This window comes from Streptomyces endocoffeicus (genome assembly GCF_016741935.1).
GTDB lineage: Bacteria > Actinomycetota > Actinomycetes > Streptomycetales > Streptomycetaceae > Streptomyces > Streptomyces endocoffeicus.
Genome location: NZ_JAERRG010000011.1, coordinates 57,513 through 284,703 on the forward strand (window position 1 = coordinate 57,513; position 227,191 = coordinate 284,703).

Annotated in this window: 201 protein-coding genes, 1 tRNA gene and 5 pseudogenes (1 of these 207 running past the window's edge); 117 read left to right on the forward strand and 90 right to left on the reverse strand. The window is 71.4% G+C overall.

The annotated features are described in order from the left end of the window. Positions 1-101 precede the first annotated feature (101 nt). From JK364_RS26180 to JK364_RS26220, 9 genes are all read left to right on the forward strand, one after another. The gene (locus tag JK364_RS26180; RefSeq protein ID WP_201853739.1) at positions 102-2,048 is read left to right on the forward strand and encodes an FAD/NAD(P)-binding protein; all 1,947 of its coding nucleotides are present in this window, start codon (positions 102-104) and stop codon (positions 2,046-2,048) included. Positions 2,049-2,246: 198 nt separating this feature from the next. Then, the gene (locus tag JK364_RS26185) at positions 2,247-3,137 is read left to right on the forward strand and encodes an amino acid ABC transporter permease (protein WP_201853740.1); all 891 of its coding nucleotides are present in this window, start codon (positions 2,247-2,249) and stop codon (positions 3,135-3,137) included. Positions 3,138-3,142: 5 nt separating this feature from the next. Continuing rightward, a complete protein-coding gene (locus tag JK364_RS26190; protein ID WP_167525827.1) occupies positions 3,143-3,895 on the forward strand; it encodes an amino acid ABC transporter ATP-binding protein in 753 nt (250 codons plus the stop codon). A 161-nt stretch (positions 3,896-4,056) separates the two neighbouring features. Next, positions 4,057-5,019, forward strand: a complete 963-nt coding sequence (locus JK364_RS26195; RefSeq protein WP_201853741.1) for an ABC transporter substrate-binding protein — start codon at positions 4,057-4,059, stop codon at positions 5,017-5,019. A gap of 78 nt (positions 5,020-5,097) precedes the next feature. Further along, positions 5,098-6,213 carry an LLM class flavin-dependent oxidoreductase gene (locus JK364_RS26200; protein WP_201853742.1) on the forward strand — a complete coding sequence of 372 codons (1,116 nt, stop codon included), beginning with the start codon at positions 5,098-5,100 and terminating at the stop codon, positions 6,211-6,213. After that, positions 6,210-7,511 carry an NtaA/DmoA family FMN-dependent monooxygenase gene (locus JK364_RS26205; RefSeq protein ID WP_201853743.1) on the forward strand — a complete coding sequence of 434 codons (1,302 nt, stop codon included), beginning with the start codon at positions 6,210-6,212 and terminating at the stop codon, positions 7,509-7,511. The genes JK364_RS26200 and JK364_RS26205 overlap by 4 nt, the downstream gene beginning before the upstream one ends. 315 nt (positions 7,512-7,826) lie before the next feature. Further along, positions 7,827-8,732, forward strand: a complete 906-nt coding sequence (locus JK364_RS26210; RefSeq protein WP_020872412.1) for a S1 family peptidase — start codon at positions 7,827-7,829, stop codon at positions 8,730-8,732. A gap of 243 nt (positions 8,733-8,975) precedes the next feature. Further along, positions 8,976-9,905, forward strand: coding sequence for a slipin family protein (locus tag JK364_RS26215; RefSeq protein WP_201853744.1), 930 nt, complete (start codon positions 8,976-8,978; stop codon positions 9,903-9,905). A gap of 331 nt (positions 9,906-10,236) precedes the next feature. Next, positions 10,237-11,313, forward strand: a complete 1,077-nt coding sequence (locus tag JK364_RS26220; protein ID WP_201853745.1) for a S1 family peptidase — start codon at positions 10,237-10,239, stop codon at positions 11,311-11,313. A gap of 84 nt (positions 11,314-11,397) precedes the next feature. On the opposite strand, the gene JK364_RS26225 is transcribed toward JK364_RS26220, so the two are convergent. Continuing rightward, positions 11,398-11,841, reverse strand: a complete 444-nt coding sequence (locus JK364_RS26225; RefSeq protein WP_201853746.1) for a subtilase-type protease inhibitor — start codon at positions 11,839-11,841, stop codon at positions 11,398-11,400. Positions 11,842-12,260: 419 nt separating this feature from the next. Then, positions 12,261-12,722: a PPOX class F420-dependent oxidoreductase gene (locus tag JK364_RS26230; RefSeq protein ID WP_230992528.1), complete on the reverse strand. Its 462-nt coding sequence runs from the start codon at positions 12,720-12,722 to the stop codon at positions 12,261-12,263. 227 nt (positions 12,723-12,949) lie between these two features. On the opposite strand from JK364_RS26230, the gene JK364_RS26235 reads away from it, so the two are divergent. From JK364_RS26235 to JK364_RS26245, 3 genes are all read left to right on the forward strand, one after another. Beyond that, positions 12,950-16,525, forward strand: coding sequence for a DNA polymerase III subunit alpha (locus JK364_RS26235; RefSeq protein WP_201853747.1), 3,576 nt, complete (start codon positions 12,950-12,952; stop codon positions 16,523-16,525). Further along, complete coding sequence (locus tag JK364_RS26240; protein ID WP_372461991.1) at positions 16,522-17,715, forward strand: DNA polymerase Y family protein; 1,194 nt, start codon at positions 16,522-16,524, stop codon at positions 17,713-17,715. Before JK364_RS26235 ends, JK364_RS26240 begins: the two co-directional genes overlap by 4 nt. A 285-nt stretch (positions 17,716-18,000) precedes the next feature. Then, positions 18,001-18,894 carry an esterase/lipase family protein gene (locus JK364_RS26245; RefSeq protein WP_201853748.1) on the forward strand — a complete coding sequence of 298 codons (894 nt, stop codon included), beginning with the start codon at positions 18,001-18,003 and terminating at the stop codon, positions 18,892-18,894. A 106-nt stretch (positions 18,895-19,000) separates the two neighbouring features. Here JK364_RS26245 and JK364_RS26250 read toward each other — a convergent pair whose 3' ends face one another. Then, on the reverse strand, positions 19,001-19,417 hold the full coding sequence (locus JK364_RS26250; protein ID WP_078559105.1) for an organic hydroperoxide resistance protein: 417 nt from the start codon (positions 19,415-19,417) through the stop codon (positions 19,001-19,003). 120 nt (positions 19,418-19,537) lie between these two features. On the opposite strand from JK364_RS26250, the gene JK364_RS26255 reads away from it, so the two are divergent. Then, positions 19,538-20,089, forward strand: coding sequence for a MarR family winged helix-turn-helix transcriptional regulator (locus JK364_RS26255; RefSeq protein WP_230992529.1), 552 nt, complete (start codon positions 19,538-19,540; stop codon positions 20,087-20,089). Positions 20,090-20,121: 32 nt separating this feature from the next. Here the strand turns inward: JK364_RS26255 and JK364_RS26260 are convergent, their stop codons facing one another. Next, on the reverse strand, positions 20,122-21,021 hold the full coding sequence (locus tag JK364_RS26260) for a LysR family transcriptional regulator (RefSeq protein ID WP_201853749.1): 900 nt from the start codon (positions 21,019-21,021) through the stop codon (positions 20,122-20,124). Between the two features lie 147 nt (positions 21,022-21,168). Between JK364_RS26260 and JK364_RS26265 the strand changes: the two genes are divergently transcribed. The 4 genes from JK364_RS26265 (at position 21,169) to JK364_RS26280 (ending at position 25,301) form a co-directional block, all read left to right on the forward strand. Continuing rightward, entirely contained in the window at positions 21,169-22,005 is an 837-nt protein-coding gene (locus JK364_RS26265) for an SDR family oxidoreductase (RefSeq protein ID WP_201853750.1), read from the forward strand. Between the two features lie 91 nt (positions 22,006-22,096). Continuing rightward, complete coding sequence (locus JK364_RS26270; protein ID WP_201853751.1) at positions 22,097-23,575, forward strand: MFS transporter; 1,479 nt, start codon at positions 22,097-22,099, stop codon at positions 23,573-23,575. Positions 23,576-23,636: 61 nt separating this feature from the next. Further along, entirely contained in the window at positions 23,637-24,626 is a 990-nt protein-coding gene (locus JK364_RS26275) for an MBL fold metallo-hydrolase (RefSeq protein WP_201853752.1), read from the forward strand. 51 nt (positions 24,627-24,677) lie between these two features. Continuing rightward, a complete protein-coding gene (locus JK364_RS26280) occupies positions 24,678-25,301 on the forward strand; it encodes a TetR/AcrR family transcriptional regulator (protein WP_201853753.1) in 624 nt (207 codons plus the stop codon). Positions 25,302-25,692: 391 nt separating this feature from the next. Here the strand turns inward: JK364_RS26280 and JK364_RS26285 are convergent, their stop codons facing one another. Continuing rightward, positions 25,693-26,763, reverse strand: coding sequence for a lytic polysaccharide monooxygenase (locus JK364_RS26285; RefSeq protein ID WP_201853754.1), 1,071 nt, complete (start codon positions 26,761-26,763; stop codon positions 25,693-25,695). 240 nt (positions 26,764-27,003) lie between these two features. Between JK364_RS26285 and JK364_RS26290 the strand changes: the two genes are divergently transcribed. The 5 genes from JK364_RS26290 (at position 27,004) to JK364_RS26310 (ending at position 35,197) form a co-directional block, all read left to right on the forward strand. Next, on the forward strand, positions 27,004-28,773 hold the full coding sequence (locus JK364_RS26290) for a carboxyl transferase domain-containing protein (protein ID WP_201853755.1): 1,770 nt from the start codon (positions 27,004-27,006) through the stop codon (positions 28,771-28,773). Between the two features lie 116 nt (positions 28,774-28,889). Then, complete coding sequence (locus JK364_RS26295; protein WP_201853756.1) at positions 28,890-30,227, forward strand: ATP-grasp domain-containing protein; 1,338 nt, start codon at positions 28,890-28,892, stop codon at positions 30,225-30,227. Beyond that, entirely contained in the window at positions 30,212-32,026 is a 1,815-nt protein-coding gene (locus JK364_RS26300) for an IucA/IucC family protein (protein ID WP_201853757.1), read from the forward strand. The genes JK364_RS26295 and JK364_RS26300 overlap by 16 nt, the downstream gene beginning before the upstream one ends. Before the next feature lie 100 nt (positions 32,027-32,126). Then, positions 32,127-33,890 (forward strand): IucA/IucC family protein, encoded by a 1,764-nt coding sequence (locus tag JK364_RS26305; protein ID WP_201853758.1) that lies wholly within the window; start codon positions 32,127-32,129, stop codon positions 33,888-33,890. Beyond that, positions 33,887-35,197 (forward strand): type III PLP-dependent enzyme domain-containing protein, encoded by a 1,311-nt coding sequence (locus JK364_RS26310; RefSeq protein ID WP_201853759.1) that lies wholly within the window; start codon positions 33,887-33,889, stop codon positions 35,195-35,197. The genes JK364_RS26305 and JK364_RS26310 overlap by 4 nt, the downstream gene beginning before the upstream one ends. Positions 35,198-35,210: 13 nt before the next feature. Here the strand turns inward: JK364_RS26310 and JK364_RS26315 are convergent, their stop codons facing one another. Genes JK364_RS26315 through JK364_RS26325 form a run of 3 tightly spaced genes read right to left on the reverse strand, consistent with a single transcriptional unit; the run spans position 35,211 to position 36,725 of the window. Next, complete coding sequence (locus tag JK364_RS26315; RefSeq protein ID WP_201853760.1) at positions 35,211-35,678, reverse strand: VOC family protein; 468 nt, start codon at positions 35,676-35,678, stop codon at positions 35,211-35,213. Positions 35,679-35,683: 5 nt separating this feature from the next. Further along, a complete protein-coding gene (locus tag JK364_RS26320; RefSeq protein ID WP_201853761.1) occupies positions 35,684-36,556 on the reverse strand; it encodes a helix-turn-helix transcriptional regulator in 873 nt (290 codons plus the stop codon). Positions 36,557-36,566: 10 nt separating this feature from the next. Beyond that, on the reverse strand, positions 36,567-36,725 hold the full coding sequence (locus JK364_RS26325) for a hypothetical protein (RefSeq protein WP_201853762.1): 159 nt from the start codon (positions 36,723-36,725) through the stop codon (positions 36,567-36,569). Between the two features lie 82 nt (positions 36,726-36,807). Between JK364_RS26325 and JK364_RS26330 the strand changes: the two genes are divergently transcribed. Together JK364_RS26330 and JK364_RS26335 are read left to right on the forward strand one after the other, a co-directional pair. Further along, positions 36,808-37,389 carry a Uma2 family endonuclease gene (locus JK364_RS26330; RefSeq protein ID WP_201853763.1) on the forward strand — a complete coding sequence of 194 codons (582 nt, stop codon included), beginning with the start codon at positions 36,808-36,810 and terminating at the stop codon, positions 37,387-37,389. Positions 37,390-37,436: 47 nt separating this feature from the next. Continuing rightward, positions 37,437-38,219: a sulfite exporter TauE/SafE family protein gene (locus JK364_RS26335; protein ID WP_201853764.1), complete on the forward strand. Its 783-nt coding sequence runs from the start codon at positions 37,437-37,439 to the stop codon at positions 38,217-38,219. Here JK364_RS26335 and JK364_RS26340 read toward each other — a convergent pair. Genes JK364_RS26340 through JK364_RS26350 form a run of 3 tightly spaced genes read right to left on the reverse strand, consistent with a single transcriptional unit; the run spans position 38,173 to position 39,940 of the window. Beyond that, a complete protein-coding gene (locus JK364_RS26340; protein WP_307841386.1) occupies positions 38,173-38,904 on the reverse strand; it encodes a type 1 glutamine amidotransferase in 732 nt (243 codons plus the stop codon). The genes JK364_RS26335 and JK364_RS26340 overlap by 47 nt on opposite strands. Next, positions 38,901-39,110: a DUF397 domain-containing protein gene (locus JK364_RS26345; protein ID WP_201853766.1), complete on the reverse strand. Its 210-nt coding sequence runs from the start codon at positions 39,108-39,110 to the stop codon at positions 38,901-38,903. Before JK364_RS26345 ends, JK364_RS26340 begins: the two co-directional genes overlap by 4 nt. After that, positions 39,089-39,940, reverse strand: a complete 852-nt coding sequence (locus JK364_RS26350; RefSeq protein ID WP_201853767.1) for a helix-turn-helix domain-containing protein — start codon at positions 39,938-39,940, stop codon at positions 39,089-39,091. The genes JK364_RS26345 and JK364_RS26350 overlap by 22 nt, the downstream gene beginning before the upstream one ends. Positions 39,941-40,093: 153 nt before the next feature. On the opposite strand from JK364_RS26350, the gene JK364_RS26355 reads away from it, so the two are divergent. The 3 genes from JK364_RS26355 to JK364_RS26365 are packed head-to-tail and all read left to right on the forward strand — an operon-like array spanning position 40,094 to position 40,940. Next, positions 40,094-40,297 carry a hypothetical protein gene (locus tag JK364_RS26355; RefSeq protein WP_201853768.1) on the forward strand — a complete coding sequence of 68 codons (204 nt, stop codon included), beginning with the start codon at positions 40,094-40,096 and terminating at the stop codon, positions 40,295-40,297. After that, positions 40,294-40,524 (forward strand): FitA-like ribbon-helix-helix domain-containing protein, encoded by a 231-nt coding sequence (locus tag JK364_RS26360; protein WP_201853769.1) that lies wholly within the window; start codon positions 40,294-40,296, stop codon positions 40,522-40,524. The genes JK364_RS26355 and JK364_RS26360 overlap by 4 nt, the downstream gene beginning before the upstream one ends. After that, positions 40,521-40,940 (forward strand): type II toxin-antitoxin system VapC family toxin, encoded by a 420-nt coding sequence (locus JK364_RS26365; protein WP_201853770.1) that lies wholly within the window; start codon positions 40,521-40,523, stop codon positions 40,938-40,940. The genes JK364_RS26360 and JK364_RS26365 overlap by 4 nt, the downstream gene beginning before the upstream one ends. Positions 40,941-40,948: 8 nt before the next feature. On the opposite strand, the gene JK364_RS26370 is transcribed toward JK364_RS26365, so the two are convergent. Continuing rightward, entirely contained in the window at positions 40,949-45,160 is a 4,212-nt protein-coding gene (locus JK364_RS26370; protein ID WP_201853771.1) for a wHTH domain-containing protein, read from the reverse strand. A 371-nt stretch (positions 45,161-45,531) separates the two neighbouring features. On the opposite strand from JK364_RS26370, the gene JK364_RS26375 reads away from it, so the two are divergent. After that, complete coding sequence (locus JK364_RS26375) at positions 45,532-45,798, forward strand: hypothetical protein (RefSeq protein ID WP_201853772.1); 267 nt, start codon at positions 45,532-45,534, stop codon at positions 45,796-45,798. 21 nt (positions 45,799-45,819) lie between these two features. Here the strand turns inward: JK364_RS26375 and JK364_RS26380 are convergent, their stop codons facing one another. The 4 genes from JK364_RS26380 to JK364_RS26395 all read right to left on the reverse strand — a co-directional run bounded on the left by JK364_RS26380 (position 45,820) and on the right by JK364_RS26395 (position 51,635). Further along, positions 45,820-46,884 (reverse strand): LacI family DNA-binding transcriptional regulator, encoded by a 1,065-nt coding sequence (locus JK364_RS26380; RefSeq protein ID WP_201853773.1) that lies wholly within the window; start codon positions 46,882-46,884, stop codon positions 45,820-45,822. A gap of 90 nt (positions 46,885-46,974) precedes the next feature. After that, positions 46,975-48,747 carry a glycoside hydrolase family 35 protein gene (locus JK364_RS26385; RefSeq protein ID WP_201853774.1) on the reverse strand — a complete coding sequence of 591 codons (1,773 nt, stop codon included), beginning with the start codon at positions 48,745-48,747 and terminating at the stop codon, positions 46,975-46,977. Positions 48,748-48,752: 5 nt separating this feature from the next. Continuing rightward, on the reverse strand, positions 48,753-50,165 hold the full coding sequence (locus tag JK364_RS26390; RefSeq protein ID WP_201853775.1) for an MFS transporter: 1,413 nt from the start codon (positions 50,163-50,165) through the stop codon (positions 48,753-48,755). Positions 50,166-50,447: 282 nt separating this feature from the next. Beyond that, the gene (locus JK364_RS26395) at positions 50,448-51,635 is read right to left on the reverse strand and encodes a cytochrome P450 family protein (RefSeq protein WP_201853776.1); all 1,188 of its coding nucleotides are present in this window, start codon (positions 51,633-51,635) and stop codon (positions 50,448-50,450) included. Positions 51,636-51,962: 327 nt separating this feature from the next. Between JK364_RS26395 and JK364_RS26400 the strand changes: the two genes are divergently transcribed. From JK364_RS26400 to JK364_RS26410, 3 genes are read left to right on the forward strand one after another with little or no spacing between them, the layout of a single operon-like run. Next, positions 51,963-52,706: an ATP-binding cassette domain-containing protein gene (locus JK364_RS26400; protein ID WP_201853777.1), complete on the forward strand. Its 744-nt coding sequence runs from the start codon at positions 51,963-51,965 to the stop codon at positions 52,704-52,706. A 3-nt stretch (positions 52,707-52,709) separates the two neighbouring features. Beyond that, the gene (locus JK364_RS26405; protein WP_201853778.1) at positions 52,710-53,978 is read left to right on the forward strand and encodes a DUF7224 domain-containing protein; all 1,269 of its coding nucleotides are present in this window, start codon (positions 52,710-52,712) and stop codon (positions 53,976-53,978) included. Continuing rightward, a complete protein-coding gene (locus tag JK364_RS26410; protein WP_201853779.1) occupies positions 53,975-54,568 on the forward strand; it encodes a hypothetical protein in 594 nt (197 codons plus the stop codon). Before JK364_RS26405 ends, JK364_RS26410 begins: the two co-directional genes overlap by 4 nt. A gap of 59 nt (positions 54,569-54,627) precedes the next feature. Here JK364_RS26410 and JK364_RS26415 read toward each other — a convergent pair whose 3' ends face one another. Continuing rightward, on the reverse strand, positions 54,628-55,206 hold the full coding sequence (locus JK364_RS26415; RefSeq protein ID WP_201853780.1) for a TetR/AcrR family transcriptional regulator: 579 nt from the start codon (positions 55,204-55,206) through the stop codon (positions 54,628-54,630). A 90-nt stretch (positions 55,207-55,296) separates the two neighbouring features. On the opposite strand from JK364_RS26415, the gene JK364_RS26420 reads away from it, so the two are divergent. Then, complete coding sequence (locus tag JK364_RS26420) at positions 55,297-55,743, forward strand: anthrone oxygenase family protein (RefSeq protein ID WP_201853781.1); 447 nt, start codon at positions 55,297-55,299, stop codon at positions 55,741-55,743. Between the two features lie 278 nt (positions 55,744-56,021). Continuing rightward, positions 56,022-56,768 (forward strand): SAM-dependent methyltransferase, encoded by a 747-nt coding sequence (locus tag JK364_RS26425; protein ID WP_201853782.1) that lies wholly within the window; start codon positions 56,022-56,024, stop codon positions 56,766-56,768. A gap of 21 nt (positions 56,769-56,789) precedes the next feature. Here the strand turns inward: JK364_RS26425 and JK364_RS26430 are convergent, their stop codons facing one another. Beyond that, positions 56,790-57,134: a helix-turn-helix domain-containing protein gene (locus JK364_RS26430; protein WP_201853783.1), complete on the reverse strand. Its 345-nt coding sequence runs from the start codon at positions 57,132-57,134 to the stop codon at positions 56,790-56,792. An 86-nt stretch (positions 57,135-57,220) separates the two neighbouring features. On the opposite strand from JK364_RS26430, the gene JK364_RS26435 reads away from it, so the two are divergent. Both JK364_RS26435 and JK364_RS26440 read left to right on the forward strand, forming a co-directional pair. Further along, entirely contained in the window at positions 57,221-58,333 is a 1,113-nt protein-coding gene (locus JK364_RS26435) for a methyltransferase domain-containing protein (RefSeq protein WP_201853784.1), read from the forward strand. Positions 58,334-58,394: 61 nt separating this feature from the next. Further along, positions 58,395-58,985 carry a TetR/AcrR family transcriptional regulator gene (locus JK364_RS26440; RefSeq protein ID WP_201853785.1) on the forward strand — a complete coding sequence of 197 codons (591 nt, stop codon included), beginning with the start codon at positions 58,395-58,397 and terminating at the stop codon, positions 58,983-58,985. 210 nt (positions 58,986-59,195) lie between these two features. On the opposite strand, the gene JK364_RS26445 is transcribed toward JK364_RS26440, so the two are convergent. After that, positions 59,196-60,149: a GNAT family N-acetyltransferase gene (locus tag JK364_RS26445; protein WP_201853786.1), complete on the reverse strand. Its 954-nt coding sequence runs from the start codon at positions 60,147-60,149 to the stop codon at positions 59,196-59,198. A gap of 194 nt (positions 60,150-60,343) precedes the next feature. Between JK364_RS26445 and JK364_RS26450 the strand changes: the two genes are divergently transcribed. Beyond that, the gene (locus tag JK364_RS26450) at positions 60,344-60,724 is read left to right on the forward strand and encodes a GntR family transcriptional regulator (RefSeq protein WP_201853787.1); all 381 of its coding nucleotides are present in this window, start codon (positions 60,344-60,346) and stop codon (positions 60,722-60,724) included. Between the two features lie 73 nt (positions 60,725-60,797). Beyond that, positions 60,798-61,586 (forward strand): dimethylargininase, encoded by a 789-nt coding sequence (ddaH, locus tag JK364_RS26455; protein ID WP_201853975.1) that lies wholly within the window; start codon positions 60,798-60,800, stop codon positions 61,584-61,586. A gap of 156 nt (positions 61,587-61,742) precedes the next feature. On the opposite strand, the gene JK364_RS26460 is transcribed toward ddaH, so the two are convergent. The 3 genes and pseudogenes from JK364_RS26460 to JK364_RS26470 form a co-directional block, all read right to left on the reverse strand. Further along, positions 61,743-62,855, reverse strand: a complete 1,113-nt coding sequence (locus tag JK364_RS26460) for a DUF5925 domain-containing protein (RefSeq protein WP_201853976.1) — start codon at positions 62,853-62,855, stop codon at positions 61,743-61,745. Between the two features lie 325 nt (positions 62,856-63,180). Then, a pseudogene (locus JK364_RS26465) lies at positions 63,181-63,563 on the reverse strand (GNAT family N-acetyltransferase); the annotation flags it as partial. A 19-nt stretch (positions 63,564-63,582) separates the two neighbouring features. Continuing rightward, a complete protein-coding gene (locus JK364_RS26470) occupies positions 63,583-63,924 on the reverse strand; it encodes a hypothetical protein (RefSeq protein WP_230992530.1) in 342 nt (113 codons plus the stop codon). A gap of 160 nt (positions 63,925-64,084) precedes the next feature. Here JK364_RS26470 and JK364_RS26475 point away from each other — a divergent pair, with 160 nt between their 5' ends. Next, a complete protein-coding gene (locus tag JK364_RS26475; protein WP_201853788.1) occupies positions 64,085-64,891 on the forward strand; it encodes an SGNH/GDSL hydrolase family protein in 807 nt (268 codons plus the stop codon). Between the two features lie 533 nt (positions 64,892-65,424). On the opposite strand, the pseudogene JK364_RS26480 reads toward JK364_RS26475, so the two are convergent. From JK364_RS26480 to JK364_RS26495, 4 genes and pseudogenes are all read right to left on the reverse strand, one after another. Continuing rightward, a pseudogene (locus JK364_RS26480) lies at positions 65,425-66,516 on the reverse strand (serine/threonine-protein kinase); the annotation flags it as partial. A 46-nt stretch (positions 66,517-66,562) separates the two neighbouring features. Further along, on the reverse strand, positions 66,563-68,128 hold the full coding sequence (locus tag JK364_RS26485; RefSeq protein ID WP_201853790.1) for a HoxN/HupN/NixA family nickel/cobalt transporter: 1,566 nt from the start codon (positions 68,126-68,128) through the stop codon (positions 66,563-66,565). Positions 68,129-68,346: 218 nt separating this feature from the next. Continuing rightward, positions 68,347-69,705 (reverse strand): tetratricopeptide repeat protein, encoded by a 1,359-nt coding sequence (locus tag JK364_RS26490; RefSeq protein ID WP_201853791.1) that lies wholly within the window; start codon positions 69,703-69,705, stop codon positions 68,347-68,349. A gap of 219 nt (positions 69,706-69,924) precedes the next feature. After that, entirely contained in the window at positions 69,925-71,439 is a 1,515-nt protein-coding gene (locus tag JK364_RS26495; protein ID WP_201853792.1) for a DUF4331 domain-containing protein, read from the reverse strand. Between the two features lie 222 nt (positions 71,440-71,661). Between JK364_RS26495 and JK364_RS26500 the strand changes: the two genes are divergently transcribed. Continuing rightward, a complete protein-coding gene (locus JK364_RS26500; protein ID WP_201853793.1) occupies positions 71,662-71,925 on the forward strand; it encodes a hypothetical protein in 264 nt (87 codons plus the stop codon). A 197-nt stretch (positions 71,926-72,122) separates the two neighbouring features. On the opposite strand, the gene JK364_RS26505 is transcribed toward JK364_RS26500, so the two are convergent. From JK364_RS26505 to hmgA, 3 genes are all read right to left on the reverse strand, one after another. After that, positions 72,123-73,331, reverse strand: coding sequence for a type ISP restriction/modification enzyme (locus JK364_RS26505; RefSeq protein ID WP_201853794.1), 1,209 nt, complete (start codon positions 73,329-73,331; stop codon positions 72,123-72,125). Between the two features lie 671 nt (positions 73,332-74,002). Further along, on the reverse strand, positions 74,003-74,752 hold the full coding sequence (locus JK364_RS26510) for a GntR family transcriptional regulator (RefSeq protein WP_201853795.1): 750 nt from the start codon (positions 74,750-74,752) through the stop codon (positions 74,003-74,005). A 33-nt stretch (positions 74,753-74,785) separates the two neighbouring features. Further along, positions 74,786-76,183, reverse strand: a complete 1,398-nt coding sequence (hmgA, locus tag JK364_RS26515; protein ID WP_230992531.1) for a homogentisate 1,2-dioxygenase — start codon at positions 76,181-76,183, stop codon at positions 74,786-74,788. Positions 76,184-76,269: 86 nt separating this feature from the next. On the opposite strand from hmgA, the gene JK364_RS26520 reads away from it, so the two are divergent. The 4 genes from JK364_RS26520 to JK364_RS26535 all read left to right on the forward strand — a co-directional run bounded on the left by JK364_RS26520 (position 76,270) and on the right by JK364_RS26535 (position 82,476). Then, positions 76,270-76,959, forward strand: a complete 690-nt coding sequence (locus JK364_RS26520) for a TetR/AcrR family transcriptional regulator (protein ID WP_201853796.1) — start codon at positions 76,270-76,272, stop codon at positions 76,957-76,959. Positions 76,960-77,330: 371 nt separating this feature from the next. Further along, positions 77,331-79,559: a molybdopterin oxidoreductase family protein gene (locus JK364_RS26525; RefSeq protein ID WP_201853802.1), complete on the forward strand. Its 2,229-nt coding sequence runs from the start codon at positions 77,331-77,333 to the stop codon at positions 79,557-79,559. Between the two features lie 121 nt (positions 79,560-79,680). Continuing rightward, entirely contained in the window at positions 79,681-81,162 is a 1,482-nt protein-coding gene (locus tag JK364_RS26530; RefSeq protein ID WP_201853803.1) for a CitMHS family transporter, read from the forward strand. Positions 81,163-81,165: 3 nt separating this feature from the next. Further along, complete coding sequence (locus JK364_RS26535; RefSeq protein WP_201853805.1) at positions 81,166-82,476, forward strand: MFS transporter; 1,311 nt, start codon at positions 81,166-81,168, stop codon at positions 82,474-82,476. A 24-nt stretch (positions 82,477-82,500) separates the two neighbouring features. Here JK364_RS26535 and JK364_RS26540 read toward each other — a convergent pair whose 3' ends face one another. After that, complete coding sequence (locus JK364_RS26540; RefSeq protein WP_201853807.1) at positions 82,501-83,019, reverse strand: ribonuclease FAU-1 family protein; 519 nt, start codon at positions 83,017-83,019, stop codon at positions 82,501-82,503. Between JK364_RS26540 and JK364_RS26545 the strand changes: the two genes are divergently transcribed. Both JK364_RS26545 and JK364_RS26550 read left to right on the forward strand, forming a co-directional pair. Next, a complete protein-coding gene (locus JK364_RS26545; protein ID WP_201853808.1) occupies positions 83,018-83,617 on the forward strand; it encodes a sigma factor-like helix-turn-helix DNA-binding protein in 600 nt (199 codons plus the stop codon). The genes JK364_RS26540 and JK364_RS26545 overlap by 2 nt on opposite strands. Next, positions 83,614-84,396, forward strand: coding sequence for an aminotransferase class IV family protein (locus JK364_RS26550; RefSeq protein ID WP_201853814.1), 783 nt, complete (start codon positions 83,614-83,616; stop codon positions 84,394-84,396). The genes JK364_RS26545 and JK364_RS26550 overlap by 4 nt, the downstream gene beginning before the upstream one ends. Before the next feature lie 246 nt (positions 84,397-84,642). Here JK364_RS26550 and JK364_RS26555 read toward each other — a convergent pair whose 3' ends face one another. After that, entirely contained in the window at positions 84,643-85,038 is a 396-nt protein-coding gene (locus JK364_RS26555) for a hypothetical protein (RefSeq protein WP_201853816.1), read from the reverse strand. Between the two features lie 65 nt (positions 85,039-85,103). Between JK364_RS26555 and JK364_RS26560 the strand changes: the two genes are divergently transcribed. Then, positions 85,104-85,739 carry a TetR/AcrR family transcriptional regulator gene (locus JK364_RS26560; RefSeq protein ID WP_201853818.1) on the forward strand — a complete coding sequence of 212 codons (636 nt, stop codon included), beginning with the start codon at positions 85,104-85,106 and terminating at the stop codon, positions 85,737-85,739. Here the strand turns inward: JK364_RS26560 and JK364_RS26565 are convergent. Next, positions 85,730-86,191, reverse strand: a complete 462-nt coding sequence (locus tag JK364_RS26565; RefSeq protein ID WP_201853825.1) for a MaoC family dehydratase — start codon at positions 86,189-86,191, stop codon at positions 85,730-85,732. The two genes, JK364_RS26560 and JK364_RS26565, sit on opposite strands and share 10 nt — an antisense overlap. Before the next feature lie 219 nt (positions 86,192-86,410). Beyond that, positions 86,411-87,022: a hypothetical protein gene (locus JK364_RS26570; protein WP_201853827.1), complete on the reverse strand. Its 612-nt coding sequence runs from the start codon at positions 87,020-87,022 to the stop codon at positions 86,411-86,413. A gap of 200 nt (positions 87,023-87,222) precedes the next feature. Between JK364_RS26570 and JK364_RS26575 the strand changes: the two genes are divergently transcribed. Further along, positions 87,223-90,057 (forward strand): penicillin acylase family protein, encoded by a 2,835-nt coding sequence (locus JK364_RS26575; RefSeq protein WP_201853828.1) that lies wholly within the window; start codon positions 87,223-87,225, stop codon positions 90,055-90,057. An 80-nt stretch (positions 90,058-90,137) separates the two neighbouring features. Here JK364_RS26575 and JK364_RS26580 read toward each other — a convergent pair whose 3' ends face one another. Then, the gene (locus tag JK364_RS26580; protein WP_201853830.1) at positions 90,138-91,451 is read right to left on the reverse strand and encodes a serine-threonine protein kinase; all 1,314 of its coding nucleotides are present in this window, start codon (positions 91,449-91,451) and stop codon (positions 90,138-90,140) included. Between the two features lie 299 nt (positions 91,452-91,750). On the opposite strand from JK364_RS26580, the gene JK364_RS26585 reads away from it, so the two are divergent. From JK364_RS26585 to JK364_RS26600, 4 genes are all read left to right on the forward strand, one after another. Beyond that, positions 91,751-92,791 (forward strand): LysR family transcriptional regulator, encoded by a 1,041-nt coding sequence (locus JK364_RS26585; protein WP_201853832.1) that lies wholly within the window; start codon positions 91,751-91,753, stop codon positions 92,789-92,791. 175 nt (positions 92,792-92,966) lie between these two features. Beyond that, positions 92,967-93,758 (forward strand): SDR family oxidoreductase, encoded by a 792-nt coding sequence (locus tag JK364_RS26590; RefSeq protein WP_201853833.1) that lies wholly within the window; start codon positions 92,967-92,969, stop codon positions 93,756-93,758. A gap of 78 nt (positions 93,759-93,836) precedes the next feature. Next, complete coding sequence (locus tag JK364_RS26595) at positions 93,837-95,480, forward strand: class I adenylate-forming enzyme family protein (protein WP_201853841.1); 1,644 nt, start codon at positions 93,837-93,839, stop codon at positions 95,478-95,480. A gap of 30 nt (positions 95,481-95,510) precedes the next feature. After that, entirely contained in the window at positions 95,511-96,104 is a 594-nt protein-coding gene (locus JK364_RS26600) for a TetR/AcrR family transcriptional regulator (RefSeq protein WP_121825018.1), read from the forward strand. Positions 96,105-96,204: 100 nt separating this feature from the next. Here JK364_RS26600 and JK364_RS26605 read toward each other — a convergent pair whose 3' ends face one another. After that, the gene (locus JK364_RS26605) at positions 96,205-97,419 is read right to left on the reverse strand and encodes an acyl-CoA dehydrogenase family protein (RefSeq protein ID WP_201853845.1); all 1,215 of its coding nucleotides are present in this window, start codon (positions 97,417-97,419) and stop codon (positions 96,205-96,207) included. 7 nt (positions 97,420-97,426) lie between these two features. Then, positions 97,427-98,449: a phosphotransferase family protein gene (locus JK364_RS26610; RefSeq protein WP_201853846.1), complete on the reverse strand. Its 1,023-nt coding sequence runs from the start codon at positions 98,447-98,449 to the stop codon at positions 97,427-97,429. Between the two features lie 331 nt (positions 98,450-98,780). Between JK364_RS26610 and JK364_RS26615 the strand changes: the two genes are divergently transcribed. Then, positions 98,781-99,707 (forward strand): NADP-dependent oxidoreductase, encoded by a 927-nt coding sequence (locus JK364_RS26615; RefSeq protein WP_201853847.1) that lies wholly within the window; start codon positions 98,781-98,783, stop codon positions 99,705-99,707. A 17-nt stretch (positions 99,708-99,724) separates the two neighbouring features. Here JK364_RS26615 and JK364_RS26620 read toward each other — a convergent pair whose 3' ends face one another. Continuing rightward, positions 99,725-100,621 carry a LysR family transcriptional regulator gene (locus JK364_RS26620; RefSeq protein WP_201853848.1) on the reverse strand — a complete coding sequence of 299 codons (897 nt, stop codon included), beginning with the start codon at positions 100,619-100,621 and terminating at the stop codon, positions 99,725-99,727. A gap of 69 nt (positions 100,622-100,690) precedes the next feature. On the opposite strand from JK364_RS26620, the gene JK364_RS26625 reads away from it, so the two are divergent. After that, a complete protein-coding gene (locus JK364_RS26625) occupies positions 100,691-101,287 on the forward strand; it encodes a short chain dehydrogenase (protein WP_201853849.1) in 597 nt (198 codons plus the stop codon). Positions 101,288-101,355: 68 nt separating this feature from the next. On the opposite strand, the gene JK364_RS26630 is transcribed toward JK364_RS26625, so the two are convergent. The 5 genes from JK364_RS26630 to JK364_RS26650 form a co-directional block, all read right to left on the reverse strand. Further along, complete coding sequence (locus tag JK364_RS26630) at positions 101,356-101,694, reverse strand: DUF202 domain-containing protein (RefSeq protein WP_201853850.1); 339 nt, start codon at positions 101,692-101,694, stop codon at positions 101,356-101,358. Between the two features lie 18 nt (positions 101,695-101,712). Further along, positions 101,713-102,084 carry a YidH family protein gene (locus JK364_RS26635; RefSeq protein WP_307841392.1) on the reverse strand — a complete coding sequence of 124 codons (372 nt, stop codon included), beginning with the start codon at positions 102,082-102,084 and terminating at the stop codon, positions 101,713-101,715. A gap of 77 nt (positions 102,085-102,161) precedes the next feature. Beyond that, positions 102,162-102,698 (reverse strand): NUDIX domain-containing protein, encoded by a 537-nt coding sequence (locus JK364_RS26640; protein WP_201853852.1) that lies wholly within the window; start codon positions 102,696-102,698, stop codon positions 102,162-102,164. Positions 102,699-102,727: 29 nt separating this feature from the next. Further along, positions 102,728-103,465: a hypothetical protein gene (locus JK364_RS26645; protein WP_201853853.1), complete on the reverse strand. Its 738-nt coding sequence runs from the start codon at positions 103,463-103,465 to the stop codon at positions 102,728-102,730. 49 nt (positions 103,466-103,514) lie between these two features. Continuing rightward, positions 103,515-103,706: a hypothetical protein gene (locus tag JK364_RS26650; protein WP_201853854.1), complete on the reverse strand. Its 192-nt coding sequence runs from the start codon at positions 103,704-103,706 to the stop codon at positions 103,515-103,517. Positions 103,707-103,777: 71 nt separating this feature from the next. Here JK364_RS26650 and JK364_RS26655 point away from each other — a divergent pair, with 71 nt between their 5' ends. The 4 genes from JK364_RS26655 to JK364_RS26670 all read left to right on the forward strand — a co-directional run bounded on the left by JK364_RS26655 (position 103,778) and on the right by JK364_RS26670 (position 108,052). Then, on the forward strand, positions 103,778-105,433 hold the full coding sequence (locus tag JK364_RS26655; RefSeq protein ID WP_201853978.1) for an FAD-binding dehydrogenase: 1,656 nt from the start codon (positions 103,778-103,780) through the stop codon (positions 105,431-105,433). A 164-nt stretch (positions 105,434-105,597) separates the two neighbouring features. Beyond that, positions 105,598-106,332, forward strand: a complete 735-nt coding sequence (locus JK364_RS26660; protein WP_201853855.1) for a molybdopterin-dependent oxidoreductase — start codon at positions 105,598-105,600, stop codon at positions 106,330-106,332. After that, entirely contained in the window at positions 106,316-106,999 is a 684-nt protein-coding gene (locus JK364_RS26665) for a cytochrome b/b6 domain-containing protein (protein WP_372461992.1), read from the forward strand. Before JK364_RS26660 ends, JK364_RS26665 begins: the two co-directional genes overlap by 17 nt. Before the next feature lie 123 nt (positions 107,000-107,122). Continuing rightward, positions 107,123-108,052: a glycoside hydrolase family 6 protein gene (locus tag JK364_RS26670; RefSeq protein WP_230992532.1), complete on the forward strand. Its 930-nt coding sequence runs from the start codon at positions 107,123-107,125 to the stop codon at positions 108,050-108,052. On the opposite strand, the gene JK364_RS26675 is transcribed toward JK364_RS26670, so the two are convergent. Next, a complete protein-coding gene (locus tag JK364_RS26675; protein ID WP_201853858.1) occupies positions 108,049-109,926 on the reverse strand; it encodes a glycosyltransferase family 2 protein in 1,878 nt (625 codons plus the stop codon). The two genes, JK364_RS26670 and JK364_RS26675, sit on opposite strands and share 4 nt — an antisense overlap. Positions 109,927-110,203: 277 nt before the next feature. Between JK364_RS26675 and JK364_RS26680 the strand changes: the two genes are divergently transcribed. Next, a complete protein-coding gene (locus JK364_RS26680) occupies positions 110,204-111,391 on the forward strand; it encodes a glycosyltransferase (RefSeq protein WP_201853859.1) in 1,188 nt (395 codons plus the stop codon). A gap of 21 nt (positions 111,392-111,412) precedes the next feature. Here JK364_RS26680 and JK364_RS26685 read toward each other — a convergent pair whose 3' ends face one another. Continuing rightward, on the reverse strand, positions 111,413-111,628 hold the full coding sequence (locus JK364_RS26685) for a hypothetical protein (RefSeq protein ID WP_201853860.1): 216 nt from the start codon (positions 111,626-111,628) through the stop codon (positions 111,413-111,415). Between the two features lie 118 nt (positions 111,629-111,746). Beyond that, the gene (locus tag JK364_RS26690) at positions 111,747-112,679 is read right to left on the reverse strand and encodes an AraC family transcriptional regulator (protein ID WP_201853861.1); all 933 of its coding nucleotides are present in this window, start codon (positions 112,677-112,679) and stop codon (positions 111,747-111,749) included. A gap of 81 nt (positions 112,680-112,760) precedes the next feature. Here JK364_RS26690 and JK364_RS26695 point away from each other — a divergent pair, with 81 nt between their 5' ends. Further along, a complete protein-coding gene (locus JK364_RS26695; protein ID WP_201853862.1) occupies positions 112,761-113,618 on the forward strand; it encodes a Rossmann-fold NAD(P)-binding domain-containing protein in 858 nt (285 codons plus the stop codon). 78 nt (positions 113,619-113,696) lie between these two features. Here the strand turns inward: JK364_RS26695 and JK364_RS26700 are convergent, their stop codons facing one another. The 7 genes from JK364_RS26700 to ribA all read right to left on the reverse strand — a co-directional run bounded on the left by JK364_RS26700 (position 113,697) and on the right by ribA (position 122,831). Continuing rightward, the gene (locus tag JK364_RS26700; protein WP_201853863.1) at positions 113,697-116,312 is read right to left on the reverse strand and encodes a SpoIIE family protein phosphatase; all 2,616 of its coding nucleotides are present in this window, start codon (positions 116,310-116,312) and stop codon (positions 113,697-113,699) included. 36 nt (positions 116,313-116,348) lie between these two features. Then, positions 116,349-117,434, reverse strand: coding sequence for a hypothetical protein (locus tag JK364_RS26705; RefSeq protein ID WP_201853864.1), 1,086 nt, complete (start codon positions 117,432-117,434; stop codon positions 116,349-116,351). Between the two features lie 21 nt (positions 117,435-117,455). After that, entirely contained in the window at positions 117,456-118,370 is a 915-nt protein-coding gene (locus tag JK364_RS26710; protein ID WP_201853865.1) for an NAD(P)H-binding protein, read from the reverse strand. A 2-nt stretch (positions 118,371-118,372) separates the two neighbouring features. Continuing rightward, positions 118,373-120,505 carry a xanthine dehydrogenase family protein molybdopterin-binding subunit gene (locus JK364_RS26715; protein WP_201853866.1) on the reverse strand — a complete coding sequence of 711 codons (2,133 nt, stop codon included), beginning with the start codon at positions 120,503-120,505 and terminating at the stop codon, positions 118,373-118,375. Further along, complete coding sequence (locus tag JK364_RS26720) at positions 120,502-121,491, reverse strand: FAD binding domain-containing protein (protein ID WP_201853867.1); 990 nt, start codon at positions 121,489-121,491, stop codon at positions 120,502-120,504. Before JK364_RS26720 ends, JK364_RS26715 begins: the two co-directional genes overlap by 4 nt. Continuing rightward, positions 121,488-121,994, reverse strand: coding sequence for a (2Fe-2S)-binding protein (locus tag JK364_RS26725; protein WP_201853868.1), 507 nt, complete (start codon positions 121,992-121,994; stop codon positions 121,488-121,490). Before JK364_RS26725 ends, JK364_RS26720 begins: the two co-directional genes overlap by 4 nt. Before the next feature lie 180 nt (positions 121,995-122,174). Then, complete coding sequence (gene ribA / locus JK364_RS26730) at positions 122,175-122,831, reverse strand: GTP cyclohydrolase II (RefSeq protein ID WP_037950114.1); 657 nt, start codon at positions 122,829-122,831, stop codon at positions 122,175-122,177. A 97-nt stretch (positions 122,832-122,928) separates the two neighbouring features. Here ribA and JK364_RS26735 point away from each other — a divergent pair, with 97 nt between their 5' ends. Beyond that, a complete protein-coding gene (locus JK364_RS26735) occupies positions 122,929-123,678 on the forward strand; it encodes a creatininase family protein (RefSeq protein WP_201853869.1) in 750 nt (249 codons plus the stop codon). After that, a pseudogene (locus tag JK364_RS55540) lies at positions 123,678-124,313 on the forward strand (RibD family protein); the annotation flags it as partial. The gene JK364_RS26735 and the pseudogene JK364_RS55540, both read left to right, overlap by 1 nt. Before the next feature lie 195 nt (positions 124,314-124,508). Here the strand turns inward: JK364_RS55540 and JK364_RS55545 are convergent. The 5 genes and pseudogenes from JK364_RS55545 to JK364_RS26760 form a co-directional block, all read right to left on the reverse strand. Further along, positions 124,509-125,453 (reverse strand): annotated as a pseudogene (locus JK364_RS55545) (lysylphosphatidylglycerol synthase transmembrane domain-containing protein); the annotation flags it as partial. Next, entirely contained in the window at positions 125,450-126,286 is an 837-nt protein-coding gene (locus JK364_RS26745; protein WP_201853871.1) for a class I SAM-dependent methyltransferase, read from the reverse strand. The gene JK364_RS26745 and the pseudogene JK364_RS55545, both read right to left, overlap by 4 nt. Further along, positions 126,283-127,389: a glycosyltransferase family 4 protein gene (locus tag JK364_RS26750; protein WP_201853872.1), complete on the reverse strand. Its 1,107-nt coding sequence runs from the start codon at positions 127,387-127,389 to the stop codon at positions 126,283-126,285. The genes JK364_RS26745 and JK364_RS26750 overlap by 4 nt, the downstream gene beginning before the upstream one ends. After that, positions 127,386-127,784 (reverse strand): 6-pyruvoyl trahydropterin synthase family protein, encoded by a 399-nt coding sequence (locus JK364_RS26755; protein WP_201853873.1) that lies wholly within the window; start codon positions 127,782-127,784, stop codon positions 127,386-127,388. The genes JK364_RS26750 and JK364_RS26755 overlap by 4 nt, the downstream gene beginning before the upstream one ends. 78 nt (positions 127,785-127,862) lie before the next feature. Further along, a complete protein-coding gene (locus JK364_RS26760) occupies positions 127,863-128,861 on the reverse strand; it encodes a zinc-dependent alcohol dehydrogenase (RefSeq protein WP_201853874.1) in 999 nt (332 codons plus the stop codon). A 118-nt stretch (positions 128,862-128,979) separates the two neighbouring features. On the opposite strand from JK364_RS26760, the gene JK364_RS26765 reads away from it, so the two are divergent. Beyond that, positions 128,980-129,738 carry a CDP-alcohol phosphatidyltransferase family protein gene (locus tag JK364_RS26765; protein WP_372461993.1) on the forward strand — a complete coding sequence of 253 codons (759 nt, stop codon included), beginning with the start codon at positions 128,980-128,982 and terminating at the stop codon, positions 129,736-129,738. A 102-nt stretch (positions 129,739-129,840) separates the two neighbouring features. Here JK364_RS26765 and JK364_RS26770 read toward each other — a convergent pair whose 3' ends face one another. Beyond that, positions 129,841-130,554 (reverse strand): SDR family oxidoreductase, encoded by a 714-nt coding sequence (locus JK364_RS26770; protein ID WP_201853875.1) that lies wholly within the window; start codon positions 130,552-130,554, stop codon positions 129,841-129,843. Between the two features lie 103 nt (positions 130,555-130,657). On the opposite strand from JK364_RS26770, the gene JK364_RS26775 reads away from it, so the two are divergent. Further along, positions 130,658-131,497: a helix-turn-helix transcriptional regulator gene (locus JK364_RS26775; RefSeq protein WP_201853876.1), complete on the forward strand. Its 840-nt coding sequence runs from the start codon at positions 130,658-130,660 to the stop codon at positions 131,495-131,497. A 73-nt stretch (positions 131,498-131,570) separates the two neighbouring features. On the opposite strand, the pseudogene JK364_RS58495 reads toward JK364_RS26775, so the two are convergent. Further along, positions 131,571-131,675: pseudogene (locus JK364_RS58495) on the reverse strand (rod shape-determining protein); the annotation flags it as partial. A 521-nt stretch (positions 131,676-132,196) separates the two neighbouring features. On the opposite strand from JK364_RS58495, the gene JK364_RS26780 reads away from it, so the two are divergent. Genes JK364_RS26780 through JK364_RS26790 form a run of 3 tightly spaced genes read left to right on the forward strand, consistent with a single transcriptional unit; the run spans position 132,197 to position 133,703 of the window. Further along, positions 132,197-132,355: a hypothetical protein gene (locus JK364_RS26780; RefSeq protein ID WP_167396636.1), complete on the forward strand. Its 159-nt coding sequence runs from the start codon at positions 132,197-132,199 to the stop codon at positions 132,353-132,355. Next, positions 132,352-132,900: a sigma-70 family RNA polymerase sigma factor gene (locus JK364_RS26785; RefSeq protein ID WP_307841388.1), complete on the forward strand. Its 549-nt coding sequence runs from the start codon at positions 132,352-132,354 to the stop codon at positions 132,898-132,900. Before JK364_RS26780 ends, JK364_RS26785 begins: the two co-directional genes overlap by 4 nt. Next, on the forward strand, positions 132,897-133,703 hold the full coding sequence (locus JK364_RS26790; RefSeq protein ID WP_201853877.1) for a hypothetical protein: 807 nt from the start codon (positions 132,897-132,899) through the stop codon (positions 133,701-133,703). The genes JK364_RS26785 and JK364_RS26790 overlap by 4 nt, the downstream gene beginning before the upstream one ends. A gap of 308 nt (positions 133,704-134,011) precedes the next feature. On the opposite strand, the gene JK364_RS26795 is transcribed toward JK364_RS26790, so the two are convergent. Genes JK364_RS26795 through JK364_RS26815 form a run of 5 tightly spaced genes read right to left on the reverse strand, consistent with a single transcriptional unit; the run spans position 134,012 to position 138,786 of the window. Beyond that, positions 134,012-134,680: a potassium-transporting ATPase subunit C gene (locus JK364_RS26795; protein ID WP_201853878.1), complete on the reverse strand. Its 669-nt coding sequence runs from the start codon at positions 134,678-134,680 to the stop codon at positions 134,012-134,014. 5 nt (positions 134,681-134,685) lie between these two features. Then, positions 134,686-136,788 carry a potassium-transporting ATPase subunit KdpB gene (gene kdpB / locus JK364_RS26800; protein WP_201853879.1) on the reverse strand — a complete coding sequence of 701 codons (2,103 nt, stop codon included), beginning with the start codon at positions 136,786-136,788 and terminating at the stop codon, positions 134,686-134,688. 32 nt (positions 136,789-136,820) lie between these two features. After that, a complete protein-coding gene (kdpA, locus tag JK364_RS26805) occupies positions 136,821-138,482 on the reverse strand; it encodes a potassium-transporting ATPase subunit KdpA (protein WP_201853880.1) in 1,662 nt (553 codons plus the stop codon). Between the two features lie 8 nt (positions 138,483-138,490). After that, positions 138,491-138,580 carry a K(+)-transporting ATPase subunit F gene (kdpF, locus tag JK364_RS26810; protein WP_010351568.1) on the reverse strand — a complete coding sequence of 30 codons (90 nt, stop codon included), beginning with the start codon at positions 138,578-138,580 and terminating at the stop codon, positions 138,491-138,493. Next, the gene (locus tag JK364_RS26815; protein ID WP_201853995.1) at positions 138,577-138,786 is read right to left on the reverse strand and encodes a hypothetical protein; all 210 of its coding nucleotides are present in this window, start codon (positions 138,784-138,786) and stop codon (positions 138,577-138,579) included. The genes kdpF and JK364_RS26815 overlap by 4 nt, the downstream gene beginning before the upstream one ends. Before the next feature lie 412 nt (positions 138,787-139,198). Here JK364_RS26815 and JK364_RS26825 point away from each other — a divergent pair, with 412 nt between their 5' ends. From JK364_RS26825 to JK364_RS26850, 6 genes are all read left to right on the forward strand, one after another. Continuing rightward, entirely contained in the window at positions 139,199-139,570 is a 372-nt protein-coding gene (locus tag JK364_RS26825; RefSeq protein ID WP_201853982.1) for a BlaI/MecI/CopY family transcriptional regulator, read from the forward strand. Beyond that, positions 139,567-140,445 (forward strand): M56 family metallopeptidase, encoded by an 879-nt coding sequence (locus JK364_RS26830; RefSeq protein ID WP_201853881.1) that lies wholly within the window; start codon positions 139,567-139,569, stop codon positions 140,443-140,445. The genes JK364_RS26825 and JK364_RS26830 overlap by 4 nt, the downstream gene beginning before the upstream one ends. A gap of 84 nt (positions 140,446-140,529) precedes the next feature. Continuing rightward, a complete protein-coding gene (locus JK364_RS26835) occupies positions 140,530-141,183 on the forward strand; it encodes a class I SAM-dependent methyltransferase (RefSeq protein ID WP_201853882.1) in 654 nt (217 codons plus the stop codon). A gap of 508 nt (positions 141,184-141,691) precedes the next feature. Then, the gene (locus JK364_RS55555) at positions 141,692-141,877 is read left to right on the forward strand and encodes a hypothetical protein (protein WP_230992533.1); all 186 of its coding nucleotides are present in this window, start codon (positions 141,692-141,694) and stop codon (positions 141,875-141,877) included. A gap of 299 nt (positions 141,878-142,176) precedes the next feature. After that, complete coding sequence (locus tag JK364_RS26845) at positions 142,177-142,473, forward strand: heavy-metal-associated domain-containing protein (RefSeq protein WP_201853883.1); 297 nt, start codon at positions 142,177-142,179, stop codon at positions 142,471-142,473. Between the two features lie 105 nt (positions 142,474-142,578). Further along, positions 142,579-144,843 carry a heavy metal translocating P-type ATPase gene (locus tag JK364_RS26850; protein ID WP_201853884.1) on the forward strand — a complete coding sequence of 755 codons (2,265 nt, stop codon included), beginning with the start codon at positions 142,579-142,581 and terminating at the stop codon, positions 144,841-144,843. Between the two features lie 143 nt (positions 144,844-144,986). Here JK364_RS26850 and JK364_RS26855 read toward each other — a convergent pair whose 3' ends face one another. The 5 genes from JK364_RS26855 to JK364_RS26875 form a co-directional block, all read right to left on the reverse strand. Further along, a complete protein-coding gene (locus tag JK364_RS26855; protein WP_201853885.1) occupies positions 144,987-145,226 on the reverse strand; it encodes a hypothetical protein in 240 nt (79 codons plus the stop codon). Then, the gene (gene lgt, locus JK364_RS26860) at positions 145,223-146,086 is read right to left on the reverse strand and encodes a prolipoprotein diacylglyceryl transferase (RefSeq protein ID WP_201853886.1); all 864 of its coding nucleotides are present in this window, start codon (positions 146,084-146,086) and stop codon (positions 145,223-145,225) included. The genes JK364_RS26855 and lgt overlap by 4 nt, the downstream gene beginning before the upstream one ends. A 341-nt stretch (positions 146,087-146,427) precedes the next feature. Next, positions 146,428-147,336 (reverse strand): M56 family metallopeptidase, encoded by a 909-nt coding sequence (locus JK364_RS26865; RefSeq protein ID WP_201853887.1) that lies wholly within the window; start codon positions 147,334-147,336, stop codon positions 146,428-146,430. Further along, complete coding sequence (locus JK364_RS26870) at positions 147,333-147,701, reverse strand: BlaI/MecI/CopY family transcriptional regulator (RefSeq protein ID WP_201853888.1); 369 nt, start codon at positions 147,699-147,701, stop codon at positions 147,333-147,335. Before JK364_RS26870 ends, JK364_RS26865 begins: the two co-directional genes overlap by 4 nt. Next, positions 147,685-148,242, reverse strand: coding sequence for a hypothetical protein (locus JK364_RS26875; RefSeq protein WP_201853889.1), 558 nt, complete (start codon positions 148,240-148,242; stop codon positions 147,685-147,687). Before JK364_RS26875 ends, JK364_RS26870 begins: the two co-directional genes overlap by 17 nt. A gap of 132 nt (positions 148,243-148,374) precedes the next feature. On the opposite strand from JK364_RS26875, the gene JK364_RS26880 reads away from it, so the two are divergent. The 6 genes from JK364_RS26880 to JK364_RS26905 all read left to right on the forward strand — a co-directional run bounded on the left by JK364_RS26880 (position 148,375) and on the right by JK364_RS26905 (position 154,829). After that, positions 148,375-148,827, forward strand: coding sequence for a DUF6153 family protein (locus JK364_RS26880; RefSeq protein ID WP_201853890.1), 453 nt, complete (start codon positions 148,375-148,377; stop codon positions 148,825-148,827). Between the two features lie 86 nt (positions 148,828-148,913). After that, a complete protein-coding gene (locus tag JK364_RS26885; protein ID WP_201853891.1) occupies positions 148,914-149,624 on the forward strand; it encodes a DUF305 domain-containing protein in 711 nt (236 codons plus the stop codon). Between the two features lie 137 nt (positions 149,625-149,761). After that, positions 149,762-150,622 carry a F510_1955 family glycosylhydrolase gene (locus JK364_RS26890; protein ID WP_201853983.1) on the forward strand — a complete coding sequence of 287 codons (861 nt, stop codon included), beginning with the start codon at positions 149,762-149,764 and terminating at the stop codon, positions 150,620-150,622. Positions 150,623-150,849: 227 nt separating this feature from the next. Further along, the gene (locus tag JK364_RS26895) at positions 150,850-152,133 is read left to right on the forward strand and encodes a M23 family metallopeptidase (protein ID WP_201853984.1); all 1,284 of its coding nucleotides are present in this window, start codon (positions 150,850-150,852) and stop codon (positions 152,131-152,133) included. A 142-nt stretch (positions 152,134-152,275) separates the two neighbouring features. Next, the gene (locus tag JK364_RS26900) at positions 152,276-153,103 is read left to right on the forward strand and encodes a sulfurtransferase (RefSeq protein WP_201853892.1); all 828 of its coding nucleotides are present in this window, start codon (positions 152,276-152,278) and stop codon (positions 153,101-153,103) included. A gap of 28 nt (positions 153,104-153,131) precedes the next feature. Then, positions 153,132-154,829, forward strand: a complete 1,698-nt coding sequence (locus JK364_RS26905; protein ID WP_201853893.1) for a DUF1416 domain-containing protein — start codon at positions 153,132-153,134, stop codon at positions 154,827-154,829. 677 nt (positions 154,830-155,506) lie between these two features. On the opposite strand, the gene serA is transcribed toward JK364_RS26905, so the two are convergent. From serA to JK364_RS26925, 4 genes are all read right to left on the reverse strand, one after another. Beyond that, positions 155,507-157,096, reverse strand: a complete 1,590-nt coding sequence (gene serA, locus JK364_RS26910; RefSeq protein ID WP_201853894.1) for a phosphoglycerate dehydrogenase — start codon at positions 157,094-157,096, stop codon at positions 155,507-155,509. A gap of 129 nt (positions 157,097-157,225) precedes the next feature. After that, complete coding sequence (locus tag JK364_RS26915; RefSeq protein WP_201853895.1) at positions 157,226-158,551, reverse strand: MFS transporter; 1,326 nt, start codon at positions 158,549-158,551, stop codon at positions 157,226-157,228. Beyond that, the gene (locus JK364_RS26920; protein ID WP_201853896.1) at positions 158,551-159,696 is read right to left on the reverse strand and encodes a PLP-dependent cysteine synthase family protein; all 1,146 of its coding nucleotides are present in this window, start codon (positions 159,694-159,696) and stop codon (positions 158,551-158,553) included. The genes JK364_RS26915 and JK364_RS26920 overlap by 1 nt, the downstream gene beginning before the upstream one ends. A gap of 1,627 nt (positions 159,697-161,323) precedes the next feature. Continuing rightward, positions 161,324-161,408, reverse strand: a tRNA-Leu gene (locus tag JK364_RS26925). Positions 161,409-161,651: 243 nt separating this feature from the next. Here JK364_RS26925 and JK364_RS26930 point away from each other — a divergent pair. Together JK364_RS26930 and JK364_RS26935 are read left to right on the forward strand one after the other, a co-directional pair. Next, positions 161,652-162,989, forward strand: coding sequence for a M20/M25/M40 family metallo-hydrolase (locus JK364_RS26930; RefSeq protein ID WP_201853897.1), 1,338 nt, complete (start codon positions 161,652-161,654; stop codon positions 162,987-162,989). A 397-nt stretch (positions 162,990-163,386) separates the two neighbouring features. After that, on the forward strand, positions 163,387-164,274 hold the full coding sequence (locus tag JK364_RS26935; protein WP_201853898.1) for a chaplin: 888 nt from the start codon (positions 163,387-163,389) through the stop codon (positions 164,272-164,274). 180 nt (positions 164,275-164,454) lie between these two features. Here JK364_RS26935 and JK364_RS26940 read toward each other — a convergent pair whose 3' ends face one another. Beyond that, positions 164,455-164,643: a DUF5703 family protein gene (locus JK364_RS26940; protein WP_014059547.1), complete on the reverse strand. Its 189-nt coding sequence runs from the start codon at positions 164,641-164,643 to the stop codon at positions 164,455-164,457. Between the two features lie 47 nt (positions 164,644-164,690). On the opposite strand from JK364_RS26940, the gene JK364_RS26945 reads away from it, so the two are divergent. Continuing rightward, positions 164,691-165,383: a hypothetical protein gene (locus JK364_RS26945; protein ID WP_201853899.1), complete on the forward strand. Its 693-nt coding sequence runs from the start codon at positions 164,691-164,693 to the stop codon at positions 165,381-165,383. A gap of 241 nt (positions 165,384-165,624) precedes the next feature. Here the strand turns inward: JK364_RS26945 and JK364_RS26950 are convergent, their stop codons facing one another. Both JK364_RS26950 and JK364_RS26955 read right to left on the reverse strand, forming a co-directional pair. Then, positions 165,625-168,051, reverse strand: coding sequence for a helix-hairpin-helix domain-containing protein (locus JK364_RS26950; protein ID WP_201853985.1), 2,427 nt, complete (start codon positions 168,049-168,051; stop codon positions 165,625-165,627). 218 nt (positions 168,052-168,269) lie between these two features. Further along, positions 168,270-169,250 (reverse strand): aldo/keto reductase, encoded by a 981-nt coding sequence (locus JK364_RS26955; RefSeq protein WP_201853900.1) that lies wholly within the window; start codon positions 169,248-169,250, stop codon positions 168,270-168,272. Positions 169,251-169,377: 127 nt separating this feature from the next. Between JK364_RS26955 and JK364_RS26960 the strand changes: the two genes are divergently transcribed. Continuing rightward, positions 169,378-170,427 carry an LLM class F420-dependent oxidoreductase gene (locus JK364_RS26960; RefSeq protein WP_201853901.1) on the forward strand — a complete coding sequence of 350 codons (1,050 nt, stop codon included), beginning with the start codon at positions 169,378-169,380 and terminating at the stop codon, positions 170,425-170,427. Positions 170,428-170,691: 264 nt separating this feature from the next. Further along, positions 170,692-171,522 carry a ferritin-like domain-containing protein gene (locus tag JK364_RS26965; RefSeq protein WP_201853902.1) on the forward strand — a complete coding sequence of 277 codons (831 nt, stop codon included), beginning with the start codon at positions 170,692-170,694 and terminating at the stop codon, positions 171,520-171,522. A gap of 75 nt (positions 171,523-171,597) precedes the next feature. Here the strand turns inward: JK364_RS26965 and corA are convergent, their stop codons facing one another. Beyond that, entirely contained in the window at positions 171,598-172,590 is a 993-nt protein-coding gene (corA, locus tag JK364_RS26970; RefSeq protein ID WP_201853903.1) for a magnesium/cobalt transporter CorA, read from the reverse strand. Positions 172,591-172,689: 99 nt separating this feature from the next. Between corA and JK364_RS26975 the strand changes: the two genes are divergently transcribed. The 4 genes from JK364_RS26975 to mshC all read left to right on the forward strand — a co-directional run bounded on the left by JK364_RS26975 (position 172,690) and on the right by mshC (position 176,513). Beyond that, entirely contained in the window at positions 172,690-173,385 is a 696-nt protein-coding gene (locus JK364_RS26975; protein WP_201853904.1) for a histidine phosphatase family protein, read from the forward strand. 123 nt (positions 173,386-173,508) lie between these two features. After that, a complete protein-coding gene (locus JK364_RS26980) occupies positions 173,509-174,099 on the forward strand; it encodes a DUF3090 domain-containing protein (RefSeq protein ID WP_201853905.1) in 591 nt (196 codons plus the stop codon). Then, positions 174,063-174,971, forward strand: a complete 909-nt coding sequence (locus JK364_RS26985) for an SCO1664 family protein (RefSeq protein ID WP_201853906.1) — start codon at positions 174,063-174,065, stop codon at positions 174,969-174,971. The genes JK364_RS26980 and JK364_RS26985 overlap by 37 nt, the downstream gene beginning before the upstream one ends. Positions 174,972-175,283: 312 nt before the next feature. Next, on the forward strand, positions 175,284-176,513 hold the full coding sequence (gene mshC, locus JK364_RS26990; RefSeq protein WP_201853907.1) for a cysteine--1-D-myo-inosityl 2-amino-2-deoxy-alpha-D-glucopyranoside ligase: 1,230 nt from the start codon (positions 175,284-175,286) through the stop codon (positions 176,511-176,513). Between the two features lie 191 nt (positions 176,514-176,704). Here the strand turns inward: mshC and JK364_RS26995 are convergent, their stop codons facing one another. Continuing rightward, positions 176,705-177,922 carry a PAC2 family protein gene (locus JK364_RS26995; RefSeq protein ID WP_201853908.1) on the reverse strand — a complete coding sequence of 406 codons (1,218 nt, stop codon included), beginning with the start codon at positions 177,920-177,922 and terminating at the stop codon, positions 176,705-176,707. Between the two features lie 218 nt (positions 177,923-178,140). On the opposite strand from JK364_RS26995, the gene JK364_RS27000 reads away from it, so the two are divergent. The 7 genes from JK364_RS27000 to JK364_RS27030 all read left to right on the forward strand — a co-directional run bounded on the left by JK364_RS27000 (position 178,141) and on the right by JK364_RS27030 (position 186,011). After that, on the forward strand, positions 178,141-179,565 hold the full coding sequence (locus JK364_RS27000) for an enolase C-terminal domain-like protein (RefSeq protein ID WP_372461995.1): 1,425 nt from the start codon (positions 178,141-178,143) through the stop codon (positions 179,563-179,565). Continuing rightward, a complete protein-coding gene (locus JK364_RS27005; protein WP_201853910.1) occupies positions 179,562-180,338 on the forward strand; it encodes an SDR family NAD(P)-dependent oxidoreductase in 777 nt (258 codons plus the stop codon). Before JK364_RS27000 ends, JK364_RS27005 begins: the two co-directional genes overlap by 4 nt. Before the next feature lie 116 nt (positions 180,339-180,454). Then, positions 180,455-181,489, forward strand: coding sequence for a sugar ABC transporter substrate-binding protein (locus JK364_RS27010; protein ID WP_201853911.1), 1,035 nt, complete (start codon positions 180,455-180,457; stop codon positions 181,487-181,489). Positions 181,490-181,491: 2 nt separating this feature from the next. Continuing rightward, a complete protein-coding gene (locus JK364_RS27015) occupies positions 181,492-183,078 on the forward strand; it encodes a sugar ABC transporter ATP-binding protein (RefSeq protein WP_201853912.1) in 1,587 nt (528 codons plus the stop codon). Next, positions 183,075-184,109, forward strand: a complete 1,035-nt coding sequence (locus JK364_RS27020) for an ABC transporter permease (protein ID WP_037956487.1) — start codon at positions 183,075-183,077, stop codon at positions 184,107-184,109. The genes JK364_RS27015 and JK364_RS27020 overlap by 4 nt, the downstream gene beginning before the upstream one ends. 16 nt (positions 184,110-184,125) lie before the next feature. Continuing rightward, positions 184,126-185,133, forward strand: a complete 1,008-nt coding sequence (locus JK364_RS27025) for an aldo/keto reductase (protein WP_230992536.1) — start codon at positions 184,126-184,128, stop codon at positions 185,131-185,133. A gap of 26 nt (positions 185,134-185,159) precedes the next feature. Beyond that, entirely contained in the window at positions 185,160-186,011 is an 852-nt protein-coding gene (locus JK364_RS27030; RefSeq protein ID WP_201853987.1) for an amidohydrolase family protein, read from the forward strand. Between the two features lie 367 nt (positions 186,012-186,378). On the opposite strand, the gene JK364_RS27035 is transcribed toward JK364_RS27030, so the two are convergent. The 6 genes from JK364_RS27035 to JK364_RS27060 all read right to left on the reverse strand — a co-directional run bounded on the left by JK364_RS27035 (position 186,379) and on the right by JK364_RS27060 (position 193,023). After that, positions 186,379-187,050 carry a FadR/GntR family transcriptional regulator gene (locus JK364_RS27035; protein ID WP_044577825.1) on the reverse strand — a complete coding sequence of 224 codons (672 nt, stop codon included), beginning with the start codon at positions 187,048-187,050 and terminating at the stop codon, positions 186,379-186,381. A 147-nt stretch (positions 187,051-187,197) separates the two neighbouring features. Then, positions 187,198-187,668 carry a hypothetical protein gene (locus JK364_RS27040; RefSeq protein ID WP_201853913.1) on the reverse strand — a complete coding sequence of 157 codons (471 nt, stop codon included), beginning with the start codon at positions 187,666-187,668 and terminating at the stop codon, positions 187,198-187,200. Between the two features lie 322 nt (positions 187,669-187,990). Next, complete coding sequence (locus JK364_RS27045; protein ID WP_201853914.1) at positions 187,991-189,604, reverse strand: glycerol-3-phosphate dehydrogenase/oxidase; 1,614 nt, start codon at positions 189,602-189,604, stop codon at positions 187,991-187,993. Between the two features lie 3 nt (positions 189,605-189,607). Beyond that, positions 189,608-191,155 (reverse strand): glycerol kinase GlpK, encoded by a 1,548-nt coding sequence (glpK, locus tag JK364_RS27050; RefSeq protein WP_201853915.1) that lies wholly within the window; start codon positions 191,153-191,155, stop codon positions 189,608-189,610. 33 nt (positions 191,156-191,188) lie between these two features. Then, a complete protein-coding gene (locus tag JK364_RS27055) occupies positions 191,189-191,983 on the reverse strand; it encodes an MIP/aquaporin family protein (protein WP_201853916.1) in 795 nt (264 codons plus the stop codon). A 275-nt stretch (positions 191,984-192,258) separates the two neighbouring features. Next, positions 192,259-193,023 (reverse strand): IclR family transcriptional regulator, encoded by a 765-nt coding sequence (locus JK364_RS27060; RefSeq protein ID WP_201853917.1) that lies wholly within the window; start codon positions 193,021-193,023, stop codon positions 192,259-192,261. A gap of 237 nt (positions 193,024-193,260) precedes the next feature. Here JK364_RS27060 and metH point away from each other — a divergent pair, with 237 nt between their 5' ends. From metH to JK364_RS27080, 4 genes are all read left to right on the forward strand, one after another. Next, positions 193,261-196,764, forward strand: coding sequence for a methionine synthase (gene metH, locus JK364_RS27065; protein WP_201853918.1), 3,504 nt, complete (start codon positions 193,261-193,263; stop codon positions 196,762-196,764). A 159-nt stretch (positions 196,765-196,923) separates the two neighbouring features. Continuing rightward, entirely contained in the window at positions 196,924-197,625 is a 702-nt protein-coding gene (locus JK364_RS27070) for an HAD family hydrolase (protein WP_201853919.1), read from the forward strand. Positions 197,626-197,963: 338 nt separating this feature from the next. Beyond that, positions 197,964-199,562 (forward strand): ABC transporter substrate-binding protein, encoded by a 1,599-nt coding sequence (locus JK364_RS27075; protein WP_201853920.1) that lies wholly within the window; start codon positions 197,964-197,966, stop codon positions 199,560-199,562. Positions 199,563-199,614: 52 nt separating this feature from the next. Further along, positions 199,615-201,210 (forward strand): ABC transporter substrate-binding protein, encoded by a 1,596-nt coding sequence (locus JK364_RS27080; RefSeq protein ID WP_201853921.1) that lies wholly within the window; start codon positions 199,615-199,617, stop codon positions 201,208-201,210. Positions 201,211-201,303: 93 nt separating this feature from the next. Here JK364_RS27080 and JK364_RS27085 read toward each other — a convergent pair whose 3' ends face one another. Together JK364_RS27085 and JK364_RS27090 are read right to left on the reverse strand one after the other, a co-directional pair. After that, positions 201,304-201,975 (reverse strand): response regulator, encoded by a 672-nt coding sequence (locus JK364_RS27085; RefSeq protein ID WP_009719179.1) that lies wholly within the window; start codon positions 201,973-201,975, stop codon positions 201,304-201,306. A gap of 14 nt (positions 201,976-201,989) precedes the next feature. Further along, positions 201,990-202,895 carry a RecB family exonuclease gene (locus JK364_RS27090; protein WP_230992537.1) on the reverse strand — a complete coding sequence of 302 codons (906 nt, stop codon included), beginning with the start codon at positions 202,893-202,895 and terminating at the stop codon, positions 201,990-201,992. A gap of 129 nt (positions 202,896-203,024) precedes the next feature. Here JK364_RS27090 and JK364_RS27095 point away from each other — a divergent pair, with 129 nt between their 5' ends. The 3 genes from JK364_RS27095 to JK364_RS27105 all read left to right on the forward strand — a co-directional run bounded on the left by JK364_RS27095 (position 203,025) and on the right by JK364_RS27105 (position 206,129). Then, positions 203,025-204,275 (forward strand): site-2 protease family protein, encoded by a 1,251-nt coding sequence (locus tag JK364_RS27095; protein ID WP_201853989.1) that lies wholly within the window; start codon positions 203,025-203,027, stop codon positions 204,273-204,275. Between the two features lie 50 nt (positions 204,276-204,325). After that, entirely contained in the window at positions 204,326-205,366 is a 1,041-nt protein-coding gene (locus JK364_RS27100; protein ID WP_230992538.1) for a tRNA (adenine-N1)-methyltransferase, read from the forward strand. Positions 205,367-205,541: 175 nt separating this feature from the next. Then, positions 205,542-206,129 (forward strand): hypothetical protein, encoded by a 588-nt coding sequence (locus JK364_RS27105; RefSeq protein WP_307841389.1) that lies wholly within the window; start codon positions 205,542-205,544, stop codon positions 206,127-206,129. A gap of 18 nt (positions 206,130-206,147) precedes the next feature. Here JK364_RS27105 and JK364_RS27110 read toward each other — a convergent pair whose 3' ends face one another. Then, positions 206,148-206,471, reverse strand: a complete 324-nt coding sequence (locus JK364_RS27110; RefSeq protein ID WP_201853923.1) for a ferredoxin — start codon at positions 206,469-206,471, stop codon at positions 206,148-206,150. Between the two features lie 224 nt (positions 206,472-206,695). Between JK364_RS27110 and arc the strand changes: the two genes are divergently transcribed. The 5 genes from arc (at position 206,696) to prcA (ending at position 212,364) form a co-directional block, all read left to right on the forward strand. Beyond that, positions 206,696-208,462 (forward strand): proteasome ATPase, encoded by a 1,767-nt coding sequence (gene arc, locus JK364_RS27115; RefSeq protein ID WP_201853924.1) that lies wholly within the window; start codon positions 206,696-206,698, stop codon positions 208,460-208,462. Positions 208,463-208,721: 259 nt separating this feature from the next. After that, complete coding sequence (gene dop / locus JK364_RS27120; RefSeq protein WP_201853925.1) at positions 208,722-210,233, forward strand: depupylase/deamidase Dop; 1,512 nt, start codon at positions 208,722-208,724, stop codon at positions 210,231-210,233. 135 nt (positions 210,234-210,368) lie between these two features. Then, positions 210,369-210,587, forward strand: a complete 219-nt coding sequence (locus JK364_RS27125) for a ubiquitin-like protein Pup (protein ID WP_020872584.1) — start codon at positions 210,369-210,371, stop codon at positions 210,585-210,587. 109 nt (positions 210,588-210,696) lie between these two features. Continuing rightward, entirely contained in the window at positions 210,697-211,542 is an 846-nt protein-coding gene (gene prcB / locus JK364_RS27130) for a proteasome subunit beta (protein ID WP_044577867.1), read from the forward strand. A 54-nt stretch (positions 211,543-211,596) separates the two neighbouring features. Further along, positions 211,597-212,364: a proteasome subunit alpha gene (prcA, locus tag JK364_RS27135; protein ID WP_201853926.1), complete on the forward strand. Its 768-nt coding sequence runs from the start codon at positions 211,597-211,599 to the stop codon at positions 212,362-212,364. An 82-nt stretch (positions 212,365-212,446) separates the two neighbouring features. On the opposite strand, the gene JK364_RS27140 is transcribed toward prcA, so the two are convergent. Further along, a complete protein-coding gene (locus JK364_RS27140; RefSeq protein WP_201853990.1) occupies positions 212,447-213,427 on the reverse strand; it encodes a LacI family DNA-binding transcriptional regulator in 981 nt (326 codons plus the stop codon). A gap of 517 nt (positions 213,428-213,944) precedes the next feature. Here JK364_RS27140 and JK364_RS27145 point away from each other — a divergent pair. The 11 genes from JK364_RS27145 to JK364_RS27195 all read left to right on the forward strand — a co-directional run bounded on the left by JK364_RS27145 (position 213,945) and on the right by JK364_RS27195 (position 225,328). Further along, the gene (locus JK364_RS27145) at positions 213,945-215,228 is read left to right on the forward strand and encodes an MFS transporter (protein WP_201853927.1); all 1,284 of its coding nucleotides are present in this window, start codon (positions 213,945-213,947) and stop codon (positions 215,226-215,228) included. Between the two features lie 9 nt (positions 215,229-215,237). Beyond that, a complete protein-coding gene (gene pafA, locus JK364_RS27150; protein ID WP_121823997.1) occupies positions 215,238-216,599 on the forward strand; it encodes a Pup--protein ligase in 1,362 nt (453 codons plus the stop codon). Between the two features lie 112 nt (positions 216,600-216,711). Further along, positions 216,712-217,707: an FKBP-type peptidyl-prolyl cis-trans isomerase gene (locus tag JK364_RS27155; protein ID WP_201853928.1), complete on the forward strand. Its 996-nt coding sequence runs from the start codon at positions 216,712-216,714 to the stop codon at positions 217,705-217,707. A gap of 39 nt (positions 217,708-217,746) precedes the next feature. After that, positions 217,747-218,121, forward strand: a complete 375-nt coding sequence (locus tag JK364_RS27160) for an FKBP-type peptidyl-prolyl cis-trans isomerase (RefSeq protein WP_201853929.1) — start codon at positions 217,747-217,749, stop codon at positions 218,119-218,121. 114 nt (positions 218,122-218,235) lie between these two features. Further along, on the forward strand, positions 218,236-219,201 hold the full coding sequence (locus tag JK364_RS27165) for a helix-turn-helix transcriptional regulator (protein WP_201853930.1): 966 nt from the start codon (positions 218,236-218,238) through the stop codon (positions 219,199-219,201). A gap of 20 nt (positions 219,202-219,221) precedes the next feature. Beyond that, a complete protein-coding gene (locus JK364_RS27170) occupies positions 219,222-220,181 on the forward strand; it encodes a helix-turn-helix transcriptional regulator (protein ID WP_201853931.1) in 960 nt (319 codons plus the stop codon). Beyond that, on the forward strand, positions 220,174-220,437 hold the full coding sequence (locus JK364_RS27175; RefSeq protein ID WP_044577890.1) for a hypothetical protein: 264 nt from the start codon (positions 220,174-220,176) through the stop codon (positions 220,435-220,437). The genes JK364_RS27170 and JK364_RS27175 overlap by 8 nt, the downstream gene beginning before the upstream one ends. Before the next feature lie 10 nt (positions 220,438-220,447). Continuing rightward, positions 220,448-220,651, forward strand: coding sequence for a hypothetical protein (locus tag JK364_RS27180; protein WP_201853932.1), 204 nt, complete (start codon positions 220,448-220,450; stop codon positions 220,649-220,651). Positions 220,652-220,991: 340 nt separating this feature from the next. Further along, complete coding sequence (gene tatA / locus JK364_RS27185; protein ID WP_201853991.1) at positions 220,992-221,282, forward strand: Sec-independent protein translocase subunit TatA; 291 nt, start codon at positions 220,992-220,994, stop codon at positions 221,280-221,282. Positions 221,283-221,344: 62 nt separating this feature from the next. Further along, on the forward strand, positions 221,345-222,316 hold the full coding sequence (tatC, locus tag JK364_RS27190; protein ID WP_201853933.1) for a twin-arginine translocase subunit TatC: 972 nt from the start codon (positions 221,345-221,347) through the stop codon (positions 222,314-222,316). A gap of 189 nt (positions 222,317-222,505) precedes the next feature. Next, the gene (locus tag JK364_RS27195) at positions 222,506-225,328 is read left to right on the forward strand and encodes a DEAD/DEAH box helicase (protein WP_201853934.1); all 2,823 of its coding nucleotides are present in this window, start codon (positions 222,506-222,508) and stop codon (positions 225,326-225,328) included. A gap of 23 nt (positions 225,329-225,351) precedes the next feature. Here the strand turns inward: JK364_RS27195 and JK364_RS27200 are convergent, their stop codons facing one another. Both JK364_RS27200 and JK364_RS27205 read right to left on the reverse strand, forming a co-directional pair. After that, entirely contained in the window at positions 225,352-226,614 is a 1,263-nt protein-coding gene (locus JK364_RS27200) for an IPT/TIG domain-containing protein (protein ID WP_201853935.1), read from the reverse strand. A 152-nt stretch (positions 226,615-226,766) separates the two neighbouring features. Then, positions 226,767-227,191 carry the 3' portion of an IPT/TIG domain-containing protein gene (locus tag JK364_RS27205; protein ID WP_201853936.1) on the reverse strand. Its footprint extends 358 nt past the window's final position, so only the last 425 of its 783 coding nucleotides appear in the window; its start codon lies off the right edge, out of view; the stop codon is at positions 226,767-226,769.

A 227,191-nucleotide genomic window follows, 5' to 3' on the forward strand; every position in this document is an offset into this window, starting at 1 on the left:
CTGGCCCATGTCGAGCTGAGGGGCTCGCCTGCCGAGCTGAGGGGCTCGGCCGTGTGTGAAGGCCATGCGTGTGTTCACTTCAGAACTCACGGAGCCTCCGCATGTCCGCGAACCCGGACCAGCCTCCCCGATCACCCGCCACGGTCGTCTCACCCGCCACAATCGTCATCGTCGGCGCGGGCCCGCGTGCCACCGGTCTGATCGAGCGCATCGCCGCCAACGCCCCCGAGCTGTACGGCGACGGCGTCCCGCTCGAGCTGCACCTGATAGATCCGCATCCGCCCGGCGGCGGCCGCATCTGGCGCCCCGACCAGTCCCCGCTGCTGTGGATGAACTCCATGGCCGAGGACGTCACCATGTTCACCGACGAGTCGGTGGAGCGCGAGGGCCCGATACGCCCCGGCCCCTCCCTCGCCGAATGGGCCCGCGAGGGCAGTGAGGTCCGCGGGGGCCGTGGGGGCCGCGAGGTCCGCGGGGGCCGCGGAGGGGAGCCGCCGTACGCCCTGCCGCCCGAACTCGCCGCCGAGGCCGCCGCCCTGACCGGGCAGAGCTTCGCCACCAGACGGCTTCAGAGCGCCTATCTGCGCTGGGTGTACGAGCGCTCGGTGGCCGATCTGCCGCCCGGCACCACCGTCCATGAGCACCGGGACCGGGCCGTGCGCGTCACCGGGCCGCGCGACGGACGGCAGCAGGTGTGGCTGGAGGGGCGGACCGCGCCGCTCACCGCCGACGCCGTGGTCCTCGCCCTCGGCCACCTCGACGCCGAACCCGACGCCGAGCAGCGAGCGCTCACCGCCTTCGCCGCCGAGCACCAACTGGTCCACCTCCCCCCGGAGTTCACCGCCGACAGCGATGTGAGCGCGCTGCGCCCCGGCGAGCCGGTGATCGTGCGCGGGCTCGGCCTCGCCTTCGTCGATCTGATGGTGCTGCTCACCGAGGGACGCGGCGGACGCTATGAGCGCGGCCCGGACGGCGAGTTGGGCTACCGGCCCTCCGGCCGCGAGCCCGTGCTGTACGCCGGTTCGCGGCGCGGTGTGCCGTACCACGCCAAGATCGGCTACTCGCTGAGCGGTGAGCGGCCCCCGGTGCCGCGCTTCTTCGGCCCCGCCGAGGTCGATGCGTTGCTCTCCCGCCCCGGGCGGCCGGACTTCCGGCGCGACGTCTGGCCGCTGATCGCCAAGGAGCTGGGGTTCGCCCACTACCACCGGCTGTTCACCGCCCATCCGGAGCGCGTGGCCGGGGAGTGGTCCGCGTTTCAGGAGAAGTACGCCGCCTGCCCGCCCGGCGGCCCCGACCTGGACGTCCTGGTCGCCGCGGCCGTCCCCGACCCGGCCGACCGGCTCGACCTGGACGCCCTCGACCACCCCCTGGCCGGGCTGCGGTTCGGCGACCACGAGGCCCTGCAGCACGCGCTGCGCGGCCATGTCGAGGCCGACCTCGCCCGCCGCCACGACCCCGTGCACAGCCCCGACCTGGCCGTCTTCCTCGCCCTGCTCTCCGTCTACGGCCAGCTGATCCGGCTCGGCGACATCGGCGGCTGGTGGCACGGCTTCTTCAGCTTCCTTGCCTCCGGCCCGCCGGGGCCACGGCTGGAGCAGCTGCTCGCGCTCTCCCGCGCCGGAGTGGTCCGCTTCCTCGGCGCCGAGACGACCGTGACCGCCGATCCGGTGCGCGGGGTGTTCCGGGCGAGCTCCGCCAGCGTGCCCGGCCATGCCGTCGAGGCCCGTGCGCTGGTCGAGGCCCGGCTGCCGGAGCCGACCGTGGACCGCTCCCGCGACACCCTGCTGCGCTCCCTGCACCGCGACGGCGCCGCCGCCACCCCGGCCGGACTGCTCGCTGTCAGCCCCGCCGACGCCCGGATCCTGGACCGGGCCGGCCGTCCGCATCCGCGCCGCTTCGCGCTCGGCCCGCACACCGACGCCCGCGCCTCGGGCGCCTTCGCCCGGCCCCGCACCAACGCGCCCGCGTTCCGGCAGAACGACGCCACCGCGCGCGCCCTGCTGCGCTGTCTGCGCGAGCTGTCCTGTCCGGCCACGGCCACCGCCTGAGCCTCACGGCTTGAGCCTTACTGCCCGAGCCTCACCGCCTGAGGTTCGCCGCCCGAGCCTCACCGCCTGAGCCTCACCGCCTGAGCCTCACCGCCTGAGCCTCACCGCTTGAGCTTCACCGCCTGGGGTCCGGCCGACTGAGTGCCCCCGGAAACCGTCCCCCGCACAACCCCCAGCTCTCCCTCCGAAGGACCCTCCATGTCCCTGACCTCCGATCCACCCGTCGGCAAGGCCGCCGCAAGCGGCGCCGAACGCGAGGACTACTCCGCCCTCAAGGTCATCCCGGTACGCCACCCCTGGCGCTGGGCCGCCGTCGTCGTCACCGCCGTCCTGGTGGCCCAGTTCGCCCACGGCCTGATCACCAACCCCGGCTGGGAGTGGGACGTCTTCGCCGACTTCTTCACCACCCGGACCATCCTCAAGGCGGTCTGGATCACCATCCAGCTCACCTTCTACGGCACCGCGCTCGGCTTCGCCCTCGGCATCGTCCTCGCCTTCATGCGGCTGTCCCACAGCCCCTTCCTGAAGTCGGTCGCCTTCACCTACATCTGGGCGTTCCGCTCCATCCCGCTCATCGTCCAGCTGCTGTTCTGGTTCAACCTCACCTATCTCTACAAGCGGCTGGACTTCGGCATCCCCTTCGGCCCCGGCTTCTTCTCCTTCGACACCGCGGGTCTGGTCGGGGCGATGAGCGCGGCGGTGCTCGGACTCGCCCTCCACCAGGCGGCCTACGCGGCGGAGATCGTGCGCGGCGGCGTCCTCGCCGTGGACGGCGGACAGCTGGAGGCGGCGGCCGCGCTCGGCATCCCCCGGCTGCGGCAGCTGCGCCGGATCGTGCTCCCGCAGGCGATGCGGTCGATCCTGCCGAACGCCGCCAACGAGGTCATCTCGCTCTTCAAGGGCACCTCGATCGTCTCCGTCATGGCGATCGGCGAGCTCTTCTACCAGGTGCAGGTCATCTACGGACGCAACGGCCGGGTCGTGCCGCTGCTGATGGTCGCGACCGTCTGGTACATCATCCTGACCACCGTGCTCTCGGTCGCGCAGTACTACGTCGAGCGCCACTTCTCGCGGGGAGCCACCCGATGACCGCCATGGTGGACATCCGCTCCGTCCACAAGAGTTTCGGGTCGCTCCAGGTGCTGCGTGGCATCGACCTGGAGGTGCGCTCCGGGGAAGTGGCCGTCGTCCTCGGCCCCTCCGGCTCCGGCAAGTCCACCCTGCTGCGCGCCATCAACCACCTGGAGAAGGTGGACAGCGGCTGGATCAGCGTCGGCGGCTCGCTGGTCGGCTACCGCCGTCAGGGCGACCGCCTCTACGAGCTGCGCGAACGAGAGATCCTCAGACAGCGCACCCGGATCGGCTTCGTCTTCCAGAACTTCAACCTCTTCCCGCATCTGACGGTGCTGGAGAACATCGTCGAGGCGCCGATATCGGCGTTGCGCCGCCCCAGGAAGGAGGCGGTGCGCGCCGCCGAGGCGCTGCTCGACCGGGTCGGTCTGGCCGACAAGGCGGCCGCGTACCCCCGGCAGCTCTCCGGCGGACAGCAGCAGCGGGTGGCGATCGCCCGCGCCCTCGCCCTGGAGCCAGAACTGCTGCTCTTCGACGAGCCGACCTCCGCCCTGGACCCCGAACTGGTCGGCGAGGTCCTCGACGTCATCAAGGACCTGGCCCACCAGGGCACCACGATGATCGTCGTCACCCATGAGATCGGCTTCGCGCGGGAGGTCGCCGACACCGTCGTCTTCATGGACGGCGGCCGGATCGTCGAGCGGGGCACGCCCGCCGAGGTGCTCGACGCCCCGCGCCACGAGCGCACCAAGGCGTTCCTCTCCAAGGTCCTCTGAGGCCACCGATGTTCACGAGTCCGCCGATGTCCACGAGATCACCGATGTCCACCCGATCACCGGTCTACGCCAGACCACCGATGTCCACCAGACCACCGATGTCCACCAGACCACCGATGTCCACCAGACCACCGATGTTCACCTACGCAAGGAGCACCCCCGTGAAGACCCGCCGCACCCTCGTCGCCGCCGTCGCCGCGCTCACCGCTTCCGCCCTGCTCGGCGGCTGCGGCGACGGCGATGCCCAGGAGACGGTGGGCTCCAAGGGCTCGAAGAACGCCATCAACATCAGCCCGGACCAGCACCGTGTCAGAGGGAAGAAGGTCGACTCGATCGCGGCGAAGGTCCCGGCCGCGATCCGGGAGCGCGGCACCCTGCGCATCGGCGGCAGCGCCGACGCCTCCGCCCCGCTCGGCTTCTACGCGACCGACGACAAGACCCGGATCGGCTCCGAGCTCGACATCGCCACGCTGGTGGCCGACACCCTCGGGCTCAAGGTCGACTTCCAGCCGGTCTCCTGGGAGAACCTCTTCGTCGGCCTGGACAGCTCCAAGTTCGACGGCGTGTTCTCCAATGTGACGGTCACCGAGGAGCGCAAGGAGAAGTACGACTTCGCCACCTACCGGCTGGACGACCTCGCCTTCGAGGCCAAGAAGGGCACCTCCTGGCGGGTCAAGGGGCCGAAGGACGTGGCGGGCAAGACCATCTCGGTCGCCTCCGGCACCAACCAGGAGAAGATCCTGGTCGACTGGAGCAAGCAGAACGAGAAGGCGGGCCGCAAGCCCGTGGACATCAAGTACTTCCAGAAGGACACCGACTACTACCTCGCCCTCCAGTCCGGCCGTATCGACGCCTACTTCGGCCCGAACCCCACCTCCGCCTACCACGTCGCCTCGGCCGGCCAGACCCAGATCATCGGCCGGTTCTCGGGCGGTGGCGACCAGGTGCAGGGCAAGATCGCGGCCACCACCAAGAAGGGCAGCGGGCTGGTCGGCGCCTATGCCGCGGCCCTGGACCACGTGATCCAGGACGGTTCGTACGCCAAGGTCCTGAAGCGGTGGGGGCTCTCCAGCGAGGCGGTGAAGAAGTCCGAGATCAACCCGCCGGGTCTGCCCAAGCCGTGACCCGCTGACCCCTCGAAGCACGAGGACCGAAGCACGAGGACCGAAGCACAGGACCGAAGCACGAGGAAGGCCCCGACCATGGCCGTACCGACCGGCACCCTGCATCTGGCCGCCGCCATCGACGCCATCGACGGCGACGGGCAGTACCAGGCGCCGTACTACGTGGAGCTCGCCCGACTCGCCGAGGACGGCGCGCTCGACTTCATCACCCTGGACGACAGCCTCGGCCCTCCGGGGCCGGGTCGGGGCAGGCTCGACGCGCTCGCCGTCCTCGCGCGTGTCGCGCCCGCCACCGGGCGGATCGGCCTGGTGCCCACGGTCACCACCACCCACACCGAGCCGTTCCATGTCTCCTCGTCCGTGGCCACCTTGGACTGGGTGAGCCGCGGCCGGGCGGGCTGGCGGGTCGAGGTGTCGACGACGGAGGCGGAGGCGCGGCTGGTGGGCCGCCGCCCCGCCGCCCCCGCCGGGGAGCTGTGGGCCGAGGCGGGGGAGGTGGCCGATGTGGTGGCCCGGCTGTGGGACAGCTGGGAGGACGACGCCGAGATCCGCGACACCGCCACCGGCCGCTTCGTCGACCGCGACAAGCTGCACTACGTGGACTTCGAGGGCGCCCACTTCACGGTGCGCGGCCCGGCCATCGTGCCCCGGCCCCCGCAGGGCCACCCGGTGCTGGCCGTCGCCGCCACCGATCCGGTGACCTGGCAGACCGCGGCCCGACACGCCGATGTGGTGTACATCCGCGCCACCTCACCGGAGGAGGCGGGCCGTGTCCGCGACGAGCTGCGGCGGCGTGCGGTGGCGCACGGCCGGGAGCCCGGCGCGCTCACGGTGCTCGCCGCCGTCGCCGTGGACCTGGCCGACGGGGAGGGCGCGCCCGGGAGCTCCCCGGCCATGGGCGACGCACCGGTCCCGCTGACCGACACGCCCGGCGGACCGCCGCTGTACCACGGGGGACCGGTGGAACTCGCCGAGCTGATCACCGGCTGGCACACCGCGGACGCCGTGGACGGCTTCCACATCACCCCCGTCGACCCACGTCATGACCTGGAACGTTTCGTCAACGGCAGCGTGGCGCTGCTTCAGCACCGGGGGCTGTTCCGCACCTTCTACCCCGGTGCGACACTCCGCGACCACCTGGGGCTCTCCCGCCCGGCCAACCGCTACGCCCCGGAGCGGGAGGCCGCCCGATGACCTCGCGGCCCAAGCAGATCCATCTCGCGGCCCACTTCCCCGGCGTCAACAACACCACCGTGTGGATGGATCCCCGTTCCGGGAGCCAGATTGACTTCTCCTCCTTCGAACACCTCGCGCGCACCGCCGAGCGCGGGCTGTTCGACTTCTTCTTCCTCGCCGAGGGGCTGCGGCTGCGCGAGCACAACGGCCGGATCCACGACCTCGACGTGGTCGGCAGGCCCGAGTCGATCACCGTGCTCAACGCGCTGGCCGCCGTCACCGAACGGCTGGGGCTGGCCGCCACCGTCAACGCCACGTTCAACGAACCGTACGAACTGGCCCGCCGGTTCGCCTCCCTGGACCATCTCAGCGGGGGCCGCGCCGCCTGGAACGTGGTGACCTCCTCCGACGCCTTCACCGGCGAGAACTTCCGGCGCGGCGGATTCCTGGACCGGGCCGACCGCTACACCCGGGCCGCCGAGTTCGTCGCCGCCGCCCGTGAGCTGTGGGACTCCTGGACGCCGGACGGCACACCGCGCCCGTTCGCCCACACCGGCCGGCACTTCACCATCGACGGCGAGTTCGGCGTGCCACGCTCGCCGCAGGGCCATCCGGTGGTGATCCAGGCCGGGGACTCCGACGAGGGCCGGGAGTTCGCCGCCTCCACCGCCGACATCATCTTCACCCGGCACGGCTCACTGGAGGCCGGGCGCGCCTTCTACGCCGACGTCAAGCGGCGGCTCGCACGGTACGGACGCGCCCCCGAGGAATTGAAGATCATGCCCGGGGTGACCCTGGTGCTCGGCGACACCCCGGCCGACGCCCGGGAGAAGGCCGCCGAGATCCGGCGGCAGCAGGTCTCGCCGCAGACCGCGATCCTCACCCTGGAGCAGATCTGGGGTGTGGACCTGTCCGGCCACGACCCGGACGGACCACTTCCGGACATCGACCCCGACCCCGAATCCCAACTGGCCCAGGGCCGGGTGCGGCACGGCGATCCGCTGGCCGTCGCCGCCAAGTGGCGGGCGCTGTCGGAGGAGAAAGGGCTGTCCATCCGGCAGACCGTCATCGAGGCGACCGGGCGTCAGTCGTTCATCGGCACCCCGGAGGCGGTCGCGGCGGAGTTGGCGGAATTCGTGGCCGCCGACGCCGCCGACGGCTTCATCCTGGTACCCCATCTGACCCCCGGCGGGCTCGATGACTTCGTGGACCGGGTGGTGCCGCTGCTCCAGGAGCGCGGGGTGTTCCGCACCGCGTACACCGGTCCGACACTCCGGGACCACCTGGGACTTACCGATCCGGGGGAGCGGGGCTGAGCGGCCGCGCGGCGGCCCGGGCGCCGGGACGCGAGACGTCCGCGTCATGACGGAACCCGATCGCCCGCGCGTCCGTCTCACCGGATACCCAAGGGGATGGGAGCACAAGCCCCGGCGGCCTGAACCCGCCGGGGCTATGTGGCGTGTGCCCGACGGCTGTTCCGAATTGTCCTCTTGCGCGCTGCGCCCGGAGCCACGAATACTTCCGGAAGCGCTTGTCAGGGGCACGCCGAATCGGTCATATCGGCGTGCTCGTTGACTGCGCCTCACGGGCCTGCCCACCCAAGCGGACCCCCGATTCCCACGGAGGAAGAGTTGAGGATCAAGCGCAACGCCCCCCACAGTAAGCAGGCGAGACGTATAGCCCTGGTCGCTGCGACCTCCGCCCTGGTGGCCGGAACGGCGCTCGCCGCCCCCGCCGCCTACGCCGGCAGCGACGGCGCCCGCACCTTCAGCGCGGCCGAGGCCAAGTCGGCGAGCGGCGCCGTCCTCGAGGCCGATGTCGCGGGCACCGCCTGGTATGTCGAGAAGGGGACCAACAAGCTCGTGGTCACCGCCGACAGTACGGTGTCCCAGAGCGAGATAGCCAAGATCAAGAACACCGCGGGCTCGAACGCCGACGCGATCGAGGTCAAGCGGACCTCCGGCAAGATTCAGAAGCTGATCTCGGGCGGCGACGCGATCTACGCGAGTAGCTGGCGCTGCTCCCTCGGCTTCAACGTGCGCAACAGCAGTGGGGCGAACTACTTCGTCACCGCCGGTCACTGCACCGACGGCGCCGGCACCTGGTGGTCGAACTCCGGCCACACCACCACCATCGGCCCGACGTCCGGCTCCAGCTTCCCGACCAACGACTACGGTCTGGTCCGGTACAGCGGCTCGGTCACCCCCCAGGGCACCGTCGGCAGCCAGGACATCACCTCGGCCGCCAACCCGACCGTGGGCCAGACGGTCACCCGGCGCGGCTCCACCACCGGCATCCACAGCGGCCGGGTCACCGCGCTGAACGCCACGGTCAACTACGGCAACGGCGACATCGTCTACGGCATGATCCAGACCACGGTCTGCGCCGAGCCCGGCGACAGCGGCGGCCCGCTCTACGCCGGCTCCACCGCCCTCGGCCTCACCTCCGGCGGCAGCGGCAACTGCACCTCCGGTGGCACCACGTTCTTCCAGCCGGTCGTCGAGGCGCTGAACGCGTACGGCGTGAGCGTCTACTGATCGACGCCGTTCCGGAAGCTGATCAGCTCCGCACCAGGCTGAGGGAGAGCCCCCGTCCGTACTGCCGGACGGGGGCTCTCCGCATCGGTGGGAAAATCGGTGGGAAAATCGGTGGGAAACGCCTCTCCGGGCGGCCCGGCGGGGGTTTTCCACAGCCCTCCCCACTGTTCGGCGGGCGGACTATCGTGGACATCAGTACCCCACGAGGGGCATTGTTCGCGATACGGACGGCAGGTGGCCGTGATGGTCGATGCGCTCGTGACACTGATAGTGGTACTGGCTTGCCTCGGAGCCCTGGGCATGCTGGCCGCGGCCCGGGTGGTCAAGCAGTACGAGCGGGGGGTGGTCTTCCGGCTCGGGAGGCTCCGCTCGGATATCCGGGGGCCGGGGTTCACCATGATCGCTCCGTTCGTCGACCGGCTCCAGAAGGTCAATATGCAGATCGTGACGATGCCCGTCCCCGCCCAGGAGGGCATCACCCGGGACAATGTGACCGTGCGGGTCGACGCCGTCGTCTACTTCAAGGTCGTGGACGCGGCCGAGGCGCTGGTCGCGGTGGAGGACTACCGCTTCGCCGTCTCCCAGATGGCCCAGACCTCGCTGCGGTCGATCATCGGCAAGAGCGATCTGGACGATCTGCTCTCCAACCGGGAGAAGCTCAACCAGGGCCTGGAGCTCATGATCGACAGCCCGGCCATCGGATGGGGCGTCCATATCGACCGGGTGGAGATCAAGGACGTGTCGCTGCCGGAGACCATGAAGCGGTCGATGGCCCGCCAGGCGGAGGCCGACCGGGAGCGCCGCGCCCGGGTGATCAACGCGGACGCGGAGCTGCAGGCGTCGAAGAAGCTGGCCGAGGCCGCCGCCCAGATGGCCGACACCCCCTCGGCGCTCCAGCTGCGGCTGCTGCAGACGGTGATGGCGGTCGCCGCCGAGAAGAACTCCACGCTGGTGCTGCCCATCCCGGTCGAGCTGCTGCGCTTCCTGGAGAAGGGCCAGCAGGAGATCCCGGCGGCGGCCCGGACGGAGGGCGGCGCTCCGGCCGCCGCTCCGGCCGCCGCGCCGGAGCGGGAGGCCGCGCCCGCGCAGCCGACGCAGCCGGCCCAGCCCGCTCGGCAGGCGATGCCGACGCTCACCGAGCGCGAGCCGGAGCCGCATTCGGTCGAGCGATGAGCCGTGGGAGGTGACGTCCGGCGGGGAATCCCGCGAGGGGTTTCCCTGAGGTGATCCGCCCGGTTTGACGGCTCGTCCGGAGGCCTGATCCGGTGCCCGTACACCTCGAAGGTGTGCGGGCACCGCCATGTCCGGACATGAGTCCGCAGTGTAAATTTCACACCCATGACGTGAACGCGCCCTTGTGCGTGCCCGGTGGTGATGGGAATACTCGGCGGCGCAAATTGGCATGGACGCGCCCCCGGGTGGGGAGAAGCGCTATGCCGTTACGCCCTCCGGGCCCTGGCACCCCACTGCCGATGGGCCCAACCCCCCACTGGAAGGCAGAGAGTTGAAGCACCGCCGCATACCCAAGCGTCGTGTCGTCATCGCCGGAGCCGGCATAGCGGCCCTGGTCGCCACGGGCATCACCCTGCAGAGCGCCAACGCCGCCCCCGGTGAGCCCCAGCCCGACACCCTCTCGGTCGGCGCCGCCGGAAAGCTCGCCAGCACGCTCACCTCCTCGCTCAAGAGCGACACAGCGGGTTCGTACTACGACGCCAAGGCCAAGAAGCTCGTCGTCAACGTGGTCAACAAGGGCGTCGTGGACAAGGTCCGGGAGGCCGGGGCCGAGGCCAAGGTGGTCACGAACACCCTGGCCGAGCTGAGCAGCGCGCGTCAGACGCTGAAGCAGAAGGCCACCATCCCCGGCACCTCGTGGTCGGTGGACCCCAGAAGCAACAAGGTCGTCGTCACCGCGGACAGCTCCGTCAAGGGCACCCGGATGACCACCCTCAACAAGGTCGCCGACACGCTCGGCGACAAGGTCGAGGTGAAGCGCTCGACCGCGAAGTTCTCCACCTTCATCGCCGGTGGCGACGCCATCTGGGGCGACGGTGGGCGCTGCTCGCTCGGGTTCAACGTCGTCAAGGGCGGCCAGCCGTACTTCCTGACCGCCGGTCACTGCACCGAGGCCATCAGCAGCTGGTCGGACTCGCAGGGCGGCGAGGAGATCGGGACCAACGAGGGCAGCGAGTTCCCGGGCAACGACTACGGCCTGGTCAAGTACACCAAGGACACCGACCACCCGAGCGCGGTCGACCTCTACAACGGCAGCACCCAGGCGATCGCCAAGGCCGGTGACGCCACCGTCGGCCAGAAGGTGACCCGCAGCGGCTCCACCACCCAGGTGCACGACGGCGAGGTCACCGGCCTCAACGCGACCGTCAACTACCAGGAAGGGACGGTCGAAGGGCTGATCCAGACCAACGTCTGCGCCGAGCCCGGCGACAGCGGCGGCGCGCTCTTCGCGGGCGACACGGCGCTGGGTCTGACCTCCGGTGGCAGCGGTGACTGCTCCTCGGGCGGCGAGACCTTCTTCCAGCCGGTGCCGGAGGCGCTGCAGGCGTTCGGCGCCGAGATCGGCTGACCTGCCTGACCTGCCTGAACGAAAGCAGGCCCCCGGACACCCGTGGACGGTGTCCGGGGGCCTTCCCCTTTTCCGGTCAGTTCATCAGAACTCGAAGACCAGCGTCGGGGCCGCGCTCTTGAAGCAGTTGTTCGCGAAGGTGTGCTCGTACGACACCCGGCGGCCGTCCCAGATCCCCTCGGCGGTGACGGTGATGGGGTGCCATTCCTTCGTGCACACCCGGCCGGACTCCGCCCCGGTCCGCAGCTGACCGAACATGCCGCCCACGGAGCGGAGTTCGGCGCATGCCTTGGCGGGCGCCGGGTGGGTACCGGTGGGGGTGGGGCGACAGCTCAGAGTCACCGCCCGCTGGACCTCGGTCGTGGCCGCGTCGGCTCCCCAGCCGACGGTCAGGACCAGCGCGGACGGCGGATACAGGCTCTGCGGCTTGGCGGGCGCGGCGTGTGCCGCGCCGCTCGTGCCGATCCCCAGCACGGCGCTCACGGCCAGTGCGGCTCCCAGCCCGATCGCCCCAGTAGTCTTCCGCATTTCGAACACTCCCTTGCTCGTCGTTGCAGATACCGGACGGAGTTCTACGCGGTGCGCGCCAGGAACGCACGTCGATCGAGCACTTCCGGTCGCTACAAGTAGTCGTTCGGTGGCTTATTGTCGCGTGCGATGGATGTCCGGGCGCGGAACGCCGCGTGGCGACCGGGTGCGCGGTGCCGCGCGCATTGCGCCCCTCGAGGGACCCCGTCCGCCGTCCCGCGCTCCTGCGGATGGCGTGCTCAGCGAGGTGCCGAGGTGCTCAAATCGATTCAAGAGCGCTCAGGTGAGCGAGATCGAATGATGTCCGTGATGCCTCTGGGGTGAGGGCTGTCGCGTGCCGCGCCAGGGCGAGAACCTGCCAGGACAAGCCGACCGGCGGAGTGGGGTCGGACCCCGGAATCCGTGGCTCCCCCGGGGCCCTAGCCGTCCTGGCGCAGCTCTCCGCTCAGGGGTCCGGTCCGGCTCCCCCAGCCGTAGCCGCGCTCCGCGCGCAACCGCACCACCAGTCGCCGCTCGGTCACCATCGCCGCGCGGAACTCCTCCCAGTCCGGATGCTCGCCCTGGATCGCGCGGTAGACCTCCACCAGCTCATCGGCGGTGGCGTCATGGGGATCGGTGGCGACCGGCGTCAGCTCGGCATCGCCCTCGGCCACCAGATAGGAGTAGTGGTCCCCGCTGGTGACGTAGAAGCTCGCGCGCGGATCGCGGCGCAGATTGCGGGTCTTGGCGCGGTCGTCGGTGACGGAGATCCGGATGAGGCGCGTCGCGGGGTCATAGGTGAAGGCGACATTGGACAGCTGCGGCCGTCCGTCCCGCTTGAGGGTGACGAGCGCGCCGGTGCGCTGCTCCCGTAGCAGATCGAGCAGGGATCCCTCCGTCATGGTGATCAGCATACGCACGGGCCGGTGGCCCGCCTACTGATTCGACCCACCGGCTTCCGCGTGCCGCGTTCACAAGGCGACACGCGGAATTAAGGGGCGTTTTAGGTGCTTATGGTGGAGAGGGAAGTGCCATCGAAACCGACTCGCACGCGTGTTCGAGAATGGGGTTATGGTGGGGCGTGGGACATGCGGGGTCGGTCAGGGGGTGTGAGCAGCGGGAGGTGTGGATGCCAGGCTTCACGCATCTGCACACCGCGTCCGGGTTCTCCATGCGGTACGGGGCCGCGCACCCGGAGCGGCTGGCGCGGCGTGCCGCCGAGCGCGGCATGGACGCGATCGCGCTGACCGACCGCGACAGCCTCGCCGGAGCGGTGCGGTTCGCCCGGGCGTGTGAGCGCGCGGGGGTGCGGCCGCTGTTCGGGGTGGACCTCGCCGTACGGATGGAGGCCCCGGAGCCGGGGCGCACCGCCCGGCGCCGTACGCCGGTGCGCGGCGGGGCGTTCATCGACGAGTCCACGCCCCGGGCGGTCTTCCTCGCCCGGGACGGCGCGCCCGGCTGGGCCGCGCTCTGCGGGCTGGTCTCCGCCGCCCACGCGGGCCTCGCCCACCCCGGAACCGCCCGGACGAACGGCGCCGGCCCGCCCCTGCTGCACTGGCGCGATCTGGTGAGCGACCCCGGCGCGCTCGCCCCGCTGACCGTGCTGCTCGGCCCGGACTCCGACGTCGGCCGGGCCCTGGCCGCCGGGCGCCCCGACCGGGCCGCCCGGCTGATCGCCCCCTGGCGCGAACTCTTCGGCGACGCGCTGCGGCTGGAGACCGTATGGCACGGCCGCACCGGCACCGGACCGGGCTCGCTGCGGCTCGCCGCCCGTACCGTCGGCTTCGCCGCCGAGCAGGGCGTCCCGGCCGTGCTGAGCAACGCCGTCCGCTACGCCGATCCGGGGGAGGGGCCGGTCGCCGACGTCCTGGACTCGGCCCGCCGACTCGTCCCCATCGACCCGCGCGACCCCGGGGCGCTCGACAGCGGCGAGCGCTGGCTCAAGGGCCCCCGGGACATGGCGAAGGCGGCCGAGCGGATCGTGGAGGCGGCGGGGCTGCGGCGGGACGCCGCGCACCGGCTGCTGGAGGAGACCCGGCGCACCGCCGCCGGGTGTCTGGTCGACCCCGAGGACCACATCGGCCTGGGCAGCGTCCACTTCCCCGAGCCCCGGCTGGTCGGGGCCGGACGGCGGAGCGCCGAGCGGGTGCTGCGGTCGCGCTGCGCCGCCGCGATGGTGCTGCGGGGGTACGACCGCGACCGGGCGCGCTGGGAGCGGCTGGAGGACGAGCTGCGCACCATCGAACGGCTCGGCTTCGCCTCGTACTTCCTCACCGTCGCGCAGGTCGTCGACGACACCCGGGAGCTGGGCATCCGGGTGGCCGCCCGGGGCTCCGGCGCCGGATCGTTCGTCAACCATCTGCTGGGCATCGCCCATGCCGACCCCGTGGCCAACGGCCTGCTGATGGAGCGCTTCCTGTCGGTGCGGCGGGCGGCGCTGCCCGATATCGACATCGATGTGGAGTCGGCGCGCCGGCTCGACGTCTATCGCGCGATCTTCGAGCGGTTCGGGGCGGAGCGGGTCGCGACCGTCTCGATGCCCGAGACCTACCGGGTGCGCCACGCCGTACGGGACGTGGGCGCGGCGCTCGGCATGGACCCGGCCGAGGTGGACCGGCTCGCCAAGTCCTTCCCGCATATCCGCGCCCGCGATGCCCGCGCGGCGCTCGCGGAACTGCCCGAGCTGCGGGAGCTACGGGAGGCGACCGTCGAGCAGGAACGTTTCGGCAGGTTCTGGGAGCTGGTCGAGGCGCTCGACGGACTGCCCCGTGGCATCGCCATGCACCCCTGCGGAGTGCTGCTCTCGGACGCCGGGCTGCTGGCCCGTACGCCCATCGTGCCGACCAGCGGCGAGGGCTTCCCCATGTCGCAGTTCGACAAGGACGACGTGGAGGAGCTCGGACTGCTCAAGCTGGATGTCCTCGGGGTGCGGATGCAGTCCGCGATGGCGCACGCGGTCGCGGAGATCCAGCGGGCCACCGGGCGTGTCGTGGACATCGACGACCCCGAACAGGTGCGGCCCGGCGATTCGGCCACCTACGACCTGATCCGCTCCACCGAGACCCTCGGCTGCTTCCAGATCGAATCGCCCGGTCAGCGCGATCTGCTCGGCCGGCTGCAGCCCACCTCCTTCCACGATCTCGTGGTCGACATATCGCTTTTCCGGCCCGGTCCGGTCGCCGCCGACATGGTCCGGCCCTTCATCGATGCCCGGCACGGCCGCAAGCCCCCGCGCTATCCGCATCCGGACCTGGAGGACGCGCTGCGCGAGACATACGGGGTCGTGGTCTTCCATGAGCAGATCATCAAGATCGTGTCGATCATGACCGGATGTGAAAGGGACCTCGCCGATGAGGCGCGGCGCGCGCTGTCCGACCCCGAGCGGCAGGGGCGGGTGCGGGCCTGGTTCCACGCGGAGGCGGAGAAGCGGGGCTACGCGCCGGAGGTGCGGCTGCGCACCTGGGAGATCGTCGAGGCGTTCGGCTCGTACGGCTTCTGCAAGGCGCATGCCGTCGCCTTCGCGGTCCCGACGTATCAGTCCGCCTGGCTCAAGGCGCACCATCCGGCCGCCTTCTACGCCGGGTTGCTCACCCATGACCCCGGGATGTACCCGAAGCGGCTGCTGCTGGCGGACGCGCGGCGGCGCGGGGTGCCGATCCTGCCGCTGGATGTGAACCGGTCGGGGGCCACCTATCGAATCGAACTGACGTCTGGTGATTCTCGTGACAGCCAAAATAAACGTGACAGCCGTGATAAACATGACGGCCGTGATAAGCGTGACAGCCGTCGTAAAGCGGACGCCGGTATCCGGCTGGCGCTGAGCGACGTCCATGGCATCAGCGAGGCCGAGACCGAGCGGATCGCGGCCGGACAGCCGTACTCCTCGCTCCAGGACCTGTGGCTGCGAGCCCATCCCGGGCGGCCGGTCGCCGAACGGCTGGCCCAGGTCGGCGCGTTGGACGCGTTCGGCGCGAGCCGCCGCGATCTGCTGCTGCGGATCGCCGAGCTGCACCGGCAGCAGCGGGGCGCCGCCGCCCGGCACAACGCGGAGGGCCAGCTTCCGCTGGCCGAGACCGGCCCCGCCGCCCCCGCCGGGCTCCCCGACCTCGACGCGGACGAACGCCTCGGCGCCGAACTCGGCATCCTCGGCATGGACGTCTCCCGCCATCTGATGGGCGATCACCGGGACTTCCTGGAGGAGCTGGGCGCGATCCCCGCGAAGCGGCTGCGCGACGCGCCGCACGGGGAGGTCGTGCTCGTCGCCGGCGCCAAGGCCGCCACCCAGACCCCGCCGATCCGCTCCGGGCGCCGGGTCATCTTCACCACGCTCGACGACGGTACGGGGCTGGTCGACTGCGCCTTCTTCGACGACAGCCACGCGGCGTGCGCGCACACCGTCTTCCACTCCTGGCTGCTGCTCGTCCGCGGCGTGGTCCAGCGGCGCGGCCCGCGCAGCCTCAGCATCGTCGGCTCGGCCGTGTGGAACCTCGCCGAACTGGCCCAGCTCAGGAAGGAGGGCGGTCTCGGGGCGGTCGCCGCCGAACTGGCGGGGGCGGGCCCGGAGACGGCCGAAGTGGACTCCGGCCGCCGCATCGAGATGCCCACCGGCTACGCCATGCACCCCTGGGCCGACCTCCGGCCCGCGGGCGACCAGGCCGCCACCGGCCGCAAACTGTGGCACTCCAGCCCGGGGAGCGCGGGATGACCGCCGGCCGGCGCCCCTTCCCGACCCGCCTGATGGACATGGCCCCGCCGGGCGGTGGCCGGGCCGTGGGCCCGGAGCGGGCGGGCGAGGTGCCGCATGTGCTGTACGTGCGGTTCCACCCCGCGCCCGGGGAGGACGTCTACCAGGGGCTGCTCACCCTGCTCGGCGAGCTGACGCCCGTCGTCGAGGCGCTGCCGCCCGACGCCGCGCTCGCGGATGTGCGGGGCGCGCTGCGGTACTTCGGGCGGGACGCGGCGGGGCTGGCCGAGATCGTACGGGTCCGGGCGCTGGCCCGGTACGGCGTGGACTGCACCATCGGCGTCGCCGCCAACCCCCTGCTCGCGCGCATGGCCGCCCACGAAGCCCACGAAGCCCACGAAGCCCACGAGGCCCAGGAGACCCAGGGGGTTCAGGGGGTTCAGGGCACTCAGGAGTCCGGCGCCCCCGGGGACGGTCGGTCCGGGCGTACGGCCGGGGCCGTCCGTACGGCCGGGGCCGTCCGTACCGTTCCCGGCGATCCGGACGCCGTCGCCGCGTTCCTGGCCCGTAAGCCGCCCATCGCCCTGCCCGGGGTGGGGCCCGCGACCGCGCGCGCCCTGAGCGCGTACGGGCTGGACAGCGCCGCGCGGATCGCCGCCGCGCCGCTGTCCACCCTCCAGCGGATCCTCGGCGCGGCGACCGCGCGCCGTGTCCACGGCTGGGCGCGCGGTATCGACCCGGCGCCGGTCACCCCGAACGCCCCCGCCCGTGCGATGGGCGCCGAACACCGCTTCCGCCGCGACGAGTTGGACCCCGTCCGCCGTCGCCGCGCGCTGCTCACCCTCGCCGACGGGCTCGGTGTCCGGCTGCGGACGAGCGGGCAGGTGGCGGCCGCGATCAGCCTCACCGTCCGCTACGCCGACCGCTCCACGACCACCCGCACCCGCACCCTGACCGAGCCCACCGCCCACACCCCGGCGCTGACCGCCGCCGCGTACGCGCTGCATGACGCGCTCGGGCTGCAGCGGGCCCGGGTGCGGTCCGTGGCGCTGCGCGTCGAGGGGCTGACGGACGCCGGACTCGCCTCCCACCAGCTGACGTTCGACCCCGCGGACGAGAAGTCACGCCGGCTGGAGGCCGCCGCCGACCGGGCCCGTGCCCGCTTCGGCGTCTCCGCGGTCCGGCCCGCCGGGTTCCTCGACGTCGCGTAAGTTCCTCGGCTTCCTCGGCTTCCTCGACTTCCTCGACTTCCTCGATGTCGCGTAAGCCGCAGGTCCCACCAGTCCCACTGGTTTTCCCCACTTCGCGTAACCCGGCGCATTCCTGGACGTCCCGTGAAAAGCGTGTAAACGTTCCTTCACTGACGAATGGCTGGATGGCTTTGCTACTCGCGCGTAATTTCGAGTGAGCGCACCACTCTTGTGATCCGGATCGCAGGCGCAGCGCAAGCGCACCGTCAGCGCGACTCTCTCCCCCACCAGCGAGGAGTTCATGTGATGCTGCCCTGGAGGCGTATCCGGCGAATCCGGAAGACCAAGACCCGCACCTTACTACCCGCCCTGGCCCTCGCGGTCGCGGCGAGCGCGGCCACCCCCACCGCCGCGCTCGCCACGGACACCGCGTCGAAGGCGGTGAGCAGCGGCTGGAACGACTACTCCTGCAAGCCATCGGCCCAACACCCCCGCCCCGTCGTCCTGGTGCACGGCACCTTCGGCAACTCCGTCGACAACTGGCTGGGCTTCGCGCCCTACCTGGTCCAGCGCGGTTACTGCGTCTTCTCCCTCGACTACGGCCAACTGCCCCTCGTCCCGCTGTTCCACGGTCTGGGGCCGGTCGACCAGTCGGCCAAGCAGCTGTCCGCCTATGTGGACCGGGTGCTCGCCGCCACCGGCGCCGCCAAGGTCGACATGGTCGGGCATTCGCAGGGCGGGATGATGCCCCGCTACTACCTCAAGTTCCTCGGTGGCGCGCCGAAGGTGAACGCCCTGGTCGGCATCGCCCCCACCAACCACGGAACCACCCTGTCCGGGCTGACGAAGCTGCTGGACTACTTCCCCGGGGCCGGCGACATCATCGCCAAGGGCGCCCCGGGGCTGATGGACCAGGTGGTCGGCTCGGACTTCCTGCGGCGCCTCAACGAGGGCGGCGACACCGTCCCCGGAGTGCGCTACACCGTCATCTCGACCAAGTACGACGAGGTCGCCACGCCCTACCGGGCGCAGTTCCTCTCCGGTCCGAACGTCAAGAACGTGCTGATCCAGGACCTGTGCGCGACCGACATCTCCGAGCACGTGACCATCGGGCTGACCGACGGTCTGGCCTTCCACGAGGCCGTCAACGCCCTCGATCCGGAACACGCCACGCCGACGACGTGTGCGTCGGACGACTGACACCTCCGTCATGCATGGCGCGCCCTGCCTCGGTCCGTACGAGCAGGGCGCGTCGCCCGTCGGAGGATCCGTTACCCGTTACCCGTTACCCGTTACTCATTGCCCGTTACTCGGCGATGAGCTCGACCTCGATGTTGCCCCGCGTCGCCTTGGAGTACGGGCACACCTGGTGCGCCTGCTCGACCAGCTTGCGGCCGGTCTCGTTCTCCAGCTCGCCCGGCAGCTCGACGCGCAGCGTCACCTTGAGCCCGAAGCCGTCGTCCGCCGCGTCCTTGCCGATGCCGACCTCGGCGGTGACGGAGATGTCCTTGGTGTCGACCTTGGCCTGGCGGCCGACGAGGCCGAGCGCGGACGCGAAGCAGGCGGCGTAGCCCGCGGCGAACAGCTGCTCGGGGTTGGTGCCCTTGCCGTTGCCGCCGAGGGCGGGCGGCATGGCCAGCGGCAGGTCGAGCTGTCCGTCGGAGCTCACGGCCCGGCCGTCGCGTCCGTTGGCCGTGGCCACCGCGGTGTAGAGCGCGTCCATGAAGACCATCCCTTTCGTGTTCCGGCAGTCGGAGGGAGGTGGGGGCTCGGGGTGCCCCGCCTCCGGGCAGAAGTAGAGCACACAATTAAGTTGTGCACAACTAAAGGGTACGCTGGAGGCATGTCACACCAGTCCGACCGCACCACCGACAGCACTGCCGACCGCGGCACTGACCGCGGCACCGACCGCGAGACCACCCCCGAGACCCCCTCCGAGCCGCGGCCCTCCGACGAACTGCTCCGGCTCGATCGGCAGCTCTGCTTCACCCTGCACGCCGCCTCCCGCGCCTTCGACAGCCTCTACCGCCGGGTGCTGCGCGACACGGGGCTGACCTATCCGCAGTACCTGGCCATGCTGGTGCTCTGGGAGTACGGGGAGATGCCGGTCAAGCGGCTGGGGGAGTACCTGCGGCTGGATTCCGGCACCCTTTCCCCGCTGCTCAAGCGGATGCAGTCGGCCGGACTCGTCCAGCGCGAGCGCAGCGCGCACGACGAGCGCTCGGTGACGGTCCGGCTCACGGCGGAGGGTGCGGCGCTGAAGGGGCGCGCCCAGGGCGTACCCCTGGCGGCGATCGAGGCCAGCGGCCTCGGCCTGGAGGAGGCGGTGGACCTTCAGGCGCGGGTCCGGCGGCTGACGGCGGCCCTCGACGCGGCGCTGGCCGAGGAGGCGTGATCACACTGCGCGCTTCAGGAGCACTGCGCGCTTCAGGAGCGCTCCGCGAGGTGGCGGTCAACGAGTTGCTCGAACGCGCGCGCCGCCGCGGAGGGGGCGCGTTCCGCCGGGGTGGCGAGGGAGATGGGCCAGTCCAGGTCGGCGTCGGCGATGCCGAGGGTGGTGAGATCGTCGTCGGGGCTGACGGCGCCGCGAGGCAGCAGCGCCAGGCCGAGGCGGTTGCGAACGAAGTCCACGCCGGCGGCGATGTCGGTGATCTCGATGGTTACGTGCCGCCGGAGTCCGGCGGCGGTGAAGGCGCGATCGGTCACGGCCCGGTTCCCGTATCCGGAGGGGAAGTCGATGAAGGGCTCGTCGGCCAGGTCCGGGATCGTCGCCGTGTCGCGGGCGACCAGGGGGTGTTCTCGCGGAACCACGAGATCGAGCCGTACTGAGGTCAGATGGCGCAGTCGTGCGGTGGCCGGATGCTGCCCGGGGATCGAGACGAAGGCGAGGTCGAGCCGGCCTTCGGCCAGTGCCGCGATGAGCTCCGGCGATCCCCCGCAGGACGCCGCCGTTGCCAGGCGCACCGACACCTCGGGGTGAGCGCGGTGGAAGCGGCCCAGCAGGGCGGCCAGGTCGATCAGCCCGAGTGAGCTCATGGTGCCGATGCGCAGGGTGCCGCGCAGTCCGCCCTGAACGGCGTGGACGACATCGCGGGCGTCCCGGACGGCGTCGAGCGCCACTCGGGCCTTGGGGAGGAGTTCGAGCCCGGCATCGGTAAGGCTGACCCGTCGGGTCGTGCGCACCAGCAGCGGGGAGGCCAGTTCCTTCTCCAGGGCGGCGATCGTGGCCGACGCGGTGGACTGCACGATGTGCAACCGGGCCGCGGCGCGGGTGAAGCTGCGTTCCTCCGCGACGGCGACGAAGCATTCCAGCTGACGTAGTTCCACTCGTCTATTTATAGCAAGTACCGATGAGTGACATCGGCAATCTTCGTTGGACTCGATGGTGAAGTCGCCACAGGCTGGTGACCGGCACCGTTCGCGGGCCGTATCCCAGCTCGGGTCGTATCCCAGCCATCGCGAGGAGTGGAACACATGACCCTCTTGATCACCGGAGCCCGTGGCGGCATCGGTGCCGGCCTGCTCCGCCGCCTGCATGAATCCGGGCACCGGGTCCGGGCGGCCAGCCGCGCCCCGGAAAAGCTCGATCTGCCCGCCGGCGTATCCGCCGTCCCCCTCGATCTCGCGGACCCGACGACTTTCGCCCCCGCGCTGGCCGGAGTCACCGATGTCTTCCTCTACGCCGAACCGGCCGGAATCGACGCACTGCTGACCGCCGCCGTCCCGGCCGGGGTGCGGCGGGTCGTACTGCTCTCGTCGGACTCGGCGGCCCTCCCCGACGCGGAGCACAACGCGCTGGCCCGCCACCACCTGCGGGTGGAACGGGCGCTGCGGGCCACACCGCTGACGGCGACCGTGCTGCGTCCGGGCGGGTTCGCCACCATGGCGCGGCAGTGGGCCGAGCCCGTCCGCGCCGGCCGGCCGGTCGAGCAGGCGTATCCGGACGCCCGGCTCGATGTCATCCATCCCGATGACATCGTCGACGTCGCCGAACTGGCGCTCACCGGCGACCAGTTGGACGGTGAGACCGTCAGCTTCGGCGGCCCGGAAGTGCTCAGCTTCCGTGATCAGGCCCGGATACTGGGGCAGCTGCTCAACCGTCCGATCGAGCTGCGCGAACCCACTAGGGAAAGGACCGCCACGGACTTGAGCGGCCATGTGCCCGCGCCGTTGGTCGAGTCCGTCCTGGACTACTGGGCCGCGCTGCCCACCGGGCACCACGAGGCGGCACGTTCCATCGAGCGGCTGACCGGCCGCCCCGGCCGTCCGTTCCGCCGCTGGGCCGCCGACAACCTGGAGCTCTTTCGCTGAAATTCGATGCAAGAGGTGAACCGCCTCACATTTGGATCGTTCGATCCGTAATTTATTGACGTTCGCGAGGTGTCGGAGTAGGGATTGTGGCATGAACGATCCACAATTCGTCGCGAGCGGTGCGGCTCGCCCTCGCACAGTGCCCGCCGACGGGCCCGGTACCGCCCCTCCGGCCCTGAGCCGGGCGACGGTGCTGCTGCTGGCCGTGGTGTGCGGCGCGGCGGTGGCGAACATCTACTACGCCCAGCCGTTGCTGCCCGTGATATCGCGGGCGCTCGGGGTGTCCCAGGGGGCCGGCGGCCTGGTGATCACCGTCTCGCAGATCGGCTACGCGCTCTCGCTGGCGCTGCTGGTACCCCTCGGCGACGTACTGGAACGGCGCCGCCTGGTGACCGTGCTGCTGGGCCTGAGCGCACTCGCGCTCCTCGGCGCGGCGGCGTCCCCGTCGCTCGGGCTGCTGCTCGCCGCGATCGCGGTGGTCGGGGCGACCTCCGCGGTGGCGCAGATCGTGGTGCCCATGGCCGCGTCGCTGGCGCCGGACCACCAGCGCGGGTCGGCGGTGGGCACGGTGATGAGCGGACTGCTGATCGGGATCATGATCGCGCGCACCGTCGCCGGGGTGCTCGCCCAGATCGGGGACTGGCAGCTGGTGTTCGTCTTCGCCGCGGTCCTGATGGCGGCCCTGGCGGTCATCCTGCGCCTGGTCCTGCGCCCCGTCCCGCGGTCGGAGAGCAGCACCTATCCCGAGCTGCTGCGGTCGGTGCCGGCGCTGGTGCGCGGCGAATCGCTGCTGCGCAGGCGGATGGCCCTGGCGGCGGTCGGCATGGGCTGCTTCACCGTCCTGTGGACCGCGTCGTCGTTCCTGCTGGCCGGTCCGCCGTACGAGTTCGGCCCCGCCGTCATCGGGCTGTTCGGCCTGGCCGGGGTCGTCGGAGCCGCCGCGGCGGCGAAGGCCGGCCGGCTCGCCGACCGCGGACACGGCCGTCGGGTGACCACGGGCGGACTGGTCCTGCTGGCGGTCAGCTGGCCCGTACTCGCCGTCGCCGGGGTGGGCGGGCCGAGCGGCCTGATCGCGCTGACCGTCGGCATCATCGCGCTCAACCTCGCCCAGCAGGCCCTGTTGATCAGCCACCAGAGTGCGATATACCGCCGGGTCCCGCACGCGCGGAGCCGCGTGACGACGGCCCTCATGGTGTCCGCGTTCGCCGGGGCCACCGTCGCCTCGGCGCTCACCGCGGCGCTGTACCCGCTCGTGGGGTGGCTGGGCGTGAGCGCGCTCGGCCTGGTCATCGCATTGGCCGGGGCCGGCGTCTGGATTCTGGAGCTGGTCCACCCCAGCCCCGCCGAACCGCCGGCCGTCCCGTCGGCGGCTGTCCCTTCCTCGGCTGTCTCGTCGGCGGCTGTCTCGTCGGCGGCTGTCCCGTCGGCGACCGCCCCGTCGGCGACCGCCCCGTCGGCGACCGTCCCGTCGGCGACCGTCCCGTCGGCGGCCGTCTCGTCGGCGGCCGTGCGGCACCCGGCAGGCGCGGGCCGTGTGAGCCCGTGCCGTGAGGAGGCCGGTTGTGCCTGAGATCCACCGAGTCCGCGCCGGAGCCGGACGTCCATGCCGAGGCGAGCCCCACGCGAGCCCCGTGAGCGGACCACCCACCACCACCTACGGCACACCCGAACGCGAAAGGCACGACCCCGTGGCAACGCACGAGCGGTACACCAAGACGAAAGGCGTCGAGGGCGGCGGCGACTCGGGATTCCGGCTCCCCGCCATCTGGATACGCACCCTGGGCGAACTCACCCTGAGCTACGTTCCCGACGCGGGCGTCGACATGATCCCGACCCGGGTCTACCCGGCCTCCGCCGAGGAGGACTGGCACGCGCACCGCGCGCACATGACCGAGGCGGGCCATCTGCCCATGGGATGCGGGGCGCTGCTCGTCGAGCGGGGCGGCACCCGCCTGCTCATCGACGCCGGGCATGGCCGCATATCGGGCGAGGAACTGGAGCACTTCCAGCACGCCTTCGGCCATGTGCGGGACCTGCCCGAGTCGCTGGCGACCCTCGGCGTGGACCCGGCCGAGCTGGAGACGGTGGCCTTCACCCACTTCCACGGCGACCACACCGGGTGGGCCCGGCCCGACGCGGTCGAGGATCCGCGGAGCCTGTTCACGAAGGCGCGCTGGATGGTCGGCGAGGGCGAGCTGGAGAGCGTTCCGCCCGGGACCGGCCCGATACTGGCCGGCCAGGACGAACGCACCGTGGTCGTGACCGACGGGACCGAGATCGCGGACGGCGTCCGCGCGTGGTCCCTTCCCGGGCACACCCCCGGGCACACCGCCTGGATCCTCGACACCGGCGACGGCCGGGAGGTCGTGGCCTTCGGCGACGCCATGCACTCACCGGTCCAGGTCCAGCACCCGGACTGGGAAGTCGTCCTCGACACCGACCGGGACGAGGCCGAACGGTCGCGGCGCCGGCTCGTGGACTACCTGGCCCGGGACGGGGTCTACGGCTTCGGTGTCCACTTCGCCGACCAGCAGTTGGGAACCGTTGACGGCTCCGGCCGCTGGCGCCCCTGGAACGACGCGACAGACGCTTCGACATCCTCAGCCCAGGCGGCCTCGTAGCACATGGACCTGTAAACTGGACTGATCGTTCCTTTATGGAGGAGGTACGCCGTGTCCCCCGCCGGCCGCCCCCGCGCCTTCGTCGTCGAGGGCGTCCTGGAAGCCGCGATGCGGCTGTTCTGGGAGCAGGGCTATGAAGCGACATCGATGGCCCAGCTCCGGGAGGCCACCGGCCTGTCCTCGGCAAGCCTGTACGGTGCGTTCGACTCGAAACAGGGGCTGTTCGAGCGGGCGGTGGAGCACTACCTCGCCGGGCCGGGCAGCGTCACCGACATCATCGGCGACGAAACTCTGAGCCCGCGCGAGGCCATCGCCCGGATGCTGCACGGATCCATCGACATGCAGACCGACACCTCCCACCCGCGCGGCTGCCTCGTGGCCCTGTCGGGCACCGTCCGGGCCCCCGGGGGCGACGAAGCCGCGGTGCGCCGGACGGTGGCGGCGCGCCGTGCGCTGGACCGGGCACGGATCAGGGAGTGCGTCGTCCGTGGCGTCGCGACGGGAGAACTCGCCGAGGAAACTGACGTGGACGGCTTCACGTCCATGATCCACGGCTTCCTGCTCGGCGTCTCCACGCAGGTGTGCGATGGCGTGCCCGCCCGGGATCTGCATGCCGCGGCGGATGCCGTGCTTGCCGCCTGGCGCGCAGCGTCCGCGCGGACGGTCGGCACGTAGGCGAGCCGGTCCCGGGGGTGGCGTCGTCCTCCCCGGGCCCCCGGGACCGACTCCGTCCGATCGGCCGCGAACGCTTATGGCGGCAGCGGCACCGTGGGGGTGTCGGGCGGGGCGTGGCGCCTGCGGCGGGCTGTTCCCCTCCCCGCCCCTTCCCGTAACTGGGGCTCCGCCCCAGACCCCGCTCCTCAATCGCCGGAGGGGCTGGAGGGTGGCGGAGGGGCTGGAGAGGGTGGGGTTTCTCCTCGGACCCCGCTCCTCAAGCTCCCCCAGCTACCGCTCGGAGGTGCCCCCTGAGGGGCTGGAAGGTGGGGCTCCGCCCCCAGACCCCGGGGTCCAGGGGCGGAGCCCCCGATATGCGGCGGAGCCGCATATCGGTGTCGCGCCCACGGGCTCAGCCGCGGCCCCGTCGCACGGTCTTGCGGCGGTTGGCGACGGCGAACAGCACGGCCGCGCCGGTGGCCAGGACGGCGGCGCCGCCGATGGCCATGGGGCCGGTGGACCCGTCGCCCCCGGTCTCGGCGAGGCGCTGCCCGTCGGCGGCGCTCCCGTCCTGCGAATCCTGCGGGCCCTCCGGCCCGGTGCTCGCGGCCATGACCTCGGCGCTCTTGGCCTCGGGGTGGTTCGCTTCCGTGCCCTTCTCGTCCGCCGCCTCCGACGCCTTCGGCTGGTGGTTGGCCTCGGCGCCGCTGTCGCCGCCGTGGCCGTGGTGATCGACCGTGGACTTCTCGGCGCCCTTCGCTATCTGGGCGTCGTCGGGCGCGGCGGCGGTGGGTGCGGAATCCGCCTTTGTCCCGGCTCCCCCGGCCGCGGCGGCCCCTCCGCCGAAGGTCACGTCCGAGCAGGTGTAGAACGCCTCCGGGCTGTCCGAGCGCTGCCAGACGCTGTAGATCAGATGGCGGCCGGACTTGCCCGGCACCTTCCCCGAGAAGACGTAACTCCCGTCCCGCAGGGTGGGGTCGGTGACCTTGGCGAACGGCTCCGCCTCCAGGTCAGCCCAGGTCAGCGGCTTCGTCGGGTCGTAGCCGTCCTTGGTGATGTACAGCTCGAAGCTGCCCCGGTGGGGTGCGGTGGCCCGGTAGGCGAAGGTGTGCTCACCGGCCGTCATGGCGGTGGCGGGCCAGTCGGCGCGCGGCAGGTCCAGCCCCTTGTACTTGTCGCGGCCCGCGCTGCACAGCTTTCCGTCCGGGATGATCTCCTTGTGGCGCCCGGCGGCGTCCGGGATGTTGACCTCGTTCCAGTCGTAGAGCGCCTGGGTGCCGCCCGCCTGGACGGCCGCCTTGCAGGCCGCCGAGTCCGGGCTCTCCGGCCCCTCCGCGAAACACGCCGACACCCGGCTGACCGGGTCCGTCATCGAACCGTGCGCGGAGGCCGGGTCCGCGCTCAGCGCGGTGAGGGCGAGCGGCACCATGCCGAGCACGGCGATGCGGGCGGTTCTGCGGCGAACGGTCGCACGAGCGGTCATCGTCGGGGACTCCTTCGGTGGGGGGTGACGCGCGGTGGGGGTGACGCGCGGTGGGAGGTGACGCGCAGCACGCTAGCCCCGCCCACGGGCCTGCCCGCCGGTCTTATGGCGCCGTTAAGGAGCAGCTCAGGCGCAGCTGAGACTGGGCGGGGCACGGGGGTACCCGAGGTGATCCACCTGATCCACCTGAGGTGATCGCCGATGGTTGCGAGGGGCCGGTGGCGTGGCAGGGTGACACATATGACCGGTACGAACTCGCCCCGCGCCACGGGTGCCTCCCGCGACTCCCGCGACTCCCGCCCGTCGGCCCGTGAGCTGATCGAGGCCATCGTCGACCCCGGCAGTTGGCACGGCTGGGACGAACCGGTGGAGATCACGACGGACGACCCCGAGTACCGGGCCGACCTGGAGCGGGCACGGGAGCGCGCCGGGCTGGACGAGTCGGTCATCACCGGTGAGGGCCGCATCGAGGGGCGCAGGGTGGCGCTGGTCGCCTGCGAGTTCCGTTTCCTGGCCGGTTCGATAGGGGTGGCCGCGGGGGAGCGGCTGGTACGGGCCGTGGAACGGGCCACGGCGGAGCGGCTGCCCCTGCTGGCGGCGCCGGCGTCGGGCGGCACCCGGATGCAGGAGGGCACGGTCGCGTTCCTGCAGATGGTGAAGGTGGCCGCGGCGATCACGGACCACAAGGCCGCGGGCCTGCCGTACCTCGTCCACCTCCGCCACCCCACCACCGGCGGCGTCCTCGCCTCCTGGGGCTCCCTGGGCCATGTCACCGCCGCCGAGCCGGGCGCCCTCATCGGCTTCATGGGCCCACGGGTGCACGAGGCCCTGTACGGGGAGGAGTTCCCGCCCGGCGTCCAGAACGCCGAGAACCTGATGAACCACGGCCTGATCGACGCGGTCCTCCCGCTGAGCCGCCTGTCGGGCGTGGCGGCCCGAGTGCTGAGGGTGCTTTGCGCGGGTGCCCCCGCACCCGCCGCCGCCCCGGCCTCCGCGCCCGCGACGGAGCCGGGGGAGCCCGGGCGGCGCGAGAATGCCGGGCCCGGGCCCGGCCCGGTGGCCGCCCCTGGCCGGACAGGGAGCGGCGCCTCCACCGAGCCCGCCCCCGGCCCTGGCGTGCCCGGCGGGGCGCCGGAGGCGCCGGGCGGCTCCATGACATCCGCACCTGGGGCACCCGGCGACACGGAGGTGGAGGCAGCCGCGCCGTCCGCGGAAGTGTCGATACGGGCTTCCCGGCGGGTCGAGCGGCCCGGGGCGCGGGATTTGCTGCGGGTGGCCGCCGAGGATGTGAGTCCGCTCAGTGGGACGGGGGCCGGGGAGCACGATCCCGGGTTGTTGCTCGCGCTCGCCCGGGTCGGGGGGACGCCCTGCGTCGTTCTCGGGCACAACCGGCGCAGTGCCCGTAAGGGCGACACCGCCGAGGGGCCGGGGGAGGGGCAGGCGCTGGGGCCGGCCGGGTTGCGGACCGCTCGGCGCGGGATGCGGATCGCCGCCGAGCTCGGGCTGCCGCTGCTCACCGTCATCGACACCGCGGGCGCCGCGCTCAGCCGCGAGGCGGAGGAGGGCGGGCTCGCGGCGGAGATAGCGCGGTGTCTCGCCGACATGGTGACCCTGCCCGCGCCCACCCTCTGTCTGCTGCTCGGCCAGGGCGCCGGTGGCGCCGCGCTCGCGCTGCTGCCCGCCGACCGGGTCGTGGCGGCGCGCCACGCCTGGCTGTCGCCGCTGCCGCCGGAGGGCGCGTCCGCGATCCTCCACCGCACCACGGAGCGGGCCTACGAGGTCGCCGCCCGTCAGGGCGTACGTTCCGCCGACCTGCTCGCGCAGGGCATCGTCGATCGCATCGTGGAGGAGGACGCGGAGGACGCGGAGGGCTCCGGGGCGCCCGACGCCTTCCTCAGCCGCCTCGGCCGGCTCCTCGGCGCCGAACTCGCCACCCTCCGCGCCCAGGACCCGGACGAGCGGCTCGCCGCGCGCCGCGTCCGCCATCGCCGTATCGGGCTATCCCGTTGACCCCGTTGACCCCGTTGACCCCGAGCGTTGACGATCTTGACGGCTAATCAGGGCCAAACGGGCGGACCGGAACGCCGAATTAGCGGTCTTAGGCATGCCTAACCTAATCTCGGGCCGTGAACGAGAATGATCTCGATGCGGCGTCACGGCCGTTCTCCTCCCCTGCCCTCCGTGGCTCCTCGGCGGCCCCGGCCGCCCCCGCCCCGCGGCCGCCTCGGCTCCACCTCCTCGCCCTCAACCCCACCGACTCCGTCACCGAGGGCTTCCTCCCCGCGGCGGCCCGGCTCGGCCTGGCGGTCACCCTCCTCACCGACCAGCCCGAGGCCCATGAGCGCGCCTACGGCCGACGGGAAGAAGACGGCGCCGCCCCGCACCCCTTCCCCGCCCTCGACATCGTCCCCTGTGACGTACGGGACTTCGCCGAGGTCATCAGCCGCATCGCCGCCGACGGGACCCACCCCCGCGCCGTCTTCACCAACAGCGACCACCTCCAGGCCCAGGCCGCCCTCGCCGCCCAGTACTTCGGCCTCCCGGGCAAGGACTGGCGCGCCGCGCTGCGCACCAAGAACAAGGCCGAGCTGCGCCGCGCCCTCGCCGCCGCGGGCCCGGACGTCGCCGACCCCGTCTGGTCCGCCGAACTCGCCACCGGGCAGGACCCCGCCACCCTCGCCGGACTCGACGCGCCCTACCCCTGTGTGCTCAAACCGCGCGAGGGCGTGGCCAGCGAGGACGTCGTCCTCGTCGCCGACGCTGACGAACTCGTCCGGCGCTGCGCCGAGATACGGGAACGGCGGCCGGGCGCGGCCCTCGTCGTGGAGGAGTTCCTCGACGGCGAGCTGCGCACCCTCGAAACCCTCGGCGACGGCCGCACCCTCCACGTCCTCGGCGCCTTCCGCACCGAGCTCTCGCCGCCCCCGCACTTCATCGAGGAACGGCTGCACCTGCTGCCCGCCCCGCCGCCGCGGCCGCACACCGATCAGGTGCTGGCGCAACTGCGCGCGCTGGGCGTGGGCTTCGGCGTATGCCACACCGAGTACGTCGTCCAGGGGGACCGGGCCCGCCTCATCGAGGTCAACTACCGTGCCATAGGCGACCAGTGCGACCTCGTCCTCGCCGAACTCCTCGGCATCCCCCTCTTCGAGTACATCCTCCGTACGCACCTGGGCGAGCCGCTGCCGGACGACCTCGGCGCCCGCACCGACGGCAGGGTTCGCATGGAGTACGTCATGGCCGACCGCGCCGGGCGGCTCGCCTCCGCCCCTCCGGCGAGTGTGACCGAGCGCGACGGCGTACGGCTGGACTACCGGCCGCTGCGCGGGATCGGTGAGGAGCACCCGCTCCACCGCACCAACCGCGACTTCCTCGGCGTACTCCGGGCCACCGGCACCGACCAGGGGCGGATCGACGCGGCGGTGGCGCGGTTCCTCGCGGCCCACCGATGGGAGATCGTGTGACAGCGGAAACAGAGGAAGAGGAGCTTCTCGGACGGGTACTCGACACGCTCCTCCGAGAGGACGCCTACAAGCTGCGCAGCCACGCCGTCCCGGTGCGGCGCGCCGACGGCGACTGGCTGCGCATCGCGCTCGAGGGGTTCGAGGGGTTCGAGGAGGGCGAAAGCGTGCTGCTGCCGGTGGAACCCGAGGGCTTCCAATGCGACATCCGCACCCGCCGCCCGGCCCGCCTGCTCCGCGTGCCCGGTCGTCGTTCCGCACCCACCGTTCTGACCGGGCTCGATGCCGTCCTCGGGCGGCTGCGGGGGGCCGTGCCGGACGAGGACCGGGCGCTCTACGACGTCTTCGTGGGCGAATGCCGGCAGGCACTCGACGCCATGCGGCTGCATACCCGCCTTCGGCCTCGCGTCGTCGCCGGGTTGGCCGCGCGGTACGGGGAGCGGTGGGGCGGGATGGCCGGGGCCCTCGCGTATGACACGCTCGCCGCCTTCCGCGACCATCCGGTCTATCCCACCAGCCGGGGGCGGTCCTCCTTCAGCGAGGAGCAATTACGCGCCCACGCACCCGAGTTCCACCCCACCTTTCCGCTGCGCTGGCTCGTTCTCCCGCGCGAGGCGGTGTACGGGGATCCGGCGCGGCTGCCCGACTGGTGGCCCACGCCCGGGGACCTCGGGCCGGGGCCGAGCGATGGGCGGTTCCTGCTCCCCGTGCATCCGCTCACCCTCGGACCCCCGCTGGAGAACGCCCTCCGCGCGGCCGGACTCCAAGACGCCGCCCGGCTCGCCGAACGCCCTCTGCTGACCGTACGGCCCACCCTCTCCATGCGGACCGTGGCCGTCGCCGACGACCTCGCCGACGACCGCCTCGTCCACCTCAAACTGCCCCTCACCACCTCCACCCTGGGGCAGCGCAACCGGCGGTCCGTCAAACCCGGCACCCTGATCGACGGCGAGGTGGCGCAGCGGCTCGTGGAGGCCGTGATCGAGCGCGAGCCGAGGTTCGGCGCCACCGTGCTGCTCGCCGACGAGACCACCCACCTTCACGCCGGACACGAGCTGCTCGCCACGCTCGTCCGCCGCTACCCACCCGGCCTGGAGAACGCCACCATCGTGCCGCTGGCCGGGCTGCTCGCGCCCGCCCCGGACGGCACGCTCGTCATCGACGGGCTCGCCGAACGCCACTACGGCGGGGACGTCCTCGCCCTGCTGGACGACTACCTCACGCTGCTGTTCGACTTCCACACCACCCTCTTCGCGTACGGCATCGCGCTGGAGTCCCATCAGCAGAACCTGTCGCTGGTCTTCGAGGACGGCAGCGGGAACGGCGGTGCGGTGCCCCGGCTCCGGCTGCTCATCAAGGACCACGACGGCCCCCGCGTCCACGCGATACGCCTCGCCGCCATGATCGGCGGAGGACCGGCCGCCGATCTGTGCGGATTCGACGACCGCAGGATCCTGACGTCCGGCGACGGGCCGGTGGCCGATGTGTTCACCACCATCACCGTCCACCTCTGCGCCGCCGCCCCCCTCTTCGAGCTCGCCCGCCTCGGCCGGGCCCCGCTCGACGCCCTGCTGCGGCGGCTGCGCGACCGGCTCACCGACGCCGTCGACCGGCTCGCCGTCACCCGGCCCGGCGGCGCCGCCGGGCTGCTGCGCAGACGGGTGCTGGACGCGGACCGGCTGCCGGTCAAGGCGATGGTCACCGCCGGCACCTTGTTCACCAAGGAGCGCTCGGGCGCCTCGGACATCAACAAGCACTACGTCACCGGGCCCAACTATCTGCTGCGGGGAAGCGGCGGATGACCGCCGCGCCCGATCGGCCCGCCGCCCCGGAACCCCGAACCCCTCGCCCCCTCGCACTTCCCTCCGTACCTCTCTCCTCCGCACCCGTTGGAGCCGCCCCATGCCCATGACCTCCTCGCCCGCCGCGACCGTGGCCTCCGCCGACCACGCCACCGCCCACACCCTCCTCAACTGTCTGCTCCGTGAGGTGTCGGGACCGGAGCACCAGACCGTCGTGGCCGATGGATGGCTGCGGCTGAGGCTGCCGCGCTGCGGGGTGCTGCTGCGCGTCGGGCTGCGGCGCACCTCCCTCATCGGGGCGCACCGCTTCACCGGGCCGGTCAGCGAGGAGCGCGACGGCACATGGGCCGAGGTGTCCTGGCGCGGGCTGGCCGAGCGGATCCACCGGGAGCTGCAGTTGCGCACGGGGGTGCGCAATGACGAGTTCCTGGGCCAGGTCGCCTCCAGCCACGCGGGGATGACGGCCGCCTTGGCGGCCCTGGAGGACCGGAGCACCGTGAGTGACCGCGCCGACAGCACCGACCGCATCGACCGCCCCCAGGATCTCTACCTCGCCTCCGAGCAGTCCCTCCGCTTCGGCCACCGCTTCCACCCCACCCCCAAGGCCCGTACCGGCAGCGCCGACGCCTGGTCGCGGTTCGCCCCCGAGGCCGGGGCGCGCTTCCCGCTGCACCACCTCGCCGTACGCCAGGAGTATGTGCGCGAGGAGTCCGCGCGGCCCGGGGCGCTCGCCGCGCTGGACCGGCAGGGTGCCGTCCCCGAGGGCTACCGGCTGCTGCCCGCGCACCCCTGGCAGTACGCGATGCTGCGCGACCACCGGCTACTGCGCGCGGCCATCGCCCGGGGCGAGGTGCTGGACCTCGGGCCGGGCGGTGCGGAGTTCGCGCCGACCGCGTCGGTCCGTACGCTCTACGACGGCCGGGACTTCCTCAAGTTCAGCCTGAACGTGCGGATCACCAACTGTCTGCGCAAGAACGCCGAGTACGAGCTGTCCGGCGCGGTCGCCCTGACCCGGCTGCTGGAGCCGGTCGCCGCCGATCTCGCCGCCCGCTTCCCCGGCTGTGAGCTGCTGCGCGAGCCCGCGTACCGGACGCTGGACCTCGGCGGCAAGGACATCAACGGTGGCGACCGTCAGCTGATCGAGGGCTTCGGGGTGATCGTCCGCGAAGGGCTGGCCGCCCGCCTGCGGCCCGGCCTGACCGCGCTGCTCGCGGCGGCCGTCGCCGATGAGTACCCGACGAGCGGCGCCCAGATCTCCCGGCTTCTCCCCGACGCCGGCCCCGACCGGCTCTCCGCCTGGTGGCAGGCGTATCTGGAACTGCTCGTACCGCCCGTACTGGCCGCCTACTTCGACCACGGCGTGGTCCTCGAACCCCACCTCCAGAACGTCGTCATCGGCGTCGATCCCGCCGACGGCACCCCGCACCAGGTGCTCTTCCGCGATCTGGAGGGCACCAAGCTGGTGCCCGAGCACCACACCGCCGCGCTCGCCGCGCTGCCCGAGGCGGTGGCCCGCCCGCTGACGTACGAGCGGGAGCGCGGCTGGGACCGGGTGGTGTACTGCCTGCTGGTCAACCACATCGCCGAGATGGTGGCCGCCCTCGCCGACCGCAGTCCGGGTCTGGAGCCCGCGCTGTGGTCGGCGGTCCGCCGGGTGCTGTGCGAGCGCTCGGCGGCCCATGACCACCCGCCCGCGCTGCGCGCCCTGGTGGCGGGCGTGCCGCTGCCCGCCAAGGCCAACCTCCTCACCCGCTGGGGCCGTCGGGCCGACCGCCACGCGGGCTATGTCCGTATCGCCAGTCCGCTCGCCTCCGCCCTGCTGTCCGAGGCGGCCCATGTCATGCACCCCGGGAGCAGCCGTTGATCACCTCCGCCGTCCGCACCCTCGCCACGGAGCTCTCCGGCGACGACCTTCCCGCCTACGTCTACGACCTGGCCGCGCTCCGCGCGCACGCGCGGGCCGTACGGGACGCGCTGCCGCCGGGCCTGGAGCTGTACTACGCCGCGAAGGCCAACCCGGCGCCCGCCATCCTCCAGGCCCTCGCGCCCCACGTCACCGGCTACGAGGTCGCCTCCGGCGGTGAGGTGGAGCATGTCCGCGCGGCCGTGCCCGGGGCGCCGCTGGCCTTCGGCGGGCCGGGCAAGACCGAGGGGGAGCTGCGGCGGGCGCTGACGCTGGGCGTGGAGCGGTTCCATGTGGAGAGCGAGCAGGAGCTGCGGCTGCTGGCCGGGGCGGCGCAGGACGCGGGGATCGACACCGTGGACGTCCTCCTGCGCGTCAATCTCCCGCTGACCGGTGAGCGGGCGGACGATGAAGGGCTGCTCGGCGCGGCGCTGGGCGGTGCGGGGTCGCTCGGGGCGGCGCCGGGCAGTGCGGGGTCGCTCGGCGCCGCGCTGGGCGGCGCGGCGCTCGCCATGGGCGGCCGCCCCAGCCCCTTCGGGCTCGACCCCGAGGCCGTGGAGCGCTGCCTTCCCCTGCTCTCCCCGGGCGGCCTGCTCTCCCCGGGCGGCGCGGGCGGCCCCCTCCGGCTGCGCGGCATCCATGCCCACCTCGCCAGCGGCCTCGACGCCCCCGCCCAGGTGGCCGTGGCCGCCGCGATCGCCGACTGGGCGCGGAAGCTGTCCGAACGCCACGGTCTGGGGATCACCGAGGTGAACGTCGGCGGCGGGATGGGCGTGGACTACGCCCACCCCGACCGCCACTTCGACTGGGCCGCCTACGGCCGGGGCATGGCGGACCTCGCCCTGCGCCACCCCGGTCTCACCCTGCGGATCGAGCCCGGCCGGGCGCTGACCGTCTACTGCGGCTGGTACGTCACCGAGGTGCTGGACATCAAGCACAGCGGCGGCGAGGCGTTCGCGGTGCTGCGCGGCGGCACCCACCACATCCGCACCCCCGCCACCAAACAGCACGACCAGCCGTTCCAGGTGCTGCCCACGGACACCGTGTGGACCCGGCCCTGGGCGCGCCCGGCCGTACGGGACGAGCCGGTCACGCTGGTCGGCCAGCTGTGCACCCCGAAGGACGTCCTGGCCGGCCGGATCCCGGTCGCGGAGCTACGGGTGGGGGACCGGGTGGCCTTCGCGATGGCGGGTGCGTACGCGTGGAACATCTCGCACCACGAGTTCCTGATGCACCCCCGGCCGGGCTTCCACTACCTGGAGGAGTGAGGACGGAAGTCGGTCACTCGGCGGGCCGGGGCTCGCCCCGGTACGTGCCGAAGGACCACTTGTTGCCCTCCGGGTCGGCGATGGCGAATTCACGGCTGCCGTACGGCTGGTCCTCGATCGGCCGGAGCACCCGCACACCGGCCGCCGTGAGGCGCTCGTACAGCGCGTCGACGTGGCCGGTGACGACGTACGCCCCGAAGGTGCCCGGCTCCAGGCACCAGGTCTTGGTCTCCGGGTCGTACGAGCCGAGCATGATGCCGCCGCCCTCGGGCCAGTCGAGCTGGGCGTGGGCGACGCGGTCCCCGTCCTGGTGGACGGCCGTGCGCAGGAAGCCGACCGTGCCGACCAGGAAGTCGATCAGGGCGACGGCGTCATGGGCCTGGAGCGTGGGCCAGACGGCGGGTTCACGGGATTGCCGCTGCTGGTTCTGCCGGTTCTGTTGGTTCTGCTGCGTCTGCTGCTGGTCCGGTGCGGTGTTCATGGGCTCTACTCTTCGCCGTAGAGATGGCCCCCGGCTTGGATATTCCGGCACTCTTCGGCCAGCCAGGCGGTGGGGCTCACCCCGGTGTACTGACGGAAGTCGCGCACGAGGTGGGAGTGGTCGAAGTAGCCGCAGTCGGCGGCGACCCGGGCCAGGTCCGGCGCCCGGCCCGCCGCCACGGCCCGGACCACCGTGTTCCTGGCGTGCTGGAACCGCATCAGCCGGGCCGCCTGCTTGGGGCTCAGCCCCGTCTCGGCCTGGAACAGGCTGGTCAGCCGGCGCGGGCTGAGCGACACATGCGCGGCCAGGTCCGTCAGCGTCCCGGCCCCCCGATGCCGGGCCAGCCAGCCCCACGCCTCGGCGACCTCGCTCCGCACCGGCGTTCCGTCCTCGCCCTCGGCCGCGCGCCTACGCAGATACGCGCCCAGCGTGGCGAACCGGTCCTCCCACGCTCGCTGCTCACACAGCCGCTCGCGAATGTCGGCGGCCCGCTTGCCCAGCACATCCGCCCCGGAGGTGACCAGCTCGGAGGCGAGTGCGCCCGCCGGAAGCCCCAGCAGCGTGCGCGCCGCCAGCGGATGCACCGCGAGCTGCACCCCGGCCTCGCTCCCGGGCTGGACGATATACGCCGGTCGCTGATGCAGACCGCCCACGACGATCTCGGTCCGCGAGGCGCCGGGCCCCCGCGCCTGCTCGGGCGTGACCCCGCCGACGACGGGCCCATCGAGGGAGAAGATCAGCGTCAGGTAGGGGGACGGCAGCCCCCGGTGCAACGTCGGCGGTATCCCCTGGGAGCGATACCCCACGGCGGACACCACCATCCCCCCGAGCCCGCACCCGAGCCCGACCCCGGCCCGCACGAACTCCTGGCTGCTCATGCGCCCAGTATCACCCTGCGGGCGAGCTCGCCCGCCGGTCATGCTCCGCGTCGATCTCGCGCAGCTCTGCTTGAGCGGTGGCGCGCTCCTCCTCGGTGACCGGCCCGTGCTCCCCTTCGAGCCAATCCACCAACTCCAGCAGCCCGTCCCGCGTTCGTCTTGTCACCATGTGTGCACCTTAGTCTCACAGGTGGTGGCCCCTGAGAACGACTACGCTGAGAGCGCACCGCACCCGAAGGAGGCTCCCGGTCATGACCGCGACCCACGATCGTCCGCAGATGCTGCCGGAGGAGTTCGAGGAGTACGCGCGGCTGGCGGCCCGCGTGGCGGAGGGAGTGCGGTGGGAGTTCATCAACGGAAAGATCGGGGTCACGCCGGTGCCGGACGGCGATCACGGGCGGATCATCCAGTGGCTGGCGCGGATCTGCATTCAGGCCCATCCCGACCTGTGGCTGCACGACCAGGGCCTCAAGGTCGAGACCTACCGCAACGGCCATGCCCGCCCCGACGGGACCCTCGCCCACAGTGACGCGTTCGTCGGCCAGGGGGAGTGGGCCGACGCCGATCCCGTCCTGATGGTCGTGGAGGTCACCTCGTACGACTCGGACACCGATCGCAGGGACCGGGTGGAGAAGCCACGCGCCTACGCCGAGACGGGCATCCCGGTGTATCTGCTGGTCGACCGGGAGGCCGGTGAGGTCACCGTGTTCAGCGAGCCCGACGGGGTCCGGTACGAGAGCACGAAGACCGTGCCGTTCGGCAAGCCGCTCACGCTGCCCGCGCCGGTCGGCGTCACGCTGGACACCGAGTCGCTCCAGGGCTGGGTGCGCTGAGGTCCCTGGCTCCGGGGGGTTGCGGTGGCCTGGAATGATTCCGTGGCATGTACACCGTTACCCTCTGGGAGTTCGCCGCGCTCGCGGCGGCATCCATACTCGTCGGCTTCTCGAAGACCGCCGTCAGCGGCGCCAATACCGTCAGCCTCGCGATCTTCGCGGCCGTGCTTCCGGCCCGGGAGTCGACCGGTGTGCTGCTGCCCCTGCTGATCGTCGGCGATGTGCTCGCCGTGGGCACCTACCGGCGGCACGCCCACTGGGGGACCCTGCTGCGGCTGTTCCCGGCCGTCGCGGTCGGGGTCGTGGTGGGGACGGTGTTCATGCTGTGGGCCGGGGACGCGGAGGTGCGGACGTCCATCGGGGCGATCCTGCTGCTGATGGCGGGCGTCACGCTATGGCGACGCCGTGCGGCCGCCCGGGCGGCGGCCCCGGAGGTCCCGGCCGCCGATGCCGCCGATGCCGCCGACGGGGCGGGCGCACGGCTCAAGGCCGGTTCGTACGGCGTGCTCGGTGGCTTCACCACGATGGTGGCCAACGCGGGCGGCCCCGTGATGTCGCTCTACCTGCTCTCCGCCGGTTTCCGGAAGCTGGGCTTCCTGGGCACCTCGGCGTGGTTCTTCCTGATCGTCAACGTCGCCAAGGTGCCCTTCAGCGTCAGCCTCGGCCTGATCGACGGCCGCTCCCTGCTCCTGGACGCGCTGCTGGCGCTCTTCGTCCTGCCCGGTGCGTACATCGGTAAGGCGTGCGTGGACCGGATCAACCAGAAGCTCTTCGAGCGGCTGGTCATCGCGGCGACGGTGCTGGGCGGACTTCAGCTGCTGCTGCGCTGAGGACCACATCGGCGAAGTTCGCCGCCAGTCGCCTCGCCGTACGCATGGACTCCGGCTCGACCCGCTCGGCCTCGGCCCGGAGCGCGCGCAGGTCCAGGCCCGCGTCGGCCAGGGCGGCTTCGTCCCAGCCGTCGAGGCGGTCTGCCCCCGCCTCCGGATGAAACTGCACGCCCCAGGCCCGCTCGCCCATCCGGAACGCCTGCACCGGACAGGCGTCGCTCGATGCGAGCCAGACGGCGGCAGGGGGAAGCACGGTGATTTGGTCACGATGGTTCTGGATGGCGCGGAACTCACGCGGTACCCCGGCGAACAGCGCGTCGGCGTCGGCTTCGGGCCTCAACCGGACAGCACAGGAGCCCCGTTCGGGCCGACCATGATCGCCGACCACTGTCCCACCCGCCGCGACGGCGAGCACCTGGGCCCCCAGGCAGATCCCCAGTAACGGGATGCCCTCGGCGATGGCACGCCTGGCGAGTTCCCGTTCGGCCGGTAGCCAGGGCGCGTACGCGTCGGCATCCGGCAGGAAGCCACCACCGAGCAGGACCACCGCGTCAAAACCCTCCGGGGACGCGGGGGCCGACGCACCGTCGGTTTCGACCACCGTCAGCCCCATCTCCTCCCACCACGGCCGGAACCGCCCCGGCCCACTGCGCTCCGCGTTGCGGACGACGAGGAGGCGTCTCACATCCCTGCCTTCTTCTTCAGGCTGGCTATGAAGGTGCTCCATGAATCGCTGGGGAATATGAGGGTGGGGCCGTCGGGGTCCTTGGAGTCGCGTACGGGAACGATGCCGGGGAGGTTGTCGGCGACCTCGACGCAGTCGCCGCCATCGCCGTTGCTGTAGCTGCTCTTGCGCCAGACCGCTGCACTTACGTCCCTGGTCGTGGGCATGGGGTGTAGTCCTCCATCGCGGCTTGGATCATTACCTCGGAATCACGAGGCGAGAGGGCCATTGCCCTGAGCAGATCGTAGTTCTCCCGGCGCATGGCGACTCCCACTTGGTCCTCGATGAGGACGCCTGACCGACTGCCTTCTTCGTAGGCCACCTGCGGTTCGCCGGGCACGGTGTAGAGCTTCAGGACACCGCCCAGCATTTCCGGGTGCTCCCCTGCCGCGAAGGGAAGCACCTGAATGGTCACGTGCGACCGTGTCCCACGCCTGAGCAGGGACGCCAACTGGCCGCAGGTGACGTCCGGTCCGCCGACGGGGCGGCGCAGCACGGCCTCGTCCAGAACGAACCAGCAGCGTGGCGGCTTGGGCTCGGCCAGCCGGGCTTGCCGATCGATACGAGCCTTGACCATGGCCTCGATCTCCGCGTTCGGCGCATGCGGATGGACGCGGCGCATCAACGCCTCGGCGTACTGCGGTGTCTGGAGGAGTCCGGGAGCACCCACGCTCACGTACTGCTCGATGACGGCGGCGCGCTTCTCGATCTCGATCATTCGCCGATACTTGCCCGGAAAGAGCTCATTCTTCGCCAGCGCATACACCCGCGCGAACATCCCGTCCGTCCCAAAGCACGCGTCCAACTTCGCCGGAAGGTCGTCGTACGGCAGGGACTCCGCCGCCTCGATCCGGGCCAGGTGCGACTTGCTGTAGTTCAGCACCTCGGACAGCCGCCGCAGCGACATGTCCGCCTTCTCGCGGTGGCGGCGGATCTCCGCGCCGAAGAGGTCGCGGGCGGAGCGGTCGGGAAACAGTTCGCGTGGCTGGAACGGCATGGTGCATCCCCTCTTGTCCCGCGATCTTGGCTGGGACGTGTCGCCTCTTTCCAGCCTACGTGCCGGAACGCAACGGTGTGTGCACTCAACGTAATTGGCCGACCGGAAAGACAGGTCAACGTGTTCACACACACCGAATCCACCGCCCCACGGATGACGATGCGCGTCTACCGCGTCTCGCCGGACGGCGCGGTCGTGACGCAGGAGCTCGGCAGGGTGGTCGTCGTGGTCAAGGACAAGCTCGAACCCCTGCGGTCCAGCCAGTTCCCGCCCTGCCGCTGTCCGCGCCACCGCCAGGGGGTGGACCTGCGATGCAGCTGCATTATGCATGCGATGCTGCTAAAATGCAGCTTATGACTGCTCTGACCATCCGCGACGTACCCGACGACGCCCTCGCCACGCTGAAGGCCCGCGCCGCGCGGGCTGGCAAGTCGCTCCAGGCGTATGCGCTGGATGTGCTTGTCGGTGAAGCCTCCAGGCCCACGCTTGCCGAGGTCACAGCCCGTGCCGAAGCCGAGGCCGGCGCGAGCCTGAGCGCATCGGACGTGCTCGCCGCGATCGACGACGCACGGGCGGGCCGTTGATCGTCATCGATTGCTCCGCGCTCGTCTTCTTCCTGACGGACGAGGGTTCCACCGGGCACGGGGTACGTGAACGTGTCGCGAAGGAAGATCGGCTCGCCGCACCCCACCTGCTCGACTACGAGATCATGTCGGCGTTGCTCGGCCTGGCGCGCGGGCGACGCGGTGACGATCCCAAGCTGAGCGATAAGCAGCTCCGCAAGGCCGTGGTGACGTATCGCGACCTGCCGATCGACCGGCATGAAACGCTGATCCTTTGGGAGCGAGTCAAGGGTTTGTCGAGCAACCTGTCCACCTATGACGCCCAGTACGTCGCGCTTGCCGAAAGCCTAGGCGTGCCGTTCATCACCAGCGATGCCAGGATCGCCAGGAGCGGGGTGGCACGCTGTGAGATCGAGGCGCCTGGGGCCTGTCCCTGACGAGGCGCTCACGGGGTCCCGGGGGGCGGGCCGCTGCCGTCCTCCATGACCAGGCCGGGGACCTGGGGCAGGGCGGCGCGGACGGTGTCGGCCACTCGCTGGAGGTCGACCCCCAAGTGTCTCAGCCGCCTTACGAGCTCGCCTGTCGGCACGCCTGAGAAGCGGGCGATGCGAAGGAAGTCGGTGATGGGGTGGCGGAGGCCGAGGGGAAGGTAATTGGCCTGGTTGCCCCACTGGTGCTGTTCGGCGCAGAGGCGGCGGTCCACCTCGTCCACCTGTGCCGACTGGTAGTCGGGGACGCGGAAGCCAAAGGCGGACAGGCGCTCCGTGACCTCACGCGGCTCCAGGAACAGTCTGGCCGAGGCGGTGATCAGATGGTGAAGCGGTACCGGCTTGTCCCAGTCGAGCGGCGGCCATTCTTCATGTCGACCGTCGCTCTTCAGCCCCAGGCTGACAAGGTCGGAATCGAATCTGTTCCCCTTCGCCGGCGCTGTGCCGAGGGAGGTGCGCAGACCGTACTGGGCGAGACGGTCGACGACGGCCGCGGGTGATACGCCGAGTTCGATGGCGATCTGAATCACTTGATGAACCAGTACCGGCTCGTCCTCCGAGGAGGGGGTCTCAGAGGAGACGATCGCCATCTTGAGCAGGCGGACGTCGTTCGGCTCGGCGCGTGCGGGGAACGGGGGGTCTGGCGGTACGAGCCCGTAGGCGTGAAGCCGGGATGTCACCGCTGATGGTGAGAGCCCGGTCGCCACAGCCGCTTTCGCCACATAATCGACATACAGGTCGGTGTGGACTGTGAGCCAAGGGGCTTCGCCCTTCGCGTCAACGCTGAGTATTACCCGGTCCGTGTCGTCCGCGTGATCCGGGAGAGCGGAGGGCGGGGCGAAGCCCAGTTCCTGGATCCGCCGGGCGACCTCGATGAGAGGAACACTCAGGTCGAGTGATGTACGGGCGAGCAGACCAGGTGGAATCGTCTCACCGTCCTTCAGGCCCTGCCAGTCTTCGATGTACCAGCCCCACTCAGCGCCCTGCCTTAGGAGGCCGTCGGCCGACCGTTCATGGGTGGAGTCGATCTCCACACGGTAACCGTGGGTTCGAAGTTCCTGTGTCACCTCCAGTGCCGAGCGTTGTAACTTCACGGCCGCCCGGAGGACATGGTCGAGCGCGACGGGCTCGGACGGGTTCAGCCAGGGCCACTTACCGGTGAGCCACGTGCTGAGCACCCGCAGTGTCAGTTCGTTCGGGTTCGGTGGCAACGCGTCTTCGTCCGGGACGGTGAAGCCGAAGGCTCTCATCCGGCGAATGGCTTCCTCCACGCTGATGTCAAGCACCAAGTTGGCGGTCAGGAGATGTCCCGGTGGCACCGGCTCGTCGGCTTCGATCCAGTACAACACCTCCGTCTCCTCGTAGCGGCTGAGTCCGTGAAGGTCATGAGTGAGCAGCGCGAGGCCAACCGCGTCGACAACGGGGGCGCCACTGGGCCGGGCGGGAGACGGCACGCGGAGCTGCTCCATACGCGAGACAACTTCTCCGTATGACGTCCCGCTGACGCTGGCTACGAAGAGCGCATGGCCCGGGGTGGCGAGTTGCATGGTTATGGCGTCCTTGCCGGGCCACATTCGATCATTCCACTTCTTGAAGTGGGTGGTTAGCACGAAGACGTCCGAGGGGAGGGCGGTGAGTACGCTCCTGACTCGGGCGAGTTCCGGCACGATCTCGACCAGCGCGGCCAATTCGGCGTTGGGTCGCTGGGCCAGTAAGCGCCACAGCAAGGTGGCGTCGCCCGGATGGCCGTACACGCGTCCCGACAGCGTTTCGCCCAGCACCGTTTCGGTCTCCGAGAGTCCCGAGTCGTCGCGATGGACGATGTGCATGTCCTGTGGGAAGAACCCGGCCGTGGCGACGGACGAGGAATGGTCGTGCAATTCCAGCTTGTAGCCCGCCGCTCCGGCCGCCTCGGTCACGATATCGGCGAGCCTGGGGCTGCAGCCCGAGACGTTTTCCAGCCAGTCGGTGTCCAGCACCGCGGGCTCGGAGGTGAGCAGCGTCGGCAGTGCTGCCCTGATGAGCCGCTCCACCTCCAGGCAGACATCGTCGTCCAGGATCTCCGTGCGGTCCACGGAAAGCCGCTTGGGGCGGCTCTCTCCGGTGAGGTTCACCACGGCGCCGTAGAGTTTGCCAAAGCCACCCGGGTCGGTTAATACGCCGTGCTGTACGCGGGGCTCGGCATAGATTCCGTCGACCAGGACGCCTCCGCCGTACTCGCACCAGACGACCTGGCCGCTCCTGTCCCCGGGACTCGCGGACCAGCTGGCCAGCGGGCTGTGGGCCTCAAAGCCGTCGTACCGGGATCCCGGTGACTCCCGGGGGTTCATGACGCCCGGCTGCCACTCCGCCCGCTGTGTTCCATGCTCCGCGGTGGTCCTGAATTCGGCGATGCCCAAGAGCCTCCGGAGTTCCGTGACGCATGAGAGCGTCTTGTCGCCGTTCCGCAGATAGAGGCGGACTGTGGTCCCGATGGTCCCCGGTCGGCCGGTTGAGCGGATCCTGAAATAGTGTCCCGGCCCGGTGATGAGGACGGTGATCTCCGCCAACCTGCCGTTGATCCCATCCATGTGGCATGTGATGACGCGGATTTCGTCGGCGAGCATGAAGTAACTGAGCACACCGATGCCGAACCGGCTGTTCGGATAAATGGTGATGCCCTGGTTGTGCCACTCCTGTCGCTCTTCCTGATAGCGGGGAAGATCCGTAAAGCGGACCCCGGCCTGGGAGAAGACCTCGGAGAGCATGATCTCGTTCATGCCGACGCCGTTGTCCCGGCACTCCAGGTAGGAGCGGCCCTCGTCGTCGATCCCCTGATGGAACGCGATCCGACCCTGGTACGTGTCGTCATCCGGGCCGTTGCGGGCCTGCTCCCGGGCCCGGCGGTAGCGGCACGCGTCCAGGGCGTTCTGATAGAGCTCGCGGATGGCGAGGGAACGGTCGCGGTAAAGGTTTTCGCCCATGAGGAGTTCCTGGACGCGTTCTTCGTCGAGCCGGAAGCGGATGACCCTGTCGGCGGTCCCCGGCGTGCTGAGGGCGTCGGCCTCACGTACCTGGTCGGCGTTGGTGTACACCGGTAGCGTGCCGAGCTCCGGCACGGCGGTCTGCCGTATGCCGCGCAGCAGCGACTCCACCCGCAAGGTGTGGTCGGTGAGGGCGGCCACAGCCGCGGGGTGGTCGCACTCGGCCGTGAGCCCGAGCACATCCAGGTGGTGGCGCCAGGACGCCGCTCGCACGGTGGCGAGGAGCCGGGCGGGATCGAGGGGATCGGGGATTCCCACGTGCTTGACGATCGCCGAAGACAGGTCGGTGACCTCGATCGCCAGGCCATGGGCCACCGCGATCACCAGCCCCAACAACCACTCTCGCACGTCCTGGAAGTCGCGGCCACCGAAGTCGAGCGGGAACACCTCATTGCGTCGGTGCCCCTCGTGGGTGGCGCCGTACATCTCCTGCGGGGTCACATGGGCGGAGGAGAACAGCCGGGGCAGCAGCTCCGGATCGAGTACTGCTCCGATGTCGGTGCCGTCCACGTCCATGGCCATCCGGAGTGCCTGCGGCTGTCCGGGCTGCCGCTTCGCCCACTGATGGAACAGCCACCACCCGATTTCCCGGCGTCCGTCCGTCCGGTCGCTCAGATGGCCGAGTTCCGTCCGGCGTACAAGCCGTTCGTGCCCCCGCAGCAGCACCTCGTACGCCTGCCGTTCGGGGTCGGCCGAGCCCATCTGCCGCAGATCGGTCGGACTGACGTGGGACAGCTCGGCGGCCGTACGCGTCCGGTGCACTTGGTGGAGGAACGGGAGCAGCGCGAGCAGGGCGGCCTCGGCGGGAACGAGTGCGTCCTGCTCGTCGCGCCAGACCATGTGGAGTAGCTGATTGGTCCTGCGGGCGGTGCGCGGCGCCAGGTTTGTGTCCTGCCACGGGTCGTCGGTCAGCGCTTCACGCGCCTCCTCGTACAACTCGGCCAGCCGACCGGCGACTTCCAGGGTCTGCTTCCGCAATGGCTCGGCCCGCCGCTCGTCACCCGCCTTCAGCAACCGCCATGCCCGGGACCCCGCTGCCTCGTCCAGCCAGATCCGCCGTGTGTTGGGGGTGGAGGGTGGGGAAAAGGCGTGGGCGCCTCGCGCGGCCGTCCCGTTGCGGCGGGCCTCCCGCGCTTCGTCCGCCATTTTCCGCCATTGCTGACGGCTTGGGAGGGTCGGCTGTGGCGAGGGGAGCCGCCTCGTCTTCGTCATGCGATACAGCGCGGACAGGAACGCTTCGAGGTCCTCATTCTGACGGGGAATCGTCCGGCCCGTGATCCAGTCCGCGATGGTGCTGTCCGCTGGAGGCCGTTGCGATCGAGGAAGTTCTCTCCTCATCTCCTCGCGCACATCAGCCGCCGCAGGGCTGCCCGCCAGCCTCATCAGCCGCGCCAGTGCCTCCTCGTACCCTGGCGATCCCGCCATGGCTCCCCGCCCCCGTCCGTGCTCGCCCCGGTGCCCCCGACTCGGCCGGGTCGGCCGAGTCGGAACGTCGTACATTACCGCTCTGACCTGCAATGTCATCCGAAATCAGCAGGATCGGCCGGTGCAGCGGTGATGACGGGCCCGACACCATCGTCGACATCATCTTCCCGTGTTCCGAAGGAGCCGCAATGGACCCGCTTCTTGCCGCCGCTGCCTGCGGTGTCGTCACCTTGTTGATCGTCTCCGGTGCGGCCGTGCTCGTCGTCCGGTCCGCCCTGGGCGGGGCCGAATCGCGGGATCGGGCACGGATTCTCGGGGCTGTGGCCGAGGTGGTGCGCGCGGTGCGCGGGAAGCGCTGATGTCGCGCTTGAGGAGCCGCCTCAGCCCGGGGAGGGCCCACAGCTCTCGCGTATGACCAGCTCCGTAGGAATGGTCACGCGCACCCCCGGCTCGGGGGTGCGCTCCAGTTGGTCCAGCATCAGGCTCAGACAGCGGCGGCCGATCTCCGCGAAGTCCGTACGGACCGTGGTGAGCGGGGGCAGCAGATGGGCCGCCTCCGGGATGTCGTCGTAGCCGATGACGCTGATGTCCTCGGGGACCCGGCGGCCCGCCTCGTGGAGGGCGCGGAGGACGCCCACCGCCATCTGGTCGTTGGAGACGAACACCGCCGTGGCGGCCGGGTCGTGGGCGATGCGGCGGCCGAGCTCATGGCCCGAGTCCGCGCTCCAGTCGCCGAAGAGCGGCTCGTGCGCCTCCGCGCCCGCGTCCTTCAGGGCCGCCCGCCAGCCGTCCACCCGCGCCTCGGCGGCGATCCAGCCGACCGGGCCCGCGATATGGCGGACCGTGCGGTGGCCGAGGCGCAGCAGGTGTTCCGTGGCCTGGCGGGCGCCGGACGCGGAGTCGCCCGCGACGACGGGGAAGCGGGCGCCGAAGCTCTTGTCCAGGGTGACCATGGGGATGCCGTGGTCGGCCTCGACCAGGGCCTCGCCCACCGAGCGCTGCGGGGCGATCGCGATGATGCCGTCCGCGCCCTGGCCGAGCAGCCGGTCGACCGCGCCCCGCACCGCCTCCTGGTCGGCGGCGGTGAGCGCGATCGCGCTGACCAGGTAACCGGCCTCCTGCGCGGCCTCGTTGATGCCCACGAGCGTGGCGGCCGGGCCGAAGCGGGCCGCGTCGAAGGAGATCACGCCGAGCGTCCGGCTCCGGCCGCTGGCCAGGGTGCGGGCGCTGGCGGTGGGGCGGTAGCCCAGTTCGCGCATGGCGGCGCGGACGCGTTCGCGGGTCTCGGGGCGGACCCGGGGATGGTCGTTGAGGACGCGGGAGACGGTCTGGCCGGAGACCCCGGCGCGGCGGGCGACGTCGGCCATCACGGCCCCGCCGCCCGCCGTGGCCCGGCGCCGCCGGACGCGCTGGGGCTCGCCCGCTTCCTCCTCCGGCCCGCCCATGTCCGTTGTGTCTCCCCTCGTGCGTCTGAGCTCTCGTGAGTCTCAGCTCTCGTGTGTCTGAGCCCTTGTGCGTCTCAGGCCTCGTACGTCTCAGGTCTCGTCCGTCCAGCCCAGGTCCGGCTCGTCCGTCAGCCGTACCGTCCGTGTCGTCGCCGCGTGCAGCTCCAGCAGGACCAGCTCGTTCGTCCCCGGCCGCAGCACCGGCGTGGGCACGTAGAGGCGGCGCTGCGGGCCGCGCGACCAGTAGCGGCCGAGGTGGAAGCCGTTGATCCAGGCCACGCCCTTGGTCCAGCCGGGCAGGGCGAGGAACGCGTCGGCCGGGGTGTCCACCGTAAAGGTGCCACGGTGGAAGGACGGACCGGCGACGGGGGTGTCCGTGGTACGGAAGGGCAGTTCGGGGAGGTGGTCCAGGGGGAGCGGGTGGCAGGTCCAGTTCTCCAGCGGCTCGCCGTCGAGGGTGACCGGGCCGGTGATGCCCTTGGGGTCGCCGATGCGCGGTCCGTAGTTCGCCCGGCCCATGTTCTCGACCAGGACGTCCAGCCGGGCCCCGTACTCCGGGCTCCGCACATGCAGAGTGTCCTCGTGCCGCTCGCGCTCCAGGACGCCCGCCGGGGCGCCGTTGACGAAGACCTGCGCCCGGTCGCCCACCCCGCCCGTGAAGTGCAGGACGCGGTCGCCGAGCGCGGGCAGCTCCGCGCCGTAGAGGACGAAGCCGTACGCCTGGCCCAGCCGCTCCATGGTGGGCGGGTCGGTGAACTGCTCGCCGGGGGACAGGGATTCGGCGCAGACCAGGGCGTTGGCCGAGGCCGTGAGCTGGACCTCGGTCGGCGGCAGCTTGGGCGAGGGCTCCGGGACGGGCTCGTCGGGGACGGCGGCGTGGCGGGCGATGACATCGCGGAACGCGGCGTACTTGGGGCCCGGGTCGCCGCATTCGGTGAGCACCGCGTCGTAGTCGTAGGAGGTGACGGCGGGGGTGTAGGCGTGGTCGTGGTTGGCGCCGGCCGTGAAACCGAAGTTGGTGCCGCCGTGGAACATGTAGATGTTCACCGACGCGCCCGCCGACAGCAGCGTGTCGAGGTCCGCCGCCGCGTCGTCGGCGGAGCGGACGTGGTGCGGTTCGCCCCAGTGGTCGAACCAGCCGATCCAGAACTCCGCGCACATCAGCGGCCCGCTCTCCTGGTGAGTGCGCAACACCTCCAGCGAGTCGCCGATCCGGCCGCCGAAGGTGCCGGTGGTGAGCACTCCGGGCAGGCTCCCGGCCGCCAGCTTCGCCTTGTCCGCCTGATCACAGGTGAACAGCAGCTCCTCGACGCCACGGGTGCGCAACGCGTCGGCCAGCTGCGCGAGATAGGCGGTGTCGTCGCCGTACGCCCCGTACTCGTTCTCCACCTGGACGGCGATCACCGGGCCGCCGCGCGCCGCCATATGGGGAGCGAGGGGTGGCAGCAGCAGATCGAGGTACGCGTCCACGGCGGCGGTGAAGCGGGGGTCGCGGCTGCGCGGGCGCAGACCGGGCTGGGCGGTCAGCCAGGACGGCAGCCCGCCGCCCTCCCACTCGGCGCAGATGTACGGCCCGGGGCGCAGCAGTACGCGCAGCCCCTCGGCGTGGGCCAGCTCGAGGAAGCGGGGGAGGTCGAGCAGCCCGTCGAGGTCCAGGGCGCCGGGGGCGGGCTGGTGGAGGTTCCACGGGACGTAGGTCTCCACGGTGTTGAGCCCCAGCAGCCGCGCCTTGCGCAGCCGGTCGGCCCACTGGTCGGGGTGGGTGCGGAAGTAGTGGAGGGCGCCGGAGAGGATCCGGAAGGGCTCGCCGTGCAGCAGGAAACCGTCGTCGGAGAGCGTCAGGGCGGGCGGGACGGCGGGCATGGGGGTCAGGAGGTCCTTTCGGGGGCGGGGGCGGGATCGTCGGTGGCGGGGTCGCCGGTGGCGGGCTTGTCGGATGAGGGTGGCGCGGGGCGTCCGGGTGACGCAGGAGGTACGGACGAGGGTGACGTTGGGCGTGTGGGTGACGTAGGAAGTGACGTAGGGAGTACGGACGGGGACGCGGCGCGGATCAGCCATCCGGTGGTGATCAGGCACACCGCGGAGATGGCGCAGAGGATCAGCGGTACGGCGCGGACGCCCGCGAGTTCGATCGCCTTGCCGAGCGCGGGCGGTGCGGCGACCCCGCCGACCATCGAGGCCGCCATGACCAGCGCCCCGGCCCGGTGGGCGCGCGGCGCGGCCCGGAGCAGCCAGGGCAGCCCGGTGGGGAAGATCGGCGCGATGAACAGCCCGGCGCCCGCGTACGCGTACGGGGCCGCGGCGGGGATCGCGGCCAGCAGCAGACACCCCGTCATCCCCGCGCAGCTCACCGCGATGATCGCCTGGGCGGACCAGCGGAGGGCGAGCGGGGCGACGAGGAAACGGCCGACCGTCATCATCAGCCAGAAGGCGGAGGTCGCGGAGGCGGCGGCGGTCGCCCCGTAGCCGATGGCCTCCAGATGGGTCGGCTCCCAGCCGCCGACGCCGGACTCGATGGCGACGTGGAGGACGTAGAGGACGACGAAGGCGCCCAGGACGGTGGCGAGGCCGCGGGCGCGAACGCGGCTTTGGGCGCCGGTGTGCTTGTCCGCGTCGGCGTCCGCCCCCGTGTCGCCGCCGCGCGGCGGGGCCTCGTCGCGCACCCCGGCCAGACACAGCAGCAGCGGCAGCGTGAGCGCGGCGAAGCCGAGGAAGACGGCGGGGTAGTGGGCGGCCCCGACCAGGCCGATGAGGGCCGGGCCGAGGACGGCGCCGATGCCGAAGTGGGCGTTGAGGATGTTGAGCATGGCGGCGCTACGGCGCCCGAAGCCGACGGCGAAGAGCTGGTTCAGCCCGTAGTCGATCCCGCCGAAGCCCAGCCCCGCGAGGAACGCCAGACCCAGGGCGAGCGGCCAGCTGGGCGCGAGCGCGAACCCGGCCGCGCCACCCGCCATGAGCAGGTAGGACCAGCCCAGCAGCCGGCGGTTGCCGATCCGCCCGAAGAGCCGGTCGAAGACGAGGACACCCGCCACCGCGCCGATGAAATGCGCGCTCAGCCCGACCCCGGCCGCCGACGGCGACAGCCCGTAGGTGTCGCGCAGGGCGGGGATCGACGGCCCGTAGAGCGCCTGGAGCGCGCCGATGAGAACGAAGCCGACGCAGGAGGCGGCCACGGCGGCGCGGCTGAAGAGTCGTCGGGGAGGAGGTGGCGGTGAGGGGGTGCTCGTTGGTTGCTCCGGTTGCTCCAAGGAGTCCACGAGGGGGAGTGTTACCGCTAACATACGGACCGTCAAGGCACTGTTCCAAGGCACCGGTCTCGGACAGCTCCGGCCAGGCGGTGTATGAGGAAGTCCGCCGCAGCGGGCTCGGCGAGGCACCCGGGTGTGACGAAACCTCGGAGGATCTTGCCCCCACCCGTAGCTGCGCTGTGTGCGGCCGTCCCCTCCCCCCAACCGTCACCGGACGGCCCCGCCAATACTGCTCACGGGCATGCCGACAGCGCGCTTACCGCACCCGGACATGAGCTGGAGCCTCGGTGTGATCACGGGGCGGTGTGCCGGCGTTTACCAGACGACGGGCAGTTCCATCAGGCCGCGCCTGTGGAATGACGGCGTCCAAGCCAGATCGCGGGCGGGTATCGCCAGTCGCAGATCGGGGAACCGCTCCAGGAGGCTGGTCAGGGCGATCTCGCCCTCCAGACGCGCGAGAGGTGCACCGAGGCAGTGGTGGATGCCGTGGCCGAAGCCGAGGTGGGCGACAGCGCGCTCGGGACGGAAGCGGTCCGGCTCTTCGAACTGGCCGTCGCGGTTGGCTGAGATGAGGGAGACCCAGACCCGTGCGCCCGCCGGAATGTCGACTCCGCCGATGGTGAGGTTCTCGAGGGCGAAGCGTCGCACGCCCAGTGTGGAAGGCGGGTTCCAGCGCAGTGTCTCTTCCAGGACGGCGCGGACAGGTGTGTGCCCGTCGCGGACCGCGGTCATCACTGCGGGGTGGAGCAGCAGCGCCAGAGTGGCGTTGCCGATGAGGTTGACCGCGTTGTCGTAGCCCGCGAACAGGATCAGGAACGCCATCGCGACCAGCTCGGACTCACTGAGGCTGTCGCGCTCGTCGCGCGCCTCGATCATGGCGGTGAGCAGGTCGTCGGTCGGGCGGGCACGTTTGGCGGCGATGACGCCGACGAGGTAGTGGTGCATTTCCCGCATCGCGGTTCGGGACTCCACGGCCGCGTCGGGGCCAGGTCCGAGCAGGGTGTTGGTCCACCTGCGGAAGTCTCGGCGGTCCTGGGCCGGGACGCCGAGCAGCTCGCAGATCACGACCATGGGTAGTGGGTTCGCCAGGGCCCGCATCAGGTCCGCCGGCCGCTCGGTGATGGCATTGAGGAGTTCATCGGTGCTGGCCTGAATGCGCGGCCGGAGGCTTTCGACACGGCGGGCGGTGAATGCCTTGGCCACCAGGCGTCGAAGCCGTGTGTGGTCGGGCGGGTCCATGTTGACCAGGTGTGCGTCCAGCTCCGGCGGCATGGACGATTGGTAGCGGCCGACGGTGCGGGCGTTGGCCTTGTTCAGCGACAGCCGCGGGTCGGCGAGCGCGGCGCGCACGTCTTGGTACCGGGTGACGACCCACACCGGCGTGCCGTCGGGGGTGGTGGTGCGGTGCACGGGGCTGACTTGACGCAGGCGGGCGTACACGCCGTGCGGGTCGGACATGAGGTTGTTGTCGAACAGGGGTGTTGGTGGCGATGTGGGGGTCATGCTCGGCTCGCTTCCGTAACGACGATGTTCGGGCCTGCTGGGGCCGCGACCTGCTGCCTGACGATGACAAGGGCACCCGCGCCAACAGCTGCGGCAAGTCCGCCTGGAGTGACCAGTCGTTTGGTAAGTACTACTTCGAGCTCTTCAGCTTCAACACGGGCGGCGCCATGAGCGCCAACAGGGTGGTCATCGCCTACGAGAACCCGGAGACGGTACGGCACGTCTTCACGGGTGCCCCGGTGCAGGCGGGTACTGCCTGCGCCGGGGCGGCTCCCGCTCCTCACCACAGCCTCCTCGGGACCACCCTGGCGGCGGATTGTGCGGCTCATGGCCTTGGAATTACATGGTGTCTCCTTCCGGTACAACCGGAAGACGACCGTTCTCGACGGCTTCGACCTTCGCGTCAGCAGCGCGGCAACGGTGCTGCTCGGCCCGAACGGGGCTGGGAAGTCCACGCTCATGGCGCTGGCCGCTTCCCAGCTCAAGCCCCTGGACGGCACTGTCACCTGGAAGGGCCGCGACCCCGCGGCCCGCAAGGATGTGAGGGCGTACCGGAAGGCAGTGGCCTGGCTGCCGCAGCACATCACGCCCGTACCGGGCCTGACCGTACGGGAGCAAGTCGCCTTCGCCGGGTGGCTCAAAGGCATGAACCGCTCTGATGCCTGGAAGGCATCGGCCACCACTCTCGGCCGTGTCGGCCTGGACAAGCTCGCCGACCGCCGCAGCCACCAGGTCTCCGGTGGCCAACTGCGCCGGATGGGCATCGCCGGCGCCCTCACCCACCACAGCGAGCTCATCCTCATGGACGAGCCGACCGCGGGCCTGGACCCCACTCAGCGCAAGGTCTTCCGGTCCTTACTCGAACAGCTCGCCGACGACGTGCACATCGTCGTCTCCACCCACCAGACCGAAGACCTCGCCGACCTCTACCAGCACGTGGTCGTCCTGGACCGGGGCACGGTGCGCTTCCACGGCACCACCGCCGAATTCCATGCCATGGCCGACAACGCCCAGGGGCCTCGCGAGCGCGCGGAAGCGGCCTACGCCCAGCTCGTGGGCGAGGAGATCTGACCCATGCTGCTCCGTACCGTCGTCCGCGTCTCGTCCGGTACCCGTCTCCTGCCGTTTCTGGCCGGCTTCATCGTCATCGCCCTCAGCGACAACTTGTCCGAGTGGGTCACGCCCCACTACTGGCTCTCCGCCACCGGCACCGCGAGCCTGGCCCTCTCCTTCGTGGGCCCCGCGTGTGCCGGAGCCGGTGCCTGGGAGGGAAGCCGGCTCAGGCGCGCACGTATCTCCGACCAGAACGCGGTGCGCTCGCCGCTGGCCATCGCCTTCCCTCTCCTGCTGCCGGTGTTCGTGATGGGCGTGGTCGGCATGACCGCGGCCCTGTACGTCTCCGCGGCCGCCGCCGACGTCGGCTTCGGCATGCCGAATCTCGGCATCCTGGTGGTCGAAGCGGTGCTGCTCGCGGCCAACACCCTGGTCGGCTTCGTTCTGGGTCGTCTGTGGGCTCCGATCGTCGCGGTGCCGGTCACGCTGATCGCGAGCTTCGTCGCCAACGCCTACCCGGTCTCCTGGAGCATCCTGTGGATCCGCCACCTGGTGGGCGGAGGACTGCAGGACTGCTGCATGCTCGACCAGAGCCTGGACGTATGGGCGCTGGTCAGCGCGGGAGCGTTCGGTACGGGGGTCTGTCTGTCCGCCGTCGTGCTGATCCAGTACCGGAAGGCCGTCCCCGCCGTCGTCGCCGCGGCCGCGCTGCTCGTCGGGGGGTTCGCGGGCGGTGCCGCCTCCGCCCATGGCATGGGGGCCGACCCGGTGACCTCCCGCCCGGTCGGCGACCTGGTGTGCGACCACGGTCGGCCCCGCATCTGCCTGTGGCCCGAGATGGACCAGCGAGCCGACATGGTCCGCACCGAGTCACGCAAGGCCGTCGCAAGGCTCCGTCAGGCCGGCGTCGCGGTGCCCGCCACACTGACCATGGCCGACCGGCCAGGCCCTGACGAGACCAAGCTCGCCATCGGGCCCGGCATCAGTGCCCTCGGTGTGCCCACCGGCGTGGCGGCAGGGCTCCTTCCACCATCGCCTGCCTGCGCGGACAGCGGAGAGCCCTACCCGGCCGCCGACGCCTACGGCCCCGTCGGAGCGTGGCTTTCCCTCACTGCCGGCGCCTCGCCCCGGACCCTCACTAACCGGGTGGCACCGCGAGAACTGGCCCTGGCCCAGCACGTCCTCAAACAGTCCCGACAGGCCCAGCTCGACTGGTACGAGCGCAACACCCGCGCCATGCGATCGTGCGACGTACGCCCCCACTTGGGCATGGACGGGAGCCACCGATGAACTGGTGGCTGAAGGCTCGCGCCGTTCCCGCGCTGAGTGTGTCCGTCGTCGTGACCAATGCGGTGGGACTCCTCATGGGCAACGCCGAACTCCCTGTGCCCGTGCTGACCGGCCAGTCCGGACACTTCCTCGTCGGCCACCTCATCACACTGCTGCCGGCGGTGATGCTGCTCCACGGCATGGGACGCGGCGACCTGCGCACCGAAGGCGTCGCCTGCCGGCCCGTTCGGAGGTGGGACGCCGCGCTCGGCTCGGCGGTCGCCGCCACCGGGGCGGGGGTGGCAGCCCTCTGCTACGTCCTGGGGGCCGACAGCATCGCCTTGGTGCTGGGGCGCAACATCGCCGGATACGTCGGCCTGGCGCTGCTGCTGTTTCCCTTCCTCGGCCACCGCATCGCGGCTGTCACCGTCGCCGTCGTGCCCCTGCTGTGCGCGGCGGCCGGCTGGCGAAGCGGCGGTCGCCCCGAGCCCTGGGCCTGGATCCTGTACCCCGCGAACTCCCTGGTCGCCCCGCTCATCACGGCAGCCATCGTCCTCGTGGGCATTCTCGTCTGCCTCACCCGGCGGGACCCGTTGCGGTCCGCTCACTGAGGAAGGCAGACAGCGGCGGGGCCCGAGGGCCCCGGCTGCGTGCCCGCCGGGATGCTGCGTCAGACCATGGCGAGCCGGTCCACCAGCAGCTCCACCCTCGGCTCGGCGTCCTCGGGCAGCAGGCGGCCCGTTCGGGTCAGGGTGGCGAGCCCGTGCAGGGCCGCCCAGAACATCTCGGTGAACAGCCCCGGGGCGATGCCGTCCCCGGCGACCTCGGCGAGGCATTCGAGCAGGGCGGCGAAGGCGTCCTTCAGCGGCTCGGGGGTGTCCTCCCGCGCGTACGCCAGGCCGCCGTCGAGCTGGAACAAGGCGTCGTAGACCGCCGGGTTGCGCTCGGCGAAGTCGAGGTAGGCGCGGGCCAGGGCGGTGACCCGGGCGCGCGGGTCGTCCTCGGCGGAGGTCGCGGCCCGCACCGCCGCGGCCATCTCGGTGGCGCCCTCCAGGGCGACGGCGCCGATGATCTCGCGCTTGCCGCGGAAGTGGCTGTAGAGGACGGGCTGACTGTATTCGATGCGCTCGGCGAGCTGGCGGGTGGTGACCGCGTCCCAGCCCTGCTGCTCGGCGAGTTCGCGGGCTGTCGCCACGATGAGGCGCTCGCGCTCCGCCCGTTCGCGCTGCTTGCGTTCTTGTACCGACATAAAACGATCCTAGCATTACTAGACAATCGAGCGGCAGCAGTACTAGCGTTGCCTCATCGGCTAGCAGTACTAGATTCGAAGAGGGGCATCATGCTCAACGCACTCGAGGTCGTCACCACCGTGATCGTCGGCGTGATGGTGGGGGTGGAGTTCTCCGTCGCCTTCATCATGAACCGGATCCTGGACGCGCTTCCCGAGGACAGCGGCCAGCTTGGCCACGCCCACGGCGGCCGGATGCTCGGCGCCCTGATGCCGTTCTGGTACATAGGCTCGCTCGTCCTCAGCGCGATCTGGGCCGTCGCCGGATGGCACCACGGCGGGGCCGGACTCGTCGTCACCGCCGCCGGCCTGCTGATCGTCAGCGTGGTCATGTCGATGCTGCTGCTCGTCCCGATCAACAACCGGAACAGGACCTGGACCCCCGAGAACCGGCCCGCCGACTGGAAGCAGCAGCTGCACCGCTGGAACCGCTACCACTACGTCCGCGTGGCCGTCATCATCGCCGCCTTCACCCTGCTGGTCGCCGCCCTCGCCTGATATCAAAGCCGCCCCGACATGCGCTGGTTCGCCCCTGCATATCGACGGCTTTCGCCCCGTCGGGGTGAGCCCGAGAGGGCTTCGGATTACTGACCCCGCGGGCCGACGCCGCGCCGGTGGCGCACAATCCCCACTCCCCGGGGGCGGCTGACCACCGAAATCCCGGCATCCGGGAACGCGACGGCACCCCGACGGGAGGCGCCTCCCAGCCGTAGCCGGAGGCGACCCAAGCCCTAAAAGGGGCTGCGGAGGGGGACGGGTCTTGCCACGCTGTGCGGATGGACCGTCAACGGAGATCCCATCTCGCGCACGCCGACCACCCGATCGCCGCCCCGATCGCCGACGAGTCGGTGGCCCGACTGCTCGACCGGGCGGTGGCGGACGAGGCCGACCATGCCCTCGACCTCGGCTGCGGAGGCGGCGAATGGCTGCGGCGGCTGCTGGTCCGCTATCCGTGGATGCGCGCCGAGGGGGTGGACATCCACACCGCGGCCCTGGAGCAGGCGCGCGAGGGCGCGGAGGAGTCCGAGGTCGCGGACCGGCTGATCCTCCATGAGATGGACGCCGCGGTCTTCGCCTCGGCGCACCGCTTCGACGTGGTCCTGAGCGTCGGCGCCGCGCACGCCTTCGGCGGCCTGCTGCCCACCCTCGCGGCGGCGCGCGAACTCCTCGCCCCGGACGGCCATGTCCTGGTGGGCGACGGCTTCTGGGAGCGCGAACCCGACGCCGCCGCCCTCTCCGCGCTGGGCGCCACGTGGGACGACTACGCGGACCTCGCGACCACCGTGGACCGCGTCGTCGCGGACGGCTGGACGCCGGTCTACGGCCATGTCAGCACGGCCGGGGAGTGGGACGACTACGAGTGGTCCTGGACCGGCTCCCTCTCCCGCTGGGCCCTGGACCACCGCGAGGAACCCGACGCCCTGGACGCGTACAAGGTCGCCGCCGAACACCGTTCCCAGTGGCTGTCCGGCTACCGGGGCACGCTGGGCTTCGTCACGCTCGTACTGCGCCGGAGTCCCTGAGCGTCACGGTGATCTCGGTGCCTAAGCGGCTTCGTGAGCGGTGAGCGTCACGCGTGCGTCGGCCTCGTCGATGGCGATGTTCAACGACGCGTTCAGCCCCTTGGCCAGCTTCGCGAGAAGGGGCAGCGTGGGCACGGTGTCGGAGCCCTCGATCCGGGAGATCTTGGCCTGGGTCAACCCGGTGCGGGCGGCCAGTTCGGTCTGGGACAGCCCGAGTTCCATGCGGCGGTCGTAGACGACTTTGGCCAGCGCCATGGACAGGCGGTGCTCCTGACGCTCCTGCTCGACCTCGGCGGACTCCTGGTAACCCTCGGCATGCTTGCGCTCGCTCGCCCGCTTCCAGTGGCTGTGCAACGCGTCGTTCATGTCGTGCACGATATTCGCCACATGGGGAACGAGGGGTGTTCATCCGCATGAGAGGCGTTGTCAGTGGTCGATGCGACCATCGCGGCATGCGTGCAGAGAGCTCGACCACCGCCTACTGGGACGCCGCCGCCGGGGGTTTCGACGATGAGCCGGATCATGGGCTGCGGGACCCGGCCGTGCGGGAGGCGTGGGCCGGGCGGCTGCGGGGGTGGTTGCCCGGGCGGGCCGTGGATGTGCTTGACCTCGGGTGCGGCACGGGGAGCCTCGCGTTGCTCGCGGCCGAGTGGGGGCATCGGGTGACGGGGGTCGATCGGTCGCCGCGCATGGTCGAGCTGGCGCGGGCGAAGCTGGCCGGGACGGGGGCCAGTGTGATCGTCGGGGACGCGGCGGAGCCGCCCGTGGGGGAGGGGCGGTTCGATGTCGTGCTGGTGCGGCATCTGCTGTGGATGCTGCCGGATCAGCGGGCGGTGCTGCGGCGTTGGGTGCGGCTGCTGCGGCCGGGTGGGCGGCTGGTGCTGATCGAGGGGCGGTGGGGCGAGTCCGAGCCCGTCGGGCTGACCGCCACCGAGCTGGCCGCGCTGGTCGGGCCGTTGACGGAGCGGCTGTCGGTCGAGCAGCTCGCGCCGGACGCGGCGCTGTGGGGGCGGGCCGTGCACGACGAGCGGTATGCCCTGGTGGCGGACCTCGCGCCGGTTCGGCGGCATCGGGAGATCGTCGATGTGCATCTGATCCTGCGCCGGGGCGGGGACGTCCTTCTCGCGCGGCGGGCGAATACGGGCTATGCGGATGGGCTGCTGCATGCCCCGTCCGGGCATGTCGAGGACGGTGAGGACGTGCGTGCCGCGATGCTTCGGGAGGCGGCCGAGGAGATCGGGATCAGCCTCGGCCTGGACGAGGTGCGGGTCGTGCTCGTGCTGCAGCACAAGGCGCCGACCGGGGACGCCCGTACGGGGTGGTTCTTCGAGGCGGAGGTGGGGGAGCGGGGAGAGGGCGGGCTCGAGCCCGTCAATCGGGAGCCCGAGAAGTGCTCGGAGCTGGGCTGGTTCCCGCTGGACGCGTTGCCGGACGACATGGTGGCGTACTGCCGCGCGGGCCTCGAGGCGTATCGCGCAGGGCAGCGCTTCGCCCTCCACTGGCATGAGCCGGACGACCCCATCGCGTACGCCCCCGAGGGGCCCGATCGGCTGACCCCGCTCTGACGGTCGGAGGTTCTGGGACGTTGTCCCGGTTAGCTAGACTCAAGCGCGAAGGGAGGGCGCGGTGAACGACAACGATCGAGACGCGGAGCGCGCGGCCCGGCCCAAGCGGGCGGACGCGCGGCGCAACGAGAAGGCGCTGCTCGAGGCCGCCGCCGCGGTGTTCGTCGCCTCGGGCGTGGAAGCGCCGATACGCGATATCGCGGCCAAGGCCGGTGTCGGGACGGCCACGATCTACCGCCACTTCCCGACCCGAGCCGACCTCATCGTCGCCGTCTACCGGCACCAGGTCGAGGCCCTCGCCGAGGCCGGTCCCGCCCTGCTGGCGAGCGGCGAGACCCCGCACACCGCGCTGGGGCGGTGGATCGACCTCTTTGTCGACTTCCTGGTCACCAAGCACGGCCTCGCCGCCGTGCTGCAGTCCGACGACTCCTGCTTCGACCCCCTGCACTCGTACTTCATCGACCGGCTCCTGCCCGTCTGCGATCAGCTGCTCGACGCCGCCGTCGCCTCGGGCGAGATCCGCTCCGGCCAGGACGCCTACGAGCTGATGCGCGGCGTCGGCAGCCTCTGCGCGGGCGCCGGTAACAACCCCCGCTACGACGCACGTCATCTCGTCGGGCTGCTCATCTCGGGTCTGCGCCGAACCCACTGACGGGCTTGTCGTCCGGGCCCGCAGACCCGCCGACCCGCCGACCCGCCGACCCGCCGACCCGCCGACCCGCCGACCCGCCGACCCGTCGACCCGACGGCTCGGGGGCGCGCCGTGGGCCGTTGGGTGGGGCCGCATCCCCACCTCGGGCACGGTCCCTGGGCGGCAGACGTCCGGGGCGGGACCCGGTCCTCCGGAGACCGGTGCCGAGGGTTACGCCGAGAGCTCCCGTACGTAACGCCACTCCGTGGCCGCCGGTTCGTAGCCGAACCACTTGTTCACCGCCAGCATTGGACCGTTGTCGCCGTCGTTGCCGGTGAACGCCTCCCGGCAGCCCGCCGAGCGGGCGCGGTGGAGCGAGTCGTTCTTGGTCAGCTTGGCCAGGCCGCGGCCGCGGAAGGCGCGGAGGGTGCCCGTCATGCCCGACCAGTAGCGGCCCCGGCTGTCCGTGTGGGCCACGCTGTAGGCGGCCACAGTGCCGTCCACCACCGCCACCGATGTCAGCTCGCGATCGAGCGCGGGATGTTCCCAGGTCAGGGCCAGCCACTCGGCGTATGGCGGCGCGGCAGTGTCCACATCGCCCGGCTCGTCCGCCGTGCACTCCACATCCGCCTCGTACAGCGGACGCGGATCGTCCGCGAAGTCCGCCGCCGTGCGCAGCTCCACCCCGTCCGGGAGACCGTCCGGGAGACCATCCGGGAGGCCGCCCGCGCTCAGCGGCGGCAGCGCCGCCGCCGTCAGGTCCAGCCGCTGGACCCGGGAGCAGCGGCCGCGCCGGTAGCCGCGCCGCTCGGCGAAGGTCACCGAAGACGCCTCGTCCAGCGCCCAGGCGAAGATCTTCGCCGTGCCCAGCCCGGACAGATACTCCTCCGCCGCGGTCACCAGCGCCGAACCCGCGCCCCGCCCGCGCGCCTCCGCGCTCACCGTCGTATTGGCGAAGGCCAGCCCCGGCTCGTCGCTGTCGTGGAAGACGCCCACCTCGCTCGAGCCCACCACCTGCCCGTCCGCCTCGGCGACCAGCAGCCGGTAGTGCTGTTCGACGGGCGCGCTCTCCGACGTCCAGACCACCGTCCGGGGTGTGGTCACCAGAAAGGGGAAGGCGGAGCGCCGCGCCGCCGCCACGGCCTCCGCGTCGGTGGCCCGGAAATCGCGCACAGTCATGGTCATGGTTGCGCAGATTACGGCCTGTCAGCCCGGCCCGCCCGCCAATTCCCGCAGCTCGTGGGCTAGATCACCGGGGCCATGCGGTTCCCCGCGACCTGGCACACGGTTCCCCGCAACCTGTCACACCGTTCCCCTCGGCCTGGCACACAATGGGTGCCACAAACACCGTCCCGCACCCACGCCCCAGGAGCCCCAACGTGGCCTTGCAGATCACCATCGACCAGGACGCGGCGACCGCCCCCTTCGAGCAGATCCGCGCGCAGATCGCCGAGCTGGCCCGCTCCGGCGCGCTTCCCGTGGGCTACAAGCTGCCCACCGTGCGCGGTTTCGCCGAGGAGCTGGGGCTGGCCGCGAACACCGTCGCCAAGGCGTACCGGGCCCTGGAGACGGACGGTGTGATCGAGACCCGCGGCCGCCACGGCACCTTCATCGCGGCGGCGGGCGACGCGACCCTGCGCCGGGCCGCCGAGGCCGCCCAGACCTACGCCCAGCGGGCGCGGCGGCTGGGCCTGGACCGTGCGGCGGCCCTCGCCACCGTCGAGGACGCCCTGCGGGCGGTCTACGGCGACTCCGAGTGACCCGGCCGGGGTGGCCCCGGCAGTGACGCCGCCTGACATGCTGTCCTCCATGACCAGCGCGCTGCCCAACCCCATGACCGGCCGTCCGACCAGCCGCAAAGCCCTCGTCCGGCGTCCCAGCCCCCGCCTCGCCGACGGGCTCGTCACCCATATCGACCGCACCCCGGTCGACCCCGCGCTGGCCCTGCGGCAGTGGGAGGTCTACGTCGTGGCGCTGCGCGCGCACGGCTGGGAGACGGTCGAGCTGCCCGCGCTGGACGACTGCCCGGACGGGGTGTTCGTCGAGGACACCATGGTCGTCCACCGGAACGTCGCGGTGATCGGCCGCCCCGGAGCCGAGTCCCGCAGGCCCGAGACCGCGACCGTCGAGGAGGCCGTGACCGGTCTCGGCTGCTCGCTGAACCGGATCCGCGAGCCGGGGACGCTGGACGGCGGGGACGTCCTGAAGATCGGCGACACCATCTACGTGGGACGCGGCGGACGTACCAACGGCGACGGCATCCGCCAGCTGCGCGCCGCGCTGGAGCCGCTGGGCGCGCGGGTGGTGGCCGTACCGGTCAGCAAGGTGCTCCACCTGAAGTCGGCGGTCACCGCGCTGCCGGACGGCACCGTCATCGGCTACCCGCCCCTCGTCGACGACCCGGCCGCGTTCCCCCGTTTCCTCCCCGTCCCCGAGGAGTCCGGCGCCCATGTGGTGCTGCTCGGCGGCGGCAAGCTGCTGATGGCGGCGAGCGCACCGCGCAGCGCCGAGCTGTTCGCCGACCTCGGCTATGAGCCGGTGCCGGTGGACATCAGCGAGTTCGAGAAGATGGAGGGCTGTGTGACCTGCCTGTCCGTACGGCTGCGGGAGCTGTACGGCTGACATGCGGCTGCGGGGGCCGTACGGCTGACATACGGCCCGCGGCTGTACGGCTGACGTACGGCTGGGGGCGGGACGGCTGAGGAGCCGGGCAGCCCCCTTCGCCGCACCTCCCTCGCCGTACCCCCCCCCGCCGTACCCCCTTCGGCGTACGGCGGCTCAGAGATACAGCCCCGCGTTCGACTCCGCCGACTGTGACGGCACGGCGGGCGGCCGGGTGCCGCGCCGCAGCGCGTACAGCTCCGCGAGCGTCGCCCCGTCCCGCCCGATGACACCTTCCCGGTCGTCGACCTCCCCGCCGAGCCAGCTCACCGCCTCCGGCCGGGTCAGCTTGCCGACCTCGATCCGGGCCAGACACCGGCCGGGCCGGACCACCGCCGGATGCAGCCGCTCCAGGTCCTCGTTGGTGGTCACTCCGACCAGCACATTGCGGCCCTGGCCGAGCAGACCGTCCGTCAGGTTCAGCAGCCGGGACAGGGCCTGGCCCGCGGTGTGCTTGGCCTCGCCGCGGATCAGCTCGTCGCAGTCCTCCAGGAGCAGCAGCCGCCAGCGTCCCTTGGCCGTGCCGTCGTCCTCGCCGATCGCGATGTCCATCAGATAGCCCACGTCGGTGAACAGCCGCTCCGGGTCCAGGACGCAGTCCACCTGGCACCAGTCCCGCCAGGAGCGGGCCAGGGTGCGCAGCGCCGAGGTCTTGCCGGTGCCGGGCGGGCCGTGCAGCAGCAGGAGGCGGCCGGCGATGTCGTCCGGGGTGACCTTCATCAGCCCGTCCATGGCCTCGGCCACCGGCGCGGTGTAGTTGCCGCGGATCTCCTCCCAGGTCCCGGCCGAGATCTGCCGCGTGGTGCGGTGCGGGCCGCGCCGCGGCGAGACGTACCAGAATCCCATCGCCACGTTCTCCGGCTGCGGCTCCGGTTCGTCCTCCGCGCCGTCCACGGCCTGGTGCAGCACCTTCTCGGCCAGGGCGTCGTCGACGGCGGTCACGGTCACGTCCGCCCCCCGGTTCCACCGGGAGATCAGCAGGGTCCAGCCGTCGCCCTCGGCGAGCGTCGCGCTGCGGTCGTCGTCACGGGCCGCGCGCAGCACGGTCGCGGACGGCGGCAGCAGCGTGGCGCCCGACCTCACCCGGTCGACGGAGTGACTGCGGGCGTACGGCTGCTCGCCGGTCGCGAAGCGCCCCAGGAAGAGCGCGTCGACGACGTCCGACGGCGAATCGCTGTCATCGACGTTCAGCCGGATGGGAAGGGACTTTTCGGCGGGTGTCGTAGGCAGGGTCTGCCTCCTGAGAACGGGGGGCCTGGTGCGTCGGTCAGCGCACCCGCCCCCATGATCCAGGACGGAGGGCGAGGGCGCACCAAGGTTTGTCGCCGTTTACCGAGCTGTTCCACGGAAGCCCACCGGAATGGGGGCGTTCACGGATTTTCTTACCCGTTGTGGTGCGCTAGGGTCCTTCCGGCTGAGATCCGCCAAAAGGGTCATTGTGGCCACCTGCTCCAGCCGACCCGGCGGGGACGATGGGCGGCGCGGACCGGAGTCGGCGCGGCCACCGGCCGCCCGCCCGCGTACAGCACCGACAACAGCCCCTTGGTAGGAGGCGGCGCACCTCTCCCGCGTCCCGGCCCAGTTTGCGTTCCTTGGCCGGCGTGGTGCGGGTGAACTTCGGCGACCGATCGCGCAGCCCGGCCAGATACGCCTCATAGCCGCACTCCACATCGATCACGGGGGAGGGGAAGGAGCCACGGGCCCCACCCCGAGCCGGGTCCGCTGAAAGGGGAAGAACGCCACCGGCTCCCCCTCCTCCCGGACCACCGCCATCCGCACCCCGCGTCTGCAGCGGCCGACCGCCGGCGTGAACTCCGGTGACAGAAAGGGGTTCGCCGGCTCCGGCGCGCCCAGCAGACGCCCCTGTGACTGCGTGGCCGTCCACACCGCCCGGTCGGCCGCCGTCAGCTCGCCGGGGCGATACACGCCGATGTCCACGTTGTTTCAGTCCGTTGTTTCAGTGCTGACTTCGTGTCATACGTCGCCGCCGTGCGAGGCGGGTGAGCAGCGTCGGCACCAGGATCAGCAGGCTCACGGCCCCCACCGCCGCCACGCCGCCGCGCGCCGACCACGTCCGCAGCGCCAGCATCGCCTCCGCCACCAGCAGATCCAGCACGAGCGCGCCCGCCACCGCCAGCACCGGGCGGGTCAGCGCGTCCAGTCCGCGCAGCGTGCTGCCTATGGCCAGTGCGGGCGCCGCGAGCAGGAAGAACAGCGTGAACGGTGCCCGCAGCGGTGAGTGGACCGGCCAGCGCGAGTGCCGCGCCGAGGCCCGCGCGTATCGAAAGATTTTTGCCAACTACCCGCATAGATCGGCCGTTTGCGCGGGATGACATATCCATGTCACACCGCCGAAACCGATCCCGGGCGGCGTGACTGACGGTTTCGAACGTGATTGCCCCTATGTCGGGCCATCACGCCTCATATCGGCACAGCAGTGATCCTGCTAGGGAGTTCGAATGAAACTGTCCAGACTCACGGCGACGATGGGTGCGTTCGTCGTCGGTGCCGTCCTCGTCCTCACCGGGGCCGGCACGGCCCAGGCCACCGAGAACAGCGCGGGCCCCGCCTATGTGGCGCTGGGCGACTCCTACTCATCCGGCGTCGGCGCGGGCAGCTACGACGGCGCCAGCGGCAACTGCAAGCGCAGCACCAAGGCGTACCCCGCGCTCTGGGCCGCCTCGCACGCCCCCTCGAGCTTCAACTTCACCGCCTGCTCCGGCGCCAAGACCGGCGATGTGCTGAACAACCAGCTCGGCCCGCTGAACTCCGGCACCGGCCTCGTCTCCATCTCCATCGGCGGCAATGACGCGGGCTTCGCCGACATCATGATGACCTGCGTGCTGCAGTCCGAGTCCACCTGCATCAACGCGGTCAACAGCGCCAAGAACTTCGTCCAGAACACCCTGCCCGGCAAGCTGGACCAGGTCTACAACGCCATCAGCGCCAAAGCCCCCTCCGCGCATGTCGTCGTCCTCGGCTACCCGCGGTTCTACAAGCTCAGCGGCTCCTGCATCGTGGGCCTCAGCGAGGCCGAGCGCGCCGCGATCAACAGCGGCGCCGATGTCCTCAACTCCGTCACCGCCAAGCGCGCCGCCGACCACGGCTTCAGTTTCGGCGACGTCACCGCGACCTTCACCGGGCATGAGATCTGCTCCGGCAGCGCCTGGTTGAACAGCGTCACCATCCCCATCGACGAGTCCTACCACCCCACCGCCGCCGGCCAGTCCGGTGGCTACCTCCCGGTCTTCAGCTCGGCCGCCTGACCCGCGCCTGCCACCACGCGCAGGGGAGGAGGCCCCGTCCGCCGGGGCCTCCTCGCAGCTCCCTCCGCCGTGGCGGGCACCCGGTCTCGCCGCACCTGTGGCCCTTACGGGGCGGTCGGTGCGGATCTTGCCGCCTGCGGCGGGCTGCTCCCCTGCCCGCCCCTTCCCTCAACTGGGGCTCCGCCCCAGACCCCGGAGTCCAGGGGCGGAGCCCTGCCACGCCGTGGAGTCGCGTGTCGATGCTGCGGGATGGGCGAAGGCCCGGTCCGGGGTCTGGAGCGGAGCCCTGCCACGTGGCGGAGCCGCAAAATCGATGCTTTCCCCTCCCCGCCCCTTCCCGATACCAAGGGCTCCGCCCCTGGGCCCCAGGGGTTTGGGGCGGAGCTTGCTCACCCGTGGGGCCCAGGGGCGGAGCCTGGATTTCCGGGGTCCAGGGGTGAAGCCCCACCGCGCGGCGGAGCCGCATATCGATGCTGCCGGGAAGGGCGGGGGGAGCGGCCCGCCGTGGGCGGCGCGGTTCGTCGGACGGCCTAGCCGCCGTTGTTCAGCAGGGCCCAGGCCAGCCCGCCCAGCGCCAGTACGGCCAGCAGCGTCCCGGCCACCAACGCCGCCACCGCGGCCCGCTGCCGCCGGGGTGGCGGTGGCTCATGGGCGGGCCCCGTCGGACCGTCCGGGGCCGGGGGATGCGTGGGCGTCGCACCGGGCTCAGGTAACCGGCCCAGGGGCTCCGTCTCCGCCGTGGCGGCAGGGCCGAAGGCGTTCGAGGACGACACCGAGCCGCCCGCCGGTGTGCCTCCCGCGGCCACCAGCCGCAGCAGCCGCTCCGCCTCCGCCGCCGCAAGCCGCCGCCGCGGATCCTTGTGCAGCAGCCCCTCCAGAACGGAGGTGAGCGGTCCGGCCCGGCGCGGCTCGGGCAGCGACTCGTCCACCACGGCGCGCAGTGTGCTCAGCGGGGTGTCCTGGCGGAACGGCGAGAGCCCCTCCACCGCCGCGTACAGCAGCACGCCCAGCGACCACATATCCGCCTCCGGGCCCGGCGACCGCCCCAGGGCGCGCTCCGGGGCGAGGAACTCCGGGGAGCCCACCAGCTCCCCGGTCAGCGTCAGCGCCGCATCGCCCTCCACCACCGCGATCCCGAAGTCGGTGAGCACCACCCGGCCGTCGTTGGCCATCAGCACATTGCCCGGTTTGACGTCCCGGTGCAGCACGCCCACCGCGTGCGCGGCCCGCAGCGCGGCCAGCACCTCCGCGCCGACGCGCGCGGCCCGTGCGGGCGGCAGCGGCCCCTCGGCGTCGAGCACATCGGCCAGCGACAGCCCGCGCACCAGCTCCATCACGATCCACGGGCGGCCCTCCATGGCCACGTCGTAGACGGCGACCACATTGCGGTGCGACACCCGCGCCGCCGCCCGGCCCTCGCGCTCCATCCGCGCGTACAGCCGGTCGATGTCGCGGTCCCCGAGCCCGGCCGGGGCGCGCACCTCCTTGATGGCGACCTCGCGGCCCAGCGCCTCGTCGTACGCGCGCCACACCACGCCCATGCCGCCCCGGCCCAACTCGCCCAGCAGGCGGTAACGGCCGCCGCCCACCCGCTCGCCCTGCCGCCCGACACCCTCTTCGCTCATGGCCGAGCCCCTCCCCCTCAACCGAGCAATTCGGGCTGAATGTACCTCAACCGAGCGTGGTTGCCGCCCCCCTCAGCACCAATCCGCATCCCAGCGCGAGGACGATGGCGGCGGTTCCGACGGGCGAGGCGCGGCGTACCGCCCCCAGCAGCCGGTCGATCCGGCCCCCGGACCCCTTGCGCGCCGCCAGCCGCTCCGTGGCCCGCACACCCAGGCGCACCGCGGTGAACCCCGCCAGCGTGAGCGTCAGCGCCAGCCCGAGCCCGTACGCCACCACCAGGACGAAGCCGAACCACGCCTGGCCCAGCGCGGCCGCGCCGACGAGCACGATGACGGCGGAGGGACTGGGCACCATGCCCCCGGCGAAGCCGAGCAGCAGTGTGCCGCGCAGGGTGGGGCGCACCTCGTGGGTGTGGGTGTGACCGTCGCCGTGGTCGTGGGTGTGCGTCTGCGCTTGGTCGTGGCCGTGTGCATGCGCATGGTCGTGGCCGTGGCCGTGTGCGTGCGCATGGCCGTGTTCGTGGTCGTGGGCGTGATCGTGGCTGTGGTGGTGGGCGTGCATATGCCGACGGCGGCGCAGCGCCTTGCGGAGCAGCCCCGCCCCGGCCACCGCCACCAGCACACCGCTCGCGATGCCCAGCCACGAGATCACCGAGGGGGCGGCCGCCGAACCCGCCGTGACCAGCAGCCCCAACGCGAACACCCCCAAGGTGTGGGTGACTGTCACCGACGCGCCCAGCGCCAGTACGTCGCGCAGCGCGCTGCGCCCGCCCGCCGCGGCGGCCGCCGCCATCATCGTCTTGCCGTGGCCGGGGGCCAGGGCGTGCATCGCGCCCAGCAGAACGGCCGTGGCGAAGGCCGTAAGGGCGAAGCCGAAGGTGATGTCATGGCGCGCGACCATCGAGGTGAGCGCCTGTGTCCACCGGTCCACCCCGCGCGGCAGCACCGACGAGCCCACCGCGTCCTCCCGGTCGGACTCCGCCGCGCTCGCGAGCGCGGGGCCGCCCGCCTCGACCTTGAGCGCGGCCGACCGCTGATCGGACGGCGAGGAGAGCTGCCCCGCCGGGTAGCGGACCAGCCGGTGGGAGGCGGAGGTCTTGGGGACGTTGGCATCGGTGAGCGTCATACGGTCGCCCTGTGCCGTCACCTCCCGCCAGCCGGGGCCCGTACCGATGTCGCGCGGGCGATAGGCGACCGTCGCCCGTTCGCCGTCGCCCAGCGCGGCCGTGAGGCGGCACTCCACCCGCAGCGTCGGCAGCCCGGCCTGGCCGGGGCGCTGACGGGCCTGCGCGCGCCCGGCGCGTACGGGCACCTCGCGCCCGTCGACCGTCAGCCGCGCCCCCTCCGCCGCGTCGGCGCACCGCCGCGCCGCCCACGCGCCCAACTCCCGCCCGGACAGCGCGTCGTCGCCGTCGCGGTCGATCTCCGGCTTCGCCTGGGCGGCGGGGATCTCGGCGAGGTCCTCGACATGGTCGACCCGCAGCGTCCCGGGGGTGACCACGAGCCCGTCGTAACGGTTGACGGTGAAGTTCCCGAGCGGATGCGCCTCGGCACTCCCGGCGGGCAGCACCACCATCGCCACGGCCCCCACCAGCACCCCGAAGGCCGCCATCCGCCTACGGATGCGCCGCCCGGGGTTCCGGGTTTCGCCGACGGGGATTCGGGGGCGGGGAGCCCGGGACTGGCCCCCGGCTAGGGATGGGGCCGCGAGCCACCAACGGATGCGCTGCCCGGGGTTCTGGGTTTCGTCGCTGCGGCTTGGGTGGCGGAGCCCTTGGCGGGGGGTCGGGGGCTGGTCCCCGGTTCGGGGAGGGGCGGGGTGGGGGATCGTCATCGGGCGGCCTCCAGCTCCTTCAGTGCCGCCTTCGCCGCTCGCGCGCCCGTGGGGGAGAAGCCCGGGTTGAGGCCGAGCGCGGCCTTCAGGTGGCGGCGCGCCGATCCGTCGTCGCCCAGGGACTTCTCGATGACGCCCCGGTGGTAGAGGAACGCCGCGTTGCGGTACCCCGGTTCGGCGGCGTCCTTGGCGTACTCCAGGGCCTCCTCGTCCTTGCCGTTGCGGTGCAGGGCCCAGGCCAGGGCGTCGGCGGTGTGTACGGTCCGCCGTCGGTCCCACTCGGCGCGGGCCGCCTTCAGCGCCTCCTTCACATCGCCGTGGTCGGCCGCGACCAGCGCGCTGTCCAGGTCGGTCGCCACCCCGTTGGCCCGTGCGAGCGCGATCCAGGTGTCGACCACCGAGTACTGCCCGCGCGCCTTGGAGCGGTCGCCTCGCGCCTCGTACGCCTCGCCCAGGGCCGCGAGCTCGGCGGGCAGCGGATAGCGCCGTACGACCGCCTCCAGGTCGCGGATCCCCGCCTTCTGGCGGCCGTCCGCGACCGATGTGCGGCCCTGGCCCTCCAGCGCCGGGAGATAGCCGGGGACGGCGCGTAGCGCGGTGCCGTACGCGCGCCGCGCGGTGTCGTACTCTCCCTGGTTCCAGGCCAGTTGGCCGAGCGCCGTCGACACATAGGCGATATCGCTGGGCGAGGTGGCGGAGTCCTGGGCGCGCAGCAGCACCCGGCGCGCCCCGGTCGGGTCGCCGCGCAGTTCGTGGACGTAGGCGAGGCGGGTGAAGACGGGGATGCCGGGGCGCAGGGAGTCGGCCTTCTTCGCGGCCGTGTACGCGTCCTTGTAGCGGCCCAGTTCGACGAGGGCGTCCACCCGGACGGCCAGCGCCCCCTGGCTGTAGGAGTTCACCTTCAGCGCCTTGTCGGCGTCGCGCAGCGCGCCCCGGAAGTCATGGCGGGCGGCGGCGAGCGAGGCGCGCCCGGCGAGCGCCACGTCGTTGTCGCGCGGCTCGAGGGTCAGGGACCGGGCGAACGCCTTGTCCGCCTGCGGATAGCGGGTGGGGTCGCCGCTGGTCCTGGCCTGTTCGACATAGGCCGAGCCGAGACCGGCCCAGCTCTCCGCGTCCTTCGGCTCACCGCGCAGATGGGTCTGCATCGCGTCGATCTGCCGGGCGAGGCCGTCGCCGCTGAGCTGCTCGTACCGCGCGGCGGCCGGGTGCACCGCGCGGGCGGCGTCCTGGCCGCCGGACCCGCCCGGCCCGTCCGAGGCGTCGATCACGATCGAGGCGGCGGTCAGCCCGGCCGCGAGCGCGAACACCACGGCCGCGGTCCGGGCCGTAGGGGGGAGGGATGGCCGAAGAGCCATGGTGACAGCTGCCTTTCGCGATGAGCACGAACGCATGGAACGGACGGGCGGACGAAAGAGATGAAAGAGATGGAAGGGACGGAGGAGGCGGAAGGGACGGAGGAGAGGAAAGAGATGGAGGAGAGGGAAGAGACGGAAGAGGCGTGGGTGCGGGGCGCGGCCGCCGCGCGGGTTTCGGCGGGGCCGCGCCCGGTGGTACGGGCCCGACGCACCCGTGGTTCAGTGCCGACGCACGCGCGGACCCCGCCGGCGCGACCGCATCCAGAGGAATCCGAGGCCCAGCAGCAACACGGCCCCGCCACCGGCCGCCGCGGACCCGGCCAGCAGCATGTTGTCGTCGGAGGAGGAGCCGACGCCCGAGCCGCCGTTCAGCAGCGACTGCCCGGCGCTCTTCGAGACGGCCTTGGCGTCCGAACCGGAACTGGGCAGCGCCAGATACGGGAAGGAGCCGCCGAACTTCTGGTCGTTCTCGTCCACCGCGTCGCCCAGGTCGTTCTTCTTGCCGAGCAGCTCGCCCTCCATGGCCTGGAGCGCGATGTCCAGGACGTCGTCGGAGAGCCTGCGGCCGTTGGGGAAGCCCGCGTTGTCACCGTCCAGGACGCCCAGCCGCTTGGGGCTGCCGTTGGGTTCGATGGAGGTGTTGAGCCGGAGCTCCTCGGCCGGCCGGACGTTCGGTGGCTGGTTGAGCTTGGGCACACCGGTGAGGAACGCCTGCACGAGGTCGTCGCGCGGGGTGTCCGGCGCCTTGATCTTGTAGATCTGCTCGACCAGCTTGGGGAGTTCGGGGTCCTGGACGGACTTCAGGAACTGCCCGTCGTCCCACGGCGCGGAGGCGTTGAACTTGTCCTTGTCCTTGCGCGGGATGACCACCTCGTTGACCAGTGGGCTGCCGAGCCGGGAGACCTGGGTCCAGTCGCCGTCGGCGGTCTGGCGGTGGGTGGTGGCCCAGACGCCGATCACCGGCTGGTCCTTGGACTCGGTCAGCGCCGACGTCGGCACCTGGAGGGCCATCGACTGGACGTTGTAGCCCTTGAGGGTGTCATTGCCGACCTCGGACATGTCGCCGCCGTACAGCAGGTCGAAGACGCGCAGATCGAGGAAGAACGGGTCGTCGGCCTGACCGGCGAAGGCGGTCGAGCCCCCGCTGTAGCCGATCTTCTGCACCGACTGGTCGCGGAGCTTGGAGTAGTCCGGCATGGACGCCTTGCCGACGTTCGACGGCGCGACCGGCAGATCGCTGCCCAGCTTGGCGCGGGCGACGGCCTTCTGATGCTTCAGCTTGATGACTTCGAGGTCGTATGTCTGGGTGAAGTTGAGGGTGGCGTCCTCGAGCGAGTTCACCGGACCGGTGTTGTAGAGGAACGTGTCGCCGTTCTTGAGGTGGTCCTTGAAGGTCCACCGGAAGAGCAGATCGCCCTGGCCGTCGCCGTCGTTGTCGACGTGCAGGTCGTAGCGGGCGTCATGGGCGAACTTGTAGAAGTTGGGGCCGCCCGCGGGGTCCTGGAACGGCAGCACATTCACGACCATGGTGGTCGTGTCCGGCTTGTCCGGGCTGACGAACGCGTAGACGTCCGTGGCGTCGTACTGCGGCTGACCGGAGATCAGCGGCGCCTCGCGGTGGCTCGAGGCCTGCGCCGTCCCGGGCTGCAGTACGGCCACTCCGGCGGCCGTGAGCCCGCCGGCGGCCAGTGCGCAGCTGACCAGCGTGGCCAAGCTCTTGGTGATTGCGGTCATCCTGTAGGTCCTTCGCACGCTTGTTGGAGCAGTCCTTCATGCGGCTATTCGGACCCGGCGAACGAATGGATTGGTCGGCCCGGGAATTTGTTTGCGCGTGATAGGTATCGTCAACACCCTTGACGCGGTGGTGAATCCGGAACCTGGGATGCGTGGGTGACGGCTCGGGGAGGTAGGGTTACTCTGCCCGGGGCGGGTGCCCTCGTACGGGTGGGGAGTGTCATGGAGCAGATAACGGTACGGAGCAGGCCACGAGTGCCTGCGATCAACTGCGGAAGCGGTGCGTCCAGTGCGCGCCTCGAGCGCCATCTCGCGGTGATGGGCGGCCCTGCCGTCCCGCAGCGGGAGGCGGAGAGCGCGGCGGTGCTGATGCAGGAGCTGACCGCGCGCGATCACGCGCGCGTGAAGAACAGCCGGAGTGCGCGGGTGTCGCTGTTCGCGCCGTTGCGCCGGTTGCGCCGTTCGCTGTTCGGCAACCACGGCTGACCCGGCCGGCCCGTAGGCGTCTTCGTCGTCATCCCGGGCAGGCACGGGGTCAACCGGTTCGCTCCAGCCGGTGAGTCCGTGCTGTGATCCGCCCCACGTCGCTGTCGTCGTGGGATGCCGACGAGAGGCCACGGCCGGTCGCGCGGCCCGTGTTCCGAGGATTCGGGCTCAGAGGACTCAGAGGGCTCTCAGAGGGCTCAGAGCAGGGCGAACTGCCCCTCCGGGCCCTCCTCGTGGTGGTCCAGTACGGACGCCGGGCGCCGGGCCGCGCCGGGCACCGGCAGCACCCCCGCCCCCCGCAGCTCCGCCGCGTCGATCAGCGCGCCGTCCGCCACCCGGTCGGCGAGGGCCCGCAGCTCCGGGCGCAGCTCGGCGAGCAGCGCCAGCACGGTGATCAGCTCCAGCAGCTCAGAGGTCCAGGCGGACGGCCAGCCCGCCGGGCCGACCGCCTCCAGCGTGCCCGGTTCATGTGATGTGGTGCGCTGCTCGAACCAGGTCTCCAGCACCCGCACCCCGCCCGCCTGGAAGTCCCATGCGGCCTTGGGGACGGGGGAGATACGGCCCTCGCCCAGCAGCAGGGCCGCCTCGTCCGGGTCGTAGTCCAGGGAGCCCGGCAGCCCGCTCGACGGAAGCGCGGCCCGCACATAGGGGCGCCGGCCACCCGGCATGCGCGGGCGTTCACCACTGTGCGCCCCGCGCGTATGGAGCCACAGCGCACGGCGGCCCAGCTCCACGCCCGACTCCCACAGCACCGGATCGGCGGTCAAGGGTACGGCGCATGGCGCGCCGCGCGCCGTGGCGGCGGTCCACGCCAGGAAGTCCTCGGCGGTCACCGGGCGGCCGAGTCGCGCGGTGAGATGGTCCAGCAGTCCGGGCGCGAGATTGGGCTCCTGCCCGCCGGGGCGGCGGTAGAGCGGACGGATCCGGCCGGGGCGGCCCGCGGGGGAGTGGCCGTCCGGCAGCAGCGCGGAGAAGGTGAGCACCGGGTCCGGGTCCGGTCCCGCGGCCTCGACGACATGGATCTGCCGGTCGTCCGCCACTCGCCACAGCTCGGGGCGGGCGGCGTCGATCAGCCGGTGATCCGGTATCAGCCACTGCTGGTCGAAGGGCCCGTGCGCGATCCGCACCGGCTCGGGGCACGGCCCGTCCTCGCGCGCCAGCCGGGCCGTGGAGGTGGCCTGGCCGGGCAGTTGCGGTACGGAGCTGTGCGGTGTACGGGCGCGGGTCGGCCGGAACAGCGCGGCCCGCGCCGCCTCGTCCTCGGCCCGGGTCAGCCGCTCCCAGCGCGCCCCGAGCGAGGCCGCGTCCGGTCCCATGACCCAGGCCCGCCCGAGCCGTAGCGGCCCCACGGCCCACGGCATCAGGTCCCCCAGCGGCGGCGCCTCACGTTCTCCCACGCCTGGCATGCTATCGATGCCGCCCCTTCCGCCAGGGGCCTGCCCGACGTCGCTCGGTGGCTCCGGCCGACGTGGCCACGGCACCTGGGGCTGTGCGGCCCGGCTGGTCTTTCCCCTCCCCGCCCCTCCCCGAAACTGGGGCTCCGCCCCAGACCCCGGGGCTCCGCCCCAGACCCCCGGGCTCCGCCCCAGACCCCGGGGCTCCGCCCCAGACCCCCGGGCTCCGCCCCAGACCCCGGGGCTCCGCCCCAGACCCCCGGGCTCCGCCCCAGACCCCCGGGCTCCGCCCCAGACCCCCGGGCTCCGCCCCAGACCCCCGGGCTCCGCCCCAGACCCCCGGGGCTCCGCCCAGACCCCCGGGGCCCGCCCAGACTCCGGGGCCCGCCCCTTCCCGAAACTGGGGCCCCGCCCCAGACCTCGGGGCCCGCCCCAGACCTCGGGGCCCGCCTCAGACCCCAGACCCCAGGGCCCAAGCCCCTGGTTCGGGCGGGGCGGCCTGCCGCAGGTGTCAAGGCTCGCAGGGCACCCTCTAAGCGGCCTCGCTGAAGTCCGGTGCGGTTCGGGTGCGCCCCGAAGGGGCGCGGGGCTGTGGCGATGTGCGGCTCCGCCGCGTGGGCGCGACCGGCCACGACGGCGTCGCGGACGATCGACGGCAGGTCAGGGCACTTCCAGCGGAGCGCTTACTCGGCCTCGACCGTGACCGAGAACGAGAACCGGTCGCCCCGGTAGTGGATGCGGGCCACGTCCACCACGCGGCCGCTCTCGTCGTAGGTGACCCCCGTGTAGTGCAGGATCGGGCTGAGCAGCGGGACCTGGAGCAGCCGGGAGGTCTCGGGGTCGGCGAGGCGGGCCTCCACCGTGTCCGTGATCCGGCTGATCCGCACCCCCACCGCGTCCCGCAGCACCTTCGTCATCGGCCAGCGGGCGAGGTCCGCGAGGTCGATGCGGTCGGCCAGCTCGGGGCGGACCAGGTTCTCCGCCCAGTTGGTGGGCTCGCCGCTGTGGCCGTCCCGGCGCAGCCGGCGGTAGGCGGTCGCCTCGTCCAGGTCCGGGAAGTACTCCGCGAGCGCCGCCGGCACCGGCGCCGGGCCGTGCTCCAGCACCGTCGTCCGCTCGCCCGACTGCTGGGCGACGATCGCGTCCACCGACCCCAGCAGCCGCACCGGCGCGGCCCGGCGGGCGCTCGGGTCGATGAAGGTGCCGCGGCGCCGGTGGCGGCTGATCAGCCCCTCGGTCTCCAACTCCTTGAGCGCCTGCCGCATGGTGAGCACGCTGACCCCGTAGTGCTCGGCCAGCCGGTCCTCGGTCGGCAGCCGCAGCGGATCGTGCGGGGCCCGCCCGAGTATCGAGGCCCGCAGCGACTGCGAGACCTGGTACCACAGCGGCAACTTGCGGTTGAGGGCGAGGGAGTCGGGCGCGAAGGTGGTCACACGGTCTCCGGTCGACGGCGGCAACGGCGGCGTTCAGGGGCGGAAATGGCGTTCCAGACCCTGCCATACGTCGTCATAGCGCCCCTGGAGATGGTCCGCCTCCAGCGCCTGCCGGGTGGCCGTGACCGGCCAGCGCGTCTCGAACATGAAGGCCAGCCCGTCGTCCAGCCTGTGCGGGGCCAGCTCGGCCGCGCTGGCCCGCTCGAAGGTCTCATGGTCCGGGCCGTGTGCGGACATCATGTTGTGCAGCGAGCCACCGCCGGGTACGAAGCCCCCCGCGCCGCCGGTCTTCGCGTCGTACGCGCCCTCGATCAGCCCCATGTACTCGCTCATCACATTGCGGTGGAAGTACGGCGGCCGGAAGGTGTCCTCCCCGACCAGCCAGCGCGGGGCGAAGACCACGAAGTCCACGCCCGCGAGCCCGGGGGTGTCGGAGGGCGAGGTGAGCACCGTGAAGATGGACGGGTCCGGGTGGTCGTAGCTGATGGTGCCGAGCACATTGAAGCGGCGCAGGTCGTACACGTACGGCACATGGGTGCCGTGCCAGGCGACCACGTCCAGCGGCGAGTGGTCGTAGGTGGCGGCCCACAGATTGCCGCAGAACTTGTTGACCACCTCCACCGGGCGCTCCACGTCCTCGTACGCGGCGACCGGGGCGAGGAAGTCCCGGGGGTTCGCCAGCCCGTTGGCGCCGATCGGGCCGAGGTCGGGGAGGGTGAACGGGCGGCCGTAGTTCTCGCACACATAGCCGCGCACGGACGGCTCCAGCGGCTCCACCCGGAACCGCACCCCGCGCGGGATCAGCGCCACATGCCCCGGCTCGGCGCGCAGCAGGCCGAACTCGGTGTGCAGCAGCAGCCCGCCCCGCTCGGGGACGATCAGCAGCTCGCCGTCCGCGTCGCTGAACACCCGGTCGGCCATGGGCGCGTTGGCGGCGTAGAGGTGGATGGCCATGCCCGCGCGCTGGGTGGCGTCGCCGTTGCCGCCCAGCGTCCACAGCCCGGCGAGGAAGTCGGTGCCCTCCGGCGGCTCCGGAAGCGGGTCCCAGCGCAGCCGGTTGGGGTCGGGCGCGGCCTCGGTGAAGGGCGCCCCGCGCAGCGCGCCGCCCGCGACGCGGGTGAACGGCGGATGCGCGGCGGAGGGCCGGATGCGGTACAGCCAGGAGCGCCGGTTGGTGGCGCGCGGCTCGGTGAAGGCGCTGCCGCTCAGCTGCTCCGCGTAGAGCCCGAGCGGGGCGCGCTGGGGGGAGTTGCGGCCGATGGGCAGTGCGCCGGGCACGGCCTCGCTACTGTGCTCATTGCCGAAACCGGAGGCGTAGACCAGCTCTTCGGCCGTCTTGCGCGCCCGCTCGATCCCCTGCTCGTGTCCTCGCTGATCGCCATGCTGATCGCCATGCCGCTCGCTGTGCTGGATCCCCGTGCCGTCGCCCATCGCGCGCTCCCACCGCTCCGCCGCACACCACTAGTTTCCACTTGATTCCTATGTCAGACGATAGGAATCGAAACCCGGGCTCGTCAATGATCGGGCAGGATGGTGGCGTGCCCATACCGCCCCTCCGCCGCCATCCGGTCCAGCGCCGCAGCGCCGAGCGCCTCGGCCGGATCCTCGACGCGTGTGCCGAACTCCTCGACGAGATCAGCTACGAAGAGCTGAGCACCCGGGCCGTCGCCGAGCGCGCCAACGTGCCCATCGGCTCGGTCTACCGCTTCTTCTCCAACAAGCGGGCGATGGCCGAGGCCCTGGCCCACCGCAATCTGGACGAGTACGCCGAGCGGATCACCCGGCGGCTGGCCGCCTCGGACGCGGCCTCCGGCTCCGGCTCCGCCTCCGGCTCCGGACCGGACGGGGGCGGGGGCGGCGGTTGGCGGGAGGCGATGGACGTCGTCGTGGACGAGTATCTGGCGATGAAACGCGGGGCGCCGGGCTTCGCGCTCATCGAGTTCGGCCATCCGGTCCCGGCCACCGCGCCGCCCGAGCAGCCCAACCATCTGGTCGCCGACCGGCTGCGGACGCTGCTCGCCGACCGGCTCGGGACGGGCGGGGACGGGGCGACCGAGGAGCGGCTGCGGGTGGCCTTCCTGCTCGCGGTCGAGACGGCGGACGCGCTGCTGCGGCTGGCGTTCCGGGTGGACCCGGAGGGCGATCCGGCGATCGTGGCGGAGACGAAGGAGCTGCTGCGCGCCTATCTGGCCCGGGTCCTGGACTGACTCACAAACGCCCGGGTGTCCCCGGGCCCCCGGTTCCTCAGGGTCTCCCGGGCCCCCGGGTCTGCCGGTTGCCTGGGCCCGCTTGGCCCGCCGGACCCCCGGGTCTGCGAGTTCCCTGGGCCCGCCGGGCTCCCGGTCTGCCAAGTCTCCCGGCCCTTGGATCCCCCGGATTCTCCGGGTCTGCTGAGCCCGGATCCTCCCGGCCCCGGATTCTCCGGGTCCCCGGGTCCTTCGGGGCCCTGGGCCCTCGGGCCTGGGCCCCGAAGGTCCACCGGATCCACCGGGATCCCTCCCCGACATGCCTACCAGTCGGTATGGTGAGCGGGTCCGGCGCGTCATCGCGGCCTCGCCGCCGTCCCTGGGAGAGACCGATGAGCACTGCCCCGCGTATCTGCCCGCTCTGCGAGGCCACCTGCGGGCTGACCCTCACCATCGACGAGGGGAGGGTGACCGGGGCGCGCGGCGATCGCGAGGATGTCTTCAGCCGCGGCTTCATCTGCCCCAAGGGCGCCGCGTTCGGGCAGCTCGACGCCGACCCCGACCGGCTGCGGCGCCCCCTCGTCCGCCGCGCCGGGCAACTCGTGGAGACCGGCTGGGACGAGGCGTTCGCGGCCGTGGCGGAGGGGCTGGCCCCGCTGCTGCGCGAGCACGGCCCGCAGTCCGTGGGGGTCGTGCTCGGCAACCCCAATGTGCACACCGTGGCCGGCGGGCTCTATCCGCCGCTGCTGCTCGGCGCGCTGCGCACCCGTAACGTCTTCAGCGCCAGCACCCTCGACCAGATGCCCAAGCACGTCTCCAGCGGACTGCTGTACGGGGACGCCAACGCGCTTCCGGTGCCCGACCTGGACCGTACGGACCATCTGCTGATGCTCGGCGCCAACCCGCTGGACTCCAACGGCAGTCTGTGCACCGCCCCCGACTTCCCCGGGCGGCTGCGGGCGCTGCGGCGGCGCGGCGGGCGGCTGGTGGTGATCGACCCCCGGCGCACCCGTACGGCCGCGCTGGCCGACCACCATGTGGCGATCCGGCCCGGCACCGACGCCCTGCTGCTCTTCGCCATGGTGCAGGTGCTGTTCGCCGAGGACCTGGTGGCGCCCGGCCCGCTCGCGGAGCACGTCAGCGGGGTGGCGGAGGTGCGGCGGCTGGCCGCGGACTTCCCGCCGGAGGCGGTGGCCGAGGCGTGCGATGTGCCCGCCGAGGAGATCCGCACCCTCGCCCGCGAGCTGGCCGCCGCGTCCCAGGGCGTGGTGTACGGGCGGGTGGGCTCCACCACCGTCGAGTTCGGCACCCTCACCAGCTGGCTGGTCGATGTGGTCAACGTGCTCATCGGGCAGCTGGACCGGCCCGGCGGCATGATGTTCCCGCTCGCCGCGACCGGCCGCCGGGAGCGCCCGGCGCGGCCCGGGAAGGGATTCGCGCTCGGCCGCTGGCACAGCCGGGTCAGCGGATACCCCGAGGCCAAGGGCGAACTGCCCACCGTCGCGCTCGCCGAGGAGATCGAGACCCCGGGCGAGGGGCGGATACGGGCGGTGCTGGCGCTCGCGGCCAACCCCGTGCTCTCCGCGCCGGACGGCGACCGCCTGGACCGGGCGCTGGCCGGGCTCGACTTCATGGTCAGCGTCGATCCGTACCTCAACGAGACCTCGCGCCACGCCCATGTGGTGCTGCCCCCGCCGCCGCCCAGCCGCAGCCCCCACTTCGACTACGCCTTCAACAGCCTGGCCGTGCGCAACCAGGTCCGCTACACCCGCCCCGCCATCCCCCTGGAGGCGGACCGGCTGAGCGAGAGCGCCATCCTGGCGCGGCTGGTGCTGTGCGTGAGCGGGAACGGCGGCGCCGACCCGGAGGCGGTGGACGCGATGGCGATCCAGGGGACCCTCGGCAAGGAGGTCGCCGACCCGCACTCCCCGGTGCACGGACGCGAGCCCGGCGAGCTGGCCGCGCTGCTGACCGGGGTGGACGGCCCCGAGCGCCGGCTGGACATGATGCTGCGACTGGGCCCGTACGGCGACGGCTTCGGCGCCGACCCCGACGGGCTGAGCCTGGAGAAGCTGCTCGCCCATCCGCACGGTATCGACCTGGGGCCGCTGCGGCCGCGCGTTCCCGGGCTGCTGAAGACCCGCAGCGGCACGGTGGAGCTGTGCCCGGAGCCGCTGGCCGCCGATGTGGACCGGCTGCGCCGGTCGCTGGCCGACCGGCCCTCGGGGCTGCTGCTGGTCGGCCGCCGCCATCTGCGCTCCAACAACAGCTGGATGCACAACGTCCCGGCCCTGATGGGCGGCAGCAACCGCTGCACGCTCCAGGTGCACCCCGAGGACGCCACCCGGCTGGGCCTGGCGGACGGCGGTCTGGCCCGGGTCAAGGGCGAGGGCGGGGAGCTGGAGGTGCCGGTCGAGGTGACGGACGCGGTACGGGCCGGAGTGGTGAGCCTGCCGCACGGCTGGGGCCATGCCCGGCCCGGCGTCCGGCTGTCCGTGGCCGGGGCCCGGCCCGGGGTCAATGTCAACCAGCTCTTCGACGGCTCACGGCTGGATCCGCTCTCGGGGACGGCGGTGCTCAATGGCCACCCGGTGCGCGTATCACCCTCGCTACGGCACTGACCTGGGGTTTTGCGCTTATTGCTCACGCGTCAAGACCTTGTTAACGGAAAGTTGCGGCACCTAACGTCGCCTCGACCGCCAAATCTGGGGGAGTTCAAAGGCGAACGTGAGGTAGCCAACTATGCTGACCATCCTCGGCTTCGTCATGATCGCGACATTCCTTGTCCTGATCATGATGAAGAAGATGTCCCCGATGGGCGCCCTGGTGCTCATCCCCGCGCTGTTCTGTGTGCTTGTCGGGAAGGGGGCGCACCTCGGGGACTACGTCCTCAAGGGCGTCGGCGATCTGGCACCCACGGCCGCCATGCTGATGTTCGCGATCATCTACTTCGGGGTGATGATCGACGTCGGCCTCTTCGACCCGATCGTCCGGCTCATCCTGCGGTTCTGCAAGGCGGACCCGATGCGGGTGGTGGTCGGCACCGCGATCCTCGCGGCGATCGTCTCGCTCGACGGCGACGGCTCCACCACCTTCATGATCACCGTGTCGGCCATGGTGCCGCTCTACCGGCGGCTGAAGATGAGCCTGGTGGTGATGACCGGTGTCGCGGCCATGGCCAACGGCGTGATGAACACCCTGCCCTGGGGCGGCCCGACCGCCCGCGCCGCCACCGCGCTCAAGGTCGACGCCAGCGACATATTCGTGCCGATGATCCCGGCCCTCGCGGTCGGTCTGCTCTTCGTGATCGCCCTCTCCTACGGCCTCGGCCTGCGGGAGCGCAAGCGGCTCGGCGTGCTGACGCTGGACGAGGTCACCGCCGGCGACCCGGAGCAGGTGCTGGTCGGCGCGGGCTCCGGCGGCAAGGGGGCCAAGGGCCGTAAGGGCGTCAAGGCCGCGCTGACCGGCGGCGGCGCGGGCTCCGGCACCGACGCGGAGGCCCAGTCCCCGAACGGCTCCGGCTCCTCGAGCGGCTCCGGCTCCTCGGATTCCTCCTCCCACGAGGGTGAGGACGCCGACGAGTTCAAGGGGCTCGACCCCCACCGCGCCACCCTGCGCCCCAAGCTCTACTGGTTCAACGCGGCCCTGACCGTCGCCCTGCTCGCCCTGATGGTGACCGAGACCATGCCGATCCCGGTCCTCTTCCTGCTCGCCGCCGCCGTCGCGCTCACCGTCAACTTCCCGAACATGAACGACCAGAAGGCGCGGGTGGCCGCGCACGCCGAGAACGTCGTCAACGTCTCCGGCATGGTCTTCGCCGCGGCCGTCTTCACCGGCGTCCTCACCGGCACCGGCATGGTCGAGCACATGGCCCGCTGGCTGGTCGACGGCGTCCCCGAGGGCATGGGCCCGCACATGGCCATCGTCACCGGTGTGCTGTCCCTCCCGCTCACCTACTTCATGTCCAACGACGGCTTCTACTTCGGCATCGTGCCGATCCTCGCCGAGGCCGGGGCCGCCCACGGGGTGTCCGCACTGGAGATCGCCCGCGCCTCGCTCGTCGGACAGGCCCTGCACATGTCGAGCCCGCTGGTCCCCGCCGTCTACGTGCTCGTCGGGATGGCGAAGGTCGAATTCGGCGACCACACCCGGTTCACCGTGAAATGGGCGGCGCTCACCTCCCTGGTGGTGCTCGCCGCGGGTCTCGCCTTCGGCATCATCTGACCCGTGAAGATAACGAAGCCCGGTAGGGGCTGGCTGCTGCGCCTGGTCATCGCCTTCTCGTTCACCCAGGGGGCGGTGAGCATGGCGCGGCCGGCCGTCTCCTACCGGGCGCTCGCGCTCGGGGCCGACGCCCGTGCCATCGGCGTGATCGCCGGTATCTACGCCCTGCTGCCGCTGTTCGCCGCCGTACCCCTCGGACGGCGCACCGACCACGGGCGGTGCGCCCCGCTGCTGCCCATCGGGGTCGCCCTCATCGCCACCGGCTGTGCGTTCAGCGGCACGGCCGGATCGCTGCCCGCGATGGCCGCGTGGAGCGGGGTGATGGGCCTCGGCCATCTGTCGTTCGTCATCGGCGCCCAGTCCATCGTGGCCCGCCAGAGCGCGCCCGAGGACCAGGACCGCAACTTCGGCCACTTCACCATCGGCGCCTCGCTCGGCCAGCTCATCGGGCCCGTCGCGGCCGGTCTGGTGGTCTCCGAACACGACGGGGCGATGGGCCGCACCAGCGCCGCCGCGCTGTTCGTCTCCGCCGCCCTCGCGGCCTTCTCCGTCACCTCGCTGTGGCGCATCGAGCGCCGCCCCGGCGGAACGGCGGCCGGGCGTGCCGAGGAGGCCCCGGCCCGCAAGGTCTCCGTACGGTCCATCCTGACCACCCGCGGGGTCGCCTCCGGCATGTTCATCAGCCTCGCGGTGCTCTCCGCCACCGACATCCTCACCGCCTATCTGCCGGTCGTCGGCGAACAGCGCGGCATCTCGCCCGCGGTCGTCGGGGTGCTGCTCAGCCTGCGCGCCGCCGCCACCGTGGCCTGCCGGCTCGCCATGACCCCGATGATCCGGTTGATGGGCCGCACCGTGCTGATGGCCGTCAGCTGTCTGGGCGCCGCGCTGCTGTGCGCGGGCATCGCCCTGCCGGTGCCCGCCTGGGCGCTCGGAGTGCTGCTGGCCGGGCTCGGCTTCTGCCTCGGCGTCGGCCAGCCGCTGTCCATGACGACCGTCGTCCAGGCGGCCCCCGAGGGGGCGCGCAGCACGGCCCTCGCGCTGCGGCTCACCGGCAACCGGCTCGGCCAGGTGGCCGCGCCCGCCTCCGCCGGTGTGCTCGCGGGGCTCGCGGGCACCGCCGCCCCCTTCGTCATGCTGGGCGGACTGCTCCTGATCTCGGCGGCGATAGCCGTCCGGCCGCTGCGTGGTCGCCCGGCGGAGGATCCTGCCGGGGATCCCGCCGCGGATCCCGCCGGGGACCGGCCGGTGCCGCAGAAGCGGCGTACGGAGGAGTCGTCCTCGGCCTCGCGGGGCACGGGACGGCCACCCCGGTGAGCCGGCAGTGAGAGTGAGATGGCCTCAGGGCCGCTCGCCGTCGACCATGTCCAGCCACGCCTTGGAGGCGTCCCCGAACGGCTCGGCGCGCCCCTCGACCGCCTCCATCAGCCACCGCCCCGCCGCCTCGGCCTCCGCTACGACGTCCGCCGGATAGCCGTACCGCACCTGGTGCTCGGCGAACTCGTCCTCGTCGTCCAACAGGGTCCTGCCGTCCGCCCGCTTGCGGATCACATCGAGGTCCAGGTCCACCATCGTGACCTCGTGGGAGGAGACCCACCGCGCAGGTGTGGCGATGTCGCAGTAGATCTCGGTCTCCCGGGGCGGGGCGTTGAACGCCGCGGTCCACCACGCGTCGCGCGGGAGGAGGACCACATGCGCGCAGGCGATCGGCACCATCGGGCCGTATCCCTTGCGCATGACGCCACCGCCGGGCAGCCCCAGCCAGACCCCATGGTCGTCCTCGCCCAGCCTGCGCATCCGCAGATTCCAGTGCAGAGAGCCGTCGTACTTGCGGTAGTTGACGGATACGAGATCTGGCATGAGCCGATCCTATGCGGTGGCCGGAGCGGCATGCCGCCTCATATCGGTGCGAGCTATCGGCCCCTGGCTGCCCGAGCCCGTGCTGACCGGACCGGACACCCCCGACACCGCGATCCGCACCGAATCGGTGTCCCTGGCGATGCTGGTGGTCCTGGAGACCCTGACCCCCTTGCAGCGCGCGGTGTTCGTGCTGCGCGAGGCGTTCGCCTACGACCACGCGGAGATCGCCGCGATCCTGGGCCGCAGCCCGGCCGCCGTCGACGCCCTGATGGACGTCCTGGCCCCCGAGGTGGTCATGTGGAGCGACGGCGGGGGCAAGCGCCGCGCCGCGCTCCGCGTGATCGAGGGCCGGGAGAAGGCGGCCCGCCTGGTGGCCGCCGTCAGCGGCCGGCTGCCCAGCTTCCACGCGCGCCCGGTACAGATCAACGGGGGCCCGGGGGTGGTCCTGTTCATCGGCGGAACGCTGTACGCGGCCGCGGTGTTCGACCCCGCGCCGGACGGCGAGCGGGTGCGCGGCATCTATGGCCTGATCAACCCCGACAAGCTCGGGCGACTCGCCGAGTCCGTCCACCCCTCGGCTGTAAGACTGGCCCCATGACAGAGCTGAACGGGGAACCGGCGGGCATCCGCGAGCTGACGGCGCTGGCCATGACCAACTACGGCCACTTCACCACCATGCGGGTGGAGGCCGGGCGGGTACGCGGGCTGTCCCTCCATCTCGACCGGCTGGTACGGGACTGCGGTGTGCTGTTCGGCACCGACCCGGACCGGGACCGCATCCGCGAACTGGTCCGGCGCACGGTCGCGGACACCACGGGACCGCTCACTGTCCGGGTGACCGTATACGACCCCGACCTCGGGCTGGAGCGGCCCGGAGCCGAGGCCACGCCGCGGATCCTGGTCACCACCCGGCCCGCCGCCGCGCCCTCGCTGCCCCCGCTGAACGTGCGCATCGCACCGCACCACCGCGACCTGCCGGAGGTCAAACACGTCGGCCTCTTCGGGCTGCTGCGGCTGCGCCGCCTGGCTCAGCTCGACGGCTACGACGATGTGCTGCTGACGGACGAACGGGGCGCGGTGTCCGAGGGCGCGACCTGGAACGTGGGGTTCTTCGACGGCGATCGCCTGCTGTGGCCGGACGCCACGTGCCTGCCCGGCGTCACCCAGCAACTGCTCCGCCGCGGCCACGGCGGCCCGCAGCACACCGAGCGGATCGACCCCGACCGGTTCGGCGAACTGCAGGCGGCCTTCGCGCTGAACGCGGGGGCGGGCGTGCGCCCGATCCGGTCGATCGACGGGGTGGAGTTCGACCCGGAGCATCCGGTCCTGGACACCTTGCGCAAGGTGTACGCCGCGACGGAAGCGGAACCGCTGTAGGACGGTCCGCATGAGGGGTGTCCGGCGGATCGTGCCGCCTGCGGCGGACTGCTCCCCTCCCCGCCCCTTCCCGAAACTGGGACTCCGCCCCAGACCCCGAAACCGGGGCTCTGCCCCAGGCCCCGGGTCGGGGTATCGGTATGCGGCTCCGCCGCGTGGCAGGGGGTCCGCCCCTGGATCCCGGGTCCAGGGGCGGACCCCCTGGTGTCGGGAAGGGGCGGGTAGGGGAAAGATCCGTCGGACCCCCTAGACGGCACGTGTGAGCGGGCTCGCGTGCGGCCGCCCGGCGGGAGGCGGCCCGTGGCGGGCCGCCCGCCTGCGGCGGGTCCGCCGCCCGGGGTGCCGGGCGGTGGACCCGTGAGCCGCCATGCGTCGTGGGCCGGTCAGCCGGTGAGAGCCCGGTCGTTGTCGCGGCGCGGGGGCGGTGTTGTTGGTGGCCGCGGCTCCGCCCACCAGCGCCTTGAACGGCACCTTCTGCGAACGGATCTCGCCGACCAGCCGGTCCGCGTCGTCCGCGCCGGCCGTCTCCGGCACCACGGAGACGTAGCCGGCGTCCCCCGAGGCGAAGCGCGCGTAGCGCTGGTCGGGCCGGTGGGCGCGGAGTTCCCCGGCCGGGTGGGCACCGAGACGGCGGCGGCCCATGAGCGTCCACCGCGGCCCCGGACAGGGCCTAAGCGCTTGCTCACTCTCCGTGTAGGGTGTGCGCCATGGACGCGGAGCCCAAGAACACCGGAGGCAAGGTCGAGCCCTGGGGCGACATCACCCCCGACGCCGCCCGGCGGCTGGTGAGCGCCGCCGTGCACGCCTTCGCGGAGCGTGGCTACCACGCCACCACCACCCGGGACATCGCCAGCCGCGCCGGAATGAGCCCGGCCGCGCTCTACATCCACTACAAGACCAAGGAAGAGCTGCTCTACCAGATCAGCAAGGTCGGCCATGAGCGCGCCCTGACGATCGTGGAGCGGGCGCGGGACAGCGAAGGCACCCCCGCCGAGCGGCTGGCCGACGCCGTCCGCTCCTTCGTCCGCTGGCACGCCGAGCACCACACGACCGCGCGCGTGGTGCAGTACGAGCTCGGCGCGCTCGCGGAGGAGCACCACGCCGAGGTCATCGCGGTCCGCAAGGCCACGGACGGGGCGGTGCGCTCGATCATCGAGGACGGGGTGAAGGCGGGCGTCTTCGACGTCCCGGACGTCCGTGGCACCACGGTCGCGGTGCTGTCCCTGTGCATCGACGTCGCCCGCTGGTTCAACGCCGGCGGGCGCAGCACCCCCGATGAGGTCGGCGACCTCTACGCGGGTCTGGTGCTGCGCATGGTGGGCGCCGGCGGCGGTCAGACGTAGTAGCGGACGATGGATTCCGCCACGCACACCGGCTTGTTGCCGCCCTCCCGCTCCAGGGTCACCGTCAGCGTCATCTGGAGACCGTCCTTGACCTCGGCCACCTCCACGATGCGGCCGGTGGCGCGCAGCCGGGAGCCGACCGGGACGGGGGAGGGGAAGCGGACCTTGTTGACGCCGTAGTTGATGCCCATGCGCACGCCCTCGACCCGCAGCAGCTGCGGGGTGAACGACGGCAGCAGGGACAGCGTCAGATAGCCGTGCGCGATCGTGGTGCCGAACGGACCGGCGGCGGCCCGCTCCGGGTCCACATGGATCCACTGGTGGTCGCCGGTCGCGTCGGCGAACAGATCGATGCGCTTCTGGTCGATCTCCAGCCAGTCGCTGGGGCCGAGTTCCTCGCCGACCGCGGACCGCAGTTCATCGGGCGAGGTGAAGATCCTGGGCTCTGCCATACGTGCCTCCCGGGCAACCACTCACTAAGCGACTGCTCAGCATGGTCGGCTGACCTGGGCCCTGTCAACGCGGCCCGCGCCGACGCGGCCATCGGCGAGCGTCGGTGATCGACGGGCGTCGGTGATCGACGGCTGTCTCAGGGTGATTCCGGCGCGCTCGCCGGTCGTCCGATGCTCAAAGGGTCCGACGAGCGCGCTCCCGGCCGGGGCGGCCGGGTGTCATACGGCGGCGTACCGGCTCATCCGGACCACGCGCCGTGCCGCCGCCAGGGCCTCGGTGGTCAGCAGCGGCAGCGGCACCACGATGCCGCAGTCCGCGCAGACCGGCCCGGCCGAGGGATAGCGGTCCAGGTCCTCGCGCCAGACCAGGCCCGGCCGGATGCATACCGGGCAGGCCGCCCCAGGGCCCGACTCCATCGCCGCGATCAGCCGTCGCAGCACATCCGCGAGGCGGTCGCCGGGATGGGCCGAGGGGCTCTCGCAGGGAATGATGTCGCATCCGCCCCAGGTGCGCAGATGCCAGTCGTCGACAGCGCTCGGCTGCCGGATGCCGAGAAGTTTCTCCTGCCTGCGCCGGGCGGCGAAGTCCGCCTCGTACGCGAGCCACAGTGTGCGGGCCTCCTCGAGCTCCTCAAGGGCGGTGAGCAGTCGTAGGGGGTCCGGCCTGCGATCCTCCGGGGTCATCCCGGAGCGGGTGCACAGATGATGCCAGGTCGCCCGGTGCCCGTACGGCGCGAACCGTTCCAGGCATTTGCGCAGCGATGTGCGCCGGGCGGTGATGTGTCTGCGTGGATTGCGAACCTCTCGGGCAAGTGCTCTGAAACCGGCCACTTCCTACCACCTCCGCGATTGCGGACCCGACTCGTTGTCGAATGGACGTAACGCAGCGCGATCCGGATCCATCGAATTCCCTGGATCTTCGCGGGCAGTCCTCATCCGTCCGCAAATGGAAAGAAGTTGACGCCCGCTCACCTTCCGGGCCGCTAATACCGCCGGTAACCTCCGTCCGACGGCAATCGGGAGGAGCGCACATGCGACGACGAACCCCCAGGCCCACCAGAACCCGCAGGCTCACCAGTACCGTGCTCGCCGCGGCCGCCGCGCTCGGCCTCGGCATCGCCCTCGCGGCCCCGGTGCCCCAGCCGGCCCGGGCGCAGCCCGCCGCGGCGGCCGCCACCGACTACTGCCGGGGCCAGTGCTCCGACATCCTCCCGCCGGGCGCCACCGGCAACGCCACCCTCGCCGACATCCTCGCCAACCGGGTGCTGGGCACCCACCCCGAGCACACCGCCGACCAGCTCGGCCCGTACGGCGATCTGGCGAGCGGCTACCCCACCCTCACCGACGACAAGCTGAACAGCTTCTTCAACGACTCCTCCTTCGGAGTCCCCGCCGACCAGGTCGCCTCCGTGACCAAGCCGCGCGACGACGTCACGATCACCCGCGACAAGAAGACCGGCGTCCCGCACATCCAGGGCACCACCCGCGAGGGCACCGAGTACGGCGCCGGATACGCCGCCGCCCAGGACCGGCTGTGGCTGATGGACCTCTTCCGCCATGTGGGCCGCGGCGAGCTGACCCCCTTCGCCGGTGGCGCCCCCGCCAACCAGGGCCTGGAACAGGACTTCTTCCGCCAGGCGCCGTACACCGAAGAGGACTACCAGGCGCAGATCGACTACATCCTCGCCACCGGCGGGGAGCGCGGCCGCCAGGCGCTGGCCGACGCCCAGGCGTATGTCGACGGGATCAACGCCTACGCCAAGAAGTCCAAGGACGGCCGGTACTTCCCCGGTGAGTACGTGCTCACCGGCCATATCGACGCGATCACCAACGCCGGTGAGATCCAGCCGTTCAAGCTCACCGACCTGATCGCGCTGGCCTCCGTCGTCGGCGCGCTCTTCGGCAACGGCGGGGGCGGCGAGGTGGAGGGCGCGCTCTCGCTGCTCGCCGCCCAGCAGAAGTACGGCCTCGCCGAGGGCACCAAGGTGTGGGAGTCCTTCCGGGAGCGCAACGACCCGGAGGCGGCGCTGACCGTACGCGACGGCAGCTTCCCGTACGCCGGCAAGCCCGCCGCGCCCAAGGGCACCGCCCTGCCCGACAGCGGCTCGGTCACCCCCGAACAGCTCGTCTACGACCGCGAGGGCGGCGCCGCCACCAAGGCCCGCACCCAGGTCAAGGCCCCCAAGTCGTCCCTGGAGCCGCTGCGCGGCATCTACGACGACGGGGTGCTGCCCCGCGATCTGTTCAGCCGCAAGAAGGGCATGTCCAACGCGCTCGTGGTCTCCGGCAAGTACACCGAGAGCGGCCACCCGGTGGCCGTCTTCGGCCCCCAGACCGGCTACTTCGCCCCGCAGCTGCTGATGCTCCAGGAGATCCAGGGCCCGGGGATCAGCGCCCGCGGCGCCTCCTTCGCGGGGGTCGGGATGTACGTCCAGCTCGGCCGGGGCCAGGACTACGCCTGGAGCGCCACCACCTCCGCCCAGGACATCACCGACACCTACGCGGTCGAGCTCTGCTCCCCGGACGGCTCCGCGCCGTCCAAGGACTCCACGTACTACCGCTATCGCGGCGACTGCGTGCAGATGGACAAGCTGGAGCGGCGCAACGCCTGGAAGCCCACCCTCGCCGACTCCACCGCCGCCGGTTCGTACCGGATGCAGGTCTACCGCACCAAGTACGGGCTGGTGACCCATCGCGCGACCGTCGGCGGCAAACCGGTGGCCTACACCGTGCTGCGCTCCACCTACCGCCACGAGGCCGACTCCATCGTCGGCTTCCAGATGCTCAACGACCCCGGCTATGTGACCGACGCCAAGTCCTTCCAGAGCGCGGCACAGCACATCAACTACACCTTCAACTGGTTCTACGCCGACTCCCGGCAGACCGGCTACTACAACAGCGGGCTCAACCCGGTGCGCGCCGCGGACGTCGACTCCTCGCTGCCGGTGAAGGCCGAAACCGCCTATGAGTGGCGGGACTTCGACCCGAAGGACAACACCTCCGCCGCCACCCCGCCCGCCGAACACCCCCAGTCCATCGACCAGGACTACTACATCAGCTGGAACAACAAGCTGGCCAAGGACTACAGCGCGGCCGGTTTCGGCAACGGCTCGGTGCACCGCGGCAACCTCCTCGACGACCGGGTGCGCGCCCTGGTCCGCAAGGGCGGTGTCACCCGCTCCGCGCTCACCCGGGCCATGGCCGAGGCCGCCGTCACCGATCTGCGCGGCGAGGACGTGCTGCCGGAGCTGCTGAAGGTGGTGCGCTCCAAGCCCATCGACGATCCCCAGCTGGCCACGGCCGTACAGCAGCTGGACTCCTGGCAGTCGGCGGGCTCACAGCGCCATGAGACCAGCGCCGGCTCGCACACCTACGGGCACGCCGACGCGGTACGGATCATGGACGCCTGGTGGCCGCTGCTGGTCGAGGCCGAGTTCAAGTCCGGCCTGGGCGACGGGCTCTACGACGCGCTGCGCGCCAATCTGACGGTCGACGAAGCGCCCTCGGCCGGACACGGCCCCACCGGCTCGCACGCCGGGTCGTCCTTCCAGTACGGCTGGTGGTCCTATGTCGACAAGGATCTGCGCACGGTCCTCGGCGAGGACGTCAAGGGCCCGCTGGCCCGCCCGTACTGCGGCGGCGGACAGCTCGGTGCCTGCCGTGACGCCCTGCTGACCAGCCTGAAGACGGCCGTGGGCAAGACCGCCGCCCAGGTCTACCCGGGGGACGACAACTGCTCCGCGGGCGACCAGTGGTGTGCCGACGCCATCATCCAGCGGCCGGTCGGCGGGCTCACCCACGACAAGATCAGCTGGCAGAACCGGCCCACCTTCCAGCAGGTGGTGGAGTTCCCGGCGCACCGCTGAGGCCCTGAGGGGCGGGGACTCGCACCCGGCGAGGCCCCGCCCCGGTCCGCTACCCCGGTCCGCTACCCCGCTCCGGTCCGCTACCCCGCTCCGATCCGGCCCGCGCGCAGCACCACCCGGGCCAGCTCCTCATGGCAGATGTCGCTGTGCGCCCCGGCCGGCGGCACACCGTGCCGGACCACCTCCGAGACATCGACGCTCACACAGCCTCCGTCCGGGAACGGGCCGTCCAGCGCCTCGGCCAGCTCCAGCCGCGGGCAGTCCGCCACCGCCCGGACGCCGTCGTACCCCATCGCCCCCCAGCGGATGTCGCCCGGCAGCAGCGAGGCATCGTCCCAGGACACCCGCGACGCCACCGGATACAGCAGCCCGAGCGCCGTGTCATGGCGCGAATGGCAGGACACCACCGGCCCGCTGACCCGGCGCGGGGCGTCGTGCAGCACCCCGCCGCGGTCGGCGGCGTGCGGCAGCCGCTCGGCGAAGGCGTAGTGCGAGAACGCCCCCTGGAGCAGGGTCACCGAGGCCACCGTGGCGCCCTCCGCCATCCCGGTCAGCGCGAACGACACCAGCCGGCCGCCGAAGCTGTGGCCGACCAGATGGAGCCGCGGCGCGGGCCGGAGGGCCGCGAGTGCGCCGAGCACCGGCCCGAGGCCCTCGCGCCCGACCGTGCCGGCCCGCCGCTTCATCACGTAGTACGTCCCCTGGCGCAGCAGCTCGTGCGCCCCGTCCCAGAGGCCGCCGAGCCCGCTGTCGAAGACGGCGCGGTCCTCGGCGTCGGTCTTCCCGCGCGCCTCGGTGAGCGCGGCGGCGAACCGCTCACAGACCTCGGTCACGTCCTCCCCGAACATCGCCGGTACGCCGTCCTCGTCCGGCTCCGCGTCCGTGTCCGCCACGTCCCCCGCGCCGCCGGACATCCCGCGGACCCGCACCAGACCGCGCAGCAGCACCGCGAACTCGTCCAGCGCCACCGGCCGTTCCGGCCGCTCGGCCAGCAGCTCCGCGAGGCGCGCCACGATCTGCTGCCGCCCCGGGAAGACCAGGTCCAGCGCCCGGTGGGTGTCCGCGTCGAGCCCCGGCGGCGCCCCGGGCGCCTGTTCCCGGGGTAACCCCCCGAGCGACTCGTCGGCGAACCGCATCGACGGCCACACCACTCCCACATAGCCCGGCCGCGCCGGGCCCGCCTCGCCGAGCAGCCCCGGGAAGGGCGCGAAGAAGCGGTCGTACAGTCGTGTGGCCATCGTCCGGGTGTTGTTCCAGCCGTGCGAGAACACCACCAGATCGGTGAGCTCCTGCTGAGCGGCCTGTTCCAGCAGCCGGTCCCGCTGCCGGGTGTCGACGTCCCCGTCCGCGTCGAATCTCAGCTCCCAGTACGGCCTTACGCTCATCCCCGTCATCGTTCTTTCCCCTCGGATGGTCCGATGTGCGTGCATCGTCCCAACTGCTCCGACCGCTGGCCATACGACACGCGTACGGTCGCCGTCGGACAATCGGCCAGCCGTTCGACTTACCCGGAATGGGACGGGCGGAACCTGGAATGCCGGGCTCCGTCACCGTCCGGCGATAGGGAATTCCCGAATATCCATCGGAAGAATATCGCCGCTGTACTCGGGATCAGTACATGACAAGGCGCTGCACTATGCTGCGAACGGAAACGTCATTGGGGTGCCGAATACTCTTCGAGCGGAAGGCCGGAATGCCCTTAAAAGATCGATGGCAGTACCCGACGGCGCTGCTGGACACCACGATGGACCAGCTCAGGACGTTGCTCGCGGTCCATGAGGCGGGCACCGCGCTGGGCGCCGCCCGGCTGCTGGGGCGGGAGCAGTCCAGTGTGCAGAAACAACTGGACACCCTGAACCGGAACTTCGGCGCACTGTGCGGAGAGCCGCTGGTGGTCAAACGGGGACGCAGTCAGAATGTGCTCTTCACCGCGACCGGGGAGTCGCTCGCCGGACTCGCGCGCGGCACCCTGGAGGACTGGCGGGAGGGGCTGCACGACTCCCGCCGCCGGCTCGGCAGCCGGCTCGTGGTCGGCTCCACCCGTTACACCCTCGGCTTTCTGCTGAATGCCGTGGAGCTGGTCACCGCGGAATTCGACGGCCGGGGCGTCGAGCTCAAGGTCGAGCATGTGCGCACCCGGGATCTGCTCCAGCGGCTCGACGCCAAGGAACTCGACCTGGTCTGCGGCAGCGTGCTCACCACGGCGGGCCACGACGGCCGGCTCGACGGCTTCGAGGTGATGGAGTGGCGGCGCAGCGGGCTGTCCCTGGTCACCAACATCGACGCCGAGGAGCTGCCCGGACCCTCGGTCCCGGTGAGCGAGCTGCCCGGACTGCCGCTCGCGGTCTCCGCCGACGGCCTCATACCCGGCTTCCTGCGCGGCTGGTTCGGCGCCCGCTACCGCCAGGAGCTGCATATCGCGGCCGAGATCGACACCGTGCAGTACGGTCTCGAGCTGCTCTCCTCGGGGGTGCTGCGCGGCTGTGTGCTGGTCACCGAGGGCATCGGCGACGCGGTGGCCCACGGGCGGATCCGGGCCGGTGCCGGGCTGCGCACCCTGGAGCTGACCGATGGCATGGGGCCGGAGCTGGAAGTGCTGGTCGGGGTGTTCGTACGGGCCGGGGAGCGCAGCGCGCAGGACGCCGGCCATCCGCTCAATGTGCTGTGGAGCGCGCTCGCCGGGGAGAACGCGCGGTGGCGCAGCGTCATGCGCAAGGAGCGCCCCGGCCGGTAACCCGCCAGTCGTCGGCGGGTAACCCCGCGGCCGTCCGCGCGGTGGCGGATATGCCTCTTCCGTTTACACATACCGACTGGTTAGTCTGCGCTGGGCGGAAGCCGTGCCGGGCAGGAGCCGAACCGGGCGGAAGCCGATCCGAGTCGAGTCGAGCCGATCCGAGGAGCTGCGAATCGTGGGTACCGTGCGTGGGGCGCGTGTAGTGGTCACCGGAGCGGGCGGCGGCATCGGCGCCGCCCTCGCCCGGCGCTTCGCCGCCGAGGGCGCCCGGGTCGTGGTCAACGACCTCGACGCCGCCAAGGCCGCGTCCGTCGCCGGGGAGATCGGCGGGATCTCCGTACCCGGTGACGCCTCCGGTGTCGTACCCGCGGCCCGCGAGGCGCTGGGCGGCTCCATCGACATCTTCTGCGCCAACGCGGGCGTCGGCCACGACGGCGGCCCCGAGGCCGACGACTCGCTGTGGCAGCAGTCCTGGGACGTCAATGTGATGGCCCATGTGCGGGCCGCCCGGGAACTGCTGCCCGAGTGGCTGGAGCGCGGCAGCGGCCGCTTCGTGGCCACCGTCTCCGCGGCCGGGATCCTCACCATGATCGGCTCGGCGCCGTACGCCGTCTCCAAGCACGCCGCGCTCGCCTTCGCCGAATGGCTCTCGGGCACCTACCGCCACCGCGGCATCGGCGTCCACGCCGTCTGCCCGCAGGGGGTGCGCACCGACATGCTCACCGCCTCCGGGACCGCCGGGGAGCTGGTGCTGGCGCCCTCCGCGATCGAGCCCGAGCAGGTGGCCGACGCCGTCCTCGCGGGCATCGACGAGGAGCGCTTCCTGATCCTTCCGCACCCCGAGGTGGCCCGTCACTACGCCTCCCGCGCCGGCGACACCGACCGCTGGCTGGGCGGCATCAACAAGCTGCAGCGCAAGCTCGAAGATCTCGAGGCGATCGAGGCGGCGTCCGGGACCTCGGGCTGACCCCGCGGCCCGGCGCTCCCGTATCTTTCGTACCCCTCCGCCCGCCACCCTCACCCCCGTCGAGACAGGGCCGCACCCATGACCACGTACCAGGACCAGCCATGGCTCGCTCAGCTCAATGAGAAACAGCGCCAACCGATCGTCCCGCGGCCGAGTCCGCTGCACGCGTTCCGGGACGCCGTGCGCACCGCCCCCGACCATCCGGCGCTCGCCTACTTCGACGGACGGCTGACCTACCGGGAGGTCGACGAGCTCTCGGACGGGGTGGCCGGCCATCTCGCCGAGCGCGGCTTCCGGCCCGGCGACCGCGTCGCGATCATGCTCCAGAACACCCCGCACTTCGTGCTCGCGCTGCTGGGGGCGTGGAAGGCGGGCGGTACGGTCGTGCCGGTCAACCCCATGTACAAGGGCGCCGAGCTCGCGCACATCCTCGGCGACGCCGAGGTGAGCGCCCTGGTCTGCTCCCGCCACGGCTGGGAGGACTACATACGCGACACGGCCGCCGCGTCCCCGGTACGCATCGCGCTCACCGCCGACGCCCGCGACCTGCAGACCCGCGACGACGAGCGGGTGCTGCGCGACCAGCCCATCCCGGTCCCCGAGGACACCGAGGACCTCCTCGCCGTCGCCCGCGCCGGGGTCCGCCCACCGTCCGTCCCCGCCCCCGGCGCCGATGACATCGCGCTGATCAGCTACACCTCCGGGACCAGCGGCACCCCCAAGGGCGCCACCAACACCCACGGCAACATCTCCTACAACGCCGACCGGCAGCACCTCCTCCATGAGCTGCCCACCGGTTCGACGCTCTTCGCGCTGGCCCCGCTGTTCCACATCACCGGCATGGTCTGCGAGCTCTGCGCGTGCATGGCCGGAGCCGGCACCCTGGCCCTGGCCTACCGCTTCGAGACCGGCGTCGTCCTCGACGCCTTCGCCGAGCACCGCCCCCTCTACACCGTGGGCCCCTCCACCGCCTTCATGGCGCTGATGGCCCACCCCCGGGCCACCCGCGACCACTTCTCGTCCTTCCGCATCATCTCCTCCGGCGGCGCCCCGCTGCCGCCCGCGCTGGTCGAGCGCTTCCAGTCCGGCCTCGGCCCGTATCTGCACAACGGCTACGGGCTCACCGAGTGCACCGCGCCCTGCGCCAGCGTCCCGCCCGGGGTCCGCGCCCCCATCGACCCGGTCTCCGGCACCCTCGCCGTCGGCGTCCCCGGCGCCGACACCATCGTGCGCATCGCGGACGACGAGGGGCGGGACGTGCCGTTCGGCGAGCAGGGCGAGATCGTCGTCAGCGGCCCGATGGTGGTCCCCGGCTACTGGCGGCGCCCGGAGGCGACCGCGGCCGCCCTCCCCGGCGGGGAACTGCGCACCGGCGACATCGGTTTCATGGACGAGGGCGGCTGGCTGTACGTGGTCGACCGCAAGAAGGACATGATCAACGCCTCGGGGTTCAAGGTGTGGCCGCGTGAGGTCGAGGACGTGCTCTACACTCACCCCGCCGTGCGGGAGGCGGCCGTCGTCGGCAAACCCGACGCGTACCGCGGCGAGACGGTCAAGGCGTATGTGAGCCTCCGATCAGGGGCCGAGGTCACACCGGACGAGCTGTCCGCGTACTGTGCGGAGCGGCTTGCCGCGTACAAGTACCCCCGCGAGGTGGAGATCCTGCCCGAGCTGCCGAAGACGACCAGTGGCAAGATCCTCCGGCGGGAACTGCGAGGATGAGAGAGAAGAGGAAGAGAACGGGTGGCGACCATGGCCAGAGCGACGGACGGTGACGGACAGCCGGTGCCACAGCGGCTGCTGGCCGCTGCCACCCGCCTCTTCGCGGAGCGGGGCTACGACCGGACGTCCGTACAGGAGATCGTCGAGGCGGCGGGCGTCACCAAGGGTGCGCTCTACCACTACTTCGGCTCCAAGGACGATCTGCTCCACGAGATCTACGGCCGGGTGCTCCGGCTGCAGCAGGAGCGGCTGGACGCCTTCGCGGACGCCGACGCGCCGGTGGAGACGCGGCTGCGGGAGGCGGCGGCCGACGTCGTGGTCACCACCATCGAGAACCTCGACGACGCGACCATCTTCTTCCGGTCGATGCATCAACTCAGCCCGGAGAAGCACAAGCAGGTGCGCGCCGAGCGGCGCCGCTACCACGAGCGGTTCCGCGCGCTGATCGAGGAGGGGCAGCGGGCCGGGGTGTTCAGCTCCCGGACCCCGGCGGACCTGGTGGTGGACTACCACTTCGGCTCCGTCCACCACCTGGGCACCTGGTACCGCCCCGGCGGCCGCTGGGCCCCCCAGGAGGTCGCCGACCATTTGGCCGACCTCCTGATGCGCGCGCTACGGCCGTAAACGTCCTCAAGCGCCGGACGGGCTGGAAAATCCAGCCCGTCCGGCGCTTGAGGACCGGGGGTGCGGGGGCGGAGCCCCCGCAAACCCCGCCCCGCCCCAGCTACACGTACCGCTTCAACTCCCGCCGCGCCAGCGACCGCTGATGCACCTCGTCCGGCCCATCCGCCAGCCGCAACGTCCGCGCCGCAGCCCACAGCTCGGCCAGCGGAAAGTCCTGGCTCACCCCACCCGCGCCATGCAACTGCACCGCCCGGTCCAGAATCTCCACCACCGTCCGCGGAGTCGCGATCTTGATGGCCTGGATCTCGGTGTGCGCCGCGCGGTTGCCCGCCGTGTCCATCAGCCAGGCCGTCTTCAGCACCAGCAGCCGCAGCTGCTCGACCGCCACCCGCGCGTCCGCGATCCACTCGTGCACCTGCCCCTGCTGGGCGAGCGCCTTGCCGAACGCCTGCCGGTCCACGGCCCGACGGCACATCAGCTCGATACCGCGCTCGGCCATGCCGATCAGCCGCATGCAGTGGTGGATCCGGCCGGGGCCGAGGCGGGCCTGGGCGATGGCGAAACCGCCGCCCTCCTCGCCGATGAGGTTGCTGACCGGCACCCGCGCCCGGTCGAAGACCACCTCGGCGTGGCCGCCGTGGTAGTGGTCCTCGTAGCCGTACACCCGCATCGCCCGCCGCACCTCGACGCCCGGGGTGTCGCGCGGCACCAGCACCATCGACTGCTGGCGGCGCACATCGGCGCCCTCCGGGTCGGTCTTGCCCATCACGATGAAGATCTTGCAGTCGGGGTTCATCGCCCCGGAGATGTACCACTTGCGCCCGGTGATGACGTAGTCGTCGCCGTCGCGCTCGATCCGGGTCTCGATATTGGTCGCGTCGGAGGAGGCGACCTCGGGCTCGGTCATCGCGAAGGCCGACCGGATCTCGCCCGCGAGCAGCGGCTCCAGCCACTGCTTGCGCTGCCGCTCGTCGCCGAACTGGGCGAGCACCTCCATGTTGCCGGTGTCGGGGGCGGCGCAGTTCAGGGCGGTGGGGGCCAGCTGGGGGCTGTGGCCGGTGATCTCCGCGAGCGGGGCGTACTGGAGGTTGGTCAGCCCCGCGCCGTACTCGGCGTCGGGCAGGAAGAGGTTCCACAGCCCCTGGCGGCGGGCCTCGGCCTTGAGCTCCTCGACGACCGGCGGGGTCAGCCACGGGGAGTCGAGGGCGGCCCGCTGCTTCTCGGCGACCGCCTCCGCGGGACGGACGTACTCGTCCATGAAGGCGAGCAGCTTGGCGCGGAGCTCTTCGGTCCGGGCGTCGAATGCGAAGTCCATGACGGGATCAGCTCTCCTGGAGGGTGGTGAGGCCGTGGTCGATGAAGGCGGGGACGATGTCGCCGATGCGGTCGAAGCCCGCGCCGAGGGTCTGGCCGAGGGTGTAGCGGTAGTGGATGCCCTCGAGGATCACCGCCAGCTTGAAGTAGGCGAAGGCGGTGTACCAGGAGACGCCGCCGACATCGCGCCCCGAACCCTCGGCGTAGCGCTGGATCAGCTCGTCCGTGGAGGGGTGGCCGGGGGCGCCCTGGGTGGAGGAGATGGGGGAGTCGGCGAGATTCGGATGACCGCTGTACATCACGATCAGCCCGAGGTCGGTCAGCGGATCGCCGAGCGTGGACATCTCCCAGTCGAGGATCGCGGTGATCCGGTCGTCGGCGTTCACCAGGACGTTGTCGAGGCGGTAGTCGCCGTGCACGACCGTGGGCGCGGGCGAGGCCGGGAGCGCCTTGGCGAGCCGGGTGTGCAGCTCGTCGATCCCGGCCAGCTCCCGGCTGCGCGAGGCGGTCAGCTGCTTGCCCCAGCGGCGCAGCTGCCGCTCCAGGAACCCCTCCGGGCGCCCGAAGTCGCCGAGCCCGACCTCGGCCGGGTCGACGGAGTGCAGCGTCACGAGCGTGTCGACGAGGGAGAGCACGACCTGCCGGGTGCGCTCCGGGCCGATGCCGGCGAGCTGCTCGGCGGTGCGGTACGGGGTGCCCTCGACGAACTCCATGACGTAGAAGGGCGATCCGATGACCGACTCGTCCTCGCACAGCAGCACCGGCTCCGGCACCGGCACGGCCGTCGGGTGCAGGGCGCTGATCACCCGGTGCTCCCGTGCCATGTCATGGGCGGTGGCGAGCACATGGCCCAGCGGCGGACGGCGGACCACCCAGCGCGACGTGCCGTCGGTAACGGTGTAGGTGAGATTCGAGCGGCCGCCTTCGATCAGCTCGGCGCTCAGCGGCCCGCGCACCAGGCCCGCGCGTTCGCGGTCGAGGTGGGCGCGGAGCCGTTCGAGGTCGAGCCCTGGGGGATTGCCTGCGTTCATCGAACCTCTCTCGTACTCGTATACGGGGAACGGGCGGACCGTTCGTCCCGCCTCATGATGCCGACCAGTCGGTATGTAGTCCAGTGGGTCTCGGGTGCGGGGTTCTGGTTCGGCGGGATGGGCGGCGGTGGGTGGCGCGATGTGGTGCGGATTTGCGGTGGCGGTGGGCGAGCAGGAGCGTCGAAGGGGAGGAGCGGGCAAGAACACGCCGGGACGGGGAACCCGCGAACGACAACCGCGAGCCCACGAAGGAAGCCGCGAACCCGCTGACGAACCGCGAACGACAACCGCGAGCCCGCCACGAACCGCGAAGACCGCGAGGAGCGCCACCATGAAGGCCATCAGCTACCGCCGCTACGGCGGCCCCGAGATCCTGGAGTACGGGGAGCGGCCGGAGCCCACGGTCGGCCCCGACTCCGTGCTGATCAGGGTCAGGGCCGCCGCCGTGAACCCCGTCGACTGGAAGGCGCAGGCCGGATACCTCGAACCGGTCCTGGACGCGGTCTTCCCGGTCATCCCCGGCTGGGACGTCGCGGGGGTCGTGGAGCAGCCGGGCCCGGCGGTGACGGAGTTCCAGCCCGGTGACGAGGTGATCGGGTACGTACGGGAGGACTTCCTCTCCCGGGGCACCTGCGCCGAGTACGTGGCCGCGCCCGTTCGCACCCTCGCCCGCAAACCGCGGAACCTCTCCTTCACGCAGGCCGCGGGCATCCCGCTGGCGGGCCTGACGGCGTACCAGTCGCTGGTGCGGGCGCTGAGGGTCGGCGAGGGTGACACGGTGCTGGTGCACGCGGGGGCGGGCGGGGTCGGCTCGATGGCGGTGCAGCTGGCCCGGCACATGGGGGCGCGGGTGATCGGCACGGCGGGGGAGCGCAACCACGAGTATCTGCGGGCGCTCGGGGCCGAGCCGACCGCGTACGGGGACGGGCTCGCCGACCGGGTCCGCGCCCTCGCCCCGAACGGCGTGGACGCCGTGCTCGACCTCGTCGGCGGCGACGCGCTCGCCGTCTCCTCCGAACTCCTCGCCCCCGAGGGCCGCCTGGCCTCCATCGCCGACCCCGCCGTCCTCGGCCTGGGCGGCCGCTACGTCTTCGTCCGCCCCGACCCCGACGACCTCCAGGACCTCACCGACCTCACCGAACGCGGCGCCCTCGGCGTCGAGGTCTCCGCGGTCTTCCCCCTCCAGAAGACGGCGGACGCACAGCGTCTGAGCATGGAGGGCCACGTCAGAGGCAAGATCGCCATCACCGTGGACTGACGGGTCCGGGAATGTGTTCATGTCCGACGGTGATGAATGTCCGACGGTGATGAATGGCCGAAGTGGTGGTGTGCCAGGCGGACGAAGTCCACGGTGGCGGAGTGCGCCGGGTCGGTGGGCCGGGCGAGGTAGACGGGGACGGGCGCGGCGTCGGCCAGGGGGATGTAGCGCACGCCGGGGTGGGGGTGGTGGTGGCTGGTGCCTTCGGAGGTGACCCCGACCGCCTCGCCGGTGGCGATGGTCGTCAACCACTCGTCCACTCCGGGCACGTCCATCGTGACCGGACGCCGCCCTCGCGGCCATAGCTCGACACCGGTGGTGGCCGCCGTGGAGCACAGCGCCACCATCTGATCGGCCAGGTCCGCCAGGGTCAGCTCGGCGCGGCCCGCCAGGTGGTGGTGCTCGGGCAGTGCCGCCAGACGCGGTTCGCTGGCGAGCTCGACCAACGTGAGCGAGGTGGTGTCGTGCGGACGGACGCGCAGGAAGGCGAGGTCGGCGAGGCCGCGCCGCAGAGCGGCCTCCGGGTCGTCCAGGCGGCGGATCTCCACCCGGACCTCCGGACGCCGTTGGCGCCAGGCCCGCAGCAGCGGGACGGTGTGGCGGCCCAGAGCGGCCCAGGCGAACGCCAGCCTGAGCGGCCGGGGCGGTCCGGCGGGGGCGGCCGCCTCGGCGAGGGCGTCATCGAGCTGACGCAGGATGCGGTGCGCGTGCTCCCACAGACGCAGACCGGCGTCCGTCAGCTCCAGGCGGCGGGTCGTGCGCTCGACCAGCCGGACCCCGAGTCGGCTCTCCAACTGCTCCAGAGTTCGCGACAGGGCGGGCTGGGTGATGTGCAGGGCACGGGCCGCACCGGTCACCGTTCCCTCGTCACCGATCGCCGCGAGCGCCCGCAGATGCCGCATGTCCACATTCATGCCTCCCAAGCATAAGTCCCTGATCAGAAGCATTTCCCTCCGGGCAAGGGGAGTGCCACCGTCAAAGGCATGAACATCTTGCTGATCGGCGCCGCCGGAACCCTGGGCCGGGCCCTCCACACCACCCTGCGCGAGCGCGGCCACCGGGTCCTGACCGTGGGCCGTACCTCTGGCGACCTGCGTCACGACCTGACCGACCCCGAGCAGATCGCCACCCTGTACGAGGCCGCCGGCCCGCTGGACGCCGTGGTCAGCGCCGCCGGCGAGGTCCCCTACAAACCGCTGTCCGAGATGACGCCCACCGACTGGCGCTCCGCCTTCACCGGCAAGGTGCTCCCCCAGATCGAACTGGTCCGCCAAGGCCTGCCCCATGTGGCCGAGCGCGGCTCGTTCACCCTGATCACCGGCATTCCCGTGCGCGAACCCGTTCGCACCGGCACCGCCGCCGCGCTGGCCAACGGTGCCGTGGAAGCCTTCGTCCGCGCCGCGGCCGTCGAGATCGCACCGCGGCGGATCAACGCCGTCAGCCCCAACGTCTTCACCGAGTCCCTGCCCGATTTCGGGGCGTACTTCCCCGGCATGGGCTCGGTTGACCTCACCGACGTCGCCCAGGCATACATCCGCTCCATCGAAGGCGCCCAGACCGGACGCGTCTACGAACTCTGACCGCGTCCCCAGCCGGCCGGCCAGCCAGCCCGTCGGCCGTGCCCGCGAGCACCGGCACCAGGCCCGCCTTACCGCAGCATGACCGCCCCCAGGACGGCCAGGGCGACCGTGCAGGCGACCGCGGCCACGGCCGCCCGCGGGGACAGGGCGGGCGGCCGGGGCGCGTGCATGGCCCGGATGCGCTGGTGGGCCAGGGCCAGGAAGGCCAGCCAGGCCAGCACCACCAGGGCCAGGACCACGAGCGAGACCGGGTCGATACCGCTGTGCAGCGTCTGCCGGCCCGCGAGCGAGGCGGCCACCGCGCACGCCAGCGTCGTACGCCGCCAGGCCAGCCGCGTCCGCTCCGGCTGGAGGCCGGGGTCCCGGTCCCGCGTTCGGGATCCGTCCGTCCCATTCCCCTCCGGCATTGCCTCACACCTCCCGGCTCACCCGCCCCACCCGAAGGCGGCCACGATCACCATCAGCAGTGCGACCACCCCGACCGCGAGCCCCAGCACGATCGGGAAGCGGGAGGCCGGCAGGTCCTCGCCGCGCCGCATGGCCCGCTCGCAGCGGACCCAGTGGCTGATGGCCCGCAGGGCGCACAGCGCGCCGGCCGCCAGCAGTATGAGCGCCATCGCGAGCCGCTGCGGACGGCCGGTCTCCGGGAGGAACTGGTCGACCGCGAACCCGCCGCCCACCAGCGCCATCGCGGTACGCAGCCACGCCAGGAAGGTCCGTTCGTTGGCGAGCGAGAAGCGGTAGTCGGGGGTGCTCCCCTCCTCCCGCAGCCGCTCGGGCGCGAACCACAGCCGGATGTCCGTGACCGCTGAGAGGCGGCCACCGCCACGCGGCTCGGTGTGGCGGGAAGGCTCCGAGGGCCCGGAAGAATCCGTCACTTTCCGACCTTCTCACGGCGCCACTCCACCAGCCGCCGGTACGCCTCCCACCCGTCCGGGACCCACTCCCACTCGGTCAGCCGCCGCGTCAGCTCCTCCTCGGTGAGAAAGGTGTGCCAGGCGACCTCCTCGGCCTGCGGATCGACCGGCGGCTCGCAGCGCACCTCGTAGACCCGGCTCCACCACGTGTGCTCGGGCGTCGCGTAGAGGAACGAGAACAGCGGTACGGGCGCGGGCAGCCCTCGCACCCCCAGCTCCTCCTCCGCCTCGCGCAGCGCCGCCTCGTCGTAGCCCTCGCCCGCGCCGACGACCCCGCCGACGAACATGTCGTACAGCGAGGGGAAGACCAGCTTCTCGGCGGTGCGGCGATGGACGAAGATCCGGCCCTGGGCGTCCCGCGCCTGGATGAAGACGCAGCGGTGGCGGAGCCGGTGGGCCATGGCGTCACCGCGTCGGGCCTGGCCCACCACGCGATCCCGCTCGTCCACGATGTCCAGCAGTTCGTTGGCGGAAAGCGGCTCCTGATCAGGCATACCGCCATACAAGCAGATTGTGGGCGCGGTCAGCGTCGGTGGCCACCGCCGTAGCCGCCCCCATAGCCCCCGCCGTAGCCGTTCCCGCCGCCATAGCCGCCGCCGTGGCCGTTTCCGCCGCCGTTCCCGTTCCCGCCGCCGTAGCCGCCCCCGTAACCGCCGCCCTGGCCCTGGCCCTGCCCCGGTCCGTACGGCCCGGAGCCGTCGTCCTGGCCGCGCTGTCTGGCCTGCTGCTCGGCCCAGCTGTCGAACGCCTCGGCCGCGTCCTGCCAGTCGTCGTACTCACCCGGTCCCCGGGACGACCAGCCCGGCCAGGACGGGGTGGAGCGGCCCTTGCCGGACGACGAGGCCGCGGGCTTGTCGGGCGCGGAGTCGCCCGCCGGGGCCTGGGCCGTCGGCTGGGCGGCGGCCGGCGGCTGCGGCTCGGGCTGCTCGGCGCGGGCGCCGCGCAGCGGGGTCTCGCCCGCCGCCGCCTCGGCGTACGGGACGGCGTGACTCTCGGGCTCGTCCGGCGCGGCCGTCGAGCTGTCGTGGCCGGAGGCGGCCGTCGCCTGGCGGGCGTCCTTGCCCATGAGCATGAAGAGCGCGGTGGCCGCGCCGGTGGCCGACAGCAGAATCGCCCCGGCGGCCGCCTTGCGCCGGTTGTCCGCCGGGCGGCGGCGGGCGTGCCGGGGCCCGACCACCTCGCCGCGGAGCACCTGTGCCTCGTCCACGGGCGGCCCGGCTTCGAGGGGCTGTGGGCCGGGCGTGATGAGCGTCGGGTTCACCACACGACGTTCGACGTCGGGCCTCGGCCCTGAGTGCTCAACGGAGCGGTCAGCCATGGTCGATGATGATGCCGGTTTGGCCGAACCCTGTCCAATGTCGGTGAACGAATGTGGCCTTTTGTTCCACGCCCAGGTTGCGCGGAGGAAGTTGACCATTCGGCGCGGGGACGGCGTCGGCCGGAAACCGCTCCCACACCCCGGGTTGACGCCGTACTGGCCGGTAGGCAGGATCGGCGGTCATGACTCCGGCGGTACACCGTCGGCACACCGCCGGTGGCCGTCGGCGGGCTCACGAGAATGGGACATCACACCATGGCGTACGACGCGGATGTGATCGTGGTCGGCGCGGGGCTCGCGGGCCTCGCGGCCACCGCCGAACTGGCCGACGCCGGCCGTAAGGTGATCCTGCTCGACCAGGAGCCCGAACAGTCGCTCGGCGGCCAGGCCCACTGGTCCTTCGGCGGTCTCTTCCTCGTCGACTCGCCCGAGCAGCGCCGTCTGCGCATCCGCGACAGTCACGAACTCGCCTGGCAGGACTGGCTGGGCACGGCCGGGTTCGACCGCGAGGAGGACCACTGGCCGCGCCGCTGGGCCGAGGCGTACGTGGACTTCGCGGCGGGCGAGAAGCGGTCCTGGCTGCACGCCCAGGGGCTGCGGCTGTTCCCGCTCGTCGGCTGGGCCGAACGCGGCGGCTACGACGCCACCGGGCACGGCAACTCCGTCCCCCGCTTCCACATCACCTGGGGCACCGGCCCCGGCATCGTCGCCCCCTTCGAGCGGCGGGTGCGGGCGGCCGTCGCCCGCGGCCTGGTCGAGCTGCGCTTCCGGCACCGGGTGACGGGGCTGGCCCGCAGCGCGGGCACGGTCGACACCGTCACCGGCGACATCCTCGAGCCCAGCCAGGCCGAGCGCGGCAGCCCCAGCGGCCGCGAGGTCACCGGCGCCTTCGAACTGCGCGCCCAGGCCGTGATCATCACCTCCGGCGGCATCGGCGGCAACCACGACCTCGTCCGCGCCAACTGGCCCGAGCGGCTCGGCTCCCCGCCCGAGCGGATGATCTCCGGGGTCCCGGCCCATGTGGACGGCCGTATGCTCGGCATCGCCGAGGACGCCGGCGGACGGATCATCAACCGCGACCGGATGTGGCACTACACCGAGGGCATCCAGAACTGGAACCCCATCTGGCCCCGGCACGGCATCCGCATCCTGCCCGGCCCGTCCTCCCTGTGGTTCGACGCGCGCGGCAAGCGGTTGCCGGTGCCGCTGTTCCCCGGCTTCGACACCCTCGGCACGCTCGAGCACATCATGCGGACCGGCCATGACTACACCTGGTTCGTGCTCACCCAGAAGATCATCGAGAAGGAGTTCGCGCTCTCCGGCTCCGAGCAGAACCCGGACCTCACCGGCAAGAGCGTCCGCGGGGTGATCGGCCGCGGGCGGGCCGGGGCCCCGGGCCCGGTCCAGGCGTTCATGGACCACGGCGCGGACTTCATCGTCGAGCGGTCGCTGCCCGCGCTGGTCCGGCGGATGAACGAGCTCACCAAGGAGCCGCTCATCGACGAGGCCGAACTGCGCCGGGAGATCGTCGCCCGGGATCGCGAGATCGCCAACCCCTACACCAAGGACCTCCAGGTCACCGCGTTGCGCGGGACCCGCAAGTACATCGCGGACCGGCTCATCCGCACCGCCGCCCCGCACCGGATCCTCGACCCCAAGGCGGGCCCGCTGATCGCCGTGCGGCTGCACATCCTGACCCGTAAGACGCTCGGCGGCCTGGAGACGGATCTCTCCTCCCGCGTCCTGACCGAGGGCGGCGAACCGCTGCCCGGCGTCTACGCGGCCGGTGAGGCGGCGGGCTTCGGCGGCGGCGGAGTGCACGGCTACCGCTCCCTGGAGGGCACCTTCCTGGGCGGCTGCCTCTTCTCGGGCCGTACGGCGGGCCGGGCGGCGGCCGAGGCGGTGGGGTAGCCGGTAGTGGCGTACCCCCCCGGTACGCCGCCGGCCCCAGGGCCTTACCGAAGTCCGCCGGCCCCAGAGCCCTACCGAAGTCCGCCGGCCCCAAGTCTTACCGAAGTCTGACGAATCCCGGCAGGAGATGGCGCACCACCCCCGCCCGGTGCTCTCATCAATCCATGGACCCCAATACCGGTGCCGGACCCGACGGCGACGGCACGCCCGTCGGCCGGCGCCTCGTCCTCGGCATGCTGGGCCTCGGCGCGGGCGCGATGGCCGCGGCCCCCTGGCTCCAGGGCAAGCTGGAGACCGCCCTGGGCGCGGTGGCCGACAAGGACCCGACGGGGGTGACCGGACTCCTCCCCAACGGCGGCGGCTTCCGCTACTACTCCGTCACCTCCTCCGTGCCCCACAAGGACGCCGACAGCTACCGCCTCACCGTCGACGGACTCGTCGACAAGTCCGGCGCGTACCGCCTCGCCGATCTGCGCGCGCTGCCGCAGACCCGCCTGGTGCGCGACGTCCAGTGCGTCACCGGCTGGCGGGTGCCCGAGACCCCGTTCGAGGGGGTGCGGCTGTCGGCGCTGCTCGACGCCGCCGGAGTGCGCCGAGGGGCCAAGGCGGTCCGCTTCACCTGCTTCGACGGCGCGTACAGCGAGAGCCTGACCCTCGACCAGGCGCGGCGGCCGGACGTGCTGGTCACGCTGAAGCTGCGGGACAAGCCGCTGGGCCACTCCCACGGCGGGCCGGTGCGGCTGTATGTGGCGCCGATGTACTTCTACAAGTCGGCGAAATGGCTCTCCGGTATCACCGTCACCGATGAGGTGCGGCCCGGCTATTGGGAGGAGCGGGGCTATGACGTCGATGCCTGGGTCGGCAGGTCGAACGGACGCGACGATGACCCCACCGCCTGAGGAGGCGATGGCGCCGGTGCGGCGGGCCGACGACCGGGACGGCGGCTCCCGAGTGCTCCGGTTCAGCCCCGCCGAGCGCTGGATCCACCGCACCACGGCCCTGCTGCTGGGCGCGTGTGTGGTCAGCGCGGCCTGTCTCTATCTGCCCGCGCTCGCCGAACTCGTCGGCCGGCGTGAGCTCGTCGTCACCGTCCATGAGTGGACCGGCATCCTGACGCCCCTCCCGGCCCTGCTCGGGCTCGTCTCCCGCGCCTTCCGCGCCGATCTCACCCGGCTCAACCGGTTCGGCGCGCACGACCGCCGCTGGCTGCGCGCGGCGCTGCGGCGCGACCACCGGCGCCAGGAGCGCCCGGCGGGGAAGTTCAACGCCGGGCAGAAGCTGTACGCGGGGTACATCGCGGGCGCGGTGCTGGTGATGGCGGGCACCGGGCTGCTGATGTGGTTCACCGGTCTGGCCCCGCTGGTGTGGCGCACCAGCGCCACCTTCGTCCACGACTGGCTGGCGCTGGCCATCGGCATCGTCCTGCTCGGCCATATCGGCAAGGCGCTCGCCGATCCGGAGGCCCGGCGCGGGATGCGCACGGGCCGGGTCGAGCGGGGGTGGGCGGCCCGGGAGCACCCCCTGTGGCGTACGGACGAGGACGCGCGGGAGCGCCGAGAGCGCTGAACCCGTGACACCCGGTGCCATGATCGTCGCATGCGAGAGAAAGGTCCAAGAACAAGCGTTATGCGGCTTTGGCTGCATGCCGCCGTATGCCTCGCGGTGATGCTTCCGATGAGTGGATGCCGCATGTTCGAGTCCTCGCTGCGGCGCGGCGGGCTCTGGGTGAACCCGGACAGCCCCGCCGCCCGGCAGGCTCATGAGAGGGAACACGAGGGAAAGAACGGCGACGCCGCGCTCATCCGGCAGATCGCCCAGCAGCCGGTCGCGGAATGGTTCGGCCCCGCGCCGCCCCGGGAACGGGCCCGCTCCATCACCGAATCCGCGGCGCGGACCGGGTCCACCCCGGTCCTGGTGGCCTATCACATCCCGTATCGCGACTGTGGGCGGTACTCGGCGGGCGGCGCGCGGAACCGCATGGCCTACCGGTGGTGGATCGAGCAGTTCACGCTCGGCATCGGCGATCGCAGGGCGATCGTCGTCCTGGAGCCCGACGCGGTGGCCCAACTGGTCGATGGCTGTGTGCCGCGCACGTTGCGCAAGGCCAGGCTGGAGATGCTCCGCGACGCGGTCGCCCTGTTCGCCGCGCTGCCCCACGTCCAGGTGTACCTGGACGCCGGGAACCCGAACTGGATCAAGAATCCCGCCCGGCTGGTGCGGCCGTTGCGCGACGCCGGTATCGAGCAGGCGGACGGCTTCGCGCTGAACGTCTCCAACTTCCAGCCGACCCGCCGCACCAAGGCGTACGGCCATCGGCTCTCCACCGCCCTCGACAAGGCCCACTTCATCATCGACACCAGCCGCAACGGCAACGGCCCGCTGCGGGCCCACGGCGCGGCCCGGCACGGCATCCGGGCGCGGGACTCCTGGTGCAATCCGCCGGGGCGGGCGCTGGGCGAGCCGCCCAGCACCCACACCGGGGACCCCCTCGTGGACGCCTATCTGTGGATCAAACGGCCCGGCGAGTCCGACGGCACCTGCAACGGCGGCCCCCCGGCGGGCCACTGGTGGACCAAGTACGCCCTCGACCTGGCCCGTAACGCCCCCCACCGCCACTAAGCGCTCCGCTGGAGGTGCCCTGACCTACGTGTCGCGCAGGGGCTGGCCGCGTCGCGTGCCGTCGGCACCGTGCCACGCGCCGGACGCTTCCGGTCGCGGCGCAGCAGCCCCACCGACCAGATCGCCACCGGAGCCAGACACAGGGCCAGGGCGAGCACCGCCCAGATCCGCATCACCGCATGGGTGTGACCCAGGGAGAACGAGCCGACCAGCGAGGAGCCGAACACCCCCGCCCACAGCAGATGGATACGGAACGTGGAGAGCCGGTCGGGGCTGGACGAGTCGCCCTTGGGCGTGACCACGAACCGGCTGGTGCGCCGCAGCACCGCGTCGCACAGCGACTTGGCGTAGATCGGCGCGGACAGCGCCGAGAGCAGCATCCCGGCCAGCCCGCCGGAGCCCTCCGGCTCGTGCGGGGAGACGTTGTGCCGCCGGTTCCAGACATACAGCCCGATCTGGAGCATCGCCGCGTCGCTGTAGAGCATCATCCACATCTCGGCCGGGATGTGGATTCCGGCGGCGCCCAGCACCAGGAACAGCGCGCACGACAGCGCGGAGAGGAGCCAGTTGAGCGCGGTCATCGGGTAGTACGCGATCATCAGCGAGTAGTTCAGCAGCTTGCCCGGCGACAGGGTGAACGGGCCCTTCCAGAACTGCTTGAGCACGGTCTCGTAGGTGCCGCGGCTCCACCGCATCTGCTGGGTGAAGAAGTCCGTCCAGGTGCTCGGGCCCTCGCCGACCGCGAGCACATCGGGGGTGTAGACCGAGCGCCACTTCTTCCGGGTCGCCGGGTTGCGGTGGCGGTGCAGCTCGAAACCGGTGGCCATGTCCTCGGTGATCGAGTCGTACAGCCCGCCGATCGAGCGCAGCGCGCTGATCCGCACCGTGTTGTTGGTGCCCACGAACATCGGGCCGCCATAGGCGTTTCCGGCCCGCTGGATCAGCGCGTGGAAAAGGAACTGCTGGCTTTCGGCGGCCTTGGTGACCGGGGTGTCGTAATTCCCGTAGACCTGCGGGCCGACCACGAAGGCGATATCCGGATCCCGGAAGTAACCCAGCATGCGCTCCAGGAAGTTGGGCAGCGGCACATGGTCGGTGTCCACACATGCCATGAATTCATAACCGTCGCCGTGCGCGTCCAGCCAGGCGTTGTAATTCCCGTGCTTGGTCCGCGCCCGGAAAGCGCCCTTCGGCTGATTCCACTTCTCGATGCCCTTGCGTGAGAAGTGCCGTACGCCCAGCCGTTTGCACAGCGCCTTGACCTCGTCGTCGTCCCCCTCGTCGAGCAGCCAGACGTCCAGCGGCCCGGTGTGCCGGATCCGCACCGCCCCCTCCAGCGTGGCCCGGACCATCGCGATCGGCTCCTTGCCGGGCACGAAGCTGGTCAGGAACGCCACCCGGGTCCCCGGCTCGGCCACCACCGGCACCGGATCCCGCGCCACCAGCGTGGCATGGGCGTTGGAGACGACCGTGAACAGGCGAAACCCCTCGATCAGCGCGATCGAGACCAGCATCGCCAGATCCGCCGCCCGCTGCCACCCCGGCGCGTAGTCGCGCTCCACCCAGTGGTCGGGGTGCAGCAGCCACAGCAGCAGCACCGCCGAGCACATCGGCGCCGCGCACAGCAGCAGCGCGGCCCGGATCCGGTGCGGCTCCTGCGCCAGCAGGCTCCGGCAGCGCACCCGGTAGGGGCGGTCCATGGGGGCTTTGGTCAGCGGGCCCGCCAGTTCGCTGTACCGCTTGTACTCGTACACCGGGGCGGGACGGTGGTGCGGGACGCGGGAATCCGACGCGGTACGCGCGGGCGGCGGCCCGGCTACGGCGCGTGCGGTGGTTTTCCGGGGGGAATCTCTGACGGGGGTCGGTGCAGACATCTGGGCACTCCCGCGGGGCTGGCTCGAACCGAATGTCGCGCCACGATGACCCATACGGGCCATATTCTTCAGGTCATCGCGCGAGATGAGAAGGTAACAATCCCATGGGGCATGAGCGTGCACATCGGATATTCGGCGCGCCATTGTTGACGGTCCGTAAGGCATCCACTCCGACGGCCCAGCGGCGCGCGTCTTACGTGATTTACATCCCGCCGTCTGGCAGGGTCGGCACCGATCGAAGCCCATCGGAATACGGAGGATGGGGCGCAGTCGCCCGATGAGAGTCCTGCACATCATCTCCCGCCTCGGGGCCGGAGGAGCCGAACAGCAACTGCGGCTGCTGCTGCGCCATGTGCCGGTGCGCTGTGACGTCATCGCCCTCTCGGGCCCCGGCGCCACCGCGCACGGCATCCGCGCGGACGGCATCCCGGTCACCCATCTGCCCCTGGACGGCGGGCGAGAGCGGCAGCTCAGCACCGTGCCCAGGCTGGTGCGGATCATCCGGTCCGGCGGCTACGACCTGGTGCACACCCATCTGTACCGGGCGTGCGTGCTCGGCCGGATCGCCGCCCGGCTGGCCGGGGTGCGGGCGGTCATCGCCACCGAACACGGCCTGGGCGAGCGGCGGATCGACGGCCGTCCGCTCAACGCCGCCCTCCGCGCCCGCTATCTCGCCGCCGAGCGGCTGGGCTCGGCGACCGTCGCCGTCTCGGCCGCCGTGGCCGACCGGCTGCGCGACTGGGGCGTGCCCAACCGCCGGATCCATCTGGTGCCCAACGGGATCGAGGCCCGCCACTTCCGCTTCGAGCCGACCGCGCGGGCGGCCGCCCGCGCCCGGCTCGGCATCCCCGACCGGGCCTTCGTGGTCGGCGGGGTGGGGCGCCTGGTGGCGGACAAGCGGTTCGACACGGCGGTGCGGGCGGTCGCCGAGGTGCCGGACGTCCGGCTGCTGCTGGTCGGCGAGGGCCCCGAGCGGCCCGCCCTGGAGGACCTGGCCGCCCGGCTCGGCGTGGCCGACCGGGTCCGGCTGCTGGGGGAGCGGGACGGCGCGGTGGCCCCGGCCGACGACCGGCCCGCGGGGCTGCCCGCGCTGCTGGCCGCCATGGACGTCCTGGTCTCGCCGTCCGCCGAGGAGGCGTTCGGCCTCGCGGCGCTGGAGGGGCTCGCGGCCGGGCTGCCGGTGCTGCACACCGTCTGCCCCGCCCTCGACGAACTCCCCCACGGCGCGGCGCCCGGCGCCCGCCGCATCGCCCCCGGCCCGGCCGCCCTCGCCGCCGCCCTGCGCGCGCAGGCCGCCCAGGGCCCGCTGCGCTTCCCGGTCCCGGACGCCGTCGACCGCTACGACATCGCCCGCGGCGCCCGCCGTCTGATGGACCTCTACGACCGCACCACCACCTGCGGCCCGGACGGCTGTCTGCGGGTGCCGGTCAGCCGCATGCCGCGGCGCGGCGCGCCCGCGGGCTGAGACGGCTCCGGCGACGGGGGATCAGCCGCGCGGCGCGGACCCGCCGCCGCCGTTGGGGACCGGCACCACGTCGCGCACGGGTTGGACCAGGGGGTGGAGGCTGAGCGGCGCGGCGGTGCCCGGCAGCGCGGTCATGCCCGTGGCCCCGCACAGCGCGACCATCGGCGGATCACGGCGGCGCTCCAGCCGGACCTTGGTGAACCGCGCCACCAGCATCAGCGCGAGGGCCGCCACCACGAGCCGCGGGAACAGACAGCCCGGCCACCCCCAGGCCGTCGATGCCGACCCGGATGGCGGGGAGGGCCGAGGCCCCACAGCACGGTCAGCTTTTACTGCCCGAAGCGTTGGTCATGCTTCATGCCGACGCGCGGTGTGCCCGGGGGCTCTGGCCGCGCTCGCGCTTGAACGCGGCGCTGAGGGCGAACGCGCTGCCGTAGCCGACCCGCCGGGCCACCGCCGCCAGGGTGTGCTCCGGATCCCGGAGCAGATCCGCCGCGAGCGCCAGCCGCCAGCCGGTCAGATACGCCATGGGCGGCTCGCCCACCAGCGCGGTGAAGCGCCGGGCCAGCGCCGCCCGCGAGACACCCGTCTCGGCGGCGAGCCCGGCCACGGTCCACGGATGGGCCGGGTTGTTCTGGAGCAGCCGCAGGGCACGGCCCACCACCGGGTCGCCCAGCGCCCGGTACCAGCCGGGCGCGCGGGCCTCCGGCCGGGAGAACCAGGCCCGCAGCACCGAGATCAGCAGCAGATCCAGCAGCCGGTCCAGGACCGCCTCCTGCCCGGGTTCGTCCTTGACGATCTCCTCGCCCAGCCAGGGCATCAGGGGGCAGTCCCATACCTCGCCGTCCAGCGCCAGCAGCGGGGGCAGCGCGTCCAGCAGCCGCCCGCTGATCTCCCCGTCCAGCAGATAGCTGCCGATGAGCATCGTGGCCGAACCGTCCGGGCTGTTGCCCCAGGTGCGCACCCCCAGCGCCATCGCCTCGGCCAGATCGGCGCCGTCCGCCGTGCGGCACACCTCACCGGGGAGGATCCACGCCCGCGGGGCGGTCGCGGGGTCATCGGCCACCGTGTACGGATCCGGGCCGCGCGCGATCGCCACGTCCCCCGGGCGCAGCCGCACCGCCTCGCCCGCGTCCGGCACCACCCACGCCTCGCCGCGCGCCATGGTCATCACGCACAGCGGGGCCCGGTCCTCGATCCGCACCGCCCAGGGCGGCTCCATCACGACCCGCAGCAGAAAGGCCCCCCGGGCCCGCGGGCCGTCCAGCAGACTCGCCAGCGCGTCCATGGCGCACAGCGTAGACGCTCGCGCATGCGACGGAGCCTCTCGGCCATGGCCCGTCTCACCAGCCGCGAGTTGACTGGCCGTATGACGACACAGCACACGGAAACACAGGCCACGGAGCGCACGACCGTTCTGGTGCTCGGCGGCACCGGCAAGACCGGCCGCCGGGTCGCGGACCGGCTGAGCCGGGCCGGACACCCGGTGCGGATCGGCTCCCGGTCCGGCGAGACGCCGTTCGACTGGGAGGACCCGCGCACCTGGGAGCCCGCGCTGGACGGGGCCGCCGCCGCGTACATCGCCTACTACCCGGACGTCTGCGACCCGGGAGCCGCCGCCACCCTCCGCGCCTTCGCCGAACGGGCGGCCGAGCGCGGAACCCGGCGGCTGGTGCTGCTTTCCGCCCGGGGTGTGGAGGCGGCGCTGCCCGCCGAGGAGGCGGTGCGGGTGCCGGGCGTGGCGGCCACCGTGCTGCGGGCGAGCTGGTTCTTCCAGAACTTCGACGAGGGCATTCTGCGCGACGGGGTGCTCGACGGCGAGATCGTCTTCCCGGCGGGGGACGTCAAGGAGCCCTTCGTGGACGCCGACGACATCGCCGAGGTCGCGGTCGCGGCGCTGACCGGGGACGGAGCCGGAGACCGGACGTACGAGATCACCGGGCCGAGGCTGCTGACCTTCGCCGAGGCGGCCACGGAGATCGCCGGGGCGACGGGCCGCGCGGTGCGCTATGTGCCGGTCTCCGCCGAGAGTTACGGGGCCGCGCTGGTGCGCGACCACGGGCTGCCGGACGAGCTGGGGGCGTTTCTGACCGAGCTGTTCGCCACCTTGCTGGACGGGCGCAACGCACATCTGACGGACGACGTCCGGCGCGTCCTGGGGCGCGAGCCCGGGGACTTCGCGGACTTCGTGCGGCGGGCCGCGCGGGGCGGGGTCTGGGCCGGCTGAGGCGCGACGGATACCGCTGCCTTCCGCGGGGTGTCCGCGGCGCCGGCCTTCCGCGGGGTGTCCGCCCTCCGTGGTGCGTCAGGGGAGCGGCTGTTCGGTCCAGATGCACTTGCCGGTGGGCGTGTAGCGGGTGCCCCAGCGGTGGGAGAGGGCCGAGACCAGCTGGAGCCCGCGCCCGCCCTCGTCGGTCTCCGAGGCATGGCGGATCCGGGGCGTGGTCAAGGAGCCGTCGGTCACCTCGCAGATCAGCCCCTCGCCGCGCAGCAGCCGCAGCTCGACCGGGCCCCTGCCGTGCCGGATCGCGTTCGCGACCAACTCGCTGACCAGCAGCTCCGCGGTGGGGGTGAGCGGGGCCAGCTCCCAGCGGATCAGCTGGTCCCGGACGTGATCGCGCGCCTCGCCCGCGGCGATCGGCCCCTCGGACAGCGGCCATGCGGCGATGTGGTCGGGGGCGAGCGCATGGGTACGGGCGATGAGCAGTGCCGCGTCATCGGCGGTGAGCTGCTTCTCCGGCAGCAACTCGGCGAGCACCTCGTCGCACAGCCGCTCCAGCGACGCGTTCTCGTCCCGTTCTCCGTCGCGCCGTTCTCCGTAGCCCCGTTCTCCATAGCCCCGTTCTCCGTCGCGCCGGGCGTCCCCCGGGCCGGGCGCGCGGGCCGCGCTGGACAGCGCGCTCGCCAGCTGCCGCATCCCGCGGTCGATGTCCCGGGCGGCGGATTCCACCAGACCGTCGGTGTACAGCGCCAGCAGACTGCCCTCCTCCAGACTCACCTCGGTGGTCTCGAACGGCGGCTGGGCCGCGCCCAGCGGTGGATCGGGGGCGCCGCCGGCGAAGCGGACCGGATGGCCGGGGCGTACGACGGCAGGCGGCGGATGTCCGGCGCTGGAGAAGACGCAGGTGGCGGCGACCGGGTCGTACACGGCGTACAGGCAGGTCGCGTAGAGGTTGTCGCCCAGCTCGCTCACCACGTCATTGAGCCGGGTGAGCAACTCGGCGGGCGGAAACTCCAGTTCGGCCAGGGTGTTCACGGCGGTGCGCAGCCGGCCCATGGTGGCCGCCTCGGACAGCCCGTGACCCATCACATCGCCGATGACCAGGGCCACCCGGGCGCCGGACAGCGGGATCACGTCGTACCAGTCACCGCCCACGTCGATGCCCTCGCTGGCGGGCAGATAGCGGGCGGCGGTGGTGACCGAGGACAGCGACGGCAGAGCACGGGGCAGCAGCCCCCGCTGGAGCTCCTTGGCCCGGGTGTGCTCCACGTCGTAGAGCCGGGCGCGTTCGATGGCCTGCCCCATCAGCCCGCTGAGCGCGGTGAGCAGGGCCCGTTCCTCCGCGTCGAGCCGGCGCGGCTCGGCGAAGGCGACCACCGTGCAGCCGATGTTCCGGCCGGAGACGATCAACGGCAGAAAGGCCCATGCCTGCTTCTGCGCCGCGGCGGGCCGCCCGGCCATGGAGGGATAGCGCGCGGTGTACTCCTCGGCCGACTCGACGAAGGCCGGCGCCCCGGTCTGGTGCACCTCCGAGACCGGCGACACTTCATGGATCGAGGCCCCGTCGATCGACTCCAGGAAGGGCTGCGGATAGCCGACGGCCCCGGCGATCCGGATCACGTCGCCCTCGATGAGCTGCACCACCATCCCCGAGGCGCCGAACGGCGGCAGCACCCGGTCGGCGATGGCGTTCACCACGTCGCGCATCGTCAGCGCCTGCGCGAGGGCGTTGGTCAGCTCGCCGATCCGCGCGGTGCGCTCGGCCGCCGCCTGCTCGGCCGCGGCCCGCTCCGCCTCCCGCGCCCGGCTCGCGGTGATATCGGCGGCGTAGACCGTGAGCCCGTTCGGCACCGGGACCAGCCGCATGGAGTACCAGCGCTGATTGGTGGGCCAGCGCACCTCGAACCCGACCGGGGTGCCGCTCTCGGCGGCCCGCCGGTAGCGGCTCCGCAGGCCCGGCTCGGCCTCGTCGACACTCAGCCGCGCGAAGGCGTCCCACAGCGTCCGGCCGAGAGTCGTCCGGGCGGCGCCGAGCAGCCGCTCCGCCTCGCCGTTGACGAAGGTGATGCGCCAGTCGCCGTCGACCGCGAAGAACGCGTCGCTCATATGCCAGAGCGCCTGGCTCACCTGGTCGTCCGCCAGCAAAGTGCCGGTGCCGGTGCCGTCCCGGTCCCGGTCCCGGTTCCGGTCCCGCCCCTGGTCTTGGTTCTGGTCGGGAGGGTCATTCCGCAGCCGCGGGGCGGCCCACGCGGTCAGTGCCTCGACGGCCGCCCACCGCTCCGGTGCGGGCCGCTCGGCCGGGACCATCAGCACCGACAGCGCGCCGGTGACCCGCTCCGGAGTGATCAGCGGAACCGCCAGCAGCCCGCTTCCGGCGGGCAGCGCCGGGCCCGTGCCGTCCCCGGTGCCGAGGGTCGGCGCCCACACCGGTGTGCCCTGGGCCATCGCGCGGGCCGGGGCGCTGGCGCCGGCCGGCTCGACCTCCGCCCAGTCCCGGGCGACCGGACGGATCAGCCCGTGCACCGCCGTGAGCAGCAGCGACCGGGCGCCGGGGGCGCGCAGATGCACCATGCCGCCGAGACCGCCGGTCTCCGTCACGGCGTGGTCGAGCGCGAAGCCGAGCAGATCGGGGCCGCTCAGCCCGTCACCCGCCTCGGTGATCATGCGTATCCGTGCGGCGATGGCCACGTCCATGCCCATGGGGAAAATTTACTCCCTTAGAGGTGTATTTCAGTGCTAACCCATCGGGCGGCGGTCCACCGGGGTCAGCGGGGACCAGACGGGCAGTGCGGTGCGGCGCGGGCCCGACCAGGGGGCCGGGACCGCGTCGATGTCCCGCGCCAGCCGATACGCGAGCGTCTCGTAGTTCACCCGCCAGCCGCGGAAGTGCGGCCACGCCTCCTCCGCGGTGCGCTCCATCGGATAGCCGTAGGCGCGCATCCGCGCCACCCCGCGCAGGAAGTCCTCGTAGCCGAGCCGCACCGGATCGTCCGGATGCGGGTCGACGTCGTACGGGATGCCGCGGATATCGGCGATGTCGCGCAGACAGACGAAGCCCGCCCGCAGCGCCAGCCGGGTCCGGGCCTGCGGCTGCGAGGGGTTGAAGGCGGCCCGCAGCGCCGCCGCGTCCAGCACCGCCAGCAGGGCGATCAGCCAGTTGCGGTCGGCCTTGGGGGAGCGGAAGTGGATCAGGACCGGATAGGTGGTGTGGGTCTCGCTCACCACGGCGCACCACTGCTCCCAGCCGCGGAAGAGGTCGCCGATGTCGTCCAGCAGACCCACCTGGGCGTAGCGGGCGAGGATCTCCGGGCCCCACGGCGGGGCGCCCGCCCGGGTCTGCAACAGGGTGACCTGGGTCTCGCGGCGCTGATAGGCGTTGTAGAGGGTGGGCAGATAGCCGATCTGCAGACCGACCACGATGGGGCCGGTGGCCGCCGCGCAGAAGTCGATGGCGGTCAGACTGGCCCGGCGGCTACTGGCGAAGCCGAGGGTGAAGAGCGAGGACCCGGCCTCGTAGATCCCCTCATGGACCTTGAGACCGCTCACCGAGGCCTCCAGCAGCCCGTAGCCGATCATGAAGGAGAGCAGCCAGCCCAGCAGGGTGATCACGATGGACACCGGTGCCACCGGGGCCAGCACCCGGTCCTTCGCCTCGATGCCGTGCAGCCGGTCGGCCAGGAAGCGGAACGGCCGGCTGACCGAGCGCTGGACGAACCCGGTGAACCCGGCCGGGGTCGGCCGGGGGATGACCAGGGTGCGCAGCACCGAGGAGAAGATTCCCAGCACGATGACGGCGCCGATGATGCCCAGCAGTACTCGCACCGCGCTTCCGTTCCGCCCACGTCATGTCGTGAACATCTCGGGGTGCTCGCGGACGTACTCCCGCACCCCGGTCGCGGGCCTTCCCGTGATCGTCTCGATGTCGTCGGTCCTGCGGTCGTAGCGGTTCTCCGCGTGCAGCCGTGCCATCGTGGCGAGGTGGTCGAAGAGGTGGTCGGGCAGGCCCAGCGCCTTCAGGTCGTGGTTGACCCAGGCCTCGTAGGAGACGTCCACATAGGCGACCGGCCGGCCGAGCGCGGCGGCGAACTCCTCGGCCATGGTGGTCATGTCGGCCGAGGCCGGGCCGGTCAGGTGGTAGGTCCTGCCGATGTGCGAGGAGGGGTCCACCAGGATCGCCGCCACCACCGCGGCGACGTCCCGCGCCGCGACCGGGGAGGTGCGCCCGGTGCCGAACGGCAGCCGGATCGTGCCCTCCTCCGCGATGGAGCGGTACGCGAAGGTCGTGAAGAGCGGATTCTCCATGAAGACGGTGGGCCGGAGGTGGGTGACGGGCAGCCCGGACCAGTTGAGCGCCTGTTCGGCCAGCCAGTGCTCCCGCTGCTGCGTCGACTCCGAGGTGCTGGTGAGATCCATCTGGGAGACCGTCATCTGCGACATGTTGACCAGCGCGTCCAGCCGCGCGTAGTCGCGGGCGACCGCCGCCGTGGTCATCGTGGCCTCCAGATACTTCGGCGAGACGCTCATGCCGAAGTACATCCGCCCGCAGCCGTCCAGCACGCGGGCCACATCGGGGGCGCGGGTCAGATCGCCCGCCACCACCTCAGCGCCCGTCGCGCGCAGGGCCTCGGCCCGCTCGTCCTCGCGGTGGACCATGGCGCGCACGGGCAGCTCGCGGCGGCGCAGCTCCTCCACCACGGTGCGGCCGACGGCCCCGACGCTGCCCGCGGCACCGGTCACCAGGATCGGTGGATCGGGCATGGCTAGCACACCAACTTGTCGAGGGTGATGGGCAGTTCGCGGATCCGGACACCGGTGGCGTGGTGCACCGCGTTGGCGATGGCCGCGGCGGTGCCCGTGATGCCCACCTCACCGAGGCCCTTGGCCCCCATGGGGTTGGTGTACGGATCGGACTCGTCCAGCCAGTGGGCCTCGACCGAATGGACATCGGCGGCGGAGGCGATGTGGTACTGGGCGAAGTCCTGGTTGACCACATGGCCGAACCGCGGGTCGAGCACGCTGTGTTCGTACAGCGCCATCGAGATGCCCTGGGTCATCCCGCCGATCAGCTGGGAGCGGGCCGTCTTGGGGTTGATGACCCGGCCCACGTCGAACATCCCCAGCAGCCGCGCCACCCGCACCTCGCCGGTGTCCTCGTCCACCCGTACCTCGGCGAACTGGGCGCCGAAGCTGTGCATCGCGTAGCGCTCGGCCTCCGGATTGCCGCCGGGCAGCTCCGCGGTGACCTCCAGCCCCTCCGCCGGCGCGATACCGCCGTGCTCGGCCCGCAGCCGGGCCCGCAGCCGGTCCGCCGCCTCCCAGATCGCGGTGCCCCAGCTGTTGATGCCCGCCGAGAACCCGGCGACCGACGCGGCCGGCAGCGCCGTGTCCCCGATCCGCATCTCCACCTGCCCCACGGGGACGCTCAGCGCGTCCGCGGCGATCTGGGTGAGCGCCGTCCAGGTGCCGGTGCCCACGTCGGCGGCGGCGATCCGGACCGTGTAGTGGCCGTCCGGGGCGAGCCGGATCGTGGCCGCGTTGCCGGGGAAGCGGGGCGAGGGGTACGTCGAGGCGGCCACGCCGGTGCCCACCAGCCAGCGCCCCGCGCGCCGCGACCGGGGGACCGGGTCGCGGTGGTCCCAGCCGGCCCGGCGGGCGCCCTCGCGCAGACAGTCCGTCAGATGGCGGCTGGAGAACGGCAGCCCGGACTCCGGATGCACCTCCGGCTCATTGCGGATCCGGAACTCCACCGGGTCGAGACCGCACGCGATCGCCATCTCGTCCAGCGCCGACTCCAGCGCGAACATCCCCTGCGCCTCGCCCGGCGCCCGCATGATCGTCGGCACCGGGACATCCAGCGGGGCCAGCCGGTGGGTGGTGCGCCGGTGCGGCGCCGCGTACATCAGCCGGGAGCAGACGGCCACCTGCTCCGCGTACCCCTTGGCCTTGGCGGTCTGCTCGATCACCTCGTGGGAGAGCGCGGTCAGCCTGCCGTCCCGGCCGGCGCCCAGCCGGATCCGCTGGATCGACGCCGGGCGGTAGCCGACCAGGGCGAACATCTGCTGCCGGGTCAGGGTGAACTTGACCGGCCGCCGGACCATCCGGGCCGCCATCGCGGCGAGCACGGCGTACGCATGGGGGTAGACCTTCGAGCCGAACGCGCCCCCGACATGCGGGGAGATCACCCGCACCCGCCCCGGCTCCAGACCCAGCACCCCGGAGATCAGGGCCTGGCTCATGGAGGCGCCCTGGGTGGAGCAGCGCACGATCAGCTCACCGTCCAGCCAGGTGACCACGGCGGTGTGCGGCTCCATCGGGTTGTTGTGGTACATCGGCGTGGCGTACGTGAGGTCCACCATGATCGGCGAGGCCGCCAGCGCCGTATCCACGTCCCCGAGCACACTGTCGGCGGGCGAGCCGTCCTGCAGCTCTCCGCCGCCCGAGCCGAAGGCCGCGGCATGCACCGGGGAGCAGAGGTCGCCGCGGTCGGCGCGCAGCACCACATCGGGGGGCCGGCTCTCGTAGTCCACGCGGACGAGCCCCGCCGCGCGGCGCGCGGTCTCCAGGCTCTCGGCCACCACCGCCCCGATGAACTGGCCGCGCCAGGCGACCTCGGCGGACTGCAGCACCGCGAGCTCCGGATCCTCCGGCCGGGTCAGCGTGGGCGCGTTGAGATGGCTGAGCACGGCCAGCACCCCCGGCTCCGCCTCCGCGAGCGCGCTGTCCACCCCGGTGACCCGCCCGGCGGCGATCGTGGACTGCAGCGGATACAGATAGACGGGCTGGTCGAGGGGCCATTCATAGGCGTAGGTGGCGGTGCCGGTGACCTTCTGCACACCGTCGATCCGGTCCATCGGGACGCCGATGGCGCGGGGGCGTGCCGTGACGTCGCTCATCGCGCCTCCTCCAGCAGCTCCAGCAGGGTGGCGACCATCGTGTTGCGGGCGAGCGGGACCTTGAAGGCGTTGCCCGCCAGCGGCCGCGCCGCGGCCAGCTCGGCGGCCGCCGCGTCCACGAAGCTCTCCCGCGTGGCGGGCGCGCCGCGCAGCATCGCCTCGGCCGTGGTGGCCCGCCAGGGCTTGTGCGCCACCCCGCCCAGCGCGATCGCCACGTCCCGTACCGCCCCGCCGGTGACCTCCAGCGCGGCGGCGACCGAGACCAGCGCGAAGGCGTACGAGGCGCGGTCGCGCACCTTGCGGTAGCGGGAACGGGTCGCGGAGTGCGGCGGCGGCAGCTCCACCCCGGTGATCAGCTCACCGCGCTCCAGGACGGTGTCGCGCTCGGGGGTGTCCTCCGGCAGCCGGTGCAGCCGGGTCAGCGGGATCCGCCGCTCGGCGGCCGGGCCGGCCACCGTCACCACCGCGTCCAGCGCGGCCAGCGCGACGGCCATGTCGGAGGGGTGGGTGGCCACACAGGCGGGGGAGGCGCCCAGGATCGCCATATCGCGCTGATAGCCGTTCACCGCCGAGCAGCCAGAACCCGGTATGCGCTTGTTGCAGGGGGTGGTGACGTTCTGGAAGTACGGGCAGCGGGTGCGCTGCAGCAGATTGCCGCCGGTGGTGGCGAGGTTGCGCAGCTGGCCCGAGGCGCCCGAGAGCAGCGCCTGGGAGAGCACCGGATAGCGCCGCCGGACCCGCGGGTCGGCGGCCAGATCGCTGTTGGGCACCGCCGCCCCGATCCGCAACCCCCCGTCGGGCAGCTCCTCGATCCGGTCCGAGGTCAGCCGCCGGACGTCGATCAGCACCTCCGGGGTCGTCACCTCCAGCCGCATCAGATCGACCAGATTGGTGCCCCCGGCCAGATAGGCCGCCTCGGGTTCCTTCACCAGGGTGGCGACGGCCGCCGGCACCTCATCGGCGCGTTCGTAGCGAAAGGGCTTCATCGGTGCGCCACCTCCGCGATCGCCGGGACGATGTTCGCGTACGCGGCGCAGCGGCACAGGTTGCCGCTCATCCGCTCGGCGATCTCCTCGTCGTCGAGCACCACATCGGTGGCGCCCGGGTCCTTGCTCGCGGCGCTGGGCCAGCCGTTCCGGGCCTCCTGGAGCATTCCGGCCGCGGAGACGATCTGACCGGGTGTGCAGTAGCCGCACTGGAAGGCGTCATGGGCGATGAACGACCGCTGCAGCGGATGCAGCTCACCGTCGGTGAGCCCGGCCGCCGTGACGATGTCCGCGCCCTGGTGGGCGACGGCCAGCGCGAGGCAGCCGAGGATCCGGCGGCCGTCGAGCAGCAGGGTGCAGGCGCCGCACTGTCCGTGGTCGCAGCCCTTCTTGGGGCTGGTGTTCCCCAGCTGTTCGCGCAGGGCGTCCAGCAGCGTCGTACGGGTGTCGACGGTGAGGCGGTGCTCGGTCCCGTCCACCCGGAGCTCGATCTCGAGGTCCATGATCCCTACCCTTGATCGTCGTCCTTCGGAACGTCACGCGGCACCCCCATTCTCGGACATATGGGCACTGATCGCCCGTTCGGCGGTATGGTCACGCCGAAGCTCCGTACCGATACGGGCCGCGGCCCACGCCCGGCCGACACCGGTGGACCAGGCCGCGGCCCGGGGCCAGGACCTCCTTCAGGTGCGCTGGATCACGGCTTCCAGATGGGGCAGATAGTGGTCCATGCGGTCCCGCTTGGTGAGCAGATACGGGAGGTTCTCCTTGTGCGGAGTCATCAGCAGCGGCACCTGTTCGCTGACCCGGACGCCGTGCCGCAGCAGCGCGTCCCGCTTCTGGGGGTTGTTGGACAGCAGCCGCACGGAGCGCACCTCGAGGTCGTGCAGCACATCCGCCGCCACCTTGTAGTCACGGGCGTCCGCCGGCAGGCCGAGGGCGAGGTTGGCCTCGACGGTGTCCAGCCCCTCGGACTGGAGCTTCATCGCCTGGAGCTTGGCGAGCAGCCCGATCCCGCGTCCCTCGTGGCCCCTCAGATAGACCAGAACGCCCCGGCCTTCGGCCACGATCGCCTTCAGCGCGGCGGACAGCTGGTCGCCGCACTCGCAGTGACGGGAGCCGAACGCGTCTCCGGTGAGGCACTCGGAATGCAGCCGGGTAAGCGCTTCCTCCCCGCCGACATCGCCGTATACCAGCGCTATTTGTTCATCACCGCGCACGAGGTCCCGATAGCCGATCGCGAGAAAGTCGCCATGCTTCGTGGCCAGCCGGACATTCACCACTCGTTCGACGCCCGAGGTCCGGGTGTCGACATCGAACACGCCATCACTTTCTGTCATGTTCCGATCTTATCTGGAAAACCACCGTCCTTGTACAGGAGAATGAGAAAGCCGCAGCAACAAGCTGTCCGGCCGACGCATGAAAGGTCCACGAGATATGAGCGGTTCGGGAACGCGCCCGCAGGCCGGCATGGTGTTGCCGACACGGACGACGGAGGAAGTGCGGGCCGACCGGCCCGATGCCGCCGTTCTTCCCGTGGGCAGCTTCGAACAACACGGCGCCTTTCTCCCGCTGGTGACCGACACGGTCATCGCCTGCACGGTCGCGGCCGAGATCGCGGCCGCGTATCCGGTGCTCCAGCTGCCCCCGGTGACGGTCTCCTGCTCCCATGAACACGCCGCCTGGCCAGGGACGGTGTCGATTTCCGCGGCCACCCTCTACGCCGTGGTCCGCGATATCGCGGACTCACTCAGGCGCTCCGGCATACGCGGTCTGATTCTGGTGAACGGACACGGCGGAAATTACGTGCTGCGCAACATCGTTCAGGAATCCGCGGGCACCGACTTCCGCATGGCGCTATTCCCCGGGTCGGCCGACTGGGAGGCCGCCAGGACGCGCGCCGGAGTACGCACCCCGAGCAACAGCGATATGCATGCGGGCGAACTGGAGACATCGATCCTCCTGCATGCCCATCCGGAACTCGTACGGCCCGGTCATGAAACCTCCGACTGGATATCCGACGATCGGAAACATCTGCTCACCCTCGGTATGTCCGCCTATACCGAGTCCGGAGTCGTCGGCCGTCCGTCCAGAGCGTCCGCGGATAAGGGAAAGGAACTCCTGGCCGGGCTCGTCGACTGCTTCGCCGAGTATCTTTCCCTGGTCGGTGCCGAGAAGGAGGCGTGATGACCTTCCTGGAGACGGAAGAGGCATGGGAGCGGCTGCGCTCCGTCCGGACCGAGGCGGACGCGGGGGCCACCGGTCTGGTCCGGGGCCCGGACGGCCGGTGGCGGTGGAGCGAGGCCGCCTCGCCGGAGGCCCGGCTCCTGGTCGACCGCTATCTCCCGCTGTGCCTGGCCGGGCCGCGGCTGACCATCGCTCAGCTCGGCCAGAGCCTGGACGGCTTCATCGCCACCCGCACCGGCGACGCCGACTACGTCACCGGCGAGGAGGACCGCCGCCATCTCCACCGGCTGCGCGCCCTCGCCGACGCGGTGGTCGTCGGGGCCGGCACCGCCGTCGCGGACGACCCCCAGCTGACCGTGCGCGCCTGCGCGGGCGCCCACCCGGTGCGGGTCGTACTCGATCCGCGCGGACGGGTGCCGCTCGACCGACGGGTGTTCACCGATGGCTCAGCTCCGACCCTGTGGGTGGTGGGCACCACCGGTGAGCGCCGGCCGGCGCCGCCGGACGGCGTGGACGTGCTGACGCTTGACGACCCGGACGACTTTGCCCCCCACCACCTGGTGCGGGCGCTTCGGCGGCGCGGGCTCGGCCGGGTACTCGTCGAGGGCGGCGGGGTCACCGTGTCGCGCTTCCTGCACACGGGGGCGCTGCACCGGCTCTACGTCACCGTGGCCCCGGTCCTGCTCGGCGACGGCATCCCCGGGCTGCGCTTCGACGGGACGACGGTCATGCGGAACGCGCTCCGCCCGCCGGTCCGCCGCGACACCCTCGGCGAGGACACCCTCTTCGAACTCGACCTGTCGGCCGCCTTCGAACCCGGCCCGTCGGCCCCGCAGCCGGCCACACCACTGGACGGCCAGCACCACGACACCGGGGAGGCTCGCGGCGAAGGTGAGCACCCCGTAGACCACGGCCACGGTCAGCCCCTGGCTCGCGCCCAGGCCCGCGGCGCCGAAGGCCCAGGCGGTCACGCCCTCGCGGGGGCCCCAGCCGCCGACGTTCAGCGGCAGGGCCATGGCGATCAGGGCGAGCACCATCAGGGGCAGCAGCTCGGTCAGCGGGGCGTCTGACCCCGCCACCCGCGCGGCCAGGACGAACGTCGTCAGATGCCCGGCCAGCACCACCACCGAGGAGATCACCACCCCCGGCCAGCTGCCCCGGGCCAGCAGCCCGCGGCGCGCCTCCAGGAGCGCGCCGCGGACCGCGCCCCGCCGCCGTCCGGCCACCGGCGCCGCACGGCGGCGGCGCCGGACGGCCACCACCGCGAGGAGCGACAGGACGCACACCGCGGCCAGTGCCCCGGCCGTGGCCGGTCCGCCGAACAGCCGACCGGTGTGTTCCAGCGCCAGCGAGGGGTGGGCCAGCAGGATCGCCACCCCCACCGCGAGCAGCACCACCTGGCCCGCGACCCGCTCCAGCACCACCGCGCGCACACCCCGGCCGACATCGCCCGCGTCCCGCCCGTGCCGCACCGCGCGGTGCACATCGCCGAGCACCCCGCCGGGCAGCGCGGCGTTGAGGAACAGCGCGCGGTAGTAGTCGGCGACGGCCGGGCCCAGCGGCAGCCGGATCCGCAGCCCCCGCGCCACCAGACACCAGCGCCAGGCGCTGAAGACCGTGGTGAGCAGGCCGAGGCCGACCGCCGCCAGCAGGGTGAGCCCGTCGATGGTGCGCAAGCCGTCCACGAAGGCCCCGGTGCCCAGCCGCCACAGCACCACCCCGAGGATGGCGACGCCCGCGGCCGCCCCGAGCCGGGCCCGCAGCGCGCCGGTCACGCGGCCGCCCCCAGCGTGCGGGGCGCGGGCAGCGCCAGCAGATCGTGGTGGTGCACCACCACCCGCAGCGCGCCCGCCGCGGCCATCGCCAGCCGGCGGCGCAGATACGCCTCGGCGCGCGCGCCGAGCTCCGGCCGGTGCTCCACGGCCGCGCCCACCCAGCCCCGCAGCCACTCGGCCGTCAGCGCGGAGCGCTCGGCGCCCAGCACCCAGGGACTGGCGTGGGTCCGTACCGTCGCGCCGTGCCGGGCGAACGCCTCGGAGGCCACCGCCATCGCGTCGGGGCCCACCAGACCGCCGCGCCGCTGATGGGCGTTGAACGCCTCGGTGATCTCCGCGTCCATCGGGTCGGCCGGGGTGAGCTCGACCCGCCCCACCACGGACAGCGCCAGCAGCGCCGGGCACTCCGCCTCGGCGCAGGCCGCGGCGATCCCGCCCACTTCCTCGGGGGTGAGCACGTCCAGCAGCGCGGACGCCGTCACCAGCGAGGCGCCGTCCAGCGTGCTCGCGGTCAGTCGGGAGAGGTCGCCGCGCGCCGTCGCGACGGTGATACGGCTGCCGTCGGTGGCCGCCCGGGGCATCCGCACCGCCGCCCGGTCCAGCAGATCGGGGTCGCGGTCGTGCAGGATCCACAGCTGCGGGCCGCTCAGCCGGGGCGCCAGCCAGCGCCCCATGGAGCCGGTGCCGCAGCCCAGGTCGTGGATCACCAGCGGCGGGCCGGACAGCTGGGGGCCGAGCGCCTCGAGGAGTTCGGGGGAGCGGGCCGCCGCGTCGGCGCCCTCCCGCAGCTCCAGCCAGTCGGGGGTGTAACGAGGTACGTCGGTCGTCTTCACGCGGCCCTCCGCGGTTCGTCCAGGAGTTGTTCCAGCGCACCGGCCAGATTGCGGGTGGTGTTCTCCCACCCGGCCAGCGCGGTGCGCCGCTCGTGCGCGGCGGCGGTGAGCCGGCGGCGCGCACCGGGGTCGCCCAGCCAGCGGCGCAGCGCCGCCGTGAGCGCGTCGGGGTCGTCCGGGTCGACGAGGATGCCCGGCACCCTGCCGTCGGGTGCCTGCCCGACCGCCTCCGGGACCCCGCCGACGGCCGTGGCCAGCACCGGGATCCCCCGGGCGAGCGCCTCGGTCACCGCCATGCCGTAGGTCTCGGCGTACGAGGCGAGCACCATCGCGTCGGCGGAGGCGTAGCCGGCGTCCAGTTCGGCGCCGGTCCTCGGGCCGAGCAGATGCACCCGGTCGGCCACGCCCAGCTTCTCGACCAGCTCCCGGAGCCGGGCGGCGTACTCCGGGTCCTGCTCCAGGGATCCCACACAGTCGCAGTTCCAGGGCAGATCGTCGATCCGCGCGAGCGCCTCCACCAGCCGCAGCTGCCCCTTGCGCGGGGTCACCGAGGCCACGCACAGCAGCCGTGAGCCGTCGCCGCCCGAGGAGGCGAGCGGTGCGATGTCGGCGCCGGGCGCCGCCACATGGACCCGGTCCGGGACCAGCCCGTGCAGATCCACCAGCCGCCCGGCCGCCCAGGCGCTGGTGGCCACCACCGTCCGCACCGCGCGCAGCGTCCGGCCCTCCAGCGCCCTCAGATCCTCGGCCCGGCCGGGGGCCAGCCCCGTCTCGTCGCTCAGCGGCAGATGCACCAGCACCGACAGCCGCAGCCGCTGGGCCTGCGGAACGACGATGTACGGGAGCGCACAGGCCACCAGCCCGTCGAGCAGGACCAGCGTGCCGTCCGCCAGCGCGGTCAGCAGCCGGGCCAGCTCGGCGCGGGCGGCCGGGCCCGGCTGGGGCCAGTCACCCGCGACGGCGTGCTCCTCGACCCGCCAGCCGGAGCCGGGCAGATCCCGGCAGATCCGCCGGTCGTAGACGTTGCCGCCGCTCGGCGCGGCCGGGTCGGCCACGCCGCCGGGCATCACGAAGTGCACCGTGCGCGGTGCGGCCGGGCTCATAGCTCACGCTCGTAACTCGCCCAGGCGATATGCGACTCATGCAGGGTGACGGTGATCCCGGACAGGCCCCGGGCGCCCTCGCCCAGCGCCCCCGAGCCCACCCGTGCCGCGAGGCGGTCGGCGATCACCTTGGCGAGGAACTCGGTGGAGGTGTTGATCCCCTTGAAGTCGGGTTCGTCGTCGAGGTTGCGATAGCTGAGCGCGCCGCACACCTCCCCCAGCTCACGGGTGGCCAGGCCGATGTCGACGACGATGTTGTCGTCGTCCAACTCGGCACGGCGGAAGGTGGCGTCCACGAGGAACGTCGCCCCGTGCAACCGCTGCGCGGGTCCGAAGACCTCGCCGCGAAAACTGTGAGCGATCATGATGTGATCGCGAACGGTGATGCTGAACAACGGATGACCCTCCAGATACGGCGCATCGGGCCCTCGGCCGGGGCACGCCCTCTAGTACGGCCGTCGCGTTCCCCGTGTTCAGACGGATGACACGGCAGATTCCGCGGCGTACCGAACCCGGTGGCACAGCCCCGGAATCTCGCCCGAGGCGAGCCTCGGAAGCACCTCGGGAAGCTCCTCGAAACCGCATTCGCCGGTGACGAGGGCGTCGAAGGCGGGGTCGGCGAGCAGCTCGAGCGCCAGCGCCATCCGGTCGCCGTAGGAGCGGCGGCCGCCCCGGGCCGGGGACACCGTCCCCACCTGGCTGCTGCGCACCGTGAGCCGCCGGGAGTGGAACGCCTCGCCCAGCGGCACGCCGATCCGCCGGTCCCCGTACCAGCTCAGCTCCAGCACGGTGCCCTCCGGCGCCAGGAGCTCCAGCGAACGCGCGAGCCCCTGCTCGGTGGCGCTGGCGTGCACCACCAGATCGAGGCCGCCCGCCGCCTCCTCGGGGAGCGCGAAGTCCACCCCGAGCGCCCGCGCGACCTCCGCGCGCGCCGGCTCGGCGTCCACCAGTTGCACCCGTACGGCGGGGAACCGGGACAGCACCGCCGCGACGGAGGCACCCACCATCCCCGCCCCCACCACCGCGATCCGGTCACCCAGCAGCGGCGCGGCGTCCCAGGCGGCGTTCACCGCGGTCTCCACCGTCCCCGCCAGCACCGCGCGCGGCGCGGGCACGCCCTCGGGCACCGGGGTCACCGCGCTCGCCGGGACGACATAGTGGGTCTGATGCGGATACAGACCGAAGACGGTGCGCCCCCGCAGGGACGCCGGCCCCTCCTCGACCAGACCCACATTGAGATAGCCGTACTTCACCGGCCCCGGGAACTCGCCGTCCTGGAACGGCGCGCGCATCGCGGTGTACTGGTTCTCCGGTACCCCACCGCGGAAGACCAGGGTCTCCGTACCGCGGCTCACCCCGGAGTACAGCGTGCGCACCACCACGTCCTCGGGCCCGGGTCCGGCCAGGTCCACCTCCCGTATCTCGCCATGGCCGGGGGAGCGGAGCCAGAAGGCACGGGCGGTGCGCGTCATACGACGTTCTCCTGAGGGGCTGAACAATCGGACGGTGGCCCACGTACGGATGACCATGAAGCCGCGAACACGGTACGCGGCACCCATCCACTCCGCCACACAGCCCGGAGGGTGCACGGTGGCCCTGAACAATCCCTACAACACGACGCTGTCACGCGACCAGAGCGCCGCGGGCGCGGCCGCGTTGCGCAACGAGACAGCCGTGGGCGCGGCCGCGCAGCTGCTGTTGCTCGTCCTGCTCGGCACGGCGATCGACCTGGGACCCGCGGGCTGGCTGACCGGCCTGGCCTTCGCGGCCGCCACCTGGGCGGTGCTCACCCGCGCCCTGCAGCGGTCCTGGCTCGCCTCCTTCGGCGCGGCCAACCGCGTCACCCTGGCGCGGGCCACGCTCGTCGGCGGGGTGACCGCGCTGGTCGCCGACTCCTTCGAAAGCCCGACGCCGGTCACCGCCCTGGTGTCCCTCACCGCGGTCGCGCTGATCCTCGACGCGGTCGACGGACAGGTGGCGCGCCGCACCGGCACCTCGTCCTCCCTGGGCGCGCGATTCGACATGGAGGTCGACGCCGTCCTCATCCTGGTGCTCAGCATCTACGTGGCCACCTTCCTCGGCCCCTGGGTGCTGCTGATCGGCGCCATGCGGTACGCCTTCGTCGCCGCGGCATGGATGCTGCCCTGGCTGAACGGCCAGCTGCCCCCGAGCACGGCCCGCAAGACGGTGGCCGCGCTCCAGGGCGTCCTGCTGCTGGTCGTCGGCGCCGATGTACTCCCGTATCCGGTGGCCTTCGGCGCCGCCCTGCTGGCCCTGACCCTGCTCAGCTGGTCCTTCGCCCGCGACATCAGGTGGCTGTGGCGCACCCGGGCCGCCCGCGCGCGGTGAGCGCGACGGCGCGACGGGCGCGGTGAGCGCGGTGAGCGCGGCGGCGCCGACGAGCCCGCTGCCCGCTACCAGGGAGGGCCCCGCCACCAGGGAAGGGACCCGCTACCAGGGAAGGGCGCCCTCGATGTCGAAGTAGCCTCCCGTCGGCCCGTCCGGGCCCACCGTCGCCATACGGACGATGATCTCGGCGCCCTCCTCGACGGTCTGGTGACCGGTGCGCCCGTTGAGGTCCGTCGCGGTGTAGCCGGGCTCCACGGCGTTGATCCGCATCTCCGGGAACGCCTTCGCGTACTGCACGGTGACCATGTTGACCGTGGCCTTCGACGCCGGATAGGCGACGCCCGGGTAGGCGTGCGTAGGGGTGTCCGGGGTGGAGACCCGGTCCAGCGAGGCCAGCCCGCTGCTGACATTGACCACGACCGGCGCGGCGGACCGCCGCAGCAGCGGCAGGAAGGCATGGGTCACCCGCACCACGCCGAAGACGTTCGTATCGAACACCTCCTTCATCATGTCGGCGGTGACCTCCGCGGCGCCGATCACCCCGCCGTCCGGCGTCCGGGCCTCGATACCGGCGTTGTTGATCAGTACATCCAGTCCGCCGTCGGCCTCGACGGTCTTCGCGGCGGCGGCCACGGACGCGTCATCGGTGACATCGAGGACGACCAGCCGCGCCCCCGCCCCCAGCCGCTCGGCGGCGCGGCGTCCGCGGTCGGCGTCCCGGCTGCCCAGATAGACGGTGTGGCCCGCGGCGATCAGACGGCGGGCGGTCTCGAAGCCGAGACCCTTGTTGGCTCCGGTGATGAGTGTTGTCGTCATGCCCTCCAGGCTGCGTCCGGTCCGGGCGGCCAGCCAGGTGCCCTGTCTTCCTGGGACCGCGGGTACCAGGCTCGTCCCCCGGCCGAGGTGCAGACTGGTGACCATGGCGACCACGGAGTTCGGGCAGGCGGTACGGCGCTGGCGGGACCGGGTCCCGCCGGAGGCCGCCGGGCTGCCGGCCGGCGGACAGCGGCGGGCGGCCGGGCTCCGCCGTGAGGAACTGGCCCTGCTCGCCGGGATCTCCGTCGACTACGTCACCCGCCTCGAACAGGGCCGGGCGTCCCATCCCTCGACCCAGGTCGTCGAGGCCCTGGCCAGGGCGCTACGGCTGTCGGCTGCCGAGCGCGCCCACCTCTTCCGGCTGGCCGGGCTGGCCCCACCGGGCCCGGAGACGGTCCCGGCGTACATCACCCCGAGCGTCCAGCGGCTGCTGGACCGGCTGACCGGAACGCCCGTCGCCGTGAGCGACGCGTCCTGGACGCTGCTGATGGCCAATCCGCCGTATGTGGCCCTGAGGGGCGATCCGTCCCGGTGGCGCGGCAACGAGCGCAACGGAGTCTGGCGCCATTTCGTCAGCGAGGACACCGGCTCCCGGCAGACGCATCAGGCCCGGAGCGAGTTCCAGGCCGCGCTGGTCGCCGACCTCCGTACGGCCGCCGCCCGCTACCCGGCCGACCAGCGGCTGCGGCGGCTGGTCGCGGAGCTGCGCGCGAACAGCGAGCGGTTCGCCGAACTGTGGGACTCCGGCACCGTCGGCCACCACGAGGCATCGCGCAAGACCATCGACCATCCACGGGTGGGCCCGCTGACGCTGGACTGCGATGTGCTCACCGTGGCGGGCAGCGATCTGCGCATCGTGGTCTACACCGCCGAGCCCGACACCGAGGACGCCGAACGCCTCGCCCTGCTCACGGTGCTGGGCACCCAGACGCTCACCGGCTAGGGGCGCCCGGCGACCCATGCCGCCCGCGGCGGGCTGCTCCCCTCCCCGCCCCTCCCCACAACTGGGGCTCCGCCCCAGCCCCCGGCCGGACGACCCGGTTGTGCGCAGGCATCCGCCCGATCATCCACCACACCAGCATGCCGACCGCGATCAGCCCGCCGGTGCGGGTGTTCACGCTCTCGCCGTCCGCCGCGAACAGCGCCTGGCCCTGGGACGCCGTGCCCCCCTGCTGAGCTGCTCGCGGCGACGGTCGGCCCGTCGCCTCCGGGTCCAGGGGCGGAGCGGAACCGGAGCTCCGCCCCTGGACCTGGCTGGACGGCCGGGACGTGTGCGCGCGTCCGTCAGGTCGTTCGCCGCGCCGGCGTGCCGACCGCGATCAGCCCGCCGGTGCACCCGCCGGTGCGGGTGTGCAACGGCGGCGGTGGTCGGCTTGTCGACGCCCGGGGTCCAGGGGCGGAGCCCTTGGTTACGGGAAGGGGCGGGGAGGGGAAAGACCCGCCGGACCCCCGTACCCCCGAATCTGGCGATGAGATTTTCATATTTGCGTAATTGGATCGCTGCGTTCCGTAAGATTTTAGGCTCATCCGATGCACGAACCGGCGTTGGTGCGCGCTATCTGAACAGAGGGCGCAACACGGCGCACTCGCGGGGCGTGTGGGGGCCACCCTTGTACGACGAACAGAAGGACAGCGAAGTCCGGTGAATCTTCAAACCGTGGTGAACGTCGTCACCGCCGTACTCGTCACCCGGGTATTCGGCAGTGACGCCATCGCCCTCCTGCGCCGCGCGGCCGCGATGGGAGTCCGCGTCGGCGTATCGGAACTGCATCGCAACAACCAGGAGGGAGGGGAGCGGTGACCAACGACTTCCCGCGCTCGCGCGAGATCACCTCGATGACCACCGGACTCCCCGCGGACTTCCGCGCCTTCCACCAACTCCACCGGAAGGCGTACATCGACCGGGCCATGGTCTACCTCGGCAACCACGCGGACGCCGAAGAGGCCGTCGACGCCGCCTTCGAACAGCTCCTGCGCTGCTGGCCCAGGGTGCTGAGCATGGAGAACCCGGCCGCCTACGCCTGGAAGGTCATGAAGAACCGGGTCATCGACCTCGCCAGGGCCCGCAACCGGGGCCCCGCCCTCCTGGACAACGCAACCTTCGAGACCGCGATACTCAAGGACGCGGTGGACCCCATCGCCGCCCTGGAGGAGAGCCTGAATCTCTATCAGGCGATCAAGAAGCTCCCCGAACGCCAGCAGGACGTGGTCATCCTGCTGCACTGCCGCGGCTACAGCGTCGCCGAGACCGCCACCCACCTCGGCATCACCGAGGCCGGTGTGCGCTCCACCGCCCGCTACGCCCGCCGCCGTCTGCAACAACTCCTGGCCAAGGACAACCGATGACCTCACCCATTGACCGCATCCTCGCGCGGGCCCTGCTCAACCCCACCCCTCCCATCGACTTCGAGGCCGCCGAGGCCCGGCTCGCCGCCCGCCACGCCAACCCCGGCGGCTCCCCGCCCCAGGAGCGCCCCCCTCAACAGGACCGGCGGACGTCCGCGGCCACCGGGGCCACCGGAGCCGCGGCGCCGGGCGCGGACGAGCGGATGGCGCAGGACCTGCACACCCTGTGCGAGGCGATCATCGCCCGGCCCGACGCCCTGACCCAGCTGCGGGACTTCCTCACCCGCCGCATCCTCGAACCGCCGGGCTCCCGGGTCCTGGGGTGCGTGCTCCAGCTGGCCGGGCATGAGGACCACGCCCAGTTCTGGTGGCAGTTCGCCGCCGGGGCCGGCGACCCCGCCGCCGCGTACTGCCTCTACCTCCACCACATGGCGCTGGGCGAGGACGGCCAGGCGCACGCGTGGCTCGAGTGGTGGCACGAGCAGGCGGGCAACGACATTCCGCCGGTCACCGACACCGTGGAGGACTGGACCGCCACCGACCATGAGATGGCCGCCGCCCTCCGCATCCTGCACGGCCTGAAGAGGGGACAGGAGGTCCCGCCCGCCACCAGGGCGGTCATCCACTACGTCGCCGAGGCCGTCGACTTCACCGACGACCCCGACATCGACCTGCCGCTGCCGGAACCGGGGTTCGCCGACCGCATCGAGGACCTCACCACCACCAAGACCACCACGGACGTCGCGCCTCCCGCCGACCGGGCCGTGCTGCCGGAGCGGCCACGCAGCGGTTCCCCCGCCTGAGCGCTCCGCTGGAAGTGCCCTGATCTGCCGTCGATCGCCTGCGGCGCCGTCGTGGCTGGTCGCCCACGCGGCGGAGCCGCATATCGACACAGCCGCGGCGGAGCCGCACATCGACACAGCCCCGCGCCCCTTGAGGGCGCCTCCGCATCGGAGCCGGCTTCCGCCGATCTGCTCAGCGGCACAGAGAGCCGGCGGCCGGAGAATGTCTCCGGCCGCCGGCTCCCGTTCCCGAAGGACCGACTCCCACTCCCGAAGGCCGCGAAACTCCTCGGAAGGCCAGCGGAACTCCTCGGCGCGCGGCGCGCGCCTCAGCGCTGGGCCACCAGCTCCTTGAGCGCGACGTTCAGCTCGAGGACGTTCACCCGCGGCTCGCCGATGAACCCGGCCGTACGGCCCTCGGTCTTGTCCTCGACCAGCTTCTCCACCTGGCCGACCGACAGCCCGTTCCGCTCCGCGACCCGGTGGACCTGGATCTTCGCGTACCGCGGGGAGATGTCCGGGTCCAGACCGGAGCCGGAGGACGTCACCGCCTCGGCGGGGACCTGGGACGGCTTGACGGTGTAACCGGGCACCGAGTTGTTCTTGACGACCGCGGCCTTGGCGTCCCGGACCTGCTGGAGGAGGTCCTTGCTGTCGGCGGAGAGGTTGGTGGCTCCGGACAGCAGCAGCTTGTACTGGGTGTTGAGGCTGTTGCTGCCGAGGCCGTTCGCCGGGCGTCCCTGGAACCACTTCAGATCGGGGTCCGGGGTCTCCTGGCCCTTCTTCAGCGGCAGGTCGTACGACTGCCCGATCAGCGAGGAGCCGACGACCTTGCCGTGCGCCGTGATCTCGGAGCCGTTCGCCTTGTCGTGGAACAGCCCCTGGGCGACGCCGGTGACAAGCAGCGGGTAGATGACGCCGGTCACCAGGGTCAGCATCAGGAGGGCGCGCAGCCCGGCGCCGAACAGCCGGACGGTGTTCATGACGGAATGGTTCATGGCGATCAGCCGATCCCGGGGATGAGGGAGATGAGGACGTCGATGATCTTGATGCCGATGAAGGGCGCGATCAGGCCCCCGAGACCGTAGATCCCGAGGTTGCGCCGCAGCATCCGGTCCGCGCTCATCGGCCGGTAGCGCACCCCCCGCAGGGCGAGCGGCACCAGCGCGATGATGATCAGCGCGTTGAAGATGACCGCGGACAGGATCGCCGAGTCCGGTGAGGACAGCTGCATGATGTTCAGCTTGTCCAGGCCCGGGTAGACCGCCGCGAACAGCGCCGGGATGATCGCGAAGTACTTCGCGACATCGTTGGCGATGGAGAAGGTGGTCAGCGCGCCCCGGGTGATCAGCAGCTGCTTGCCGATCTCCACGATCTCGATCAGCTTGGTCGGGTTGGAGTCGAGGTCGACCATGTTGCCGGCCTCTTTGGCGGCCGACGTACCGGTGTTCATGGCCACACCCACATCGGCCTGGGCCAGCGCCGGCGCGTCGTTCGTACCGTCACCGGTCATCGCGACCAGCTTGCCGCCCGCCTGCTCCCGCTTGATCAGGGCCATCTTGTCCTCGGGCGTGGCCTCGGCGAGGAAGTCGTCGACGCCCGCCTCCTCGGCTATCGCCTTGGCCGTCAGCGGGTTGTCACCCGTGATCATGACGGTCTTGATGCCCATGCGGCGCAGCTCGTCGAACCGCTCCCGCATGCCCTCCTTGACCACGTCCTTGAGGTGGACGACACCCAGCACACGAGCGCCTTCGTCGTCCTGGACGGCGACCAGCAGCGGGGTGCCACCGGCCGCCGAGATCCGGTGGGCGATCCGGTCCGCGTCCTCGGCGACCGTACCGCCCCGCTCCCGGACCCAGGCGAGGACCGAACCGGCCGCCCCCTTGCGGATCTTCCGCGCGCCGACGTCCACACCCGACATCCGGGTCTGCGCGGTGAACTCGATCCACTCGGCCCCCACCAGCTCGCCCTGGTGGCGCTCGCGCAGCCCGTACTTCTCCTTCGCCAGGACGACGACGGACCGGCCCTCGGGGGTCTCGTCGGCCAGTGAGGACAGCTGGGCGGCGTCCGCGACCTCGGCCTCGGTGGTGCCGCGCACCGGCACGAACTCCGCCGCCTGCCGGTTGCCCAGGGTGATGGTGCCGGTCTTGTCCAGCAGCAGGGTGGAGACGTCACCGGCGGCCTCGACCGCCCGGCCCGACATGGCCAGGACATTGCGCTGGACGAGGCGGTCCATGCCCGCGATGCCGATCGCCGACAGCAGGGCGCCGATCGTCGTCGGGATCAGACAGACCAGCAGCGCCACCAGCACCACCATCGTCAGATGCGTGCCCGCGTAGTCCGCGAACGGCGGCAGCGTGGCGCAGGCGAGCAGGAAGACGATCGTCAGCGAGGCGAGCAGGATGTTCAGCGCGATCTCGTTGGGCGTCTTCTGCCGCGCGGCGCCCTCCACCAGGTTGATCATCCGGTCGATGAAGGTCTCGCCCGGCTTGGTGGTGATCCTGATGACGATGCGGTCGGACAGCACCTTCGTCCCGCCGGTCACGGCCGACCGGTCGCCACCGGACTCCCTGATGACCGGCGCCGACTCGCCGGTGATCGCCGACTCGTCGACCGAGGCGACGCCCTCCACCACATCGCCGTCGCCGGGGATGACATCGCCGGCCTCGCAGACCACCAGGTCACCGATGGTCAGCCCGGTGCCGGGGATCCGCTCCTCCGAGCCGTCCCCCAGCAGCCGGCGCGCGACGGTGTCGGTCTTGGCCTTGCGCAGGGTGTCGGCCTGCGCCTTGCCACGGCCCTCGGCGACCGCCTCCGCCAGATTGGCGAAGATCACGGTCAGCCACAGCCAGGCGCTGATCGCCCAGCCGAACCAGTCGCCCGGGTCCTGACACGAGAAGACGGTGGTCAGTACGGACCCGACCAGCACGACGAACATCACGGGCGACTTCACCATCACCCGCGGGTCCAGCTTGCGGAAGGCGTCCGGCAGCGACCGCAGCAGCTGCCCGGGGTCGAAGAGGCCCGCGCCGACACGGTCCTCGGCCGGGGCGTGCCCGGTGGGAACGCCGCTGTGCGGCGCCCTGGTCGGAGTGGCAGTGGACATGGAGTCCTCGTGTATTTCTCTGCGGGTGGTCATCACGCCAGCCCCTCGGCCAGCGGCCCCAGCGCCAGCGCCGGGAAGTACGTCAGACCGGTGATGATCAGGATCGCGCCCACCAACAACCCGGTGAACAGCGGCTTCTCGGTGCGCAGCGTGCCCGCGGTGGCCGGGACCGGCCGCTGCCCGGCGAGCGAGCCCGCGAGCGCCAGCACGAAGACCATGGGCATGAAGCGGCCGAGCAGCATCGCGAGCCCGGTCGTGGTGTTGTACCAGTCGGTGTTCGCGTTCAGACCGGCGAAGGCCGAGCCGTTGTTGTTCGAGGCGGAGGTGAAGGCGTACAGCACCTCGGAGAAGCCGTGCGCACCGGAGTTGAGCATCGAGTCCGGCGGTGTCGGCAGGGCCATGGAGGCGGCGGTGAAGATCAGCACCAGCGCCGGGGTGACCAGGATGTAGCAGGCCGCCAGCTTGATCTCACGGGGACCGATCTTCTTGCCCAGGTACTCGGGCGTACGGCCGACCATCAGCCCGGCGATGAACACCGCGATGATCGCCATGATCAGCATCCCGTAGAGGCCGGAGCCCACCCCGCCGGGCGCGATCTCGCCCAGCATCATGCCGAGCATGGTGATACCGCCGCCCAGGCCGGTGAAGGAGGAGTGGAAGGAGTCCACCGCTCCGGTCGAGGTGAGCGTGGTCGACACCCCGAAGAGCGCCGAGCCGCCGACCCCGAAGCGGGTCTCCTTGCCCTCCATCGCACCACCGGCGGCCTGCAGCGCCGGGCCATGGTGGGCGAACTCGGTCCACATCATCAGGGCGACGAAGCCGACCCAGATGGTGACCATGGTCGCCAGGATCGCGTAGCCCTGCTTGACCGAGCCGACCATGACGCCGAAGGTCCGGGTCAGCGCCAGCGGGATGACCAGGATCAGGAAGATCTCGAAGAGGTTGGTGAACGGGGTCGGGTTCTCGAACGGGTGGGCGCTGTTGGCGTTGAAGTATCCGCCGCCGTTGGTGCCCAGCTCCTTGATGGCCTCCTGCGAGGCCACGGCGCCGCCGTTCCACTGCTGCGAGCCGCCCATGAACTGGCCGACCTCGTGAATGCCGGAGAAGTTCTGGATCGCCCCGCAGGCGACCAGCACTACGGCGGCGACCGCGGCCACCGGCACCAGGACGCGGACCGTGCCGCGCACCAGATCGGCCCAGAAGTTCCCGAGCTCACCGGTGCGCGAGCGCGCGAAACCGCGCACCAGCGCCACCGCGACGGCGATGCCCACCGCCGCCGACACGAAGTTCTGCACGGCCAGACCGGCGGTCTGCACGACGTGGCCCATGGCCTGCTCGCCGGAGTACGACTGCCAGTTGGTGTTCGTCACAAAGGACGCGGCCGTGTCGAAGGCCTGCGCGGGCTCGATCGAGGAGAACCCCAGCGAACCGGGCAGGCCGCCCTGGAGCCGCTGCAACAGATAGAGGAAGAGCACCCCGGCCGCCGAGAAGGCCAGCACCCCGCGCAGATACGCGGTCCAGCGCATCTCGGTGTCGGGGTTGGCACCGATGCCCTTGTAGATCCACTTCTCCACCCGCACATGCTTCTCGGAGGAGTAGACCCTGGCCATGTAGTTGCCGAGGGGGACATAGGCGAGCGCCAGTGCCCCTATGAGGGCGAGCAGCTGTAGCACGCCGGCGAGTACGGGACTCATGCTGGTTCTCAGAACCTCTCCGGGAAGATCAGGGCGAGGACGAGATAGCCCAGCAGGGCGACGGCCACGATCAGGCCGACGACGTTTTCGACGGTCACAGCTTCGTCACCCCTTTGGCGACAAAGGCCACCAGCGCGAACACCGCGATCGTGGCGACGACGAAGGCCACATCGGCCATCGCGAACTCCTGGAAAGAGGTCGGGGAGATCCGCGAACAGCGGATCGAACGGACAACGCAAGAAGGAAACCCCGCCCCATGGCCGGATCCGACCGTCGTTGACGGGTCCCATACGGCGATCAGCACGCCTTTGACGCGGCCCTTACGGGCGCTACGGCGAGGGGTGGCCGGAACCGATCGTTCTGCCGCCGAGGGGCCGCGCGAGGCGCCGCAGGACGGCGCGAGGCGGCGTGGGTGGCGTGGGTGGCGTCACCGGCTCGAGCAGCGCGGGCGGCGGCCAACAGCGCGCTCAGCCCCCTGCGGTCGCAGAACGTCAGCCCACCGAGGTCGACGACCACTACACGGTTCTTTCCGGTCCACCCTGATCGTCTCGTGTACCGGCACGGCGCCCCCTTGGTGTGAGGCAGCCTGAAGGGCCTGGCCGGGGTTGAGGAACTGTTCTGCGGAGTCGGGCGCTTCGGGCGCTCGGAAACGCGCTATTGGCGGCGACACGGCCGTCCGTGCCCCCTGTGTACGTACTACGCTCGGATAGTAAATGATGTCTCGGAAAGGCGATGTGTTGGCTCTGGGGCCACTCGAAAGCGAGATCATGCGGGTGTGCTGGGACGCAGACACTCCAGTGACCGTGCGTGACGTACTCGGCACGCTCAACGCCGCCCGGAGTCGGCCGTTGGCTTACACCACGGTCATGACATCGATGGGTCGCCTCGCGGACAAGGGCGCGCTCGACCGGACACGAGTGGGACGTGGCTTCATGTACACGCCTGCCGTCGCGGATGAGGCCGCGCTAGCCGTGCGGGAGGTTCTGCGTACTCACGGGAACGCCGCGATCACCCACTTCGCCGCTGAGGCATCCGTCGACCCGGGGCTGCGCGACAGGCTACGGCGCCTTCTGGAGGACTCGCCGTGAGTGACGAGCCACCCGACACCGGAAACCGGGCATTCTGGGCATTGGTCGGCTTCTCTCTGACCGTCCGGGTCGGGGTTGCGTATCTCGCATGCTGCCTGACCTCGGCTCTCGTGCGGCAGGTCAGCCACCGCGGTGCCGGTGCCCTCCTGTCCGTCTCGGTCTGGGCCGGCGTGACATTACTGGCGCTGGCCGCCGCCGGGACGGCGCGGTCGGCGGCGCGTGTGTGGCGTGGGCTGCGCGCGACCCTCGGCGTGATACGGGCGGTACGCTCCGGCGCGGTGGATGCGAGCCCGGCAGTACGCGCCGCCTCGGAGCGGGCCGGGCTGGCCTCACGCGTGAAGCTCACCAAGAGCGCCGATCCGTTCGCGTTCACCTACGGCTTGCTCTTCCCTCAGGTCGTTGTCAGCAGCGGGCTGGTGGCGATCGCGACGCCAGAGGAACTCGCGGCGGTCCTCTCCCACGAGCACGAGCATGTACGAAGCCGTGACCCGCTCAAGGCCCTGATCTCCACCGCCCTCGCCACCCGAAATTTCACCCTCCCGCTCCTGGAGCATCTGCGCGCGGTCTTTGTCTTCGGCCGGGAACTGGCAGCGGACCGGCGCGCCGTGGCCCGCTGCGGGACCTCTGCCGTAGCGGGGGCACTGCTGAAAGCCGCCGACGCCCCTCGATGGGCGCGCGCGGCCCCGGCCGCGGCTATGAGCGGGACGGACCAACTCGAGGCGCGTATCACCCAATTGGAAGCCGGTTGGCCACCACGTCCGGCTCCACCCACTCCTCGACATGTGTTCGCCACCCTCACCGGAGTCGCGGTTTACGTTTGGGCACTCACCGGTTCGGCAGCGCTGATCGCTACCGGCTGGACCTGTAGGGGATAGAGGTAACGCGGGTTCTACTACGCGGGGATAGTAGATACTACGAATGCGTAGTAGGTTGGTGGCGCAAGGAAAGGAGTTGTCACCATGGTCATCGCTGCCGCCAAGCAATCGCGCATCAGGCACCCGCTGTTCGCCCGCATCTACCCGAAGATCAACGCGTTCGCGGAAGCCCATGGCGCGCTGGAACACCGTGCGGAACTACTGGCCGGTGTCACTGGTCGGGTGATGGAAATCGGCGCGGGCACCGGCGCGAACTTCTCGCACTACCCACCACGGGTGGAGCAGGTCATCGCGGTCGAGCCGGAGTCGCGGCTGCGCAAGGTCGCCGAACGAGCGGCGGCCGACGCTCCTGTGCCGGTGGAGGTCCGGGCAGGCCGGGCAGAAGCGCTGCCGATGCCGGACGAGTCGGTGGACGCGGTGGTGGTCTCTCTCGTCTTGTGCAGCATCGCCGATACGCCGCAGGCCCTCAAGGAGGCCGCCCGTGTTCTGCGGCCGGGCGGGCACCTGCACTTCTATGAACACACCCGCGCAACGGACCGCCGGCTCGCCCGCAGGCAGCGCATCCTGAACGTGGCATGGCCCCTGCTCGCCGGGGGCTGCAGCCTCGTCAAGGACCCTGAGCGGGCCATCGCGGACTCCGGCTTCGTCATCGAAAAGGCACGGCACTTCGACTTTCTCATCAATGGCCGCACCACGCCGAGTTCTCCCTGTGTCATCGGCGTCGCCCGCAAGGGGTAGGCGGTTGGGTGAAGTGTCCGGCGATCGGCCCGCCGCTTCGCGCACCCGCCCCGGCGTCGGCAAGACGTCGACGGTGGGGACTGGTGACCGCCGGCGCCGTCATCCCCGCCACGCGGGGAATCGCCGCGGTCATTACGTCCAGTCTGTGGCGTGCAGGTGCGTCACAACAGGGGCGTCACAAGGGGAGCTGGTATCCGCTGACCCAGCTCTGCATGGCGCTGATCATTTGCCTCCACAGGTCACTGACCTGCAGTAGGCCGACCGGTACGAGCAGGGCCCCACCTGTGCGCATGACGCCACGGGCGTGCCGACGGCTGCCGCGACCGATGGCGGGGGAACTGTGGGGTCGACTCCCGTGTGGCGCTTCGCGGTTGCGGCGCTGGCTGTCTACTTCCTGTTGTCGATCGGCGCATCCGTGTGGGCGCGGGTTCGGGGCACCGGTAGGGGTGGTACGGCTGAAAGCCGGGAGGGCGGCCGAGGTCGCGACTGGGGGCGCTGGCTGCTCTCCATGCCGGACACGGTGATTGTCTTCCTGGTCTCCTTGACGATCTCCGTGTGGGACAGGACCCGGACCGGGGAGCGGGCGGGCCAGGGCCGCCGTCGCAAGCTCGGCGCCGCACCGGACGCGGCGCTGGCAGCACACATCGGCATGGGTGGAACCATGTCCACGATGCTCTTGATGATGGTCGTCTGACGGTGTCGGTTCCTGCGTGCGTACCCGGAAGCCGACCCCGGCGAGCGGCGCGAAGCCGGCGTTCGGTCAGAGATTCGGTCAGCGGGGCGAGGACCTGAGTCACTGGTCTGGTGCCGAGGAGGGCGGGGCCGCGCCACTTCCCGGTGTCTGGTCGCATTTCTGCCTCGCTGAACAAGATCTGTGGTCAGCGCCACAGGTGCGGAAGATACCCCCTAGGGGTATCTTGGCTGTCGTTGGAGGGCGGGGGAACCCGCCCTCTGGCGGACGACCGCATGCAACGACACCCCGAGGGAGAAGCCATGACCTCACAGACCACCTCCGGCTCCTGCTGCAGCTCCGACGGTTCCTGCGGCTCCGGTACCAAGGCCGACGTCCAGGGCGCCGGCGTCACCACCGTGTACAAGGTGCCCGGTATGACCTGCGGCCACTGCGAGGGCGCGATCTCCCAGGAGATATCCGCGCTGGACGGCGTCACCGCGGTCAAGGCCGTCGCCGCCTCCGGTGAGGTGAGCGTCACCTCCAGTGCTCCTCTCGACGAGGGGGCCGTCCGCGCCGCCGTCGACGAGGCCGGGTACGAGCTCGTCGGCACCGCCTGACTCAGCCCGCCACTTCCCTCAGGAACGCGAATTCCTTCCGGCCGGGACGTACCGCTCCGCTGATACGGACGCCGTGCGTCCCGGCCCCTCCCCAGGAGAACCTTCATGACCAGTACGGTTCCCGAGAAGACGTTGACGCCCTCGACCGAGGTCGAACTCTCCATCGGCGGCATGACCTGTGCCTCGTGCGCGACCCGCATCGAGAAGAAGCTCAACCGCATGGACGGTGTTACGGCGACCGTCAACTTCGCCACGGAGAAGGCGAAGGTCTCATACCCCGACGGGGTGGCGGTCGCCGATCTCATCGCCACCGTCGAGAAGACCGGCTACACCGCCGAGGAGCCGCTGCCTCCCGCGTCTTCGGCCGGCGGGGAAGCCGAATCCGGGCCGGTCGCGGCCGACGGCGAGTCGGTCCCTCTGCGGCAGCGCCTGCTCGTGTCGCTGGCGCTCTCCGTACCCGTCGTCCTGATGGCGATGATTCCGGCCCTGCAGTTCGACAACTGGCAGTGGCTGTCGCTGACATTGGCGGCTCCGGTCGTCGTCTGGGGCGCGTTCCCCTTCCACAAGGCGGCCTGGACGAACGTCCGCCACGGCGCTGCCACGATGGACACGCTGGTGTCGCTCGGGACGCTCGCCGCACTTGGCTGGTCGGTATGGGCGTTGTTCTTCGGGCATGCCGGGATGCCGGGCATGCGCCACGGCTTCGAATTCACGATCTCCCGCTCGGACGGCTCCTCCTCCATCTATCTGGAGGCCGCGGCCGGTGTGACCACGTTCATCCTCGCCGGGCGCTATCTGGAGGCGAAGTCCAAGCGCAAGGCGGGTGCGGCGCTGAAGGCCTTGCTGGAGCTGGGCGCCAAGGACGTCTCGGTGTTGCGGGGTGGCAAGGAAGTACGCATCCCCGTCGGCCAGTTGGCCGTCGGCGACCGCTTCGTCGTACGCCCCGGTGAGAAGGTCGCGACCGATGGCACCGTCGTGGCGGGCAGTTCCGCCGTGGACGCCTCCATGCTGACCGGTGAGTCCGTACCGGTGGATGTGACGGTCGGCGCCGCCGTCACGGGTGCCACGGTGAATGCTGGTGGACGGCTGGTCGTCGAGGCCACCCGGATCGGGTCCGACACCCAGCTCGCCCGGATGGCAAGGCTCGTCGAGGACGCCCAGAACGGCAAGGCCGAGGTGCAGCGCCTCGCCGACCGGATCTCCGGCGTGTTCGTCCCAGTGGTCCTCCTCATCGCCCTGGGCACCCTGCTGGCCTGGCTGTTCGTCACCGGCGACGCAACGGCCGCCTTCACCGCGGCGGTCGCGGTGCTCATCATCGCCTGCCCCTGCGCGCTCGGGCTCGCGACACCGACCGCCCTCATGGTCGGCACCGGACGTGGCGCACAACTCGGCATCCTGATCAAGGGTCCGGAGGTTCTGGAGTCCACCCGCCGAGTGGACACCGTCGTCCTCGACAAGACCGGCACCGTGACCACGGGCCGGATGCGGCTTCAGGATGTCTTCTCCGCACCGGAGGTGGACGAGGAGGAACTGCTGCGACTGGCAGGTTCGCTGGAGCACGCCTCCGAGCACCCGATCGCCCAGGCGATCGCGGCCGGAGCCATCGAGCGGGCCGGGGGCCTCCCCGTGCCGGAGAACTTCGACAGCGTCGCCGGTCTCGGTGTCCAGGGCCTCGTCGACGGGCACGCGGTGCTCGTCGGGCGCGAGGAACTCCTGCGGCAGTGGGCGATCGAACTCCCGCGGGAGCTGGCCGAGGCCAAGGCCGCCGCGGAGGCTGAGGGCCGTACCGCGGTCGCCGTCGCCTGGGACGGGGAGGCGCGGGGTGTGCTCACCGTCGCCGACGCGGTCAAGGAGACCAGCGCCGCCGCGGTGGCCGAGCTGCGGAGGCTGGGCATGAGGCCCGTCCTGCTGACCGGCGACAACCAGGCCGTTGCCGAATCCGTCGCCAAGACCGTCGGCATCGACGAGGTGATCGCCGAGGTCCTGCCGCACGACAAGGTGGACGTGATCAAGCGGCTGCAGGACGAAGGCCGTGTGGTCGCCATGGTGGGCGACGGTGTCAACGATGCGGCCGCCCTCGCCACCGCGGACCTGGGCCTGGCCATGGGAACGGGCACGGACGCGGCGATCGAAGCGGGGGACCTCACTCTCGTACGTGGTGACCTCCGGGTGGCCGCGGACGCGATCCGGCTCTCCCGGAAGACCCTGGGCACCATCAAGGGCAATCTCTTCTGGGCCTTCGGCTACAACGTCGCGGCCCTGCCCCTGGCCGCGGCCGGCATGCTCAACCCGATGATCGCGGGCGCCGCGATGGCGTTCTCCTCGGTCTTCGTGGTGACCAACAGCCTGCGGCTGCGGTCCTTCAAGTGAGTCGCGGACAGCACGAATAACGAGGGGCGGGTACACGGCCCCGCCCAGGAGAGGTGCCCGGTCGGTGGACCGGGCATCCGGCCGTCGAGGCGACAGCGCTCCGGGGCTGCCGCCCCGAGCCACTCATGCGGTGCAGTCGCGACCTATTTGGCGTCGAAGATACCGGCCCGCCATGCCCCGACGACGATGACGCAAATGCTTCCCACCAGGTAGAAGGGCGAATGGCCGCCCGGGAGGATCGTCACGGTATCGGTGAACTCCTCGATCCAGTTGACCACCAACGTGATCAGGCTGAGCCCGAGAAGGGACCACCCGGCGATCCGAGAGGCCCGGGAGCGGGTGTGCAGTCGGCCCACCTTGATTTTTTGTGCTTCCTTGGTCATACCAGGGTTCTCTCTTCCGGGTCTGGGCGTGCGGATGCGGTGTCCGAGCCCATCGGGGCCTCGCGCTCACCGCGCCCCGCCGAACGGATAAGGAAGACCGCGGCCGCGGAGAAGACGGCGATCGAGGTCCAGTCATTGAGGCGAAGCCCAGCGAAGGTGTGGGCCTCGTCGATGCGCAGATACTCGATCCAGAAGCGGCCGACCGTGTACGCGGCGGCATAGAGGGCGAAGGTCTGGCCCCGCTTCAGGGCGAACCGCCGACCGGCCCAGATCAGCAGGAGGGCGACGCCGATGTCCCACAGGAACTCGTACAGAAATGTCGGGTGGTACGTCGCGATATCGGGGCCGGCTCCTGGGCGATGCGCGGGGTCGATCCTCAGCCCCCACGGAAGCGTCGTTGGCCGCCCGTACAGCTCTTGATTGAACCAGTTGCCCCAGCGGCCGACGGCCTGGGCCAGGGCGAGGCCCGGTGCCACGGCGTCCGCGAAGTCGAGCAGGGAGACGCCTCGGCGTCGGCAGCCGATCCAGGCACCGAGCGCACCGAGCGCGACCGCGCCCCAGATGCCCAGTCCGCCCTCCCAGATCCGCAGGGCCTTCCATGGATCGCCGCCTTCGCCGAAGTAGGCGTCGGGACTAGTGATCACGTGGTATAGACGGCCGCCGACGATGCCGAACGGAACGGCCCAAACCGCGATGTCGTCGACTTCGTGGCGGTCGTGCCCGCGGGCGGCCCAACGTCGTCGGGTAAGCCAAACGGCGACGACGATACCCAGGATGATGCAGAGCGCGTACGCCCTCAGAGGCAGTGGCCCCAGGTGTACGACTCCTTGCGCCGGACTGGGCAGGTAAGCGAGTTGCATCCAGTCAGCATACGCTAAACAGCTAAGCTACTTAGCTAATCCTTGACTCGATCACCTCCGGCACGGCCCCCGTGGGCCGTGCCAGGAATGCCTTCCCTTCACGCGCCTGGTGGTAGTGATCAGCATCGCACTCCAGGGCGCCGCGCCTGTGGCTCCGCCGCTTTGGCGACGTCCGGTCACTGTCCCCCCGCCATATTTCCGCTAAGTGGATTAGCGGTATGCTGTCGGCAGCACCTCGCGAACCGGGAGCCTCTGCCCGAGCGGCGCCCCTGGTGCACGCAGGAAGGCGGGCCGGGGCTCCCGGGAGGTGCGGGACAGGAGTGGGGTGGGGGCCGGTGCGATCAGGGTCCGCAGGCCACCAGCAGCGGCAGCAGCGGAGCCGCGGTACTGGCGGCCACGACACCCAGCCACGTCACACGGTGCGGCCGGGGCTGAGGTGTGAGGACGCGGCGCAGCCGGATGAGGGCACCCGGCCCGCCGGCCCCCAGGGTTCCCCGCGGCGCCTGCCCTGCGGCTACCTCACACATGGCGGTCGCCAGCGCGTCCCTGGAGTGGCTCCGCAGGGCTCTGTCATCCGCGATCATCTCCACCAGCAGCGTGATCTGCTCCTTGGCGTGCCGGGCGAGCGGCAGGCCGGGGAAGGTGCGGGAGAACGCGTCCACGAGCAGATGGAGAAGGTGGTGCCTGCCCTCGATATGGGCGCGCTCATGTTCCAGTACGGCGCGCAGCTGCGCATCGGACAGGACGCCGAGGGCCCCCCGGGTGATGACGACACGACACCGACGCCCGGGAAGGCAGTACACGGCGGGTGCGTCATGGTCCACGACCGTGGCGTCGTATCCGGGGGCCGGCTCACCGACCAGGGCGAGCATGTCGAGGTGACGCCGCCGCGCTCGGCGGGCCCGCCAGGTGCAGACCACGAACCAGCCCAGAGGCAGCAGCGCGATCACGGCGGGGGCGCTGAGCGCCAGGGCGTCCCCGAGGGTGGGCGCGGACTCGCTTACCGGGGCGTCGGCGGCCAGACCGCAGACGCTGAGCAGCCCGAGGAGACCCTCGTGCGCATGCTGCTCGGTGAGGACCAAGTGGTACACCGTGAGCGCGGTGGCGACGACGAACGTCACCATGAGTCCCTGCCATGCGAGGACCGCTATGACCGGAGCGCGGTGGGGCCACCGTGCCTGTGACAGCAGAGGGGGCATCGCGGCGCCCACCAGGGCCGCGTATCCGGCCAATGCCACAGCTGTGATCACGCGTCGCTCCGCTTTTTGGCCGCTCGGAGAGCCGAGCGTAGGGCGTCCGCCTCTTCCGGCGTGATCTGATCGATGAAACTGACCAGAGTTCCGACCGGATCCGGGTTGCCACCGAGCGCCTCCTGCATCTGCGACGCCGTGTACTGCTGCCGGGTACACGTGGGCTCGTACACCCAGGCCCGTCCCTCCTTGTGCCGCTTCAGCATGCCCTTACTGTGCAGAATGTCGGCCACGGTCTTCACCGTGCTGTAGGCGATGGGCCGCTTCTTGCTGAGGTCCACCAGTACGTCGCGTGTGGTCGCCGGCCGCCCCCAGGCCCATAGGCGGTGCATGATCTCCGCCTCGAGCTCACCCAGCTGACGCACGATCGCTCCCTTCGCCCCCGGAACGCGAAGCCTCCGGCACCAGTGACCGCTCATCGTAGTGGGCAGAGTCCTGGGCCCCTGCGGAGCCTTGACGAGGGGGCGCGCTCGGCACGGGGCAAGCGGCGGCCGTACGCAGACGCCGCACCAGGGCGTGCGCGAGCAGCGCCAGCGAGGCCATGGCCAGGACTGGCTGTGCGGGGGCCCAGTAGGAGAGGGCTCCACTCACCCCGAGGGCCAGTACCACCAGCTTGTTGCAGATCGGGCAGCCGACGGCGAACGCGGACAGCACGCCCGCGAGCAGTGCCCGGCGCCCTCGCGGCCCATCGGCCCGCGCGGCCGGAGGCCCATTCATGTACGTCGCCACCAGCAGTCCCATGAGCAGCGATGACGCCACCCAGACCGGATAGTTCCACCACAGCACCGGGGTCATCCGGGTGTAGAAAGGCGTGGGTACGACCCCGGTCGGCACACCGATCGCGGCCCCGGCGACAAGGGCCACGGCCACTGCCGCCACCCACTGTTGTGGCGTCCACGTGCGCATGCGCCCGCCTCTCTGCCGTTACCATTACTGCCAAACAGCTTAGTAGGTCACCCCTACGCCCGAACCACCCAGCATGGTCCGGTCCGCTTCGGTAATGTCGGACGGCGGAGCGACCACAGATGGAGTCACGACGTGCATGTGAGCCGATACGTACGAGCGGCAACTGCCCTCGGGCACTTGCTGCTCGTCGTCGTGCTCGCGATGGGCGTCTTCGTGATGCACTCGATGGGCCATCCCGACAGCGCCTCCAACACGAGCATGGGAGCGGCTCACGCATCGGCCACGACCGCCCACCCAGGCGGCGGCATGCCCTCGCCGCAGGGCGTTGTCGTCTCCTTGCACTCTTCGGACTCGCATCAGGACAGTAAGACGTCCTCCCACTCCCCGGCCATGGGTATGGACATGGCCTCGCTGTGCGTGGCCGTGCTCGGCACGTGGATTCTCGCCGGTCTTCTCCGCGCGGTTCTGAGCCGCGGGACGGACTGGCCGGCACGGCTTCGCGATGCCGCCGTGGCGGTCCTGCGCCCCAATCCCCCTCCGCGCAGACCACCTGACCTCGCTCGACTGTCAATCCTGCGGATCTAGGCCGAACGCCACCGCGGGCGGCTCGCGCTGCCCGCGCACCCCGTTCGACAGACTTTCCGCAGAACAGACACCACGAGGTTTTCGACATGACCGCCATCAAGCGCAGCACGCTGCGTCCGCGCGTCCGCCGCATCGCTCTCGTCAGCACCGTTGCCGCCGCAGGCCTGGTCCTCGCCGCCTGTGGCAACGACGACGACATGAGCGGCATGGACCACGGGAGCAAGAGCAAGAGCTCCGCCTCGGCGAGCGCGACCACCGGGGAGAACCCCGCACCGGGCACGTTCAACGACGCGGACGTGAAGTTCGCGCAGATGATGATCCCCCACCACGAGCAGGCCGTCGAGATGTCCAAGCTCGCCGACGAGCGTGCCGAGGACGCCAAGATCAAGACCCTCGCCGGGGACATCGAGAAGGCTCAGGATCCCGAGATCAAGACGATGAAGTCCTGGCTCAAGGCATGGGGCAAGCCCGAGTCGGGCGGCAGCATGCCCGGTATGGACCACGGGTCCGACAGCAGCATGCCCGGTATGGACCACGGCTCCGGCAGCTCCGAGAAGTCGGGCATGCCCGGGATCATGTCCGACAAGGACATGAAGGAGCTGACGGCGGCCAAGGGCACGGACTTCGACAAGATGTTCGCGCAGATGATGATCGACCACCACAACGGGGCGATCGACATGGCCAAGGACGAGCAGAAGAGCGGTAAGAACGCCACCGCGAAGAAGCTCGCCGACGATGTCGTCAAGAATCAGACCGCCGAGGTCAAGACGCTCCAGGGCATCCTCGACAAGCTCTGATCCGATCACACGCTGACCGTTCCGGGCTCAGCCGGTCACTCCGGGGAGCCCGGGGCGGTCACGCCCACACACTCCTTACTCGGGCCGTGCCCGGTCATGTCCCGGCCCGCCCCCACGACTCCCGAGGACCCATGCAGATGCACCGCGCCGTCCAGGCAGCCACCGCCGTCGCCCTCGGCCTCGCGCTGGCCGCCTGCTCCAGCGGAGACGGCGACACGGACTCGTCCGATGCCGCCACGACTGTCAGCCACATCCACGGACTCGGGCTGGACCCGTCCGACCAGCGCCTGTACGTCGCAACCCACGAAGGCATCTACACCCCCGGCTCCAAGGGCAATCCCAAACTGGTGGGCGACAGCAAGGACGACTTCATGGGCTTCACGGTGGCCCAGGGCAAGACCTTCTACGCCAGCGGCCACCCCACCGCCGGAGCGGACGGTCCCGGCAACAAGGGACTGATCAAGAGCACCGACGCGGGCAGGAGCTGGAGGTCGCTCTCCCTCTCAGGGAAGTCCGACTTCCACGCCCTCGACTACGCTCACGGCACCGTCTACGGCTACGACTCCACCAACGGCCTGCTCCGCACCAGCGAGGACGGCACCACCTGGACGGACGGAGCCACGTTCCAGGCGCTCGACATCGCGGTCAACCCGGACGACGCCGACCTCGTCCTCGCCACCACCGCGGAAGGAGTCGCCCGCAGTACCGACGGCGGCAAGACCTTCGCCGAGGGCAGGCAGCCGGTGATGGCCTTCCTCTCCTGGAAGGCCACGAACGCCCTCTACGGCATCGACACCTCCGGCAGGCTGAGCCGCAGCACCGATGGCGGCACCACGTGGAAGAAGCTCGCCACCGTCCCCGGCGGACAGCCTCAGGCGCTCACCGCCGTCGACGCCCAGCGCGTCCTGGCGGCGACGCAGAGCGGCGTGTACGAGTCGAAGGACGGCGGCAAGACGTTTACCAAGCGCCTCGCCGTCGAATCGAGCGGCGGCCACTGACCCCTCCACGAAACGCCACGTCGGCCGCGCCGACAATCCTGCCGCGGAGGCGGGGCGCGGGCTTGCTGTCGACGGGGTCACACAGCACCTCTGCCGAGACCATCCCCTATATTGTTAAGTAGATTAGCCGTATGGCGGATCCACGACCTCGCTCTGAGGTCTGGCTCCCACCTCAGGCGCCTGCTCACGAGGGGATGGCTTCGCTGGAGTACTGAGACCCGTTGACGATGACCGATGCCGCGTACCGCTCGAACTCAGTCGTGGCTGTCGGTGCTCCCGCCGCCGAGACAGAAGAGAAGCCAGTGGTTAACGAGCGACAGCCGTCGGGGGACTGGGTCCCGGCCGGGACCCAGTCCCCCGACGCCGCGTACGGGATCTACCATGCCTACTACCACGATGGTGCCCAGCACGGCGGTGTGAGATCCAGCGGTTACGACGACGAGGACCCGCTGTTCGGCGCGATGCCCAGCGTGTACGACACCACGGCCGCCCTTTACGACGAGCCCGACCATCGGCTGTCGTGCAACGCCTACGGCTATGACCCCACCACGATGTGGGACACCCCCGGCCATGCGGAAATGAGCTCGTCCGCGGCCGACCTCGGCCCGGCAGACCCGAGCGGGTACATAGCCCAGTGGGAGGACTCCACCGGCCAAGGGCGCGTTGGAGTCGATTCCACAGCATGCTTCGAAGACTCCGAGTCACGGGACGCCACCGCGGACGCGGGGATCGCCTCACCCGGACCGAGCCGTGCCGACGTCCGTAACCGTCGTGCGTCCGCCCGGCGATCCGCGCTCCTGACCGTCGCCGTCCCGTCCGCTGTCGTTATGGCCATCACAGGAGCGGCGGCCGTCTCCGTCAGCGTCGACGACCAGGATGAGAAGGCCACACAGGCCGCGCCGGACGCGACACAGGTCATCGAGCCGTCGGCTGCCAACGGCAAGCTCGACGCGCAGCTCGCCGGTGTGACTCGCGGCGCAGATGACTTCGCCGATCGCGCCAGCCGTACGCAGCAACGCATCGATCTCAAGCAACGTCAGCTGCAGGAGCGGAGGCGCAAGGCGGCCGAAGCCGCACACAGAAAGGCGGAAGCGGCACGCAAGGAGGCGCTCCGCCCGAAGTTCGCTCTTCCCGTCGCACAGCGAGGAGTCGGCGAACTGTTCGGAGCGGCCGGCTCCATGTGGTCGAGCCGGCATACCGGACTCGACTTCCCCGTGCCCATGAACACCCCGGTGATGGCCGTCACCGACGGCACGGTCGAAGCCAAATGGAATCCGTTCTACGGAAACATGGTCATCGTCACCGCTCCCGATGGCACCGAGACCTGGTACTGCCACCTCGCCAGTGCCAAAATCCGCGCCGGCCATGTCAAGGCGGGAGAGACCATCGCCTACGCGGGAAGCTCAGGCAACTCGTCGGGGCCACACTTGCATCTTGAAGTGCATCCCGGCGGCGGCGACGCGATAGACCCATTGGCCTGGCTTCGCGGTCACGGCCTCGACCCCACGTAACAGCAATGGACACGGCGCTGGCGGGCTACCACTATGGAATTGACACCCGCACCGATGAGAGTTGTCCTGTAATCAAGAGATGGCTCAATTAGTACGCTCCCGATATAGCGGACCGCGTTATCCGCTGGGTGGCGAGGTGACGATGAGTCGTGAGCACTCTTTGATCGATGCCGACTGGGCCGAGCAGCACCTGGATGACCCGCACGTGGTGTTCGCCGAGGTGGACGAGGACGTCAGCGCCTATGAGCAGGGCCATATCCGTGGCGCGGTGAAGTTCGACTGGAAGAACGACCTCCAGGATTCGGTCCGCCGCGATTTCGTTGACCGCGGGCAGTTCGAGGAGCTGCTGTCACAGCGTGGCATCACGCCTGACCACACGGTGGTGCTGTATGGCGGCAACAACAACTGGTTCGCCGCGTATGCCTACTGGTACTTCAAGATCTACGGACATGACCGGGTACGTCTGCTCGACGGCGGCCGCAAGCTATGGGAACTGCAGTCCCGGCCGCTCACCGCCGAAGTGCCGCAGCGGCCCAGGACCGACTACACGGCCCAGGAACCGGACTTCTCGATCCGGGCCTTCCGGGATGAAGTGCTGGCCGCGATCGGCGAGAAGAACCTCATCGATGTCCGCTCTCCGCAGGAGTTCTCCGGGGAGCTGCTGGCCCCAGCCCACCTGCCGCAGGAATCGGCGCAGCGAGGTGGTCATATCCCCTCTGCCAGGAACGTGCCGTGGTCGAAGGCGGCCAACGATGACGGCACCTTCAAACCGGACGAGATGTTGCGTGACCTCTACCGCGATGCGGGGGTCGACTTTGACCGGGACACCATCGCGTACTGCCGGATCGGTGAGCGCAGCGCCCACACCTGGTTCGTCTTCCACGAACTGCTCGACCATGTGAACGTCAAGAACTACGACGGATCGTGGACCGAGTACGGCTCGATGGTCGGCGTCCCCATCGAGAGGTGACCGAGCCGGGGCCTCACGGAGCGTGAGCATGGCAGCGGAAGTGGCCAGGAGCCCAGCGGTATCAGCCGGTGACCGACGTCACGCGGCCGCGGTGCCCGAGCTCGACACGTCTACCCGGACCGTGGTGGCCGGCCGCGTCGTGGCCGTCGGCGGTCCGGTCGCCGGCGCCTGGGTCCGCCTTCTCGACTCCGCGGGAGAGTTCGTCGGCGAGGTGGTCACCGCCTCGTCCGGTACGTTCCGCTTCTACGTGACGCCGGGGCGGTGGGTGCTGCGCGCCCTGTCGCCGCGGGGCGTCACCGAGCTGCCGGTGGAGGCCCAGCTCGGCCAGGTCACCGAGGCTGATCTGCGGCTGTCGGCACAACTGCCCGAGGAGCTGGAGATCATCCAGCTCGCCACGCTCAGTCTGGGCAACCGCAGCTACCTGATCACGGACGGCTCGACCGCGGTCGCGGTGGATCCTCAACGGGACCTGGAGCGGATCACCACTGTGCTCGACTCCCGGAATCTGCGGCTCGACGCAGTGGCGGAGACCCATCTGCACAACGATTACGTGACGGGGGGACTCGAACTGGCTCGCCGCTTCGACGCTCTCTACGCGGTGCCCGCCGGACCGGGGCTCGGCTTCGACGCCGCACGCGTGCGCGACGGTGACCAACTTCAGGTCGGCGAGCTGCAAATGCAGGTGATCGCCACACCCGGGCACACCGACCATCACGTCGCCTATGCCTTCGCGCCCCGCGACAGGGCGCCCCGGCTGGTATGCACCGGGGGTTCCCTGCTGTACGGCACGACCGGGCGCACGGACCTGATGGGTGCGGACCTGGCCGAGCCGCTGGCACATCGGCAGTACCACTCGGCCCGCCGCCTGGCTGAGGTTCTCCCCGATGACACCGTGGTCCTGCCGACCCACGGGTTCGGCAGCTTTTGTACAGCGGCGACGGCCGGCGCGGTCGAGCGATCGACCATAGGCCGGGAACGCACCGCCAACCCCGCGTTCACTCTCACCGAGGAAGCCTTCGTCTCCAGCGCCCTCACCGGACTTGAGTCCTTCCCCGCGTACTACAACCGGATGGCACCCATCAACGCCGCCGGGCCGGCGCCCGTGGCCGGGCTCGCGACGCCACCCTCCGCCGGACCGACCGAATTGGCCGACCGTATCGCGGCCGGGGAGTGGGTGGTGGACGTCCGGCCGCGAGGCGACTTCGCCCACCTCCACCTGCGCGGCGCGGTCAACGTCGACGCCCGCGGATCCCTCGCCACCTACCTGGGCTGGCTGGCGCCCTTCGACAGCCCGGTGACCTTGCTGGCCGCCGACGCTGAGCAACTTGAAACCGCCCGGCACGAACTGCTGCGTATCGGCTTCGACCACCTCGCGGCCATCGCCGCCGGAAGCCCACTGGAATGGGCGGGCCCGCCCCGACTGGCTTCCTACCCGCGCTCGGACTTCCCCACCCTCGCCACTGCTCGCGCCGAGCGGCCGCTGGAGATCCTGGATGTCAGAAACGGCGGCGAATGGCACCGCGGGCACCTGCCTGGCGCCCGGCACGTACCCCTGCCTGAACTGCCCAGCACCCTTCCCGCTCTACCGGACACCGAGACCTGGGTGCACTGCCACAGCGGCTTCAGAGCCGCGATCGCGGCCTCGCTGCTGGCCGCCGCGGGACGCCAGGTCGTACTCATCGACGACGCCTTCGAGCACGCGCAGCCCATGACCCGAGAGCGATAGGGTCTGGCTCCGCGATACCCGGGTGCACGGCTGGCGGAGTCCGTGCCGGAACAGTGGCCCGATTGGGGCCTTTCGGCTCGGCGCCGGGACCAACCCCGGATCTTTCCTCGCCGGCCCAAGCGGGCAAGGCTCGCGCGAAGAGATCGCTGCGGGCAGTGCAAACGGTGCCTCGCGCTCCTGCGAGAGCGATGACATGGATACGGTCCGTAACTCGGCCAGTCCCTGTGCGTCGGCACGGGCCGCCGAATTCGGCGTCCCGTCCGGGTGGGGTCGATGCCCTCACCGCTGCTTCTACGGACTGAACCCGTCGAGCAGACCCAGCCCGACCTGATCCTCCCCTGGATAGAGGGAGCGCCCACCCCGGCCGCGTCTTACTGGTGCGGAACGTGGAAACCCCGACGCGGTCCAAGCCTCGGTTCGGTAGGCCAACCGCAAGGAAGGCTGAAGTCCACGGCGGGAGAAGGATGATCCAAGAAGCGAAGGCCGGTGGGCCGAAAGGCCAGAGGAAACCAGGAGTTGGGACCTTCACCCGCTCTTGCCTAACTCGCCGGATACGGTCGTGATCGATTCGGTCACCGGCAAGGGCGTACAGGCCGCCGCAGACGCCACCGCGCCGGTGAAGGGCCGCCCACCGCCGAAGCAGTGAGCGGCCCGGGTTCTACGACCTTGGTATGGGGTCAGCCGAGGGTGACCGAGCGGGCGAAGGTGGCGTCGGTCTCCTGGGCGATTTCGTTGAGTACGCCGGCGGGGACGTCGCTGTCGACGTTCAGGACGGCGAGCGTCTCACCGCCCGGCACGGACCGGGAGACCTGCATGCCGGCGATGTTGAGGCCCGACTCGCCGAGTACGCGGCCGACGGTGCCGACGATGCCGGGCCGGTCCTTGTACCGCAGGAAGATCAGGTGGTCGCTGACCGCGAGGTCGATGGTGTGCTGACCCACCGACACGATCTTCTGGATGTTCCTGGGGCCGGCCAGCGTGCCGGAGACCGCGACCTGCTCACCACTGGTGAGTGTGCCGCGGACGGTCACCACATGGTGGTGGTCGGGGGACTTCGAGCTGGTGGTGTGGCGCACCTCGATCCTGCGTTCCTGCGCGAGCAGTGGTGCGTTGACGTAGGAGACCGCCTGGTCGACGACGTTCTCGAAAACGCCCTTGAGTGCGGAGAGTTCCAGCACCTTGACGTTGTGCCGGGTGATGTCGCCGTACACCTCGACGTCGAGCCGGACCGCGACCTCGCCGGCCAGGGCGGTGAAGATCCGGCCGAGATTCGCGGCGAGCGGCACGCAGGGGCGGACGTCCTCGGCGATGACGCCGCCCTCGACGTTGACCGCGTCCGGGACCAGCTCTCCCGCGAGCGCCAGCCGCACCGACTTGGCGACGGCGATGCCCGCCTTCTCCTGGGCCTCATCGGTCGAGGCGCCCAGATGTGGGGTGGCCACGACGTTGTCGAACTCGAATAGCGGGGAGTCGGTACACGGCTCCTGGGCGAAGACGTCCAGACCCGCGGCGGCGACGCGGCCCTCTTTGAGCGCGCTGGCCAGTGCCTGCTCGTCGACGATCCCGCCGCGCGCGGCGTTGACGATCCGGACCTCGGGCTTGACCTTGTGCAGCGCCTCGTCGCCGATCAGACCGACGGTCTCCGGGGTCTTGGGGAGGTGGACCGTGATGAAGTCCGAGACCTCCAGCAGCTCGTCGAGCGAGAGGAGCTCGACGCCCAGCTGCGCGGCGCGCGCGGGCCGCACGTACGGGTCGTAGGCGACGACCTTCATGCCGAAGGCGGACATCCGCTGGGCGACCAGGACGCCGATCCGGCCGAGGCCGATGACGCCGAGGGTCTTCTCGCTCAGCTCCACACCGGTGTACTTGCCGCGCTTCCACTCGCCGTTCTTCAACGCCGTATTGGCCTGCGGAATGTTCCGCGCGGTGGCGATGAGCAGGCCGCAGGCGAGCTCGGCGGCGGTGACGATATTGGAGGTCGGGGCATTGACGACCATGACGCCGGCTTTGGTGGCGGCGGGGACGTCGACGTTGTCGAGGCCGACCCCGGCGCGGGCGACGACCTTCAGCTTCTTGGCGGCGGCGATGGCCTCCGCGTCGACCTTGGTCGCGCTTCGCACCAGGATCGCGTCGACATCCGCGATCGCGGGGAGGAGTTCGGCTCGATCGGAGCCATCGCAGAGCCGGATCTCGAAGTCGGGGCCCAGGGCGCCGACAGTGGCGGGCGACAGCTTTTCAGCCACGAGTACGACAGGTTTCGAGCTCACGGTGGATTTCAATCCCTACTGGTTCGTTGCGGAACGGCCGCCTCGGCGGCCGCATACGGCGGCGGCTTCGACGCATGGCCGGCAGGGAGGACGAAGGAAAGCTCGTCCCCCCTGCCGCAGGAGCATCGGTCAGGCAGACACCGACTCGGGCTGTGTCTCGCGTACCGGCGGCGCGAGGCGGCCGGTACGGTGCAGTCCGTACAGGGCGGCGGCACAGGCCAGGCCGAGCGCGCAGAGTGTGATCCACGGGAGCGCGGAGACGCCGGCCGCGCGGACGGCGTCCAGAGAGGCCCCGGTCAGCAGGTTTCCGAGCGTGATGCCGACGCCGCAGATGGTGTTGTAGAGCCCGTAGTGGGTGGCGACCAGGCGGTCACCGGAGAGCCGGACGATGGTGTCCATCTCGAACGGGTAGGCGATCATCGTCCCCACCGCCAGGAGCAGAGCGGAGAGCGCGGGCGGGACGGCCGCGAGCAGCCACAGCCCCGCGCCGCCCTCCGGCACGGGCACGGCCGTCGGTACCAGCAGGGGCAGGAACGCCACGCCCATGGTGAACAGCCCCCAGACGAGTGCCCGGCCCGGCTCCATACGGGCCTTGCACCACTCGGTCACCTTGGTCTGGAAGAGGATCGTGCTCAGGCCCGAGACGGCGAAGAGCATCGCCACCGCCGCTGTCCCGGACGTTCCGTCGCCGCCCAGGCGCCGCACTTCCAGCGGCAGGGCGAGATAGACCTGGAACTGCATGACATAGAAGCCGATCATGGCGACCGAGAACAGTAGGAACGGCCGGTTGGCCACGATGGTGCGCCACTGGGACAGTACGCCGTCCTGCTGGCCGCTTCCCTTGGTGGTCGGTGCGTCATTGGCCCGGCGGGCGGGCAGACTGCGGAGCTGCACGATGCTCAGCAGCGCGAAGATCCCGGCCGACACCAGGCAGGCGACGCGGAAGTCGACACCGGTGAGCACCATGCCGACGAGTGGGCCGAGCAGGATGCCGGCCTGGTAGAAGATGTTGAACAGCCCGAACGCTTCGACCCTGCGCTCCCCGGCGTCCGCCGCCAGATAGGCCCTCACCGCCGGGTTGAACAGGGCGCCCGCCAGCCCGGTCGCCGCGGATGCGGCGAGCAGCGCGGGCAGCGCGTCCACCAGTCCCAGGGTCGCGAAGCCGACGATGCGGAGCATCAGCCCGGCGATGATCAGCGGCTTGTAGCCGAGCCGGTCGGCCAGGGTTCCGCCGACCAGGAACATCCCCTGCTGGCTGAAGTTGCGTATGCCGAGCACGAGCCCGACGGCCCAGCCGGCCAGCCCGACCGTGCCGGACAGGTGCGCGGCCAAGTACGGCATCAGCATGTAGAAGCCGAGGTTGATGGAGAACTGGTTCACCATCAACAACTGGACGCTGCGCGGGTAGGAGCGCATCTGCGCCCAGGTTCCCCCGGAACGTGACTGCCGGTCCATCACCGGTCTCCCTCCTCCCGGGTGTCGAACTCAGCGAGCTCTGCGGCGTCGTGCTCCTGTGCCGGATCGGACAGGGTGAGCGGGTCGACCACGGTGGTGCACCGGGTCCAGCGGCTGACTTCCTTCTCGTCCAGACGGCCGATGGTTTCCGGTTCGACGGGCGGCGGGGAGTGGAGCAGACCGTGGGTGGCGCAGTAGTCGTCGTCGTAGACCGTGCCGAGATAGCGTTGCGGGCCGTCGGGGAAGATCGCCGCGATCTTCGTGTCCGCGGGCAGGGTGCGGGCCAGCCAACCCGCCACCAGGGCGACCGCGCCGACGCTCCAACCGCCGGTGGCGTAGTGGGAGGCGGCGAGCCGGCGGCAGGTCCACACCGCCTCGGCCGGTGCCACCCAGTGCACCTCGCTGAAGTTGTCGTAGGCGACGTTGCGGGGGTAGATGCTTGAACCCAGGCCGCGCATCAGCCGGGTGCGGGCGGGCTGCCCGAAGATGGTCGAGCCGATGGTGTCGACGCCGACGAGTTTCAGCTCCGGGTACAGGGCCTGCAGCACCCGGGAGACGCCGGCGGAGTGGCCGCCGGTACCCACGCTGCACACCAGCATGTCGATGTGGCCCAGTTCGGAGGCCAGCTCCAGCGCGAGCGGGGTGTAGGCGGTGGTGTTGTCGGGGTTGTTGTACTGGTCGGGGCACCACGAGTCGGGGTGCTGCGCCATGAGCTGAGCCACCCGCTCGCGCCGCGCCTGCTGCCAGCCGCCGGTGGGGTGGGGTTCGGGGACGACGTCGACCTGGGCTCCGTAGGTGGTCAGCAGCTGGGTCATGGACCGCTCCAACCCCGGGTCGGTGACCAGGGTGACGGGGTGGCCGTAGACCATGCCGGCCAGGGCCAGTCCCAGGCCGAGGGTGCCGCTGGTGGATTCGATGATCCTGGCGCCGGGGCGCAGATCACCACGGGCGCGGGCCCGCTCGACCATGTACAGGCCGGGCCGGTCCTTGATCCCGCCGGGGTTGAAACCCTCCAGCTTCGCCCAGAACCCCCGGTCAGCGAGGGTGAGGGGATCGGAGATCCGGAGAACCGGGGTGTCGCCCACGAGCCCGGACAGGGCCGAGCGGGCGGGAAGTGTGATCTCGGTTGTGGTCTGCGGGTGCATCTTCCGCTCTCATCGGTGGTGTGACGGGGTTTCGTCGGGCGCGCCGTCCGGCCCAGCAAGAGGCATCCGCCTCGGTACCTGGTGGCGGCACGCGCGGCCCGTGTCGATGGCCGCGAAGGCCCGTCTAGATCCGCCACCGGCAGACGACGGCGAGGGTGGACCGGCCTGAACGCCGTATCCGGGGTCTGCTTCCGCCGTGTCGAGCGACCCACCGCCGGCCGGCAACGGCGGAGGTCACTCCGGCCGCCACTCCGGCGAAGTCGGCGATGACCGCGGTGTCCGTGAACAACTGCCGGGCACGCGGGAGAACTTGGCTGACCACGTATGGCGCGCAATGTGCACCGGAGTGTGGATGCGGTCCGCGGGGCATCGCACGCTCGGTGTCTGCCGACGCGAGCGGGGGGAGACCGGCCGAGGCCGAGGGTCGGCCCCGCGTGTGGCTGTCGTCAGCGTGCGTCGCAGAACAGCCGAACGCCCACAGCAGCAGGACTCCGAGGACGAAGACCAGCGGCCGCGGCAGCCGAGCCCTGGTAGCCGGGCAGCTGATGTGAGCGTGGGAAAGGGGGTGTAACGGCACGGTTCCTCCGGGGAGCGGCCGCCGCTCCCACGGCGTGGGGAGGGAGCGGCGGATCGGGATCAGCAGGCATCCGAGCAGGCAGGCGCCGAGGAGCGGTCCGTTCAACGCGTGGAAGCGTGGCCACGGACGTCCAGGGAGCCGGGAACTGACCGCACTTGGCCGCCCCGTCCGGCAGGGCGGGTCTGTCATCTCTCAGGAGAGCGGCGGCCAGTCGGGCACGCCGGAATCTAGACCTGCTGCACCACGGAGACTCTCGAACCCGTCAACGAAGGAACGGCCGACTTCGACCGGAAGGGGTCGGACTTCCCCAATGCAAACGGGCGCGTCGATGGCACACGGCCCCATGTGGACAGACTTGGAGCGGCCAGATACGGGTCCTGCTGGGGCTGGCCGGAGACGCAGTCTTCAACCGGGTGGGGCGAACCGTCACCCTCGTGCTGGCCGTCGGTTGCCGCGAAGTCAGGCGACGCGCTCGCGACGGCGCCGCCTCCTCCGGCCCCCCTGTGACCTTCCTGCATCACGGCGGACGCGTGTGCGGGCGCGGTTGCACCAACCCCTGCGTGCCCCTGGACGCTCTCCGCGCTCGCGCCGTGCGTGACCAGGACGCCGAACACCAGCACGGTCGGCCACAGCAGACGCAGTAGCCCCGCGGAACGGAGCCATTGCATGCCGGAGCGCGACCAAGCCGTAACCATGCCGTGATCGTATCCATTGCCCGGCGGCGCGGCGCAAACTTCCCTACGAAACACAGAGTTAACAGCTGTACACGCTTTTCACGCAATGGATCAGGCTGTTGCTTCGGCTCTTATGAAACGGCAGGTGGCCCCACCTTCGGCAGCCATTCGCACGAGCCGCGATCACCTGACCCCCGCCAGACGTGATCCGCCTCACGACTCCGTCGACGGCCTCGTGATCTCACTCGGCCCGTGGAACATCGCCGATGCCCCCGCGGCGAAACGTGTGTGCCTCGTCCGCTGATCTACGAGCCCGGAAAACAGCTCGTGCGGGCCGAGGCAACGCTCGACCCGCACAAGTTGGGGATATCGTCTGTGTCCGAGGGGGGACTTGAACCCCCACGCCCGATAAAGGGCACTAGCACCTCAAGCTAGCGCGTCTGCCATTCCGCCACCCGGACCAGGTGTCCGCCGGTCGGCCCGTGGCCGTTCCGACAGGGAAAACCATAGCAAACATCGGGACGTGCTCGATCACGGGCGGTCGTGCTCCCGGGGTGGCCGGGTGGGTGGGCTGTGTGACGGGGGCATGACGGTGGTATTGCCGCCTTGGGCTGGGCGGGCGGGCGGAGGAGTATGGGCGGGTGACCCCTGCCGCGGGGTCCGTGGCTGGGCGTTCCGCGGCAGCGCAACGACGAGGAGGCATCGTGAGTGAGTCGCTTTCGGGCGCGACGACGACCGGGACGGTCAAGGGCGAGGACGAGGTGGTCGACCTCTGCCGTGACCTGATCCGGATCGACACCAGTAACTATGGCGACCACTCCGGCCCCGGTGAGCGCGCGGCCGCCGAGTACGTAGCCGAGAAGCTGGCCGAGGTGGGGCTCGAGCCCAAGATCTTCGAGTCGCACAAGGGCAGGGCGTCGACCGTGGCGCGGATCGAGGGGGAGGACCCGTCCCGTCCCGCGCTACTCATCCACGGCCACACCGACGTCGTACCGGCCAATGCCGAGGACTGGACCCAGCACCCCTTCTCCGGCGAGGTCGTGGACGACTGCGTCTGGGGCCGGGGCGCGGTGGACATGAAGGACATGGACGCGATGACGCTCGCGGTCGTCCGGGACCGGCTGCGCAGCGGCCGCAAGCCCCCGCGCGACATCGTGCTGGCCTTCCTCGCCGATGAGGAGGCGGGCGGGGTCTACGGTGCCAAGCACCTGGTCAACAACCACCCCGAGCTCTTCGAGGGCGTGACGGAGGCGATCGGCGAGGTCGGTGGCTTCTCCTTCACCGTCAACGAGCAGCTGCGGCTCTATCTGATCGAGACCGCGCAGAAGGGCATGCACTGGATGCGGCTCACGGTGGACGGCACCGCGGGTCACGGCTCGATGACCAACAACGACAACGCCATCACCGAACTGTCCGAGGCGGTCGGGCGGCTCGGGCGGCACAAGTTCCCGGTGCGGGTCACCAAGACCGTACGGTCCTTCCTGGACGAGCTGTCCGACGCGCTCGGCACCCCGCTCGACCCGGAGAACATGGACGAGACGCTCGCCAAGCTGGGCGGCATCGCGAAGATCATCGGGGCCACGCTCCAGAACACCGCCTCCCCGACCATGCTCAGCGCCGGCTACAAGGTGAACGTCATTCCGGGGCAGGCCACGGCGCATGTGGACGGGCGCTTCCTGCCGGGGTTCGAGGAGGAGTTCCTGGTCGACCTCGACCGCATCCTCGGCCCGCGGGTCAAGCGGGAGGACGTGCACGCGGACAAGGCGCTGGAGACCACCTTCGACGGGGCGCTGGTGGAGGCCATGCAGTCGGCGCTGAAGGCCGAGGACCCGATCGCCCGCGCCGTGCCGTACTGCCTCTCGGGCGGTACGGACGCGAAGTCCTTCGACGACCTCGGCATCCGCTGCTTCGGCTTCGCGCCGCTGCGGCTGCCCCCGGAGCTGGACTTCGCCGGGATGTTCCACGGGGTCGACGAGCGGGTGCCGGTGGACGGGCTGAAGTTCGGTGTGCGGGTGCTGGACCGGTTCCTGGACGCCTGCTGAGTCTGCTTGCTGAGTCTGTTGAGGGGCCGCTGGGGCTGGAGCTGCTGGGCCTGCTGGGCTCGCCGAGGGGCTTACCCGATCGGCCTAATCGATCACACATACCGAAGGGACCAAAAAGGGTGAATGGTGTCGTAGCTTGATAGCTTGATTGCTCCTTCCTCGTTACATGGTGTGTGCGGCCCGTAACCGGGCCGCGATGCCGACGAGGGGGGTGGTGCTGTGCCCCGCCTTCGGCGACTACCGCATCGATCACGTGACATCGGGTCACGGTCCACCGGGGTGTGATCCCGGGCGGTTTCGGAGTGTGCGCGCTCCGGGGCCGCTCGGGGATGGGGGTGCGGGCGAGATCGCCCGCGCGCGCTCCGTCCGGGACGGAAGGCTAGGGGAGCAGACAGTTATGCGACAGGTTGCGAAAAAGGGCCTGATCACCGTAGCCGCGGCCAGCGGCGTTCTCGCCGTGACGGGCGGCTATGCCCACGCGGCGGGGTCGGGCGCCGACGGTGGCGCCGCGTACTCGCCGGGCGTCGTCTCGGGCAACAACATCCAGGTGCCGGTGCATGTGCCGGTGAACCTGTGCGGGAACACGGTGAGCGTCGTCGGTGTCTTCAACGGCGCCGGAGGGGGAGAGTGCGGCGACCGGTCCGGCGGTGGCTCGGGCGGCTCGTCCGGCGGCGGCTCGCAGTCCGGCGGCTCGCAGGCGCAGGGCAGCAGCAGCGACTCGTCGGGCATCGGCTCCGGCAACAACATCCAGGCCCCGATCGGCGTCCCGGTCAATGTGTGCGGGAACAACATCAGCGCGGTCGGGTACGGGAACAGCAGCGACGGCGGCGACTGCGGGGAGACGGTGCCGGCGGTGCCGGAGAACCCGGGGGAGCCGGAGGAGCCTGGGAACCCGGGCAACCCCGGCAATCCGGGGAACCCCGGTAACCCTGGGAACCCCGGTAACCCGGGCAACCCCGGAAACCCTGGCAACCCCGGAAACCCTGGCAACCCTGGGAACCCCGGAAACCCGGGTCAGCCTGGGAATCCGGGCAACCCCGGCAACCCGAGCAACCCGGGGGGCTCGAACCCCGGTGGTGGCTCGGAGCAGCCCGGGCACTCCTCGCAGGGCCACCAGGCCGAGCACACGGGAGCCCACGGCCTCGACCCGTCCGCGAACCTCGGCAGCAAGGAGCAGCTCGCGCACACCGGTGCCGGTCCTGTCGGGCTGGCCATTCCGGCCGCCGCGGGCATGCTGCTGGCGGGCACGGTGCTCTACCGCCGGGCCCGCGCCGCACAGCGCTGATCAAACCTCGCGCTGATGGGTGCTGACAGGTGCCCGGTGGTGGCTCCATCGCATCACCCACCGTGCACCGCACCTCGCGCGCCGCACATCACACACCGGATCCCATACGCCGGGTGATGGTGGCATCACTCCGGGCGGGTCCCGCGGTCGGCGGGGCCCGCTCGGTCATGTCCCGGCCCGCTACCAGGTCGCCCGAAGCTGGCGGATGATCCGGCGCCGCAATCGCACCCTGCGGCTGCCGTCGGGGTTGAGTCTCAAGCGATCCAACTCCCAGTGTCCGTACTCAGCATGGTCGGTGAGCAGGCGGGTAGTGGCCTTGCGGGAAACGCCGCGCGGCACATACACATCACAGAATTCGTATTCCGGCATCGCATCTATTGTGCGGGAACTGCCCTGCTACGGATAGCGTCTGCACTATGTCTGATGCTGCGCAGCCATCCGCTGCCGAGGTACGTGCCGCCGCCGAAGCGGTGAAAGCCGCACTGGATCGTCACCTCGACGCTGTCGAACGTCGGTCGGGGGAAGGCGATCCGGCCGTCTACGCCGCGTTCAACGAACTGGCCGCGGCAGCCGAGGTCTACGACGAGCTGCTCTATGACGCCTACGACGAGGTGACGCCCTTCGAGATCCCTGGTGACGACCGCCTCCCCGCCTACACCGGGCCGGAGGAGCCGAGCGCGCTGAGCGTGCTGATCCGCAGGGACTATGTCGTCGCCGAACCGCAGCGACTGCTCTCGCAGGCGCAGCGGATCGCCGACCTGGATCCGGACATCGACACGGGGAACGACAAGCAGGGCGGCGGGGCGGCCGCCGGGGAGAGCGTGCACACCGCGCTGGGGGTGGTCTTCGGCGAGTTCGAGCCGGACGAGATCGCCTCTCGGCACAAGGAGTTCGGCCTGGAGGAAGGCGACTCCACGCTCTGGGTGGTGGCGGCCGAGGAGTCCCCGGAGCCGGGGGAGTGGCTGTCCGCCCCCTTCGACCAGGCGGATCCGCACATGGTCGTGTGCCGCTTCGACATGAGCTCGGTCTTCGACGAGGAGCTCGAGGACGACGAGGAGCTCGAGGACGAGGACGAGGACGACCTGGAGGTCCTGGAACCGGGCAGCTGAGGTCTGGGGTTCGGGGCCGCTCGGCCCGGGGCCGTCTGCCCTCGGATCGCTCGGTTCCGCGCGGCTCGGGCCCGGCGGTGGCTCCGGGCCGCTCGGGACCGGGTCACCCGGCTCCGTACCCCGGCTCCGTACCCCGGCCCCATACCCCGGCCCCGGATCGCTTGGTCGTGAGGCCTGGCGGTCCGGGGCCGGGGGCGTGCCGGAGGCTCGTCGCGGGGCGGGGCCCGGCGCGGGCCGTCGGTCAGCCAGTGGGCGCGGGCGGGACCTGGGCCTGGAGGAGGGCGCGCAGGCGGGTGGTGCGGTCCTTGAAGGGGGTTTCCGCCACCGCTCGCGGCAGCGCCGCATCCGCGCCATGGACCACCGACAGATGGCGCTCACCGCGGCCGAAGGCCGTGTAGACCCAGGCCCGGGTCAGCCCCGCCGTGGCGTCGCCCGGCAGCACCACCACGGCCGCGGACCAGCGCGCTCCCGCCGCCTGGTGCGCGGTGAGGGCCCAGCCGTGCCGCACCAGCTCGCCGACCTCCTCGCGCGCCACCACGACCGGCGTGCCCGCGCAGTCCAGCCGCAGCCCCTCGGCGTCCGCCGAGACCACGGTGCCCGGCACCGTACGGCCCGGGGCCGGGGTGTACGCCACGCGGTCGCCGGGGTCGAAGCCGCCGAACCGGCCGGGGCCGGGGTTGAGGCGGTCCTTCAGGGCCGTGTTGAGCGCGCGGGTGCCGGCCGCGCCGCCGTGGCCCGGGGTGATCACCTGGGTCTGCTCCGGCGGGATGCCGATCGCACGGGGCACCGAGTCGGCGACGAGCTGCACGGTGCGGTGCACCGCCTCGCCCGCGTCCCGCACCGGCACGATCACGACCTCCTTGTCGGGCGCCTCCACCTGGTTCAGCTCGCCGATCCCGATCCCCGAGATCAGCTCGCCGATGGGGCCCGGGTCGGGGGTGCGGGAGACGACCTGCGGGCAGCGGCGGGCCGCCACCAGATCCGCGAAGACCCGGCCGGGACCGGCCGACCACAGCACCCCGGGGTCCCCGCTGAGCACCAGACGGGCGCCGTCCGGCAGCGACTCGACCAGCATCGCGGCCGTTTCCACATCGAGCTGCGGGGCGTCCAGCACGGCGAGCAGATCGAGTGCCAGCGCGCCCTCCTCGTCGCGTCCGGGACCTTCGGCGTCGGCCAGCAACCCGGCGACCGTCACGGCGGGGGAGACGGACTCCGGGGCCTCGTCCGCGCCCGCGTCCGGGGTCTCGCTCAGTGTGGCGGCCAGCCGCCGCCTGCCGTCCTCGGTGTGCGCGGCCGCGTAGGCCCGCAGGCCCATCGCACGGGCGGCGGCGACCAGCGCCGCCGGTTCGGCGCGCGCAGCCTCGCCACCGCTGTGGGCGACCAGGCCGTGGGCCGCGACGGTACGGATGAGCTCCGCGGCGGAGGCGGACGGCGCGGCCGCGGCCGCGCTCTCCCACGCGGCATCGCCTGCCGTGGCCTCGTCGTCCTGTGCGGGGGCGAAGGTTGAGGGGGCGAAGGTGCTCGCCAGCCGGGCGAGACCGTCGGCCAGGCTCTCCTCCGCCAGGGCATAGCGATCCAGCCCCAGCAGCACCCGCACCGGCTGCTCGGCGTCCTCTTCCTCGGCCGCCTGGCGACGGGCCCCCGCCGGGGCGTCGAGCGCGTCCTGGAAGACCAGCACCGCGGCCTCCGCGATCGCGGTGCGCAGCGCCTCGTCCGGGTCGGGCACGGACGCCTTGGCGAGCGCGTCGCGCAGCACGGACGACTCCAGCGCGGTGTGTCCTTCGAGGGCGGCGCGCTCCAGCAGCCAGCCGGTGAGCGCCAGCCCACGGCGCTCGTCGCCGGGTTCGCAGGCCGGGCCGAGGAGGGAGCGGGCGAATCCGTCCGCCTGGTCGGGGCGTACGCCGGGCACGGCCAGCAGCTGCCAGGGGTCCTCGCGCAGCGCCTCGGCGGCATGCTCCCCGAGCGTTTCGGCGACCTTCCCGGCCAGGGTCTCGGGGGCCCCGCCCGCCGCGAGCACCTCCCGGACGTCGCCACTGCCGGGGACCTCGCCCCCCGGCCCATGCGCCGGACGGGCCGACGGCGGACGTACGGGAGCGGGCGCGGAGGCGGGGGCCGCCGCACGGGCCCGTTCACGGGGGGCCGCGGGGGCGGCGGGGGCGGCTGGCGCCGCCGGACGCGCGGCCGGGGCGGCGTTGAAGAACGACGCCGCCGACCGCTCACCGCTCTCCACCGCCCGTACGGCGGCAGCCAATGCCTCAGCCGCCGCCGACCGCCGTCCCTTGCCGACCTGGTCACCGTGAGAGCTCGCTCCGGCGGTGGCTTCCGCGTCGCCGGGTTCGTCGGCCCCGGAGCCGCCCTGGCCCGCCCCAGGGCCGGATGCGCCGCGCCCGGCGAGGGCCTGCTCGCGGTCGGCGCTCCCGGCACGGGGACTGGCCTCGGCACCGCTGGGCTCACCCTGCCCGGCGGGTACGGAACCACCGGTTCCCGCGCCCGGGGCCGCCCCCGGGCCGCCGGATGTGCCGCGTCCGGCGGGCGGCGGGGCCTGCGCACCCGTTGCGGGGCCGTCGGCCTCGCCGCCCGCCGCTGGGCCGCCGCGCGGGCTCCCGTCGGCGGCAGGAGCTTCGGCGTCGTCGGCCCCATCCTCTTCGGCGGGCCCGGCGGCCGCCACGACACCCGCGACGTTCTGCTCCGCCCCCGCGGAGGCGCCCGCGGTGCCGGGCTCGCTGTGGTCGCCCAGGGGGTGGTTCGGGTCCGTCCCGGGGGCGGCGGGGTCCCCGGGGCCGCCCGGACCCAGGGCGCCGGTGTCCGCCGACTCCGCCGGCCCCGTGGGGTTCGGGTCGGCCTCCTCGGGCGCGGGTGCGGCGTCGCCGGCGAGGCGGTCGGTACTCACAGCGTGCTCCAGTCCTGATCGGGATAGCGGTGCACGGGCGCCGACACATCGTCGAGCGCCTGGCAGATCTCGTCCGGAAGACTAAGGGTCTCCGCCGACAACGCCGCCCTCAGCTGCTGGGCGTTGCGCGCGCCGACGATCGGGGCGGTGACGCCCGGGCGGTCGCGGACCCAGGCCAGGGCCACATTGAGCGCGGTGGTCGCCAGGCCGTCGGCGGCTATGGCGACCGCCTCGACGATCCCGCTCGCCTCCTCGTCCAGATACGGCTCGACGAACGCCGCGAGCTCGGAGGCGCCGCGCGAGTCGGCGGGCGTCGTATGGCGGTACTTGCCGGTGAGCACACCGCGGCCGAGCGGCGAGGACGGCAGCAGCCCGACGCCCAGGTCGAGCGCGGCGGGCAGCACCTCGCGCTCCACACCGCGCTGGAGCAGCGAATACTCCATCTGCGTACTGGCCAGCCGGGTGTGCGCGCCCGAGGAGGCCAGCTGCCAGGTGGCGGCCTTCGCGAGCTGCCAGCCGCTGAAGTTGGACACCCCCACATAGCGGGCCCGCCCGCTGCTCACCGCGATGTCGAGCGCCTGGAGGGTCTCCTCGAGCGGGGTGAACGGGTCGAAGGCGTGCACCTGCCACAGGTCGACATAGTCCGTGCCCAGCCGCTCCAGGGAGGCGTCCAGCGCGGCCAGCAGATGGCCGCGCGAGGTGTCGAAGCGGCGGTCGGGGTCGGGCACACTGCCCGCCTTGGTCGCGATCTGGAGATCGCGCCGGGGCAGCAGCCCCTCCAGCAGCCGCCCCAGGAGGTACTCGGCGCCGCCGTCCGCGTACACATCCGCGGTGTCGACGAGCGTCCCGCCCGCCTCCCAGAACGCCTTGAGCTGATCCGCGGCGTCGTGTTCGTCAGTGTCCCGCCCCCAAGTGAGCGTGCCGAGCCCGAGCCGGGAGACGCGCAGGCCCGTGCGGCCGAGGTGCCTTAGCTCCATGAACATCGAGATTACTGGCCGCAAAGCGCCACGTGGCAGCCTGTGGATAACCCACCCCTGACGTATCGGGGCCATGCGCGCTAGAGTCCCCGGAGCAGCGACGTTACTGATCAGTAAGGGGTGCGGTATGAGGCTCGGCATCAACCTCGGCTACTGGGGCGCCGGAATGGACGCGGACAACCTCGCGGTCGCCCGCGAGGCAGACCGGCTCGGCTATTCCGTCTGCTGGGCGGCCGAGGCCTACGGTTCGGACGCCGCCACGGTGCTCGCGTTTGTCGCCGCGCAGACCGAGCGCATCGACGTCGGCTCCGCCATCTTCCAGATCCCGGCCCGCACCCCCGCCATGACGGCGATGACCGCCGCCACCCTGGACACCCTCTCCGGTGGCCGCTTCCGCCTCGGGCTCGGCGTCTCGGGGCCCCAGGTGTCCGAGGGCTGGTACGGGGTGCGGTTCGACAAGCCGCTCGCCCGCACCCGCGAGTACGTGGAGATCATCCGCAAGGCGATGTCGCGCGAGCGGCTGACCCACGAGGGCCAGAACTGGACCCTGCCGCTGCCCGACGGCCCCGGCAAGCCCCTCAAGCTCACCGTGCACCCGGTGCGCGAGTACATCCCGCTGTACATCGCTGCCATCGGCCCGAAGAACCTGGAGCAGACCGGCGAGATCGCCGACGGCGCCCTGGTCCTCTTCTACGATCCCGAGCACGCCGAGGAGACCACCCTCAGCTCGCTGCGCGCGGGCCGCGAGAAGGCGGGCAAGGACCTCGAGGGCTTCGACGTGGTGCCCACCGTCCCGATGGCCCTCGGCGACGACGTCCGCGCCCTCGCCGACCAGTTCCGCCCGTACACCGCGCTCTACGTGGGCGGTATGGGCAGCGCCAAGCAGAACTTCTACAACAAGCTGGCGCAGCGCATGGGGTACGAGAAGGAGGCCGCCGAGATCCAGGAGAAGTACCTCTCCGGGGACAAGGAGGGCGCCGCCGCGGCCGTCCCCCACGAGCTGATCGACTCCACCGCGCTGCTCGGCCCCGTCGAGCGCATGGCCGACCGCATGCAGGCGTACGCGGGGGCCGGGGTCACCACCCTGTCGCTCACGCCCGCGGGCTTCACGCTGGAGGAGCGGCTCGCCGGGCTGCGGGCGGGCGTCGAGGCCCTGGAGCGGGCCGGGCTCGCCTGAGGGCCACGACACCGGGACAGTTCTGCGGCCGTGGTGGGGGCTCGGGGGTCTTCCCCGCCACGGCCGTCATCCAGCACAACGCCTCCGCCGCCCAGGGGTTACGGGGACGCGTCGTCCGGAGGGGTCCCCCGTTCGGCCGAGCCGGGTGCCCCAGCTGTTGCCGCCGCCCCCGCCGGGCCGTTGACTTTTTCTGCGCTCGTCGCGCGTGGATGCCGGCCCGGCAAGCGCTGGGCGGCGCACGGCAAGCGCACGGAGGTGGCGGCGATGCTCTCGGCGAGAAGCGTGTTCCAGGAGATCCTCGACAACGACGAGTCGTTCCGGCTCTTCTGCTCCGTCGCGGCCAGCGGGGAGGCCCAGGGAGGCTGGGAGAACGGCCGGATCGCCGCCCTCGTGCCCGAGAGCCGCCGCGACCTCGCGCCCAAGATCGCCCGCCATGGCGCCGACGAGGACAAACACGGCCGGATCTTCAACGCCCTGCTCCGCAAGCGCGGTCTGGAGCCCATGGAGGTGCCGCCCGAGACCGACTACACGATGCTCCTGGAGGCGCGCGGCATCGGCCTCGCCCATGACAAGCTGCGCCGCGACGAGCCGCTCACCGAGCACGACATCGTGGTCTACCTCGCCCATAGCCGGGTCACCGAACAGCGCGCCTCGGCCCAGATGATGATGTTGCGCAGGTACTTCGGCGACCACCCCGGCCTCGGCCGCGCGGTGCGCATGATCGCCGACGACGAGGACAACCACCTCGCCTACTGCCACGAGGAGCTGCTGCGCCTGGCCGCCGACGGATACGGCCGGACCATCCAGCGCACCCTGCGGGAGAGCGCGCTCGTCGAGATGGAGGTCTACCGGGACGTCAGCCTGGCCGTGATGGCCCATATGGGACGCCTTCTCGGCTGGCCCAAGCCGAAGTCCGCGCTGCTCGCGGCCGGGATCCACGCCCTGCACGGGTACGAGCGGCTGGGCGGCTGGCGGCGCATGGTGTCACTGCGGATGCCCGAGCGGCGGAACGCGCTGGGCGGACCCGCGAAGAGCGCTTCCGGCGCACCGGCACCAGAGGCACCAGAGGCACCAGAGGCACCCGAGTTCGTCTGACGGCCCGGCCCCGCCACGTCGGCCGTCCGACTCCGACAGCCCGGCCTCGCCACACCAGCCCCCCGCCTCAAGACCTCAGAGCCACCCACGCCGCTTGAAATAGCGGTACAGCAGCGCGATCACACCGCCCATGAGCGCGACCACCGCCGGGTATCCCCAGGGCTGCTTCAGCTCCGGCATGTGCGTGAAGTTCATGCCGTAGATCCCGGCGATCATCGTCGGGACCGCGGCCATGGCCGCCCACGCCGAGATCTTCCGCATATCGTCGTTCTGTCGCACGCCCATCTGCGCGAGATGGGCGGAGAGAATGTCCGACAGCAGCCGGTCCAGCCCCTCCACATGCTCGTTCACCCGGGTCAGATGGTCGCTGACATCGCGGAAGAACGGCCGGGAGCCCTCGTGCACGAACGGCACCCCGGCGCCGGTGAGCCGCTCCATCGGCTCCTCCAACGGCCCGGCCGAGCGGCGGAATTCCATCACCTCGCGCTTGAAGGCGTAGATCCGCCCGGCGGTGTTCTGCCCGCCGCCCGCGTTCGGGGCGAAGACCTCCGTCTCCAGCTCCTCCAGGTCCCCGTGCAGATCGTCGGCCACGTCCAGATAGTGGTCCACGACCGCGTCGGAGACCGCGTACATCACCGCCGTGGGGCCGTGCTGCAGCACCTCGGGCATCTTCTCCAGCCGGTCGCGCACCGAGCCGAGCGGATTGGCCTCGCCGTGCCTTACGGTCACCACGAAGGAGTCACCGACGAAGACCATCAGCTCACCCGCGGTGACGGTCCCGGCCCGGTCGTCGTACCGCACCGGCTTGAGCACCAGGAACAGCGAATCGTCATAGACCTCCAGCTTCGGCCTCTGGTGGGCGCACAGGGCGTCCTCGACGGCCAGCGGATGCAGTCCGAACTCGCTGGTGACCAGCTCGAACTCCTTCTCGGTCGGCTCATGCAGCCCGATCCACAAGAAGGCGTCCCCACTCGCGCGCGCCTCGTCCAGGGCGTCGGAGAAGTCGGCGGGTCCCTCGGTGCGGGCCCCGTCCCGGTAGATGGCACAATCCACGATCACGCTGCGCATTGTGCCTCGCGTGATGCCGATCGGCACAGGGGGACCCCCGGTACGGGATCGGTGCGCATCCCCGCTGAGCGGCGCCGGAGGGGTCGTAGGGTGGCAGCCATGCCCATGCTGATCCTCGTACGGCACGGCCGGTCCACCGCCAATACCGCGGGCGTCCTCGCGGGCTGGACACCTGGTGTCGCCCTCGACGAGCGCGGTACGGCCCAGGCCGCGGCGCTGCCCGGCAGACTGGCCGGGGTGCCGCTCGCCGCCGCCGTCACCAGCCCCCTGCAGCGCTGCCGGGAGACCCTGGCCCCGCTGCTCGCCGCCCGCCCCGAACTGCCGCTGCACCCCGACGACCGGATCGGGGAGTGCCACTACGGCGACTGGTCCGGCCGGAAGCTGGCCGAGCTCGCCGATGAACCATTGATGAACATCGTCCAGCAGCATCCGTCCGCGGCCGCCTTCCCCGGTGGCGAGTCCATGCGCGCCATGCACGCGCGCGCGGTCGAGGCGGTGCGCGACTGGAACGCCCGGATCGAGCGGGAGCACGGCGCCGACGCGGTCTATCTGATGTGTTCCCACGGGGACGTCATCAAGGCGCTGGTCGCGGACGCCCTCGGACTCCATCTCGATCTGTTCCAGCGGATCTCGGTCGAGCCCTGCTCGGTCACCGCGATCCGTTACACCCCGACCCGGCCCTTCCTCGTCCGGCTGGGAGACACCGGGGACTTCGCCGGTCTGGCGCCGCGCGAGGAGAACTCCGGCCACCGCGGCGGGGACGCGGCGGTGGGCGGCGACGCGGGAGCACCGTGATCGCTGTGCGCAGTAGGGTGGTGCCGCGGTGCGAGGGCGCCGTGACAGCCGTGACCGGGCGGTCGTGACACCCAGCGGTCAGCAGTCAGTCAGCCGAGCAGTCGAACCAAATGGAGCAGGACGTTGTCCCGTCAGGTGTTCCTCTATGACCCGCCGGACCGTTTCGTCGCCGGTACGGTCGGGCTGCCTGGTCGCCGTACCTTTTTCCTTCAGGCATCCGCCGGCAGCCGGACCACCAGTGTCGCGTTGGAGAAGACGCAGGTCGCCGCGTTGGCCGAGCGGATAGACGAGTTGCTGGACGAGGTGGTGCGGCGCACCGGCGGAAACGCCCCGGTCCCCGCCGTCGCACCGACCGAACTCAGCGACATCGCACCGCTGGAAGTCCCCGTGGAGGAGGAGTTCCGGGTCGGCACCATGGCACTCGCCTGGGACGGCGAGGAGCAGCGGATGATCGTCGAGGCGCAGGCACTGGTCGAGCTGGAGGCCGAGTCCGAGGAGGACCTGGCCGAGGCCGAGGAGCGGCTGCTCCAGGACGATGTGAACGGCCCGCCCATGCTGCGGGTGCGGCTCACCGGGACGCAGGCGCGCGCGTTCGCCAAGCGCGCCCTGGAGGTCGTCAACGCCGGCCGGCCGCCCTGTCCGCTGTGCAGTCTGCCGCTCGACCCGGAGGGACACGTATGTCCGCGCCAGAACGGATACCGCCGCGGAGCCTGACGCCCCCGGCCCCGGCCGAGCTGCTGCCCCCGGCCGAGCTGCTGGCTCTCGGTGAGCTGACGGTGCGCGGCCGGGTCCGGGAGGCGTCCAACGCGGTGCTGTACTGCACGGTCGAGTACGAGGGCCACAGCGCCCCTTGTGTCTACAAGCCGGTGGCCGGGGAGCGGCCGCTGTGGGACTTCCCGGACGGCACCCTCGCCCAGCGCGAGGTCGCGGCGTACGAGATCTCCGAGGCCACCGGCTGGGGCCTGGTGCCGCCCACGGTGCTGCGCGACGGGCCGTACGGGCAGGGGATGTGCCAGCTCTGGGTGGAGGTCGAGACGGCCACCGACGGGCCGGACGGGGCCGACGGCGGGCCGGACGGCGATGGCTCGGAGGAGATCGGGGGAGCGGAGCTGCTCGCGCTCGTCGAGGGCGATGAACCGGGCCCCGGCTGGAAGGCGGTGGGCTACGCCGAGGTGGGCGAGGGCCGCACGGCGCTGCTGGTCCACGCCGACGACGTACGGCTGCGCCGGCTGGCCGTCCTCGACGCGGTGATCAACAACGGCGACCGCAAGGGCGGCCATCTGCTGCCCGCGGCCGGTGGCCGGCTCTATGCGATTGATCACGGAGTGACGTTCAACGCCGACGACAAGCTGCGCACCCTGCTGTGGGGCTGGGCCGGGGAGCCGCTGCCGGACGATGTGCTGGAGGTGCTGCGCCGGCTGGCGGGCGAGCTGGCCGACGGCGGCCCGCTGAGCGCCCGGCTGGCGGAGCTGATCACCGGGGCCGAGATCGAGGCCCTGCGGGCCCGTGTCGCCGCCCTGTTGCGCACGGGGAAGCACCCCGAGCCCAGCGGCCAGTGGCCCGCCATCCCCTGGCCGCCGGTCTGACCGGATGGGTTCGCTCCGGTCCGGGTGGACAGGCCGCTCCGGACCGGTGGACAGGCCGCTCCGGACCGGGTGGACAGGCCGCTCCGGACCGGGTGGACCGGCCCGCTCCGGACCGGGTGGACCGGCCCGCTCCGGGGCCGTGGGGCCGTCCGTTCCGGGGCCGGGTGGGGCCCGTCACGCCCCCGCCCGGAGTCCCTGGAACGCGGATCGGGCAGCTCAAGCAGCTCGCGGATGTCCGCGCAAGACCGCCCATCCGGCCAACACCACTGGTCCGGTTCGTATGCGGACGCTGCATCCGGTTACGCTCATTGCATGTATGCCTGGCCCGCTTCTGAGGTTCCCGCCCTGCCCGGCAGTGGCCGCGACCTGAGCATTCACGACACCGCGACCGGGGGACGGATCAACCTGACCCCCGGTCCCGTCGCGCGCATCTACGTCTGCGGGATCACCCCGTACGACGCGACCCACATGGGTCATGCGGCGACCTACAACGCGTTCGACCTCGTTCAGCGCGTATGGCTCGACACCAAGCGCCAGGTGCACTACGTCCAGAACGTCACCGATGTCGACGATCCCCTGCTGGAGCGGGCGCAGGTGAACGGCGACGACTGGACGGCCCTCGCCGAGCGTGAGACCGCCCTCTTCCGCGAGGACATGACGGCCCTGCGGATGCTGCCCCCACAGCACTACATCGGCGCCGTCGAGTCCATCCCGGGGATCGTGCCGCTCGTGGAGCGGCTGCGCGACCTGGGCGCCGCCTATGAACTCGAAGGCGACATCTACTTCTCCGTGGAGTCCGACCCCTCCTTCGGCTCGGTCAGCCGGCTCGACGCCGAGGCCATGCGGCTGCTGTCCGCCGAGCGCGGCGGCGACCCGGAGCGCCCCGGCAAGAAGAACCCCCTCGACCCGATGCTGTGGATGGCCGCCCGTGCCGGCGAGCCGAGTTGGGACGGCGGATCGCTCGGCCGCGGCCGCCCCGGCTGGCACATCGAATGCGTGGCCATCGCCCTGGACCACCTCGGCATGGGCTTCGACGTGCAGGGCGGCGGATCCGATCTCGCCTTCCCGCACCATGAGATGGGCGCCTCGCACGCCCAGGTCCTCACCGGTGAGCGGCCGTTCGCCAAGACGTATGTGCACGCCGGGATGGTGGCCCTGGACGGCGAGAAGATGTCCAAGTCCAAGGGCAACCTGGTCTTCGTCTCGGCGCTGCGCCGCGACGGCGTCGACCCGGCGGCCATACGGCTCGCGCTGCTCGCCCGCCACTACCGCTCGGACTGGGAGTGGACGGACGGGCTGCTGCGGGAGGCCGAGGAGCGCCTCGGCCGCTGGCGTGCCGCCGTCTCGCGGCCCGACGGGCCCTCGGCGGACGCGCTGGTGGAGGAGATCCGCGAGGCGCTCGCGGACGATCTGGACTCCCCGGCCGCCCTGGCCGCCGTCGACCGCTGGGCCGCCGCGCAGTCGGCCACCGGCGGTACGGACGAGGGGGCGCCCGGTCTGGTCTCGCGCGCCGTGGACGCGCTGCTGGGCGTGGCCCTCTGACGCGACATCGGGGCGCCGCGCCGCGACGGTGAACGCATGAGCCCGCGCCGGGGTCCTCCCGGCGCGGGCTTCTCGCTGTCTCGTACGCGGCGTACGCGGCGTGCGTGGTGTGCGCGGCCTACGTGGCGTACATGGCGCGCGTGGTGTGGCGCGCGTTGTGCGGCGTCGTGCGCCGTGTGCGGCGGTCGTGGTTACCGGTCGGAGCCGGACCCCTCGTCCCCGCTGCCACCCCGGTCCGTGCGGCCCTCGTCGCGGCGGGAGGCGTCCTGGCCCTCGGTGTCCCGGTCCTCGGCGCCCTGGCCGTCGTCCGCCCCCTTGGCTCCGTCGGCCTCCTTGGTGTCGTCCGCCTCCTTGACGTCGTCCACGTCCATGGCCTCGTCCCCGTCGCCTCCGGTGTCCTCGGCGTCGTCCTTGGCCATCTCGTCCTTGGCGGACGGCTTGCGCGGCCGCCCATGCCCTGTGGAGGGGTCGCGCAGATAGGGGGCACCCGGGCCGCCGGTGCCGCCCTCCCGGCCCTCCGCCAGACCGCCGCTCTCGGTCGCATGGCCGCCGGCGGGGCCGGGCTGGCCGTCGCGCCGCCGCAGATAGCGCTCGAACTCGCGGGCGATGGCCTCGCCGGACGCCTCGGGCAGCTCGGCGGTGTCCCGCGCCTCCTCCAGCGACTGGACGTACTCGGCGACCTCGCTGTCCTCGGCGGCCAGCTGGTCCACGCCCAACTGCCAGGCCCGCGAGTCCTCGGTCAGCTCGCCGAGGGGGATGCGCACCGTGATGAGGTCCTCGAGGCGGTTCAGCAGCGCCAGGGTGGCCTTCGGGTTCGGCGGCTGGGAGACGTAGTGCGGCACGGCCGCCCACAGGCTCACCGCCGGGACGCCGGCGTGGGCGCACGCCTCCTGGAGGACCCCGACGATCCCGGTCGGGCCCTCGTAGCGGGTCTCCTCCAGGTCGAGGCTGCGGGCCAGGTCCGGGTCGGAGGTGACCCCGCTGACCGGCACCGGCCGGGTGTGCGGGGTGTCGCCGAGCAGCGCGCCGAGGATGACGACCATCTCCACGCCCAACTCATGGGCGTAGCCGAGGATCTCGTTGCAGAACGACCGCCAGCGCATGCTCGGCTCGATACCGCGCACCAGCACCAGGTCCCGGGACTTCTCCCCGGTGTCCGCCCGGACCACCGAGAGCCGGGTCGTCGGCCAAGTGATCTTGCGCACCCCGCCCTCCAGGGCCACGGTGGGGCGGTTCACCTGGAAGTCGTAGTAGTCCTCCGCGTCGAGCGAGGCGAAGACCTCGCCCTTCCACTCCCGGTCCAGGTGCCCGACGGCGGTCGAGGCGGCGTCTCCGGCGTCGTTCCAGCCCTCGAAGGCACAGATCATGACCGGGTCGATCAGCTCGGGAACCCCCTCAAGCTCGATCACCCAGCGCCTCCTTCCGACCGGGGCGGACGGATGGTGCCGCCTCCAGCTGCAGTTTCCCATTGCGTGCCACCCAAGCCTACGGCTTTCCGGGGCTCCGGCCGCAGCCCCTGTCCAGGAGTACTCAGAGATTCATCCGATCTGTCCTTCGAAAGTTCGCACGCACCTCTGGACGAAACCCCTAGGACAGCGCTATACATCGGATCATCGCGAAAGGTCCGATGTTCTCTCTCGCGCATCGTTTCAGGGAGCCCCCATTGAGTCAGCGTCCATCCGTCACCGAGCTCGAGGTCCATGACATCCGGTTTCCCACCTCGGAGCAGCTCGACGGCTCGGACGCCATGAACCCGGACCCCGACTACTCCGCCGCCTATGTCGTGCTGCGCACGGACGCGGGGGAGGGCGCGGCGGCCTCCGAGGGACACGGCTTCGTCTTCACCATCGGCCGCGGCAACGATGTCACCGCGGCCGCCATCCGCTCCCTGCGCCCCCATGTGGTGGGCCGCCCCGCGCCGCTGACGGCGGCCGATCTCGCCGCCCTGCACCGTGAGCTCACCCATGACTCGCAGCTGCGCTGGCTCGGGCCCGAGAAGGGCGTCATGCACATGGCCGCGGGTGCGGTGGTCAACGCCGCCTGGGACCTCGCCGCCCGGCAGGCCGGAAAGCCCCTGTGGCAGTTCCTCGCCGAGATGTCGCCCGAGGAACTGGTCGAGCTGGTCGACTTCCGCTACCTCAGCGACGCGCTCACCCTGGAGGAGGCGCTCGCCATCCTGCGGGCCGCCGAGCCCGGCCGCGCCGAGCGCGCCGCGCGGCTGCGCGAGCGGGGCTACCCCGCCTACACCACCTCGCCCGGCTGGCTCGGTTACTCCGACGAGAAAATGATCAAGCTGGCGCAGGAGGCCGTCGCCGACGGCTTCGGCCAGATCAAGCTCAAGGTCGGGGCCGATCTGGACGAGGACCTCAGACGGATGCGGCTCGCACGCGAGGCGGTCGGCCCGGACGTACGCATCGCCGTGGACGCCAACCAGCGCTGGGACGTGGCGGAGGCGGTGCGCTGGATGAGCGCCCTCGCGCCGTACGACCCGCACTGGATCGAGGAGCCCACCAGCCCGGACGACGTACTCGCCCACGCCGCCATCCGCGCCGGACAGCCGGTCAAGGTCGCCACCGGTGAGCACGTCGCCAACCGCGTGGTCTTCAAGCAGCTGCTCCAGGCCGAGGCGGTGGACTTCGTCCAGATCGACGCGGCACGGGTCGCCGGGGTCAACGAGAACCTCACAATCCTGCTGCTCGCCGCCAAGTACGGACTCCCGGTGTGCCCGCACGCGGGCGGCGTCGGGCTGTGCGAACTCGTCCAGCACCTGGCCATGTTCGACTTCGTGGCCGTCTCGGGCAGCTGGGAGGACCGGGTCATCGAGTATGTCGACCACCTCCACGAGCACTTCGCCGATCCCGTGGTCATCGAGTCGGGCCGCTACCGGACTCCGACCGCGCCGGGCTTCTCCGCCCGTATGTACCCAGAGTCGATCGCCGCCTACCGCTATCCGGACGGGCCCGAATGGCGGGCCCGCCTCGCACAGCCCGTACCGGCTCAGCCCGTACCGGCACCGTCCGCACCCGCACAGCCTCAGGAGGACCACCAGTGACCACCGGCGACTTCGAAGGGCTGGCCGCGCTCGTCACCGGCGGCGCCTCCGGTATCGGCGCCGCCATAGCCGCCGCGCTGCGCGACCGGGGCGCGCGGGTCGCCGTGCTCGACCGCGATCCGTCGGGCGCCCCGGACGGCACGCTGCCGCTCAAGGCCGATGTCACCTCCGACGAGGGGGTCAGGACCGCGGTGGACGCGGCCGTGGCCGAGTTCGGCGCCCTGCACACCGTCGTCGGCAACGCGGGCATCGGTGCGATCGGCAGCGTCGAGGACAACTCCGACGAGGAGTGGCACCGGCTGCTGGACATCAATGTGCTGGGCCTGGTCCGCACCGCGCGGGCCGCGCTGCCCCACTTGCGTGCCGCCGCGGCCGACCGGCCCGGCGCCGTCTCCATCACCCACACCTGCTCGATCGCCGCCACCGCGGGGCTGCCGCAGCGCGCCGCCTACAGCGCCAGCAAGGGCGCGGTGCTGTCGCTGACCCTCGCCATGGCGGCGGACCACATCCGCGAAGGGGTGCGCGTCAACTGCGTCAACCCCGGCACCGTGGACACCCCGTGGGTCGGCCGGCTGCTCGACCAGGCCCCCGACCCGACGGCCGAGCGCGCCTCCCTGGAGGCCCGGCAGCCCACCGGACGGCTGGTCTCCGCCGACGAGGTGGCCGCCGCCGTCGCGTACCTCGCCAGCCCCGCCGCCGCGGCCGTCACCGGCACCGCGCTGGCCGTCGACGGAGGGATGCAGGGGCTGCGGCTGCGCCCCGCCTCCTCCTAGACAACCGCCCGGCCTGGACAACCGCCCGGCCGCTTGAGACAACCGCACAATCGCCTCCGCCCGAGGCCGGCACCATCCGCACCACTCGACCCAGGAACGACCAAGGACGGGACTCGATGACGAGACTCCGCACCACCGGCACCGCCGCCTGCGCCGTGCTGCTGGCCGTCGCAGCGCTCACCGGCTGCAACCGAGAGAGCAATGGCGCCGGCGGCGGCAAGGTCGGCATCGACATGCCGCGGACGGACACCGACTTCTGGAACTCCTACCAGCAGTATCTGGAGAAGGGCATCGACAAGGGCACGGTCTCCGCGCTCCCGCTGTCCAACTCGCAGAACGACATCGGCAAGCTGGTCGCCAACGTCCAGGCGTTCACCGACCAGGGCGCCAAGGCGGTCATCATGGCGCCCCAGGACACCGGGGCCATCACCTCCACCCTGGAGCAGCTGGAGGAGAAGAAGATCCCCGTCATCAGCGTGGACACCCGGCCCGACTCCGGCAAGGTCTACATGGTGGTGCGCGCCGACAACCGGGCGTACGGCACCAAGGCGTGCGAGTACCTCGGCGAGAAGCTGGGCGGCAAGGGCCGGATCGCCGAGCTCCAGGGCGACCTCAGCTCCATCAACGGCCGGGACCGCTCACAGGCGTTCGCCTCCTGCATGAAGAAGAAGTACCCCGGCATCAAGGTGCATGAGCTGCCCACCGACTGGAAGGGCGATGTGGCCTCCGCCAAGCTGCAGAGCCTGCTGGCCCAGCACAAGGACGTGAACGGCATCTACATGCAGGCGGGCGGCGCCTTCCTGCAGCCCACGCTCGCGCTGCTGGAGCAGAAGCGGCTGCTGAAGCCCGCCGGTTCGGCCAAGCACATCACGATCATCTCCAACGACGGGATCCCCGAGGAGCTGGACGCGATCCGCTCCGGGAAGATCGACGCCACGCTCTCCCAGCCCGCCGACCTCTACGCCCAGTGGGCCCTGAACTACGCGAAGGCCGCTCTGGACGGCAAGACGTTCAAACCCGGCCCCACCGACCACGGCTCCAACATCGTCAAGATCGAGAACGGTCTGGAGGACCAGCTCCCGGCGCCGCTGGTCACCAAGGAGAACGTCGACGACAAGAAGCTGTGGGCCAACCAGCTCGAGAAGAAGTGACCATGGCCGAGGCCGAGCAGCCCGCCGTCGTACGGGCCCAGGGCGTCGTCAAACGGTTCGGGCCCACCGTCGCCCTGGACCAGGCCCGGCTGGCGGTGCGGCCCGGGGAGGCCCATGCGCTCGTCGGGCGCAACGGGGCGGGCAAGTCCACGCTGGTGTCCGTCCTGACCGGGATGGAGCGCCCGGACGAGGGCGAGGTGACCTTCGCGGGCGAGCCCGCCCCCGGCTACGGCGACACCGCCGCCTGGCAGCGCAAGGTGGCCTGCGTCTACCAGAAGTCGATGGTGGTCCCGGACCTGACGGTCGCCGAGAACCTCTACCTCAACCGCTTCCCGGGCGCGGGGCGCATCCGCTGGCGCGCCCTGCGCGAGGACGCCCGCGCGCTGCTGGCCGAGTACGGCGTGGAGGTGGACCCGCAAGCGCGCGCGAAGGATCTCAGCGTCGAGCAGCGGCAGTTCGTGGAGATCGCCCGCGCGCTCTCCTTCGGCGCCCGGCTGATCATCCTCGACGAGCCCACCGCCCAGCTCGACGCGAGCGGTATCGACCGGCTCTTCGCCAAGCTGCTGGAGCTGCGCCGGCAGGGGGTCGCCTTCCTGTTCATCTCGCACCATCTGCAAGAGGTCTACGAACTCTGCGACACCGTCACCGTCTTCCGCGACGCCCGCCATGTGCTGACCGCCCCGGTCGCCGGCCTCCCCAAGGAGGAGCTGGTGGCGGCGATGACCGGGGACGACGGCGGGGCGCCCGAGGGCGACTCCCGGGCCGTCGTCCGCGCTCCCGTCGCCCGTAAGGAGGCCGACCCGGACGGGGAGCCGGTGCTGCGCACCGAAGGGCTCGCCCTGGAGGGCGAGTTCGACCCGCTGGACCTGGTGGTGCGCCCCGGTGAGGTGCTCGGCCTGGCCGGGGCCACGGCCAGCGGCAACACGGCGGTCGGCGAGACCCTGGTGGGGCTGCGCAAACCGGTCGGCGGGCGGCTGTCGGTGCGCGGCCGGCCGGTGCGCCCCGGCAGCGTGCCGCATGCCATCGACGCGGGCATCGGCTACGTCCCGGAGGACCGGCACGACCAGGGCCTGGTCCTGGGCCGCAGCGTCGCCGAGAACGCCACCCTGACCGTCACCGACCAGCTCGGGCCCTACGGCACGGTGCTGCCCTCCCGGACCCGCGCCTTCGCCCAGCGGATGATCACCTCCCTGGACATCAAGACCTCGGGACCTTCGCAGCCCGTTTCGGGTTTGTCCGGCGGAAATCAGCAGAAGGTCGTCATCGCGCGGGCGCTGGCCCGTGAGCCCAGCCTCCTGGTCGCGATCCGGCCGACCGCCGGGGTGGACGTGAAGTCCAAGGACGCGCTGCTCGGCGTCGTACGGGACGTGGCCGCGTCCGGGAGCGGCGCGGTCATCGTCTCCGACGAACTGGACGATCTGCGGGTCTGCGACCGGATCCTGGCGTTCTTCCACGGGCGGGTGGTCGCCGAGTTCGGCAGCGGCTGGAGCGACCGTCAGCTCGTGGCCGCCATGGAGGGCATCACGGAGCCGGGCACCAACGGCACGGCGGGGGACACCGAAGACCGCACAGAAGGAAGGCAGACATGACCGATACCGCACGGCAGCGGACCGCCGAGGCGGTGGCTGACGACCCGGCGGGGGGCCGGCCGCGGATCGACATCGCGCGCTGGCGCGATCTGTCGCTGGTCCCCGTGATCTTCGTCCTCGGGGTGATCGGCTTCATCGTCTCGCCCGCCTTCCTCACCGAGGACAACCTGATCGGGGTCGTCCAGCAGTCCACCGAGCTGGGGCTGCTGGTGCTGGGCGAGGCGCTGATCCTGATCAGCGGGCGGATGGACCTCTCCCTGGAGTCGACCATCGCCGTGGCGCCGGTGATCGCCCTGTGGCTGGTGCTGCCCGAGCACGGGGCGCGGTTCGAGGGCCTGGGACTGCTGCCGGTGTGGACCGCGATACCGCTGTGCCTGGCGGTCGGGGCGCTGATCGGCGCGGCCAACGGCTTCCTGATGCTCAAACTGCGCGTCAACGGCTTCATCGCGACCCTGGGCATGCTCACCATGCTGCGCGGACTCCAGGTCGGCATCGCCGAGGGCCAGTCGATCGTCAACGTCCCCGAGTCCTTCCGCTACCTCGGCAAGGCCGAGTGGCTGGGCGTGCCCGCCGCCGTGTGGATCTGCCTGGGGCTGTACGCCCTCGGCGGCCTGGCGCTGGGCTATCTGCGGCACGGACGCTCGCTGTACGCGATCGGCGGCAACCCCGAGGCCGCGCGCGCGGCGGGCATCCGGGTGGACCGGATCACCTGGATCGTGCTGAGCGTCGGCGGACTGCTGGCCGCCTTCGCGGGCATCCTGTACACGGGCCACTACGGCTCGGTCGCCGCGACCCAGGGCAACGGCTGGATCTTCCAGGTGTTCGCCGCCGCGGTCATCGGCGGGATCAGCCTCAAGGGCGGCCGCGGCACCCTCTTCGGCGCGCTCACCGGCGTGCTGACGCTGCAGCTGGTCGTCAATGTGATGACCCTCGGCGGGGTACCGCCCCTGTGGAACCAGTTCATCAACGGCTCGATCATCATCGTCGCGCTGATCATCTCCCGCTACGCCAGCGGCGAGAAGCAGGACTGAGAGCCGGGAGGAAACCATGGCGGTCGACGGCGGACGGGCACCGAGCGGCCCGCGCGAACTGGGGAGCTCGGGGGTGCGCGTACCACCCCTGGGGCTTGGCTGCGCGCCGCTGGCCAATCTCTACGAGGCGGTGCCGGAGGAGCGCGCCCTGGACACCGTAAGGGCGGCGTTCGACACCGGCCTCACCTATATGGACACCGCGCCGCACTACGGCGTCGGGCTGTCCGAGGAGCGGCTGGGGCGGGTGCTGGCCGGGCGCGACCGCGCCGGGTACACGCTCTCCACCAAGGTGGGGCGGCGGCTGCGGCCGCGCGCCCCCGGCGAGCCCGTCCAGGCGGACGGGTTCGCCGACACCCCCGACCGGGTCCGGGAGTGGGACTTCACCCGGGACGGCATCCGCGCGAGCCTCGAGTCCTCCCTGGAGCGGCTCGGGGTCGACGCCGTGGACATCGTCTACCTCCACGACCCGGAAGACCACGTCCCCGAGGTCTATGAGACGGCTTTCGCGGCGCTGGCCGAGCTGAAGCGGGAGAAGCTCGTCCGGGCCATCGGCTTCGGCATGAACCACAGCGACCTCCTCGCCCGGTTCGTCGCCGACTTCGACGTGGACGTCGTGCTGTGCGCCGGGCGCTGGACGCTGCTGGAGCGCACCGCCTCCGACGATCTGCTGCCGGTGTGCGAGCGGCGCGGCACCTCCGTGGTGGTCGGCGGGGTCTACAACTCCGGGCTGCTCGCCGACCCCGCCCCCGGGGCCCGCTACGACTACCAGCAGGCGCCGCCCGAACTCCTCGCGCGGGCCCGGCGGCTGGCCGAGGTGTGCGCCGAGTTCCAGGTGCCGCTGCGGGCCGCCGCGCTGCGCTTCCCCTTCGGGCACCCCGCGGTGGCCGCGGCGGTGGTCGGCTGCGCCTCCCCGGCCGAAGTCCGGGACAATGCCGAGCTGTTCGCCCACGACATCCCCGATGAGCTGTGGCAGGCCCTGGTCCGGCGCGGTCTGCTCGACGACGACATCCCGCTGCCGGTCTGAACCACCCGAGGAGTGCCCGAGTGCCCTTGCCGCGCCGTATCGACGCCCATCACCATCTGTGGGACCTGACCCGCCGTGAGCAGCCGTGGATGGACGGCGCGTGGGCCGAGCCCATCCGCCGTACCTTCACCCCGGGCGACCTCGCCCCGCACTTGGACGCCCATGGGATCGACGCCACCGTCGTCGTCCAGTCCAGCTCCTCCGTGCAGGAGACCCGGGAACTCCTCGCCCTGGCCGGTGGGTCGGACCGGATCGCGGGCGTCGTCGGTTGGGCCGACCTCACCGACCCGGGGGTGGGCGAGGTGCTCGCGGAGCTGGCCGCCGGGCCCGGCGGTGACCGGCTGGTGGGCCTGCGCCACCAGGTGCAGGACGAGCCGGATCCGCGGTGGCTGGACCGCGACGACGCCCGCCGCGGGCTGGCCGCCGTGGCCGACGCGGGGCTGGTCTACGACCTGCTGGTCACCCCGCGCGAGCTCCCCGCGGCCGTGGACGCCGTCCGTGAGCTGCCGCAGCTGCGCTTCGTCCTCGACCACGCCGCCAAGCCGCCCGTGGCGAGCGGGGAGCGCGACCCCTGGGCGTGGCAGCTGGCCGCGCTCGCGGCGCTGCCGAACGTCGACTGCAAGCTGTCCGGTCTGGTCACCGAGGCCGACTGGGACGGCTGGAAGCCCGAGCAGGTGCTTCCGTACGCCTGGCACGTCCTGGACGCCTTCGGGCCCGGCCGGGTGCTGTTCGGCTCCGACTGGCCGGTGTGCGTCCTGGCCGCGACCTACGACGAGGTGGTGGCCCTCGCGGACCGGGCCGTCCTCCGGCTCGGCGAGGACGAGCGCGCCGCCGTCTTCGGCGGCAACGCGGCCCGCGCCTACGGTCTGGGAACCTAGGGGGTGTCCGACGGATCTTGCCGCCTGCGGCGGGCTGCTCCCCTCCCGCCCCTTCCCGACACCTGACGATATGCGGCTCCGCCGCGTGGGGGGCTTCGCCCCTGGGCCCCGGGGTCTGGGGCGGAGCCCCAGTTTCGGGAAGGGGCGGGGAGGGGAAAGATCCGCCGCAGGCGGCAAGATCCGCCGGACACCCCGTAGCGGAAGGCCCCCCACCGCACCCCCACCGCACCCCCGCAGTACCCGGTGCACGGCTCCGCCGCGAGGCAGGGCTTCACCCGGGGCCGGGGGGCGAGCTCGCCCCCCGGCCCCGCGGGCGGGGTCTGGGGGCGGAGCCCCCGGCGGGGGCCGGGGCGGAGCCCCGGTGAGCTCACAGCGTGGAGCGCAGCCACTGCTCCACGCTCGCGATGTGCACCGTCGCCCAGGACCGTGCCGCCTCCGCGTCACGGTCCCGCAGGGCGGCCAGGATCGCCCGGTGCTCGTGGAGGGTGCGGCTGACCGCGTCCTCCTGCGTCAGACCGCGCCACACCCGGGCCCGGGTGGTGGGCCCGGAGAGCCCGTCGAGCAGCGAGCAGAGCACCGAGTTGCCCGAGGACTGGACGATGCCGCGGTGGAACTCCAGATCGCAGGCGACCAGCTCCTCCACCGACGGCTCCTGCCCGAGCGCGTCCAGCTGCTCCTGGAGCCGGTCCAGCTCGGCGTCGCTGATCCGGGTGGAGGCCAGCGCCGTGGCCGCGGGCTCCAGGATTCGCCGCACCGCCAGGAACTCCAGCACGGTGTCATCGCGGTGGAAGTCCACCACGAAGCTCAGCGCCTCCAGCAGCAGCTGGGGGTCGAGGCTGGTCACATAGGTGCCGTCGCCCTGCCGTACGTCGAGGATCCGGATCAGCGACAGCGCCCGGACGGCCTCGCGCAGCGAGTTGCGCGACAGCCCCAGATCGGCGGCCAGCTCGCTCTCCTTGGGGAGCCGGTCACCGGGGCGCAGCGCACCCGAGACGATCATGCCCTTGATTTTTTCGATCGCCTCGTCGGTGACCGCCATGGTGGACCTCCCCGGGCCAAACATCCGATGTATCAGGTCCATTATGACGTGCTTGAACCGGCGGCGTCTGCCGGGGACGCCGCCGGTCCACTGTGACCTTTTACCAGGAGGGCCCGAAGCGGGCTCAGGGCCGGTTCATCGGATGGCTCAGAAGGTGAACGGCCCCGGGGACTGCGGCGAGGTGGCGGTGCAGTTCACCGTGATCAGACCGAAGATGACCAGCTTGAGCGACTTGGCTTCCAGGACGTCGCCCGCGGCCACCGTGCCCTTGAGCGGGCCGGTGGTCACATCGGAGCCGGTCGGGATCGCCGGGTTGGAGTTGCCGGTGAAGGTCTTGGTTCCGCCGCCCTTCTTCGACAGCGTCAGCGTCGAGCTCACCGAGCCCGCCGGAACGTCGATCGGGGCCTTGATCGCCCCCGAGGACAGGGTGATGGTCGCGGCGGTGCCGCTCTGTGTGGCGGTCAGGCTGGCCAGGCCCGACCCGTACGTCCCGCAGTCGGCCGTGAGGGTGGCGGTCGTGGGGGTGACCGCGGTCGCGGTCGGTGCCAGCGCCAGCGCGCCGGCGGCCAGTGCTGCTGTTCCCATTGCCGTGCTGATCCCGAGCTTGATCCGTCTCATGGGATTGCCTTCCGGAGTGGGGGAAAGTGCGGCTGATGTGTGGGGGGTTCCCGCCCGTCATCCACGGGCGAATGTCATTGATGCGCGCACCGCCGAAGAAGGCAAGAGCGATTCAGCTGATTTTTAACGCGCGAGTAAGTTCGCGGCTCGCGGCGGACCGGCCGCCAACTGCCCCCGAAGCACGGCGAGTTCGCGGGATCTCGGCACGGCTCCGGCCGCGCTCCGCGGGGCGGGTGGGGGCAATGAGCAGTCCGGGCGGCCGGGTGAGGAGACGTTTCCTCTCACCCGGCCGCCCGGACCTGGGAAGGCGGCCCCGCGGGGGTCAGGGTCGCTTGGCCAGCAGATCCTCGACCCGGCTCCGGATGTCCTCGGAGTCCAGGCCGCGGATGGTCAGGGTGGTGCGGCGGCGCAGCACGTCGTCCGCCGTGCGCGCCCACTCGTAGTCCCGGGCGTAGACGACCTGCGCCCAGATCTCCGGGGCGTCCGGGTGGACGCGCTCCGCGAGCGCCGGGTCGCCGGCGGCCAGCCGGGCGATGTCGAAGGAGAGCGAGCCGTAATGGGTCGCCAGATGGCGGGCGGTGTCGGCGGCCATGCGCGGACCGGGGGTGCCGCCGTCCACCAGCAGCCGGTGCTCGACGGCGTGCGGATTGGCCAGGCCCGGCAGCGGCATGTGCCGGGGCAGCAGCTTGACCGGCTCCATGTCGTCGGCGAGCGGACGGCCCGGCAGCTCGGCCAGCTTCTGCATCACGGTGCGGCCGATGTGGCGGAAGGTGGTCCACTTGCCGCCGGCTATGGAGAGCATCCCGCCCTTGCCCTCGGTGACCACGGTCTCCCGCTTGGCCTTGGCGGTGTCGCCCGGACCGCCGGGCAGCACCCGCAGACCCGCGAAGGAGTAGGTGATCAGATCGCGGGAGAGCTGCTGGTCGCGGATGGAGAAGGCGGCCTCGTCCAGGATCTGGGAGATGTCCGCCTCGTTGACCGCGACATCGGCCGGGTCGCCCTCGAACTCCTCGTCCGTGGTGCCCAGCAGCAGCATGTCCTCCCAGGGGAGGGCGAAGGTGATGCGGTACTTGTCGATCGGGGTGGCCAGCGCCGCCCGCCAGGGGGAGGTGCGCTTGAGGACCAGGTGCGCGCCCTTGGACAGCCGGATCGACGGCGCCGCGCCCGGGTCCTCCATCCGGCGCAGATGGTCCACCCAGGGGCCGGTGGCGTTGAGCACCAGACGGGCGCCGACCCCGAACTCGGTGCCGTCGGTGCGGTCCCTGAGCTCGGCGCCGGCGACCCGGCCGTCGTTCTTGCGCAGGCCGACGACCTCGGCGTGGTTGAGGACGGTGGCGCCCGCCTCCACGGCCGCCCGGACCGTCATCAGGGCCATGCGGCTGTCGTTCATCTGGCCGTCGCCGTAGACCGCGACCGCCTTGAGGCCCTCGGTGCGCAGCTCGGGGACGTCGCGCGCGGCCCGCTCGGCGCCGATCACATGGCCCACGCCGTCCCGGAAGGCCGAGAGCGCCGAGTAGGCGAAGACGCCCGCGCCCAGCTTGGCCGCGCCGTGCGGACCGCCCTTGTAGACCGGCAGGTAGAACGTGAGGGGGTTGGACAGGTGCGGGGCGACGGTACGGGAGACCGCGCGCCGCTCGAAGTGGTTCTCGGCGACCAGCTTGACCGCGCCCGTCTGGAGGTAGCGCAGGCCGCCGTGGAGCAGCTTGGAGGAGGCCGAGGAGGTGGCACCGGCGAAGTCACCGGCGTCCACCATCGCCACCCGCAGCCCGGACTGCGCGGCGTGCCAGGCAGTGGTGATGCCCAGGATGCCGCCGCCGATCACCAGGAGGTCGTACGTCGCCTTGGAGAGCTGTTCCCGGGTTTCGGCTCGGCTCGGGTTCGAACCGGCAGCCGGGTGCGTTCCGAGGGAGGACGGAACGCTCTGCAGGGTGGTCATTGATTACTCCTCGTCTTCGATCCAGCCCATGGTCCGCTGCACGGCCTTGAGCCAGCTCTTGTACTCGCGGTCGCGGACGTCCGCGTCCATTCGGGGGGTCCATTCGGCCGCCCGGCGCCAGTTCGCGCGCAGGGCGTCGGTGTCCGGCCAGAAGCCGACGGCGAGACCGGCGGCGTAGGCGGCGCCGAGGCAGGTGGTCTCGGCGACCATCGGGCGCACCACGGGGGCGTCCAGGGCGTCCGAGAGGGTCTGCATCAGGAGGTTGTTGGAGGTCATACCGCCGTCGACCTTGAGCGAGGTGAGCTCGACCCCGGAGTCCTTGGTCATCGCGTCGACGATCTCGCGGGTCTGCCAGGCGGTCGCCTCGAGCACGGCGCGGGCGATGTGCGCCTTGGTGACGTAGCGGGTCAGGCCCGCGATCACACCGCGCGCGTCGGACCGCCAGTACGGGGCGAACAGGCCCGAGAAGGCGGGTACGAAGTACGCGCCGCCGTTGTCCTCGACCGAGCTCGCGAGGGTCTCGATCTCGGCGGCGCTGTTGATCAGGCCCATCTGGTCCCGCATCCACTGCACCAGCGAACCGGTGACCGCGATCGAGCCCTCCAGGGCGTAGACCGGCTTCTCGTCGCCGATCCGGTAGCCGACGGTGGTCAGCAGCCCGTTGTAGGAGTTGACCGGCTTCTCGCCGGTGTTCATCAGCAGGAAGGTGCCGGTGCCGTAGGTGGACTTGGCCTCGCCCTCGGAGTAACAGGTCTGGCCGAACAGGGCCGCCTGCTGGTCGCCGAGCGCGGAGGCGACCGGCACGCCCGCCAGGACGCCCTCGGCCGTGTGCCCGTAGACCTCGGCGGAGGAGCGTATCCGCGGCAGCACGGCGGCCGGGATGTCCATCGAGGTCAGGATCTTCTCGTCCCAGTCCAGGGTGTGCAGGTTCATCAGGAGGGTGCGGGAGGCGTTGGTGACGTCGGTGACGTGCACGCCGCCGTTGACGCCGCCGGTCAGGTTCCAGATGACCCAGGAGTCCATGGTGCCGAAGAGGATGTCGCCCGCCTCGGCCCGCTCGCGCAGCCCCTCGACGTTGTCGAGCAGCCAGCGGATCTTGGGACCGGCGAAGTAGGAGGCCAGCGGGAGGCCGGTCTCGCGGCGGAAGCGGTCCTGGCCGACGTTGCGGCCGAGCTCGCGGCAGAGGGCGTCGGTGCGGGTGTCCTGCCAGACGATGGCGTTGTGCACCGGCTCACCGGTCCTGCGGTCCCACAGCAGGGTGGTCTCGCGCTGGTTGGTGATGCCGATCGCCTTGACGTCGACGGCGGTGATCTCGGCCTTGGCGATGGCGCCGGCGACCACCTCCTTGACGTTCTCCCAGATCTCGGTGGCGTTGTGCTCCACCCAGCCGGGCTTGGGGAAGATCTGCTCGTGCTCCTTCTGGTCCACCGAGACGATGCGGCCGTCGCGGTCGAAGACGATGCAGCGGCTGGAGGTGGTGCCCTGGTCGATGGCCGCGATGAACGGTCCCTGACCGTGGGACGAGGCGCTGGTGGTGTGGGTGTCGGTCATGATCTGCTGCTCTCCTGCGGGTGGTGGGGTGGACTAGGCGAAGGCGATCTCGTAGATCCCGCCGGCGATGGCGCCGCCGATGAGCGGGCCGACGACCGGGATCCAGGCATAGCCCCAGTCCGAGCCGCCCTTGTTGGGCAGCGGCAGGAGGGCGTGGGCGATCCGGGGGCCGAGGTCACGCGCCGGGTTGATGGCGTAACCGGTCGGGCCGCCGAGCGAGAGGCCGATGCCGACCACCACGAAGGCGGTGATCATGACGCCGATGACGCCGAGGCCCTTACCGTCGCCGTTGAGCCCCTGGGTGAGGATGGCGAGCACCAGCACGGCCGTGGCGATGATCTCGGTGGCCAGGTTCTGACCGACGTTCCGGATCTCGGGGCCGGTGGAGAAGACGCCCAGCACCGGGCCGGCGTCGGTGGCCTGCTGCTTGTCCGCCGCCACCGTGTCCTGGGCGCCCGGGCCGCCGACGATCTCGCGGTCGGTGAGATGGGCGTGGAAGTGGCCGAGGTAGGCGAGCCACACCAGCGACGCGCCGATCACGGCGCCGAGCATCTGCCCGAGGAAGTAGATGGGCACCTTGCTCCACTCGACGCCGCCCTCGATGGCGAGGCCGACCGTCACCGCCGGGTTCAGATGCGCCCCCGAGAGCGGCGCGGAGATATAGGCGCCGGTGAGCACGGCGAAGCCCCACCCGAGGGTGATGGCGACCCACCCGGCCTCGAACGCCTTGGATTGCTTCAAGACAACGCCGGCGACGACACCGCAGCCGAGCAGAATGAGAACGGCGGTACCGATGGTCTCGCCGATGAAGATGTCGGAGCTGGACACCCGCGACTCCTTTGTCCTTCGTCCAGGGGAAGGCGAACCCCCGGGTCTATCCGGTGGTCCGCGCCCTCGTGGGAGGGCGTTGGTCGGCCCGCGGCGAGTCCACCATAGCGAATATTGTCGTCAGGTGTTCGACAATGCCGACCGATGAACGGCAGTTTTCTTCACGCTGAAGACCCCGTCAAGGGTCGTGTGAAGGAAAAATCGCGCGTATGTGAAACCGTGATGAAGTGGGTCATGCCGGGATATGGGGGCAGATCCACACGCGTTGGCGCGATTCAGAAACGCAGGGCGCCCAGGTCCCGGGAGACGGCGCGCGCACAGTCCCGTACGGCGGCCACGAGCTCGGAGCGCAGCTCCCCGTCCTGGCACACCCGCTCGACCGCGCCCGTTATCCCCACCGCGCCCACGGGCAGCCGGCGGCGGTCGTGGATGGGCGCCGCGACGGACGCCACGCCCTCCCAGGTCTCCTCCACGTCGCAGCCCCAACCGCGCGCCCGGGTCAGGTCCAGCACGCCCTCGAACTCGCGCTCCCCGGTCACCGTGCGGGGCGTGAACGTCTTACGGTCGCCCTCGGTCACCTCGCTGTGCGCGACCGGGTCGTAGGCGGAGAGCACCTTGCCCAGGGCCGTGGAGTGCAGCGGGTGCATCGCGCCGACCTCCAGTACCTGGCGGCTGTCGTCCGGCCGGAAGACATGGTGGACGATCAGCACGCCCTGCTGGTGCAGCACGCCCAGGTACACGCTCTCGCCGCTGGAGCGGGCCAGGTCGTCGGTCCACACCAGGGCCCGGGCGCGCAGCTCGTGGACGTCCAGATAGCTGTTGCCCAGGCGCAGCAGCTCCGCGCCGAGCTGATAGCGGCCGGACGCCTCGTCCTGCTCCACGAAGCCCTCCTGCTGGAGGGTGCGCAATATGCCGTGCGCGGTGCCCTTGGCCAGCCCCAGGGTGGAGGCGATGTCGGACAGTCCCAGACGTCGCTCACCACCGGCGAGCAGGCGTAGCATCGCGGCGGCGCGCTCCAACGACTGGATGTTCCGGGCCATCGCCAACCTCCTGACTGCGGTTCGACAATGCTGAACACTATCGGTCCATGTCGACTGCTTGGTACCTGACGCTGCGTGTCGGCGATCGACGGACTCACCGGGGGCCGATCGGCCGTACTCATCCCGGCTGATGGAACGACCATCGTGAAATGACCACTGGCAGCTACCCTGGCGTGGTGCGCCGTCCCCAGGGGAGGGCGCAAAGCCGACAGCCGTCGCACTCCAGGGAGCACATCCATGGCCTCTCATACGCCATCGCCCACATCCGCCGCCCGAGCCGACGCGCTCCGCGAAGCGCTGGCCACCCGCGTGGTGGTCGCCGACGGCGCGATGGGGACGATGCTCCAGGCGCAGGAGCCCAGTCTCGACGACTTCCAGCAGCTCGAGGGCTGCAACGAGATCCTCAACATCACCCGCCCGGACATCGTCCGCTCGGTCCACGAGGCGTACTACGCCGTCGGCGTGGACTGCGTCGAGACCAACACCTTCGGCGCCAACCACGCGGCGCTCGGTGAGTACGACATCCCCGACCGCGTCCACGAGCTCTCCGAGGCCGGCGCCCGGATCGCCCGTGAGGTCGCCGACGAGTTCGGCGCCGACGGACGGCAGCGCTGGGTGCTCGGCTCCATGGGCCCCGGCACCAAGCTGCCCACCCTCGGCCACGCCCCGTACACCACCCTCCGCGACGCCTACCAGGCCAACGCCGAAGGCATGATCGCGGGCGGCGCGGACGCCCTCCTGGTGGAGACCACCCAGGACCTGCTGCAGACCAAGGCCTCGATCATCGGCGCCCGCCGCGCCCTCGACGCCACCGGTGCCAACCTCCCGGTGATCTGCTCGGTCACCGTCGAGACCACCGGCACCATGCTGCTCGGCTCCGAGATCGGCGCGGCGCTCACCGCCCTCGAGCCGCTCGGTATCGACATGATCGGCCTCAACTGCGCCACCGGCCCCGCCGAGATGAGCGAGCACCTGCGCCACCTGGCCCGCCACTCCCGGATCCCGCTGTCCTGCATGCCCAACGCCGGCCTCCCGGTGCTGGGCAAGGACGGCGCCCACTACCCCCTCACCCCCGGCGAGCTGGCCGACGCCCAGGAGACCTTCGTCCGCGAGTACGGGCTCTCCCTGGTCGGCGGCTGCTGCGGCACCACGCCCGAGCATCTGCGCCAGGTCGTCGAGCGGGTCCGCGAGCTGACCCCCACCGAGCGCACCCCGCGCCCCGAGCCCGGCGCCGCCTCGCTCTACCAGACCGTGCCGTTCCGCCAGGACACCTCGTACCTGGCCATCGGCGAGCGCACCAACGCCAACGGCTCCAAGAAGTTCCGCGAGGCCATGCTGGAGGCCCGCTGGGACGACTGTGTGGAGATCGCCCGGGAGCAGATCCGCGAGGGCGCCCATCTGCTCGACCTGTGCGTGGACTACGTGGGCCGGGACGGCGTCGCGGACATGGAGGAGCTGGCCGGGCGGTTCGCCACCGCCTCCACCCTCCCCATCGTCCTGGACTCCACCGAGGTCGACGTCATCCGGGCCGGGCTGGAGAAGCTCGGCGGACGCGCGGTCATCAACTCCGTCAACTACGAGGACGGGGACGGCCCCGAGTCGCGGTTCGCCAAGGTCACCCGGCTGGCCCAGGAGCACGGCGCCGCCCTCATCGCGCTGACCATCGACGAGGAGGGCCAGGCCCGTACGCCGGAGCACAAGGTGGAGATCGCCGAGCGGCTGATCGACGACCTGACCGGCAACTGGGGCATCCACGAGTCGGACATCCTCATCGACACCCTGACCTTCACCATCTGCACCGGTCAGGAGGAGTCCCGTAAGGACGGCATCGCCACCATCGAGGCGATCCGCGAGCTCAAGCGGCGCCACCCGGACGTCCAGACCACGCTGGGCCTGTCCAACATCTCCTTCGGCCTCAACCCGGCCGCCCGCATCGTGCTCAACTCCGTCTTCCTCGACGAATGCGTCAAGGCGGGCCTGGACTCGGCGATCGTGCACGCCTCCAAGATCCTGCCGATCGCGCGGTTCGAGGAGGAGCAGGTCAAGACCGCCCTGGACCTGATCTACGACCGCCGCGCCGAGGGCTATGACCCGCTGCAGAAGCTGATGGGGCTCTTCGAGGGCGCCACCGCCAAGTCCCTCAAGGCGGGCAAGGCCGAGGAGCTGGCCGCGCTGCCCCTGGACGAGCGCCTCAAGCGGCGCATCATCGACGGCGAGCGCAACGGCCTGGAGGCCGACCTCGACGAGGCCCTCCAGGAGCGCCCCGCCCTGGACATCGTCAACGAGACGCTGCTGGACGGCATGAAGGTGGTCGGCGAGCTGTTCGGCTCCGGCCAGATGCAGCTGCCGTTCGTCCTCCAGTCCGCCGAGGTCATGAAGACCGCGGTCGCCCATCTGGAGCCGCACATGGAGAAGTCGGACGACGAGGGCAAGGGCACCATCGTGCTCGCCACCGTCCGCGGCGACGTCCATGACATCGGTAAGAACCTCGTGGACATCATCCTGTCCAACAACGGCTACAACGTCGTCAACCTGGGCATCAAACAGCCGGTCTCCGCGATCCTGGAGGCCGCCGAGGAGCACCGCGCCGATGTGATCGGCATGTCCGGCCTGCTGGTGAAGTCCACGGTGATCATGAAGGAGAACCTGGAGGAGCTGAACCAGCGCAAGCTGGCCGCCGACTACCCCGTCATCCTCGGCGGCGCCGCGCTCACCCGCGCCTATGTCGAACAGGACCTCCACGAGATCTACGAGGGCGAGGTGCGCTACGCCCGCGACGCCTTCGAGGGGCTGCGGCTCATGGACGCCCTGATCGCCGTCAAGCGCGGTGTCCCCGGCGCCACCCTGCCCGAGCTCAAGCAGCGCCGGGTGCCCAAGCGGGACGTGTCCGTGACCGAGCCGGAGCCGGAGGGCCCGTCCCGGTCCGACGTGGCCACCGACAACCCGGTGCCCACCCCGCCCTTCTGGGGCACCCGCGTGGTCAAGGGCATCCAGCAGGTCGACTACGCGTCCTGGCTGGACGAGGGCGCGCTGTTCAAGGGCCAGTGGGGGCTCAAGGAGGCCCGTACCGGCGACGGGCCGAGCTACCAGGAGCTGGTGGAGTCCGAGGGCCGTCCGCGGCTGCGCGGCTGGCTCGACAAGCTGCACACCGAGAACCTGCTCGAGGCGGCCGTCGTCTACGGCTACTTCCCCTGCGTCTCCAAGGGCGACGACCTGGTCCTGCTGAACGAGGACGGCAGTGAGCGCACCCGCTTCACCTTCCCGCGCCAGCGCCGCGGCCGCAGGCTGTGCCTCGCCGACTTCTTCCGCCCGGAGGAGTCCGGCGAGACGGACGTGGTCGGCCTTCAGGTGGTCACCGTCGGCTCGAAGATCGGCGAGGCCACCGCCGAGCTGTTCGCCGCCGACTCCTACCGCGACTACCTGGAGCTGCACGGGCTGTCCGTCCAGCTGGCGGAGGCGCTCGCCGAGTACTGGCACGCCCGGGTCCGCGGCGAGCTTGGCTTCGCCGGGGAGGACCCCGGTGACATCGAGGACATGTTCGCGCTGAGGTACCGCGGCGCGCGCTTCTCGCTGGGCTACGGCGCCTGCCCCGACCTGGAGGACCGCGCGAAGATCGCCGATCTGCTGGAGCCGGAGCGGATCGGGGTGAAGCTCTCGGAGGAGTTCCAGCTCCACCCCGAGCAGTCCACGGACGCCATCGTGATCCACCACCCGGAGGCGAAGTACTTCAACGCGCGGTAGAACGCGCGGTAGCCCTCCGGCGGCCACCTGTGACCGCCTTGGTGCTCACCGGGCGCGTCGGCGCGGCGCGACGTAGACTGGTCGATCCGGTAGAGGCCGGTCGCCTTCCCGTCAGTGGAAGGGGGCCGGCCTTCGTGCCCCTTATCCGGAGGTGTTTGGATGACCAGCAGCATCCCCGCCGTCGACACCCGTACGGCCGAAGGCTCGGCTCTGCAAGCCGTGCTGCTCGACATGGACGGCACCCTGGTCGACACCGAGGGCATCTGGTGGGACGCGGAGGTCTCCATCTTCGCCGAACTCGGGCACGCCCTCGCCGAGGAGTACCGCCAGGTCGTGGTGGGCGGTCCGATGTCGCGCAGCGCCCAGTTCCTGATCGAGGCCACCGGCGCCGAGATCGCCCTCGCCGAGCTCACCGGCCTGCTCAACAGCCGCTTCACCGAGCTGATCGACGGCAGTGTGCCGATGCTGCCCGGCGCCCACCGGCTGCTCACCGAGCTGGCCGCGCACTCCGTCCCCACCGCCCTGGTCTCCGCCTCCCACCGGCGGGTGATGGACCGCGTCCTGCGCTCGCTCGGCCCGGAGCACTTCGCCCTGACGGTCGCGGGTGACGAGGTCGAGCGGACCAAGCCGCATCCGGACCCCTATCTGCTCGCCGCGGCCGGGCTGGCCGCCGAGCCGGGGCGGTGCGTGGTCATCGAGGACACCGACACGGGCGTACGGGCCGCGGAGGCGGCCGGGTGCCGGGTGGTCGCGGTGCCGTCCGTGGTGGCGATCGAGCCCGCGGCGGGGCGTACGGTCATCGGCTCGCTCGAAGAAGTCGATCTCGATTTCCTGCGCACTCTGGTCACGGCAGTGCACTGATCGCGCACCGAGCGTATTCCTGTAAATTACAAACTGAATAGCGCGGGCGGACTTTTCACGTTCCGTTGGCGACAACGGAACGTGATGTTTGTCACTGCATATGCCGTAGACGTGTGCGGTGGTTGGCTGTCGCGCGTCCTGTCTGGTGCGATTTGGGTGAGCCCTTGTGTCCGGATTGGTGGCATGGCGTACGAATCGCCGCCGCGTCCGGATATCGGTCCATGATCGCTCGTTATCGGGGCGTGATATCGCCTCAACTTCGTTGTGTCTGAGTATCACTGGCGCCTCGGACTAATCTCGTCGCGAGTAGTTGATCGATGGCAGGGAGACTCCCGACAATGACGCGCAAGTCGCTGGTGCTGCCGGCTGTGGCCGGCCTCCTGATCTCCACGCTCGCCGCGTGCGGTGGTACCGACGGCTCGGGCTCGGACGGCAAGACGCTCGTCCTGGGCAGCACGGACCGTATAGAGGCGTCGAAGGCGGCGCCCGCGCCGCTGGATCCCGCCCTGGCCTACGACTTCGCGTCCTGGAGCGTGCTGCACAACGCCTTCCAGACGCTGATGCGGCTGCCCCGGTCGGGAACCGAGCCGATACCCGACGCGGCCGAGAAATGCGGCTTCCAGGACAGACAGAGCGAGCAGTACCGCTGCACGCTGCGCAGTGGGCTGAAGTTCTCCAACGGCCACGACCTCACCTCGAAGGACGTCAAGTTCTCCCTCGAGCGGGTGCTGCGCATCGACGACCCCAACGGCACCAAGTCCTTGCTGTCCAACGTGGACAAGATCGAAACCCCCAGCGACCGCGAGATCGTCATCCATCTCTCGCAGCCGGACGCGACCTTCCCGTCGAAGCTCACCACCCCGGCCGCCGCGATCCTGGACAGCGAGGTCTACAAGCCCGACGCGCTGCGCAACGGCTTCGAGATGACCGGCTCGGGCCCGTACAGCGCCAAGACCGAGGTGCGCGACAACCGGCTGACGAAGGTCGTCTTCACCAAGAACTCCCACTACCAGGGCGATGTCCAGCCGAAGGCCGGCAAGGTGGAGATGCGGTTCTACGAATCCGCGTCGACCATGGAGCAGGCGCTGGTCAAGGGCGACATCGACCTGGTCCACCGCGGCTTCTCGCCCGAGCAGATCGACAAGCTCAACAAGGGCGAGATCAAGGGCGTCCGCCTCTTCGAGTCCTCCGGACAGGGCATCCGCTACCTGGTCTTCAACACCTCCAACCCGACGGTGAAGAACAAGGCGGTCCGGCAGGCCATCGCCCATCTCGTGGACCGCCAGGCGCTGGTGCGCGATGTGTACAAGCGGACCGCCGAGCCCCTGTACTCGATGATCCCCACCAGCATCTCCTCGCACATCAACTCGTTCCACAACGAGTACGGCGACCCGGACCCCGCCGAGGCCCGGCGCGTGCTGAGCGAGGCCGGTATCAGCACCCCGGTGAAGCTGACGCTGACCTACACCACCGACCACTACGGCCCGGAGACGGCCGGGGAGTTCAAGGAGCTGCGCAAGCAGCTCAACGGCAGCGGACTGTTCTCCGTCACGATCAAGGGCTACCCGTGGCGGGACTTCCGCCCCGCGCTCATCAAGCGCGAGTTCTCCGCCTCCGGGATGGGCTGGCTCCCCGACTTCCCGGACCCCGACAGCTACACCGCGCCGTTCCTCACCAAGGACAACTTCCTCAACTCGCCCTACCGCAACAAGACCATCCAGGACGAGCTGATCCCCAAGACCCGGCAGGAGGCCCAGCGCAGCCTCGCCGACAAGGACTACCAGTCCATCCAGAACGCCGTCGCCAGCGATGTGCCCTACCTTCCGCTGTGGCAGGGCAACACGTACGTGGCCGCCCGGGGGAACGTGACGGGCGCCGAGTACGCCTTCGACTCCTCGACCATGCTCCAGCTGTGGGAGCTCGGTAAGGGAGACTGAGAACGACTTACGGGGGTCGGATACGAAGACGTCGAGTGTGTGAGGAATACCGTTGAGGAAACGTGATCAGTGGCTGGCAGCTCCCCTCGGGGCGGGGCTGGCCGCCGCCCTGCTCACCGGCTGCGGCAGTGAGGACGGGGACGCGGCGGGCAGCGGCGAGCACGTGGCCATGGGGATGTCGGACGAGGTGCTCGCCACCGACCCGGCGTCCGGCTACGACCCGGGCTCCTGGCTGCTGTTCAACAACGTCTTCCAGTCGCTGCTGAGCTTCCCGAAGGGCAGCACCACACCGCAGCCGGAGGCGGCGGAGAAGTGCTCCTTCAAGGACAAGACCAGCCGGGTCTACTCCTGCACGCTGAAGGACGGCCTGAAATTCTCCAACGGTCATCCGCTCACCTCCGAGGACGTCAAGTACTCCTTCGAGCGCACCAAGCGGATCAATGACCCGAACGGTCCGGCGCTGATGCTCACCTCCATCGGGAGCATCGACGCCCCGGACAAGCGGACCGTCGTCTTCCATCTGAAGGACTCCGACGCGACCTTCCCGCAGAAGATCGCCTCCGGTGCCGGGTCCATCGTGGACCACGAGGAGTACCCGGCCGACAAGCTGCGCACGGACCACAAGGCGGTCGGCTCCGGCGTCTACAAGCTGGATTCCTTCACCAAGGCCCAGGCGGACTTCTCCGTCAACGACGGCTACCAGGGGCCCGCCAAGCCGAAGAACTCCGGGCTGACCCTGAAGTTCTTCCACGGCGAGCAGGCGCGGCTGAAGTCCGCCGTGCAGAAGGGCGATGTCGACCTCGCCTACCGCGGGCTGGCCATGCGCGACCTCGCCGACCTCCAGGCGCGGAGCCTCGGCGGCGGCAAGAGCCTGAACGTGGTCGAGGGCACCGGCGCCGAGGTCCAGCACCTGGTCTTCAACATGAAGGACCCGGTGGCGGGCAAGCTCGGAGTGCGCAAGGCCATGGCGTACCTCATCGACCGCTCCACCCTGGTGCGGGACGTCTACAAGCGCACCGCCGAACCGCTGTACTCGGTGGTCCCGGCCGGTATCACCGGCCACAACACCGCCTTCTACGACAAGTACGGCGACCGCCCGCAGCCCGAGAAGGCCAAGCAGGCGCTGCGGGACGAGGGGATCACCGGCAAGGTCAAGCTGACCCTGTGGGGCACCCCGATCCGCTACGGCCCCGGCACCGTCCCGGGCCTGCGCCGGATCGCCGAGCAGCTCAACGCCAGCGGGCTGTTCGACGTCGATGTGAAGAGCGCGGACGTCGCCGCGTACGAGAAGGGCGTGGCCGGCGGGAAGTACGGCGTCTATGTGAAGGGCTGGGTGCCCGACTACCCGGACCCGGACAACTTCGTCGCCCCGTTCTTCGGCGCCGGCAATGTCCTGGCCAACCACTACACCTCGCCGCGGCTGACCGCGCAGCTCATCCCCGCCACCGCCGAGCAGCCCAGCCGCGAGGCCACGGTCGGCGACTTCCAGCGGATCCAGGACATCATCGCCGACGAGGTGCCGATGCTCCCGCTGTGGCAGGGCAAGCAGTACGCGGTGGCCCAGGACGACATCACTGGGCTGCAGTGGACCCTCGACTCCTCGACGGTCTTCCGCTTCTGGGAGATCGGCAAGTCGTCCGACGGCTGACGGGCCGCACGGGCTGACGGTCCGGCGGGGACGACCGGCCGATCAGCCGGCCGTCCCCGCCCGAGCCCTCCCGGTGACGATCAACCGTGACGCCTACTGCGCGCCGGGGCGGACCAGCCCGCTCTCGTAGGCGTAGACGGCGGCCTGCACCCGGTCGCGCAGCCCCAGCTTGGTCAGTACATGGCCCACATGCGTCTTGACCGTGGTCTCGCTGACGAACAGATCGGCGGCGATCTCCGCGTTGGACAGCCCCCGGGCCACCAGCTTCAGCACCTCGACCTCGCGCTCGGTCAGCGTGTGCAGGGTGTCCGGCACCGGCTCCTCGCCCGACGGCAGATGCCCGGCGTACTTGTCCAGCAGCCTGCGGGTGATGCTGGGCGCCAGCATCGCCTCGCCCGCCGCCACCACGCGGATGGCCTGCACCAGCTCGGTGGCGGGCGCGTCCTTCAGCAGGAAGCCGCTGGCCCCGGCGCGCAGCGCCTCCACCACGTACTCGTCCAGGTCGAAGGTGGTCAGCACCAGCACCTTGGCCGGGCCGTCCCGCCCCGGGCCGGTGATCTGGCGGGTCGCCTCCACGCCGTCCATCCGCGGCATCCGGATGTCCATCAGGACCACATCGGGCTGGAGCGCCCGCACCTGATCGAGGGCCTGCAGACCGTCCCCGGCCTCACCGACGACCGCCAGATCCTGCTCCGCCTCCAGAATCATCCGGAAACCGGTGCGCAGCAGCGGTTGATCATCGACCAGTAGGACGCGGATCGCCACGGGAACTCCTTCTCCTAGACCGCGTCCATTCTGCCGGACTGAGTAGGCACCACCGCCAGCGGATACGGCGGTGGTGTACCCCCGAATTCCGGACAGTGTGCCTGGTGGTCGCACCAGCCGCAGAGCCTGGTCTGCCGGGGCACGAAGGCGCCGGTCTCCGTGGCCAGCCGGATCGCCTCCCACAGGGCCAGCACCTTGCGCTCCACGGCCCGCAGATCCCGCTCCTCCGGGTCGTACGTCAGCACATCCCCGCTGCCCAGATAGACCAGCTGGAGCCGCCGCGGGAGCACCCCGCGCAGCCGCCACACCACCAGGGCGTAGAACTTCATCTGGAACAGTGCCTCGCCCGCGTACTGCGGCGCGGGGGCCTTGCCCGTCTTGTAGTCCACGATCCGCACATCACCGGTGGGGGCGATGTCGATCCGGTCGATGATTCCACGGAGCGTCAGCCCGGACTCGAGCTCCGTCTCCACGAACAGCTCGCGCTCCGCGGGCTCCAGACGCGTCGGATCCTCCAGCGAGAACCACTGCTCCACCAGCGTCTGGGCGCCCGTCAGCCACTCGGCCAGCCGGTCCGGCGCCGGAGCGCCGTCCTCCTCCTGGAACAGCTCCGCCAGCTGCGGCTTGGCCGCCAGCAGCCGCTCCCACTCGCCCGGCACCATCGACCGGGCCCGCGGGGCGGTGCGGTCGGCGGCCGGGGCGTCGAAGAGCCGCTCCAGCACCGCGTGGACCACGGTCCCGCGGGTGGCCGCCGCGCTGGGCTTCTCCGGCAGTTTGTCGATCACTCGGAAGCGGTACAGCAGCGGGCACCGCATGAAGTCGGCCGCCCGTGAGGGTGACAACGAGGCGGCGGGGGCGGACTTCGGTGGCCCGTCGGCGGGTTCGGCCTTCCCGGTGGTGGTTCCCGTGGTGGTTCCCATGGCGAAGACCCTACGACCCGCCACCGACAGCCGGACGCATACCATCGACGTTCGAGCCCCCGGCACTGCATGATCGTGGGGACCGTATCAAAAAGAAGGGTGCGACCGAGCATCCGACGAGGGGACACCGTGGACAACAGCGGGCAGCGGCAGTCCGACAACGGGGAATCGGACCGCGCGACCGAGCCCGAGGGCGGTAAGCAGCCGCGCCCACGGGACGTGGGCGGCGGCATTCTCATGGGCCGGCCCTTCGGCGTGCCCGTGTACGTCTCGCCCAGCTGGTTCCTGGTCGCCGCCCTCATCACCTGGGTCTTCGGCGGCCAGCTCGACCGGGTGCTGCCCGAGCTCGGCGCCGCCCGGTATCTGGTCTCGCTCTTCTTCGCGGTGGCCTTCTACGCCTCGGTGCTGGTGCACGAGCTCGCCCACACCGTGGCCGCGCTCCGCTTCAAGCTGCCGGTGCGCCGGATCCAGCTGCAGTTCTTCGGCGGGGTCTCGGAGATCGAGAAGGAGACCGAGACCCCCGGCCGGGAGTTCGTGCTCGCCTTCGTCGGCCCGCTGCTCTCCCTGGTCCTGTCGGGCGTGTTCTACCTCGGCATGATGGTCGTGGAGCCCGGCACCGTGCCCGGAGTGCTGCTCGCCGGGCTGATGATCTCCAACCTGATCGTGGCCGCGTTCAACCTGCTGCCCGGGCTGCCGCTGGACGGCGGGCGGATGCTGCGCGCCGTCGTCTGGAAGATCAGCGGCAGGCCCATGACCGGCACCGTCGCCGCCGCCTGGAGCGGCCGCGCGCTCGCCGTCGCGGTGCTCATCGGGCTGCCGCTGCTCACCCAGGCGGGCGGGCTCGGCGACGAGCCCAAGAGTTTCGGCAGCGTCGACTCGCTCACCGACGCGCTGCTGGCCGCCATACTCGCCGCGATCATCTGGACCGGCGCGGGCAACAGCCTGCGGATGGCCCGGCTGCGGGAGCGGCTGCCGGACCTGCGCGCCCGTACGCTCACCCGGCGCGCCGTCCCCGTGGCGGCCGACACCCCGCTCTCCGAGGCGCTGCGCCGGGCGAACGAGGCCGGGGCCCGCGCCCTGGTCGTGGTGGACGGCCACGGCGCCCCGACCGCCGTGGTGCGCGAGGCGGCCATCGTGGGGATCCCCGAGCACCGCCGCCCCTGGGTCGCGGTCAGCGGTCTCGCCCAGGATCTCAAGGACGGTATGCGGGTCTCCGCCGAGCTCACCGGCGAGGAACTGCTGGACACCCTGCGGGCCACCCCGGCCACCGAGTACCTGGTGATCGAGGAGACCGGCGAGATCTACGGGGTGCTCTCCACGGCCGATGTCGAGCGCGCCTTCGTGGCGGCGATGGCCAGGACGCCCTCCGGCCGCTCCTGAGGCCCCCGGGCGTGGTCCGGGCACGGCGAAGTGCCCGGTAGGCTGTTCACATGTCCGAACCGACCGGTGCCGCCCGCCGTCGCGGGCCCTTCCAGGTCGGGGACCAGGTCCAGCTCACCGACCCCAAGGGACGCCACTACACCTTCACGCTCGAGTCCGGGAAGAACTTCCACACCCACAAGGGATCCTTCCCCCATGACGAGCTGATCGGCGCCCCCGAGGGAACCGTCGTGCGCACCACGGGAAACGTCGCGTATCTCGCGCTGCGCCCCCTGCTCCCCGACTATGTCCTGTCCATGCCACGCGGTGCCGCCGTGGTCTACCCCAAGGACGCGGGGCAGATCCTGGCGATGGCCGACATCTTCCCCGGCGCACGTGTCGTCGAGGCGGGCGTCGGCTCCGGCTCGCTCTCCACGTTCCTGCTGCGGGCCATCGGCGACCAGGGCATGCTGCACTCCTACGAGCGCCGGGCCGACTTCGCCGAGATCGCCGCCCAGAACGTCGAGCGCTACTTCGGCGCCCCGCACCCCGCCTGGCGGCTCACCGTCGGTGACCTCCAGGACAACCTCAGCGACACCGACGTGGACCGCGTGATCCTGGACATGCTCGCCCCCTGGGAGTGCCTGGAGCCGGTGTCCAAGGCGCTCGTCCCCGGCGGCATCCTGTGCGCGTACGTCGCCACCACCACCCAGCTCGCCCGCACCGTGGAGGCCATCCGCGAGCACGGCACCTTCAACGAGCCGTCGGCCTGGGAGACCATGGTGCGCACCTGGCACGTGGAGGGCCTGGCGGTACGGCCCGACCACCGCATGATCGGCCACACCGGCTTCCTGCTCACCGCCCGCCGGCTCGCGGACGGTGTGGAGCCCCCGATGCGCCGCCGCAGGCCCGCCAAGGGTGCCTACGGCGAGGACTACGTGGGCTGGGGCACCGCCAAGGACACCGGTGCCGCCAAGGACACCGGGGCTGCCAAGGACATCGGCAACGCCGAGGACACCGGTGCCATGGACGCCTCAGGAGGCGACCGGCGCCCCTCCGGCGGCCAGGACACCTCTTCCGGCGGCCAGGACACCCCCTCCGGCGACGCCTGACGGCCCTCCGGGACCCGTCCGACGGCCACCCGAGGCCCGTCCGGCGGAAACCGGCGCCACAACGGCTCGGCGCGGCCACCGAATTCCCCGTGTGAGGGCGGTGGCCGCGCCCCTGTGAGATGTGGCACGATGCGGGTCATCTCCCGCCTCAGCCCCTCACATGGAGTCATCCCGCGTGCAGCCTCTGGGCCCGGATCTCGCGCACACCCAACCCCGTCCGGTGCACTGGGTGGCGACCGCGGCCGCCGTGGCCGCGGTCATCGCCGGAGGGTCGTTCTTCCAGCCCTCCGACGCCAAGGCCACCACGTCCACCACCGCCTCCGCGCCGGGCACCGGGGGGCTCCCGGCCGCCAAGGCTCCCGACCCCCGCGCCGCGGACTATCCGATGAACTGCGGACGGGCCCGGCCCGACGTCGTCGACCGGGGCTCGGCGGACCTGGACGGGGACGGGCGGCCGGAGACCGTCGCCGTGGTGCGCTGCCGGACCGCTTTCGGCACCCCGCCCAGCGGCGTCTATGTGCTCTCCCAGCCGACCGGCCACGCGGGCGCCGCGCCCCGCGTGGTGGCCACCTTCGTGGATCCGAAGGAAGGGATGAGCATCAGCGATTTCGCGGTGCGCGGAAAGAGGGTTTCGGCCACGTTGCTGGGATACTCGTCGGCCAAGGTCCCGCGGTGCTGTCCGGATCTGCAGCGCAAGGTCAACTGGCGGTGGCGGGACGGAAAGTTCGTACTGAAAGCGCTGCCGGTGCCGGGGAGTGTGTGAGCGGTTACTCGCGGTGTGTCACTCCGCGTCGGGTCCGTAGACCTCGACCCGGTCCGTGACGCGGCGTACATGGATGCAGTCGCCGGGGCACTCCTTGGCGGAATCCCTGACCTCGGTCAGCAGGGCCAGGGGGACCGGGGTGGTCGCGCCCTTCTCCTGCAGCAGCTCATCGTCGGCGCTCTTGACGTAGGCTAGACCGTCGATGTCGAGTTCGAAGACCTCGGGAGCGTACTGGGCGCAGATGCCGTCCCCGGTGCACAGATCCTGGTCGATCCAGACCTCAAGACCGCCGAGCTCCTCGTTCCGCACGGTGTGCCCCCTCCTGTTCCTTCGATACGCCATTCAACATTGTCTAAATATCGCCAACGCTGACGGGTGTTGACCGTGTCGACGATACAACCGCTCGCTTTCCGATGTTGTTGGGTGGGTATTCACCTGGCGTGAGGGAGTGCGCAAGGGTGAAGATCGGACACACGCCGACCGGGTTTGTGATCTAGGGGTTTCAACCCGCACCGGCCCAGGTAGGGTCAGGAAGCGTCCAGCTCCCCTTGGAGGAGGTGAGGACCGTGGCAGCCCACGACGACGACATCAACCGCGGCATCCGGCCGGGGCGGGGGTCTGACGACCCTGCCGGCCAGGTTGCCTATCTCGAGCAGGAAATCGCCGTCCTGCGCCGCAAGCTCGCCGACTCTCCGCGTCATACGAGGATTCTCGAAGAGCGGATCGTCGAGCTGCAGACCAATCTGGCGGGAGTCTCCGCACAGAACGAGCGGCTCGCGAACACACTCCGTGAGGCCCGCGACCAGATCGTGGCCCTCAAGGAGGAGGTCGACCGGCTCGCCCAGCCGCCGGCCGGTTTCGGAGCCTTTCTGCAGGCGAACGAGGACGGCACGGCGGACATCTTTACCGGGGGCCGTAAACTCCGGGTGAATGTCAGCCCAAGTGTCGAGCTCGACGACCTCAAGCGCGGCCAGGAGGTCATGCTCAACGAGGCGCTCAACGTGGTCGAGGCCATGGAGTACGAGCGCGCCGGGGACATCGTCACCCTCAAGGAAGTCCTTGAGGACGGCGAGCGCGCCCTGGTGATCGGGCACACCGACGAGGAGCGGGTGGTGCGGCTGGCGGAGCCGCTGCTGAGCACCACCATCCGGCCCGGTGACGCCCTGCTGCTCGAGTCCCGGTCCGGCTATGTCTACGAGGTGGTACCGAAGAGCGAGGTCGAGGAGCTCGTCCTCGAAGAGGTGCCGGACATCGACTACAACAAGATCGGCGGTCTGGGAAACCAGATCGAGCTGATCCGCGACGCGGTCGAGCTCCCGTATCTCTACCCCGACCTCTTCAAGGAGCACGAACTGCGGCCGCCCAAGGGTGTGCTGCTGTACGGCCCGCCCGGCTGCGGTAAGACGCTGATCGCCAAGGCCGTGGCCAACTCCCTTGCCAAGAAGGTCGCCGAGGTGACCGGCAAGCCCGCGGGGAAGAGCTTCTTCCTCAACATCAAGGGCCCCGAGCTGCTCAACAAGTACGTCGGTGAGACGGAGCGGCACATCCGGCTGGTCTTCCAGCGGGCTCGGGAGAAGGCCAGCGAGGGCACGCCCGTCATCGTCTTCTTCGACGAGATGGACTCCCTCTTCCGCACCCGTGGCTCCGGGGTCAGCTCGGACGTGGAGAACACCATCGTCCCCCAGCTGCTCTCCGAGATCGACGGCGTGGAGGGCCTGGAGAACGTGATCGTCATCGGTGCCTCCAACCGCGAGGACATGATCGACCCCGCGATCCTGCGCCCCGGCCGCCTCGATGTGAAGATCAAGATCGAGCGTCCGGACGCCGAGGCCGCCAAGGACATCTTCTCGAAGTACCTGACGGAGTCCCTGCCGATCCACGGCGACGACCTCTCCGAGCACGGCGGGTCGCCCAAGGCCGCCATCGGCGGGATGATCCAGTCGGTGGTCGAGCAGATGTACACCGAGTCCGAGGAGAACCGCTTCCTGGAGGTCACCTACGCCAATGGCGACAAGGAAGTCCTCTACTTCAAGGACTTCAACTCCGGCGCCATGATCCAGAACATCGTGGACCGCGCCAAGAAGATGGCGATCAAGGATTTCCTGGACCACAACCAGAAGGGCCTCCGGGTCTCCCATCTGCTCGCCGCCTGCGTGGACGAGTTCAAGGAGAACGAGGACCTGCCCAACACCACGAACCCGGACGACTGGGCCCGGATCTCCGGCAAGAAGGGCGAGCGGATCGTCTACATCCGCACCCTGGTCACCGGAAAGCAGGGCGCGGACACCGGACGCTCCATCGACACGGTGGCGAACACCGGTCAGTACCTGTAACACCGCGGTCCGGCTGCGGATGTCCTGGACGGGGCATCCGCAGCCGGATGCGCTTTTCGGACCGCATTCTTCGTATGAGTCCTACGAGCCCGACCGGAGCAATGACTGTAATGATCTCCGCAGCACCGCTTGGCCGTTCTAGGCTCTTCGGTACCGCAGTATCGCGGCACGGGGGATCGGGGCCCGCGGATGGACCGGGAGCGCAGCGGTACTTGAGCGCCGACCCCAGCCGGGGGCGGCGCCGGGCAAGGAGGGCCGCATGACCGTACGGCGCGTAATGGGAATCGAGACGGAGTACGGGATCTCCGTCCCGGGGCACCCGAACGCCAATGCCATGCTCACCTCATCCCAGGTCGTCAACGCCTACGCGGCGGCGATGCACCGGGCGCGCCGCGCCCGCTGGGACTTCGAGGAGGAGAACCCGCTGCGGGACGCCCGCGGATTCGACCTCGCGCGTGAGTCCGCCGACGCCAGCCAGCTCACGGACGAGGACATCGGCCTGGCCAATGTGATCCTCACCAATGGCGCGCGGCTCTATGTGGACCACGCCCACCCCGAGTACTCCGCCCCCGAGGTCACCAACCCCCGGGACGCGGTGCTCTGGGACAAGGCCGGCGAGCGCATCATGGCCGAGGCCGCGCTGCGCGCCGCCGAGCTGCCCGGCGGCCAGCCCATCCACCTCTACAAGAACAACACCGACAACAAGGGCGCCTCCTACGGCACGCATGAGAACTACCTGATGAAGCGGGAGACCGCCTTCTCGGACATCGTGCGCCACCTGACGCCCTTCTTCGTCTCCCGCCAGGTCGTCACCGGCGCGGGCCGCGTCGGCGTCGGCCAGGACGGCCATGAGCACGGCTTCCAGATCAGCCAGCGGGCGGACTACTTCGAGGTCGAGGTCGGCCTGGAGACCACGCTCAAGCGCCCGATCATCAACACCCGCGACGAGCCGCACGCCGACGCCGAGAAGTACCGCCGGCTCCATGTGATCATCGGCGACGCCAACCTCTCCGAGCTGTCGACGTACCTCAAGCTGGGCACCACCGCCCTGGTGCTGTCGATGATCGAGGACGGCTTTATCGCCGTGGACCTCGCGGTGGACCAGCCGGTGCGCACCCTGCACCAGGTCTCGCACGATCCGACGCTGCGCCGTCTCGTCACGCTGCGCAGCGGCCGTACGCTTACCGCGGTGCAGCTCCAGATGGAGTACTTCGAGCTCGCCCGCAAATACGTCGAGGACCGCTACGGCGCGGACGCCGACGAGCAGACCCGGGACGTCCTGGCCCGCTGGGAGGACGTGCTGAACCGGCTGGAGCGCGACCCCATGAGCCTGTCCGGCGAGCTGGACTGGATCGCCAAGCGGGAGCTGCTCGAGGGCTACCGCCGCCGCGACGCCCTGGAATGGGACGCGGCCCGGCTCCATCTGGTGGACCTGCAGTACGCCGACGTGCGCCCGGACAAGGGCCTGTACAACCGGCTGGTGGCCCGCGGCAAGATGAAGCGGCTGCTGGAGGACCAGGACATCGCACGTGCCCAGAACAAGCCCCCGGAGGACACCCGCGCCTACTTCCGCGGCCGCTGCCTGGAGCAGTACGCGGACGACGTGGCCGCGGCCTCCTGGGACTCGGTGATCTTCGACCTGCCGGGTCGTGACTCTCTGCAACGGGTTCCCACCCTGGAGCCGCTGCGCGGCACCCGCAACCACGTCAAGGAGTTGCTGGACCGCTGCCGCACGGCCGAGGACCTGGTCCGGGTGCTGTCCGGAGGCTGAAATGCCCTTGGGCCGGGAATCATCGAGGTGGCCTCCGTGCGTTGTAGCGAGTGGGAGGCCGATGTCGGACCCTGCTTGTAGGGTCTGATCTTGAGACCGATCGAATCAGCGGGCGAACCGAGCGGGGTGAGGGAAATGGCGACCAAGGACACCGGCGGCGGTCAGCAGAAGGCGTCGCGCTCGACCGAAGAGGTCGAGGAGCAGACGCAGGACGCACAGGCCGCGGACGACCTCAAGGAGCGGCAGGAGAAGCTCTCGGACGACGTCGACTCCGTGCTGGACGAGATCGACGACGTACTCGAGGAGAACGCGGAGGACTTCGTGAGGTCTTTCGTCCAGAAGGGCGGGCAGTAAGGCGCGTCTTCTCCGTCCTGCGTCCCCGCGGAGGGGACGCAGGACGGATGACTTCCATGGCCAGGGGTATGGTCCGTGCATCATTTCAAGATCTGGTGGAAGGAAACGTGTGGAAGCCAACACTCGTAGCACAGGGCGTCTGCCGGCTGCCTTCCTGACGCCCGGCTCCTCGTCGTTCATGGACTTCCTGGGCGACCACTCGCCCGAGCTGCTTCCGGGGAACCGTCCGCTGCCCCCGGTGCAGGGCGCCATCGAGGCCCCCCACGGCACCACCATCGTGGCGGTGACCTTCTCCGGCGGTGTGGTGCTCGCCGGTGACCGCCGCGCCACCATGGGCAATGTCATCGCGCAGCGTGATATCGAGAAGGTCTTCCCCGCCGATGAGTTCTCGGCGGTCGGGATCGCGGGGACCGCCGGTATCGCGGTGGAGATGGTCAAGCTCTTCCAGCTGGAGCTGGAGCACTTCGAGAAGGTCGAGGGCACCGTGCTCTCGCTCGAGGGCAAGGCGAACCGGCTGTCGACCATGATCCGCGGCAACCTCGGCATGGCGATGCAGGGTCTTGCCGTGGTCCCGCTCTTCGCGGGGTGGGACGTCGACCGGGAGAAGGGCCGCATCTTCTCCTACGACGTGACCGGGGGGCGTTCGGAGGAGCGCGGCTTCGCCGCCACCGGCTCGGGCTCGATGTTCGCCCGGGGCGCGCTCAAGAAGCTCTATCGCGAGGATTCGACCGAGGAGCAGGCCGCCACGGCCGTGCTCCAGGCGCTCTATGACGCCGCCGACGACGATTCGGCCACCGGAGGGCCGGATCTCGCCCGCCGCATTTATCCGATCATCACCTCCCTCACCGAGGACGGTTTCAAGAGGTTCAGCGAGGACGAGGTGTCCGAACTCGCCCGCGCCATCCATGAACGGCGCCTCGAAGAGCCGGACGGCCCCCGCGCCGCCCTGCTCTGATCGGGACGGTCCTACCGGAATGCATTCGCCAATGACAGAAGGGACGGACAGCCGGTGACGACGCCGTTCTATGTTTCTCCTCAGCAGGCCATGGCCGACCGAGCGGAATACGCCCGTAAGGGCATCGCGCGCGGCCGCAGCGTGGTCGTGCTGCAGTACGCCGACGGCATCGTCTTCGTTGCGGAGAACCCGTCCCGCGCGCTGCACAAGGTCAGTGAGATCTATGACCGGATCGCCTTCGCGGCGGTCGGTAAGTACAACGAATTCGAGAATCTGCGCATCGGCGGTGTCCGTTACGCCGATCTGCGTGGCTATACCTATGACCGCGAGGATGTCACGGCCCGCGGGCTGGCGAACGTCTACGCCCAGACCCTGGGCACGATCTTCTCCAGCGCCGCCGAGAAGCCGTACGAGGTCGAGCTGATCGTCGCCGAGGTCGGGGAGGGCCCCGAGGACGACCAGATCTACCGGCTTCCGCACGACGGCTCCATCGTGGACGAGCACGGCTCGGTCGCCGTCGGTGGCAACGCCGACCAGATCAGCAGCTACCTCGACCAGCGCCACCGGGACGGCATGACCCTTGCCGAGGCCCTCAAGCTGGCCGTCGACTCGCTCTCCCGTGACAACAACGGCGGGGAGCGCAGCCTCACCGCCGAGCAGCTCGAGGTCGCGGTCCTGGACCGCAACCGCCCGCAGAAGCGCAAGTTCAAGCGCGTCCTGGGCGGCCAGCTCTCCCGGCTCCTGGAGCCCGGGGAGGGCGAGACCGACGCGGAGGCGCCGGCCGAGTCCTCGGAGGAGTCCTCCTCGGAATCCGAGGACTGACCCACCCGCCGTTTTTCTCTCACCGCCACCGCCGCCCCGGCCCACCGGGGCGGCGGTGGGCGTTATGGGGTCCGGGCCCGGGTCAGGACCGTGGGGGAGGGGCCGTGGAGCCTCGGGGGAGCAGGTCGACGGGGAGCACGGTGTCCTGGGGCGTCTCGCCGTCCAGGAGCGTCATCAGGGCCCGCATACCGGCCGCGCCCACCGCCTCCGCCGACAGCCGGACCGTGGTCAGCTCCGGCTCCACCGCCGTGGCCAGGGCCAGATCGTCGAAGCCGGTCACCGAGATGTCGTCCGGGATCCGCAAGCCCAGCCGCCGGGCCGCCTTGCAGGCACCCGCGGCCAGGATGTCGTCGTCGCAGACCAGCGCGGTCGGCCGGGGCCCGGGGCGGGCCAGGACGCGCTCGGCGGCCCGGCGGCCCTCCTCGACGCTCAGCCCCGCGCGTTCGGCGCTCAGCGCGGCGCCCGGGACCCCGTCCACCGCCTCCGCCAGGGCCCCGGCGCGGACCCGGAAGGTCCAGGAGTCCACCGCCGCCGCGAGATGGGCCACCCGGCGGTGCCCGAGCCCCAGCAGATGCTCCGCCACCTGCCGCGCCCCGTCCGCGATGTCGAGGTTGACCGTGGCCGCCGCGGCCGGGTCGTCCGGGTCGCTGTCGAGCATCACCAGCGGCAGCCCGCCGCCGCGCACCGCGACCAGCGCGTCGGCCGCCATGGAGGAGGCGATCACCCCGTCCAGCGAGGCGCGCGCCGAGTCGAACGGGTCCCGGGCCGGGCCCACGCCCTCGGGGGAGGGATAGAGCACCACGCCGAAGCCGTGGTCGGCGGCGACCCGCTCGGCGCCGGTGTAGACGCGGGCGAAGAACTCGGTCGTCAGCGCGGGCACCACCAGCAGCACGGTCCGGGTGCGGCCCAGGCGGAGGCTGCGGGCCGCGAGGTTGGGGCGGTAGCCGAGATCCCGCGCGGCGGCCCGCACGGTCTCCACGGTGCGCTCGGAGACCCGTCCGGGCCATTTCTCCCCGAGCACCAGGGACACGGTCGCCTGGGACACGCCCGCCGCGCGCGCCACATCCCGGCTCGTCGCCCGTCCCGCCGCCGGCCGCCCCGCGGCCGCCCCGCCGCTGCCCGGAGCCGTCCTGTCGCTGCCCGGGGCCGTCCTGTCGCTGCCCGGGGCCGTCCTGTCGCTGCCCGGGGCCGCCCCGCCGCCGCCCGCGGCCGCCCCGCCGCCGCCCGCGGCCGCCCCGCCGCCGCCCGTCGCGGCCCCACCGCCCGGAGCCGTCCCGCCGCCCGGGTCACCGCGCCGCGCGGACTCACCCGTCCGGCCGGTTCCCCGGGAACCTTTCCCGGCGGCCCCGCCCGCCGCGTGGGCGCGGTCCGCGCTCGCCACCATCGCCTCCGCTCCCCTCGGTCGCCGTACGGCTGACCGCAGGCTGCTCATTCCGGCCCGCGAGTGGACCCGCGGTGGCGGCCATGGTACGTATGACGCTGGACGTTATACGTACAACGTCACTCACGACCCGCGACACGCTCGCGACAACCCGGCGGAACCACCGGAACCCACCGGAACCCGCAGGAAGGGGCAGGCAATGGCGGCTGGCTACGGGGAACTGCTGCGCACCCCGCACGCGGCACGGCTGCTCACCGGCACGCTGCTCGGACGGCTTCCGAACGCCACCGCCGCCCTCGCCGTGCTGCTCTTCGCCCGCGCCGAGGGCGGCAGCTACGCCCTCGCCGGGGGGCTCACGGCCGTCTACGGCGCGGCCAACGCGGTGGGCCAGCCGCTGCTGGGCCGGGCCGTGGACCGCGTCGGCCAGCCCCGGGTGATGCTCCCCGCCGCCGTGGCCTCCGCCCTCGGGATGGTCCTGTTCGCCGTCGTCGGGCTCGAACCGCTGCCCGTGGCGTACGCGGCGATGCTGATCGCCGGGCTGTTCACCCCGCCGCTGGAGGGCGGGCTGCGGGCGCTGTGGCCCGCGGTGCTGCGGCGCGAGGACCAGGTGCACGCGGCGTACGCGCTGGACGCCGTGGCCCAGGAGGTGATGTTCGCGGTCGGCCCGCTGCTGGTCACCCTGTCCGTGGCCGTGTGGTCCGAGGCTGCCGCGCTGCTGGTCATCAACGCCGTGGGGGTCGCGGGCGCGCTCTCCGTCGTGGTCTCGCGGCCCTCGCGGCAGTGGCGCTCCGCGCCGCGCGAGGCCCACTGGCTGGGCGCGCTGCGCTCGCCCGGGCTGCTGGTGCTGCTCGGCTCGTTCTTCTTCATCGGGCTCGCCCTCGGCGCCATCGCGGTGGCCGCCGTGGCCTACAGCGACGAGCGCGGCGGCGGCATGGTCTCCAGCGCGCTGCTCTCCGCCCTCGGCGTGGGCGCGCTGGTCGGCGGCATCGTCTACGGCGGCCGCGCCTGGCCCGGCGCGCCCGAACGGCGGCTGCGGCTGCTCGTGGCCGCGCTGGCGCTGGGCTATCTGCCGCTGATACTGGTGCCGGGCGTCGTCACGATGACCGTCCTCGCCGGGGTGGCGGGCGTGTTCCTGGCTCCGGCGCTGGCCTGCGCCTTCGTCGTCGTGGACCGCCACGCGCCGTCCGGCACGGTCACCGAGGCGTTCTCCTGGCTGGTGACCACCTTCGTGGTGGGCAACGCGGTCGGCACCGCCGTGGCCGGGCCCGCCGTCCAGTTCGGCGGGGTGGTCCCCGGATTCGCGGTGCCGGCGGCCGGTGGCGCGGCCGCGCTGGCGGTGCTGCTGGCGGCCCAGCGGTTCCTCCTGGACGGGCCGCGCCCCGTCATCCGGCCGGCCGCGTACCGAACACCGGATGAACCTCCCGCGGAAAATGATCGCAACCATGCCGCCGAACCCGGTTTCAGAGCACGCCATCAGGCGTAATGTTCAGGCATGGACCGCCGCATTTTCGGGCTGGAGAACGAGTACGGCGTCACGTGCACATTCAGGGGACAGCGCCGGTTGTCTCCTGACGAAGTGGCGCGGTACCTCTTCCGCCGTGTCGTCTCCTGGGGCCGCAGCAGCAATGTCTTCCTGCGCAACGGCGCCCGCCTCTATCTCGACGTGGGCTCACACCCGGAATACGCGACACCCGAGTGTGACAATGTGACCGAACTGGTCACCCACGACAAAGCGGGCGAGCGCATTCTCGAAGGTCTGCTCGTGGACGCGGAGCGCCGCCTGCACGAGGAGGGAATCGCGGGCGACGTCTATCTCTTCAAGAACAACACCGACTCCGCGGGCAACTCCTACGGCTGCCACGAGAACTATCTGGTGGCACGGCACGGGGAGTTCTCCCGGCTCGCCGACATTCTCATCCCGTTCCTGGTGACGCGACAGCTCCTGTGCGGCGCGGGCAAGGTCCTCCAGACCCCCCGCGGCGCGGTCTACTGCGTCAGCCAGCGCGCCGAGCACATCTGGGAGGGCGTCAGCTCCGCCACGACCCGCTCCCGGCCGATCATCAACACCCGCGACGAACCCCACGCCGACGCCGAGCGCTACCGCCGGCTGCATGTCATCGTGGGCGACTCCAACATGTCCGAGACCACCATGCTGCTCAAGGTCGGCGCCACCGACCTGGTGCTCCGCATGATCGAGGCGGGCACGGTGATGCGCGACCTGACCCTGGAGAACCCCATCCGGGCGATCCGCGAGGTCAGCCACGACATCACCGGGCAGCGCAAGGTGCGGCTCGCCAGCGGGCGCGAGGCGTCCGCCCTGGAGGTGCAGCAGGAGTACTACGAGAAGGCCGTCGACTTCTGCGAGCGCCGGGGCATCCGCACCGGCATGGTCGAGCGCGTCCTCGAGCTGTGGGGCCGCACCCTCGACGCGATCCGCACCGAGGAGCTCGACCGGATCGGCACCGAAATCGACTGGGTGATGAAGTACCAGCTCATCGAGCGGTACCGGGCGAAGAACAACATCACCATGTCGCATCCCCGCATCGCCCAGATAGACCTCGCCTACCACGACATCCACCGCCGCCGCGGGCTCTACTACCTGCTGGAGAAGCGCGGCCAGGCGGCCCGGGTCTGCAACGACTTGAAGATCTTCGAGGGCAAGTCGGTCCCACCGCAGACCACCCGCGCCCGGCTGCGCGGCGACTTCATCCGCCGGGCCCAGGAGCAGCGCCGCGATTTCACCGTCGACTGGGTGCATCTGAAGCTCAATGACCAGGCGCAGCGCACCGTGCTGTGCAAGGACCCGTTCCGCTCGGTCGACGACCGGGTGGAGAAGCTGATCGCCGGTATGTGACCGGCGTACGGCTTACCTTCCCCTCGGGCCCCGTGCGTTCTCCGGACGGGGCCCGAGTCACGTCGTAGAGTGGCGCGCACTGGCCATCGAAGATCTACCTAACGAGGACTCCGTGCGTCGACGCTCCGTACTCCTTGCCGTGCCCGCGGGCCTGCTGACACTCGCGGGCTGCGGTGACGATAAGTCAGGGTCAGACAAGACCAAGCCGTCCCAGGAGCCGACGAGCCAGAGTCCCTCACCGGCCCCCAGCGGCAAGATCGTCTCCGGTCCGGTGCCGGCCATCACCGCGGGCAAGAAGTTCGGTGAGAAACCGAAGGTCGCCAAGGGCACGGGGAAGCCCTCGCAGGATCTCGCGGTCAAGACGATCAGTGAGGGCGACGGCAAGAAGACGGTCAAGGGCGACTGGCTCCAGATCAACTACCTGGCGCAGATCTGGGACACCGGGAAGGTGATCGACAACACCTTCGACAAGAAGAAGACCGCCGCCTTCCCGATCGGCAAGGGCCAGGTCCTCCCGGGCTGGGACCAGGGACTGCTGGGCCGGAACCTCGGCAGCCGGCTGGAGCTGGCCGTCCCGCCCGCGTACGCCTACGGTAAGCAGGGCCAGCCGCAGGCCGGTATCAAGGGCACCGACACGCTGGTCTTCGTCATCGACCTCGTCGGCGCCTACAACGCCAAGAGCTCGGCCAAGGGCAGCAAGGTGGAGCAGACCGACGCCGCTCTGCCCAAGGTGTCCGTCAACACCGACGGCAAGGCGCCCAGTATCACCGTCCCCAAGAAGTCCGCGCCGAAGAAGCTGGTCTCCGGTTACGTCATCGAGGGTGACGGCAAGGAGGTCAAGAAGACCGACGCGCTGCTCGTCCAGTACAAGGGCGTGCTGTGGGACGGCGGCAAGGAGTTCGACTCCACCTACAAGCGCGGCGAGCTCGCCCAGTTCTCGCTCCAGCAGGTCGTCAAGGGCTGGTCGCAGGGGCTGACGGGGAAGAAGGTGGGCAGCCGGGTGCTGATCGTCGTGCCCCCGGACCTGGGCTACGGCAAGGCGGCCCAGAAGGGCATCCCCGCCAACTCCACGCTGGTGTTCTCCGTGGATATCCTGGCGATTCTGTAGCCTGTGCGGGTTGCCCACCACGTCACAAGGAGCAATTTCGTGAGCATCGAGAAGCCCGAGGTCGACTTCCCGGGCGGCGAGCCGCCGGCCGAGCTGGAGATCAAGGACATCTGGGAGGGCGACGGGCCCGTGGCCAAGGCCGGCGACAACGTCGCCGTGCACTATGTGGGGGTCTCCTTCAGCACGGGTGAGGAGTTCGACGCGAGCTACAACCGCGGCGCCCCGCTGCGGATCCAGCTCGGTGTTGGCCAGGTCATCTCCGGCTGGGACCAGGGCCTGCAGGGGATGAAGGTCGGCGGCCGCCGTCAGCTCATCGTCCCGGCGCACCTCGGCTACGGCGACCGGGGCGCCGGTGGTGGCCGGATCAAGCCGGGCGAGACGCTGATCTTCGTCTGCGACCTGGTCTCCGTCTGAGACGGCCGTCCGTCGCGCCGAGGGCTCCTGCCGGTGAGCAGGGGCCCTCGGCTTTTGCCGCGCGTCCCGGTAGCGGTACGGTCACGTGCGTAAGGTCACGAAGAAAGGGCGTCGATGGCGATTGCCAAGGCCGAGCGGTTGATGAACCTGGCCCTGTGCCTGCTGGGAACGCGGCGTCCGCTGACCAAACGGGAGTTGCGGGGCTCCATAGAGGCGTACCTCCAGACCGACACGGCCAACGACGAAGCGTTCAACCGTATGTTCGAACGCGACAAGGATGATCTGCGTGAACTCGGCCTGATCATCGAGACGGTGGAGGGCCTCGACGGCGAGATCGGCTATCTCGCCCGACGGGACAGCAACCGCCTCCCGCCGATCACCCTCGACGCCGAGGAGGCCGCCGCCCTCGGCCTCGCCGCCAAGGTCTGGCAGCAGGCCCGGCTCGCGGGCGCCGCCAGCGGCGCCCTGCAGAAGCTGCGCGCCGCCGGGATGCCGGTCGCCGAGGACCCGTACGACACGCCCGGGCACAGCGCGCTGGAGCCGCGCATCCCGGTCCATGAGAGCGCCTTCGAGCCGCTGATGCTCGCCTGCCGCGACCGCCGCCCCGTCGTCTTCGACTACCGCAAGGCGAACGCCGCGCGCCCCGAGCAGCGGCAGGTCGAGCCCTGGACCCTGGAGTGCTGGCGCGGCCACTGGTATCTCGCCGGATGGGACCGTGAGCGCGCCGCCGAGCGGGTCTTCCGGCTCTCCCGGATCACCGGCCGGGTCCGGCTGCGGTCCGGCGAGTTCACCGCCGAGGTGCCCGACCACGTCACCGTCCGGGAGACCGTGGAGAGCTGGGCGGGCGAGACCGCCAACGGCACCGCCCGGATCCGGCTGCGCTCGGGCCACGGCTATCCGCTGCGGGCGAAGGCGCTGTCCACCGGGGAGGCCGGCGACGGCTGGGACGAGCTGGAGATTCCGTACGGGCACGGCCTGGACGCCTGGCTCGTGGAGTTCGGCCCGGACGTGGTCGTACTGGCGCCCGAGGAACTGCGGGCGGATGTCGTGGACCGGCTGCGCGCGGTCGCCAAGGGCTGAGGGGACGGACTTACTTCACCATGGCCGGAAACGCCATTGACCAGACCCGGCGGATGCTCTCCCTGGTGACGTATCTGCGCGAGCGCCCCGGCGCCCGCGTCGCCGACGTCGCCCGGGCCTTCGGCATCAGCGAGGACGAGCTGATCGCCGACCTGGATGTGCTGCCGCTGTGCGGCACCAGCTTCCGCGGCGGCGACCTGATGGACATCGACACCGACGGAGAGCGGATCTGGTGGCACAACCCCGATGACGTGGCCGAGCCGCTGCGGCTGGCCGCCGACGAGGCCACCGCGCTGCTGGTCGCCGCCCGCGCCGTCGCCACCCTCCCCGGGCTGCGCGAGGGCGACCGGGACGCGCTGCTGCGGTCCACCGCCAAGCTGGAGGCCGCGGCGGGCGAGGCGGCGGGCGCCAGCTCCCGGCTGTCGGTGATCTTCGAGTCGGAGGGCGGGGTCTTCGCCGATGTCGACCGCGCCATCTCCGAGCGCCGCAGGCTGTGGCTGCGCTACTACTCACCCGCGCGTGACGAGATCACCGAGCGCGAGGTCGACCCGATCCGGCTCTTCGCCGTCGGCCGCACCTACATGGAGGCGTGGTGCCGCCTCTCCGAGGCGCGGCGGACCTTCCGGCTGGACCGGGTCGTCGAGATCAAGCTGCTGGACGACGCGTCCGATCCGCCGCCGATCGAGCTGCGCGACCTGTCGGAGCTGTCCTCCGCCCTGGTGCAGACGGGCGCCGAGGACCCCGAGGTGGTCGTCGAGGTCGGCCCCGGCGGGCGCTGGGTCGCCGAGTACTACCCGCACGACAGCGCCGATGAGCTGCCCGACGGCGGCCTCCGGATCACGCTGCGCGCGCCCGACCCCGGCTCGCTGCGGCGCCTGGCGCTGCGGCTGGGCGGGGACGGCAGGATCGTCTCGCCGCGGGAGCTGGCGGACAGCGCTCGGGACGCGGCGCGGCAGGCGCTCGCGGCGTACGGTGAGTGAAGGGACGCACACAGTGACCGCACGGGGGAGTGCCACGTCGGTGATCTTCAAGGCAGCCTGTCCGCAGTGCCGCGGCCGGTTCGAGCTGGCCGCGGGCGCCCTGCGGCTGGCCATCGGGGCCAGCCACCGCACCACCTTCTACTCCTTCACCTGCCCCGACTGCGGAACCGCGGTGCGCAAACCGGCGGGGGAGCGGATCGTGGAGCTGCTCACCGGCGGCGGGGTGCGTACACTGCGCCTGCACTCCACCGTCTAGGCTCTCCCGCATGCTCTGGCCGATGCTCGCCCTCGCCCTCGCCTTCTGCGGAATCGCCGTTCTCGCCGTGCTCTCGGCGCGGGTCTACGCCGAGGTCCGCAGGCTGGCCCGGCAGGTGTCGGACAGCTCGGAGCGGATCACCCGGGCCGCGGAGGACCTGGAGCGGGCCTCGACTCCGCTGGGGTCAACCGTCGACGCGCTGCGTCGGCAGTAAGGGCCGCGCCGCGTCGGCAGTGACTGTCGCGCCGTGTCGGCGGTAAGGGGCGCGCCGCGTCGGCGGTGACTGCGGCGCCGCGTCGGCGGTGAGGGCCGCCGCCGGATTCCTCGCCGTTCGCCGCTGATGGGCACTCTGCTGCCCCACAGCCAAGCGGGGTACGCTGAGATTCCGTGGCCCCGGAAACGAGGCGGAGGGCCGCAACCCGGAGTCCGCACGGGGATTGCTTCCGGTTTACCCCCGCGCGCTACGATCGCTGACAGCACGGCTGCCGGACACCTGTCCGACCGGTCGGGCAGCCCCACCCCCAGCCGCCTCGGTGAGAAGGTAGACGCTTATGCTGTTCGGAAAGATCGGCGTTCCCGAGATTCTCCTCATCCTTGTCGTCGTGCTGCTGCTGTTCGGTGCCAAGAAGCTTCCGGACATGGCGCGCTCGCTGGGCAAGTCGGCCCGGATCCTCAAGAGCGAGGCGAAGGCGATGAAGTCGGACGGCCAGCAGCAGAGCGCGGCGCCGGCCGACCCGCCCCACCCCGGTCAGGACGACGCCACTCACCGCACCATCCAGGCCGCGCCCGGAGACGTGACCAGCTCGCGCCCGGTGTCGGAGCCGAGCGACACCACCAAGCGCTGACCCAGGGCCACTTGACGGCGGCGCGAAGGGCCGCCGCCGGACGCACGAGATGAGGACGTGGGTTGCTCAAGTCTGCCCGCAACAAGGAGAAGGACCCCGAGGGGCGGATGCCCCTCTCCGAGCACCTGCGTGAGCTGCGCAACCGGCTGCTCAAATCGGTCCTGGCGATCTGTGTGATCACGATCATCGCGATGTTCTACTACATGGACATCGCGAAGTTCCTGATGCGGCCGGTGCTGGACGCCGTCGGCTGTGGTGGGGTCTCGTTCTCCGACCTCACGGGCAAGGGAGACGCGGGGGGCAAGGGTCACGACTGCGCCTACTTCACCGTGAACGGTCTGCTGTCGCCGTTCACGATCATGCTGAAGGTCTCCTTCACGACCGGTCTGGTGGTGGCCACACCGGTCTGGCTCTACCAGCTGTGGGCCTTTCTCGCGCCCGGGCTGCACCGCAACGAGAAGAAGTACGGCCTGTTCTTCGTCGGGCTCGGCGTCCCGCTCTTCGTCGGTGGCGCGTACTTCGCGTACCTGATCCTGCCGACCAGCGCCAAGGTCCTCATCGGCTTCACCCCGGAGGGGGCCAACAACCTCCTCCCCCTGGACGACTTCCTCGATCTGCTCGCCCGGATGGTCGTCGTCTTCGGGCTCGCCTTCGAGCTTCCGCTGCTGCTGATCCTGCTGAACTTCACCGGCATCCTCAGCGGACGCCGGATGCTCGGCTGGTGGCGCGCCATGATCATGGGGATCACGGTCTTCGGTGCCGTCGCCACTCCCAGCACCGACCCGATCGGCATGTTCGCCCTGGCCGGACCGGTCGTCGTGCTCTACTTCGGCGCCGTGGGCGTCGCCCTGCTCAACGACCGGCGCAAGGAGCGCCGCCGGGCCGCCGACCCGGACTTCGGACTGAGCGACGACGAGGCGTCCCAGCTGGATCTGACCCCCGAGGCCGTGGCCGCGCCCGGCGCCAAGCCGGAGCTCACCGACGGGGACGACTCCGGCCCCGCCCGGCGCAACGGCTACGACGACGTCACATAGCCGTACGCACCCGAACCCGGTCACATCCGGCCGTACCCGGTCATAACCGCCCGCCTGTGGCCGCCCATCGGACGGCCCGGCGGGCGGCTTGGTGAGCGGCCCGGTGAGCGGCCCGGTCCGGTGGGCCGAACAAAGCCCCGATAAAGATCGCGTGCGCTGTCGGAGGTGGCCGGTAGGCTCGTAGATACGATGACCGACGAGCTATCTCCCGCCGAGCGCTATGCGGCGTCCCGCGTCCGGGCCGCCGAGCAGGCCGCCGCGCTGGCCCCCTTCCGCGAGATGTACGACTTCGAGCTGGACCCGTTCCAGATCGAGGCGTGCAAGGCCCTGGAGGGCGGCAAGGGCGTGCTGGTCGCCGCCCCCACCGGCTCGGGCAAGACCATCGTGGGCGAGTTCGCCGTCCACCTGGCGCTGACCCAGGGCCGCAAGTGCTTCTACACCACGCCCATCAAGGCGCTGTCGAACCAGAAGTACACCGACCTGGTGAAGCGCTACGGCGCCGACCAGGTCGGCCTGCTCACCGGGGACAACAGCGTCAATTCCGAGGCCCCGGTGGTCGTGATGACCACCGAGGTGCTGCGGAACATGCTCTATGCCGGCTCCCAGTCGCTGCTCGGCCTCGGCTATGTGGTGATGGACGAGGTCCACTACCTCTCCGACCGGTTCCGGGGCGCCGTCTGGGAGGAGGTCATCATCCACCTCCCCGAGTCGGTGACGCTGGTCTCACTCTCCGCGACCGTCTCCAACGCCGAGGAGTTCGGCGACTGGCTGGACACCGTCCGCGGCGACACCGAGGTCATCGTCTCCGAGCACCGTCCGGTGCCGCTGTGGCAGCACGTGCTGGCCGGGCGCCGGATGTACGACCTGTTCGAGGAGAAGCACGGCCAGGACGGCGACCAGAGCGGACGCCGCGAGGTCAACCCCGATCTGGTCCGGCTGGCCCGGATGGAGAACAGCCGCCCCAGCTTCGGCCGCGACAAGCGCCGCGGCCGCAATATGCGCGAGGCCGACCGGGAGCGCGAGCGCCGTCAGCGCACCCGGATCTGGACCCCGGGCCGCCCCGAGGTGATCGACCGGCTCGATGCCGAGGGGCTGCTTCCGGCCATCACCTTCATCTTCAGCCGGGCCGGCTGCGAGGCCGCCGTCCAGCAGTGCCTCCACGCGGGGCTGCGGCTCAACGACGAGTCGGCGCGCTCCCAGGTGCGGGCCATCGTCGAGGAGCGCACCGCCGGGATCCCCGACGAGGACCTCCATGTACTGGGGTACTTCGAATGGCTGGAGGGCCTGGAGCGGGGCATCGCGGCCCACCACGCCGGAATGCTCCCCACCTTCAAGGAAGTTGTCGAGGAGCTCTTCGTCCGCGGCCTGGTCAAGGCGGTCTTCGCCACCGAGACCCTCGCCCTCGGCATCAACATGCCCGCCCGCTCGGTGGTGTTGGAGAAGCTCGTCAAGTGGAACGGCGAGCAGCACGTCGACATCACCCCCGGTGAGTACACCCAGTTGACCGGCCGCGCCGGGCGGCGCGGTATCGACGTCGAGGGCCATGCGGTGGTGCTGTGGCAGCGCACCATGGACCCCGCGGCGCTCGCCGGGCTGGCCGGCACCCGCACGTATCCGCTGCGCTCCTCCTTCAAGCCGTCGTACAACATGGCGGTCAACCTGGTCTCCCAGTTCGGGCGGCACCGCTCGCGCGAGCTGCTGGAGACCTCCTTCGCGCAGTTCCAGGCCGACAAGGCGGTCGTCGGGATCTCCCGTCAGGTGCAGCGCAACGAGGAGGGCCTCGACGGCTACCGCGCCTCCATGACCTGCCACCTCGGCGACTTCGACGAGTACGCGCGGCTGCGCCGCGAGCTGAAGGACCGCGAGACCGAGCTGGCCCGGCAGGGTGCCGCCCAGCGGCGCGCGGCCGCCGCGGTCGCCCTGGAGAAGCTCCGCCCGGGCGATGTCATCCATGTGCCCACCGGCAAGTTCGCCGGGCTCGCCCTGGTGCTGGACCCCGGGCTGCCCGCCGGGCGGGTGGGCGGCCACCGCGGCATGGAGTACCACGACGGGCCGCGGCCCCTGGTGCTCACCGCCGAGCGGCAGGTCAAGCGGCTGGCGTCGATCGACTTCCCGGTCCCGGTCGAGCCGCTGGACCGGATGCGGATCCCCAAGTCGTTCAATCCGCGCAGCCCCCAGTCGCGCCGCGATCTGGCCTCCGCGCTGCGCACCAAGGCCGGTCACCACGACATGCGGCGCCACCGCAAGGAGCGCTCGGCCGCCGCCGACGACACCGAGATCAGCAGGCTGCGCGCGGCCATCCGCGCCCACCCCTGCCACGGCTGCAGCGATCGCGAGGACCACGCCCGCTGGGGCGAGCGCTACCACCGGCTGCTGCGCGACACCCGGCAGCTGGAGCGGCGCATCGAGGGCCGTACGAACACCATCGCCCGCACCTTCGACCGGATCTGCGCCCTGCTGAGCGAGCTCGGCTATCTGCGCGGCGACGAGGTCACGGACGAGGGCAGACGGCTGGCGCGGCTGTACGGCGAGCTGGACCTGCTGGCCAGCGAATGCCTGCGCGAGGGCGTCTGGGAGGGGCTGCCCCCCGCCGAGCTCGCGGCCTGCGCCTCCGCGCTGGTCTACGAGGCGCGGACGGCCGATGACGCGCTGCCGCCCAAGCTGCCCACGGGCCGGGCCAAGGACGCGCTCGGCGAGATGGTGCGCATATGGGGGCGGCTGGACGCCCTGGAGGAGCACCACAAGATCAACCAGACGGAGGGCGTCGGCCAGCGCGAGCCGGACCTGGGCTTCGCCTGGGCCGCCTACCGCTGGTCCTCCGGCCATGGGCTCGACGAGGTGCTGCGCGAAATCGACATGCCCGCCGGTGACTTCGTGCGCTGGACCAAGCAACTGATCGATGTGCTCGGCCAGATCGCCGCGGCGGCCCCCGAGGGCACCGTGGCGCGCAGCGCCCGCCGGGCGGTCGACGGGCTGCTGCGCGGAGTCGTGGCGTACTCCTCGGTCGGCTGAGCCCGTCGCCCACCGCGGTGGGCTCAGGCCGGATCGTAGGTGAAGGGGAGGGTATTGCTGTTGCCCGCGGGGGTGTGGAGCTGAACATTGACGGTTCCGGCCGCATGGGCCGGAGCCGTCGCCACGGCCAGGTTGTCCGAGAGGACGCTGAAGGAGGCCGGGACTCCCCCGAAGGTCACGGAGTCGGTGTACGTGAGGTTGGAGCCGTTGATCGTGACGGAGTCGCCGCCCAACGACGAACCCTCGTCCGGGATCAGCGAATTGATCACCGGGGCGCCGAGATAGGTGTAGTACGGGTTCCCCGGGCCCAGGGTGCTGGTGCCGCCCGGCGTGGTCACGGTGACCACGACCGTGCCGGTTCCGGGCGGAGCGGTCGCCGTCAGCTGATTGTCGGAGATCACGGTGAAGCCGGTGGCGAGGTTGGGGCCGAAGTTGACGGCGCTCGCCAGGGCCAGGCCGCTGCCGGTGATGGTGACGGAGTTGCCGCCGGTGTCCGGACCGAACTGCGGGCTCACACCGGTGACGACCGGGGCGGCGACATAGATGTACGACAGCGGATTGCTGATGCCCCCCGGCGTGGTGACGGTCACATTCACCACCGACGCCGGCCCCGCCGGTGCGGTGACGGTGATCTGGGTGGCGGTGTTGGTGAGGATGGTGGCGGGGGTGGCGCCGAAGAGGACTTGGATGGCGCCGGTGAGGTTGGTGCCGGTGATGGTGACGGTGTTTCCGCCTGAGGTGGGGCCTGAGCTGGGGTTGAGGCTGGTGAGGGTGGGGGCGGAGACCGTGGTGTAGGTGTAGGGGAGTGAGTTGCTGGTGCCGCCCGGGGTGGTGACGGCGACGTTGACGGTGCCGGTGCCCGCGGGGGCGGTGACGGTGATCTGGGTGGCGGTGTTGGTGAGGATCGTCGCCGGGGTGGCGCCGAAGAGAACCTGGGTGGCCCCGGTGAGGTTGCTGCCGGTGATGGTGACCGTATTGCCGCCGCCGGTGGGCCCCGTGGTCGGGCTGAGCGTGGTGAGCACCGGAGCCGCGACCGTCGTATAGGTGAAGAACACGTTCTGGGTGCTGGTGCCCGTCGGGCCCGTGACCGTGACCTTGGCCGTGCCGCTCCCCGGCGGAGTCCTCGCCGTGATCTGTGTGTTGCTCACGATGACCACATTGGTGGCGAGATTCGGGCCGAACCTGACCACGGTGGCGCCGATGAAGCCGGAACCGTTGATGGTGACAGGGGTGCCCCCGGCCGGATTGCCTTGGGCGGGGCTGACGCTGGTCACTACGGGGGCCATGATGCCCTTCTCCTTCTTGAGCCGTGCGGACGGCCGTGCCCTGACCGGCGGGACGTCGGCCAGGGCACGGGGAATCGGAAATCACCGTGTGCCATGCGGGGTGCTGACCCGGGGGACGGCCGTGCGGGGCATGCCCGCCCACGGCCGGTGGATCAGGTGACGGTGAAGCCCGCGGGGCCGGATGTGCCGCCACAGGTGGTGACCGTGAAGGCCCCGGCGCCCGCGGCCGCCGCGGCGGGCACCGCGGTGACGATGGACGTGGCGTCGATGGGGGTGAAGGGCAGGCCCGTGAAGGCGGTGGCCGCCGAGTCGGTGAACGTGACGTTGGTGATGCCGATGAGGCAGGTGGCGCCGGAGACGGTGGTCTCGGTTCCCGCCGCGCCCGTGGCTGGGGTCAGTGTGGCGGTGGTCAGACTCGGCGCGTTGTAGTAGTCGATCAGGGCGGTCCCCGCGGTCCCGGTGCCACCCGCCGTGGTGACCGTGACCTGCTGGGTGTCGAAGCAGCCGGCCGGGGTGTGAGCCGGAGCGGTGACGGTGACCTGGGTGTTGCTGCCGCCGGCGGCGAACGCGACCGGGG

Bases quoted from the DNA above. Each gene is read 5' to 3' on its own strand.
- JK364_RS26180 (WP_201853739.1), top strand. From the start codon at position 102: ATGTCCGCGAACCCGGACCAGCCTCCCCGATCACCCGCCACGGTCGTC.
- JK364_RS26185 (WP_201853740.1), top strand. From the start codon at position 2,247: ATGTCCCTGACCTCCGATCCACCCGTCGGCAAGGCCGCCGCAAGCGGC.
- JK364_RS26190 (WP_167525827.1), top strand. From the start codon at position 3,143: ATGGTGGACATCCGCTCCGTCCACAAGAGTTTCGGGTCGCTCCAGGTG.
- JK364_RS26200 (WP_201853742.1), top strand. From the start codon at position 5,098: ATGGCCGTACCGACCGGCACCCTGCATCTGGCCGCCGCCATCGACGCC.
- JK364_RS26205 (WP_201853743.1), top strand. From the start codon at position 6,210: ATGACCTCGCGGCCCAAGCAGATCCATCTCGCGGCCCACTTCCCCGGC.
- JK364_RS26215 (WP_201853744.1), top strand. From the start codon at position 8,976: ATGGTCGATGCGCTCGTGACACTGATAGTGGTACTGGCTTGCCTCGGA.
- JK364_RS26225 (WP_201853746.1), bottom strand. From the start codon at position 11,841: ATGCGGAAGACTACTGGGGCGATCGGGCTGGGAGCCGCACTGGCCGTG.
- JK364_RS26230 (WP_230992528.1), bottom strand. From the start codon at position 12,722: ATGACGGAGGGATCCCTGCTCGATCTGCTACGGGAGCAGCGCACCGGC.
- JK364_RS26235 (WP_201853747.1), top strand. From the start codon at position 12,950: ATGCCAGGCTTCACGCATCTGCACACCGCGTCCGGGTTCTCCATGCGG.
- JK364_RS26240 (WP_372461991.1), top strand. From the start codon at position 16,522: ATGACCGCCGGCCGGCGCCCCTTCCCGACCCGCCTGATGGACATGGCC.
- JK364_RS26245 (WP_201853748.1), top strand. From the start codon at position 18,001: ATGCTGCCCTGGAGGCGTATCCGGCGAATCCGGAAGACCAAGACCCGC.
- JK364_RS26250 (WP_078559105.1), bottom strand. From the start codon at position 19,417: ATGGACGCGCTCTACACCGCGGTGGCCACGGCCAACGGACGCGACGGC.
- JK364_RS26255 (WP_230992529.1), top strand. From the start codon at position 19,538: ATGTCACACCAGTCCGACCGCACCACCGACAGCACTGCCGACCGCGGC.
- JK364_RS26265 (WP_201853750.1), top strand. From the start codon at position 21,169: ATGACCCTCTTGATCACCGGAGCCCGTGGCGGCATCGGTGCCGGCCTG.
- JK364_RS26270 (WP_201853751.1), top strand. From the start codon at position 22,097: ATGAACGATCCACAATTCGTCGCGAGCGGTGCGGCTCGCCCTCGCACA.
- JK364_RS26285 (WP_201853754.1), bottom strand. From the start codon at position 26,763: ATGACCGCTCGTGCGACCGTTCGCCGCAGAACCGCCCGCATCGCCGTG.
- JK364_RS26290 (WP_201853755.1), top strand. From the start codon at position 27,004: ATGACCGGTACGAACTCGCCCCGCGCCACGGGTGCCTCCCGCGACTCC.
- JK364_RS26300 (WP_201853757.1), top strand. From the start codon at position 30,212: ATGGGAGATCGTGTGACAGCGGAAACAGAGGAAGAGGAGCTTCTCGGA.
- JK364_RS26305 (WP_201853758.1), top strand. From the start codon at position 32,127: ATGCCCATGACCTCCTCGCCCGCCGCGACCGTGGCCTCCGCCGACCAC.
- JK364_RS26315 (WP_201853760.1), bottom strand. From the start codon at position 35,678: ATGAACACCGCACCGGACCAGCAGCAGACGCAGCAGAACCAACAGAAC.
- JK364_RS26320 (WP_201853761.1), bottom strand. From the start codon at position 36,556: ATGAGCAGCCAGGAGTTCGTGCGGGCCGGGGTCGGGCTCGGGTGCGGG.
- JK364_RS26325 (WP_201853762.1), bottom strand. From the start codon at position 36,725: ATGGTGACAAGACGAACGCGGGACGGGCTGCTGGAGTTGGTGGATTGG.
- JK364_RS26330 (WP_201853763.1), top strand. From the start codon at position 36,808: ATGACCGCGACCCACGATCGTCCGCAGATGCTGCCGGAGGAGTTCGAG.
- JK364_RS26335 (WP_201853764.1), top strand. From the start codon at position 37,437: ATGTACACCGTTACCCTCTGGGAGTTCGCCGCGCTCGCGGCGGCATCC.
- JK364_RS26345 (WP_201853766.1), bottom strand. From the start codon at position 39,110: ATGCCCACGACCAGGGACGTAAGTGCAGCGGTCTGGCGCAAGAGCAGC.
- JK364_RS26350 (WP_201853767.1), bottom strand. From the start codon at position 39,940: ATGCCGTTCCAGCCACGCGAACTGTTTCCCGACCGCTCCGCCCGCGAC.
- JK364_RS26355 (WP_201853768.1), top strand. From the start codon at position 40,094: ATGACGATGCGCGTCTACCGCGTCTCGCCGGACGGCGCGGTCGTGACG.
- JK364_RS26360 (WP_201853769.1), top strand. From the start codon at position 40,294: ATGACTGCTCTGACCATCCGCGACGTACCCGACGACGCCCTCGCCACG.
- JK364_RS26370 (WP_201853771.1), bottom strand. From the start codon at position 45,160: ATGGCGGACGAAGCGCGGGAGGCCCGCCGCAACGGGACGGCCGCGCGA.
- JK364_RS26375 (WP_201853772.1), top strand. From the start codon at position 45,532: ATGTCATCCGAAATCAGCAGGATCGGCCGGTGCAGCGGTGATGACGGG.
- JK364_RS26380 (WP_201853773.1), bottom strand. From the start codon at position 46,884: ATGGGCGGGCCGGAGGAGGAAGCGGGCGAGCCCCAGCGCGTCCGGCGG.
- JK364_RS26385 (WP_201853774.1), bottom strand. From the start codon at position 48,747: ATGCCCGCCGTCCCGCCCGCCCTGACGCTCTCCGACGACGGTTTCCTG.
- JK364_RS26390 (WP_201853775.1), bottom strand. From the start codon at position 50,165: ATGTTAGCGGTAACACTCCCCCTCGTGGACTCCTTGGAGCAACCGGAG.
- JK364_RS26395 (WP_201853776.1), bottom strand. From the start codon at position 51,635: ATGACCCCCACATCGCCACCAACACCCCTGTTCGACAACAACCTCATG.
- JK364_RS26400 (WP_201853777.1), top strand. From the start codon at position 51,963: ATGGCCTTGGAATTACATGGTGTCTCCTTCCGGTACAACCGGAAGACG.
- JK364_RS26405 (WP_201853778.1), top strand. From the start codon at position 52,710: ATGCTGCTCCGTACCGTCGTCCGCGTCTCGTCCGGTACCCGTCTCCTG.
- JK364_RS26410 (WP_201853779.1), top strand. From the start codon at position 53,975: ATGAACTGGTGGCTGAAGGCTCGCGCCGTTCCCGCGCTGAGTGTGTCC.
- JK364_RS26415 (WP_201853780.1), bottom strand. From the start codon at position 55,206: ATGTCGGTACAAGAACGCAAGCAGCGCGAACGGGCGGAGCGCGAGCGC.
- JK364_RS26420 (WP_201853781.1), top strand. From the start codon at position 55,297: ATGCTCAACGCACTCGAGGTCGTCACCACCGTGATCGTCGGCGTGATG.
- JK364_RS26425 (WP_201853782.1), top strand. From the start codon at position 56,022: ATGGACCGTCAACGGAGATCCCATCTCGCGCACGCCGACCACCCGATC.
- JK364_RS26430 (WP_201853783.1), bottom strand. From the start codon at position 57,134: ATGAACGACGCGTTGCACAGCCACTGGAAGCGGGCGAGCGAGCGCAAG.
- JK364_RS26435 (WP_201853784.1), top strand. From the start codon at position 57,221: ATGCGTGCAGAGAGCTCGACCACCGCCTACTGGGACGCCGCCGCCGGG.
- JK364_RS26445 (WP_201853786.1), bottom strand. From the start codon at position 60,149: ATGACCATGACTGTGCGCGATTTCCGGGCCACCGACGCGGAGGCCGTG.
- ddaH (WP_201853975.1), top strand. From the start codon at position 60,798: ATGACCGGCCGTCCGACCAGCCGCAAAGCCCTCGTCCGGCGTCCCAGC.
- JK364_RS26475 (WP_201853788.1), top strand. From the start codon at position 64,085: ATGAAACTGTCCAGACTCACGGCGACGATGGGTGCGTTCGTCGTCGGT.
- JK364_RS26485 (WP_201853790.1), bottom strand. From the start codon at position 68,128: ATGGCGGCCTTCGGGGTGCTGGTGGGGGCCGTGGCGATGGTGGTGCTG.
- JK364_RS26490 (WP_201853791.1), bottom strand. From the start codon at position 69,705: ATGGCTCTTCGGCCATCCCTCCCCCCTACGGCCCGGACCGCGGCCGTG.
- JK364_RS26495 (WP_201853792.1), bottom strand. From the start codon at position 71,439: ATGACCGCAATCACCAAGAGCTTGGCCACGCTGGTCAGCTGCGCACTG.
- JK364_RS26500 (WP_201853793.1), top strand. From the start codon at position 71,662: ATGGAGCAGATAACGGTACGGAGCAGGCCACGAGTGCCTGCGATCAAC.
- JK364_RS26505 (WP_201853794.1), bottom strand. From the start codon at position 73,331: ATGCCAGGCGTGGGAGAACGTGAGGCGCCGCCGCTGGGGGACCTGATG.
- hmgA (WP_230992531.1), bottom strand. From the start codon at position 76,183: ATGGGCGACGGCACGGGGATCCAGCACAGCGAGCGGCATGGCGATCAG.
- JK364_RS26520 (WP_201853796.1), top strand. From the start codon at position 76,270: ATGATCGGGCAGGATGGTGGCGTGCCCATACCGCCCCTCCGCCGCCAT.
- JK364_RS26525 (WP_201853802.1), top strand. From the start codon at position 77,331: ATGAGCACTGCCCCGCGTATCTGCCCGCTCTGCGAGGCCACCTGCGGG.
- JK364_RS26530 (WP_201853803.1), top strand. From the start codon at position 79,681: ATGCTGACCATCCTCGGCTTCGTCATGATCGCGACATTCCTTGTCCTG.
- JK364_RS26545 (WP_201853808.1), top strand. From the start codon at position 83,018: ATGAGCCGATCCTATGCGGTGGCCGGAGCGGCATGCCGCCTCATATCG.
- JK364_RS26540 (WP_201853807.1), bottom strand. From the start codon at position 83,019: ATGCCAGATCTCGTATCCGTCAACTACCGCAAGTACGACGGCTCTCTG.
- JK364_RS26550 (WP_201853814.1), top strand. From the start codon at position 83,614: ATGACAGAGCTGAACGGGGAACCGGCGGGCATCCGCGAGCTGACGGCG.
- JK364_RS26555 (WP_201853816.1), bottom strand. From the start codon at position 85,038: ATGGGCCGCCGCCGTCTCGGTGCCCACCCGGCCGGGGAACTCCGCGCC.
- JK364_RS26560 (WP_201853818.1), top strand. From the start codon at position 85,104: ATGGACGCGGAGCCCAAGAACACCGGAGGCAAGGTCGAGCCCTGGGGC.
- JK364_RS26565 (WP_201853825.1), bottom strand. From the start codon at position 86,191: ATGGCAGAGCCCAGGATCTTCACCTCGCCCGATGAACTGCGGTCCGCG.
- JK364_RS26575 (WP_201853828.1), top strand. From the start codon at position 87,223: ATGCGACGACGAACCCCCAGGCCCACCAGAACCCGCAGGCTCACCAGT.
- JK364_RS26580 (WP_201853830.1), bottom strand. From the start codon at position 91,451: ATGACGGGGATGAGCGTAAGGCCGTACTGGGAGCTGAGATTCGACGCG.
- JK364_RS26585 (WP_201853832.1), top strand. From the start codon at position 91,751: ATGCCCTTAAAAGATCGATGGCAGTACCCGACGGCGCTGCTGGACACC.
- JK364_RS26595 (WP_201853841.1), top strand. From the start codon at position 93,837: ATGACCACGTACCAGGACCAGCCATGGCTCGCTCAGCTCAATGAGAAA.
- JK364_RS26600 (WP_121825018.1), top strand. From the start codon at position 95,511: ATGGCCAGAGCGACGGACGGTGACGGACAGCCGGTGCCACAGCGGCTG.
- JK364_RS26605 (WP_201853845.1), bottom strand. From the start codon at position 97,419: ATGGACTTCGCATTCGACGCCCGGACCGAAGAGCTCCGCGCCAAGCTG.
- JK364_RS26610 (WP_201853846.1), bottom strand. From the start codon at position 98,449: ATGAACGCAGGCAATCCCCCAGGGCTCGACCTCGAACGGCTCCGCGCC.
- JK364_RS26615 (WP_201853847.1), top strand. From the start codon at position 98,781: ATGAAGGCCATCAGCTACCGCCGCTACGGCGGCCCCGAGATCCTGGAG.
- JK364_RS26620 (WP_201853848.1), bottom strand. From the start codon at position 100,621: ATGAATGTGGACATGCGGCATCTGCGGGCGCTCGCGGCGATCGGTGAC.
- JK364_RS26625 (WP_201853849.1), top strand. From the start codon at position 100,691: ATGAACATCTTGCTGATCGGCGCCGCCGGAACCCTGGGCCGGGCCCTC.
- JK364_RS26630 (WP_201853850.1), bottom strand. From the start codon at position 101,694: ATGCCGGAGGGGAATGGGACGGACGGATCCCGAACGCGGGACCGGGAC.
- JK364_RS26640 (WP_201853852.1), bottom strand. From the start codon at position 102,698: ATGCCTGATCAGGAGCCGCTTTCCGCCAACGAACTGCTGGACATCGTG.
- JK364_RS26650 (WP_201853854.1), bottom strand. From the start codon at position 103,706: ATGACCGCCGATCCTGCCTACCGGCCAGTACGGCGTCAACCCGGGGTG.
- JK364_RS26655 (WP_201853978.1), top strand. From the start codon at position 103,778: ATGGCGTACGACGCGGATGTGATCGTGGTCGGCGCGGGGCTCGCGGGC.
- JK364_RS26660 (WP_201853855.1), top strand. From the start codon at position 105,598: ATGGACCCCAATACCGGTGCCGGACCCGACGGCGACGGCACGCCCGTC.
- JK364_RS26665 (WP_372461992.1), top strand. From the start codon at position 106,316: ATGACCCCACCGCCTGAGGAGGCGATGGCGCCGGTGCGGCGGGCCGAC.
- JK364_RS26670 (WP_230992532.1), top strand. From the start codon at position 107,123: ATGTTCGAGTCCTCGCTGCGGCGCGGCGGGCTCTGGGTGAACCCGGAC.
- JK364_RS26675 (WP_201853858.1), bottom strand. From the start codon at position 109,926: ATGTCTGCACCGACCCCCGTCAGAGATTCCCCCCGGAAAACCACCGCA.
- JK364_RS26680 (WP_201853859.1), top strand. From the start codon at position 110,204: ATGAGAGTCCTGCACATCATCTCCCGCCTCGGGGCCGGAGGAGCCGAA.
- JK364_RS26690 (WP_201853861.1), bottom strand. From the start codon at position 112,679: ATGGACGCGCTGGCGAGTCTGCTGGACGGCCCGCGGGCCCGGGGGGCC.
- JK364_RS26695 (WP_201853862.1), top strand. From the start codon at position 112,761: ATGACGACACAGCACACGGAAACACAGGCCACGGAGCGCACGACCGTT.
- JK364_RS26700 (WP_201853863.1), bottom strand. From the start codon at position 116,312: ATGGGCATGGACGTGGCCATCGCCGCACGGATACGCATGATCACCGAG.
- JK364_RS26710 (WP_201853865.1), bottom strand. From the start codon at position 118,370: ATGCCCGATCCACCGATCCTGGTGACCGGTGCCGCGGGCAGCGTCGGG.
- JK364_RS26715 (WP_201853866.1), bottom strand. From the start codon at position 120,505: ATGAGCGACGTCACGGCACGCCCCCGCGCCATCGGCGTCCCGATGGAC.
- JK364_RS26720 (WP_201853867.1), bottom strand. From the start codon at position 121,491: ATGAAGCCCTTTCGCTACGAACGCGCCGATGAGGTGCCGGCGGCCGTC.
- JK364_RS26725 (WP_201853868.1), bottom strand. From the start codon at position 121,994: ATGGACCTCGAGATCGAGCTCCGGGTGGACGGGACCGAGCACCGCCTC.
- ribA (WP_037950114.1), bottom strand. From the start codon at position 122,831: ATGACAGAAAGTGATGGCGTGTTCGATGTCGACACCCGGACCTCGGGC.
- JK364_RS26735 (WP_201853869.1), top strand. From the start codon at position 122,929: ATGAGCGGTTCGGGAACGCGCCCGCAGGCCGGCATGGTGTTGCCGACA.
- JK364_RS26750 (WP_201853872.1), bottom strand. From the start codon at position 127,389: ATGAGCCCGGCCGCACCGCGCACGGTGCACTTCGTGATGCCCGGCGGC.
- JK364_RS26760 (WP_201853874.1), bottom strand. From the start codon at position 128,861: ATGACGCGCACCGCCCGTGCCTTCTGGCTCCGCTCCCCCGGCCATGGC.
- JK364_RS26770 (WP_201853875.1), bottom strand. From the start codon at position 130,554: ATGACGACAACACTCATCACCGGAGCCAACAAGGGTCTCGGCTTCGAG.
- JK364_RS26775 (WP_201853876.1), top strand. From the start codon at position 130,658: ATGGCGACCACGGAGTTCGGGCAGGCGGTACGGCGCTGGCGGGACCGG.
- JK364_RS26790 (WP_201853877.1), top strand. From the start codon at position 132,897: ATGACCTCACCCATTGACCGCATCCTCGCGCGGGCCCTGCTCAACCCC.
- JK364_RS26795 (WP_201853878.1), bottom strand. From the start codon at position 134,680: ATGAACCATTCCGTCATGAACACCGTCCGGCTGTTCGGCGCCGGGCTG.
- kdpB (WP_201853879.1), bottom strand. From the start codon at position 136,788: ATGTCCACTGCCACTCCGACCAGGGCGCCGCACAGCGGCGTTCCCACC.
- kdpA (WP_201853880.1), bottom strand. From the start codon at position 138,482: ATGAGTCCCGTACTCGCCGGCGTGCTACAGCTGCTCGCCCTCATAGGG.
- JK364_RS26825 (WP_201853982.1), top strand. From the start codon at position 139,199: ATGTCTCGGAAAGGCGATGTGTTGGCTCTGGGGCCACTCGAAAGCGAG.
- JK364_RS26835 (WP_201853882.1), top strand. From the start codon at position 140,530: ATGGTCATCGCTGCCGCCAAGCAATCGCGCATCAGGCACCCGCTGTTC.
- JK364_RS55555 (WP_230992533.1), top strand. From the start codon at position 141,692: ATGCCGGACACGGTGATTGTCTTCCTGGTCTCCTTGACGATCTCCGTG.
- JK364_RS26845 (WP_201853883.1), top strand. From the start codon at position 142,177: ATGACCTCACAGACCACCTCCGGCTCCTGCTGCAGCTCCGACGGTTCC.
- JK364_RS26850 (WP_201853884.1), top strand. From the start codon at position 142,579: ATGACCAGTACGGTTCCCGAGAAGACGTTGACGCCCTCGACCGAGGTC.
- JK364_RS26855 (WP_201853885.1), bottom strand. From the start codon at position 145,226: ATGACCAAGGAAGCACAAAAAATCAAGGTGGGCCGACTGCACACCCGC.
- lgt (WP_201853886.1), bottom strand. From the start codon at position 146,086: ATGCAACTCGCTTACCTGCCCAGTCCGGCGCAAGGAGTCGTACACCTG.
- JK364_RS26875 (WP_201853889.1), bottom strand. From the start codon at position 148,242: ATGCGCACGTGGACGCCACAACAGTGGGTGGCGGCAGTGGCCGTGGCC.
- JK364_RS26885 (WP_201853891.1), top strand. From the start codon at position 148,914: ATGACCGCCATCAAGCGCAGCACGCTGCGTCCGCGCGTCCGCCGCATC.
- JK364_RS26890 (WP_201853983.1), top strand. From the start codon at position 149,762: ATGCACCGCGCCGTCCAGGCAGCCACCGCCGTCGCCCTCGGCCTCGCG.
- JK364_RS26895 (WP_201853984.1), top strand. From the start codon at position 150,850: ATGACCGATGCCGCGTACCGCTCGAACTCAGTCGTGGCTGTCGGTGCT.
- JK364_RS26900 (WP_201853892.1), top strand. From the start codon at position 152,276: ATGAGTCGTGAGCACTCTTTGATCGATGCCGACTGGGCCGAGCAGCAC.
- JK364_RS26905 (WP_201853893.1), top strand. From the start codon at position 153,132: ATGGCAGCGGAAGTGGCCAGGAGCCCAGCGGTATCAGCCGGTGACCGA.
- JK364_RS26915 (WP_201853895.1), bottom strand. From the start codon at position 158,551: ATGGACCGGCAGTCACGTTCCGGGGGAACCTGGGCGCAGATGCGCTCC.
- JK364_RS26920 (WP_201853896.1), bottom strand. From the start codon at position 159,696: ATGCACCCGCAGACCACAACCGAGATCACACTTCCCGCCCGCTCGGCC.
- JK364_RS26935 (WP_201853898.1), top strand. From the start codon at position 163,387: ATGCGACAGGTTGCGAAAAAGGGCCTGATCACCGTAGCCGCGGCCAGC.
- JK364_RS26940 (WP_014059547.1), bottom strand. From the start codon at position 164,643: ATGCCGGAATACGAATTCTGTGATGTGTATGTGCCGCGCGGCGTTTCC.
- JK364_RS26945 (WP_201853899.1), top strand. From the start codon at position 164,691: ATGTCTGATGCTGCGCAGCCATCCGCTGCCGAGGTACGTGCCGCCGCC.
- JK364_RS26955 (WP_201853900.1), bottom strand. From the start codon at position 169,250: ATGGAGCTAAGGCACCTCGGCCGCACGGGCCTGCGCGTCTCCCGGCTC.
- JK364_RS26960 (WP_201853901.1), top strand. From the start codon at position 169,378: ATGAGGCTCGGCATCAACCTCGGCTACTGGGGCGCCGGAATGGACGCG.
- JK364_RS26965 (WP_201853902.1), top strand. From the start codon at position 170,692: ATGCTCTCGGCGAGAAGCGTGTTCCAGGAGATCCTCGACAACGACGAG.
- corA (WP_201853903.1), bottom strand. From the start codon at position 172,590: ATGCGCAGCGTGATCGTGGATTGTGCCATCTACCGGGACGGGGCCCGC.
- JK364_RS26975 (WP_201853904.1), top strand. From the start codon at position 172,690: ATGCCCATGCTGATCCTCGTACGGCACGGCCGGTCCACCGCCAATACC.
- JK364_RS26985 (WP_201853906.1), top strand. From the start codon at position 174,063: ATGTCCGCGCCAGAACGGATACCGCCGCGGAGCCTGACGCCCCCGGCC.
- mshC (WP_201853907.1), top strand. From the start codon at position 175,284: ATGTATGCCTGGCCCGCTTCTGAGGTTCCCGCCCTGCCCGGCAGTGGC.
- JK364_RS27000 (WP_372461995.1), top strand. From the start codon at position 178,141: ATGTTCTCTCTCGCGCATCGTTTCAGGGAGCCCCCATTGAGTCAGCGT.
- JK364_RS27010 (WP_201853911.1), top strand. From the start codon at position 180,455: ATGACGAGACTCCGCACCACCGGCACCGCCGCCTGCGCCGTGCTGCTG.
- JK364_RS27015 (WP_201853912.1), top strand. From the start codon at position 181,492: ATGGCCGAGGCCGAGCAGCCCGCCGTCGTACGGGCCCAGGGCGTCGTC.
- JK364_RS27020 (WP_037956487.1), top strand. From the start codon at position 183,075: ATGACCGATACCGCACGGCAGCGGACCGCCGAGGCGGTGGCTGACGAC.
- JK364_RS27025 (WP_230992536.1), top strand. From the start codon at position 184,126: ATGGCGGTCGACGGCGGACGGGCACCGAGCGGCCCGCGCGAACTGGGG.
- JK364_RS27035 (WP_044577825.1), bottom strand. From the start codon at position 187,050: ATGGCGGTCACCGACGAGGCGATCGAAAAAATCAAGGGCATGATCGTC.
- JK364_RS27040 (WP_201853913.1), bottom strand. From the start codon at position 187,668: ATGAGACGGATCAAGCTCGGGATCAGCACGGCAATGGGAACAGCAGCA.
- JK364_RS27045 (WP_201853914.1), bottom strand. From the start codon at position 189,604: ATGACCACCCTGCAGAGCGTTCCGTCCTCCCTCGGAACGCACCCGGCT.
- glpK (WP_201853915.1), bottom strand. From the start codon at position 191,155: ATGACCGACACCCACACCACCAGCGCCTCGTCCCACGGTCAGGGACCG.
- JK364_RS27060 (WP_201853917.1), bottom strand. From the start codon at position 193,023: ATGGCCCGGAACATCCAGTCGTTGGAGCGCGCCGCCGCGATGCTACGC.
- metH (WP_201853918.1), top strand. From the start codon at position 193,261: ATGGCCTCTCATACGCCATCGCCCACATCCGCCGCCCGAGCCGACGCG.
- JK364_RS27070 (WP_201853919.1), top strand. From the start codon at position 196,924: ATGACCAGCAGCATCCCCGCCGTCGACACCCGTACGGCCGAAGGCTCG.
- JK364_RS27075 (WP_201853920.1), top strand. From the start codon at position 197,964: ATGACGCGCAAGTCGCTGGTGCTGCCGGCTGTGGCCGGCCTCCTGATC.
- JK364_RS27090 (WP_230992537.1), bottom strand. From the start codon at position 202,895: ATGGGAACCACCACGGGAACCACCACCGGGAAGGCCGAACCCGCCGAC.
- JK364_RS27100 (WP_230992538.1), top strand. From the start codon at position 204,326: ATGTCCGAACCGACCGGTGCCGCCCGCCGTCGCGGGCCCTTCCAGGTC.
- JK364_RS27110 (WP_201853923.1), bottom strand. From the start codon at position 206,471: ATGGCGTATCGAAGGAACAGGAGGGGGCACACCGTGCGGAACGAGGAG.
- dop (WP_201853925.1), top strand. From the start codon at position 208,722: ATGACCGTACGGCGCGTAATGGGAATCGAGACGGAGTACGGGATCTCC.
- JK364_RS27125 (WP_020872584.1), top strand. From the start codon at position 210,369: ATGGCGACCAAGGACACCGGCGGCGGTCAGCAGAAGGCGTCGCGCTCG.
- JK364_RS27145 (WP_201853927.1), top strand. From the start codon at position 213,945: ATGGCGGCTGGCTACGGGGAACTGCTGCGCACCCCGCACGCGGCACGG.
- pafA (WP_121823997.1), top strand. From the start codon at position 215,238: ATGGACCGCCGCATTTTCGGGCTGGAGAACGAGTACGGCGTCACGTGC.
- JK364_RS27165 (WP_201853930.1), top strand. From the start codon at position 218,236: ATGGCGATTGCCAAGGCCGAGCGGTTGATGAACCTGGCCCTGTGCCTG.
- JK364_RS27170 (WP_201853931.1), top strand. From the start codon at position 219,222: ATGGCCGGAAACGCCATTGACCAGACCCGGCGGATGCTCTCCCTGGTG.
- JK364_RS27180 (WP_201853932.1), top strand. From the start codon at position 220,448: ATGCTCTGGCCGATGCTCGCCCTCGCCCTCGCCTTCTGCGGAATCGCC.
- JK364_RS27195 (WP_201853934.1), top strand. From the start codon at position 222,506: ATGACCGACGAGCTATCTCCCGCCGAGCGCTATGCGGCGTCCCGCGTC.
- JK364_RS27200 (WP_201853935.1), bottom strand. From the start codon at position 226,614: ATGGCCCCCGTAGTGACCAGCGTCAGCCCCGCCCAAGGCAATCCGGCC.